220 protein-coding genes, 6 tRNA genes and 3 pseudogenes (1 of these 229 cut by a window edge) are annotated in these 230,686 nt (G+C 48.0%); 101 read left to right on the forward strand and 128 right to left on the reverse strand.

Translation table 11 applies throughout. The annotated features are described in order from the left end of the window. Positions 1-860: the final stretch of a right-handed parallel beta-helix repeat-containing protein gene (locus tag NWF04_05005; protein MCW4005939.1), read on the forward strand. The gene continues 946 nt to the left of window position 1, outside the view; the window shows 860 of its 1,806 coding nt (coding positions 947-1,806); the start codon falls outside the window, past its left edge; the stop codon is at positions 858-860. Here the strand turns inward: NWF04_05005 and NWF04_05010 are convergent. After that, a complete protein-coding gene (locus tag NWF04_05010; GenBank protein ID MCW4005940.1) occupies positions 835-1,341 on the reverse strand; it encodes a uracil-DNA glycosylase in 507 nt (168 codons plus the stop codon). The two genes, NWF04_05005 and NWF04_05010, sit on opposite strands and share 26 nt — an antisense overlap. A 127-nt stretch (positions 1,342-1,468) precedes the next feature. Here NWF04_05010 and NWF04_05015 point away from each other — a divergent pair, with 127 nt between their 5' ends. After that, on the forward strand, positions 1,469-2,044 hold the full coding sequence (locus NWF04_05015; protein MCW4005941.1) for a class I SAM-dependent methyltransferase: 576 nt from the start codon (positions 1,469-1,471) through the stop codon (positions 2,042-2,044). Here NWF04_05015 and NWF04_05020 read toward each other — a convergent pair. From NWF04_05020 to NWF04_05035, 4 genes are all read right to left on the reverse strand, one after another. Beyond that, on the reverse strand, positions 2,041-2,649 hold the full coding sequence (locus NWF04_05020; protein ID MCW4005942.1) for an alpha/beta hydrolase: 609 nt from the start codon (positions 2,647-2,649) through the stop codon (positions 2,041-2,043). The two genes, NWF04_05015 and NWF04_05020, sit on opposite strands and share 4 nt — an antisense overlap. Before the next feature lie 73 nt (positions 2,650-2,722). Then, on the reverse strand, positions 2,723-3,199 hold the full coding sequence (locus NWF04_05025; protein ID MCW4005943.1) for a hypothetical protein: 477 nt from the start codon (positions 3,197-3,199) through the stop codon (positions 2,723-2,725). A 180-nt stretch (positions 3,200-3,379) separates the two neighbouring features. Then, positions 3,380-3,622, reverse strand: coding sequence for a cytochrome B5 (locus NWF04_05030; GenBank protein ID MCW4005944.1), 243 nt, complete (start codon positions 3,620-3,622; stop codon positions 3,380-3,382). Between the two features lie 65 nt (positions 3,623-3,687). Then, entirely contained in the window at positions 3,688-5,067 is a 1,380-nt protein-coding gene (locus NWF04_05035; protein ID MCW4005945.1) for a zinc-ribbon domain-containing protein, read from the reverse strand. Between the two features lie 119 nt (positions 5,068-5,186). Between NWF04_05035 and NWF04_05040 the strand changes: the two genes are divergently transcribed. Next, positions 5,187-5,753: an RDD family protein gene (locus NWF04_05040; GenBank protein MCW4005946.1), complete on the forward strand. Its 567-nt coding sequence runs from the start codon at positions 5,187-5,189 to the stop codon at positions 5,751-5,753. 23 nt (positions 5,754-5,776) lie between these two features. Here the strand turns inward: NWF04_05040 and NWF04_05045 are convergent, their stop codons facing one another. Together NWF04_05045 and NWF04_05050 are read right to left on the reverse strand one after the other, a co-directional pair. Continuing rightward, the gene (locus tag NWF04_05045; GenBank protein ID MCW4005947.1) at positions 5,777-8,038 is read right to left on the reverse strand and encodes a PQQ-binding-like beta-propeller repeat protein; all 2,262 of its coding nucleotides are present in this window, start codon (positions 8,036-8,038) and stop codon (positions 5,777-5,779) included. 27 nt (positions 8,039-8,065) lie between these two features. Next, positions 8,066-8,887: a hypothetical protein gene (locus NWF04_05050; protein ID MCW4005948.1), complete on the reverse strand. Its 822-nt coding sequence runs from the start codon at positions 8,885-8,887 to the stop codon at positions 8,066-8,068. Positions 8,888-9,058: 171 nt separating this feature from the next. Between NWF04_05050 and NWF04_05055 the strand changes: the two genes are divergently transcribed. Next, positions 9,059-11,503 (forward strand): PQQ-like beta-propeller repeat protein, encoded by a 2,445-nt coding sequence (locus tag NWF04_05055; protein ID MCW4005949.1) that lies wholly within the window; start codon positions 9,059-9,061, stop codon positions 11,501-11,503. Positions 11,504-11,685: 182 nt separating this feature from the next. Here NWF04_05055 and NWF04_05060 read toward each other — a convergent pair whose 3' ends face one another. Further along, positions 11,686-13,173 (reverse strand): B12-binding domain-containing radical SAM protein, encoded by a 1,488-nt coding sequence (locus NWF04_05060; protein ID MCW4005950.1) that lies wholly within the window; start codon positions 13,171-13,173, stop codon positions 11,686-11,688. 206 nt (positions 13,174-13,379) lie between these two features. Here NWF04_05060 and metG point away from each other — a divergent pair, with 206 nt between their 5' ends. Beyond that, a complete protein-coding gene (gene metG, locus NWF04_05065; GenBank protein MCW4005951.1) occupies positions 13,380-15,095 on the forward strand; it encodes a methionine--tRNA ligase in 1,716 nt (571 codons plus the stop codon). Positions 15,096-15,180: 85 nt separating this feature from the next. Here the strand turns inward: metG and NWF04_05070 are convergent, their stop codons facing one another. Together NWF04_05070 and NWF04_05075 are read right to left on the reverse strand one after the other, a co-directional pair. Beyond that, complete coding sequence (locus NWF04_05070; GenBank protein MCW4005952.1) at positions 15,181-15,396, reverse strand: hypothetical protein; 216 nt, start codon at positions 15,394-15,396, stop codon at positions 15,181-15,183. A 24-nt stretch (positions 15,397-15,420) separates the two neighbouring features. Beyond that, positions 15,421-15,654 carry a hypothetical protein gene (locus tag NWF04_05075; protein MCW4005953.1) on the reverse strand — a complete coding sequence of 78 codons (234 nt, stop codon included), beginning with the start codon at positions 15,652-15,654 and terminating at the stop codon, positions 15,421-15,423. Positions 15,655-15,798: 144 nt separating this feature from the next. Here NWF04_05075 and NWF04_05080 point away from each other — a divergent pair, with 144 nt between their 5' ends. Beyond that, complete coding sequence (locus tag NWF04_05080) at positions 15,799-16,602, forward strand: sugar phosphate isomerase/epimerase (protein ID MCW4005954.1); 804 nt, start codon at positions 15,799-15,801, stop codon at positions 16,600-16,602. Positions 16,603-16,641: 39 nt separating this feature from the next. Here the strand turns inward: NWF04_05080 and leuS are convergent, their stop codons facing one another. Then, entirely contained in the window at positions 16,642-19,521 is a 2,880-nt protein-coding gene (gene leuS / locus NWF04_05085; protein MCW4005955.1) for a leucine--tRNA ligase, read from the reverse strand. Between the two features lie 94 nt (positions 19,522-19,615). On the opposite strand from leuS, the gene NWF04_05090 reads away from it, so the two are divergent. The 6 genes from NWF04_05090 (at position 19,616) to NWF04_05115 (ending at position 27,905) form a co-directional block, all read left to right on the forward strand. Beyond that, the gene (locus NWF04_05090; GenBank protein MCW4005956.1) at positions 19,616-20,617 is read left to right on the forward strand and encodes a polyprenyl synthetase family protein; all 1,002 of its coding nucleotides are present in this window, start codon (positions 19,616-19,618) and stop codon (positions 20,615-20,617) included. A gap of 153 nt (positions 20,618-20,770) precedes the next feature. After that, complete coding sequence (locus tag NWF04_05095) at positions 20,771-22,144, forward strand: MFS transporter (GenBank protein MCW4005957.1); 1,374 nt, start codon at positions 20,771-20,773, stop codon at positions 22,142-22,144. Between the two features lie 25 nt (positions 22,145-22,169). Continuing rightward, positions 22,170-23,297, forward strand: a complete 1,128-nt coding sequence (locus tag NWF04_05100) for a TIGR04084 family radical SAM/SPASM domain-containing protein (GenBank protein MCW4005958.1) — start codon at positions 22,170-22,172, stop codon at positions 23,295-23,297. 295 nt (positions 23,298-23,592) lie between these two features. Then, positions 23,593-25,956, forward strand: coding sequence for an NEW3 domain-containing protein (locus NWF04_05105; protein ID MCW4005959.1), 2,364 nt, complete (start codon positions 23,593-23,595; stop codon positions 25,954-25,956). Positions 25,957-25,959: 3 nt separating this feature from the next. Continuing rightward, positions 25,960-26,895 carry an ABC transporter ATP-binding protein gene (locus NWF04_05110; protein MCW4005960.1) on the forward strand — a complete coding sequence of 312 codons (936 nt, stop codon included), beginning with the start codon at positions 25,960-25,962 and terminating at the stop codon, positions 26,893-26,895. A gap of 2 nt (positions 26,896-26,897) precedes the next feature. Further along, a complete protein-coding gene (locus NWF04_05115) occupies positions 26,898-27,905 on the forward strand; it encodes an ABC transporter permease (GenBank protein MCW4005961.1) in 1,008 nt (335 codons plus the stop codon). 57 nt (positions 27,906-27,962) lie between these two features. On the opposite strand, the gene NWF04_05120 is transcribed toward NWF04_05115, so the two are convergent. The 9 genes from NWF04_05120 to NWF04_05160 form a co-directional block, all read right to left on the reverse strand. Further along, the gene (locus NWF04_05120) at positions 27,963-28,442 is read right to left on the reverse strand and encodes a hypothetical protein (protein ID MCW4005962.1); all 480 of its coding nucleotides are present in this window, start codon (positions 28,440-28,442) and stop codon (positions 27,963-27,965) included. 50 nt (positions 28,443-28,492) lie between these two features. Then, positions 28,493-29,311, reverse strand: a complete 819-nt coding sequence (locus NWF04_05125) for an ABC transporter permease (GenBank protein MCW4005963.1) — start codon at positions 29,309-29,311, stop codon at positions 28,493-28,495. A gap of 2 nt (positions 29,312-29,313) precedes the next feature. Further along, complete coding sequence (locus NWF04_05130) at positions 29,314-30,234, reverse strand: ABC transporter ATP-binding protein (protein MCW4005964.1); 921 nt, start codon at positions 30,232-30,234, stop codon at positions 29,314-29,316. Between the two features lie 18 nt (positions 30,235-30,252). Beyond that, complete coding sequence (locus NWF04_05135) at positions 30,253-31,092, reverse strand: hypothetical protein (GenBank protein MCW4005965.1); 840 nt, start codon at positions 31,090-31,092, stop codon at positions 30,253-30,255. A 13-nt stretch (positions 31,093-31,105) separates the two neighbouring features. After that, positions 31,106-31,519: a hypothetical protein gene (locus NWF04_05140; protein MCW4005966.1), complete on the reverse strand. Its 414-nt coding sequence runs from the start codon at positions 31,517-31,519 to the stop codon at positions 31,106-31,108. A gap of 110 nt (positions 31,520-31,629) precedes the next feature. Next, the gene (locus tag NWF04_05145; GenBank protein ID MCW4005967.1) at positions 31,630-31,977 is read right to left on the reverse strand and encodes a helix-turn-helix domain-containing protein; all 348 of its coding nucleotides are present in this window, start codon (positions 31,975-31,977) and stop codon (positions 31,630-31,632) included. 279 nt (positions 31,978-32,256) lie between these two features. Next, positions 32,257-32,811, reverse strand: coding sequence for a diaminobutyrate acetyltransferase (gene ectA / locus NWF04_05150; protein ID MCW4005968.1), 555 nt, complete (start codon positions 32,809-32,811; stop codon positions 32,257-32,259). Next, positions 32,798-34,162 (reverse strand): lysine 2,3-aminomutase, encoded by a 1,365-nt coding sequence (gene ablA / locus NWF04_05155; protein ID MCW4005969.1) that lies wholly within the window; start codon positions 34,160-34,162, stop codon positions 32,798-32,800. Before ablA ends, ectA begins: the two co-directional genes overlap by 14 nt. Positions 34,163-34,373: 211 nt before the next feature. Beyond that, positions 34,374-37,490 (reverse strand): PAS domain S-box protein, encoded by a 3,117-nt coding sequence (locus NWF04_05160; protein ID MCW4005970.1) that lies wholly within the window; start codon positions 37,488-37,490, stop codon positions 34,374-34,376. A 196-nt stretch (positions 37,491-37,686) separates the two neighbouring features. Here NWF04_05160 and NWF04_05165 point away from each other — a divergent pair, with 196 nt between their 5' ends. From NWF04_05165 to NWF04_05175, 3 genes are read left to right on the forward strand one after another with little or no spacing between them, the layout of a single operon-like run. Then, a complete protein-coding gene (locus tag NWF04_05165; protein MCW4005971.1) occupies positions 37,687-37,992 on the forward strand; it encodes a hypothetical protein in 306 nt (101 codons plus the stop codon). A gap of 57 nt (positions 37,993-38,049) precedes the next feature. Continuing rightward, entirely contained in the window at positions 38,050-38,817 is a 768-nt protein-coding gene (sufC, locus tag NWF04_05170; GenBank protein MCW4005972.1) for a Fe-S cluster assembly ATPase SufC, read from the forward strand. Continuing rightward, the gene (locus NWF04_05175) at positions 38,801-39,925 is read left to right on the forward strand and encodes a SufD family Fe-S cluster assembly protein (GenBank protein MCW4005973.1); all 1,125 of its coding nucleotides are present in this window, start codon (positions 38,801-38,803) and stop codon (positions 39,923-39,925) included. The genes sufC and NWF04_05175 overlap by 17 nt, the downstream gene beginning before the upstream one ends. 132 nt (positions 39,926-40,057) lie before the next feature. On the opposite strand, the gene NWF04_05180 is transcribed toward NWF04_05175, so the two are convergent. Genes NWF04_05180 through NWF04_05190 form a run of 3 tightly spaced genes read right to left on the reverse strand, consistent with a single transcriptional unit; the run spans position 40,058 to position 42,142 of the window. Beyond that, the gene (locus tag NWF04_05180) at positions 40,058-40,648 is read right to left on the reverse strand and encodes a cobalt ABC transporter permease (protein ID MCW4005974.1); all 591 of its coding nucleotides are present in this window, start codon (positions 40,646-40,648) and stop codon (positions 40,058-40,060) included. A 14-nt stretch (positions 40,649-40,662) separates the two neighbouring features. Further along, complete coding sequence (locus NWF04_05185) at positions 40,663-41,448, reverse strand: hypothetical protein (protein MCW4005975.1); 786 nt, start codon at positions 41,446-41,448, stop codon at positions 40,663-40,665. A 1-nt stretch (position 41,449) separates the two neighbouring features. Beyond that, positions 41,450-42,142 (reverse strand): ABC transporter substrate-binding protein, encoded by a 693-nt coding sequence (locus NWF04_05190; protein MCW4005976.1) that lies wholly within the window; start codon positions 42,140-42,142, stop codon positions 41,450-41,452. 231 nt (positions 42,143-42,373) lie between these two features. Between NWF04_05190 and NWF04_05195 the strand changes: the two genes are divergently transcribed. The 3 genes from NWF04_05195 to arsM all read left to right on the forward strand — a co-directional run bounded on the left by NWF04_05195 (position 42,374) and on the right by arsM (position 44,743). Then, complete coding sequence (locus NWF04_05195) at positions 42,374-43,072, forward strand: DUF996 domain-containing protein (protein ID MCW4005977.1); 699 nt, start codon at positions 42,374-42,376, stop codon at positions 43,070-43,072. A gap of 161 nt (positions 43,073-43,233) precedes the next feature. After that, positions 43,234-43,914 carry an MBL fold metallo-hydrolase gene (locus NWF04_05200; protein ID MCW4005978.1) on the forward strand — a complete coding sequence of 227 codons (681 nt, stop codon included), beginning with the start codon at positions 43,234-43,236 and terminating at the stop codon, positions 43,912-43,914. Between the two features lie 82 nt (positions 43,915-43,996). Next, positions 43,997-44,743 carry an arsenite methyltransferase gene (arsM, locus tag NWF04_05205; protein ID MCW4005979.1) on the forward strand — a complete coding sequence of 249 codons (747 nt, stop codon included), beginning with the start codon at positions 43,997-43,999 and terminating at the stop codon, positions 44,741-44,743. Positions 44,744-44,819: 76 nt separating this feature from the next. Here the strand turns inward: arsM and NWF04_05210 are convergent, their stop codons facing one another. The 4 genes from NWF04_05210 to NWF04_05225 all read right to left on the reverse strand — a co-directional run bounded on the left by NWF04_05210 (position 44,820) and on the right by NWF04_05225 (position 47,363). Continuing rightward, positions 44,820-45,077 (reverse strand): type II toxin-antitoxin system RelE/ParE family toxin, encoded by a 258-nt coding sequence (locus tag NWF04_05210; GenBank protein MCW4005980.1) that lies wholly within the window; start codon positions 45,075-45,077, stop codon positions 44,820-44,822. After that, complete coding sequence (locus tag NWF04_05215; protein ID MCW4005981.1) at positions 45,061-45,291, reverse strand: hypothetical protein; 231 nt, start codon at positions 45,289-45,291, stop codon at positions 45,061-45,063. The genes NWF04_05210 and NWF04_05215 overlap by 17 nt, the downstream gene beginning before the upstream one ends. 75 nt (positions 45,292-45,366) lie before the next feature. Next, positions 45,367-45,487, reverse strand: a tRNA-Leu gene (locus NWF04_05220). Between the two features lie 94 nt (positions 45,488-45,581). Further along, entirely contained in the window at positions 45,582-47,363 is a 1,782-nt protein-coding gene (locus tag NWF04_05225) for a M3 family oligoendopeptidase (protein MCW4005982.1), read from the reverse strand. A gap of 143 nt (positions 47,364-47,506) precedes the next feature. Here NWF04_05225 and NWF04_05230 point away from each other — a divergent pair, with 143 nt between their 5' ends. After that, positions 47,507-47,845: a hypothetical protein gene (locus NWF04_05230; protein ID MCW4005983.1), complete on the forward strand. Its 339-nt coding sequence runs from the start codon at positions 47,507-47,509 to the stop codon at positions 47,843-47,845. Positions 47,846-47,962: 117 nt separating this feature from the next. Here NWF04_05230 and NWF04_05235 read toward each other — a convergent pair whose 3' ends face one another. After that, complete coding sequence (locus NWF04_05235) at positions 47,963-48,352, reverse strand: class II SORL domain-containing protein (protein MCW4005984.1); 390 nt, start codon at positions 48,350-48,352, stop codon at positions 47,963-47,965. Between the two features lie 295 nt (positions 48,353-48,647). Here NWF04_05235 and NWF04_05240 point away from each other — a divergent pair, with 295 nt between their 5' ends. The 3 genes from NWF04_05240 (at position 48,648) to NWF04_05250 (ending at position 49,421) form a co-directional block, all read left to right on the forward strand. Further along, complete coding sequence (locus NWF04_05240; protein MCW4005985.1) at positions 48,648-48,776, forward strand: hypothetical protein; 129 nt, start codon at positions 48,648-48,650, stop codon at positions 48,774-48,776. Then, positions 48,777-48,953: a hypothetical protein gene (locus NWF04_05245; GenBank protein ID MCW4005986.1), complete on the forward strand. Its 177-nt coding sequence runs from the start codon at positions 48,777-48,779 to the stop codon at positions 48,951-48,953. A gap of 132 nt (positions 48,954-49,085) precedes the next feature. Beyond that, on the forward strand, positions 49,086-49,421 hold the full coding sequence (locus tag NWF04_05250; GenBank protein MCW4005987.1) for a hypothetical protein: 336 nt from the start codon (positions 49,086-49,088) through the stop codon (positions 49,419-49,421). Between the two features lie 96 nt (positions 49,422-49,517). On the opposite strand, the gene NWF04_05255 is transcribed toward NWF04_05250, so the two are convergent. Both NWF04_05255 and NWF04_05260 read right to left on the reverse strand, forming a co-directional pair. Then, complete coding sequence (locus tag NWF04_05255; protein MCW4005988.1) at positions 49,518-49,922, reverse strand: Zn-ribbon domain-containing OB-fold protein; 405 nt, start codon at positions 49,920-49,922, stop codon at positions 49,518-49,520. Next, positions 49,919-51,097, reverse strand: coding sequence for a thiolase domain-containing protein (locus NWF04_05260; GenBank protein MCW4005989.1), 1,179 nt, complete (start codon positions 51,095-51,097; stop codon positions 49,919-49,921). Before NWF04_05260 ends, NWF04_05255 begins: the two co-directional genes overlap by 4 nt. A 257-nt stretch (positions 51,098-51,354) precedes the next feature. On the opposite strand from NWF04_05260, the gene NWF04_05265 reads away from it, so the two are divergent. Genes NWF04_05265 through NWF04_05280 form a run of 4 tightly spaced genes read left to right on the forward strand, consistent with a single transcriptional unit; the run spans position 51,355 to position 54,884 of the window. Further along, positions 51,355-52,074 carry a DUF996 domain-containing protein gene (locus NWF04_05265; GenBank protein ID MCW4005990.1) on the forward strand — a complete coding sequence of 240 codons (720 nt, stop codon included), beginning with the start codon at positions 51,355-51,357 and terminating at the stop codon, positions 52,072-52,074. 52 nt (positions 52,075-52,126) lie between these two features. Then, entirely contained in the window at positions 52,127-52,975 is an 849-nt protein-coding gene (locus tag NWF04_05270) for a GNAT family N-acetyltransferase (GenBank protein MCW4005991.1), read from the forward strand. A gap of 8 nt (positions 52,976-52,983) precedes the next feature. Then, positions 52,984-54,345 (forward strand): hypothetical protein, encoded by a 1,362-nt coding sequence (locus NWF04_05275; protein MCW4005992.1) that lies wholly within the window; start codon positions 52,984-52,986, stop codon positions 54,343-54,345. Positions 54,346-54,356: 11 nt separating this feature from the next. Continuing rightward, complete coding sequence (locus tag NWF04_05280) at positions 54,357-54,884, forward strand: hypothetical protein (protein ID MCW4005993.1); 528 nt, start codon at positions 54,357-54,359, stop codon at positions 54,882-54,884. A 122-nt stretch (positions 54,885-55,006) separates the two neighbouring features. Here NWF04_05280 and NWF04_05285 read toward each other — a convergent pair whose 3' ends face one another. From NWF04_05285 to NWF04_05295, 3 genes are read right to left on the reverse strand one after another with little or no spacing between them, the layout of a single operon-like run. After that, a complete protein-coding gene (locus NWF04_05285) occupies positions 55,007-55,609 on the reverse strand; it encodes a hypothetical protein (GenBank protein MCW4005994.1) in 603 nt (200 codons plus the stop codon). Continuing rightward, positions 55,606-56,436 (reverse strand): hypothetical protein, encoded by an 831-nt coding sequence (locus NWF04_05290; GenBank protein ID MCW4005995.1) that lies wholly within the window; start codon positions 56,434-56,436, stop codon positions 55,606-55,608. Before NWF04_05290 ends, NWF04_05285 begins: the two co-directional genes overlap by 4 nt. Beyond that, on the reverse strand, positions 56,437-58,365 hold the full coding sequence (locus NWF04_05295) for an AAA family ATPase (GenBank protein MCW4005996.1): 1,929 nt from the start codon (positions 58,363-58,365) through the stop codon (positions 56,437-56,439). 275 nt (positions 58,366-58,640) lie between these two features. Between NWF04_05295 and NWF04_05300 the strand changes: the two genes are divergently transcribed. After that, positions 58,641-58,826: a hypothetical protein gene (locus tag NWF04_05300; protein ID MCW4005997.1), complete on the forward strand. Its 186-nt coding sequence runs from the start codon at positions 58,641-58,643 to the stop codon at positions 58,824-58,826. A 70-nt stretch (positions 58,827-58,896) separates the two neighbouring features. Here the strand turns inward: NWF04_05300 and NWF04_05305 are convergent, their stop codons facing one another. Further along, positions 58,897-59,322 (reverse strand): Lrp/AsnC family transcriptional regulator, encoded by a 426-nt coding sequence (locus NWF04_05305; GenBank protein MCW4005998.1) that lies wholly within the window; start codon positions 59,320-59,322, stop codon positions 58,897-58,899. Positions 59,323-59,507: 185 nt separating this feature from the next. On the opposite strand from NWF04_05305, the gene NWF04_05310 reads away from it, so the two are divergent. Beyond that, positions 59,508-59,825 carry a winged helix-turn-helix domain-containing protein gene (locus NWF04_05310; protein ID MCW4005999.1) on the forward strand — a complete coding sequence of 106 codons (318 nt, stop codon included), beginning with the start codon at positions 59,508-59,510 and terminating at the stop codon, positions 59,823-59,825. 409 nt (positions 59,826-60,234) lie between these two features. Here the strand turns inward: NWF04_05310 and glgP are convergent, their stop codons facing one another. Continuing rightward, entirely contained in the window at positions 60,235-61,905 is a 1,671-nt protein-coding gene (gene glgP, locus NWF04_05315) for an alpha-glucan family phosphorylase (protein MCW4006000.1), read from the reverse strand. A 322-nt stretch (positions 61,906-62,227) separates the two neighbouring features. Between glgP and NWF04_05320 the strand changes: the two genes are divergently transcribed. Together NWF04_05320 and NWF04_05325 are read left to right on the forward strand one after the other, a co-directional pair. Continuing rightward, positions 62,228-63,586: an MFS transporter gene (locus NWF04_05320; protein MCW4006001.1), complete on the forward strand. Its 1,359-nt coding sequence runs from the start codon at positions 62,228-62,230 to the stop codon at positions 63,584-63,586. 74 nt (positions 63,587-63,660) lie between these two features. Next, complete coding sequence (locus tag NWF04_05325) at positions 63,661-64,359, forward strand: FAD-dependent oxidoreductase (GenBank protein MCW4006002.1); 699 nt, start codon at positions 63,661-63,663, stop codon at positions 64,357-64,359. Here the strand turns inward: NWF04_05325 and NWF04_05330 are convergent. Continuing rightward, positions 64,342-64,485, reverse strand: a complete 144-nt coding sequence (locus tag NWF04_05330; GenBank protein ID MCW4006003.1) for a hypothetical protein — start codon at positions 64,483-64,485, stop codon at positions 64,342-64,344. The two genes, NWF04_05325 and NWF04_05330, sit on opposite strands and share 18 nt — an antisense overlap. Before the next feature lie 337 nt (positions 64,486-64,822). Here NWF04_05330 and NWF04_05335 point away from each other — a divergent pair, with 337 nt between their 5' ends. Beyond that, on the forward strand, positions 64,823-65,437 hold the full coding sequence (locus NWF04_05335; GenBank protein ID MCW4006004.1) for a class I SAM-dependent methyltransferase: 615 nt from the start codon (positions 64,823-64,825) through the stop codon (positions 65,435-65,437). An 81-nt stretch (positions 65,438-65,518) separates the two neighbouring features. On the opposite strand, the gene asnS is transcribed toward NWF04_05335, so the two are convergent. From asnS to NWF04_05360, 5 genes are all read right to left on the reverse strand, one after another. After that, positions 65,519-66,802, reverse strand: coding sequence for an asparagine--tRNA ligase (gene asnS, locus NWF04_05340; GenBank protein ID MCW4006005.1), 1,284 nt, complete (start codon positions 66,800-66,802; stop codon positions 65,519-65,521). A gap of 66 nt (positions 66,803-66,868) precedes the next feature. After that, positions 66,869-67,378 (reverse strand): GNAT family N-acetyltransferase, encoded by a 510-nt coding sequence (locus NWF04_05345; GenBank protein ID MCW4006006.1) that lies wholly within the window; start codon positions 67,376-67,378, stop codon positions 66,869-66,871. Between the two features lie 58 nt (positions 67,379-67,436). Then, positions 67,437-68,696, reverse strand: a complete 1,260-nt coding sequence (locus NWF04_05350) for an MFS transporter (protein MCW4006007.1) — start codon at positions 68,694-68,696, stop codon at positions 67,437-67,439. Between the two features lie 156 nt (positions 68,697-68,852). Further along, positions 68,853-70,811 carry a beta-propeller domain-containing protein gene (locus NWF04_05355; GenBank protein MCW4006008.1) on the reverse strand — a complete coding sequence of 653 codons (1,959 nt, stop codon included), beginning with the start codon at positions 70,809-70,811 and terminating at the stop codon, positions 68,853-68,855. Positions 70,812-70,882: 71 nt separating this feature from the next. Then, on the reverse strand, positions 70,883-71,260 hold the full coding sequence (locus NWF04_05360; GenBank protein MCW4006009.1) for a hypothetical protein: 378 nt from the start codon (positions 71,258-71,260) through the stop codon (positions 70,883-70,885). Positions 71,261-71,629: 369 nt separating this feature from the next. Here NWF04_05360 and NWF04_05365 point away from each other — a divergent pair, with 369 nt between their 5' ends. Then, positions 71,630-72,766: a citrate synthase gene (locus NWF04_05365; GenBank protein ID MCW4006010.1), complete on the forward strand. Its 1,137-nt coding sequence runs from the start codon at positions 71,630-71,632 to the stop codon at positions 72,764-72,766. 86 nt (positions 72,767-72,852) lie between these two features. Here the strand turns inward: NWF04_05365 and NWF04_05370 are convergent, their stop codons facing one another. The 4 genes from NWF04_05370 to NWF04_05385 all read right to left on the reverse strand — a co-directional run bounded on the left by NWF04_05370 (position 72,853) and on the right by NWF04_05385 (position 78,328). Next, positions 72,853-73,086, reverse strand: a complete 234-nt coding sequence (locus NWF04_05370) for a hypothetical protein (protein MCW4006011.1) — start codon at positions 73,084-73,086, stop codon at positions 72,853-72,855. Beyond that, positions 73,079-75,874 carry a collagen-like protein gene (locus NWF04_05375; protein ID MCW4006012.1) on the reverse strand — a complete coding sequence of 932 codons (2,796 nt, stop codon included), beginning with the start codon at positions 75,872-75,874 and terminating at the stop codon, positions 73,079-73,081. The genes NWF04_05370 and NWF04_05375 overlap by 8 nt, the downstream gene beginning before the upstream one ends. Before the next feature lie 458 nt (positions 75,875-76,332). Further along, complete coding sequence (locus NWF04_05380) at positions 76,333-76,971, reverse strand: Snf7 family protein (GenBank protein ID MCW4006013.1); 639 nt, start codon at positions 76,969-76,971, stop codon at positions 76,333-76,335. 508 nt (positions 76,972-77,479) lie between these two features. Then, complete coding sequence (locus NWF04_05385; GenBank protein MCW4006014.1) at positions 77,480-78,328, reverse strand: geranylgeranylglycerol-phosphate geranylgeranyltransferase; 849 nt, start codon at positions 78,326-78,328, stop codon at positions 77,480-77,482. Between the two features lie 187 nt (positions 78,329-78,515). Here NWF04_05385 and NWF04_05390 point away from each other — a divergent pair, with 187 nt between their 5' ends. Together NWF04_05390 and NWF04_05395 are read left to right on the forward strand one after the other, a co-directional pair. Then, the gene (locus NWF04_05390; protein ID MCW4006015.1) at positions 78,516-78,893 is read left to right on the forward strand and encodes a YbaN family protein; all 378 of its coding nucleotides are present in this window, start codon (positions 78,516-78,518) and stop codon (positions 78,891-78,893) included. Between the two features lie 92 nt (positions 78,894-78,985). Next, positions 78,986-80,281, forward strand: coding sequence for an NDP-sugar synthase (locus tag NWF04_05395; GenBank protein MCW4006016.1), 1,296 nt, complete (start codon positions 78,986-78,988; stop codon positions 80,279-80,281). 10 nt (positions 80,282-80,291) lie between these two features. On the opposite strand, the gene endA is transcribed toward NWF04_05395, so the two are convergent. From endA to glyS, 3 genes are all read right to left on the reverse strand, one after another. Continuing rightward, the gene (endA, locus tag NWF04_05400; protein ID MCW4006017.1) at positions 80,292-80,846 is read right to left on the reverse strand and encodes a tRNA-intron lyase; all 555 of its coding nucleotides are present in this window, start codon (positions 80,844-80,846) and stop codon (positions 80,292-80,294) included. Between the two features lie 16 nt (positions 80,847-80,862). Continuing rightward, a complete protein-coding gene (locus tag NWF04_05405; GenBank protein MCW4006018.1) occupies positions 80,863-81,522 on the reverse strand; it encodes a DUF47 family protein in 660 nt (219 codons plus the stop codon). Positions 81,523-81,600: 78 nt separating this feature from the next. Continuing rightward, positions 81,601-83,373, reverse strand: coding sequence for a glycine--tRNA ligase (gene glyS / locus NWF04_05410; GenBank protein ID MCW4006019.1), 1,773 nt, complete (start codon positions 83,371-83,373; stop codon positions 81,601-81,603). 262 nt (positions 83,374-83,635) lie between these two features. On the opposite strand from glyS, the gene NWF04_05415 reads away from it, so the two are divergent. The 4 genes and pseudogenes from NWF04_05415 (at position 83,636) to NWF04_05430 (ending at position 86,797) form a co-directional block, all read left to right on the forward strand. Then, a complete protein-coding gene (locus NWF04_05415; GenBank protein MCW4006020.1) occupies positions 83,636-83,911 on the forward strand; it encodes a 50S ribosomal protein L14e in 276 nt (91 codons plus the stop codon). 68 nt (positions 83,912-83,979) lie between these two features. Beyond that, positions 83,980-85,042 (forward strand): annotated as a pseudogene (locus tag NWF04_05420) (RNA-guided pseudouridylation complex pseudouridine synthase subunit Cbf5). Next, a complete protein-coding gene (locus NWF04_05425; GenBank protein ID MCW4006021.1) occupies positions 85,020-85,637 on the forward strand; it encodes a class I SAM-dependent methyltransferase in 618 nt (205 codons plus the stop codon). The pseudogene NWF04_05420 and the gene NWF04_05425 overlap by 23 nt, the downstream one beginning before the upstream one ends. A gap of 110 nt (positions 85,638-85,747) precedes the next feature. Continuing rightward, positions 85,748-86,797: a hypothetical protein gene (locus NWF04_05430; GenBank protein ID MCW4006022.1), complete on the forward strand. Its 1,050-nt coding sequence runs from the start codon at positions 85,748-85,750 to the stop codon at positions 86,795-86,797. 4 nt (positions 86,798-86,801) lie between these two features. Here NWF04_05430 and NWF04_05435 read toward each other — a convergent pair whose 3' ends face one another. Further along, entirely contained in the window at positions 86,802-87,569 is a 768-nt protein-coding gene (locus NWF04_05435; GenBank protein ID MCW4006023.1) for a creatininase family protein, read from the reverse strand. Between the two features lie 138 nt (positions 87,570-87,707). On the opposite strand from NWF04_05435, the gene NWF04_05440 reads away from it, so the two are divergent. The 3 genes from NWF04_05440 to NWF04_05450 all read left to right on the forward strand — a co-directional run bounded on the left by NWF04_05440 (position 87,708) and on the right by NWF04_05450 (position 88,771). After that, positions 87,708-87,825: transfer RNA gene (locus NWF04_05440), tRNA-Ser, on the forward strand. Between the two features lie 407 nt (positions 87,826-88,232). Beyond that, positions 88,233-88,379 carry a hypothetical protein gene (locus NWF04_05445; protein MCW4006024.1) on the forward strand — a complete coding sequence of 49 codons (147 nt, stop codon included), beginning with the start codon at positions 88,233-88,235 and terminating at the stop codon, positions 88,377-88,379. Further along, positions 88,367-88,771 (forward strand): hypothetical protein, encoded by a 405-nt coding sequence (locus NWF04_05450; protein ID MCW4006025.1) that lies wholly within the window; start codon positions 88,367-88,369, stop codon positions 88,769-88,771. Before NWF04_05445 ends, NWF04_05450 begins: the two co-directional genes overlap by 13 nt. Before the next feature lie 181 nt (positions 88,772-88,952). Here NWF04_05450 and modB read toward each other — a convergent pair whose 3' ends face one another. The 9 genes from modB to NWF04_05495 all read right to left on the reverse strand — a co-directional run bounded on the left by modB (position 88,953) and on the right by NWF04_05495 (position 98,366). Then, positions 88,953-89,774 carry a molybdate ABC transporter permease subunit gene (modB, locus tag NWF04_05455; GenBank protein ID MCW4006026.1) on the reverse strand — a complete coding sequence of 274 codons (822 nt, stop codon included), beginning with the start codon at positions 89,772-89,774 and terminating at the stop codon, positions 88,953-88,955. A 59-nt stretch (positions 89,775-89,833) separates the two neighbouring features. Then, positions 89,834-90,724, reverse strand: a complete 891-nt coding sequence (modA, locus tag NWF04_05460) for a molybdate ABC transporter substrate-binding protein (protein ID MCW4006027.1) — start codon at positions 90,722-90,724, stop codon at positions 89,834-89,836. Positions 90,725-90,733: 9 nt separating this feature from the next. Further along, positions 90,734-92,002: an isopropylmalate synthase gene (locus NWF04_05465; protein MCW4006028.1), complete on the reverse strand. Its 1,269-nt coding sequence runs from the start codon at positions 92,000-92,002 to the stop codon at positions 90,734-90,736. A gap of 11 nt (positions 92,003-92,013) precedes the next feature. Then, positions 92,014-93,351, reverse strand: a complete 1,338-nt coding sequence (locus NWF04_05470; protein ID MCW4006029.1) for a hypothetical protein — start codon at positions 93,349-93,351, stop codon at positions 92,014-92,016. Continuing rightward, a complete protein-coding gene (locus NWF04_05475; GenBank protein MCW4006030.1) occupies positions 93,352-94,776 on the reverse strand; it encodes a nitrogenase component I subunit alpha in 1,425 nt (474 codons plus the stop codon). Beyond that, positions 94,777-95,685 carry a radical SAM protein gene (locus tag NWF04_05480; protein ID MCW4006031.1) on the reverse strand — a complete coding sequence of 303 codons (909 nt, stop codon included), beginning with the start codon at positions 95,683-95,685 and terminating at the stop codon, positions 94,777-94,779. Between the two features lie 9 nt (positions 95,686-95,694). Next, the gene (gene nifH / locus NWF04_05485) at positions 95,695-96,513 is read right to left on the reverse strand and encodes a nitrogenase iron protein (protein MCW4006032.1); all 819 of its coding nucleotides are present in this window, start codon (positions 96,511-96,513) and stop codon (positions 95,695-95,697) included. Positions 96,514-96,779: 266 nt separating this feature from the next. Further along, entirely contained in the window at positions 96,780-97,364 is a 585-nt protein-coding gene (locus NWF04_05490; GenBank protein ID MCW4006033.1) for a DUF1638 domain-containing protein, read from the reverse strand. A 108-nt stretch (positions 97,365-97,472) separates the two neighbouring features. Continuing rightward, a complete protein-coding gene (locus tag NWF04_05495) occupies positions 97,473-98,366 on the reverse strand; it encodes a UbiA family prenyltransferase (GenBank protein ID MCW4006034.1) in 894 nt (297 codons plus the stop codon). Positions 98,367-98,452: 86 nt separating this feature from the next. Here NWF04_05495 and NWF04_05500 point away from each other — a divergent pair, with 86 nt between their 5' ends. Beyond that, the gene (locus NWF04_05500; GenBank protein MCW4006035.1) at positions 98,453-99,355 is read left to right on the forward strand and encodes a prenyltransferase; all 903 of its coding nucleotides are present in this window, start codon (positions 98,453-98,455) and stop codon (positions 99,353-99,355) included. Positions 99,356-99,612: 257 nt separating this feature from the next. On the opposite strand, the gene NWF04_05505 is transcribed toward NWF04_05500, so the two are convergent. Continuing rightward, positions 99,613-100,116, reverse strand: coding sequence for a transcriptional repressor (locus NWF04_05505; protein ID MCW4006036.1), 504 nt, complete (start codon positions 100,114-100,116; stop codon positions 99,613-99,615). Between the two features lie 36 nt (positions 100,117-100,152). On the opposite strand from NWF04_05505, the gene NWF04_05510 reads away from it, so the two are divergent. Beyond that, entirely contained in the window at positions 100,153-101,595 is a 1,443-nt protein-coding gene (locus NWF04_05510; protein ID MCW4006037.1) for a catalase, read from the forward strand. A gap of 224 nt (positions 101,596-101,819) precedes the next feature. Here the strand turns inward: NWF04_05510 and NWF04_05515 are convergent, their stop codons facing one another. Continuing rightward, a complete protein-coding gene (locus NWF04_05515) occupies positions 101,820-102,029 on the reverse strand; it encodes a hypothetical protein (protein MCW4006038.1) in 210 nt (69 codons plus the stop codon). Between the two features lie 106 nt (positions 102,030-102,135). After that, positions 102,136-103,032, reverse strand: coding sequence for a PH domain-containing protein (locus NWF04_05520; protein ID MCW4006039.1), 897 nt, complete (start codon positions 103,030-103,032; stop codon positions 102,136-102,138). 103 nt (positions 103,033-103,135) lie between these two features. On the opposite strand from NWF04_05520, the gene NWF04_05525 reads away from it, so the two are divergent. The 4 genes and pseudogenes from NWF04_05525 to NWF04_05540 all read left to right on the forward strand — a co-directional run bounded on the left by NWF04_05525 (position 103,136) and on the right by NWF04_05540 (position 104,996). Next, complete coding sequence (locus NWF04_05525) at positions 103,136-103,576, forward strand: OsmC family protein (GenBank protein ID MCW4006040.1); 441 nt, start codon at positions 103,136-103,138, stop codon at positions 103,574-103,576. Positions 103,577-103,657: 81 nt separating this feature from the next. Continuing rightward, on the forward strand, positions 103,658-103,879 hold the full coding sequence (locus NWF04_05530) for a hypothetical protein (GenBank protein MCW4006041.1): 222 nt from the start codon (positions 103,658-103,660) through the stop codon (positions 103,877-103,879). Between the two features lie 104 nt (positions 103,880-103,983). Continuing rightward, a complete protein-coding gene (locus NWF04_05535; GenBank protein MCW4006042.1) occupies positions 103,984-104,532 on the forward strand; it encodes a hypothetical protein in 549 nt (182 codons plus the stop codon). Positions 104,533-104,581: 49 nt separating this feature from the next. After that, positions 104,582-104,996 (forward strand): annotated as a pseudogene (locus NWF04_05540) (glyoxalase/bleomycin resistance/dioxygenase family protein). Between the two features lie 53 nt (positions 104,997-105,049). On the opposite strand, the gene NWF04_05545 reads toward NWF04_05540, so the two are convergent. Beyond that, positions 105,050-106,489 carry an InlB B-repeat-containing protein gene (locus tag NWF04_05545; GenBank protein MCW4006043.1) on the reverse strand — a complete coding sequence of 480 codons (1,440 nt, stop codon included), beginning with the start codon at positions 106,487-106,489 and terminating at the stop codon, positions 105,050-105,052. A 166-nt stretch (positions 106,490-106,655) separates the two neighbouring features. On the opposite strand from NWF04_05545, the gene NWF04_05550 reads away from it, so the two are divergent. After that, on the forward strand, positions 106,656-108,917 hold the full coding sequence (locus NWF04_05550) for a glycosyltransferase family 39 protein (GenBank protein ID MCW4006044.1): 2,262 nt from the start codon (positions 106,656-106,658) through the stop codon (positions 108,915-108,917). A 51-nt stretch (positions 108,918-108,968) separates the two neighbouring features. Here the strand turns inward: NWF04_05550 and NWF04_05555 are convergent, their stop codons facing one another. The 6 genes from NWF04_05555 to NWF04_05580 all read right to left on the reverse strand — a co-directional run bounded on the left by NWF04_05555 (position 108,969) and on the right by NWF04_05580 (position 114,091). Continuing rightward, complete coding sequence (locus NWF04_05555; GenBank protein ID MCW4006045.1) at positions 108,969-109,454, reverse strand: helix-turn-helix transcriptional regulator; 486 nt, start codon at positions 109,452-109,454, stop codon at positions 108,969-108,971. Between the two features lie 190 nt (positions 109,455-109,644). Further along, the gene (locus NWF04_05560) at positions 109,645-111,189 is read right to left on the reverse strand and encodes a hypothetical protein (protein ID MCW4006046.1); all 1,545 of its coding nucleotides are present in this window, start codon (positions 111,187-111,189) and stop codon (positions 109,645-109,647) included. Then, positions 111,165-112,064, reverse strand: coding sequence for a hypothetical protein (locus NWF04_05565; protein MCW4006047.1), 900 nt, complete (start codon positions 112,062-112,064; stop codon positions 111,165-111,167). The genes NWF04_05560 and NWF04_05565 overlap by 25 nt, the downstream gene beginning before the upstream one ends. A gap of 191 nt (positions 112,065-112,255) precedes the next feature. Continuing rightward, positions 112,256-112,333: transfer RNA gene (locus NWF04_05570), tRNA-Pro, on the reverse strand. Between the two features lie 272 nt (positions 112,334-112,605). Continuing rightward, complete coding sequence (locus NWF04_05575) at positions 112,606-113,436, reverse strand: UbiA family prenyltransferase (protein ID MCW4006048.1); 831 nt, start codon at positions 113,434-113,436, stop codon at positions 112,606-112,608. Positions 113,437-113,443: 7 nt separating this feature from the next. Then, complete coding sequence (locus NWF04_05580; protein MCW4006049.1) at positions 113,444-114,091, reverse strand: DUF1724 domain-containing protein; 648 nt, start codon at positions 114,089-114,091, stop codon at positions 113,444-113,446. A gap of 336 nt (positions 114,092-114,427) precedes the next feature. Here NWF04_05580 and NWF04_05585 point away from each other — a divergent pair, with 336 nt between their 5' ends. Then, positions 114,428-114,670 (forward strand): hypothetical protein, encoded by a 243-nt coding sequence (locus NWF04_05585; GenBank protein MCW4006050.1) that lies wholly within the window; start codon positions 114,428-114,430, stop codon positions 114,668-114,670. Between the two features lie 86 nt (positions 114,671-114,756). Here NWF04_05585 and NWF04_05590 read toward each other — a convergent pair. Further along, positions 114,757-114,833, reverse strand: a tRNA-Thr gene (locus NWF04_05590). Positions 114,834-114,973: 140 nt separating this feature from the next. Here NWF04_05590 and thiL point away from each other — a divergent pair. Next, positions 114,974-115,975 carry a thiamine-phosphate kinase gene (thiL, locus tag NWF04_05595; protein ID MCW4006051.1) on the forward strand — a complete coding sequence of 334 codons (1,002 nt, stop codon included), beginning with the start codon at positions 114,974-114,976 and terminating at the stop codon, positions 115,973-115,975. On the opposite strand, the gene NWF04_05600 is transcribed toward thiL, so the two are convergent. Together NWF04_05600 and NWF04_05605 are read right to left on the reverse strand one after the other, a co-directional pair. Next, complete coding sequence (locus NWF04_05600) at positions 115,972-116,544, reverse strand: tRNA (pseudouridine(54)-N(1))-methyltransferase TrmY (protein MCW4006052.1); 573 nt, start codon at positions 116,542-116,544, stop codon at positions 115,972-115,974. The two genes, thiL and NWF04_05600, sit on opposite strands and share 4 nt — an antisense overlap. Positions 116,545-116,625: 81 nt before the next feature. Continuing rightward, on the reverse strand, positions 116,626-117,987 hold the full coding sequence (locus NWF04_05605) for a M20/M25/M40 family metallo-hydrolase (protein MCW4006053.1): 1,362 nt from the start codon (positions 117,985-117,987) through the stop codon (positions 116,626-116,628). Between the two features lie 184 nt (positions 117,988-118,171). On the opposite strand from NWF04_05605, the gene NWF04_05610 reads away from it, so the two are divergent. Together NWF04_05610 and NWF04_05615 are read left to right on the forward strand one after the other, a co-directional pair. Continuing rightward, positions 118,172-118,678 carry an Lrp/AsnC family transcriptional regulator gene (locus NWF04_05610; protein MCW4006054.1) on the forward strand — a complete coding sequence of 169 codons (507 nt, stop codon included), beginning with the start codon at positions 118,172-118,174 and terminating at the stop codon, positions 118,676-118,678. A 390-nt stretch (positions 118,679-119,068) separates the two neighbouring features. Then, positions 119,069-119,893: a hypothetical protein gene (locus NWF04_05615; GenBank protein MCW4006055.1), complete on the forward strand. Its 825-nt coding sequence runs from the start codon at positions 119,069-119,071 to the stop codon at positions 119,891-119,893. Positions 119,894-119,967: 74 nt separating this feature from the next. Here NWF04_05615 and acs read toward each other — a convergent pair whose 3' ends face one another. The 3 genes from acs to NWF04_05630 form a co-directional block, all read right to left on the reverse strand. After that, positions 119,968-121,929, reverse strand: a complete 1,962-nt coding sequence (gene acs, locus NWF04_05620) for an acetate--CoA ligase (GenBank protein MCW4006056.1) — start codon at positions 121,927-121,929, stop codon at positions 119,968-119,970. Positions 121,930-122,216: 287 nt separating this feature from the next. Then, the gene (locus NWF04_05625) at positions 122,217-122,807 is read right to left on the reverse strand and encodes an acetate uptake transporter (GenBank protein ID MCW4006057.1); all 591 of its coding nucleotides are present in this window, start codon (positions 122,805-122,807) and stop codon (positions 122,217-122,219) included. 74 nt (positions 122,808-122,881) lie between these two features. Further along, positions 122,882-125,671 (reverse strand): cation-translocating P-type ATPase, encoded by a 2,790-nt coding sequence (locus tag NWF04_05630; protein MCW4006058.1) that lies wholly within the window; start codon positions 125,669-125,671, stop codon positions 122,882-122,884. Positions 125,672-126,004: 333 nt separating this feature from the next. Here NWF04_05630 and rpl12p point away from each other — a divergent pair, with 333 nt between their 5' ends. Continuing rightward, positions 126,005-126,322 (forward strand): 50S ribosomal protein P1, encoded by a 318-nt coding sequence (gene rpl12p / locus NWF04_05635; protein MCW4006059.1) that lies wholly within the window; start codon positions 126,005-126,007, stop codon positions 126,320-126,322. 110 nt (positions 126,323-126,432) lie between these two features. Here the strand turns inward: rpl12p and NWF04_05640 are convergent, their stop codons facing one another. From NWF04_05640 to NWF04_05650, 3 genes are all read right to left on the reverse strand, one after another. Beyond that, positions 126,433-127,539, reverse strand: coding sequence for a hypothetical protein (locus NWF04_05640; protein ID MCW4006060.1), 1,107 nt, complete (start codon positions 127,537-127,539; stop codon positions 126,433-126,435). A gap of 165 nt (positions 127,540-127,704) precedes the next feature. Beyond that, entirely contained in the window at positions 127,705-127,923 is a 219-nt protein-coding gene (locus NWF04_05645; GenBank protein MCW4006061.1) for a hypothetical protein, read from the reverse strand. 211 nt (positions 127,924-128,134) lie between these two features. Further along, complete coding sequence (locus tag NWF04_05650; GenBank protein MCW4006062.1) at positions 128,135-128,341, reverse strand: hypothetical protein; 207 nt, start codon at positions 128,339-128,341, stop codon at positions 128,135-128,137. A 208-nt stretch (positions 128,342-128,549) separates the two neighbouring features. On the opposite strand from NWF04_05650, the gene NWF04_05655 reads away from it, so the two are divergent. Next, positions 128,550-129,794 (forward strand): hypothetical protein, encoded by a 1,245-nt coding sequence (locus NWF04_05655; GenBank protein MCW4006063.1) that lies wholly within the window; start codon positions 128,550-128,552, stop codon positions 129,792-129,794. Here the strand turns inward: NWF04_05655 and NWF04_05660 are convergent. Then, a complete protein-coding gene (locus NWF04_05660; protein MCW4006064.1) occupies positions 129,791-130,657 on the reverse strand; it encodes an RNA methyltransferase in 867 nt (288 codons plus the stop codon). The genes NWF04_05655 and NWF04_05660 overlap by 4 nt on opposite strands. A 102-nt stretch (positions 130,658-130,759) precedes the next feature. Here NWF04_05660 and NWF04_05665 point away from each other — a divergent pair, with 102 nt between their 5' ends. Next, the gene (locus NWF04_05665; protein MCW4006065.1) at positions 130,760-131,863 is read left to right on the forward strand and encodes a bifunctional phosphoglucose/phosphomannose isomerase; all 1,104 of its coding nucleotides are present in this window, start codon (positions 130,760-130,762) and stop codon (positions 131,861-131,863) included. Positions 131,864-131,865: 2 nt separating this feature from the next. On the opposite strand, the gene NWF04_05670 is transcribed toward NWF04_05665, so the two are convergent. Further along, positions 131,866-132,918 carry an inositol-3-phosphate synthase gene (locus tag NWF04_05670; protein MCW4006066.1) on the reverse strand — a complete coding sequence of 351 codons (1,053 nt, stop codon included), beginning with the start codon at positions 132,916-132,918 and terminating at the stop codon, positions 131,866-131,868. Between the two features lie 148 nt (positions 132,919-133,066). Here NWF04_05670 and NWF04_05675 point away from each other — a divergent pair, with 148 nt between their 5' ends. Next, positions 133,067-133,747, forward strand: a complete 681-nt coding sequence (locus NWF04_05675) for a hypothetical protein (GenBank protein MCW4006067.1) — start codon at positions 133,067-133,069, stop codon at positions 133,745-133,747. A gap of 129 nt (positions 133,748-133,876) precedes the next feature. On the opposite strand, the gene NWF04_05680 is transcribed toward NWF04_05675, so the two are convergent. After that, on the reverse strand, positions 133,877-134,521 hold the full coding sequence (locus NWF04_05680) for a hypothetical protein (protein MCW4006068.1): 645 nt from the start codon (positions 134,519-134,521) through the stop codon (positions 133,877-133,879). A gap of 71 nt (positions 134,522-134,592) precedes the next feature. After that, positions 134,593-134,916, reverse strand: a complete 324-nt coding sequence (locus NWF04_05685; protein ID MCW4006069.1) for a hypothetical protein — start codon at positions 134,914-134,916, stop codon at positions 134,593-134,595. 190 nt (positions 134,917-135,106) lie between these two features. On the opposite strand from NWF04_05685, the gene NWF04_05690 reads away from it, so the two are divergent. Then, positions 135,107-137,608: a PQQ-binding-like beta-propeller repeat protein gene (locus NWF04_05690; GenBank protein MCW4006070.1), complete on the forward strand. Its 2,502-nt coding sequence runs from the start codon at positions 135,107-135,109 to the stop codon at positions 137,606-137,608. 173 nt (positions 137,609-137,781) lie between these two features. Next, positions 137,782-137,860: transfer RNA gene (locus NWF04_05695), tRNA-Pro, on the forward strand. A gap of 31 nt (positions 137,861-137,891) precedes the next feature. On the opposite strand, the gene NWF04_05700 is transcribed toward NWF04_05695, so the two are convergent. The 4 genes from NWF04_05700 to NWF04_05715 form a co-directional block, all read right to left on the reverse strand. Next, positions 137,892-138,209, reverse strand: a complete 318-nt coding sequence (locus NWF04_05700) for a hypothetical protein (GenBank protein MCW4006071.1) — start codon at positions 138,207-138,209, stop codon at positions 137,892-137,894. A gap of 106 nt (positions 138,210-138,315) precedes the next feature. Next, complete coding sequence (locus tag NWF04_05705) at positions 138,316-138,969, reverse strand: hypothetical protein (protein ID MCW4006072.1); 654 nt, start codon at positions 138,967-138,969, stop codon at positions 138,316-138,318. A gap of 275 nt (positions 138,970-139,244) precedes the next feature. After that, positions 139,245-140,675: a B12-binding domain-containing radical SAM protein gene (locus NWF04_05710; protein ID MCW4006073.1), complete on the reverse strand. Its 1,431-nt coding sequence runs from the start codon at positions 140,673-140,675 to the stop codon at positions 139,245-139,247. Positions 140,676-140,811: 136 nt separating this feature from the next. Continuing rightward, a complete protein-coding gene (locus NWF04_05715; protein ID MCW4006074.1) occupies positions 140,812-143,415 on the reverse strand; it encodes a PQQ-binding-like beta-propeller repeat protein in 2,604 nt (867 codons plus the stop codon). Positions 143,416-143,577: 162 nt separating this feature from the next. Here NWF04_05715 and NWF04_05720 point away from each other — a divergent pair, with 162 nt between their 5' ends. Further along, the gene (locus NWF04_05720) at positions 143,578-144,153 is read left to right on the forward strand and encodes a flavodoxin family protein (protein MCW4006075.1); all 576 of its coding nucleotides are present in this window, start codon (positions 143,578-143,580) and stop codon (positions 144,151-144,153) included. Between the two features lie 43 nt (positions 144,154-144,196). Here the strand turns inward: NWF04_05720 and hcp are convergent, their stop codons facing one another. Continuing rightward, entirely contained in the window at positions 144,197-145,825 is a 1,629-nt protein-coding gene (gene hcp, locus NWF04_05725) for a hydroxylamine reductase (GenBank protein MCW4006076.1), read from the reverse strand. Positions 145,826-146,162: 337 nt separating this feature from the next. On the opposite strand from hcp, the gene NWF04_05730 reads away from it, so the two are divergent. The 4 genes from NWF04_05730 (at position 146,163) to NWF04_05745 (ending at position 149,903) form a co-directional block, all read left to right on the forward strand. Beyond that, positions 146,163-146,441, forward strand: coding sequence for a hypothetical protein (locus tag NWF04_05730; protein ID MCW4006077.1), 279 nt, complete (start codon positions 146,163-146,165; stop codon positions 146,439-146,441). A gap of 82 nt (positions 146,442-146,523) precedes the next feature. Next, the gene (locus NWF04_05735) at positions 146,524-147,978 is read left to right on the forward strand and encodes a hypothetical protein (GenBank protein ID MCW4006078.1); all 1,455 of its coding nucleotides are present in this window, start codon (positions 146,524-146,526) and stop codon (positions 147,976-147,978) included. A gap of 161 nt (positions 147,979-148,139) precedes the next feature. Beyond that, positions 148,140-149,147: a hypothetical protein gene (locus NWF04_05740; protein MCW4006079.1), complete on the forward strand. Its 1,008-nt coding sequence runs from the start codon at positions 148,140-148,142 to the stop codon at positions 149,145-149,147. Between the two features lie 57 nt (positions 149,148-149,204). Further along, on the forward strand, positions 149,205-149,903 hold the full coding sequence (locus NWF04_05745) for an aspartate/glutamate racemase family protein (GenBank protein ID MCW4006080.1): 699 nt from the start codon (positions 149,205-149,207) through the stop codon (positions 149,901-149,903). On the opposite strand, the gene NWF04_05750 is transcribed toward NWF04_05745, so the two are convergent. Then, a complete protein-coding gene (locus tag NWF04_05750; protein ID MCW4006081.1) occupies positions 149,900-150,538 on the reverse strand; it encodes a helix-turn-helix domain-containing protein in 639 nt (212 codons plus the stop codon). The genes NWF04_05745 and NWF04_05750 overlap by 4 nt on opposite strands. Before the next feature lie 156 nt (positions 150,539-150,694). Here NWF04_05750 and NWF04_05755 point away from each other — a divergent pair, with 156 nt between their 5' ends. Then, positions 150,695-152,032, forward strand: a complete 1,338-nt coding sequence (locus NWF04_05755) for a serine hydroxymethyltransferase (GenBank protein ID MCW4006082.1) — start codon at positions 150,695-150,697, stop codon at positions 152,030-152,032. A gap of 30 nt (positions 152,033-152,062) precedes the next feature. Here NWF04_05755 and NWF04_05760 read toward each other — a convergent pair whose 3' ends face one another. Next, positions 152,063-152,893, reverse strand: a complete 831-nt coding sequence (locus tag NWF04_05760) for a hypothetical protein (GenBank protein ID MCW4006083.1) — start codon at positions 152,891-152,893, stop codon at positions 152,063-152,065. Positions 152,894-153,034: 141 nt separating this feature from the next. On the opposite strand from NWF04_05760, the gene NWF04_05765 reads away from it, so the two are divergent. From NWF04_05765 to NWF04_05785, 5 genes are all read left to right on the forward strand, one after another. Then, a complete protein-coding gene (locus NWF04_05765; GenBank protein MCW4006084.1) occupies positions 153,035-155,644 on the forward strand; it encodes a PQQ-binding-like beta-propeller repeat protein in 2,610 nt (869 codons plus the stop codon). A gap of 275 nt (positions 155,645-155,919) precedes the next feature. Further along, entirely contained in the window at positions 155,920-157,104 is a 1,185-nt protein-coding gene (locus tag NWF04_05770; protein MCW4006085.1) for an ACT domain-containing protein, read from the forward strand. A 169-nt stretch (positions 157,105-157,273) separates the two neighbouring features. After that, the gene (locus NWF04_05775) at positions 157,274-158,221 is read left to right on the forward strand and encodes a sodium:calcium antiporter (GenBank protein MCW4006086.1); all 948 of its coding nucleotides are present in this window, start codon (positions 157,274-157,276) and stop codon (positions 158,219-158,221) included. A gap of 49 nt (positions 158,222-158,270) precedes the next feature. Further along, complete coding sequence (locus tag NWF04_05780) at positions 158,271-158,951, forward strand: diphthine--ammonia ligase (protein MCW4006087.1); 681 nt, start codon at positions 158,271-158,273, stop codon at positions 158,949-158,951. Beyond that, a complete protein-coding gene (locus NWF04_05785) occupies positions 158,948-159,490 on the forward strand; it encodes a hypothetical protein (GenBank protein ID MCW4006088.1) in 543 nt (180 codons plus the stop codon). The genes NWF04_05780 and NWF04_05785 overlap by 4 nt, the downstream gene beginning before the upstream one ends. A gap of 18 nt (positions 159,491-159,508) precedes the next feature. Here the strand turns inward: NWF04_05785 and NWF04_05790 are convergent, their stop codons facing one another. Beyond that, positions 159,509-160,315, reverse strand: a complete 807-nt coding sequence (locus tag NWF04_05790; protein ID MCW4006089.1) for a methyltransferase domain-containing protein — start codon at positions 160,313-160,315, stop codon at positions 159,509-159,511. 193 nt (positions 160,316-160,508) lie between these two features. Between NWF04_05790 and NWF04_05795 the strand changes: the two genes are divergently transcribed. Then, positions 160,509-160,856 carry a DUF559 domain-containing protein gene (locus NWF04_05795; protein MCW4006090.1) on the forward strand — a complete coding sequence of 116 codons (348 nt, stop codon included), beginning with the start codon at positions 160,509-160,511 and terminating at the stop codon, positions 160,854-160,856. Positions 160,857-160,942: 86 nt separating this feature from the next. Further along, positions 160,943-161,311, forward strand: coding sequence for a hypothetical protein (locus tag NWF04_05800; GenBank protein ID MCW4006091.1), 369 nt, complete (start codon positions 160,943-160,945; stop codon positions 161,309-161,311). Here the strand turns inward: NWF04_05800 and arsB are convergent. Then, entirely contained in the window at positions 161,308-162,366 is a 1,059-nt protein-coding gene (gene arsB / locus NWF04_05805; protein ID MCW4006092.1) for an ACR3 family arsenite efflux transporter, read from the reverse strand. The genes NWF04_05800 and arsB overlap by 4 nt on opposite strands. Before the next feature lie 17 nt (positions 162,367-162,383). Next, positions 162,384-162,710 carry a metalloregulator ArsR/SmtB family transcription factor gene (locus tag NWF04_05810; GenBank protein ID MCW4006093.1) on the reverse strand — a complete coding sequence of 109 codons (327 nt, stop codon included), beginning with the start codon at positions 162,708-162,710 and terminating at the stop codon, positions 162,384-162,386. A gap of 245 nt (positions 162,711-162,955) precedes the next feature. Here NWF04_05810 and NWF04_05815 point away from each other — a divergent pair, with 245 nt between their 5' ends. Together NWF04_05815 and NWF04_05820 are read left to right on the forward strand one after the other, a co-directional pair. Further along, on the forward strand, positions 162,956-163,660 hold the full coding sequence (locus tag NWF04_05815) for a DUF5714 domain-containing protein (protein ID MCW4006094.1): 705 nt from the start codon (positions 162,956-162,958) through the stop codon (positions 163,658-163,660). Next, positions 163,636-164,052 carry an arsenate reductase ArsC gene (locus tag NWF04_05820; protein MCW4006095.1) on the forward strand — a complete coding sequence of 139 codons (417 nt, stop codon included), beginning with the start codon at positions 163,636-163,638 and terminating at the stop codon, positions 164,050-164,052. The genes NWF04_05815 and NWF04_05820 overlap by 25 nt, the downstream gene beginning before the upstream one ends. 29 nt (positions 164,053-164,081) lie before the next feature. On the opposite strand, the gene NWF04_05825 is transcribed toward NWF04_05820, so the two are convergent. The 15 genes from NWF04_05825 to NWF04_05895 form a co-directional block, all read right to left on the reverse strand. Further along, the gene (locus NWF04_05825; protein MCW4006096.1) at positions 164,082-164,690 is read right to left on the reverse strand and encodes a hypothetical protein; all 609 of its coding nucleotides are present in this window, start codon (positions 164,688-164,690) and stop codon (positions 164,082-164,084) included. 88 nt (positions 164,691-164,778) lie between these two features. Next, positions 164,779-165,921 (reverse strand): trypsin-like peptidase domain-containing protein, encoded by a 1,143-nt coding sequence (locus NWF04_05830; GenBank protein MCW4006097.1) that lies wholly within the window; start codon positions 165,919-165,921, stop codon positions 164,779-164,781. A 90-nt stretch (positions 165,922-166,011) separates the two neighbouring features. Further along, the gene (locus NWF04_05835) at positions 166,012-167,016 is read right to left on the reverse strand and encodes an adenylosuccinate synthetase (GenBank protein ID MCW4006098.1); all 1,005 of its coding nucleotides are present in this window, start codon (positions 167,014-167,016) and stop codon (positions 166,012-166,014) included. Positions 167,017-167,089: 73 nt separating this feature from the next. Next, positions 167,090-167,485, reverse strand: coding sequence for a YkgJ family cysteine cluster protein (locus tag NWF04_05840; protein ID MCW4006099.1), 396 nt, complete (start codon positions 167,483-167,485; stop codon positions 167,090-167,092). 42 nt (positions 167,486-167,527) lie between these two features. Continuing rightward, on the reverse strand, positions 167,528-167,770 hold the full coding sequence (locus NWF04_05845) for a hypothetical protein (GenBank protein MCW4006100.1): 243 nt from the start codon (positions 167,768-167,770) through the stop codon (positions 167,528-167,530). A gap of 5 nt (positions 167,771-167,775) precedes the next feature. Further along, positions 167,776-167,916, reverse strand: coding sequence for a hypothetical protein (locus NWF04_05850; GenBank protein MCW4006101.1), 141 nt, complete (start codon positions 167,914-167,916; stop codon positions 167,776-167,778). Positions 167,917-168,077: 161 nt separating this feature from the next. Next, the gene (locus NWF04_05855) at positions 168,078-168,623 is read right to left on the reverse strand and encodes a metallophosphatase family protein (protein ID MCW4006102.1); all 546 of its coding nucleotides are present in this window, start codon (positions 168,621-168,623) and stop codon (positions 168,078-168,080) included. 164 nt (positions 168,624-168,787) lie between these two features. Continuing rightward, positions 168,788-169,075 carry a 4Fe-4S dicluster domain-containing protein gene (locus NWF04_05860; protein MCW4006103.1) on the reverse strand — a complete coding sequence of 96 codons (288 nt, stop codon included), beginning with the start codon at positions 169,073-169,075 and terminating at the stop codon, positions 168,788-168,790. Positions 169,076-169,089: 14 nt separating this feature from the next. Then, positions 169,090-169,995: an acyl-CoA dehydratase activase gene (locus NWF04_05865; GenBank protein ID MCW4006104.1), complete on the reverse strand. Its 906-nt coding sequence runs from the start codon at positions 169,993-169,995 to the stop codon at positions 169,090-169,092. Then, positions 169,992-170,780: an acyl-CoA dehydratase activase gene (locus NWF04_05870; protein ID MCW4006105.1), complete on the reverse strand. Its 789-nt coding sequence runs from the start codon at positions 170,778-170,780 to the stop codon at positions 169,992-169,994. The genes NWF04_05865 and NWF04_05870 overlap by 4 nt, the downstream gene beginning before the upstream one ends. 13 nt (positions 170,781-170,793) lie before the next feature. Continuing rightward, positions 170,794-172,122: a 2-hydroxyacyl-CoA dehydratase family protein gene (locus tag NWF04_05875; protein MCW4006106.1), complete on the reverse strand. Its 1,329-nt coding sequence runs from the start codon at positions 172,120-172,122 to the stop codon at positions 170,794-170,796. Positions 172,123-172,134: 12 nt separating this feature from the next. Continuing rightward, the gene (locus tag NWF04_05880; protein MCW4006107.1) at positions 172,135-173,073 is read right to left on the reverse strand and encodes a 4Fe-4S binding protein; all 939 of its coding nucleotides are present in this window, start codon (positions 173,071-173,073) and stop codon (positions 172,135-172,137) included. A 55-nt stretch (positions 173,074-173,128) separates the two neighbouring features. Beyond that, positions 173,129-173,824: a sulfite exporter TauE/SafE family protein gene (locus tag NWF04_05885; protein ID MCW4006108.1), complete on the reverse strand. Its 696-nt coding sequence runs from the start codon at positions 173,822-173,824 to the stop codon at positions 173,129-173,131. Positions 173,825-174,001: 177 nt separating this feature from the next. Beyond that, the gene (locus tag NWF04_05890; protein ID MCW4006109.1) at positions 174,002-174,964 is read right to left on the reverse strand and encodes a 4Fe-4S binding protein; all 963 of its coding nucleotides are present in this window, start codon (positions 174,962-174,964) and stop codon (positions 174,002-174,004) included. Between the two features lie 145 nt (positions 174,965-175,109). Continuing rightward, on the reverse strand, positions 175,110-177,914 hold the full coding sequence (locus tag NWF04_05895) for a hypothetical protein (protein ID MCW4006110.1): 2,805 nt from the start codon (positions 177,912-177,914) through the stop codon (positions 175,110-175,112). 302 nt (positions 177,915-178,216) lie between these two features. Here NWF04_05895 and NWF04_05900 point away from each other — a divergent pair, with 302 nt between their 5' ends. The 3 genes from NWF04_05900 (at position 178,217) to ppcA (ending at position 181,755) form a co-directional block, all read left to right on the forward strand. Next, positions 178,217-179,497: an ammonium transporter gene (locus tag NWF04_05900; protein MCW4006111.1), complete on the forward strand. Its 1,281-nt coding sequence runs from the start codon at positions 178,217-178,219 to the stop codon at positions 179,495-179,497. A gap of 166 nt (positions 179,498-179,663) precedes the next feature. Further along, complete coding sequence (locus tag NWF04_05905) at positions 179,664-180,119, forward strand: AIR carboxylase family protein (GenBank protein ID MCW4006112.1); 456 nt, start codon at positions 179,664-179,666, stop codon at positions 180,117-180,119. Between the two features lie 52 nt (positions 180,120-180,171). Next, positions 180,172-181,755: a phosphoenolpyruvate carboxylase gene (ppcA, locus tag NWF04_05910; protein MCW4006113.1), complete on the forward strand. Its 1,584-nt coding sequence runs from the start codon at positions 180,172-180,174 to the stop codon at positions 181,753-181,755. Positions 181,756-181,781: 26 nt separating this feature from the next. On the opposite strand, the gene NWF04_05915 is transcribed toward ppcA, so the two are convergent. Further along, on the reverse strand, positions 181,782-182,735 hold the full coding sequence (locus NWF04_05915; GenBank protein MCW4006114.1) for an endonuclease NucS: 954 nt from the start codon (positions 182,733-182,735) through the stop codon (positions 181,782-181,784). A 414-nt stretch (positions 182,736-183,149) separates the two neighbouring features. On the opposite strand from NWF04_05915, the gene purC reads away from it, so the two are divergent. From purC to NWF04_05930, 3 genes are read left to right on the forward strand one after another with little or no spacing between them, the layout of a single operon-like run. Then, a complete protein-coding gene (purC, locus tag NWF04_05920) occupies positions 183,150-184,208 on the forward strand; it encodes a phosphoribosylaminoimidazolesuccinocarboxamide synthase (GenBank protein ID MCW4006115.1) in 1,059 nt (352 codons plus the stop codon). After that, positions 184,205-185,305, forward strand: a complete 1,101-nt coding sequence (locus NWF04_05925; GenBank protein ID MCW4006116.1) for a formate--phosphoribosylaminoimidazolecarboxamide ligase family protein — start codon at positions 184,205-184,207, stop codon at positions 185,303-185,305. Before purC ends, NWF04_05925 begins: the two co-directional genes overlap by 4 nt. Beyond that, on the forward strand, positions 185,263-186,387 hold the full coding sequence (locus NWF04_05930; GenBank protein MCW4006117.1) for a formate--phosphoribosylaminoimidazolecarboxamide ligase: 1,125 nt from the start codon (positions 185,263-185,265) through the stop codon (positions 186,385-186,387). Before NWF04_05925 ends, NWF04_05930 begins: the two co-directional genes overlap by 43 nt. Here NWF04_05930 and NWF04_05935 read toward each other — a convergent pair. Then, the gene (locus NWF04_05935; GenBank protein ID MCW4006118.1) at positions 186,384-187,154 is read right to left on the reverse strand and encodes a serine/threonine protein kinase; all 771 of its coding nucleotides are present in this window, start codon (positions 187,152-187,154) and stop codon (positions 186,384-186,386) included. The genes NWF04_05930 and NWF04_05935 overlap by 4 nt on opposite strands. Before the next feature lie 192 nt (positions 187,155-187,346). Between NWF04_05935 and NWF04_05940 the strand changes: the two genes are divergently transcribed. From NWF04_05940 to NWF04_05955, 4 genes are all read left to right on the forward strand, one after another. Continuing rightward, the gene (locus tag NWF04_05940; protein MCW4006119.1) at positions 187,347-189,500 is read left to right on the forward strand and encodes a GTP-binding protein; all 2,154 of its coding nucleotides are present in this window, start codon (positions 187,347-187,349) and stop codon (positions 189,498-189,500) included. Further along, on the forward strand, positions 189,497-190,354 hold the full coding sequence (locus tag NWF04_05945; GenBank protein ID MCW4006120.1) for a hypothetical protein: 858 nt from the start codon (positions 189,497-189,499) through the stop codon (positions 190,352-190,354). Before NWF04_05940 ends, NWF04_05945 begins: the two co-directional genes overlap by 4 nt. Before the next feature lie 117 nt (positions 190,355-190,471). Next, positions 190,472-190,549: transfer RNA gene (locus tag NWF04_05950), tRNA-Ile, on the forward strand. A gap of 75 nt (positions 190,550-190,624) precedes the next feature. Further along, entirely contained in the window at positions 190,625-191,104 is a 480-nt protein-coding gene (locus NWF04_05955) for a flavodoxin (protein ID MCW4006121.1), read from the forward strand. Here NWF04_05955 and NWF04_05960 read toward each other — a convergent pair. The 3 genes from NWF04_05960 to NWF04_05970 form a co-directional block, all read right to left on the reverse strand. Further along, a complete protein-coding gene (locus NWF04_05960; GenBank protein ID MCW4006122.1) occupies positions 191,097-192,176 on the reverse strand; it encodes a Xaa-Pro peptidase family protein in 1,080 nt (359 codons plus the stop codon). The genes NWF04_05955 and NWF04_05960 overlap by 8 nt on opposite strands. A 94-nt stretch (positions 192,177-192,270) precedes the next feature. Next, entirely contained in the window at positions 192,271-192,762 is a 492-nt protein-coding gene (locus NWF04_05965) for a 4Fe-4S dicluster domain-containing protein (protein MCW4006123.1), read from the reverse strand. A gap of 3 nt (positions 192,763-192,765) precedes the next feature. Beyond that, complete coding sequence (locus NWF04_05970) at positions 192,766-194,622, reverse strand: aldehyde ferredoxin oxidoreductase family protein (GenBank protein ID MCW4006124.1); 1,857 nt, start codon at positions 194,620-194,622, stop codon at positions 192,766-192,768. Positions 194,623-194,859: 237 nt separating this feature from the next. Here NWF04_05970 and NWF04_05975 point away from each other — a divergent pair, with 237 nt between their 5' ends. After that, on the forward strand, positions 194,860-195,147 hold the full coding sequence (locus NWF04_05975; protein MCW4006125.1) for a MoaD/ThiS family protein: 288 nt from the start codon (positions 194,860-194,862) through the stop codon (positions 195,145-195,147). Between the two features lie 203 nt (positions 195,148-195,350). Here the strand turns inward: NWF04_05975 and NWF04_05980 are convergent, their stop codons facing one another. Together NWF04_05980 and NWF04_05985 are read right to left on the reverse strand one after the other, a co-directional pair. Next, entirely contained in the window at positions 195,351-195,857 is a 507-nt protein-coding gene (locus NWF04_05980) for a 4Fe-4S dicluster domain-containing protein (GenBank protein ID MCW4006126.1), read from the reverse strand. A gap of 2 nt (positions 195,858-195,859) precedes the next feature. Beyond that, entirely contained in the window at positions 195,860-197,812 is a 1,953-nt protein-coding gene (locus NWF04_05985; protein MCW4006127.1) for an aldehyde ferredoxin oxidoreductase family protein, read from the reverse strand. A 61-nt stretch (positions 197,813-197,873) separates the two neighbouring features. On the opposite strand from NWF04_05985, the gene NWF04_05990 reads away from it, so the two are divergent. Then, positions 197,874-198,140 (forward strand): hypothetical protein, encoded by a 267-nt coding sequence (locus NWF04_05990; protein MCW4006128.1) that lies wholly within the window; start codon positions 197,874-197,876, stop codon positions 198,138-198,140. Here the strand turns inward: NWF04_05990 and NWF04_05995 are convergent. The 7 genes from NWF04_05995 to NWF04_06025 form a co-directional block, all read right to left on the reverse strand. After that, on the reverse strand, positions 198,137-198,625 hold the full coding sequence (locus tag NWF04_05995; protein ID MCW4006129.1) for a hydrogenase 3 maturation endopeptidase HyCI: 489 nt from the start codon (positions 198,623-198,625) through the stop codon (positions 198,137-198,139). The genes NWF04_05990 and NWF04_05995 overlap by 4 nt on opposite strands. 51 nt (positions 198,626-198,676) lie before the next feature. Next, positions 198,677-200,128 carry a Ni/Fe hydrogenase subunit alpha gene (locus NWF04_06000; GenBank protein ID MCW4006130.1) on the reverse strand — a complete coding sequence of 484 codons (1,452 nt, stop codon included), beginning with the start codon at positions 200,126-200,128 and terminating at the stop codon, positions 198,677-198,679. Then, positions 200,125-201,105 carry an oxidoreductase gene (locus tag NWF04_06005; GenBank protein ID MCW4006131.1) on the reverse strand — a complete coding sequence of 327 codons (981 nt, stop codon included), beginning with the start codon at positions 201,103-201,105 and terminating at the stop codon, positions 200,125-200,127. Before NWF04_06005 ends, NWF04_06000 begins: the two co-directional genes overlap by 4 nt. Then, complete coding sequence (locus NWF04_06010; GenBank protein ID MCW4006132.1) at positions 201,106-202,029, reverse strand: CoB--CoM heterodisulfide reductase iron-sulfur subunit B family protein; 924 nt, start codon at positions 202,027-202,029, stop codon at positions 201,106-201,108. Continuing rightward, the gene (locus NWF04_06015; protein ID MCW4006133.1) at positions 202,026-202,589 is read right to left on the reverse strand and encodes a 4Fe-4S dicluster domain-containing protein; all 564 of its coding nucleotides are present in this window, start codon (positions 202,587-202,589) and stop codon (positions 202,026-202,028) included. The genes NWF04_06010 and NWF04_06015 overlap by 4 nt, the downstream gene beginning before the upstream one ends. A gap of 372 nt (positions 202,590-202,961) precedes the next feature. Further along, positions 202,962-205,832, reverse strand: coding sequence for a bifunctional acetate--CoA ligase family protein/GNAT family N-acetyltransferase (locus tag NWF04_06020; protein MCW4006134.1), 2,871 nt, complete (start codon positions 205,830-205,832; stop codon positions 202,962-202,964). A gap of 162 nt (positions 205,833-205,994) precedes the next feature. Then, positions 205,995-206,684: a diphthine--ammonia ligase gene (locus tag NWF04_06025; protein MCW4006135.1), complete on the reverse strand. Its 690-nt coding sequence runs from the start codon at positions 206,682-206,684 to the stop codon at positions 205,995-205,997. Positions 206,685-206,925: 241 nt separating this feature from the next. Between NWF04_06025 and ilvC the strand changes: the two genes are divergently transcribed. Then, positions 206,926-207,969, forward strand: coding sequence for a ketol-acid reductoisomerase (gene ilvC / locus NWF04_06030; protein ID MCW4006136.1), 1,044 nt, complete (start codon positions 206,926-206,928; stop codon positions 207,967-207,969). Positions 207,970-207,990: 21 nt separating this feature from the next. Here ilvC and NWF04_06035 read toward each other — a convergent pair whose 3' ends face one another. Continuing rightward, entirely contained in the window at positions 207,991-209,187 is a 1,197-nt protein-coding gene (locus NWF04_06035; protein MCW4006137.1) for a hypothetical protein, read from the reverse strand. A gap of 206 nt (positions 209,188-209,393) precedes the next feature. Between NWF04_06035 and NWF04_06040 the strand changes: the two genes are divergently transcribed. Together NWF04_06040 and NWF04_06045 are read left to right on the forward strand one after the other, a co-directional pair. Beyond that, entirely contained in the window at positions 209,394-210,185 is a 792-nt protein-coding gene (locus NWF04_06040; GenBank protein ID MCW4006138.1) for a tryptophan-rich sensory protein, read from the forward strand. 295 nt (positions 210,186-210,480) lie between these two features. Then, positions 210,481-211,485 (forward strand): radical SAM protein, encoded by a 1,005-nt coding sequence (locus tag NWF04_06045; protein ID MCW4006139.1) that lies wholly within the window; start codon positions 210,481-210,483, stop codon positions 211,483-211,485. Between the two features lie 43 nt (positions 211,486-211,528). On the opposite strand, the gene NWF04_06050 is transcribed toward NWF04_06045, so the two are convergent. After that, positions 211,529-212,809: a hypothetical protein gene (locus tag NWF04_06050; GenBank protein MCW4006140.1), complete on the reverse strand. Its 1,281-nt coding sequence runs from the start codon at positions 212,807-212,809 to the stop codon at positions 211,529-211,531. A gap of 239 nt (positions 212,810-213,048) precedes the next feature. Here NWF04_06050 and NWF04_06055 point away from each other — a divergent pair, with 239 nt between their 5' ends. Then, positions 213,049-213,843, forward strand: a complete 795-nt coding sequence (locus NWF04_06055; GenBank protein ID MCW4006141.1) for a lipoate--protein ligase family protein — start codon at positions 213,049-213,051, stop codon at positions 213,841-213,843. Here the strand turns inward: NWF04_06055 and cysS are convergent. Beyond that, complete coding sequence (cysS, locus tag NWF04_06060; GenBank protein MCW4006142.1) at positions 213,840-215,270, reverse strand: cysteine--tRNA ligase; 1,431 nt, start codon at positions 215,268-215,270, stop codon at positions 213,840-213,842. The genes NWF04_06055 and cysS overlap by 4 nt on opposite strands. Before the next feature lie 631 nt (positions 215,271-215,901). On the opposite strand from cysS, the gene NWF04_06065 reads away from it, so the two are divergent. The 5 genes from NWF04_06065 to NWF04_06085 all read left to right on the forward strand — a co-directional run bounded on the left by NWF04_06065 (position 215,902) and on the right by NWF04_06085 (position 219,402). After that, the gene (locus NWF04_06065) at positions 215,902-216,132 is read left to right on the forward strand and encodes an AbrB/MazE/SpoVT family DNA-binding domain-containing protein (protein ID MCW4006143.1); all 231 of its coding nucleotides are present in this window, start codon (positions 215,902-215,904) and stop codon (positions 216,130-216,132) included. Further along, positions 216,125-216,517 (forward strand): PIN domain-containing protein, encoded by a 393-nt coding sequence (locus NWF04_06070; protein MCW4006144.1) that lies wholly within the window; start codon positions 216,125-216,127, stop codon positions 216,515-216,517. Before NWF04_06065 ends, NWF04_06070 begins: the two co-directional genes overlap by 8 nt. A gap of 89 nt (positions 216,518-216,606) precedes the next feature. Beyond that, positions 216,607-217,839 carry a tRNA (guanine(10)-N(2))-dimethyltransferase gene (locus tag NWF04_06075; GenBank protein ID MCW4006145.1) on the forward strand — a complete coding sequence of 411 codons (1,233 nt, stop codon included), beginning with the start codon at positions 216,607-216,609 and terminating at the stop codon, positions 217,837-217,839. A gap of 57 nt (positions 217,840-217,896) precedes the next feature. Further along, positions 217,897-218,718 (forward strand): pyrroline-5-carboxylate reductase, encoded by an 822-nt coding sequence (gene proC / locus NWF04_06080; protein MCW4006146.1) that lies wholly within the window; start codon positions 217,897-217,899, stop codon positions 218,716-218,718. 21 nt (positions 218,719-218,739) lie between these two features. Beyond that, positions 218,740-219,402 (forward strand): HAD family phosphatase, encoded by a 663-nt coding sequence (locus tag NWF04_06085; protein ID MCW4006147.1) that lies wholly within the window; start codon positions 218,740-218,742, stop codon positions 219,400-219,402. A gap of 396 nt (positions 219,403-219,798) precedes the next feature. Here NWF04_06085 and NWF04_06090 read toward each other — a convergent pair whose 3' ends face one another. Further along, on the reverse strand, positions 219,799-220,488 hold the full coding sequence (locus tag NWF04_06090) for an HAD family hydrolase (GenBank protein ID MCW4006148.1): 690 nt from the start codon (positions 220,486-220,488) through the stop codon (positions 219,799-219,801). Between the two features lie 292 nt (positions 220,489-220,780). Next, positions 220,781-223,453: a PQQ-binding-like beta-propeller repeat protein gene (locus tag NWF04_06095; protein ID MCW4006149.1), complete on the reverse strand. Its 2,673-nt coding sequence runs from the start codon at positions 223,451-223,453 to the stop codon at positions 220,781-220,783. 131 nt (positions 223,454-223,584) lie between these two features. Here NWF04_06095 and NWF04_06100 point away from each other — a divergent pair, with 131 nt between their 5' ends. Further along, positions 223,585-224,403, forward strand: coding sequence for a hypothetical protein (locus tag NWF04_06100; protein MCW4006150.1), 819 nt, complete (start codon positions 223,585-223,587; stop codon positions 224,401-224,403). 172 nt (positions 224,404-224,575) lie between these two features. Here NWF04_06100 and NWF04_06105 read toward each other — a convergent pair whose 3' ends face one another. Beyond that, complete coding sequence (locus tag NWF04_06105) at positions 224,576-225,544, reverse strand: zinc-binding dehydrogenase (GenBank protein MCW4006151.1); 969 nt, start codon at positions 225,542-225,544, stop codon at positions 224,576-224,578. Between the two features lie 153 nt (positions 225,545-225,697). Between NWF04_06105 and NWF04_06110 the strand changes: the two genes are divergently transcribed. The 6 genes from NWF04_06110 to NWF04_06135 all read left to right on the forward strand — a co-directional run bounded on the left by NWF04_06110 (position 225,698) and on the right by NWF04_06135 (position 230,083). Continuing rightward, positions 225,698-226,465, forward strand: a complete 768-nt coding sequence (locus tag NWF04_06110; GenBank protein ID MCW4006152.1) for a hypothetical protein — start codon at positions 225,698-225,700, stop codon at positions 226,463-226,465. 57 nt (positions 226,466-226,522) lie between these two features. Then, complete coding sequence (locus NWF04_06115) at positions 226,523-226,732, forward strand: winged helix-turn-helix domain-containing protein (GenBank protein ID MCW4006153.1); 210 nt, start codon at positions 226,523-226,525, stop codon at positions 226,730-226,732. Positions 226,733-226,853: 121 nt separating this feature from the next. Next, positions 226,854-227,939 (forward strand): substrate-binding domain-containing protein, encoded by a 1,086-nt coding sequence (locus NWF04_06120; protein ID MCW4006154.1) that lies wholly within the window; start codon positions 226,854-226,856, stop codon positions 227,937-227,939. 48 nt (positions 227,940-227,987) lie between these two features. Continuing rightward, a complete protein-coding gene (locus tag NWF04_06125; GenBank protein MCW4006155.1) occupies positions 227,988-228,734 on the forward strand; it encodes an ABC transporter permease in 747 nt (248 codons plus the stop codon). Positions 228,735-228,749: 15 nt separating this feature from the next. After that, complete coding sequence (locus NWF04_06130) at positions 228,750-229,466, forward strand: phosphate ABC transporter ATP-binding protein (protein ID MCW4006156.1); 717 nt, start codon at positions 228,750-228,752, stop codon at positions 229,464-229,466. 59 nt (positions 229,467-229,525) lie between these two features. Then, complete coding sequence (locus NWF04_06135; GenBank protein MCW4006157.1) at positions 229,526-230,083, forward strand: LysR family transcriptional regulator; 558 nt, start codon at positions 229,526-229,528, stop codon at positions 230,081-230,083. 29 nt (positions 230,084-230,112) lie between these two features. Here the strand turns inward: NWF04_06135 and NWF04_06140 are convergent, their stop codons facing one another. Both NWF04_06140 and NWF04_06145 read right to left on the reverse strand, forming a co-directional pair. Continuing rightward, positions 230,113-230,361 carry a DNA-directed RNA polymerase subunit H gene (locus NWF04_06140; GenBank protein MCW4006158.1) on the reverse strand — a complete coding sequence of 83 codons (249 nt, stop codon included), beginning with the start codon at positions 230,359-230,361 and terminating at the stop codon, positions 230,113-230,115. A gap of 9 nt (positions 230,362-230,370) precedes the next feature. After that, positions 230,371-230,643: pseudogene (locus NWF04_06145) on the reverse strand (hypothetical protein). Positions 230,644-230,686: the final 43 nt, after the last annotated feature.

Here is a 230,686-nt window from a genome sequence, read left to right on the forward strand (position 1 = left end):
ACAACCGTATAACTCAAAACGTCATAACAGGTAACGGGGAGGGCATAACCTTTCACGGTGCAAACTCTAACAGCATAGCCAAAAACAAGTTCAACAGCACCCAAGACGAAACCCTGCATTTCTTCCAAAGCACAAAAAACCTTGTTGAAGAAAACATTTTCACCCAAAACAACGGTTGGACAATAAAAGTCTGGTCATCAGACAGCAACATCATCACCCAGAATCACATAGTAAACAACAGCCAAGGCATACTCATTGATGCGGGCGAACAAAACCAGATAACCCAGAACATGATAGCCAATAACACAGGCTGGGGCATGAGACTTGAAAGCTCCAGCAACGACTTCATGACCGCAGCTAACAACACCATCACCCAAAACAACTTCATAAACAACCAGCAAGAACACAACTTTGACATATCAATTCCGGGAATCTGGACATACCCCGAAGGAATGGTCGCAGGAGTCCCAAACACGTGGAACAACGAAACACACGGCAACTACTGGAGCCGCTACACAGACAGGTACCCTAACGCCACCCAAACCGCTGAAGGCACATGGGATACGCCGTGGGTAATCAACGAAAACAACATCGACCACCACCCCCTAACCAGTCCCGCCCCAATTAGCCTGCCCGACATAGAACCCAACCCCACAGCGACACTTCAACCCACATCAAATACTTCAGCGACCCCACAAAACACGGCAAACCAAACGCCCATAGCAACACCACAGCCTCTTGAATCAACAGCTCTCATACTAGCCACAGCAGCAACCATAGCAGTAGTAGCGGGTCTTCTGATAAACCAGAAAAGAAAAACAACCCATGATAGCTCTAAGGAAAAGCTTGCAGACGCTTAGATAACGTTTTGATTTGCTCTTCAAATCTAGCGTGCATCTTAGTGAAACGCATAGCAGCAGAAGGGTGGATGATTTCGATGTATTCGATGCCCTTTTCTCGGGGGGTTTCACGGGCTGAGGCACCAACTAAGATGATTATTTTGGGTTGGATGAGGCGGATTTGTGCTTGGAGGTGGGGTAGGCAGGCTTGGGTTTCGGCGGCGGTGGGTTTTCGGTTCTGTGGCGTGACGTGCTTTACGATGTTGGTGATAAAGATTTGGCTGCGGTCTATACTGTGCTCAGCAAGGGCGTTGGTTAAGAATTTTCCTGACCTGCCAACAAACGGGCGCCCAGAGGCATCTTCGTCTTTGCCAGGGTTTTGCCCAACAAGCATGACCTTCGCATCTTTGTGACCTTCACCAACAACCACGTTTTTGGCATCCCGCCACAGCGGGCATTTTTTGCACTGTTTAATTTGCTCATGCAACTCTTCAAGAGACAACCAATCACCTTTGCCGTTTGCAACCCAAACCAAGCAGGCTAAAAAAAGTTTTTCACCCCCCAAAACAGGCGAAGCCACCAAAAACCCTTAATCACAAGGGCGGTATCCAGTTTGTAGGTGAACATGTATGGTTTGTCATGGTGGTTTTTCGTTAGATGAGAAGAAGCGCCGTAGCTGGTATGACCCTGAAGCCATTTTGAAGGATGTTGGTTTGGCTGAGGGTATGACGTTTGTGGATATGGGCTGTGCAGATGGGTTTTTCACGTTGCTTGCATCCAAAGTTGTGGGCGCAGAAGGCAAGGTTTACGCGGTGGATATTGACGCGAAAGCTATAGAGAAGCTAAAGCGAAAGCTAGTTGAGCAAGGAGTGGGCAATGTGGAGGCGAAAGTGGCAAAAGCAGAGGAAACCGTGTTTTGCAAGGGAAAAGCGGACGTTGTTTTTTTCAGTATGGTTTTGCATGATTTTCATGACCCAGTGCAGGTTTTGTGCAACGCCAAATCTATGCTCAAGCCTGAGGGGACGTTGGCGAATTTGGATTGGAAAAAAGAAGACACCAGCTTTGGTCCACCCGAACATATACGGTTTAGCACACAGCACGCTTCAGAACTCATGGCAAAGGCAAACCTAAAAGTGCAAACCAGCAAAGACGTTGGACCCCACCACTACCTGATAACTGCCAAACCCGCTAAACAGACCTGTTAAAGCTGCTCGGCGGCGGCGTAGAGCTCTAGCACTTCACGGTTAAAACGTTTGGGCTCAGCCAGATATGCAGAATGCCCCGCATCCTGATACGTAAAAAGCTTCGCGTGTGAAAGTTTGCCAGCTAAAGTACGCATATCTTCACCTTGCACCAAATTATCCTCCGAACCCCACACAATGCGCACAGGAAAACTAAACTGGGAATACGATTTGGCAAGTGTGGAGTCAAGGGCGCTGGCAGGCGCAACTAAAAACAAGCCTTTTACGGGGTACTTGGCGGCGTAGTTAAGAGCAATTTTGCCACCTAAGCTTGCACCCAAAATAACAGGAGCATGCGAGCCAAAAAACATCTCCACCGCCGCCTGAACCACCGCAACGTTCGCGTCTACGTCTTGAGTTTTAGGTTGACAACTGCTTTTGGCTCCGTAAGGCATATCCAGCGCCAAAAACGGAATCTTTTTCTCAGCAAACAACTGCGTGGTGCCTATGCGTTGCCAAACATCCACCGTGTACGAGTAGCCGTGAAGCAAAACGACGGGGACACCATCGGCTTTATGCAGTAGGCTTTGGCATTTGTAACCTGCAAGTTGCAGTGTTTTCTCAGACAAACAGGTACACCAACAAGTATTGACGCGGCAAAACAGATAAAAGCATTTAGTTTCCAGGCGGGCACAAGATCGGTTAGGTTTTTGCAGTCTGGGTTGCGTTTAGGGTTTTGTTGGTTCTGCGTATGTGCATGAAGCCTTCTATGGTGAAGAGCGCCATGGCGAAGACGGTGACAAGCATGAGTAGTAGGAAGAAGACTTTGAATTGGTAGTCTTCAACGGCGTAGTGCATAGCAAGAACTATGATTTCCACGATGAGGATTGCTGTGAAGATTATGGTGTAGAGGAGCATTTTGGGGAGCAGGCGGCGTCCGACCCAGATGTAGCCGCGCATGTTGACTTTTCGTTTGACGATGTAGTCGCCGTATTCGTTTTTTTCAAGCAAATCCGTGTCTTCAAGTTTTTGCAGGTGCCTATACGCGACGCTGGGACTGCTCAGGTGCGCACCTTTGGTGACTTCACGCGGACCCACAGGCTTACCTGCCTTAACCACGTACCAATACACACTCAAAGTGATATCTTCAAGACTCTTGAAGTCCCCACTACCCACCATCTAACCACCTCAACAGGCTCGTCTTACCTGTTAGCCACAACCACCTATTAGTCTTACCACACAACACAAAACACCAGGCGCCCAGCCAAAAAACCAGCGTAACAAAAGATTGCAAAACAAGAAAGGCAGGCAAAAAGCTACAAGCAAAGAAGAAAAATTGGAAAATTCAAAGAGGGATTGTTAGGGTGCGAGTTTGCCGACGACTTTCATGTTGTCGAGGTTTTCTGGTCCGTGGGGTGCGATTTCTAGTTCGGCGGTTAGGTCGTTGCCTGCTTGGTGTGAGCTTAAGTGGTCGCCGCCTGACCAGAAGGAGCTGTTGGATACGTCGTAGACTTTGCCTTTGTATCCTACGTATGCGGGGTTGCCGTTTTGTCCATTGTATTTTGCGAGTTCTTCAAGTGAAAAGGTTTTTTCTTCTCCCAAAAACGTCACCGTCTAACAGATAGGTAAAGAGCAGGATTCGTTTAAACATTTAGGAAAAAGAAGGGTTACTGGGCGAAAACGTAGCTTTCTTCGGTTATGGTGTTGTTTTGCCAGGTTCCTGTCCAGATTATGCGGTAGGGAATTGAAGCTTGCCCGTCTGCGGTGGTAGCGGAGTAATCGGCGGTCACGGTGTAGGGAGCGTTTGGCACCACGGGGTACTGTAGGGTTACGTTCCAGCCGCTGCTTAGGTAAGTGTAAGTTTCAGCACCTATAAGCCCCGTGTCCACTCTGCCGCCTGTCCAAGCAAAAACCTGCATAAACACGGCGGTTTCAGGATGATTCGCTTCGATGTACGCCATAACTTGGTTGCGCACCTGCTCTTGAGTCGACAGCTCCTTTGGAGTGTAAACCGCGTTTATGTTAACGCTACCAGTGGTAGTTTCCAAATCCACAAGAAAGTTACCCGCCGCGGGGTAATTGCTTGAGTAAATCGGCGATTCGTCACCGACAAAATTTGTTGAATCCACGTTTATGCTTCCCACGTCAGTGTCTGAGGTTATCTGGGCGCCCACTTGACCGCTTATGTTCAAGTTCAAGTTGACTCTGCCAGTGGTGGTTTTGGCGTTAAAGGAAACGTTTCCAGACAAATCCCTGCTGTGCAAAACGGACGCAGTTACCGAGCCCGTGGTGGAGCCAAGTTTGACTTCGCTGGTTGGGGAAACGTGGATGTTGTTCCAGACAAAATTGACTCTGCCTGTTGTGGTTTCGATGGAAATATCGCCGTTAACAAATACAGTATCTAGTAGGTCGGCTTCAACGGTGCCAGTTTGTGTCTGCAACGATAAATCCTCAAACGTCACAGGCGCATCAGCACTCAAAGTTATCGTTCCCACCGTGTTTTGCACGTCCAAATCAACAACGGCGGAGGCGTCAACGTAAACGTTGCAGGTTACATCTAAAGCAAACGATGAAAGCCAGGTTTCAGACCGCGAAACCTCAGAGGTCACAGTTAAGACTCCACTGCTGGTTTGGCTGCTTAAACTCAACTCTACAGGCTCTGAGGAACCTAAAAACCCAGTTGACCCCTGCGCAGTAACGTCCACTCGAACAAAATCGTCAGGCAAATCTGTACAGACCACGTTGACCTGTGCAATATCTGCCTCAAAATCCAGTTTAATCATGTCCACGGCGCCAGATTTAGGAATGGATTTAGAGTCTGCGAAATCTACGTCGTTAACGGGAACAAAAAACAAAAACGCCAAAAGAAAACCTACAATGGCAATTGCCGCCACGACCGATATCAGCAAGGGGAGAGCACTGGAGCGGCTCCTTTGTATGACAGGTGTATGTTTGGGTTGCGCAGCAGCTACGGTTGGAGTACCGCAGAGTCTGCAAAACCGTGCACCCTCATCTAGTCTAGCACCACATTTACGACAATAATACATATAATAAGCAGCCTCACTTAACTCACCGCCCCTCAAAATTTAAACTTTCCAGTTCTAAACTAAAGTTTTCAGATGTGTATTTCAGAAAAGCAAAATATAGCCCTGCACAGAATAGGTAGGTGAGGAAAATAGAAGTGGTTTACTGCGAAAAATGTGGAAATCCAGTGCCTGATGATTCGCTGTTTTGTCCTAGCTGTGGCGCACCTGTAGCTCAGGGTTCACGCGTGAATTATGGGGCTTCAGCAGTTTCTGATTTGAGGTTGGCAAACTGGTTTGAACGTTTTGTTGCTTGGATCATAGATGTTTTGGTAATCAACGTTTTCTTAGCAATCCTAAGCGCTATAATTTACTTTAACCCCTTCGTCCTAAGCAACTCCAACTGGCTGCCCTTCTGGGGATGGATTCCCTTTGTCAGCTTTGGAGGAACGTCCGTAGCAAGCTTCCTTTACTGGACACTAATTGAAAGCGCAAACAACGGCAGGTCAATTGGCAAAACAGCCATGCGCCTTCGCGTAGTACAAACCAACGGCAGACCCGCAAGAATAGACCAAATAGCCATATCAAGCATAGGCAAATCCTTCCTGCTAATCATAGACTTCATAATAGGCTTAATCCTGTACCCCAGAAAACACCAACGCGTCTTCAACCACATATCACAAACCATCGTCATACACGAACAAAACTAGCAACTCAAACCCGCAAACGGGTTTTACCTAAACTTTTTTCTTTTGTACCGCAAAGCCAGCAACGCCGCCAAAACAACAGCCACTGCCAAACCAACCACCACCAACCACAAAACATCACCTAACCACACATCATCTTGGGAACCCGAGTTGTCAAGTTCACCTATCGCATAAAACGCGTGATCATACGAACCCACATACAAAACCCCGTTAGATATGGCTGGAGAAGAAACCACCCAATCACCCGTCTGGTAGCTCCACACAAACGCGCCCGTAGACGCATCCAGAGCGTAAACTTTACCGTCATACGAACCCACAAAAACCATGCCTTCAGCAACCGCAGGAGAAGAAGCCACATCGCCCTCTGTGCCAAACCGCCAAAGCTCCACACCCAAAACAGCATCCAAAGCATACACGTACCCATCGCTTGAACCCACAAAAACCACACCGTCGGATACAGCAGGAGAAGAAGCCACAGCTCCGCCTGTAGTGTAGTTCCAAATGGGTGCGCCTGTTTTTGCGTCCAAAGCGTAGAGGTTATGGTCGTATGAGCCCACATACACGGTGCCGTCGGATACGGCGGGGGAGGAGATGACTACGTTTTGGGTGGTGTAGTTCCAGAGTAGAGAGCCGTTGGTGGCGTTGAGTGCGTAGAGGTTATGGTCGTTGGAACCCACATACACGGTGCCGTCGACTACAGCGGGGGAGGATAGGTGAATTTGTTCGTTTGTGGTGTAATTCCAAATCTTGATACCCTCTGAGGCGTCTAAGGCGTACACGTTATGGTCTTCAGAACCCACATACACAACACCGTCCACTACTGCGGGGGAGGAAACAACGGCGTATCCTGTGGTGTAATTCCAAATCTTGATACCCTCTGCAGCATCCAAAGCGTACACGTTGCCATCATACGATCCCACATACACAACACCGCCTAAAACCGCGGGAGCTGAAAGCATAACCATATCCCCTGTCTTGTATCGCCACAACACCTCACTGGAAAACTCATCCAACGCCACAACCCCCGTAGAAGCATTCAAAGCATACACGTAACCATCATAGCCACCCACATACACAATGCCATCCACCACCGCCGCAGAAGAATCCACCACCCCACCCGTGACATAGCGCCACTTCAAGGTGCCATCCTTTGCGTCCAAAGCGTAAAGCGCCCCATCCCAAGAACCAACAAAAACCACGCCACCTGAAACCACAGGCAAAGAAATTACCATCTCACGGGTTTCATAGCTCCACACAAACGCGCCCGAAAAAGCATCCAAAGCATAGATTTTTTTGTCGTTGGAGCCGATGTAGACTATGCCCTCTGAAACCGCGGGGGAAGAAGCTATGATATCTGCGGTTTGGTAGCTCCACACAAACGCGCCCGAAATAGCATCCAAGGCGTAAACTTTGCCGTCGGTGGAGCCAACAAAAACTGTGTCTTGGGCTACGGCGGGACCTGAAAACACGGGACCGTTGGTTGTGTAGCTCCACAAAAAGTTCCCCGTGGTGGCGTTGAGCGCGTAGAGGTTGCCGTCGTTAGAGCCGATGTAGAGTCTGCCCTTTGAGATGGTTGGGGTTGAGACTATGCCTTCGCCTGTTTGGTAGCTCCACACAAAAGCGCCCGTGGATGCATCCAGAGCGTAAACTTTGCCGTCTTGTGAGCCTATGTAAACTATGCCCTCGGAGAGGGCGGGGGAGGAGAGCATGATTTGCCCGTCGGTAGCGTAGCTCCAGAGCAGTGCGCCGTCTGTGGCGTTTAGGCAGTAGAGGTTGTTGTCTTCTGAGGGGGCGTAGACTTTGCCTTCGTGGTATAGGATGGCTGAGTCGACGAAGTAGCCTGTTTGGTAGCTCCACACAAAAGCGCCTGTGGTTGCGTTTAAAGCGTAAACTTTGAAGTCTTCGGAGCCCACGAAAACCAAGCCTTCCCCCACCGCCGCAGGAGACAAAACATTCGCGCCCGTCTGATACGCCCACAAAAGCTGACCCGAAGACGCATCCAAAGCGTATATGTTATCATCCAAAGAGCCAACGTACACAACATCCTCAAAGACTGTGGGGGAATCTACTGGTCCGCCTGTGTTGAACCGCCATAGGGTCTGGTTTGTTTTTGGAGCAGTTGATTGGGAGGAGCCTGTGTGTGCGGCGTTGTGGTGAAACATAACCCAGTTATCCTCAGCAGGTGTAGAGTCTGTGTTGGGTAAGGCGTTGATGCTTACAGGAAGAATCGCTGCTAAAACCATCAGAGCTAAGAAAGAGCAAACTAACGAGTCATTATGGATTCGCACGTTAACTACAGAGACGCTTTTGAGGTATTATTTTTTGGGGTTTGCAGCAACGGGTGCAGGTAAGTCGGTTGCGGTAATCCAAAGTAAATCAAAGTAGTCTTGGTAAGCCTCGACCATGCTTGTGTAGTCTGACCATAGAGAAGAGGATTTCCCAAAGTCCTTTTCCGAACAAAGAACAACCGAGAGTTCTTTCACGTCGTATATACAAAACCGTGTAACCAGTGAAGGATTTCTTCGAATTCGTATTTTACAGTTAGGACTATTAAGGAAAGTGTTAGGAAGGGCGATAGGAGAATAATCCTCTGCCGTGACATCAACTATGAAACGGATTTGTACGCCGTTCTTCAATGCCCACTCAAATTCTTCGGTCATAAAGAACAAAGCTTGCGTCAAGCATTTCGTTGTGGATATGACATCAATTGTCCGTTGAGCAGACGAAACAGCTTTTCTAAACCGGAAAATCAAAGCATCCCCTTGAGGAACCAGCAGCAGCTTTGGCTCTTCATAACCAACTACGGCCCCATTTTTTCTCCTAAATTTACGGGCTATCATTTTGGTTTTTGCCTGCAACCTAAACGTTTTCTCAATTCTGCGGTTCAACAAAACAGAGAAGGCGTCTTGGAGGGGAATGGCTCTAAACCTCATTGGCGCGTTAATTTGCTTTTCAATTAGCCCAAGCTGTTCTAATTCATCAAGCACTTTATAGACGTCTTGTCTAGCTATCTTCAAGAAGTTAGCTATAGACCGCGCATTTGAATCCTTATGCTCTACAAGAACCAAAAACACCCTTGCTTGCCTGCAAGTTAGTCCTAGTTCTTTTAGAGTTTCCACTTCTTCATCGTGACCCATGTGTCTCTCCTACTGTAAGGTCATTGCAACTGGCTAGTGTATTTTCAAACTTAAATTTTAATGGCTGTCAGTCGAGATGGTAGTCGACATGATGTTAAATACGGAATCAGAACACAAAACTGGCTCGTTAAAAATATGAGAAACTAATAGGAAATGAGGAAAACAAAAGTGATGTACAAAACCGCAAACACACAACTCAACTCGAAAAGACAATATGTTAAACTTGCGGCAGCTTTAGCATTGACAGCAATAATTCTACTGTCCTGTTTGCAAATCGCCCCAGTCCAAGCAAAAACCAAAACCTTTGGTTTCCTAAACGCAAACCCAACGGTTGTTGGTCTGGGACAAACAATATTGTTTAATTCGTGGGTTACCCCCCAGCCACCAATGTTTCCAGGAACAAGCGACGGAATAAAGCGCACCGGTTACTACTATGACTTCACCAAACCCGACGGAAGCACCTTCACGGAAGGACCGCGAACATCGGACGGTGCAGGAACAGACTGGTTTGTTATAACAGCAGATGAACTTGGAACTTGGAAAGTCAAATTCCGCTGGGCAGGAGATGACCTCTACGAAGGATGTGAAACTGTTGAGACAACATTTGTTGTACAACAAGACCCTCCCCCAGGATGGTCAGAAACCCCGCTTCCAGAAGGATACTGGACACGACCTATATCCGCAGCTGACCGTGGATGGTATGTAATCGGCGGAGCATGGATGCAATCAACAGGCAGAGACAGCCCATGCTTTAACCCCTACAGCACAGGACCAGACACTGCACACGTACTCTGGACAGTTGAAACAGGAATGGGCGGACTCATCGGAGGCGAATACGGAGCTACAGACTACAGCTGTTCAGCACCCTCTAAGGTCATCATGTACGGAAGAGCATACTACGTTGCAAATGGCGCCATTCACTGCGTTGATGTCCACACAGGAGAAGAAATATGGAACCCACCAGTACCTACAACTGCAAGGTCAGTGTTTGCTCTACCTGGACCTACTCCATACCTATGGGCACTTAGCTCAAACAGGTTTGAACGATTTGATGCCTCCACTGGAGAATCAACCAAAATCGTTACGGGTCAACCAGGCGGGGACGAACTCATAAATTTGCTGGGTTCATCCAGAAGCTGGCGTATGAACAGGCAATGGCTGGATTCAAACGGTATCTTCTACATTAACATTGACGACAGCTTGGAGCGTTTCATCGGAACATTGGCATATGACACCAAAGTGTCCAGCACCAACTTCTACGCAGGCGTACTTTGGCACATACAACGTGAAAGCATGAACTCAACCACAGTGCACCTCTACGATTACCCCTACGGCAACTCTACTGCTGAGATCATAGAAACCTACACCATGCCCATTCAGGACTTAGCCAGCTTGGCTGTTGACACTGCAAACGGCATAGTCTTCCACTTATCCAACGGAGGCAACTCCACTGCTGCACTTAACGCAACAACTGGAGAGCTAATGTGGAACATACAAAGAGAATACTACATTGAAGGACAAGGCGTAGCAATGAACGGCGTAGGCAGCTGCGGCGCAACTGATACCATGAAAGTCTACGGATTTGACCTCTACACTGGAGAGCAAATCTGGGAAAGCGAACCAAGCACTTACCCATGGGGTGGCTTTAGAGCCTACTCTGCAGGTGCTGACTACAACAACTTCTACTTCCTAGCCTACGACGGAACAATCCGAGCATACGACATAAACACTGGAAACATTGAATGGACAGTCTCTTCAGGCGTCGACGTAAGCGGCGAAACCCCCTACGGCACATGGCCCTTCTACAACAATCCCGCAATTGTCAACGGCAAAGTCTACGCAACCACAGCCGAACACACACCCACACACCCCCTCAAACGAGGCGATAAACTCTACGGCATCAACAGCGAAACAGGCGACGTAATGTGGAGCATACTAGGATGCAACCAGCAAATAGCCATCTCAGACGGCGTACTAGTAGCATCCGACAGCTACACACCAGTCCTATACGGCTTTGACAAAGGACAAACTGAAACAACCGTTGTAACTTCACAAAAGATTGCAGCAAGAGACGCAATGGTACTGTTTGAAGGAACAGTCATGGATCTGTCACCAGCGCAACCAAACACCCCCGCAATATCTGACGAGGACATGTCTGCATGGATGGAATATATACACATGTACCAGCCAAAACCAGACGCAACAGGCGTTCAAGTGCACCTAACAGCTATTGACCCCAACGGCAACCTCCAAGACATCGGCTACGCCACCAGCGACTCCTTAGGCAACTACGCAATCACATGGATACCCCCAGTACCAGGACTATACACAGTAACAGCCACCTTTGAAGGATCTGGCGCATACTACAGCAGCGAAGCAGGAACAAGCTTTGTAGCCTTAGAAACTGCCGCTACACCAGCAGCCTCACCATCAACACCATCAACTACTCAAACACCCGCTACTCCAACACCAATCCAGCCAGCCTCACCATCACCAAGTGAAGCACCACAGCCACCCACAAGCAGCACTCCAACTGAAACCTACATAGTCATAGGCGCAGCAGTCATCATAATCGTAGCCGCAGCAGCAGCACTACTCCTAAGACAACGCAAATAAACACAAAAAATCAACATTCCCCTCTTTTTTAGGGAAAACAAAACAGAGAGAAGGGGCTGAAAGGGCTTTGGTGATGATTCAATCTCGTCAAACAGCAGAATCGACGGGTTTCATTTTCTCTCTCCCATTTGGTTCCAGAGCCCCAGCAAACCTCTAACCTCTCCTCCGTTTTAAATAACGGCTTACCCAGACGAAAACAAGTTCTTAATATAGCGAAGAGCTATGCCGGGTTGGTTCCAGAGAGTTTCAAGCGTAGTTTTAGGGTACTTGATTGTATTTATGAGCGAGATTTTGCGGTACTGTTGCAGTGCGTTTTCGGCTATGGCTTTGACTTCTTCGGCGGTGAAGTCCTCGGTTTCTATGAGAGGGTTTCCACGGGTTTGCCTAACCTCTGCTAAAGCCCGCGGCGTAAGGCATTCTTTTAGGTAGCCCTTTTTGAGGCATTCCTCATACAGCTTCGTGCCATACGAAGGCGTCGCAACCAGCAAATGCATCCCCACATCATACTCGCGTTTAAGACGCAACGCAAACTCGACAGTACGCTCCATGTTCTCTTTCTTTTCCCCAGGAAAACCTATAACAAAAAAAGCGCCGCTTTTCAGCCCGATTTGCTTGCAAAGCTTCACGGTTTCCTCCACACGTTTAAGGTCAAGGTCTTTGTGGATAATATTATCCAGCACGTACTGGTCACCTGATTCCACACCGAAAAATGCGCTTTTACAGCCTGACTTTTTCATCTTTTTAAGAAGCTCAAGGTTTAGGCGGTCGGCGCGGATGCCGTTGGGGGTTTCCCAGTTCACATTAATTTTGCGCTCAAGCATTTTGTCGCAAATTGCCTCGAAACGTTTCTGGTCAAAGGTGAGGTTATCGTCCTCGAAAAACAGGGTTTTCACGCCAAATTTGTCGATGACGTACTGGATGTGGTCTGCAACATACTTTGGGCTGTGGGCTCTGAATGTTTTGCCCATGTGCAGGTGAACCGAGCAAAAACAGCAGTTATACGGGCAGCCGCGGCTGGTAATCATGCTAATCGAACGGGACTTAAAGCTGCGGTACTCAATTTTGACAGGATTTAGGTACTGCTCCATATCCACCAAATGATACGCAGGATACGGCAAAGCATCCAAATCCACAATAAACGGACGCGGCGGAGTCACCGTGACTTTTCCGTTTTTTCGGTACGCAATCCCCGTGACGCGATCGAAGGCTTTTTTCTCCGCGGCGGCTTTGGCAAGCTCAAGCATCGTGTATTCGCCTTCGCCAATCACTGCTACGTCAACTGCCTGTGCCTCATCCAAAAACTCTTTGGGCATAACCGTCACATGCGGACCACCCACCACCGTCAAAACCTGTGGGTCCAAAGACTTGGCTACTGAGGCGACTTTTTTGGCGTGCTCTATCTGCGTGGAAAACGGGTTGCCTATTCCTATTATGTGGGGTTTTCTTTTTTGGATTTCCTGCTGCAACTGCTCGTAGGTCATGCCAACTTCAATGGTGTCCCCAACGTTTCGCGGCGGCGCATCAAACATGAACGCATCCAAAATCTCAACTTCAAAACCCGCCTTATCCAAAACCGCCGCCATATACATCAGACCCAACGGCAAATTACCCGAAACCAAATCCGAACCAGGATAAAACGACTGCGGCGGATTAACAAGAAGAACTTTCACCTCATACGCCTCCTAATCTGCCAAAAAATTCTGTCTGCCTCGCTAAAACGTCCTTCGAGTAACGCATGGGCTGCCATCCATACAAACGTAACCAAAGTACCGCATAAATCTTGCCTAAAACAGCGAAAAAGGAAGCTGCATTTGAAGGGGCACGGTTTTAAGGGACAGGTTTTATATCTCCTAACCTATCCAGAAGTTGGGATGTGTTGAAGTTTACGGTTGGTAAGGTTTTGGTTACTTCGGCTTGGCCGTACATTAATGTGACTCCTCATTTAGGTAATCTTGTGGGTTCGGTTTTGTCGGCGGATGTTGCTGCGCGGTTTTTTAGGTTGCGGGGGTTGGATGTTTTGATGGTTAGTGGTTCGGATACGCATGGGACGCCTATTGAGGTGGAGGCGATTAAGGAGGGTGTGTCGCCTAAGGTTTTGACGGATAGGAACCACGCGCGGGTTTCGGAGTTGTTTAGGGCGTGGGAGGCGAGTTTTGATAACTACACCAGCACTGAAAGTTCTGTTCACAAAGAGTTTGTGCAGCAGCACCTGATGAAGGTTTACGAGAACGGCTACATTTTCTCTCAGGAAACCCAGATGCTCTACTGCGAACATGACCGCCGTTTCTTGCCTGACCGTTTCGTTGAAGGAACCTGCCCCCACTGCGGATACGAAAACGCCCGTGGTGACCAATGTGACAAATGCGGCAGACTCCTAGAAGGCACGCTTGTTGAACCCAGATGCAGCATCTGCAAGAACACACCCGCCATGAAAACCACGAAGCACTGGTACATTGACCTCTCCCGCTTCGCCAAGCCCCTCATCAAGTTCCTTGAAGAAAACCAGCAAATCCCAAGCAACGCCAAAAACTTTAGTCTCAACTGGATAAAAGAAGGCTTAAAACCCCGCGCCGTCACCCGCGACGTAGAATGGGGCATACCCGCGCCGTTTCCCGGAGCAGAAGGCAAAACTATCTATGTCTGGGTTGAAGCCGTCTTAGGCTACGTTTCCGCAACCATAGAAGCCTGCCAAAAAGCTGGGGAACCACAAAAGTGGCGTGAGTTCTGGTTTAACAAAGACACCAAAACCATGTATTTTGTGGGTAAAGACAACATACCTTTCCACACAATCATCTTGCCCGCACTGCTTTTGGCTTCTGGTGAGGATTATAATTTGCCGTGGAACGTATCCGCAACCGAGTTCTTACAGTTCAAGGGCGAGAAAGCCAGCAAAAGCCGCAAAATTGGCATCTGGATAGACGAAGCCCTACAAGTTTTCCCGCTGGATTACTGGCGCTTCTTCCTCATATCTACGCGCCCCGAAACCAAAGACACCAACTTTAGCTGGGACTTTTTCACTGACAAAATCAACGCCGACCTCAACGACACCTACGGCAACTTCATCCACCGCACCCTTACCTTTGTCAACTCCAAATTTGGCGGCGAAGTCCCCTCACAGGGCGAGCTTGACGCTGATGACCAAGCCGTACTCGCTATGGTGCAAGAGAAAGTTAATGCAGTAACTCGTGATTTGGAAGCTGCCAAGCTGCAGTCCGCCGCCAACACGCTCATTAGCTTAGCCCGCGCAGGCAACCAGTACCTCAACGAAAAAGAACCCTGGAAACTACTCAAAACCGATCCGCCCAAAGCGGCAACCATATTTTACGTGTGCATCCAAATTGTAAAAGCACTCGCTGTGGCGTCCTCACCAATTATGCCCCAGACCGCAGAGCAGATATGGCAGACCCTTGGGTTCTCAAGCGGCATAGAGGCGGGCATGTGGAACCAAGCAACGACAACTCTGGAGGAGGGGCACAAAATCAATAATCCTAAGCCGTTGTTCAAAAAAATTGATGCTACCCCCGAAGAGTTGGAGGCTTTGCTTTTGGAGGCACGCAACAAAGTGCAGGAGTTGAAAGCAAATTCCAGTTAAGGCTGACCTGCACGTTCACACCATCTACTCCAAAGACTCCCTTATCACACCCGAAGAACTCGTTTTCTACGCTAAAAAACGCGGCTTAAACGCTATAGCCGTAACCGACCACAACCAAGTCGAAGGCGCAAAAAAAATCGCCAAACAAACCAACTTTCTCATCATTCCCGGCACCGAAGTTTCCAGCCTCGACGGACACATTGTCGCCCTCAACGTTCCTGAAGTCATCCCCCGCGGACTTAGCGCCGCTGAGACCATCGACAAAATTCACGCTGCCGCAGGAATAGCCATCGCCTGCCACCCCTATGCCCTCTTCAAAGGCAGCCTAGGGAAAAACGTCTCCTCTCGCTTTGACGCCATAGAAGTCATAAACGCCCGCGCCGTCCCCTTCAACCGTTGCGTAAAAAAAGCCCAAGAAGCCGCCCACGCATACAACCTGCCAGGAGTAGCGGGAACCGACGCCCACTATGCACCCCAAATCGGCTACGCCTACACCGTCATAGACTCCGAACCCAAAGTAGACGACATCATCAAAGCCATCAAAAAGGGGCAGTGTCAACCATTTGGGCAACCAGTCCCCACATCGCTAAATCTGGAACAGACCTTCGCACGACTACGACGACTATCCATGAAAGCAAAACACCCCTCAGACATGCTCTAACCAGTTAGATACCCAATTATACCTTAACGGGCATTATGGGTTATGGATCTGCGTTTTGGCTTTGACGTTGTAGAAAAACCCGTAGGAGAATACTTCGCCTACGCAAGGGAGTATGGGTTAGCGCATTTGGAGGTTGATTTGAATGTGGAGCATGAATTCATCGAAACCTTTGACGCAAAACGCATAACCAACTTGAAGAAGCTCTCCAAAGAATATGCCGTCACAGTAAGCCTGCACACGCCATTTTCAATCAACCCCGCAGACCGAATTTCCATGTTGCGCCGCGCTAACGTGGCGTATTTGAAGCGGTGTGTCCAAGTTGCCAGCGATTTAGCCGCGACGCATCTAACAACACACATTGGTCACTGCAACGGCTTGCCTGAATGGAATTGGCTGCGACGCCAAGGGTTGGAGCAGTTGGTTTTGAGCCTCAAAGAAACCCTGAGCCTATGCAAGGAACACGACGTGGTTTTGGCTTTGGAAAACGTGAACCCCATGCCCAAAGACTCCGAATTCTTCTATCTAGGCGACAACATCAACGACTTCGAATTCCTGTTCTCCCAGCTGCCCTCACGTTACCTCAAAATGTGCCTAGACACAGGACACGCCCACACCGCCGAAGGCGTAACCACCTACATAGAAAAATTCAAAGACAAAATCGTCAACGTCCACTTCCACGACAACAACGGCAAAAACGATCAACACCTAAACGTAGGCGACGGAACCATCCCCTGGCAACAAGTAGCCCAAGCATTCAAAAACGCAGGTTTCACAGGACCCTACATCTCCGAATGCTTCAAAACAACGCCTCACCAAGCAAAAGCCGACCTGCAAAAATACTTCTGACCCCCAAAAGCAAGAAAGAAGAAGTGTGTGGATGCAGGGTTATTCGATGTATATGGCGGGTTGGTAGGGCATTGAGAATTTGGCGCGGTTTTTGGGGTCGTGGCGGTTTTGGTCGGTTTCGCTGTAGATGGAAACGTCTGCGTTGAAGCGTTCTTTTAGGAAGGCGGCGGCGTCTTGGATGGTTTGGGTTTCGTTTGTTTGGAGGATTTTTTGCATGTTGGCTTTGCGTTCGCAGCTGATTTTGGTCATGGCTTTGATGGTTTTGGGAACCAGTGCGGCGGCGTCTTTCATGTGTGGTTTCACGTCTGGGTCGGCGGAGAGTTCTTTCATGACCTCGTTGATTTTAGCTTGACCTGAGAGCGTTTTCTCCAAAACTTTTAGGAATATGTTCCATTTCCACGGCGCAGCGGTGTAGTAGCAGATGCGTTTGGGCTCCATCTTTGTGGCTTTAAGGATGTTGGCGGTGTCCGCGATGATGTCGGTTACCAAGTTTTCTTGTTCTTCGGCGGCGACGTCCATTTTTTCTGACTGTGCTTTGGGCCAGGGCGCGACGGATATGAAGCCTTCCTCGCATGATTGGCTCCACAGTTCTTCGCACAGGTGGGGTGCAAAGGGCGCAAGCATCCTAAGCCAGACCTTCACGGCTTGTGCAAGGGCGGCAGCGTCTGTTTTGCCTTTTCGTTGGATGTACCAGCGCATGTCGTTCCAGACTTCAAAGAGTGCGGTTTGCAGGGCGGTTCGGGTCTTCAAATCCTCCAAGGCTTCGGTGACTTCGATTATGCGTTTTTGCAGCTTGCTCAATAGCCAGCGTTCCAACTGCGTATCTTCGGGGCTGTTTGCTTTGGAGAGTATTTCGCCTGCGAAGCTCATGAGGCTGTCGAATTTGCCTTGCAGGTCGCGTATGTTTTCGGCTCGCCAGTCAGGGTCGTCCATGGCTTCCGCACCCAGCATCAAACCGCATCTAGTGGCATCTGCCCCGTACTTGTCAACAGCTCCTTTCATGGTGATGAAGTTGCCTGTGGATTTGTGCATCTGCTTGCTCTCAATCATTAGCATGCCGTTTACGCTCATGGCTTGGGGCCAATGCTGCGAAGGAAACAGGGCAGCGTGATGGAAGATGCAGAAAGTGAGATGGTTGGGGACGAGTTCTTTGGCGCTGTTACGCAAATCCAACGGATACCAGTACAAGAACTCTTCGCGCATCTGTGTTAGCAACTGGGCAGTTAATTCTGGGGTTTGGAGTTTTTCGGGGTTGCCTTTTCCTAGGAAGATGTAGTCGAAAACTTCTCTGGTTAGGGCTTGTGGGGGGATGTTGTGTTGGCGGATGTGTTTGTTTACGGTGTAAAATGCCATGTATACGGTGGAGTCGCTTAGGGTTTCGATTATCCAGCCTTTTCCCCAGGGTAGGGGGGTTCCAAAGCCTGTGGTTCGGGCGCATGCCCACTCTTTGAGCCAGTCAATTACGGTGAAGAACCAGGGTTTGGCGGTTTCGGGGTAAATGCGCATTTGCTCAACGACTTCTTTGGCTTTAGCTTTCCATGCAGCGTCGGAGTAGTTGAGGAACCATTGGTCGCTTAGAACCTTCACTACACAGGGCGTCATGCAACGGCAAACGACGGGGTCAGGCAAATCATACATGCTATCGGCAACACCTGCTTCTTTGAAGTCGCTGATGATTTGGTCTTTAACCGCCCGCACGGACTTACCCGCGTAGACGCCACAGGATTCCTTGAGTTTACCGCCGTGGAACTCTTTCTTGTACAAAACTTTGGTGGCTTCTTCACCGCGCGGGTCATGCTGGTCTTTGATGCCCATTTGGGCAACGACTTCGACTGCGGGGTAATCGCCGTAGCCCTCGACCTTGATGAGTGAGATAGGCTTGATTGCCTGCACCACCTTGGCGTCCATGCCAAACTGCTCCAGAACAGCGAGGTTTTCCTGCAGGTCTTTGAGCGCTAGCCAGTCAAAGGGTGCGTGAGCGGGGACGCTGTAGACTACGCCTGTGGCGACTTTGGAGTTCACAAACCACCCAGGCAAAATCAAAAAGCGTTTATGGGTTATGGGGTTCTCAAAGCTTTTGCCAATGAGTTCTTTGCCTTTGAAGGTTCGCGTGACGGTGACTTTGCGTTCTTGTTCGTTGAGTTTCTCGGCTGCTTCTTGGCTAATCACCCAACGCTCCCCATCCACCGTGGCTTCTACATAGTCGGCGTCGGGATTTATCCACATGTTCGTAACGCCAAAAAGCGTCTCTGGACGGAAAGTCGCGGCAGGCAAAAACGTCTCGTTGTCGAGTTTGTATTTGATGAGCGTGTACTCTTCGGGGGTTACGCCTTCACCTGATTGCCTGTCGTGGTCGCCTGTGGGGCTTTTGTCTTTGGGGCACCAGACTACGGGGTGGGTTCCTTTGGTGACGTAGCCCATTTCTTGCAGGTTAGCGTATTGCCATTCGATGAATTTCTGGTAAGTTGGCCAAACTGTGGTAAATGAGCGGCGCCAGTCCACGCTAAAGCCGATACGTTGCGCACTTAGTTGTCCCTCGTTGGTGTAGTACTGCGCCATGTAGAGGGGGTCAACAAACTTTTGAAGTTCAGATTCGGGCACGCCATCCACTTCACGCAAAACTCGGATGTATTTTTCGTCGCCTTTGGCTACGCGCTGACTAGCCCCCAAAAGCGGCTGTCCTGTCCAGTGCCAACCCCAAGGCCACAAAACATTGAACCCTTGCATGCGGCGAAAACGTGCATACGCATCCACGCGGCTAGCAGTAAAAGCATGACCCACATGCAACGGACCATTCATGTACGGATAAGGAAAAGTCACCAGTAACTTTTGACGTTTAGGGTCGGGGTCAGCTTCGAAAAGGCGTGCAGCAGCCCATTTTTCTTGCCACTTCGCCTCAATCTGCTTCAGGCTACTCATAAAACAGGTTCAAGCCACCAGTAACCTATTAAGAGTTACGCTTCCATGCCTTTGACCTAAAAGGAGAAATATCTAGAGCAGTTATAGATGAGTTATGGTATCTGACTCCGAGCTTATCAAAAACGTTCAGGGCATCATAGCACAGTACGGCAAAGCGGCGTTAGAAGAAACAAAAAAGGAACTTGTAGATTCCTCGTATGGAAGCGGCGTAGTTTCTGCGGCGACCAAGTATTTTGCGAAGACGACACTTAGGGGGGTGTTGCCCGTTTTTCCTGCACTGATTTCTCTTTCATGCGAAGCCGTAGGCGGTGAACCTGAAAAAACAGTTGGGGTAGGAACGGCTATGATGCTTATTGCAGGTTCTGCGGATGTTCATGATGACATAATTGATAAATCAGTTCTAAAGTATTCCAAGAAAACCGTTTATGGCAAATATGGAGGGGATGCTGCTTTGCTTGCGGGAGATGCGCTTCTTTTCCACGGCGCAAAATTGCTACATGAAAAATGCAGCGAGTTACCCAAAGAGAAAAGCAAAAAAATTTTTGACACAGTTCTTGGGGCATTGTTTGAAATCAGCAACGCCGAAATTACAGAATTAGAGTTACGTCAAAGCAAAGACTTGACGCCAAAAAAGCATTTAGACATAATAAAATCAAAAGCAGTCGTTCCAAAAGTCTACTGCGAAGTAGGAGCCATTTTGGGTGATGCAGACAACAAAACCGTAGAACACTTAGGCGAATACGGGAAAGCGTTTGGCATAACCTCCGCCCTAAGAGACGAATTCATAGACACATTTGAAGCCGCAGAACTAGAGAATAAAATCAGAAACGAACTCCCACCCCTACCCGTCCTATACACCATGCAAGATGCGAAGAAAAAAACGCAGCTGCAAAAGAAAATAGGAAAAAAGGAGTTCACGGAAGAAGACACAGAACAAATTGCTGAACTGATTTTAGATACAAAAGAAGCCCAAAACCTAATCAAGTACATGAAGAAGCAAACGGAAAAAGGCACTGAAAACCTAAAAGAACTGCCAGATTCAAAATCAAAAGAGGGGTTAAGAATGTTGCTTATAAGCAGCATTCAAGGGTTATAAAATTCTAGTCCTTAGACCCAGGGGGCTACGCGAACTAGTTTGTTTGCTTTTTTCATTTCCGACCTTCTCCTACTGTATATATGAAGTACAAGTATACTTAAATTTTACTTATTCTGAAATACAGTTTCAAAATTCTTAATGCTTATGTACAGTTTGAACAGAAAGGATACTTCACGAATCGTAATGATGACTAAGGGCAGTAAAGGAATAAATCTACGAACCACAGCAGGAGCCATATTTGTAGTTGCTAATGCATTCATTTGGTATTTTTATGCTTTTAATTGGCTTGTAGGAACCATGGATAGCGCTGCATTAACCAGCAGTGAATCCATTTTAGTTTGGGGCGTTAACCTTTTGGGCATAAGCATCTCCGCTTTTGCGGCAACGCTGATAAAACTTCGGAGCAGAACAAAGTTTTTGCTTTACTGGATATTACTGGGCGCAGTTATCTCTACAATGCCTTTGATGATTAACACAACAGCATTTATGGACATAATTTTGGTTGCGGTAGTATTTGGTGTTTACTTTGGGTTTGGCATGCCAATTTGCATGGGCTACTACGCTGCCGTCACAAAAACCAATAATCGTTCGAGAATCGGCGGAATCACATTCCTTATGATTGGATTAGGATTCTTTGCACTAGGAAATTTGGGCGTAACCCAACTGGAACTGGATGTTCTGATTCTAATCATCTGGAGAGTAGCGGGTTTTCTAATTTTTCTTCCCCTAAAAACACAGTTCACAAAAAATGAACAAAAAGAAAAACATCCATCCTACCTTACAATCATCTCCAACAGACCATTTCTCTTGTACTTCGTTCCATGGCTAATGCTCTCTCTTGTAAACTACATAGCCACTCCAGTCATCACAAACCTGTTTGGCTCCACAGGAACTGATTTTGTGCGGTCGTTCTCGATAATTGAGAGCATCTTGATGGGAGTATTTGCTGTAGTTGGAGGGTTCTTAGCTGACAGATTTGGGCGTAAACGGTTAGCGATTATAGCTTTTGCGACGTTGGGCATAGGCTATGCAGTACTGGGCATGTTTCCCTATGCAACTTTGAGCTGGTACACTTACACAGTTTTAGATGGCGTCTCATGGGGTTTTCTATACACCCTTTTCCTCATAACTATCTGGGGCGACTTGGCGCAAAACCAGAAAAGCGAAAAATTCTACGCCATTGGCAGTTTGCCGTTTTTGTTTGCTAATTTTATGCGGTTTTTTGTAGGTTCGTACATTTCAGGTCCCACGACGGGGTCAGAGATTTTTCCGCTGGCTAGTTTCTTCTTGTTTATAGCGGTGTTGCCGTTGGTGTATGCACCTGAAACGTTGCCTGAAAAGGTTATGAAAAGCCGTGACCTGCAAAGTTACGTGGAGAAGGCGAAGTCAAAGGCGCATAAAGAGCGTGAAAAGATGCAAAAAGAGAAAACCAAAGAAGCCCCTGAAGAAGAACCCGCTACGGATGAAGAAGGGGAAAATGGCGAGGAATACGATGAAGCGCAGCGGTTGGCGGAAAAATACTATTAAGCAGGTGCTTTGTCAAAAGTAATTTATGTTCTTTCACGTAGTGGTCACCAACGAATGTAATTTGCAGTGCCGTTACTGTTTTGGGGAGATGATGGAAGATTTTGAGGAGGACTTTGGCGAGTTTGAACTCGATTATGAGTTGCCGCGGCACTTAGATTATCCTGTGGAGTTGCTGTCGAAGTTTTGCGCAAAAGACCCCCAGTGCGTTTTGACGTTTTACGGAGGCGAACCGCTATGCAACATGGAGGCGGTTAGGCAGATTATGGATGGCGTTGAACCCAAGCATTTTATGATGCAGACAAACGGGTTGCTGCTTGACCAGTTAGAGCCAAAATACGTGAACCGCCTGCACACATTGCTGGTTTCTATAGACGGCGACGAAGCCCTAACTGATTACTACCGCGGAAAAGGAACATTTCGAAAAGTCATCGACAACCTCAAACTGCTCAAAGCGAACGGGTTTGGGGGCGAATTGATTGCGCGGGTAACAGTTATGGAGCAAACCGACATTTACGGGCAGGTTAGGTGGCTTTTGGACAACTCGGAGTTTAGTTTTTCGAGTGTGCATTGGCAGCTCAACGCGGGTTTTTGGGGCAACGACTACTCGCGGCGCAACTTCAAAGAGTGGAGCCAGCAAAGCTACATGCCAGGCATAGAAAAACTCGCGCAGCTATGGGTTGAGTACATGCAACAAAAAGGAGTGGTGCTAAAGTTGTATCCGTTTTTGGGCATAGCCAACTCGCTTCTAAACGGTGAGAAAGAGGCGCTGATGCGGTGTGGTGCGGGCTGGGTAAACTATGCCATACAAACCGACGGCTACATCACGCCGTGTCCAACCATGTGGGGCATGAAACAGTATTATCTGGGGCACATCTGCGACGCCGACCCGTTGCAGCTGCGCAAAGTCTTTGTCGAAGAGTCGCCCTGCAAAAACTGCGACAGCCTAAACATGTGCGGAGGACGCTGCCTGTACGCCAACATCACCAAACGCTGGAGCGACCCGCAATACACAGAAATCTGCACCACCATCAAAAACCTAATCAACACCATACAAACCCAAATCCCCCAAATCAAACAACTCATACACGAAAACAAAATAACCCTAAACGACTTCGACTTCCTCAAATACAACGGCTGTGAAATAATCCCTTAACCTGCTTTGACAAACTCTTGAGGGCGTTTTTCTACCTACCCCCTCCCCCTTTCTGCATAGAATTAATATTTGGATGCTAATAGGTTGGTGTTTTCTTTGGAAAAAGTGTGGTGTTGCGGCTTGTTTGCCATGTGGTTTGGCGATGGCGCAGGTTAGGTGGGAACACGAGTAGGGGCGTACTGGAAAAATGTGGTATACTTTTGGGGCAACTTTTTAATAGACTTCATAAGATACCGCTTGGTAAGGCAACTATGCGTTGTAATGTGCCTTAAACAAAACAAGAGTTAAGATTAACATGATTCACAAAAAACCATCCAGCAAAACTATGGCACTCGTAACACTTTTTCTTTTCTGTACCACGCTCTTCCTGTCTCCTTTGACAATTGTGGGGTCAGCGTATGGTCAAACTCAGACAACACATGTTTTTGGTTCAGTTGTAACTGAAGACGGCGTTGGAATAGGGGATGTTACTGTCGAGATTCTCACTAATGGTCGCTTTGTTGCAGGCATCAAAACGAATTCAGAAGGAGTTTTTGTGACTCCAGAAATTGAATTTGGAAGTTATACGTTCCAGTTTAGTAAAGTGGGATACAAAGAAGCTTCAACAACGGTTGTTATAGACACTTTTGACCAAATCATTCAGTCGGTTGCTTTGCATCCTGGGTTGAGTATTTCTGCGTCTGTTTTACAAATTATTGCTGAACAAGGCGAAACAGTTACTATTCCGTTTACTGTGAGATATGAAGGCGCTGAAGGCGTTGAAAGCGTAGAATTTGCGGTGTCAACTTCACACGAAATGCTTACAAGAATTCTACAGGGCACCTACGAAGTTAATCAAATAGAAATGGCTTCAGGACAAAGTGTAACACTGCAACTAGAAACTACAATTCCCTCAGCAGTAACCGAAAACACAAGGTACAACATTTCTTTAACCGCTATAGGCAAAACTAATGCCTCTAAAACGTTTACAGTAGCCGTTTACACGGAAGGAGCCGAAACAGAGGTTTCAGGTACTGTAGTGGACTCGCAGGGTGTTGGAATGGCGGATGTTAGTGTTGAGGCGTATTCTGGGGATGTTCTTGTTGCTGATGCTACAACTTATGGTGATGGCTCGTTTAATCTTGGGTTGACCAGTTCAAACAGTTATTCCTTAAAGTTTTCAAAACCAGGCTATGTTGAATACACCAAAATGGTTTCCGTATCCGCTGCGGATTCACAAATTGTGCTAAGTGAGGTTGTTTTGTCGAAGGTTTTGTGGTTGACTTCTTCGATTTTGGGTACGGCGGCTAATCCTGGTGATACGTTGGTTTTGCCGTTTATGGCAAGTAACGTGGGTTCTGAGATTGAGCCTGTGGGTTTTTCAGCGGTGGTTCCTGCGGGTTGGGCTGCAAAGGTTATGGATAACGGTGGACATCGAATTCTGGAAACGTCGCTTTCGCCAAGTTCGAATGCTAACCTGCAGTTAGAAGTGGAGATTCCGTTGGATGCAAACGGCAGCTACGAGGTGACACTTACCGCATCAGGCGAAGTGGGCACCACATTAACGTTCACGGTCCAAGTTGAACCCGCAGACGATTCTATGCTAAACTGCGCCTACCCCGGAAAATCGTCTAATGCAGGCGATTTTGTTCGGTTTGAGATGGCTTTAACAAACCCCTTTAGCGTTGATATGCGTTTCAAGCTTTCTGTTGACCAGGTTCCTGAGAACTGGACGGCTTTCATGAAATCCACCGACGGCGACTACCTAACAGAGGTGCTTCTTGAAGCTGACCAAACTGTAAACTTGGTATTGGAGGTTAAATCTCCGTCTTCAGCGCTTACTAACCAAACATACGAGCTTTCAGCAAACGCAGAGGCAGTTAACCAAGGCATCACCGACACCATATCGGTAACTGTTACGGTAACAGAGTTAGCAAACGAAATCACTTTGACCGCAAAGCTTCCTGAAGTTGCTGTTGAAGCTGGAAACTCGGTGAGTTACCCGCTTACCGTGTCGAACATGGGAACTACCGACCGCTACTTGCTGCTGTCTGTTGAGCCGCCTGCTAACTGGAAAGCAGTTTTCAGGTTAGGCGATGTTGAAGTAACTAGGCTTTACTTGTATGGCGGAAACTCTTCAGACCTAACAGTTATCGTTACACCGCCTAGTTCCGTTGCACTTGATACGTACACGTTCCCAGTAAAAATCAAGTCTGAAAGCGGAGTAGTCTTAACCGAAGCAAACCTGACAACGACCGTTGTAGGCTCCTACCGCCTTGACATGTCCTTGTCAACGTACATGGCTACGGCAAACAGCGGCGAATCCGCCACGTTCACGGCAACCATCACTAACTCAGGCTACACCACACTCACAGACCTCTCCATGAACATCACGCTTCCCGCAGACGGCTGGTCAGTTAACATTTCCCCCGTTAATGTAGAGATGCTCAAATCCAGAGAATCAGCAACCTTCAACGTGGAAGTAACAACGCCTGAGAACACTGTTGCAGGAGACTACATGGTCAGCGTCAAAGGAGAAAGCAACCAGATGGGTTCAGGCGTCACGCAGGTCAGGTTAACCGTAGCAGCTTCAACATCTTGGGGGCTATACGGGATAGCCATAGCAGCCGTGTTCATCATTTTGCTAATCGCGGTCTTCTGGAAATTCAAGAGGAGATAAACAATGGCGGAACCAATGATACAAACGCAGCAGCTAACAAAGCATTACGGCAAATTCGTGGCAGTTGACAACTTGGATTTGACGGTGAACCAAGGAGATATCGTGGGGTTCTTGGGTCAAAACGGTGCAGGAAAAACTACGACGCTGCTAATGCTCATGGGATTGTCCGTGCCCACTTCGGGAACCGCTACCGTAGGAGGCTATGACGTCGTCAAGGAATCCAAAAAAGTGCGCACCGTAGCGGGGCTCTTGCCTGAAGGCGCAGGATACTACGAAGAGTTAACGGCAAAACAGAACCTTGACTACATCTGCCAGCTAAACGATGTCCCACAGTCAGAGATACAAGCCCGCGCAGATGAACTGCTTGAAGCCGTAAGCCTATCAGAATGGGCAGATACAAAAGTCGAAAAGTTCTCTCGCGGCATGAAACAGCGCCTAGGCATCGCGGAGGTTCTGGTTAAACAGCCAAAAGTCGCCTTCTTTGACGAACCCACCATTGGCTTAGACCCCAAAGGCACAAAAGAAGTCCGCGACATGCTCCTAAAACTCAACAAAGAATACGGCTTAACCATACTCTTATCCTCTCACCTGCTACATGACGTCCAGCAAACCTGCCAAAAAGTCCTCATCATACGCAAAGGAAAACTCATCGCCGCAGACACCATAGAAAACCTGTCAAACAAACTAAGAAGCGGAGAAAACATGACAATTGAGTTTGAATTAACCCAGATAAGCCCCAAACTGGTTTCTGAACTGGAAGCAATCAAAAACGTGGAAGCCGTCACGCAGGAAAACCACAGGTTATACGTTAAGATGATGGAAAATATGGCTAGGGAAGTTTCTGAAACTATCGTTAAGAATGAGTCCACGATTTTGTTGATGAAACCAAAAGAGCACAGTTTAGAAGAGGTATTCCTCAAATATTACGAGGGAGACTAAGCATGGCGAACTTTTTAACGGTATGCAAAAAAGAGCTTGCGGACCATCTGGGAAGCAAACGTTACCTGGTACTGTTTGTGTTGGTTTTGGGGTTAGCAGCCGTAACCGCGTATCAAGGCGCTACTTCTATGCAAAACAGCGTAACATCAAGCTCCAACCTAAGCTTCATGGACATGTTTTCAGGCTCCCTAACCGGCGGCATATCCTTCACATACGTAATGATCTATTTTGGACCCATCATCGGGTTAGCTTTGGGGTTCGACGCCATAAACAAGGAACGCAGCAGCGGCAGCCTCTCCGTACTGCTTTCGCAGCCCATCTTTAGAGACGCAGTTATCAACGGAAAATTCCTCGCAGGCATAGCAGCACTTTCCCTCATGGTCACAGGCACCGTAGGCATCATGGTCGGATTAGCAATCCCCATCATCGGCTTTGGACCCACCCTCGCAGAAACAGGACGCATCTTCGTCTTCGCAATACTCACCATACTTTACCTGGGCTTTTGGCTTGCCCTTAGCCTGCTCTTCTCAACAGCCATCAAAAAAACCGCAACCGCCATAATCGGAACCGTCGTCACATGGATATTCTTCACGTTCATACTAGCCATAGTAGCCACCCTCATAGCCAGCGCCGTCGTACCCGTCCAAACCCCACAGTTCTTCGCCCCATCAATCTCCTCAACCTCTAGCGACCAAGGCGGCTTCATAAGCCGACCCATCGACCAAACCCAAACCGACCTGTACATACAAAGCATCCAAAACCGGCAAAACCTACAAAACATCATCCAAAGCATCTCGCCCTCCTACCTCTACACACAAGCAGCCAACATCTTACTCACAGGCTCAAACTACGGCTCCGTCATAGTATTCTCATCCAGCGGCATGATACGCCCCAACACCGACGTAACCTCCTGTTGGCCCCAAGTCACAGCCCTAGCAGCCGCCATGATAGCCTGTTTCGTCGCCGCATACCTACTGTTCCTACGCAGAGAAATCCGCGCAGGAGGGTAAACCCAAAACAAACACTCAACTCTTTTTTTATCAACAACTAATTAACCAAATTTTTTGCTACGGGCGGCGGCGCTTAAAAATAAACGTGCGGACAAGATTTATCGCGGTTAAAACAGCACCTGATGCTGTCAGGAAAACTGCAAGAGCATATTTGTCGGCTTCTATATTCTGGGGGTTTCCAGCTTCGAATGCTACGCCTATGGGGAGAGAACTTGTTTGGTTTCCACAGTTAGTTACATAGATGCAGTATTGTCCGCGGCTGTCAAAGTTAATAGGGAAAATATCGGGGGTTGTGGTGCAGGTTTCAATTAGGGTTTGATTGTTGGGGGCAGTGATTTCTAAGTGTATGGGTAACGTGACGTTTTCAAATCCGGGAACAGAAGGCGCAGTGCTTCCAGGTAAAGTGAAGTAACCCACGGCTATTTTTCCCACCCCAACTGGACCAACAAGGATTGTGGTACAGGAGGTCTGGTTAGGTGCAAACTCACCAAAGCTCGATATTGTGTTTTGAGGAACGTGCGGTGAAGAAGACATCATTAAAAGAACGGCACCAAAAATCAGCAAGATTAAACCTGTACGTTGCAGGTTTATTCTCGTACTTCAAACCTCCGGGTGAAGTAAAAATACATTGGAACCACAAAACCCAAAGCGTAAACTATGCTTACGACCAGAAAAATCTCCGTTGGTAAGCTACGTTCAAAGGGGTTGCTGTTTTGTACTACACCAAAGACTTTGCCAAGGGTTGTTATAGGTGCTTTGTAGGGGGATAATGACAGATAATTGAACAAAGAACTGGCGCCTACGGTTAGGGTACTTAGGTAGTACAGGACAAAACTTGTAATTGTTGTAATCAACGCAGATGGAATTGTACGTCTAACAGACAGCGAGATGAATACTGCTAATCCACCATAAAACATCATGGCTAAAACCGTAACGGGAAGCGCCCAAGCAGCAAACTGAATGCTCCGCAACAGCAAATTAGGGTCTGAATAGAAATTCAAAGCCAACGTGCAAAGCATAACAATCCAAGATAGAAGGGTCAAAGGAACAACCACTGCAGCAAATTTCGCTATAAAAACCGATGAGCGTGACAGCGGTGATGAGAGGAGAGTCTGCATTAACCCTTGTTCGTAGTCCCTAGCAAAAGACAGCGACAATAAGAGGACGCAAAACAGCCCCAAAGGCAGCATTTGCAGGTCTATTATGTTGTAAATGGCGGTGGTTATAGTTGAGTCTAAAGTGGTTTGTAGCTGGATTTGAGGAATGATTTTGAACATGTTTGGGGTTGCAGTAATGGAAATTAGCACTATGAAGCCGATTGCCAATTCAAGTATAGGAAAACGCCAAGCTCTTTGAATCTCGGCTTTGAGCAATGACAGCGTAGTTTTGAGTGTATGCAAATCCATTTTTAGTCTCCTGAAACGGTTGTTTTGAACAGGGCTTCTAAATCGTTCCCTGCAGCTTTCACTTCTTCAAGTGAAGCATTCGCTTGCGCTACAACAGCGGGCAAACGTTGCTTGAACACAACAGGGTTTTTGGCAACCACAACCAAACTGCCCTCAACCGCAGTAACATCTTTAACGCATTCCTCACTTCGCAGCAATTCAGCAACAGCAGTTGCAGGCTCGACCTTGACCAAGAATACACTGGAATCAACTTCACTTAGCATCCGAGTCAAGGAACCTTGCCGTACAGCTTGTCCGTTATGCATGAGGATGACGTGTTCACAGATTTTTTCTAGTTCGGGCAGAATGTGGCTGGAGATGATGAAGGAGCAGTCTTTTTTTAAGGAGTTTATGAGGTTAAGCACTTGGGTACGTCCTATGGGGTCAAGGTTTGAGGTAGGCTCATCAAGTATTACCAGTTCAGGCGTACCCAGCAATGCCTGTGCAAGTCCAATTCTTTGACGCATACCCGCAGAATAGCCGCCGATACGTCTGTGCTGAGCCTCAGTATCAAGTGCAACAAGCTTCAAAACCCGTTTACTATCGCCCAACACATCAGAAACATCCTTAAACTTAGCCATCAGTTTAAGGTATTCAAGCCCAGACAAATGATCATAAAACGCTACTTTCTCATACAAAACGCCGACTTTACGCCTAATCTTTAACGATTCCCGCCAGCAATCAAACCCTAAAAGCTGCGCACTACCAGAAGTTGCCTTAATCAAACCTAAACTCAATTTCAGAGTGGTTGTTTTGCCAGCGCCGTTTGGCCCAATCAAACCATTTACGCCCCTGTGCAGATCAAAACTTAACCCGCACAGCGCCTCAGCATTATTGAAACGTTTAACTACGTTCTCAAAACGACCCAAAACATCAGAATTCATACGTACCCCGCCGAACAATTATTTCTGTTCAAAGACTAAACGCTCCATGAACTTTGTTTTTAAGGAGTTTTTGCGTATTCGCTTCTTTTTAGCTTTAGACCGGTACATAAAAGCAACTAAAACCCCGAAAATAGCCGCGGCTATCAAAATCAGGTATATGGGGAACCAGTTTACATACGGAAACAGGTGTATGTTTAGGTTTTCTGAATAAGAAGACAACCTGAAAACGCCGCCTTGGATGTAGTCTACGCCCAGTTCGTTGAGTAGAATATCGCTCAAAGAGAAAGCAGATACAACAAGTATGCCTGAATCGGATGCAAAACTTAGAACCGAGGGCATACTTACAGTTGAGTCGGCAACATGGAAAGCTTCCACAGTTATAGCATTTAAGAACAGGTCGTTTATAACTGTCTGCGGCTTTGAAGTTCTACTGGTTACATTTCCAATTAGGCTCCATTTTTCGGTTTCTGTCAACACGATTTCTTGGTCTTCAACAAGGGCATCAGGTGATACAAGAAAAATCGAGGACACACCGTCGATGATTAATTGCCCATTGATTATGACACCTTGGACGGTGGAGTTGCTGCTAAATGATTCGCCTTTGAGGGCGATATAAGCTTCGCAGGTATCTCCTGCTTTTGGGGTGATGGAAAAAGTCACGTTCAAGTTCTTGGAGGATATGACAGTGCCATTGGTGAGCACCAAAAGTGAGGATGAATCGCTACTGCTGGAGGTTCGTGTTAACTCTACCGAATATGTTGTATTGACTTCAAGACCACTACATACAGACGCGGCGTAACAGCAAATAAAAAGGGAGAAGATCAGGCAAAGCCAAAACGGTTTTTTTTCGGTCATCATTTAGTATACCCTACTAATCCCAAGTCCAATAAGCTTCTGCATCTGCCTGATTCGCAAGGTAGCTTGGATAAGCCCAAGCTTGAGCATAACCAGACCAGTCATCAGCGAACCAAGGGTCAAAACTGCCAGAGATGTAGGCTTCACAGTTATAGGGGTTCTGCAGGTTTCTCAGTGTATCTTGTGAGAAGTCACCAAGGCCAGGTGCATAACTGGGGCTGCATGAAGATTTGCTCCAGTCGATAGCGTATGTTTGGTCGTCGTAGTAGACGTATATGCTTGCGAAAAGTGAACCATGCGTAGCTCCAGGGGTTGATGTTGCTGATTTGGATAATGGTCCTGCCTCTGCTGCGTTAGCTATACCTACAGAAAGCATGGATACAAGAAGGACTGCAATAATGATGGTTTTTGAAAGAAGTTTTATTTGCATACTCTTTTCCCTCCTTTTTAATTGATGGGCTTCATTGTGCACACGAATTTTAAGAGACTTTGGACGATTCAGACCCAAATCAAACCCAACCAATACCTTGCTCATGGACATTACGCACTAGCCTCTGATGATTCATACTCAAAATTATCGCTTGCAACGCTAACGTTATCTGTATCCTCGGACAAAACAACCGCGCTAGCATCTACGCCTTTCTGTGTAAGTTGATAAAACTTTGAATTACCAAAACTCAAGCTTTTAACTATGTTCTCTTTCAAGAGATAACGCAAGTGTTTTTGAACTGTCCACCAGTCTAGACCCACATCTTTAGCTATTTGACTGCAGTTTTTTGGCGTGCAAACCAAAGATTTCAGAATTCTTTTCCGTGACTTAGCCCCTCTGGAAAGTCTAAACAGAACTAAAACTTCAGGAGCAACAATTCCGCGGTTAGGCTTATTCACAAAGAATCCTCACAAAACGCTGACAGAAACAGAAGTTGAGTTCTAAAAAAGAAGCACCACAAATAAAATGAACCCACGGGATCGTTTCCAAAGTTACACCCAAAGGGTGTACGCAAACCAAAGATATAAGAGTTACTTTCTACGCAAAAGTAATTCTAATTCAACAAAAAACAGCAACAAAAGAATCTCCAGAAAAATGCGGCAAACAAAACGCCAAATCAAAGACCCACACGAAAGCCGTGAACAGACAAAGCAGCTAAAGAAAAAAGCAACATCAAACTATTTTGTACCAACATTAAAACCACAATTGAACCGCAACAGCTGTTTTTTGATTTCTTCTGGGGCTATGGGTCCGATTCGCAGTAGGTACTCGGCTTCGTGTCCGTCGTTGCCAAAGTCTTCTTCGCTAAACAGCAAAGTTTCTTCGCAGCGGGCATGTAACTGCTTGGCTAGGCCTTGGAAGCTTTTTCTGGAGGCGTCGTTGGAGGGGTTTACGGTGCCCTCGAAATATTGGACGTTTGCGGCGTTGATTTGATGTAGCAGCATGCGTTTTTGCAGGGCGTGCCCGCGGTAGTGTTGGTGCACGACGGCTTCCCAGCTAAAAAAAGTGTCAGGCCGTTGTGGGGGGACGTATCCTGAGCTGAAAGCGACGATTTTGCCTTGGTGTTCGGCTACGACGCAGGTGCTTGAGAAGTCTTTGGCTAACAGGAAATAGGTGTAACGCGAGTTCAAGCCCACGTAGGGCTGGTTGGCGGTTAAAAGGGGATAGACGTGTTTTATGTCTGCGATTTTGACGTTGCGGATATTAAAAGGGGGGGAGTTACTGTTTGGCATCGTCTGCACTTTTGGGTTTGCGTTTTTTGCTTCGGCGGCTGATACGCATGTTTTCTTGGGGAACCAGCGCGATTTGGTCGTCAGCGTCGGTTAGCAACCGTTCTACACCGATAGCTTTTGTCTCGTCGGCTTCGTCAAGCTTTAACTGCAAAGCACAGTCGTCACAGTTACGGTCACAGAAAATCGGCTCATAACTATCAGGCTCCTTATACGTAGTTATGACACCTTCGTAGTTGCGCAGTACGACCTTGTTGGTTGACCATGAGATAAGGTAGTTGGGCATGACGGGGATTTTTCCTCCGCCTCCAGGGGCGTCTACTACATATGTTGGGACTGCAAAGCCGCTGGTGTGACCTACGAGGCTTTCGATGATTTCTATGCCTTTGCCGATGGGGGTGCGGAAATGAGATAACCCTTCGGATAGGTCGCATTGGAACAGGTAGTAGGGGCGCACACGGTTTTGTACAAGCTTGTGGTTGAGTTTTTTCATGATACGGGGGCAGTCGTTGACGCCTGCAAGCAGCACGGACTGGTTTCCCAAGGGAATACCAGCGTCGGCTAGTTTGCGAACGGCGGCTTTTGCAGAGCGCGTAAGTTCTCGGGGGTGGTTGAAGTGGGTGTTTAGCCAGATGGGGTGATGTTTTTTGAGCATGTTCACCAGGTCGTCGGTTATGCGGTAGGGCAAAACCACGGGCATGCGTGAGCCGATGCGTATTATTTCTACGTGGGGGATTTTGCGTAGTTCGGTTAAGACCCAGTCTAGGTAGTCGTCGGGGAGCATGAAGGGGTCGCCGCCTGAGAGCAGTACGTCGCGGACTTGACGGTTGTTTTTAATGTAGTTGATTCCTTCTAGGATTTGCTCTTTGGAGGGGATGTAGTCGGAGTCGCCGACTTTGCGTTTGCGGGTGCAGTGGCGGCAGTACATGGAGCAGCGGTTGCTGACCAAAAACAGTACTCTGTCGGGGTAACGGTGGGTTATGCCTTTTACGGGGCTGTCTTTGTCTTCATGCAACGGATCAGACATGTCATACCGCGAAATTATCAACTCAGAAGGGCTGGGGAAAGACTGCTTAAAAATAGGGTCATTCTGATAGTTTTCTTTTTCAATCAACGACGCATAATAAGGTGTTATGCTCATCGGAAACTTTTCAATGGTTTTTTCAAGTTCCTTGCGTTCTTTTTTGGTAAAAGTAATCCCGGTGAGTTTTTCAAAAGCAGTGATAGTTCGTATGGAATTAGCCAGCTGCCACTTGTAATCGTGCCAGTTACTGGGGGTAACGTTTTTGTGGGCGTTTTGTGCAAATGATTCTTGAGTTACAGGAAGTGTTTCAGTTTTTTTAGTAGTAGTCACGAATTAACGACTCCAAAACAAGAAACAAGCAGAAATATAAAGCGGCTAATAAGCCAAAGGCGCTTGCTTCTTATTTTTGTTCTCGTTAGTTGGGGCTACTTATAAGTTTTTGCGCGTTGAAAAGCAAAGATTAGATCTTAAACAAAGTGAAGACAAAAACAATGGTAAAAGTGGGGGGTTTATGCGCTGCAAATCCTGAGAGTTGAGGGGGTTAGGTGTGTTGCACCATTGTGTTGTCCATGTTTGCAATGGATAGGCTGACGGTTTCGGGTTTGGATTCAGCAACAAGCTTTGGCTTTATGGGTAATGTCATGGTGAAGGTTGTTCCTTTGCCCACTTTGCTTGTGACAGTGATTTTTCCGCCGTGCGACTCTACGATGCGTTTGCATATGGCTAATCCAAAGCCCATGCCTTTTGCTTTGGTGGTGAATAGGGGTGTCCATAGTTTGCTTAGGGTTGCGGGGGTCATGCCTTCGCCTGTGTCTTTGAAGCTAATTGTTACTTTGCTTTTTGATTCGCGGCTTGTGACGGTGAGGGCTCCACCGGAGGGCATGGCGTCGAAGGCGTTTTTGATGAGGTTTATGAAGACGCGTACGAGTTTGTTTACGTCTGCTTTGAATGCGGGGGTTTCATGTGTTTTATCGATTACGTTGATGTCAGGGGGAATTTTGAGCAGGTTTACGGCGGTTTGCAGGAGCTGTTTTGAAGTTGTTTGCGTAAGTTCCACGTTAAGTTCTTTGGAGTAATCTAAGAGGTCGTTAACGATTTTGTTGCTGTACTCAATGCTTTTCTCAATGGTACGCATCATTTCTTGGCTAGCAGCATCCAAATGTTTCCCATGCTTCGTGTTCAGGTAATACGTTGCGCCTTTTATGCTGGTTAACGGGTTACGCAAATCATGCCCTATCATGCCCGCGAGTTCACCAATAGCGGCTAACCGTTCAGACTTCACAAGCTGCTCTTGAGCTTTCTTTAGCTGCAAAGTCCGTTGAGCAACAATCTGCTCTAGCTTTTGCGAATACTCCGCCAACTTGTTCTCCAACAATTTACGTTCAGTCGCATTCACTGCAAGCTCCAACGCAGAAACCACATTACCATCAGCATCCTTTATAGGAGTAACAATAAGCTCCGTCCAAAAACGCTTCCCATTAGGCGCAACCGAAGAAACCTCGTGAGTATCAAAAGGCGCCCCTTCAAAAACCTTCTTAACCCCACAGTTAGGACAAACAGAAGTCCGATTGTTAAAGATTGAAAAACAGAATTTTTTCTTCAAATTGGGGTGCATATGCTTGAAAAACCTGTTAGTCCAAGTTACACGGTAGTTCTTGTCTATGATAGCAAGCCCTGCGCCTATGTTTTCAGTTACAGTTTCTAGTAGGTCGCGTTCCTGTTTGAGACCCATTTCTAGTTTCTTTCTTTCGGATATGTCGCGGACGATTGTTAGGAAGCAGGGTTGGTTATTTGCTGTTAGAGTGTTCATGGATAATTCTATGGGGAATTCGGCGCCGTCTTTGCGTAGAGCGTCAATTTGTAAATGTTTTTCAGTTGAAGCATTGGAAACCAGTTGGTTCAAAATGTCGCGGGGGTCTTTGCAGGTGTTGGAAGGGTTAATTATTTTTGACCAGCACCGCCCCATGGCTTCTTTTTCGTTGTAGCCAAAGATTTTTTCGGCTGCGGGGTTCCAGTAGATAACTTGGCCTTCAGCATCCAGCAACAGTATAGCGTCTAGCGCGCTGGTGCTTATGGCTCGGAACATTTCCTCGCTTGTCCTCAAATCTTCCTCAAGCTTCTTTTTCTCAGTGATGCCACGCAAAATACTCAGAACAGACTTGACCTTGCCGTTTTCCAATATGGGTGACCAAGAATGAGAAATCCAGCGTATTTTCCCAGTTGAGTCTAATATGCGGTATTCTAGGTCGGCGCCTTTTTTGCCAGATAAGGCGCTGGAAATGTTTTTGTTAATTAATTCTACGTCTTCAGGGTAGAATATGGAAGGTGAAGTACCAACGAGTTCTTCGGGTTTGTAACCTAACACGTTATAGCTGGAGGGACTCAGGTATTCAATGACGTTTTCTGAATTAGACACCATGACAACGTCAGCAGAGTTTTCAACGATGCCTCGGAATTTCTCTTCACTTTCAGCTAAAGCGTGTTGATGCTTAACCTCATCAGTAATATCCTTGATAGTTACAACAAAATCTTCAGAAACCGAAGAAGGATACTTGATGGAGCTAACAGAAATTTCACAATGCATATTTTTGCCGTCTTTATCCATCAAAGTGTAACGAACGTTGCTGGCTTTGCCCCGAGCAAGAATTATCTCCCACAACGAAACCGCAGATTTATGTTCATCAAAATGCACAAAATCCAAACTGGCTTTGCCGATGAGTTCGGCTTTGGAGGAGTAACCAAACAGGTTGACGGTTGCCATGTTGCAGTCTTTGATGACAGCTTTGGAGTCAGTTACCACGATGGCGTCAGGGGAAGAATCAAGGATGCTTTGCAGTTTCTCTTCGTTCTCTTTAATTTGGCTGGCTTTTTTCGCAACCAAATCCTCAAGTTTTTCAGTGTACTCTTTTAGCTGCTCCTCGGCTTTTCTTCGGTGAGTTACCTCGCGGCAAATAACTAGAATAGCGTTCCTCTCAGCATAACTGATTTTTTTCGCGTTAATCTCGAACTGGCGAATCACGCCTAAATGGTCAGCGATGTCAACTTCGTAAGGTTCCACCTTTTGACCGGTATTTCTTTTCTTGAAGTTCTGACCAAGCAGTTTTTTGCTGTCCTCGGGTAAATTGGGTAAATCAAAAAAGGACCTGCCTATCCAGCCGTCTGCAGAACCGATAACACGTTCGTACGCAGTGTTCATACAAATAAATTTGCCCTGTTCATCAATTATCACTGTGGGGTCAGCAATCAGGTTAAGAAGCAAATTGAAGTTGTTTTCTGTTAAACAATCCTCGGTTTGTGTAAGTTTTGCAAGAAGCGCTTCTTTGTTGACGCAAACGGTTTTCTTGATTTGACCCACGTAGTTTAGGAAAGTGAAGTCTTCGGGTTTTATGGGTCCAAAGTCGCTTTGAATTTTCGAGTAGAGCTTTTGCATGAACATTACTTCAAGGGGTTTGGAGCCGATCCCGAAAACTTCTTCTAGTCCATGCGCAAAATCGTCCAAGCGGTCTGGAATCTCGTGCTGTTTTATGTTAAAATTTTTCTCCATGCATTGGTAGATAGCGTGTTTTGATTTTTCACCTAACGTGGATAAGACGTCGTCAATGACTGAGAGTAAGAGTTCGTTAAATTCTGGTTCAGTGATTTTTGGAGTTTTTGGCATAAGGCTTCCCGTTCACGTAAAGGTTGGGAACTTGCAATTTACGCTACAGACAGTAGGATTATCCATGAAACGGCAAATAAAACCTTATGAATCCATAATCAACAAACCAAAACCCTCCGCAGCGAATCCACTTCAAAAACTAAGGTTAAGAAAAACTTTGTATCCATCTTCAACGCCTTATAGGGTGGTGAAGTAGTTGTCGCTAACAGTTAACGACGCCCAGTACCTTAGTTGGAAAACATTCAAGAAATTCCAAACCAAGCAAGGCAGCTCCCAAAAGGCATCTGAAACCGCAGCGGAGCTGCTAAGCAAGGTGCAGAAAATCGCCCAAAAAATAGCAGCTGCAGAGCAGGCGGGAACAAAGGCAGATAAGGAAGAGTTGGGGCAGTTGCTTGCGGGAGCGTTGCATTTGATGTTTATACTCTCAGAGCATCACGGCGTGAACGTGGAAGACAAATTCATGCAGGCAATTGACGAATACGTCATGGGATTCGTGCAGTAACGGTTTTTTGTTCAACAAGGTTTATGTTTTTCGTGAAGGTATGCTACTTGACCAACGATGGATATCCTTGATGTTAAAGACTTGTCGGTGAAAGTCGAAGACAAGCTTATCCTGAAAAATGTTTCTTTCAGCCTCAAAAAAGGCGTTAGTCACATACTTTTTGGGCCAAACGGTTCAGGAAAAACTACGCTCATAAGTACGCTTATGGGTCTTCCTGGGTACGAAGTTGTTTCAGGAAAAATCTCTTTCATGGGACAAGACATAACCAACGCGACCGTGGATGAACGTGCTAAACTGGGCATGGTGGTTAGCTTCCAAAATCCCCCCGAAATAGCAGGTATAAAACTGGGTGATTTGCTTAAACTGTGCGTGGGCAAGACAGCCGCTGACGAGTTTAGCGAAGAAGAGAAAAAACAAATCGAAAACTTTAGGCTAACAAGGTTTTTGGACCGCGATATTAACGTAGGTTTTTCAGGTGGCGAAAGAAAACGCAGCGAAATTCTCCAGCTTATCTTCCTCAAGCCAAAGCTTTTGCTTCTTGATGAACCTGACAGCGGAGTAGACGTAGAAAGCTTAAGCCTCATAGCAGACCAAATCCAAAACTACGTGGCAAGCACCGGCGGCAGCGCCCTAGTCATCACGCATAAAGGCGACATTTTAGAGCACGTAAAAGCAGAATACGGCTGCATACTTCTAAGCGGACAATTCCACTGCTTCACAGCCCCAAGAGAAATCTATAAAGACATTAAAAAAATGGGTTACGAAGAATGCGTAGCTTGCAGAAGAAGAAAATCCGAGGGATGGGAAAGTGAGCAAAAAGAGTGAACTTGTAGATATTCCACATCAGATTCTTGAAGAAGCCCAAAAAGCAGGAATGGAATCTGACGAAGAGAAACGTTCAGGCACCTTCTACCATGTAGACCAAGAAACCATAGCATCCAAAGTGAACCAGCTCTACGAGGGCAAACTGGAAATGATGGACATAAAAGATGCCCTAAAAAAGTACGACTGGCTCGAAGATTACATGTGGAAAATCGTCTCCAAAGACAAAGACGAGTACACCCGCAAAGTAGCAGAGGAATACAGCGGCGGCTACTTCATGCGCATCATGCCCGGCGCAGAATTAACTTTCCCACTACAGTCATGCCTTATGATTACACAAAAAAACTTGGAGCAACGCGTGCACAACATCATCATAGCCGAAGAAAACTCCAAATCCCACCTAATCACCAGCTGCCTGCAACACTCAGGAGTAACAAACGCCTCCCACATAGGCGTTAGCGAAATCTACGTCAAAAAAGGTGCCATGCTAAACTTCACCATGATCCACCAGTGGAGCGAAGAAACCAAAGTGCGTCCCCGAAGCGCCACAGAAATCGAAGACAACGCCACATTCGTCTCAAACTACGTATGCATGCGCCCCGTACGTGACATGCAAATGTACCCCGTAGCTTACTGCAAAGGAGTCGAATCCCGCGCAAGCTTCAACAGCATCCTGTACGGACAGAAAAACAGCAATTTAGACGTGGGTTCAAAAGCGGTTTTAGCGGGCAGGGGCAGCAAAGCAGAGATGGTAAGCCGCGCCATAGCACGTGAAGGCTCCAACATGGCAATACGCGGACTCATCGAAGGCGACAACACCGAATGCAAAGGACACCTAGAATGCCAAGGACTACTCATGGACGACATATCAGTACTACAATCCATCCCCGAGTTAATCGCCAAGAAAAAAGGCGTAGAAATCACCCATGAAGCCGCCGTAGGCAAAATCAGCGAAAAAGAAATCACCTACCTAATGACCCGAAAACTAACACACGACGAAGCAGTCTCCCTAATCATTCGAGGATTCATGGACGCAGGCATACTAGGCTTACCTGAACAGCTAAACGCAGAAATCAAAAACATCATCGACGCCTCCACCCAAGGAAGCTAAACCCACAAACAAACGAGTCACACTTCAAACCACACTCCTTCCTTTCTTACCACACACACTTTTTTAGGCTAAAACACTCCCAGCGTACAGCCTGTCCAAACAAGCAAAGAAGCGACGGCTGCAAAACTGGGGTTATGGGAGTTTGCAAAGCTGAGGCGGCGGTTTGTCTTTGGCGTTGTTTTTGGGTTTTTCTGCTCTGCCAGGGAAGTGTATGACTTTTACGCGGCTTAGGATAATTGCAGCGATTATGCCGCCTGCGCCTCCGAAAACTAAGTGGGATACTCCTGCAACGCCTATGCCTGCTAAGATTAGGTTAGCGCTAGAGCCGATTAGGACGGAGGTGTAGTAGTTTACAAGCATTTTTGCGAAGCTGCCAAAGGCGCCCAGCAAGAAGCCAACGAACATGTTGCTTAGGTGTCCTTTGAAGAAAATTGCCATGATGTCCATGGTGGCTCCCATCACTACGTATTCAACGACTTTGATTAGTCCCTCATCGCTCATGCCAATGGAACCTATGAGCAGACCTGAAAGAACGCCGATGTAGGTGCCTGAACCGAACTTGCGAAGGAGCCCAATGCTGATGATGAAGGGAATGACCCATAAAAGGGCGTTATGTCCGGGCACGCGCATGGGAGTTTTGAAGAACGTCTTGAGAACGTAGACCATTGCAGCCATGAGAGATAAGAAGCAAACTTCGGATACCGAGAAGTATTTTTGCTTCACCCGTTTGCCCTCGGTTAGTCAGGGATGCTGGATTGCAGGTGAAGCGCGAAATCTTCAGTTATGGCGCCGTCTACAGCTACAAGGAGAACAAAGTTGTCCTGCACGCGCGACCCTGTAAAGTTCACGTAGAAGGTGCCTTCTAAATCTTCGGTGGTTGTTACGTCGCCTGTGGGGTTGCTGGGGTCAGTGGTTATGTGCATGGAGTTTAATCCGCCACCGTCTTTTTCGAATTTCATGTAGTAGGTTTCGTCTCCGAAGTCGTCGTAGGTTGCGCCTGCTTGGTTGGAGACTTTAACGTTAACGTTTGTGCTATCGGGTAGAACTTGGGCGTTTTGCACTGCACTTGCCTTACCAGACGACGCAGAAGCCGTGACGTAGTAGCCGTTTGCTCCTGAACCGTCTACGCGGTTTGTCCAAGAAATCCCGTCGTTTTCATGTATGTAACCGTAAATGTGGAAAGCCGCAGTTCCCTGCAGGCCAGAAAACTCGTAATCCACCCGCACACACGGGAAAGTCGCGTCCAGATTCGAGGTCGCATTCAAATCTACAAACAGGAGATGATACGTGGTTTCGCCGTTGACGTCGCCGTCTGGAACTATGGGCATTTTAGAATAGTAAGGCGCCCAAGCTTGTGGACCATACAGAAAACTCTGCGCGGTAAAGGTTTCATCCAACGCGTAACTCGTAGGCGCAGACAAATTAGGGTCTTGACTTAGAAAAGTCCACTGAATAACAATCACTGAAACAATCATTAAAGCAAAAATGGCGAAAGCCACTACCAATTTCTGTTTTACTTCCATGTTAAGCCCTCTTCACTGCAACTAGGCAGTTATCGCATTCTTCTACAAAGAGCACCACGCGACCTTGCAGAAACGACGGTGTAGCGTTTTTTAGAACCGTGATTTGTCCCGACGTTACGGTTTCGCCGTTTGCTTTGACAACTTGGTCGATGCCCGCGCTCAGTACTTCTTGCACGGAACGAACACCTGTCAACTCGCGGTTCTTGCCTTTTAGCAAAAACCTGCCGTCGTTACCCAAAGAAGCAAGGCCTAAACCTGCAACCGCACCAATTATGCCTCCGCAGGTTCCACCCAAGCCTTCCAACCGTATTTTGCTGTGTCGTGCCACGCTTTTTGCGCGTTCCTGATTGGTGATGGATGTTTTGGCGTCTTGACCAAACGCAACCACTGCAGGCGCAATCTGGCTGCCGTCCGCTATGGCTAATCCTGGGTCGCTGCCCTCTATGAAATCGCTAAGCAGCAGCTTCTTGGCGGTTTCGAATATGGGGTCGGCGGCGGTTTTTGGTGCGTCTATGTGGATGACGGCGCAGCTGTTGTGTGAGGTGAAGGGTATGTCAGGGTGCACGAGCAGTTGATGTCGGGTAACGCCAAATACGGGGTAGTCTTGAGCTATGGCTGTGGCGACGTCTCTGGCTAACCTGCCAGTTCCACGAGAATTCAAGCTGTCGGTGTCATCCAAGCCCAAGTAAATCATCGTGTGTGCTCCAAATACGAAATGCTCACCCAACTACAACGTACCCAAAGAATAAAAGCTATTCCCACGCCGCATCTAAAACGCTACGGCAGCAGGCTTTTTGCTGCAAAAGGCTTATTCAGCAGGGGCGAGTTACCTTGCCAGAGGCGCACTAATTGACTATTTGTTGCAGGAATCCTCACAGCCACCACAATCACCATACGGCGAGTTACCTTGCCAGAGGCGCACTAATTGACTATCGAGGCAAACAGGACACTGGGCGTTGTAAGCGCAATACTAATCATTTGCAGTTCAATTGCAGTATACATAAGCACAATACAAGTTTTTTATCCAACTTCAACGTTCATTGGAATCGGAGCCAGTTTTGGCGTAGTGGGCTTTGTAGGCATCATCTTGCTTTTTGTTACTATGTACGGTTTGAGCAAAGACTACCGCGAACCCGCAATCTTCAACCACATGCTTTATGGCTTCTTGACCAGCATAGTAGCCAGCGTAATCAGTGTAGGCGTAACATTTGCCGCGGTTTTAGCGAATTTGGAGGGAATTATCCAAGGCATAAACTATGCACACACGCAACCTATTGCTGTGCCTGAATTGTTTGAAGCAGTTATGGGTTACATACCGTACGCGTTCATAGTCGCAGCTATAGCCACTTTGATTCAAATGCTGTTTTACAACAAAGCGTTCAGTGCTCTTGCAGACAAATCTCGTGTGCCAAAATTTGGCACCGTTGGGAAGATACTAATAGTAAGTGGTGTGGTGAACATCGTCTTTGGGGTATTTGCGGCGTTGTTGGTTTTCACTGGCTTGGCGCCAGCGATGACTGTTTTGTTTTTGCCAAGTGTGGGAGGTGCGGTGCAAATTATTGCTTGGATAGCAGCAACGCAAGCATACTTAGCTATGAAACCATCAATTCAATTGGAGCAATAATTAGTAGTCAAAACAGCAAGCAAAAAGAATAGATTACAATTTCACCCAAAGACCCCGCATTATGATAGGCAAATTTCACGTTTAAGTTTTGTTTGATTTAGCACAAAGTGGAATATGGAAGGTTTTATAACCACAAAGAAGAACAAATTAAGGCGGCTGTCATGACTCACACGATAAAAGCAATAACCTTTGGCGGTGTAAACTGCTACCTAATCAAAAACAACGAAGACTTCGTACTAATTGACACGGGATTCTCTAAACGCCGCAGCGACATAGAACAACAACTCGAAACCGCAGGCTGCACACCAGGAAAACTACAGCTAATCGTCTTGACACATGGAGATTTTGACCATAGCGGAAACGCCGCCTACTTTCGCGAGAAATACCAAACAAAAATTGCCATGCACCGCAACGACATAGGCATGGTCGAAAAAGGCGACTTATTCTATAACCGCGACATCTCAGCGTTGATGCGTTTCTTTGGCAAAATTCTCGTCGTTTTCCTACGCACCCGCCTAAACAAACCTGACCGATTCACCCCCGACCTATGCTTCGAAGACAACTACAACATATCCAATTTTGGACTCAACGCCCAAATCCTGCATCTGCCAGGGCACTCCAAAGGCTCCATAGGCATCCTAACCCCCCAAGGTGACCTATTCTGCGGCGACCTAATAGAAAACAAAAGCCAACCCGAGAAAAACACGATAATGGACGACGACCAAGCATTCGAACAAAGCATCGAAAAACTCAAGCAACTCAAAGTAAACACCGTTTACCCCGGACACGGAGAACCGTTCCAGATACAAGAATTCCTAAAAAACCACAAAACAACAATCTAACCACGCTCATGCAGCACCAAGGCATCTTAAAAAGGGCGGTGCGAATATAGGTGATGGAAAGAATTGTTTTGTGGTGTTGTGAATGCAGGATAAAGAGGTAAAGAAGACCGTTCGAAGGGCTTATTCTAAGATAGCGAAAACAGGTTCTTGTTGTTCGTGTAGCTGCCAAGGGGGGGAGTCTCAGGCAAAAAAGATTTCCAAAAGCATCGGGTACTCGGATGAAGAGATGGATTTGGTTCCAGAGGCAAATTTGGGTTTGGGATGCGGCAACCCAACTGCTTTAGCAAACCTCAAAGAGGGTGATGTGGTTTTGGATTTGGGAAGCGGCGCGGGCTTTGACAGTTTCTTGGCATCCAAGAAAGTAGGCAAAACAGGCAAAGTCATCGGAGTGGACATGACTGAGGAGATGATTGACAAAGCACGGATTTTGGCGCGTGCTAACGATTACACGAACGTTACGTTTAGGCTTGGCGACATCGAAAAGCTGCCCGTGGAGGACGAATCCGTCGACGTAGTCATAAGCAACTGCGTAATCAACCTTGCACCCGACAAACTCAAAGTCTTCCAAGAAGCCTACCGCGTCCTCAAAAGAGGCGGAAACATGTACGTCTCAGACATCGTCCTACTAGACGAACTCACACAAGAACAAAAAAACGACGAAAACCTCCTATGCGGATGCGTCGCAGGCGCCCTACAAAAACAAGACTACCTAAACAAAATCAAACAAGCAGGCTTCACCACAAAAATCCTACACGAAGACACCCAAATCAGCAAAACCCAATACAACAACATACCACTCGAAAGCATCAAAATCCAAGCCACAAAATAACCCCGCCACACCCTTTTTAGAAAACCAAAGACGCCACAGACAAACTCGAAGCATCTAACCGCGAGGTGGAAATGGGTTATTTGTGGTAGACTTTTTTGCGGTGTCCTACGGTTAAGATGGTTATTTCTTTTTTGGATAGTTGGTAGATGATTCGGTAGTCGCCTGTTCGGAAGGATTTTAGGTCTGATAGTTGTCCGACAAGCTGTTTTCCTGCGGCGGGGTTTTCTTTTAGTATTTTTAGTTCTTTTAGAATTCGAAGTTGTGTTTGTTTGTCAATTCGTTTGAGCCGTTTTAGGAATTCTTTGGTAAATATTAGCTCAAAGGTCTTTTTCATCTATGCTCAGCTCTTGGAGCAGTTCTTTGTAGCTGAGGGTACGGTTTTCTTTCACGTCTTTTTGGCTGGCTTTAATGCTTCTCACCAAACTGTCGTCGCTTAAAACATCTAAAGTCTCCCTAAGCTCCTCCACTGCAACACGCAACCTAGGAAGCTCATCCGCAATAACCCGAAGATTCTTCTTATCCTCATCCGTAAAAACTGCTTCAACCAACACAGTCACCAGTTATGCAATGTACTATCTGAATAGCATCGAGTATTAAAATTTCCCCATCAACAAAGAGTTTTGTGGTGCTACGGGCAGGATTCGAACCTGCGAACCCCTGCGGGAAAGGATTTCCCATCGGGCGCCTAAAGTCAAAGCGTCGATCTTGAGTCCTTCACCTTTGACCTGGCTTGGTTACCGTAGCCCATTGTGTTGTTGGGTACAGACTTTTGTTTTTGTGGCTTATTAACTATTTGCCGCGGCTTTATCGGGTTGGTCGGCTGTTTTTGGTGGTGGATTTAGGGGAGGGTTTGTTTTAGTTGGTCTGTGAAGGTTTTGAAGCGGTTTATGCCTTGTTGCCAGAAGGTTGGGGCGGTGATGTCAAGGTCGAGGTGGTTTGCGATTTGTTTGGGGGATTTGCTGCTGCCTGCGCTTAGGGCTTTTTTGAGTTTGGGAACCAAAGCCGCGCCGTGTTGGAGGTATTTTTCGTATAGGGCGTAGACGAAGAGCTGCGCATAGATGTAGGGGTAGTTGTAGTAGCGGTAGTTTGCCATGTAGTAGTGGGGTTTCATGGTCCATTCGGCGGGCATTTCGGGGAGCCATTTTACGGCGTCTTTGAAGATGTTGTCGCGCGCAGTTGTCCAGTGGCGGCAAATGGTGGAGTAGTCTAGGTACTCTGCGTTTTTGATGCTTTGGTAGAGTGCCTGTTCGAATCGTACGCGGGCGCAGACTTGGAAAATTACTTGTCCTGCCTCATCCAAAACCAGGCACAAAACGGCTCTGCGCTGCGCATCTGATGTTGCTTGGGATAAGAGCAAATCCGTTAGCAACAGCTCGCCAAAAATTGAAGCCGTCTCCGCCACCACTGAAGGCATGCCCATGTTTAATGGGGTCTGGCTGCGCTGCGCGTAATAGTCATGCGTTGCGTGCCCCAACTCATGCGCCAACGTATACACATCACCTAACGAACCCGTAAAATTATCCAGTATAAACGCGGATTTGCCTCGATACCATGATGCACAGAAGGCGCCGTTGCGTTTTCCAAAGCGCGGCGAGACGTCGATGTGGCGTTTCTCGAACATGTCTATTGCTGCTGTGGCGTATTTTTCGTCAAAGCGTTGGTAGGCTTGGGTGACAAGTTGCTGGGCATCTTCAAATGAGAATTCCTGTTTGAGCGCGTCGGGTAGGGGCGCGTTGATGTCGTGGTTTCCCAAGACGGGCAGGTTTAGGAGTTTGGCTTTGAGTTGGAGGTATTCTTGGAATATGGGGGCGTTGGTTTCGACGGTTTGGAGCAGGTTGTCAATTATGTTTTGTTCGGTGTCGTTGCTTATTAAGCTGGACTGCATGGGGGAGGCGTATTTGCGGCGTTTGGACGTGTTGACCCAGTCGTTGCAGATGTTACGAAGCGCCGCCGCAAAGAGTTCCCCGTCTTTGCCCAGCAAGCCGTAGATGGCGCGGTTTGCGGATTCGCGTGTTTGCCTATCAGGATGCGACAAAAGCCCGTTGGCTTCGCCGTAGCTGAGCTGTTTTTGTTCGCCCAGAACTGTTACGGTGAAGGTGCGGGTGTTGAGCCATTTGCCCTGAAGTTCCTCCCAGGCGTCGACTCCGAACTGGTCTTTTTCGATTATGAGTTGCTCTTCAACTTCGCTTAGCTGATGCGGCACCCTGCGCAAAACACGCTCCAGCATGTGCTGATACGCAGAAAGTTCGGGCTGGTTTGGGAGGTTAGGGTTGTCGCTGAGGGCTTTGCCAAGTTCTAACGAGAAAAACGCTAGTTGCTGGCTTAGTTGTGCGGTTAATTTGCCAACCCAGTCGTGTAGGGTTTGTGTTTGGGGGGAAGTCATGTCTGCCGCAAACGATAGTCCCGCATATAAGGAGAGGTCTTGGAGTTTTTCTTTGAACACTTCGAATTCGCGCAGGCACCATAGCAGTTGAGCGGGCGTGTAGGTGCTTATTTTTCCGCGGTGTTTTTCCTCGAACGCGTCAGCTAAAGCGCTAACGTTTTGGCGGGCTTGCTCTATGGAAGGGTCAGATATGCAAGGGAAGATTTCAGTTAGGTTCCAGGTGGTTGGGTTGGACAATGGTTTTCGCCGTTTAGAAATGGGGTTGCGGGTTATTGTGTTTTACTTTTTGTTTGCGTGGCGGGTTTATGGCAAAGCATAAGTATTCACGCATGCAAAGGTTTGAAGCAGAGATCAGCAGGTAAGTGAGGTGAATTTTCTAAATGATGATTATACCCTTGGACTTGATGAGCGACTTGTTCGGGTACATTACAGGCAGCTTAGGCGGAATACCCACCATAGCAGTCATGGCAATCCCGTTGGTTGTCGGCTTAATCATTGGTTACCTAATTAAGAAAGTCCTGAAATGGGCCATCATCGCAGCAGTCATCGTTGCGGTCATCGCATACTTTGGATTCTTCGGAATAACCTTTGCCACACTACAGAGCCTAATAGACGAGTATGGACCAATGGCAGCACAAGGAGCCATACTACTCTTTGGCATGCTACCGCTTGGAATAGGATTTGTAATAGGGTTGATACTGGGCTTCATATTCGGGTAAACCCTCAACTTTCCTTCTTTCTTAAAACAAAAATTTTTCCGTGCAGACACGCCCCAGTAAATCAAAGCAGTTTTGTTGAAAAAAGGGTTAAAAATAGAAAGGGAAGCTTTTGCTGGGTTAGAGTTTAATGGCTTTTGATGATTCCCAGAGTCCGTGGATGTTGCACATGGAAACAGCGATGAGGGTGCCGGGTTTGCTTGTTTTGAACCAGGTGGCGACTTTGTGGTTGGTGTAGATGGTGCTGGTGTTTGGTCCTTGGGCGGAGGCTCCGTGGGCGTTGAATTCGTAGCGGCCGATTTGCTGGGGGAATTTTTCTCCTTCAGCTTGGAAGTATACGCTAATCCAGTTTATGTGGTGCTCGGTGGTGTTGGGGTGGGCGATTTCTTTGCCTATGCTGACGGTGACTTCTACGAACTCGTCCGCTTTGACGGTGTCGGGGCAGTCGATTACGGGTACGTGCTTCTCAGTTTTCCAGTCAGATTCTTGTACTAATTCTCCAATTTTCATGAACGTTTTCACCTCCTACGGTGAACCTTGTTTAGGTGCCTACAAACAATGATACAGGCTACGACGCCTTCCATTGAAGAAAGGCTTCACACCGTATATATCGGGTTTCTTTGCATAAAAAGGATTGCACAGACAACTCTAGGTGTCACCTGATGGATGGAGGTTTAGGGTTTTGCTGTGGAAATGGTGTTCAGATGCATTGTTCACCCAAGTTGGGGTTTTATGGTCAATAGTGCAGGTTTTCATAATTTTTATGAACGCATATCAAATATGTTTATATTAAAGTAGACAGTAGGTGAAGTATGAAAAAGAGTTGGTTGATATGACAACAGAAATGATGTGTAGATTCAAGGAATATGTAGAAAAGAGCGGAATGGACTGGATGGAACCAGGTCTGTGTGAAGCCGAAGCGGAGGCGTTCTAAGTGTTTGTGGGCGTAGCCGCATCAGTGTTGGCTTCAAGTTTTGGTTCTGCAGCGACGGGTAAAGAGCTCTTCAGGTTCACCAATACAATCAACTCAAATAATCATCTTTACATTTCATCGCTTCAAAAAATCAAGCCCCTCAAAAGACTAAACATCACAGCAAAGGAGGTCGCCTAAAATACAAGCATTAGTACTGCCCAGAAAGAAATGCAACTACTGCAACTCATGGACAAGCCACAGCGTCGATGGCAAAGTATGCCTAACATGCGGAACAGGGCAAACAGAAAAAATCGCGGAGATCCAAAGCCAATGATCAAAGAAGAACTGCCGTTTTGTGATGAATGCGGCAAACAGTTAACCGCGTGGACCACCCAAGAAGCCTTAAGCTCTGATTGGGGCGGATGGCCTGACTGGAAAACCGCGCAAAAACATTACTGCAAAAGCTGCCACGACCAAATCGTAGAAGAATGGGAAAAAGACGCAGATTTCCCCGCATGTGGTCTTTGCGAAACATACCCCTGCAAACAAGGACTCGCCTGCTGGGACGACCGATGCTCCCCCATCGAAAAAATCTCACACAAAAACTTCTTTGGCGAACTAGCAGCAAAACCCACAATCAGGCAAGTTGCAACAGTTCGCATCTAACCCCCAATTTTTAAACAGCCAAACCTTAGGCGGCGTTTAGCCGTCAGCAACCCTAATTTTTGGAGTCTGTTTTGCAGTTTTTCTTTTTGCATTTGTTTATGTTGAGAGTTTGAAGCAGTATCGGGGCCATTGGGGCCAGTTTTGGGTGGTGTTGCAGCTTTGGAAGTCGATTTGTAGTTGCATGCCGATTTTTAGTTGCTCGGGTGCTACGTTGGATATCATGCCTGGGATTTTTAGACCGTTTTCGAGTTGTATGATGCCGACGGTGTAAGGGGTTATATCTTGGAATTGCGCTGGGGCTACGTGTATGGTGGTGTAGGTTAATAGTTTGCCTTTTCCGCTGATTTGTATCCATTGGAAGGTTTGGTTGTAGCAGTTGTCACATAGGGGTCTTGGGGGCAGGTGGAGTTTGCCGCATTTTTGGCATTTGCCTGCCATGAGTTTTTGCTGCGCGAGGAACTTGTAGAACTGCTCGATTGTGAAGGCTTCTTGGGTGCTCATTGTAGGTTGCTCCTGTAAACGTGCACGGTTGCCGTGGCTCCTGAACCGCCAACATTATGGGTTAAGCCGACCTTTGCGTTTTTGATTTGGCGTTGCTTGGCTTGCCCGGTTAGTTGCAGGTAGATTTCGTAGGCTTGTGCGGTTCCTGTGGCGCCAACAGGGTGACCTTTGGCTTTTAAGCCGCCGCTGGTGTTAACTGGTAGTTTGCCTCCAAGGCGGGTTTCGCCGCTGTCGATTAGTTCGCCGCTCTTGCCTGTGGGGCAAAAACCCAAATCCTCGTAAGCCATCAACTCGGCAAAGGTAAAGCAGTCATGCACTTCAGCGACCTGTACCTGTTGGGGCTGCACCTGTGCCAGGTCATACGCGGTTTTTGCTGCTGTTTTGGTTGCTTGCAGACTGGTTAGGCTTTTGCGTTCGTACAAGCCAATGGTGTCGCTTGCTTGACCTGACCCCACAATGTGCACGGGGTTGTCGGTGTACTTGCTTGCCAGCTCGGGCTTGGTAAGTATGACGCAGCTTGCGCCGTCGGTAATCAACGAGCAATCATAGAGTTTGAGGGGCCAAGCAACCATTTTTGAAGCCATGACCTTTTCAAGCGGGACTTCTTTTTGCATGTGGGCTTTGGGGTTAAGGCTTCCGTGGTAATGGTTTTTGACGGCGACTTTTGCCATGTGCTCTTGGGTGGTGCCGTAAGCGTTCATGTGTGCATTCGCCATAAGCGCAAAGAGACCAGGGAAGGTTATGCCGTGCCATTGCTCAAAGGGGTAGTCGGAAGCCATTGCCAGGTATTCGGTGACTTCGGAGGTGGTTCGGTGGGTCATTTTTTCGACTCCGCCTACCATGACGGTGTCAGCTAAGCCTGAGAGTACGGCGTAGATGCCTGAGCGTAGGGCGGCGCCGCTGGATGCGCATGCGGCTTCGGTTCGGGTGGCGGGGATGCCGGTGAGTCCTGCCCAGTCTGCCATGGCTGAACCTGTGTGTCCTTGGTGTTCGTAGGCTTCGCCCATGTGACCGATGAAGAGGGCTTTGAGGTCTTGTTTGGGGTCAAGTTTGGGGCAACGGTCAAAAGCTTCTTTGGCGGCGCCTGCAAAAATTTCTCTGGCGTATGAGCCTTCGTGTTTGCCAAACTGTGACAAACCTGCACTGATTATCGAAACAAGGGGCTTTCCATTCAAACTAACAGTTCCCTTCCATTACTTTTTAGGTCTGGTGAGGTTTAAAGACTATGCAAAGTAGCTTTCCAAGTCTAAAGCTTTTACGCTTCAACAGGAAAACGGGGCAGTCCAGCAAAGAAAAGGAGCCCACCAAGGCAGTTTAAGAGGCAAACCTGCAGCAGTTCAGCACAAAAACGCATCAACGGACAAAGATGGGAAACCTGCGAAAAGCTTAACTGCATAACCTGTACATTGTAGGAGAATTGGGGAGACGCAAAATGTATCCTGATTCAAATGGTTCAGCCTTTGAAACAAACAAGATTATCGGTGGAATCGGAGCGCTCCTAACAGCCATCGGGTCTTTTTTGCCGCTCCAAGAAGCCATGGGAATCATCGCCGTAATAGGCTTAATACTTGTCCTCATTTCAATGCGGGGTTTATCGATAACCTTCAACAACGAGTGCATCTACCGAAACGCGCTCTACGGAACCATCTTTGGCGTCATCGCAACAGGCATCGGCGTAGCCTTAGTATCCGTCCTGCTCGCCGTGTTTACCGGCGGACACATTGCGCCATTTGGCATTTTAATTAGCATCGCAGCAGCCATATTAGGGCTCATCGTGATTTTCATATTCTTTCTAGTTGAAGCCATATTCTACAAGCAAGCATTCGCTTTACTTGCAGGCAAATCAGGGGAAGGCATATTTCGCACGGGCGGATTACTGCTGCTCATAGGCGCAGTCCTAACAATAGTGTTTGTAGGCTTCGTGCTCTTGTTCGTTGCATGGCTAATAATTGCTGTAGGCTTCCTCTCCATGAAAACCCCCATACACATCCAAAACACCACCCACGTCGCCAAAGCCCCGCCGCCACCTCCACAGCCATCTGCCACAATCCCGCCTGCTGGAGAGAAAAAATTCTGCACTGACTGCGGCACAGAAAACCAATCAGACGCAATCTTTTGCGTACACTGCGGAAAAAAACTAAAAGACAAATAGCTACTCAGTTAACGCATAGCTACAGCAACATCTTGTTAGAGGGGTCTTTGCGATGTTTAGCGTCAGGAAATTGGGGTTTGAGGATTTAGGGTTTGCAGTTGACCTTGCTAACAGCATGAACTGGAGCATGACTAAAGAAGACTTCAAGTTCAGTTTGCAGCTAGAACCCAACGGATGCTTTCTTTTGCTGCACAACCAAAAACCCACAGGAGTAATTACCTGCATCAACCACAACCGCGAAATAGGCTGGTTTGGCAACCTCGTAATCACAAAAGAAAACAGAGAAAAAGGCGCAGGAACCACCTTAGTAAACCACGCCATAAACTACCTAAAAAACGCGGGAGCCTCAACCATAGGACTCTACGCTACCGAACAGGTAACGGGTTTTTACGAAAAATTAGGGTTCAAGCAAAACGGCAAATTCGCGGTTCTACACGCCAAAACAATCGCCAGTACGCAAACAACAAACTCCACAAAAACAAGGGAGCTAACAGAAAAAGATCTGCCCACCGTAGCTGCGTTTGACCAACGGTGTTTTGGGGCATCACGCAGAAAACTCTTGGAGGCTATGCTTCAAAGACCCGACGCGGCGTGTTTGGGCTACTTTGAAGACGCAATGCTGCTGGGGTATGCAACGGCAAAGGTTAGCGGAGTGGTGGAGGTTGGTCCGCTGGTTTGCCAGAAAGGACGCAGGGATGTGACGGTTGCTCTTCTGGGGGAGGTTTTACGCAGATTTGTGGGGTGTGAAGCGTTTTTGTATGTTCCGCTGGTGGAGTCTGCGGTTTTGGATGCGGCTATTGGAGCGGGGTTTGTGGAAGAGTTTGGGGTGGTGCGAATGTTTTTAGGTGCTGCTGTGACTGGTGATTGTGTGTACGTTGCGGAATCTTTGGAGCGGGGCTGAGTTGTTGTATGGATAATGTTTTGTGTCGTTTGATTGTGGCGGATTTTCTGGATTGTTCTTGGGAGAGCATAAAGACGCTTGTTGATGCGGTTTCAAAGTCCCGCGAAAGGGAGCGCCGCGCGGTTTCTATGTTCAAGCTGGAAGGGGATAAGCGGGTTGATTTAGTTTTTGAAGGGCACAGGTTTTTTCTGCGCGGCTCAGTAGAGTACTCCAACCCGCAGGTTACGTTGGAGGAGATGCAGGGCATTATAGGGATTAAACTGCTTGAAGCCTGCGGTAACCACTTCTACAACAACGGCTTACATGAACCCAACGCCGACGACAACGCCGCAATCTGTGAACTGCTTGAAAAACCCGCAAAAGGTCCCGTGGTAGGTTTTCTGTTAAACACTGATGATGTGGAACCTGACCGTTACAGCATGAACCCGCTTAAAACATCCATAGTGGAAAGTGGGCAAAGCTCATATCCCGCGGGCAAAGTCACCACCCAAGGCTTAAGCGTTGACGAAGAGTTCGTGAAAAAATACTCGGGAACCCTAATCTCCAGAGGCGAAACAGAACTAATCAAAACACAACTGCAAAACGCGGGAGAGTCTTACTTGGATTTTGTGGACGCCATAAAGTACGCGCAGCTTGCAGCCTTCTCAAGGGTTTTCTGTGTGGATTTATGTTTGCCGTCTATGCGCATGCCAATCTCAACGCTGCAGTCCGAAAACAAAGAAGGGTTGCTGCATCAAATCATCAGCATAACGCATCAGGATTTTAGTTCCGTAGAGCAGGCGTACCAGTGCATGGGCAGAAGCATGAAAAAAAGAAAAACCTTGCTGACGGTTCCACATTCATCGTTGGGGTTTGGAAGCAAACGCGCGGCTCGGGGAAAACTGTATTTTGAAGAGCAAAAACTCAAAAGCGTAAGCGTACGCTACAAAGACACGCTGCTGTACCCTAACGATGTAGACCCCACAGATGTCAGCGTCGCCAAAGGAGAAGACAGCTTCGAAGTAGACGCCAAACTGCTCTCCGACTACAGTTTCGTAGAGACACCATCGTCGCCGCAATTTTTCTTGTACTCTTTGGGTTCACCTGAAGATGGGACGTTGTGGCATGGAGTGGGAAAGTATGCTGCTCCAAAGCTGCTGCAGAGTTATTCGAATGCACGGGGAGCTTGCCGTCGTGACCAGCTGTTTGCGGGTTTGCCTGAACAGTTTGGTGTTGGCGTGGAAGTGCCGTTGCAGTTTAATTTGGTTCCTGAAAGCATGTGGGTGCACCCAAAGCATGGCAATATTGATGCAAGCGTGGGCACCATTGAAGACCCCGTGGGGTTGCTACGGCTGGGCATGAAAATTGAGCATCTTGCACGTTTTAGTTAGGAGGCAGATTTGTGGCGTCATGGTCGGAATATTTTTCGATGAAGGCGTTTCGGGCGCTGCGACGTTTGGGTATTCAAAAGTTGCTGCAACTGCGAAAGCCCATGCACAAGTTCACTGACTGCTTTTTGGGTTTTGAGGACGTTGAGGCAGTAAAGGAGCTCTTTGGAGACCAAACCAAACAGGTCTTGGAGAAGCTGCAGGTGGAGTTCATCTGGTTTGGGTACATGGGCGTAGACAACAAAGACGGACACCTCATGGTAAACACGCGGTACCTCAAAGAAGGCGATAAAACCGAAATCTACCTTGACATCATCCATGAACTCTGCCACGTCAAACAGCACATGCAAGGCAAAGACCTCTTCGACCCCCGCTACAGCTACGTAGACCGCCCCACCGAAATCCAAGCCTACACCCACGCAGTCAAAGAAGCCCGCCGCATAGGATGGAGCGACCAAAAAATCTGCCAGTATCTCAAAACCGAATGGATAACCCCCAGCGACCTCAAACGCCTCGCAAACCACGTAGGCGTCAAATGCTAAAAACGCTAAAACCACGCAAAAACTAGACCCCCGCCCCCCTTTTCTGCATACAATTAAACTTTGGACCCAATAGGTTGGTGTCCGCTGCAGTTGGGATTCGTGGCAGCTTGTTCAGGGGGGTTTTAGGTTGTGGGGTCTTGTTGGGGTTCTTGTGTTGAGTTGTTTTCGTCTGTTCGCAGTAGGGTGTTGATGAGGACTTTTTGGTCGACTTCGGCGTGGGTTCTCCAGTCCAGGTAGAGTTGTCCTTTGTCGTCTTGTTGCAGGTAGCCATAGCGGATGTAACGGTCAAGATTCAAGCCGACTTTCCAGCCTGCCAGTTTCTCACCCAAAAGCTCCTCCACGTCTTTGCGCGAAGCCTGCCCTTTCTTACCGATAATGTACGAGATGGTTATGGCTAAACCTGCAAGGTCGTCAATTCTCCACCCAATCATCTTGGCTTCCTTGGGCTGCAAGTCTCCGCGCAGGGTCACGTAGAAACGGGCTTTATCTAGCTCTTCTGTGGTGGGTTTTTGTGGAGGCTGCTCGTCTTCGAACACGGTTTTAACGGTCAAATCCAAGGGTTTTAAGTGGTCATCTAAAAGGTCTAAGACTTTGGGGTAGTCTGAGCCTAGGGTTTTGTGGAGTTCCCATCCTTTTACGCCTGGTTTTTGGCGTCTTTGGAAGAACAGCATGTGGGTTGCGCGTTTTATTTTTGCGGCGTAGGTTGCTTTTCGTTTGGTGCTCAAGTTTTTTCGCCTCGTCTCCATTTTTGCCAGTCAGTATAGGTGAGTGTGATTGGGACGGATACGGCTTGTTTGTCAAGCTTGGCAGAAGGCTCCGACAACGCGTGTATGAAAATTTCTTCCTCTAACGGGTTTAGCTCTAAGGTGGCGTAGCCGTAAGTGATGAGGAAACTGGTGAGGTATGCGCGGTGGACGGTTTCTTCGTAGGTCGGTGCGCCTATCCAGTCCATGTAGAAGAGTTTGCCCTCGCTGGTTTGCCCTGTTTTTTCTTTTAGTTCTTGCCAGTAACGCTCCAACTCGGCGCTAAACGCTTCATCACGCAGTATGCTTTGGTCTACGGGTTCGCCGCGGCTTGCCGTCCCCGTCTGCGCTTCAGGCACAACAAACTGCCCCCATCTGCCCTTAAGAGGTGCCAGGGCGTTCCAGTAAACAAGCGCATCGTTAAGTCGGCGCACTGTGAGTTGCTCAAATTCAACGATAGGATGCCACGCCGCAAGAAAATCCTGCGTTATTTCGTCTTTGTTTTTCTGTAAGATTTTTTCTTCGAGCAAAAAAGGGTCAGTGTAAAGTGAGGTGCTGCGTTGGCGTACCCATTCGCTTTGCAGCTTGATAACCGAGGCTAAATGGTGTAGGGCTTGCGCGTCCAAGTTCAACTCGTCAGGTTGGTCCCAACGCGGAAAATACTCCTGAATCACACGTATAATCTCATCCACGTTAAGCAAGAACGGATCTACTGTGTGGTCTTCAATGCCCTTCATCATATCGATAATGCGTTGCAGGTTATCTTTGCCCTGCTTTTTTTCCTGTTTCGCCGTCTTTGCCCTCTGCAACTACTGGACCTCCTTGACAGCCGATTTGCCCTCCACGTTTTGCACGGCGACGATGTTGGCGTTTTCCTGAGCAAACGTAACCTGACTAGGCGTAATGACGATGTATTGGGCGTTGGCGTCTTTTATGGTGGATATTAGGATTTTTGCTATCATTTCGCGGTTGCGTGGGTCCATGTGGACGTCGTATTCGTCTACGGCGCGTAGCGGAGAGCGTACGTGTTGTTGCAGGGCGAGTAGGAAGCTCATGGTTGCAGTGGTTCGTTCGCCGCCTGACTGCGTGTAAGCATCCAACGGCACAGGTCGCCCACCCTTGAAACCCACGAGAATTTCAAGCCCCGCAGTTTCAATATCCTGGAAGTTGCTAAGGCGCACTTCGCCTGTGGCGCGGGTTTGCCCCATAATCGTTTGGTACTCGATGTTGACGCGGTCAAGCAGGTCTTTCATAACGTTTCTCCAAGCCTGCATACGGGTCGCAACCTCATCCAAAGCTTTTTGGCGGTTCTCCGCGACTAACTGCGCTTTTTCTTTAAGCTCCAAAAACAGCTTACTATACGACTCGTACTGACGCTCAATATCCTCAGAAACACCCGACAACGCAGCCAAATGCCCATCTGTAAGGCGAATTTCATCCTGAATCTCAAACGCGGTTTTAACGACGGCTATGCGTGCACCCGACGTGGAGGCTTGCGCGGTGGCTTCTTGCAGGGCAGCTTGGGCGGCTTCTATCGTGGAGTCGGTTTTTTTGAGGTCTTTGGCGGCTTTTTCTTTGCGGTAGGAAAACAGGGCTAGTTGGATGCGGTGGTCTACGATTTGGTTGGTGATTTTGTCGGCTTGTTCGTCTAGGTTTTGGGTTTTTTCTTGGAGCGTTGTGGATTGCGCGGTTGCGTCTGCAAGCTGTTTTTGGGTGGTTTGCAGCAGTTCTTGGAGGCGTTTTGGGTTGAGCAGGTTAAGTTTGCTTTGGGTTTTGTTGTCGTTGAGGGCATCTTGGATTAGACGGGTTTCTTCAAGCAGCCTTTCTGCCAAGGTTAGGGTGGACTGTGCGGAGGCGATTTCGTGTTCAAGGTTTAGGCGCTGGGTGAGGTTGGTTTTGGCGTCAAGGCGCATTTGCATGTGCTGTTCTTGCTGTTTTTCAAGTTGCGCATTTATGGACTGGGCTTCTTGTTCGATGAGGCTAAGGGTTTCTTGCATTTTGTTTTGGTTGGATTTGAGGTCTTTTACGGCGGCTTCTTTGCGTTCAACTTCCGCCCACGACAACTCGCGTTCTAAAAATCGGCGTTTGGTTTGGAGTTGCTTTTTTTCTTGGAACCGCTCGTACTGTTCGCGCCAGTAATTAAGCGTCTGCTCAGCCGATTCCAGCAGCTTATTCACCGATTCGGATTGACTAAGGATGCGGGTGAGTTTTTGCTGGGCTTGCAGTACGTTTTCACGGAAAGGCTCCAAGCCAACGGCGGCTTCCATCATCCGCAGCTTTTCCACGTTGCTCAAAACCGAGAACTGCTCGACCATGTTCTGGTGCATGATAATTAGCATGTTGTCGGGGTCTACGCCAAATTTGCCCAAAAGCCTCTGGACGTCTTGTTTGTTGGCGGCGCGGTTTTCGAGTTCAAACCAGTATTGCCCGTCACGACGCAGGTTACGCGTGAGGAAAAGCTGGTCTTTGGAGTACTTGGAGACGGGACGTTTGCCGCCTCGCTTGCTGTTATCCAAGATAAGGGTAACGCGGGCTTGGTCTTGTCCCCAACGAATCAGGTTGCTAAGTTTTTTGCTGCGTTCCGTGTAGGACTGCCCCAGCCCCACCGAAATTGCCAAAAGAAGGCTACTTTTGCCTGCGCCGTTAGGACCCACAATCAAATTCACACCCTGCCTAAAAGCTACCCTAGCATACTCGTAACTCATGAAATTCTCCAAAATAACCTCAGTAATCAACATCAACATGTGCCTCCAATGTGCAGGGCTGCGGAAAATATAGTAAAACACCCTTATTAAAAGGGATTGCACACAAACAAAACTACACGTCACCAGAAACACCAATTTGGTGCCGATTAAAAATTCCCCCTAACATTTTAAAGAGCCTGAAAAGCACAGGCACCAAAAACAGTTAACAACCCAAAAACAAACAACCCTCCGATGCAGGAAACAAGACAAGAGCATCAAACAAACAGCTTTTAAACCTTGCCACACACTCCATAAAGAAGGTGAAAAGCATGCGGCTTGACGAGGAGATTATGTTAGCAATTGGGGTGATGGCTTTGAGTTTGGCTTTGGTGTTTGAAAAGTTTGTACAGTTTGACTATGAAGGGTTTGCTGTTGCAAACTTTTTCGAAGGCATATTCATTGGGTTAGCTTTGGTCATGAGTTTTGTCTACCTAATTAGAAAAACCAAACACTAACCCCCACACAGAGCAAATAAATACAAAAAACGGCGGGTCAACCGCCAACCCGACCAGTTAAGCCTTTGGGTTATTCTTTGAATTTTTCAAGTATGATGGCGGGGCAGATTTTTTTCACGCCGGGGATGGTTCCGATTTTTTCTGAGAGGATCGTGGTTAGTTCAAGTCCGTCTTTTGCCCAGATTTCGGTCATTATCATGTGGTCGCCTGTGGAGGTTGCTACGTAGTGGATTTCTTTGAATTCGCAGAGTTTCTTTGCGGCTTCAAGCAGCAGGGGTGGTTCTACGTCTACGCCAACTATGGAGATGCTGTTGTAGCCCATTTTTGTGGGGTCAATGTTTATGGTGAATTTTTTGATGGCTCCAGTTTCTTGCAGGGCGCTGACTCTTTTTCTTATTCCAGATTCGCTTAGCCGCAGTTTTTTTGCGATTTCGCTAAAAGATGTTCTGCCGTCTTGTTCTAGAATTTGGAGGATTTTTTTGTCTGTTTCATCCATGTACGTCACCATTTTGTGCTAATTTCGCACTAAAACACAAGTTTTAATGCGGTTTTTGTACGATAGCCAAATATTTTTCTTTGATAATTATAAAATATGGGGCTGTTTTAAAAGCATTTTGCATAGAAAACGCGACCAAAAAATGCAGAAAACACACCTCAAAGAAAAAGTTAGGAGCCTACCAGATGAATGCGCTCGTAACCGAGATTATTTCAAAGCGGCGAGACAAGCTTGCTATAATATCCCAAATCATAGAGTCCTCAAAAAAAGGCATCTCTAAAACACAGGTTATGTACCAAGCGAACCTGAGCTTTAACCAGCTTGGTCAGTATCTTGAATTGATGCTGAAAAGCGAACTCGTAGAAATTGTTACCGACAACGACGGAAAAGGCATCTACAACCCAACAACAAAAGGCATAGATTTCCTGCGAAGATACCAAGACATACTAAAACTGCTAGCAGACAACAGGCAACTGCGACACGTAAAACCCGACAACGACTAAAAGATAATTGTTAGGACGTTTCTATGAAAGGGGTTAATGATTAGGGGCTTCTGCCCTGACGGTATTTCTAGCGGTTAGTTTGTAGTGCACCATCGAGAACAGCAGTGATGCGGTTCCTAATACGGCTATGAAGATTGTGCCCATGTCCATTTTAGAGAGCCTCCTCGTTTAGGCCACAGGCCATCCATTCGGTTCCTGACTCTTTCATATATTCTCTGAATTTAGATATCATTTCTTGGGTCATGTTCTTTTTACTCCATTTTTTTACAACCTTACATAGTGTCTAAAATAATATAAACGTAGTTGAGATTTGTTCATACTTTTTATGAAAAACTGCACAGATGAAGAGCCAGCAAAGGCTTCATCTCGACAAATGAGGGGAGAATGAGCGTAAGCTGCGGTGGCGGGGTTAGCTAAGGTATGCGTCGGTTATGTATCGGCGCATCATGCGGTTAGTGTTGAAGTAATAAGCGATTTTGCCGATGCTGTTTCTCATCAGCTCAATCCAAGCATCTCGGTCATCGTAGAATTTAGGTGCAATAATATAGCGCAGCTTGTTGAACAGGTCATCTATTTCGGCTTTGCGTTTTGCTTCATCAGTAAGGTCTTCTCCAGGCGCGGCGCCAATTGCCCATCCCGTAACGCCTTCAATGCAGCCCTCTATCCACCAGCCATCCAAAACACTAAAGTTAATCACGCCATTATGCGCTGCTTTCATGCCGCTGGTTCCTGAAGCCTCCATAGGCGGATACGGATTATTCAACCAAACATCCACACCCGCAGTAAGCTTAGAAGCAATATCCATATCATAATTCTCCAAATAAACAATGCTCATTTCATCCTTTAGCTCCCGTGAATACCTGAAAATATCCTTGATGACTTGTTTGCCGCTGATGTCACGGGGATGAGCTTTTCCTGCAAAAATCATCTGTAAGGGGCGGCGTTTGCTGATTTCGCGCAGGCGGTCTAAATCGGAGAATATGAGGGTGGCGCGTTTGTATCCTGTGGCTCTTCGGGCAAAGCCGATGGTGAGAACGTTTGGATCCATTTTTGTGCCGTTGCGTTGCTCAACCATTTCGAGGAGGGCGTTTTTGTTTTCCATGTGGGCGTCCCAGATTTCGGCGCAGGGGGCTTTGTCGATGCGGACAAGCAGTTCAGGTTCGCCTACCCATCCAGGTATGTATTTGTCGAAGAGTTTGTGGTAGCTCTGGGAGACCCATGTGGGGCTGTGGACGCCGTTTGTGACTGCTCGTAGGCGGAAATGGGGGAAGAGGCGTTTGGAGTATTCGGTGTGGGCTTTGGTTACGCCGTTTTGGTAGTTGCTCAGGTTTAGCGCGAGAAGAGTCATGTTTAGTTTGTCTTGTCCGTCAAGTTTTTGCAAGATGTCAACTGGGATTTCGTTTCCCAGAACGCTGTCAACTAAAGAGTAGGGGAACTTGTCAAAGCCTGCTTCGACGGGTGTGTGGGTGGTGAATATGCAGTGGTTTCTTACGTCTTCTACGTTGTATTCATGGCTGCGTAGGAGCTCTAAAGTCAAAAGCGCAGAGTGCCCCTCGTTCATGTGATACTTGCTTATGGTAAAGCCTAAAGCGTCAAGCATGCGGGTGCCGCCTATGCCCAAAACAATTTCCTGTTTGAGCCTGGTGCGTTCATCACCGCCGTAGAGGCTATCAGTTATGCTACGGTCTTCAGGCGCGTTATCCTCAACGTTAGTGTCAAGGAAAAATATGGGAACCACGCCACCCAGAGTGCTTTTGTGCTCGTATATCCAAGCTTGAACGGTTACGGGATGGTTCTCGATATGGACTTCGATGGTTTTTGGGGCAAGCTCCATTATGCCTGTTGGGTCCCATTCTTCGGGGGATTCTTGCTGTTCGCCGTAGCTGTCAAGGGTTTGTTTGAGGTAACCTTTTCGGCTAACCAACGTCACTGCAACCATGGGCACAGACAAATCCGCACTAGAACGAATCACATCACCTGCCAAAACACCTAAACCGCCACTATAAGTGTGAATATCATTTCTAATTCCAACTTCCATAGAAAAATACGCGATTTTATTCCCGTTCAAAGGAGTTTCCATAAACACTCACCCTCACAGATAACCCCACAACTAAAACCATCTACGCCTAATAACTCTTGTTTCAAATAGCGACTTAAAGCCCAAGTGTCCAGCAGCAAGGTTAAGCGTGTGAGCAGCAACACATACTTTGCCAAAACAGAGCCAACAAGCAAAAAGGAATAATTGGTTAGCTATCGTAGTACAAGGGTGGGCTGCGTTGTTATGTGATTTCTAGCAAGTAAGTCTTTTATGTTACGTGTAGACACTCTCGGTTTAGGGCTTTAGAAGTCAAGTTTAGGTTAATGAGTTCGCTGCTTCAATCAAAAGAGGGCATAAAGGCTGTATGACGAACTGTTTCGATAGCAAAGCAACAAGCACGCAACCAAAAGAGCCTAAAAATCACGGCAACCCCGCAAACAGGCACATAGGATTTTTGGGAAGGCTCCAAGGAGTAGGTTGGATAAACGCGGTTTTACCATTTAACATTGCGTTGGGTCCTGTATCCACCTTGATTCCACTGCTGATTTTGAACGCTAACGGGTCAGTTGTCGAGGTTGGTTTGGCGGTAACATTGTTTAATGCTGTAAGTATTCCAGCAGCCCTGTTTTGGGGGTTTGTAACAGACCGTTTTCAGCGGCGGCGACTGCTAATTATTCTGAGCTTTTCTGTCACGGGAGCAATCTTGGTGCTGCTCTTGTTTGCACAAAACAGCTACTGGATTTCTTTTTTGTATGCGCTATTTTCGTTTACTATAATGGCTTCAACTACGCCGCTTAACTTGTTGGTTATGGAAACAGAACATAAGCATAGATGGGGGTTGGCGTTTGCTAGGTTCTCGATGTTTTCTAGTATAGGGCAGACTGTGGGTTTGCTTTTAGGCATGATTTGGTCGGTTTACATATCGCTTGAGTATCTGGTTGTGCCTTTAGGGGTTTTGTCTTTGGTTTCAGCGGTTTTGGCTGCTTCATCAATTAAAGAACCCGAAGTTGTCTTTGAACGCCAAGTTATGGTCATGAATAAACAAAGCTTCTTCACTAGGCTTAGACATTCGCCATATTTGTTCTTAAAAATCCCCGCTAAAAACGATTTCAAAAGAATATTCAAAAACATGCGCAATGAAATCACAAGGCAAACACCGCTGCTTTATCTTGCAGTTTTCATGTTCTTCTTATCTGCAGGCGTCTTCAACACTTCGCTGGTTCCAGCCTTAGAAACAAAAAACATCTCCAGCATAGGGATTTTTCTGGTCATACTAATTGGCATGATAGTCCAAATAGTTTCATTCAAGTTTGCCGGGTCATACACAAAACCCAATTCACTATCTAAAGCCGCCATGGGCGGACTGCTGCTTAGAGCAACAGGATACGCCGCTCTAGGCGTTTTTGCATACTTGTTTTCAGGAATATGGTTTTTGATTCCAACCCTGCTTTTTTATCCTTTAGCTTCAGGAGTTGCGTACTCAATTTACTACACAGCGTCAAACACTATGGTCTTTAACACTTTAAGTCCCAGACGCAACGGTTCATCTCTAGGTGTGTACAGTGCACTGGCGGGTTTAGCAATGATGGCAGGGTCATTTACGTCAGGGTTTCTCTCTTTCTACGGGGGATTTCACGTAACATTTGCGGTTTCAAGTGCCTGCTTAATCGTTGCAGCAGGTTTCCTGTTTTTAATGAATAAACCACAAGTCACGCCCGTTTGAGGATAAACAAAGGTTTAAGCTACTGCATGAAATAAGATATACAACAGTGAACTGTTACGCAAAGAGTTGTGTTTATGAAGTTTGAAACTTTTGTGAAGGAAATTGTGCCGCGTGTGGAAGGGGTGGCTAGTTTTCGGTTTCCCCGACCTGCCGAGTTGGTTTTCAAGGCAGGGCAGTACATGCTGGTTACGTTAAACGGTAAGGAGAAGGAGCTTGTGCACGCGTTTAGTATTTCAAGCAGCCCCACCGAAACAGGCTACATCGAATTCACCAAAAAATTCACTGACAGCGAATACTCCACCATCCTAAAAAACCTAAAACCCCAAGACAAAGCACACATCGACGCGCCCCACGGCAGCTTCACTTTTGAAGGCGAACACCCCAAAATCGCGTTGCTCACAGGCGGCATAGGCATAACCCCGTTTAGAAGCATCTGCAAGTACTGCACCGACAAACAAGTAAACAGCCAAATCACCCTGTTCTACGGCTGCCGCAACCCCAGCGAAATCACCTTCAAAGACGACTTAGAGCAGATGCAAAAGCAAAATAAGAACCTCAAACTGGTCTTCACCGTCAACGAACCCGACAGCAACTGGCAAGGACCCACAGGCAACATCAACGCGGAACTAGTAAAAAAGCAGTTGCCCGACTACAAAGACCACATCTTCTACGCATGCGGTCCCCCAGGCATGGTCAAAGCCATGACAAATATGATAAAAGAGTTAGAACTGCCCGAAAAGCAGCTAAAGCTCGAATCATTCGCAGGCTACTAAACCTGTTTTCATTTTTATTGCTTTGTTTTCTTCAGGTATGATCTGCAAGTTACGAAGGAGGCTACCTTTTAGGGGTGTGTCGCTAATTTGCTCAGCCATTCGTTCAGAGTCGAAAATGGACTCCATGTTCGATTCATAACCACACAATACATGAATTTTTATAAAAATTACTTGGCACATATTTGATTTTGTATTTAATTTCTCAAATAAATATTTATATTCAACACGATGATATGCGGCTTGGGGATTGGGGATGCGTTCACCGAAAATTGTAATTAAGGGTCATTCTTGGAAAATACGTTCTGTTTTATTTGAAGGAAAACATGAAGACACTCTACAACAAGAATCAATAAAGGGTCAACAAACAGTACCTGCCAAAAAAGGTAACAGCAGTAAGCTAAAAGCGTCTTTGGGAGGGCTAAGTCGCATTCAAGACGTTTTGCATGACCAAAGACGCCAACATATGGTCCAAACAGTGCTTCGTTATCCGGAAGCAGACAGCATAGTTGACGGGGGTTGTGGACAGGGCACAATAACTTGTAACTACGCGAAATGCATGAAAAAACCACAAGCGGTAGTAGCTGGAACAGACATAAAAGTACCAACATTAAGGGAACTCAAGTCAAACAAAGAAGCCGATAAACTATCGCTTTTTGCTTCTGACATCTATAAATTACCGTTGAAAAATGAAATGTGTGATGTACTAGTATGTGCAAGCATATTGGAACACCTAATCGACTTAAATCCAGTAATGATAGAACTGCGAAGACTACTCAAAACCAATGGCGTCATGATCCTTAGCTACCCAATAGAAACTAAACTGTTCAAAACAGCACTGCAAATAGTTGCACCTTCATCCTACCTATACATCAATCAGCAACAAACCATGTTCCTCAACCCGTCCGACAACAAATGGGCAGACTACTGGACCCACCCATTCACCCACAAACAAACCTACACACAAATAAGGACTTTCTTGGAAAAGAACTTTACAATAATCCGACGGACAAAACTGCCCTTTAACTGGCTACCAGATTGGCTATGCTTCTACGAAATTGTCGAGGCAAAAAACAACTAAAGCCAAAAAGGAGGCAAGCCTTCGGGAATTAACCTTTAGCCCAGTTGTTGCGTTGCCATGCACATGCTCAGCAGGTTGCCTTTAGGGGTAGAAACGGCGGGTGGTTCTTGGGAAGGGTATAGCGTCGATGATGTTGTCTAAGTCGAGCATCCAGGTTATGAGCCGTTCAACTCCCATGCCAAAGCCCACATGCGGGACGGTTCCGTAGCGTCGCAGGTCCAAGTACCATTCGTAGTCTTCGGGGTTGAGGTTTTGCTCTTTCATGCGCCTTATCAGCGTTTCTTTGCTGTCTTCGCGTTGTCCACCTGTGGAGATTTCGCCGATTTTTGGAACCAGCATATCCACGGAAAGCGCGATATCGGGGTTGTCGCTGTGGGTTTTGCAGTAAAACGCTTTGATTTCGGCGGGGTAATCGTACACGAAAAATGGTTTGCCAAAGTCTTCTGCTAAAACTTTTTCATCTTCGTAGCCTAAGTCGTCGCCCCATTTGAGGTTGGGGTTTTTGGTTTGGAGTTGTTCTATGGCTTGGGCGTAGGTTATACGCGGGAACGGAGCTTTGACGGCTTTGAGTTTTTCGATGTCGGCGCCCAGTTCGGTGAATTCTGTTTGGCAGGTCTGGGCTACACGTTGGCAAATATGCTCCATCAAGCCCTCTTCAAAACGCATCAAATCCGCCATGTCCGCAAATGGCCATTCACCTTCCATGTGCCAGTACTCGGTCAGGTGCCGAATCGTGCGGCTTTTTTCTGCGCGAAATGACGGTGCCACACAAAAAACTTTCTCAAGAGAGTATATGAGAATTTCAAGGTAAAGCTGGCTGCTCTGTGTCAGGTACAGGTTCTGGTCGAAATATTTCAAGCCAAACAATGTACTTCCGCCCTCCACTGCAGCGCTTATGAACATGGGCGGGGAAACCTCGGTAAACTTTTCCTGCTCAAAATATTCGCGAGCGTACTCTAAAGCTTTGGCGCGTACCCTCATCACCAAGTTCATTTTGCGGCTGCGCAGCCACAGGTGACGGACATCGCGTATGAATTCTTCGCTTTTGTCTTTGGCTATGGGGAAAACCTCGGCTAACCCTATGACTTCAATGGTTTCTGCACTGATTTCGTAGCCGCCTGGCGCGCGTGAATCAGGTTTAGCAGTGCCCTCCAACGCTAACGAGGACTCAATTGTAAGTTGCTGGGCGTTTGTCCATGCAGGGCTATCCTTCTTAACCGTGCACTGAATAACACCTGTTGCATCTCGTATCACTAAGAAAATCAACGCTTTACCTTCACGTTTACGGTAAACCCAACCACGAACCAGCACCTTCTGGTCTACGCAGTTGCCATCCAAGATTTCACGGATTTTCACCAAAGACATTGCAGCATCAACTGTTTCGCAGTAACCTACAACGTCCAAACCTAAAACCCTATCGATACCAAACCGTTAAACCCAACCCCGAGCAAGCCTATCCAACGCTGCCCCGTCCAAACGGTAGAGCAGCCACTCATCCACCGCCTTAGCGCCCAAATTTTTGTAGAACGCTATGGAGGGCGTGTTCCAGTTCAAGACCGCCCAGTCTAGCCGTTTGCAACATCGCTCGGAGGCGAGTTTTGCTAAGAAGGCGAATATGGTTTTGCCAAAGCCTTTGTTGCGTGCTTTGGGTTTGACGTAGAGGTCTTCGATGTAGAGTCCAAGGTGTCCTGCGAAGCTGGAAAAGTTGTGGAAGAACAGGGCGTAGCCGACGGGTTCGCCGTGGTATTCTGCGATTACTGCTTCTACGGCTTGGCGTTTGAATAGGGCGTCGTGTATGAGTTGGGGCGTGGCGGTTAGCTGGTCTGAGAGGTTTTCGTACTGTGCCAGCTCCTGTATCATGGCAAATACGGTGTCAAGGTCGCGTTCTTGGGCGAACCTAAGGGTTAAGCCTTCGATGTTGGTCTGAGTAATCGCGTTCATGGTTTTGCCTCTGTTTCTAGTTGGGGGTTGTCGGCTATAAACAGTGGCTGTGGCGGGTTTAGATTTCCTTGTGTTCTTGTTCGTGGATTTTGAAGGCGGCTATTAGGCCTATGGGTATGGCGGCTATGGCGAGTAGGAGGAAGGGGAGGGAGGGTTCGATGTAGGAGTACAGGTAGCCTATTAGGAGGTAGATGAAGGCTTGTGTGAGTGAGAGGAAGAACTGCTGGAAGCCTAAGGCTTTTCCTCGTAGCGCTCGGGGGATAACGTCGCCTAGCATAATTTGAGAAGTGTTAAACCGTAGCATGTTGCCAAGCCCAAACAGGAAAAAGGCAACCAAAAGCAAGTAGAAATCAGAAACCACAAACAGCAGCATCGCGGGAACATGCAGTGCGTACCCTAAAACGAGGAAGCGTTTTCTGCCTATGCCGTCAATTTTTAGACCTGCCAAAAGCGCAGGTAACACGAGGCTTAGATTCATTATGGTCATGGCTAAGGAGTAGTCAAACGCGGAAAGCCCCAGATGCTCAGTTACGTACAGGACAAAATAGATTTGGCAGCTTGCAACCAGCCCGTTGATGCCCAAGTTGGTTAGGAAGATGTAGAGGGCGGATTTTGGGACTTTGCCCCATACTGCCCAGCTTTCCCGTATAATTTGCGGGTACTTCTTGAATGCCTGCAGAACTTGGGGGCGTCCGATGCTGTCGCAGTCTGGCAGGGTCTCTTTTAGTTTTAGCCGCAAAGTTGCAGCAACCAAATACGCTACCAAAACAATGGCGTAAGCGATGCGCATGCCGTGGTTAGATTGTGGGACAACGTATTCGCCGTTTACCAGGACTAAGGCTGCGGCTATGAGTGGGGCGGGAAGGGTGATTACGGCTAGGATTATGGCTTGGAAGTTAAAGCCTAAACCGCGTTGATTAGGTTTTAGGGAATCCAGCATCATAGCGGTTAACGCGGGCATGTACATCATGCAAAAGCTCTGGATGGCTATGCCTATGACTATGAAATGCCATGAAGGCGCAAAAACGAAAAACAGGTAACCGATAGCCCAGCCAAAAGACATGGTGGCTATTAGCCATTTTCTACCGTTCTTGTCGGTGAGGTATCCTCCGGGGATTTGCACAAACGCGATAATTAAGGAGGAGATGAAGAACATGACAGAGAGCAAAAATGGGGTTCCGTTCAGGTTTACGAAGTACAAGCTGGAGTAGGTTAAGGGTATGGACTGCGTGGAGAACATCAAAATCCAAGTTACAATTAAGAGTAAATAGTTGCCAGACAGGAAGGAATCCTTGAATAGCCGTTTGGAAAGCCCCATTTCAACAACACCAGCGACGAACCAGTATTTAAATTAAAGCTGTGCAGGATGCAGAGTCAGAACCAAATAAAACCAGCAGGTACCACGGGCAGTGAAAGCTTTTCTAAAAAAAGTTGTTTTGAATGAACAAAAAAGGAAGGGGAAGGTTTTTCCCGTTTAGTCGAGGTTGACGGCTGAGAGTAGGCTAAAGTCGGTTAGGCTGTTTAGCTGTACTCTGCTGTTGGAGAACGTGTAGAGAGTGTTGTCGATGTACATTGCTCTGGTTATCCACAGGTTACTGCTTCTCCAGTAGTAATCATCGTTTTGGGTGGGGGCAGTGTCGTCTACTTGGGTTACGGTTCCGCTCACGGTAAAGCCAGTGGTTGCATCTACGTGGAAGACGTATGCGCCTTGCCAGCTTTCAGGAGCAGTTGAGGAATCTATAGCGCGAAGCAGGTACTGGTTGGTGGAGACTGGGATTACAAGCATTTGTTTTTCGGCGTCATACAAGAATGCGTGGGGGTCGTAGAGGGCGCTAGAGTCAGAGTAGTCTGCGTCAACCATGTATTTTGCAACTTCAACGGGGGCGTTAACGTTTGAGACGTCAAATAGGGAAAGCTTGAGGGTGCTGTTTTCTTTGCCTAAACCGATGAGGTGGTTTTCATCCATTGGGTGCAGGTAGCTGGAGTAGCCTGGAATCTTTAGTTCACCAGCAATAACGGGTGCGGTGGGGTTGCTTAGGTCTATGACGAAGAATGGGTCAATTTGTTTGAAGGTTACGATGTAGCATTTGTCGCCCATGAATCTGGCTGAGTAGAGGCTTTCGTCCATCTTGAAGCCTTCAAGTTTGCCGACTATGTTCAGGTTCATGTCCAGCACGTATATGCTGTTCATTTGGCGGCTGACTTTGAAGACTGCTCCGTCGCTTGTTGTTGCGTTGTCTTGGAACCATGTGGTGGTGGCAATTCTAAAGTAGCCGTTGTATTCGTCCATGGCGTACTGGTTGATGGGGTAACCCACAACTGAACCCTGAGCTTCAAAATTCAAGGCGCCCTCGTTTATGCTGATTCTGTAGATGCTGGTGTCTTGGGTTTCTCCGTTCCAGTTAGGATATGTAATGTAGATGTTTTCGGTAGAGACATACATGGTGCTGGCGCCGCCCATCATAACGGTTGTTTCACGGGGGTTTTGGGCATCGTCCATGATGTTTAGGCTAACGATAGTGGTGTAAGTGTATGAACTGTCAGTGTCAGGGACATAGAAGATTTGTGCGGGCTCAATGTTGGATGCAGAGCTTTCACGGAAAACAGTGGGCAAGTTTGCGGTGCCATCTTTGAGGGTGGCGTATTCGGTCACTATGAAGTAGACGTAGTCGCCAATCATTCTTGAGCTAAAGTAGTTGCCGCTAAGAGTAAAGTTTCGTGACAACGTTGGAGCGGTTTTGACTGAAACGTCGTAGACTTCAACAAAGCTTACACCGCTGTTCCAGTAGGGCGGAGCAATCAAGGAGTACTCTTCTTTTAGGGGTATGGGGTTCTCGTAATTAAAAGTGGCATAGTGACTGCCTATCACTGCGAGTTTGTTACCGTCTTGGCTTAAGTAGATGCCTTGAAGATTTGTGGTGTTATCCGAGGGGATTTTGGCTATTATTTGGGCGTTTTGGGGGTCAACTGCGCCTGCATCAAGAATGTACACGGTGTTCTCAGCTAAAACGTAGAGGTATTGACCGTCAGTTTTTATGCTGTCAGCTTCGTCGACGCCGGCAACTTGAATGTTTGTTCCAGAATACTCAAGTTGAATCGATGCGCCATCACCTGAAAATGTACCTAACGTACTAGTAGCATCAGTAAAAGCGGGCTCGGGCACGGGGGCACCTGTACCTCGTACATCCTTTGGAGCGTTAGTGTTGGATAAAAAGCTGTTAAGTTCGTCATATGAAGAAAACACCTGAATTGGAGAAGCTTCATTAGCGGATAATGAAGCGGCGGGCGGGATAGTGTTGTCGTCGCCTGTTGAGGAAACTGGAGCGAGCGATGTTGGACCGTAGGCGTATATGGCGGTAAGCAGTATTATGGCTGAAAGTATTCCGACTAAGCCATAAATCGGCGTTTTTTTCCTTATTTCTTTTTGAACCATTTTTTCACCTGTTCCTATACATGATTTTGATTTTATTTTATACTAAGCCTGAGAACGGCTTGTTCCATTTTTTAGTACGGGCGCATGGACCACACGCGTAGTGCCTCGTACCAGAAGACTGCGCATACGACTGCGCCAAAAGAGATCATGAAAAGACTCTCTTGAGTGAAGCCTTGCATGAAAAACAGCAAAAAAGCCACGTAAAACGTCGTTGAAAAAGCGGCGTAGAAGAAGTACCTTGGAAACAAAAGTGTGCCAAGTTTCACGTAATGCTTTAGCACGCCGATTTTAACTTCGCCGACAAGAACGTAGTGCCCGCCGATTTCCTGTTTTTGAACCAACCCCAAATCGCGAAGTTGTTCAAGATGGTGATGGGCTACGCTGGGGCTGCTAAAATGCAGGGCACGTTGGACTTCACGCACGCTTTGAGGACAATTGCTTCGAAGCATATGCCAGTAAACCTTCCACGCTTTACCCCGAAGGGAATACTCAAGCTCTGTATCTGATTGCGGATTCATAGCGAAGACTCACTTAACCTATACTCTCAGAACATGCACAATATAAGACCAATTATTAGAACAGCACCTAAAACACGAAACAAGCACCAAGCAGCACCACAAAGCCGACCTTGCCCACCACGTAGCAGCTCATATCATAACAAATACAGCCATCATCAAACCTGCGTATCGAAGGTTTTATCTGTCGAAACAGGTTTTTATTTCTGTTAGGTTTATTAGCTATACAGAAGAATATGTTTTGCGAATTATCGCATTAACTGTGTTAACTGGACTATAAAGAGAAAGGGACAGTAACTGAAAATGGGAACTAATGGAAATAAGGTTTACATCAGAGGTCTTCGAGATGTTGCTGCTGCGGAAACTCGTATCAGCTTTGTGCATCCTATGGGTTCACTATATTATGCAGGATACAACATTGACGACTTAGTAGGTCACGTATGTTATGAAGAAGTTGTACATCTACTGCTTAATGACAAACTACCTAACGCAAAAGAACTTGAACAAATCAAAGCGGATTTACGTGCAGAAATGAACCTGCCAACCGCAGTACAAGACAGCATACAATGCACACCCCCACAAGCACACCCCATGGACGTACTACGCACTGAAGTATCCCACCTTGCATCTTACGACCCCGAAAGAGACAACGAAACCGAAGAAGCAAACAAAAAAAGGGCACTTAGACTAATAGCCAAAGTACCCACCATCGTAGCAGCATTCAACAGAACCCGAAACCAAAAAGAAATCATGGACCCAAAACCTGACTATGGTTTCTCTGAGAACTTTTTGTATTTATTCCGTGGAAAATGCTGCACCCCCGAAGAAAAAGACGCCATGGAGCGTTACTTGATTTTGCATGCTGACCACGGCTTGAATGCATCCACGTTTGCGGCGCGCGTAACCGCTAGCACCTTCTCAGACATGTACTCCGCTGTAACCTCAGCAGTTGGCACGCTTAAAGGAAGACTACACGGCGGCGCAAGCGAAAAAGTCATGCACATGCTCTCCGAAGCCCCCTGCCTCGAAGAAGTCGAAGAATACATCCGAGGCATGATATTTGACCGAAAACGCATAATGGGCTTTGGACACCGCATCTACACAGCAGAAGACCCCCGCTCACGTCACCTCAAAAAAATCGGCAAAGCCCTATGCGAACGCGAAGACAGAATGGAACTATACCAAAAATGCAAAAAAATCCAAGCCACCGTACACCGCGAGAAAAAAATCTACCCCAACGTCGACTTCTACGCAGCCCTAGTCCTCCACGCACTAGGCGTCCAAAAAGAATTCTTCACACCCTTCTTCGCCGCAAGCAGAACCGCAGGCTGGAGCGCCCACATACTCGAACAATACTCAGAAGCAGTCCTCATACGACCCACCTCCAACTACACAGGCATCTACGGAAAACCATTCACACCCATAGAAAAAAGAAAATAAAACCAAATACTAAACACACTCCTTAACCCTTTTTCAAAAGAAGAAAAAGAAAGAAGGAAAGAGAGGGTGCTTTAGGGCAAAGTGACTTAGGGTTTGTCGCAGTTTTTTGCTTTCTGTTTTAGTTTGGCATTCTCTTCTTGCAGGTTAACGATAATTGCAGCCATTGTCCTAAAGGCAGTGCTTATTTCTTTTATCAGGTCAGCGTTTGCAAGGTTAGCATTAGTTATGCGGGCGTTTAACAAACTGCTCTGCTGCAGAACTTCCTGCGGCAAAGCCATACCCTGCTGCGGCACATTCTGTTTCTCTGTGTTTTCAGTCATAATTATTGCCACCATGTTTTTCTGCTAGACGATTAACTACCACTTGTAAGGCGTTGACCCTCTGTTCCAGCTTATCATTTTGCTCTAGTACTGCCTTGAACTTAGCTTCTGTATCATCAAACTTCAATGCGGTTTGCTTTGCACACCCCAGCAAAAATCCTTGCACCTTACCGCCATCCCAATAGCCATCTCTAACCGAAGATGTAAGATGTTGCATGCTTTCGACATCTATAACATTTTTACCGTTCATATTTATGATTTTGTAGCTCTTAGCAACTTGCAGGTCATCAAATGTATCATATGGAATCAACTCATGATAATTAACCTGAGTGCCCCATAGATACCCAAAATTCCCGGTTGTAGCCCAAAGTGTATATCCAGCAAGGTTAAGGTTTCCGCTGTAGGTCCCAGTTATTACACCATCTTCACCATCTTGCCCAGCTGGACCCTGAGGTCCTGTTGCACCAGTAGGACCCATTGGCCCTTGAGGACCTTGCGCACCTATGATATTTCCGTTGAGTTTTAGGTTTATTCCGTCATAAGATAATGTACCATTATTTGGGAGGGTTAACGTGCCGCCGATGTTTACTGTTGAGGCTCCGTATTTGGGGTTTATTGTATCAATGAAGAGGTATTGTGTGTTAACTGCGTATAGCGGATAGGGCGTCATTTGTACGCTTGGGTTGGCGAAGGCTTCACTTGCACCCAGGATTGTGTATGCCGATAACGGGAAGATTATGTTGCAATTTGCACCAACTTGTGGGATGTAGGTTTCTGTGCTGGTTTTTAGGTGATCAAACACTAAACTGGATGCGGTAATATTGGCGAGCAGCCCATCCGCGTCTTTCACAGTTAACGTTGAAATGCCGCTTGGGGTGGATCCAATTAGCCGTACAGCTCCGTTGTCTATGAAGAGGTTTGTGCCTACAAGGGTAACATTGCTGAAGGTCATATCCGATGTGTATTGATGTGGAAGCCGTGATTCATCTATAGTGCCTGCTGTTATTTGGTTTGCATTCAGCGCCTCCCACATTGGCGTGTTTCCTGCACCTTTTGCGGTTAAAACATAACCGTTTGTTGGTGTGGAGCCGGCAAAGTTTACTGGTCCGTTTAAAATAGTGTTAGCTGTAACATCCAAGTCTCCAAGTTTCAAATTGCCGTAAGTTGAACCGTCACCCGCAAATATGCTCAACTCGTTCGCGCCAGTTCTAGCAAGCTGCGTATCTCCGTCATTATAAGCAATTAAATCGCAATTTACAGTTCCAAGCTTCATGTGCGCAGGTGAAGAGCCATCGGCTTTAACTAAGTGAAGGGTATCAAAGGTTCCAGCAAAGTCTTCGATTGTACCAATACTTGCCCAAGTCCATGTTCCAGAGCCAGAGGTTGATTTCCAGAGTTGACCTAAGTCGGTGCGGCGGTAAAGCTGGTTGCTGCTGTCGGATGTGCAGTCTATCCAATTGCTAGACACGTATTGGAGTAACAGGTTGTATTGGTTATTCGCATCTTGTCTAAGGAAGTATTCGTCAGCTACAGGGCTGCTTTGGACCCATGAACTGCCATTGTAACCGTATTTGTCTTTTGTAGACAGATCCAAGAAATACATACCACTTGATTGAGCAACTTCGTCCCATGAAACGTCATTGTAGTGGTAAAGTTGGTTGTCATTTGTATGCAGGAAGTATTTTTGATCTGGACCAGGGGTGCTTGGATATGTTATTCCAGCTACACCAGCGTGTCCGCCCACTCCACCGGGGACAGGTGATATATTGAAATGACTGTTGCCGTCTAATCGAGATATTTCGGAATGGAATAGTTTGATGGTTGGGTAATCTACTTGTGAGGTTAGTCCGCTGCCCAAAGATAGCTGTCCTTGGCTGCTTCCCAGAAAACCGCCTGCTTGGATGTCTTTTTTCACTATGTATCCGCGGTCGGTTACCAGCAATGGTTCGTTGCAGTTATCGGTGCTTCTGACAAGGAACAAGTATGAAGCGTATTCAGAAACGTTGTCTTTGATTTTTAGATAGCCGTCGTCTAAGTTGATAAAACCAGTTGGGGCGTATTTGCCTTGGTTGTAACCATAGACGGCTCCAAGCAGGTCTTCATTGTTAAGTGCTTTTGCATCAGCCTGTAGCAACGTTTGGGGGTCTTGCTCAGGACCAATATAGCTGTCAGCCACCGCAACGCAGTCAATATTCACATCAATACCCCGATAAGCTTCAGGCAGTCCAACGTATACGCTATTTACATCTCCAAAAGCAGTCATGTCTCCTGTGTTTATCTCAGCAACTTTCACGCCGTTAACATAGAGTTGAGCATGCCCAGGATTTCCCTTTTTCCAGTACAACTCAACACAATACCACAACCCAACTACTGGCGAAGCCTCAGAATAATCACTTGGATGGTTAGTTACGTCTCTTGCCATTAACTGCCATTTCAAAGTTCCAGCAACATTTTTCCAACCTGCCCAAGCAACAAAATCCGTTACGCCCACGAATCCTATGAAATAGCCACGGTCGTTGTTGTTTTTCAAGTCATGGGAATTCACTTTGACGTAGATACGCGCATAAAGTTCACTAGAATCGGGGATGTCTTTTTTGATTCGCGCCTGAGTGAAAGCAGACAGATCTGGAACAGAAGCATGCAAAGAATAAGAACCGTGGTGATTGGAAGTGGCAACAACGTTAATAACCGCTTCGACTGGACTGCAAGCAGGAACTCCGTCCCATGCACTGAAGTCATTGGTTTCGAAGCCTTCTGGCGGATTGCTTGTAGGAAAAATTAAGGTCATTTATGCACAGCCTCCAAAAGCATTTGTTTTGGCGGGATTTGATTTAATTGAAGTTATAGCGGTCTCAAATTCAGATTTTACAGTTGGGAAGTTGTTAAAATTCTTTAAACTATATGCAGCTAAATTGTTTTCAAGCATATTGATCAACAAACAAGCCAAGACATTGGCAAAATTTAAATAATTTCAGCCAATAAAATACATTTTTAAAAAATATATACAGAATAACTCGAATTAAACGATAAAGCCTCAAGCAAGAATTCACATCAGAAACCAAAACTGTCAGGCAGTTGATTAAACGTTTACATTTGGACTCTATTTAGTGACTCAATGCAAAAACCTATATTGGGTATGTCAAGGCAGGGCTTGAGATTGTGTTTTCAAAATGTGGATGCAGTTAACGGGGGTGGTTTGGAAGAAAAGTAGAGGGAGAATTGAAAAGGAAAGAGAGGGGGTTGGTTTTAGGTTTTTGTTTTGTCGGGGTTGCTGGTTAGTCCTGAGGGGAGGTCGGGGAAGTTTGCGTTGACTCTTTGTTCGGCTATGGTGGCTGCTTCGGATAGGATTTGTGTGGCTTCTTCGTTGTTGGCGCTGAAGTTGAGGCCCATTTCTGTGTTTGTGCCTGCGTCGAACATGATGCCGCTGAGCATGTTTCCTATGTCGCAGAGTTCGTTTTCAGCTTCGGGCAAGACGCCGCCGATGCCGCCGTTGACGGAGCGTAGGATGCCTATTACGGGTCCAAGGGTGGTTACTATGTCACCTAATTCGGTTACGGTTTTCATTCGAAGTACAACTTGGTCTAGAGCGAGTCTGGCGTTTATGACGGTTTGATTCATTTTGCGGATTTCGGCTAGTTCGGTGGCGTAGATGTTGGCGCGGGCGGTGTCGTGTTTGGTGTAGGAGTCTACGATTTTTGAGAAGAGCGCTTTGTCTTTTTGGCTGAAGCGTCCACTGGTTTGTTCAAGTTTACTGATTTGCAGTTCCATGCGTTTTACTGCTTGTTCTAAGCGGGGCTTTAGGTGCAAAGGCTGTGGTCCTTTAGGACCCTCATATTTTACTTTGCTTTTTTTGCTTTCCCACCTTTTGGTAAAGCGTTCTGACATGTTAATATCCTCGACATATCCTTCACCACAAAGAATACTTATGCCTTCGTAACATACCCAAAACATGCACAGATATACATAGCCTCAAAAACAGCCATAAACAATACAAATAAACCCAAACCTACGCATCAAAAGCATGGCATAATAGACAAAAACATACATAAACCATCCGATGCGTTCTTTTCCGTTTGTCACACTAGGCTGCAGGAAACAAACTACGCATCCGTTGTATTTAGCTTTACGGCTAAAGCTTGGCAGTCTGCAGCTGATATGTATAGCATGGCTTCTCGTCTAAATGGCTTCCTTTGTTGAAAACGCCCTAACACGACAAACGCCACAACATGCTCTATATTGACACACACCACATTTTCCCGTCAACAACTCGATTACGCAGTACTTTAAAGAGCTGTGATTCTTGACAGATTTCCCTAAGTTGCTGCCTGCTTTAAGAGGCAAGAAACCGCAGCCGAAAACTTCAGACGGAAACAAAACCTAAAATATTTTCCCGCTACAGAGCACCAACAATGTATGCCAGCAAACCCGTTACGAATAGCATGAGGACGGTTTTTTTGATGGCACGGGCTTTTTCGCGTGTGGGGTCTTTGATGAGTAGGGCGGCGCAGGCTACAAGTCCAATGTCGGTTACAAGCACGAAGGGCACAAACCAGACCGAAACCAAGCCTAACAGCCACGTAACAGGTGTCAAAGCCACTGCAGAAACGTAGAACAGGGCGGCGGTGAGGGCAGCGGTTTTTTCTCCGTAGCGAACGGCTAAGGTTTTTACGTTTTCGGCGGCGTCGCCTTTTACGTCTACGATGCCTTTGGTTATTTCCCTGCCCGTGTTAGACAAAAACGCCAAGGATGCAAAGAACAAGACGTTGAGGCCTACGGTGCCTACGACGGTTACGCTGCCGTAGATGAAGGGTATGGCTACGCATGCGCTGACCAAAAAGTTGCCTGGCAAGCCGCTTCGTTTTCCCACGGTAAGGTATGTGGCGGTGATTAGCAGGGAGGCGGCGGCGACGGCAAAGCATAGCAGGCTTACAAGCAAAGAGAAAGCAAACCCTGTGGCTGATAAGATTCCGACGAACAGGAGGGCTTGGTTTGGGGTGATGGTGCCGCTGGGGATGGGACGTTGGGGTTCGTTGATGGCGTCGATTTTGCGGTCGTAGTAGTCGTTTATGGTCATGGCGGCGGCGCAAAGCAGAAAACCTGTACAAAAACCGAAAGTGATGTTTAGGTAGTTGCCTTGTAGTTGTTGGGGGCTCGCTAAGAGTGCGCCGACGAAGACTGCAAAGCCCATCATTGCACAGTTGACTGGACGCATCAAATGTACAAAGCCGCTTGTTTTGTTCATGCCCTAAACCTGCGCTGTTATCTTCTATGTTAAAGCTTCAGGCTATAAAGATTCACCACGCCAAGCCCTCTGTAGAGGGGGGTTTGGATAAGCGGTATGTAAGATAGCGTAACGTTTTAAGGCGGCTGTAGGCTTTTTTTAAAGTGGTATGGTAAACAGCAGTAATGCATCTAAGAAGAGTCAGGCGATAAGGGTTTTGTTAATTATTGCCGGGACTATCTGCTTGGTAATAGGAACCGTTGGCATATTCTTGCCTATTTTGCCCACTACACCTTTGTTGCTTCTTGCTGCGGCTTGTTATGTTCGCAGTTCCCCACGGCTCTACAAATGGCTACTCAACAACAGGTGGTTTGGAGAGTACATCAAAAACTACCGCGAAGGCAAAGGCATCCCCATGAAAACCAAGATTGGAGCAGTAACGCTTCTGTGGGTTACCATAGTTTACTCGGCGTTTTTTGTTACGCAGGTCTTGGCAATACAGTTGGTCTTGCTGGTTATAGCAGTAGGCGTCAGCACCCACATCATACGGTTACCCACGTTCAAAAAAGGCATCTCACACGTTTGAAACACCTTTTTGCACAGAAAATTTTGCAGAAGGCAGTATTGGAAGGTTTAATACATGCCGCACATGAGTAGTAACATTCACGGTGAATTCTTTTGGAGAAAGGTCATGCCACGTTAGCTGGGGACAACTATAGCCCTGATAAAATCCGCGTGATAATTCCTATAGGCGGAAAAGCCACCCGACTCTTACCTATGACTGCAGAAACCAGCAAAGCCTGCCTTCGACTCCTCAACAGGCCTTTGGTAGAGTTTTCGCTTTTGCAGCTTGCCAATCAGGGCGTACGCAACTTCATTTTCGGCGTAAAAGGTTACACTAACTACCGTGACGTGTATGATTATTTTGAGTCAGGCATAGGGTTTAGTGCCCGATATAACATCGAACCCCGCATTCACATCAAGTATCAACCAAACGTTGACGACGTGGGCAGCGCGGATTCTGCAAGGATAAACATGGATTACTACAGCATTGACAGCCCCGTTTTTGCAGTTCAGGGCGATAATATTTTTGACATAAACGTGCAAGAGCTCATCCAGTTCCACCGTGACAAGGGCGCCGCGATGACCATTGTGCTTCGTGAAGTCGATAACGTGGAAGGTTTGGGGATAGCGGATATAGACAAGAACAGCCGCATCTGCCGTTTCGTAGAAAAACCCATGCCCAAAGATGCACCCAGCAACTTAGCTAACACAGGCTTATACGTGGTTTCCCCCGAAGTCAAAAAAATCTTTAGAGAAAAAGGCGTCCAAGACATAGTGGAAACCAAAAACCGATTAGACTTTGGCTACGACTTTATCCCGTACATGACAAAAACCAACCGCCCCGTGTACGGTTACACCTTGAAGGGAAGCTGGTTTGACGTGGGCACTCCTAAGAATTATTTGGAAGCCATGAAGAAACTGTTGCACGGAGGCTTTAGCATGCTTAAGGATTTTGGAGGCAGAATCAGCCCTGACAAAAACATCTGGGTCCAAGGAGAAAGCGGCGAAGCCGAAAAACGCAGGCAACTAATCGTACAAAAAATCAGAGAAGGAAAAATCGAAATCGAAGGCGCCGTTCTCATAGGCAGACACTGCCAAATAGAAGATGGCGTACGAATATCCAACTCATGCATTGACAATTACACTAAAATCGGCAAATGCACAACAATAGAGAACTCAGCCATCATGGACCGCGCCACTATAGGAGAAAAAGCTGAAGTCCGAGACAGCATAATCGGCAGACATACCACCATACAGTCAACCACCCAAAACCCCACGAAAGTAAGCCAAATATCAGTAATCTCTGATGACATCATCATAGCAGAAGGCAGCACCGTAACAGCCTCAAAAATATATCCTCACCAAAAAGTACGCGGCGAATTCACTGAGCAAATAATAATGAGTGTCTAAACCGCAAACGCTACGCTTTAAACCACTTAAAAATCAGATACTTCACTTTTTCTTCACCCAACCCGGGCACCGCAATAATGAACCGTTTACGGACGGTAGTTGCTAATCTGCCTGCTTTGACAATTTCAGTGGCGGATATGTCTGAGCCGGGGGTTTTGACAGAAACCATGTAGGGCGCGTGTTCTATGCCTGGGCCGTATTTGTAGACGGCGAAGTCGCAGCCGAATTTGATGCCGGGGGTTACGATTAAGCCGCTGTCTCTTAGGTCTTGGTAGACGACGTATTTTTGGTCGAATTCGTCGTAGAGTTGTTTGGCTTTTTGTTTGAGTTTTTTTAGGGTGACCTTTTTTTCGGAGTCCTCATAGACGGTTATGAGGTTTTTTTCGGTGAGGTAGACGCCTTCCATCAAATCTAAAATTAGGGGGACGGAGAATTCGGGGATTTTGGGTTTGGCTATGCCGATGGGTTTGCCGTAGTAGCCGTTTTTGTAGAGTTGGGAGCCTTGTGTGGAGTCCCAGACGACCAGAAAGTTTTCAAGCAACTCTACAGGGATTTTCTGGGACATGAAGGCTTTTCACTTCTCACATGATAAAGGAGAGCACCCGCACGGCGTCAGCGGCGTCTTCGGCTTTATCTGCCGAGTTCTCCATTAACTGAAGCACATCTTTCATCAAAAACATAGCAGGCAAATCCATCTTGCTGCTAAGAACCTTGATAGCTAAATCACGGTACTTATCATCCACCACGCGCTCTGCAATCTCCACGTCCTTAGCTTTCTCCAAAGTCTTCAAGGAACCATACGTTAGAACCATCATGGTTTCCCTAAGCTTAAGCACCGCATCCAAAACCGCGTCTGCAAGACCCTGCAAATCCGCTTTGATTTCCACGGGAACATTCCATTTATGCTCAAGTATCTGCAACAGGTAAAACGCTATACCCTCGGAGAAGTCTGCGATTTCGCTGGTTAAATTGGTGAAACGCAAAAAGTCTTCGCGGCTTATGAGTATGGCGCCGATTTCAGCAAGCTCGGTTGACACCATTTGCCTTGCGGTGATGACTTCTTCTTCGCCTTTTTTGATTTCGCTAAACAGTTGCCTAGCGCTTTCTTTGTCGCCGCTGGCGAAGTGATCAACCATCTGGGGGATTTTTCTGGTGACCTCCAACACCTTGCGTAAATTATCCTGACAAGCACTTAACGCCTTGCGCTTAACACGTTGTTCTGTTTCCGCTGGAAGTACCAAATCCTATTTCCCATCCAATATTTTCGTTGATTTCTGCAACTTGTAGTGCATAGGTAGATTAAAAAAGCTAACTACTCGTCACTCCAATAAAGTCCCTAAATCTTCGAAAACTATCTTGTTTTGGAAGTACTTGTGTAAGAGTTCAGGCAAATCTTCGATTCTGCTTCGGACTTGCTGCCAAGAGTCACGGCAACGAATGGTTACGGTGCCTTCCTTGAGGGTTTGGTAGTCCACGGTTATGCCCAAGGGTATGCCTGCTTCGTCAGCGCGCGCATAGCGTCTGCCAATCGAACCAGTTTCATCCAGTTCAGCTGAGAAACCCTCCTGAGTTAGCTGTCTTTGAAGCTCCACTGCTTTCTTGTCTAAGCCGTCCTTGCTCATCAAAGGGTAAATACCCAACTGCACAGGCGCAATACCCCGCGGAAAACTCATCACAACACGATCATCCTTCATGCCATACGCGTACTCCAAGGCAACATAAAACAGGCGGTCAGAACCAAAACTGGGCTCCACCACATGAGGAACAAAACGTTTCCCACGCACCAACACTTTTTGCTTGACAATTTCCACGTGCTCAGGCAACACCTTATAGTCGCCCGCCATGTAGAAACCATCGTTTTTGAGCGCCGCCTCAACCGTTGCGGGGTCTGCTTTGAACAGCAGTTCACCGACTTTTCCTGCTTCTTTTTTGAAGGCGGGTCCAAGCTTTGCCATTACGGGTTTTGCTACGAACTGCTCGGTTTCGATGGGTGTTGGGTATTCTTTGAAGACACGCATGTCGGCGCCGCTGGCTTTTGTGTGGCAGTTTAAATCGAAGTCGGTGCGGTAGGCGTGTCCTGAAACTTCGGTCCAGCCCCAACGTTCCAGCAAGACTTCTTGGTCAAAGCTTTGGCTGGAATAGTGCGCTTTTTCCCAAGGCAGTTTTTCGATGAAACGCTGCTTTTCTTGGGGTACGCCAATTTGGGTTAGGAGCCGTTTTGCCATAGCCATAAAGAACGCCTGCCACTCGGAGAGCACGATTTTTTGCTCCAAAGCCTGACGAACCGTAACCAGAACGGTTTCTTCACTTTCTTTTAGCCGCGCTTCTCCTAGCAGGATAGGCAAAACCTCATCTTGCACATCGCAAAGCAGCGGGCAGCAGGGTTCTTCAGGGTCAAAAAAGAACTCCAAATCGCAAATCGTGAATTCACGCAACCTAATCAAGCCTTGGCGCGGCGAGATTTCGTTTCGCAGGGCGTGCCCGATTTGTATGACTCCAAAGGGCAGTTTTTCGCGGGCGGCTGCGTAGAGCCTGTTGAACTCAACAAAGATGCTTTGGGCGGCTTCGGGTCGTCCGTAGCCTGTGGCACCTGAGTAAGGTCCAATCGTAGTTATGAACATGGTTAAGAACTGCTGGGGAGAGCCGAAGGTTCCGCCGCAGTCGGGGCAGGTTATCGCGTTTGTTTCGATGGCTTGCTGAACTTCTTGAAGCGTCATTTTTTCAGCTTCAGTGCAGGATATGTTAGCGAACTCCAGTAGCAGATGGTCGGCGCGGAAGCGTTTATTGCATTTGACACATTCCACCATGGGCTCTTTGAAGTGGTCAACGTGACCTGACGCCTCAAACACTTTCCCAGGCGTAATAACAGAAGACTCCATCTCCATAATGCCCGTCTGCTTAACAAAAAGCTCCCGCAACTTATTCTCAATATTCTGTTTTAGGCGCGTCCCCAAAGGACCATACGCTACAAAACCGCCAACGCCACCGTAAATCTCGTAAGAATTCCAAAAAAAGCCCCTGCGCCGGGCTAACTCGTTAATTGCCGTAAACTTATCACACACAGACTTGTCACACTTGACTTCATCGCTCATCTAATACGACCCTTTTTAAGCTTAACAACCCCTAAGAAATTAAAGCTTACTAACCCCCAACACAAAACCCACCAAAACAAACCCACCACACAGCCAAAAGACCCCCCCCCTCCCCCTATGGTTTCTGCATGCAATTAAAATTAGCATCCTATAGGTTGGTGTGGGTTGGGTTGTGGTTTTGTTGTTTGGTGGTTGGTGTATGTTATGCTTAAATATGCGCTTGGTTTTTTTATTATTTGTTTGATTTAGGAGACTTAGTAGGATGCCCGCAGTTGAAGTTGGTAGGATTTGTGCGAAGTCGCTTGGCCGTGAGGCTGGTAAGAAGTGCGTGATTGTTGATGTTATGGACAAAAGCTTTGTTGTTGTGACTGGTCCTAAGAAGGTTACTGGCGTTAAGCGTAGACGTGTTAACGTGAATCACATAACCATCTTTGAGGACAAAGTTGACATCAAGAAGGGCGCTTCTGACGAGGACGTTGCACAAGTCTTGGAAGCCGCTGGTAAAACCCAAGAAATGCAGCAGCCAGCAAAACCTTAACCGCCCAAATTAACTTTTATATTTCCCTGCAATTCTTTTTTCACACTCAAAGGAGAACCAAACAGCTTATGCCCCGAACTCTTCCCCCCTGGGAAAAGAAACATGAACTGCTGGTGAAAAACGAGGACACCACCGACCACAAATATGGACACGCCCCCCACATGCGCCCCCCGCAAGAGTACATCAACCACGGCGTAATAAACCTCAACAAACCCGCTGGACCCACCAGCCACGAGGTCGCCGCGTGGACAAAAAAACTCTTGCAGTTAACCGTCATCGGTCACGGCGGGACCCTAGAGACATAGCCACACAAGCGGGCTACGTCAGGGACATCCCAAAGTGACAGGGGTTTTGCCCGTAACCATAGGGGACTCTACGAAGATTGTACAGGCACTACTGTACAGCGGCAAAGAATACATCTGCGTTATGAAACTCCATGGCGATGTTGCTGAAAGCAAAGTCCGCATTGTGCTCAAAGAGTTTGAAGACGAGATTTATCAGCGTCCACCCCTGCGCAGTTCCGTTAAACGCCAAGTCCGCACCCGCCGAATTTACTACAACGACTTCATAGAAATGAATGGCAGAAACGTGCTCTTCCGCGTCGCATGCGAAGGCGGCACCTACATCCGAAAACTCTGCTACGACGTAGGCGAAATCCTTGGTGTGGGCGGGCACATGCAGGAACTGCGTCGTTCTCGTGCGGGACCCTTTAGCGAGGATAGCAAAACCCATGTAAGCCTGCACGATGTGGCTTACTACTTTAATGAGTGGCAACAAACCCAAGACCCCAAACACCTGCGCAGCTTCATAGAACCCATGGAGAACGCCTTGGAACTTTTGCCTAAACTATTTGTTAGGGACTCCGCGGTTGACGCATTGTGCCACGGAGCCAACTTGGGCGCGCCTGGAGTGCTAAAGGTTCAAGACGGCATAGCCAAAGACGACGTCGTCGCGATTTTCACGTTAAAAGGCGAAGCCGTAGCTTTAGCCAAAGCCAAACTGGTCAGCGAAGAAATCATGAACGCCAACCACGGCACAGTTGCCACGTTAGAACGTGTTTTGATGCCTCGCGGCACGTACCCCAAAGTCTGGAAGGGGGTCACAGCGGATGAGCAAAAAAAGCCGCGTTGAACACTACTACACCGAGCAACCCACCGCCCCCGCGCGGTACGGCATAATCCAAACCACCCTGCGAGGTATACCTTTCGAGTTTTTGACGGCTTCAGGCGTTTTTAGCACAAGGCAAATCGACGCAGGCACCCGCATCTTCATAGAAAATATGCAGCTCCCCCAAACAGGAACCGTCCTTGATGTCGGATGCGGATACGGAGCCATAGGCATAACCGCTGCAAAACTCAACTCTGACCTGCAAGTAGTTCTAACCGACATCAACCAACGCGCCGTCCAACTAGCAAGGCAAAACGCGCAGAAAAACCACGTCCGCAACGTAAAAGCCAAACACGGCAACCTCTACGCGCCCGTCCAAGACCAACACTTTGACTGCGTGCTTTCAAACCCGCCCGTAAGCGCAGGCATGGAAACCGTACAAACCATCATACTGCAAGCCCCCGCCGTTATGAACCCCAATGCTACCTTGCAAATGGTTGTGCGTTCCAAAATCGGCAAAAAAACCCTTCCCGAAACCTTCATGCAGGCATTTGGCAACGTCGAGGTGCTGGCTATCAAAAGCGGCTACCGCGTGTTGATGGCAAAGAATTGCCTGTAAATGTTGGTTTTGCAGGTTTGCGCTGCTGGTTGTATGTTTAATATGGGGTTAAGTGAAGCTTGAAATAGGTTTAGTGCATAATTTAGCTGTGTGTAGGGGGCGGTGAATCCGTGAGCAAAGTTAAGTGCCTGCTGGTTTGTTGTTTTTTGTTTGTAGCGGTTTTTTTGCTTTCGTCCTCGTCGGTTTTGGGTGCGTCGTTGGATTATGAGGATGAGTTTCAGGTTGCCACGTTTTTGACGCAGGTTGCAGGTATTGATTTGAACGAGTACCGTATTAGCGGTTTTGATGTTTCTACTTGTGAGGTTTTGGATTCGTCTATTGAGCAAACAAGCATAAACGCCCAGTTGGTGCGGGGCGAGGAACTATTTAGCCTTGAGTTAAAGCTTGTGGACGGGCGGATTTCAGTTTACTCTTTTTATTCTTCGTTGCCCTCAAGCACAAGCCAAACTATCCAAGTCAGCGTCGAAGAATCCCTAAACATAGCTAGACAAGCAATAGAACGCTACCAAACCTGTTTTAACGCCGCCTACTGTGAAGGCTTTAGCCAGATGATACCCCAAAACGTACCCGCCGCAAACGCGACCATCAACACCAAAAGCACCCAACTAAACATTCAACCACAAACCCAAGACAGCCAAGCTCTGCAGTTGCAGTGGCTAAAAACCGATGCTGCTTCTCGCATACAACAATTAGAACTCACTTTGTCGGTTTCAAAAACAGGCATACTCAGTAGCTTTACTGACGAGCTGGCAATCTACAGCCTAGCCACCGCTAACGCCACCATAACCGAAGAGCAAGCCATCACCATCGCAAAACCCTACTACACCGATTACGCCCAAACAAACAACAGGCAAATCCAAAGCATTAAAGCAACCTTCGACTACGCCACCGACACAGGGGCTCTGCGAAGCAACGACACCATGATGTATCCGCGATGGCTAGTCACTGCTGAGTTCACCGAAACAAGTCAAGAAGGAATCTACGCATACAACGTCATGCTCTGGGCAGACACAGGCGAAGTCTACAGCCACGAACCCCAAGCCATATTCGTGCACGCCTCAACAGGCGACCCCCCAAATGAAATATACCTCGCCGTAGTGGTCGTGGCAGCCGCAGCCGTGGTCATAGGCGTTTATTTGTACAGAAAAAGCCGCATCTAAACCGCTACGCACTGTCGCCTGCGAGGTCTTCAACTAGTTTTGCGACCTGCTCTATGGTGTACTTGTTTATGGTTTCGCCTTTTTCTTTGGAGGCTTCTGTGGGGTCGCCCATGACGCCGCTGGGGAAGTATTTTTCGGGGTCAGAGACGACTTCGAATCGGGGCATGTCAGGAAAGCACGCTAAGCCTTTGGCTTTGACCAAGTCTGCTTTGATGTCCATGACTCGGGAGGTTTCCACATCGCCAGCGTGCCCATCGTTGGGGGGTATTTTGCATTGCTCGTTTAGTTCAAATGCGAAATCAAAATCCGAGAGCACCATAATGCGGGTTTTGCGTTTGTTGTTGTGAGGTTGGGTTAGGACTTTTTGCGCTGCCATTCTAAGCGCGGTCATGTGGGTGGAGCCTGCGTGTCCGCTCATGACGATTATGCGGTTAAAGCCGTTGCGTATTAGTTCGGAGAGTATGTCGCGTGCAAGACAGTAAAGCGTGTCAAATTCGATGGAAAGCGTTCCTGTAAAGTTGCGTCCTGCATTGCAGATGCCGTAGCGTATAGGCGGCAAAACTAGGCACCCAGTTTGTTTGGCAACTTCCACGGCTACGTGTTCGGCTTGTATGCTGTCTGTGCAAAGCGGCAAATGCGCCCCATGCTCCTCCACGCTGCCCAACGGAAAAATAACCACTACACCAGCAGCCGCGGCTTCTTTCGCCTCAAAAGTACTCAACTCGTCAAACCAAACACGCTTCCCAACAGCAGACTTGCCAGATTCAACCATAACATTCACCTAAATCCATACCCCATACCGCATCCACGCTAATAAAACGCTTCACCCGCCAATAGAAGCCGCAAAGCTTTAAGTTGCGTGAAAAAACTATAATAAACGCTCAGCTATCATGTACAGAAAAGCAGTTGTGCCGGGGTCTCCTAGCCAGGTAGGGAGCAAGCCTGGAGATGCATTCATCTTCAGGTGAAGCACCAATCAGCTTGTGGCCCCTTGGGCCGCGGGGGTTCGAATCCCTCTCCCGGCGCCACTTTCCGTTTCATGTTTTGCTGTTTTGAGTGGTGGGTTTTTGGGGATATGTTGAGCGCGGTGATTTTGAATTTTGCGTAGACGCTTTCGCCTTCGAGTAGTCCCAGGTCGCCCAGTGAGCTTAGGGTGAGTTTGGAGCGTATGGGAAAGCCTACGTCTACGGTGACAAGGGCTATGGAGCGCATGAGGGTGATTTCTGTGACGGTTCCGGTGAGGACTGTGCATGTGCAGCCGTGATGGTGGGGTTTGCTATGGCAGGGCTCTGATGCAAGGATAACATCTTCAGGCTTGAGAGTAACAAGCAAGGTTTTCTCGTCTAAGCCGCCAAGTCCAGGGGCGGGGATTTGGATGCCATTGATGTCAAGCAGGGTACGGTGGGGTTGGTGGATGAATTGAGCGGTGTAGACGTTGAGTCCCATGAATTCGGCGACGTATCGCGAGGCGGGTTTGCTCAGTAAATCGTCGCGGTTGCCTACCTGCTCGATGCAGCCGTTGCCCATGACTGCGACCCGATGCGACATGATAAGCGCCTCAGTTAGGTCGTGGGTGACGTAGACGGCGGTGATTTTGAGTTTACGCAGCAGGTTCTTGAATTCAAGCCGCAGCGACTCACGCAGCTTCGCATCCACCGCGCACAATGGCTCATCCAACAACAGCACCTCAGGGTCAGTAGCCAACGACCGCGCCAAAGCAACCCGCTGCTTTTGCCCCCCACTAATCTGATGCGGAAAATGCCCCGCATACTCGGTCATGCCCACAAACTCCAAAAGCGAACGCGTCTTAGCCACAACGTCGGATTGGGAAAGCCGCTGCGCCTTCAAACCATACGCCACATTATCCTTTACTTTCATGTGGGGAAACAGCGCCGCCGTCTGGAAGACATAGCCGATTTTACGTTCACACGGAGAAAGACACACCGTTTTTCCGTTGGCTTGCCCGTAGACTAAGGTGTCGTCAATGTAGATGTTGCCTGTGTCAGGTCGGTGCAGCCCAGAAATAACGTTGAGCGTCGTTGTTTTTCCACAACCATTTGGTCCAAGTAACGAAAAAACCTCCTGTGCCCCCACATCCAAAGTCAAATCTTGCAAAACCGCATGTCCACCAAACGACTTCGTCACAGATTCGAGTCTAATCATTTTTTTCACCATACTTTTTTTGCTCTAACACTTTGACGCCTACGAGTATGCTAAACGAGAGCCCAATCATTATCGCTGAGAGCACGATGGCTGCGAAGGGTTCCTGTGCCAAGAACAAGTAAATCGCCAACGGCATCGTCTGGGTTATGCCGGGCAGGTTGCCCGCGAACATTAGGGTGGCTCCGAATTCGCCCATGGAACGCGCCCAAGTCATCATAAGACCCGAGGTGATTTGGCGAATCGACAAAGGCAACGTAACCGTGAAGAAGACCCGCAGGCGTGAGTCGGTTAAGATTTTGGCGCTGTTGACTATGTTGGGGTCTACGTTTTCGAACGCGTTTTTGGCTGCACGCAAAACCAGCGGCGACGCAACAAACGTCTGCGCCATGATAACTGCTACGGTGCTGCCTGGCAATGTTATGCCCAAACTGGTGAATGCGGGTCCTAGCAGTCCTTTGGGCGCAAACGCTAACAGCAACGCTACACCCGCCACGGCAGGAGGCAAGATAATGGGAAGGTCCATGAGGGTGTCTACTGCGGCTTTTCCAGGGAATTTGCGGTTTGCGAGCAGGTACGCGGTGGGTATGGCAAAGACAAAGGAGGCGGCGGTTGCGGCGGTGGAGGTTAAAAGCCCCAAGGCGAGGGCGTTGAGTATGGCGGGGTTTTGCAGGTACACGACGGTTTGGGCAGGTTCCATACGCAGGAAAACCGCGACGATGGGCGTGGCGATGAACAGCACAAACGCTGTGATGAGGCTGCCTGAAACCACCAGCACCAGCTTGTTTGAAACGCGGCTACCCACAGGAAACTTCAACTTTGCCACCCCAAGTCATAACCGAAACGGCAAACAGGCAAACTGTTGAGTTTGTGTCATCAGGTTCCAAATCCAAACTTTTTCAGTTGCTCTTGTCCTTGGCTGGAGAGCCAGAAATCCACGTACGCAGAGGCTAAATCAGGCTTGCCAGTGCCGCCTATGACTGCTAAGCCGTAGGTTCCCTGCGTGTTCACTTCGGCGGGTACTTGTATAACTTGAAGTTGCGAACCTGAAAGCCCCGCGTAAGCTGCATCAGACATAAAAGCCATACCTGCGTCGACGGTGCCCAAGTTGAGGGCGACTTTGCCCACTACGGCTTCTACGGTGGTTTCGTAGGAGACAACGTTGGATAGGAAGCGTTCTTTGTAGTTTTCCCATTCTGCGCCGCGGTACTGGGGGCTGCTTTGGTTGCCCCAGGTGGAGTCGATTTTTGTTAGGGTGGTGTTGGTGTAGGTGCCTACTGGGATGGCGGTGTCGGCTATGACGATGTTTACGTCTGGAGCGGCAAGGTCAAGCAGGCTGGTTATGTTTTTGGGGTTATCCTGAGGCGTTAGCACCGCTAGGGTGTTGGTAGTAAAGTTGTAGTATTGGTCGTTGTATAGGTAGCCTGATTCGCAGAGTTGCTTTGTCCATTTGAAATGCGCAGACAAGTAGACGTCTCCAGGGGAGCCTGCGAGGATTTGCTGGTAGAGGCTGTTGGAACTGCAGGAGTTGAAGATTATTTTGCAGTTATGCTTCGCTTCGAAGTCTTCGCGGGCGTCTTCAACCATGTTAAACAAGCTGGCAGCAACAAAAACCCGCAGCTCCACCGCAGACTCAGGCTCAGACGACCCCGTCGGCGAATCCTCAGGGCTAGGTGCGGCAAGCAAATCCGCGTAACCCGCATACAAGCTCAACCCAAACACCGCCGCAGCCAAACAGCAATACATCAGTACATGCTTCTTGTTCATTCTACTCACCTACGCGGGTATGTCCATGCGCAAATCTGCGGCTGCTGCGCTCTCGCGGTTCTCGCTGCGGGGCAGTAAGCTAAGGTTTTGGAGGATTTTTTTGAATTCTTCTTCTTTGAGGGATTCGCGTTTGCCGTTTGCGTAGATTGCTTTGACTTCGCGAACAACGGCGGCTAGGGTTTCGTTGTTGGGGTAGTTGCCTGTGACTTCAATGATTTTGTGTTTGATTATGCCTTTGCCTGATTGTTTGCCTATGGTTAGGTGCCGTGTGTTACCGACTAGTTCGGGTGGGTAGGGTTCGTAGGTCCAGGGGTTGCTTAGGACGCCGTAGGTGTGTATGCCTGATTCGTGGGTGAAGCCGTATTCGCCTACGATGGCTTTGTTTGAGGGAACCACAAAGCCTGTGGCTTGGCTGATGAAGTCGGCGATTTGCTTGAATTTCTGGGTTTTGCCCTCGTATTTTTTGACGCCATAATGCAAGTACAAGTTAAGCAGGATTTTCTCGGTTTCCGCGTTTCCCGCGCGCTCGCCAATGCCCAGATACGTCGTGTTAATGTAAATCTTATCCCACAGACCCGAAGCCGCCCGAACCGCCGCCAACGTATTTGCTACGGCGTTGCCAAAGTCATCGTGCATGTGAATCTCCAAAGCCTCGATGCGTGTTTCTTTTTTGAGGGCTTTGATTTTCGCGGGAATTCCAATTGGCAAGGGCGCGTCGGCTTCGGGGAGTCCAATTCCGACGGTGTCGCAGACTCTGTAGCATTTTGCTCCTGCATCTGCCATGGCGTTAACGAATTTTTTCTCAAAGTTCCAGTCTGCGCGGGTGCCGTCTTCGCCGTGTATGAACGTTCGCAAACCATGCGTTTTAGCTGCGTACTCCACCACGTCCACCGCGTTTGCCATGAGTTCTTCGTCGGTTTTGTTTCTCCATTTCGACCGCAAATGAAGATAGGAAACTGGATGCGAAATGCCAACCTCTTCAAACCCCATGTCTATGGCGCTGTCTATGTCGTCTTTGAGGCATCGGCACCAACCCGCGATTTGGCAAGGCAACTTTAGGTCCAAGATGAGTTTGGCGGCTTGCTTGTCAGGCTCTTGATAATGAAACAGCTCCAAGCGTTCCGCGCCTATGTCGCAAAGCAACTGCGCAATCTTTGCGGCGTCAAGGGGCTTTATGGCTATGCCTGGCATTTGAGCGCCGTCGCGAAGGGTAGTGTCGTCGATGATGGGGTCGGTTTGGAGGCGGGGCATTTTGAAGAAAAAATCATCCAGTTTCATCAGAGTGCCGCCTACCGTTTCTCTTGAGCATCCAAAGTGATGTTTACCATCTCATCTAGCAGTTGTGTGGCGCCTTTGTATCCGACTATGCTTTTGCGTTGGTAGCCGTAGCGGTCGCTTTGGGGGAAGCCTACGCGGACAAGTGGGATTTTTTCGTCGCGGGCTATGTATTTGCCTTTGGAGTCGCCGATGATTAGGTCAACTGGGGTTTGTTTGATTTGCTGGTGCAGGTCGTAGAGGTCGCCGCCGATGGTTATGTTGAGTTCGTCAAGGTTTGCTTCGTACTGCTGGGCGATGGCTTGTATATCCTCTGGGAACGTAGTCTTCTCAAGCGTTGTGAGCACATGCATGGGTTTCATGCCCAACTCGTAAACAAACCGCGTCAACGCCGTAACGATGTCAGGGTCTCCAAAGATTGCAACCTTGCTGCCAAAGATTATTTGGTTCGAATCTACTATAGCGTCTATGAGTACGTCGCGCTCGTCCTGCAAGGTGTCGGGGACGGTTTTGCCTGTCAGCTTGGAAACCGTGTTTAGGAACGCTTCAGTGTTCTCAATACCCACAGGCAAAGCGCCTAGGAAAGCGGGTACGCCATATTTTTCCTCCAAATACTTGGCGCCTGCTTGACCTTCATGCTTGCACATGGTTATGGTTCCCAAAGAGTTTGAGCAATCCGCAATTTCTTCTACGGTGGTTCCGCCTGGTGGGAAGTGGGGCTTGGGCAACCGTAGCGGCGCGTTAAGCGTCTGAGAAATATCTGTCAAGTAAATGGCTTCAACGCTCATTTCTTTGAGCATGCGTTTGATGTCTACGATGTCGCCTGGGTTTATCATGCCGGGTATGATGTTGATTTTGCCGTTTGGTTGTGTTTTGTCTTGGGCAAGCTGTGCGACTAAGGATTTTATGGCGTTGTCGTAACCTACGACGTGGGTGCCTACATAGCTGGGGGTGTTGACGGTTACGATTTTGGTGCTGTCATCGAGCTTGTTTTCTGCTTTGTAAGTTTTGACTATGCCTTGGATGTCATCGCCTGTGGTTTCGCTAAGGCACGTAGTCATTAGGGTTATGAGTTTGGGGTGTTGGCGCTCGATGATGTTGCCTAGTGCTTGTTTGATGTTTGCAGCGCCGCCAAATATCGTGGCTTTTTCGTGTAGCGAGGTAATGGCGACCTCTATAGGTTCTCGGAAATGCCGCGCCATCAGGTTACGCGGATACGTCGAGCAGCCCTGCGAGCCGTTCACCAACGGAACACTGCTATGCACGCCCAAAGCCGCCCAAATAGCCCCAATTGGCTGACACATCTTTGGCGGGTTAATAGCAACGCTTTTCTGGCTCTTAATAACCGTCATCTACTGCGCAACCTCCACTGCTGGGGCTGTTTCTGCGGGTGCTTCTTGGGGTTCTTGGGGTTCTTTGCGCACGAACTTCCATGCGGGTGCGTAGAGGGCTTTGTAGATGTCTTCTGCGAATTTGACTAAGCCTTTGAAGACCATGTAGCCGCCGCTGCTCTCATAGTTGTGTCCGTTAAGGAAGGGTACGCCAAATTTGTGGGCGAGGTACTTTTCTTTCATGCCTGAGATGAACAGGTCGGGTTTGTATTTGCGCATGGCTTCTTCAAGTTCAGGCGCGTTGGGGTTGTCGATAACGAGGGTTCCGTGGCGGCAGCGTTTCACAATTTTTTCGTAGTCATCCTCATGCCCAAAAGTGGTTGCGGCAACGACGATTTGCATGCCCAACTCCTCCATCGGCTGTGCCCAGTGCCAACTACGCGGACCACCCTGATACACCATCACCTTTTTGCCCTTAAATTTCTCCTTGTAGAAGTCTATGGCGGGTTTTATTTCGGCGATTTCCTCAGCTATGACTTGCTCGGCTTTTTCTTCTAGTCCAAAGAACTTGGCGATTTTGCGCAGGTCGTTGGCGGTTTGTTCTATGCCGTAGAGGTCAACTTCCATAAAGGGGGTTCCGTATTTTTCTTGCATCATTTCGGCTATGTATTTTGCTGAGCGGGCGCAGCGTATGACGTTTAGTTTGGCTTCGTGCATTTTGGCTATGTCATGTATGGATGCGTCGCCTGTGAAGGTGCACACTACGCGCAGCCCAACTTTTTCGAGTAGCGAGAGGATTAGCCAGTCGTCGCCTTTGATGTTGTATTCGCCGACAAGGTTTATGTCGTAGGGGGTTTTTTCGGTGAGTTCTTCGGTGCCAACGACAGTGTCGAAGAGCACTTGGTTTCCTATGTGGTGCCCTAGGCTTTGGCTTACGCCTCTAAAGCCGGGGCAGTTGAATGCGACTACGGGTTTGCCTATGGCTTTGCTTGCACGCTTCGCCACCGCTTCAATATCGTCTCCGATTAGCCCTGCAACGCAGGTCGCGTACACGAAAACGCCCTGTGCTTGGGGGAAGGCTTTGCTAGATTCCAAGATGGCGTCGTAGAGTTTTTTTTCGCCTCCAAAGACAATGTTTGACTCGCGCAGGTCTGTGGAGAAAATGTTTGCTAAGTGGAAGTCGGTTCCTTTCGCTATGTGCTGTCGCGTGCCCCATGTATAGTAGGCGCATCCGATGGGTCCATGCTGGAGGTGAATCACGTCTTTTACTGGTCCTCCAACTACGCCCCTGCATCCTGCGTAGGTGCAGCCCCTCTCAGTTATGTCTCCGGGGATGGTGCTTATGTTGCACGCTGGAATCGCAAATTCGTCGCTTTCATGTTTTAGGTATATGTGTTTTTTTCTTTCCGGTACAGTTTTATCACATTCAGGTAAAACAAACGGCATCTAGTTCACCTCAACTTTTTTGTAACTATCCAGTTTACTGCAAGGTGACCCGCAGGAATCGCCTGGTACGCCCACAGCGTCTGCTCGGCATTGCATGCAGTTGCGGAACTGAAACAGCGTCCCCTCACACGCATCACGAGCACTCTTTAGCTCCTGCATAGACGGCGCGGGCACATCTGCAAATTTTGCCTGTGGAATCAAAGGCATAATATTCATCACGTACGCGCCTCGCTTCTTGACTTCCTCTGCCACCGCAGTCAAATGCTTAGAGTTCACGCCGGGAATGTAGACCGAGTTGACTTTGACGATAAAGCCTGCCTCAACGGCGCCGCTAAGCCCTTCCAGCTGGTTCTTGCTCAAAACCTCAAAGGCTTCTTTTCCGCGCAGCACCTTGCCGCCAAAGTTTACAAACGAGTAGATTTGAGCGCCTATGTCTGGGTCTATGGCGTTGATGGTTATGGTGAGCGTGGTTAAGTCGACGTCTTTTAGGCGCTGGAGTTTTTGAGGTAGTAGTAAGCCGTTGGTTGAAAGGCAACGTTTTAGGTGGGGGAACTCTTTTTGTACAAGCGCCAAAGTCTCAAAAGTTGCCTCGCTGCTCAAAGGTTCTCCTGGTCCTGCAATTCCCACCACGCGAATCCGCGGCTCCGCCTTGATGGCGCATCGAACCCGCTCTATTGCTTGCTGGGGCGTGATGATTTTGCTGGTTATGCCTGGTTTACTTTCGTTGACACAGTCGAATTTGCGTACACAATAGTTGCAGCCTATGTTGCAGCCTGCTACGACAGGGAGATGAACCCTGCCGAACTTGAAATGCGCCCCCTCCCCATAACACGGGTGCTCCTTCACTTTTTGTGCACGGCTTTTTTGACGTCTCTCGTATTCTAACTGCGCAATTACACTGTTTTGCATCTTTCACACTTAATCCACGATGCCGAACTCCCGCATCAAACCTTCCAGTTCATCTAGCGTAATCGGCGTTGGTATGGTGAATTTGTCGTTGTCTACGATGCGTTTTGCTAAGCTTCGGTAGACATCGGCTTGGCCTGATTTGGGGTCAAAGTCTATGACGGTTTTTCGATTAATCTCGGCTTTTTGCACGAGGTTGTCGCGTGGGATGAATTGTATGAGGCGGCTGTTTATGCGGCGGGCGAACTCGGCGACTAGGGCTTCTTCGTTTTCGACTTTGCGTGAGTTGCAGATGATGCCGCCTAATCGTGTGTGTCCTTGTTCGGCGAATTTTTTGATGCCTTTGCAGATGTTGTTGGCTGCATACAGTGCCATGTACTCGCCTGAGACGACTATGTAGATTTCTTGTGCATAGCCCTCACGAATTGGCATGGCAAAGCCTCCACAGACCACATCGCCTAGCACGTCATAGAACACGAAGTCCAAGTCGTCTTTGTACAAACCCAAGTCATGCAATGTCTGAATGGACGTGATAATGCCCCTGCCTCCACAGCCTACACCAGGTTCAGGACCACCAGATTCAACACACACCACATCGCCAAAACCACTCGCGCAAATTAACTCTGGGGAGACTTCGCCGCCGCCGTCACGCAAAACATCAAGCACCGTAGGTTGCCGCTTACCGTTAAGAAGTAATCTTGTACAGTCGGCTTTTGGATCACAGCCTAGAAGCATGATTTTTTTACCCATTTCAGCTAACGCGGAGACGGTGTTTTGGGTTGTTGTGCTTTTTCCTATTCCACCTTTTCCGTAAATTGCGATTTGTCGCATGTTTGATTCCTCGTATTAACTTAGGACAACCTTTTGGCATTTAAAAAACTATTTGTGAATTATTCACAACTGTGCATAATTTATGCAAAATCTCTAATGAATGTTTGTCCAAATTCTATAAATATGAACAAACATATAGTTTTAGCGCCGTTATGGTTTGCATTTGTTTAATCAACATGCGGAAACGGTTTTATTTCCGATTGCATTACTTGTTACTCCCAAAAACGCAATTACGCCCCAAATCCCGCAACAAAAAACAGCTTCCACTATTTTTTCTGGGTCAAAGTCTCCAAGAGCAACGCCTTTAGCGGTTCTAGCCCGATGCTTCGGTTTTCCAAAACCTCAAGTCCCGTCTCAAGCTTCTCTGCATCCGCCAGATTCTTCTTTGCCTGCCCCAAAGTGTCCAAAAGCACAATCCCCTTAAGACCCGAAAACATTTGCCCAAACGTCTCCTTGCCCATTTCCTGTTGAAGCTTGTCTTTGAACTGCAAAAAGAAGTCAGTCATGCCTGGATACAAAAACAAGACTTCTTGGTTGGGGTCAACTTCTAAGACTTTGCCTTTGCCGCCTAACAGAGCATCTGCACAGTTGCGGGCATCCACCTTAACCACGCCAAACTCATCCGCAAGCCTTTTCATCTCGCTGTCGCCTCCAAGACACAAATCCCCATAAACCAGAACCATCCGCCCCCCGCAGCGTTCCCGAATCTTCGTCAAAGCTTGCCGTAGATTCTTTTCCAGCAAACCAAAATCCACATGGAAATACTTCTCAACAAAAACCAAATCCACATCCAAATCACCCTGCAAAACCAACTGCTCCAACTCCGCCTGCAACACACTACAAGAAACCACACACGGCTTCACCGCCCCAACCATAACAAGCACCGTCTTTCTGTAACTTTGTTTACAGCCTATTTGTCTTTTCCCAAACCCTTGTGCGCAAACTGCTTTGCCTGTGGGTTATAGGAAGTATTGGAGTATGATGGATATGGAGTAGCTAAGTAGGGCGAGGTGGAATAGGGGGAGGGCTTTGAGGGCGATGGCGGCGTTTTTTGTTTTGAGTATGAGGTAGTTACCTGCAGCGATGAGCGTTAAGCCTATTGTGAAGCCTGCGAGTGCGACCCACCCCAAGACGCTTAAGAACGCTATAGCAGCTGCGGCGTGGGCGATGCTAAAGCCCAGTATCCAGTACACCGCGTTTTTGGTGCCGTACATGACAGGTATTGTTTGCATGTCTTTGGCTTGGTCGTTGGCGGTGTCGATTAGGTCGTTTACGCCCAGATGAGCCTGAGCCAGCGGGTAGAAGAACACGGCGAAAAGCAAAACTGGCAAATCAAAGCTTCCAAGACACAGGTATCCTGCAACGGGGAAAAGCGTGAAGTCTATGCGCCCCAGCAGTTGGGCTAAGGGGAAGCGTTGGCTGCGTTTTCTGATTTGATAAAAGACTTCCAAGCTGTAACAGAAGACCATGATACCCACGACGTAAAACGCGTTAGGCAGAGGCAGGGTGAAGATTAGGGCGGTGGTTAGGGCAACTAGCACAAAGAAGAGCACAACTGCGTTTTGTTTTGAAATCATGCCTTCGGAGATGGGGCGCCGCCCAAAGACCCTCCAGTACTTAGTTAGTTTGTCAGCTTCAACTTCTTTGCGGTCGATGCTGCTGTCCACAATATCATTCAAGATTAAGCCTGCTTCAAAACCGATAAACCCGATAAGCACGGCCTTGAGAACCAAAAACCACGAAAACCCCGCGTAATGCTGGAAAGCAAGAAACAGCCCCGCACTAAAAAGAGTCGGCCAAACAAAAAAGAAATGCAGCCGCATAAGATCAACATACGCTTTTATTGTCTGCATCTTGCTCCCCAAGGCTTTGCTGTGCTAAGCAGGTTTAAATAAATAAGCTCTTCGCATACTTAATCAAGAAAAGGTGAAACACCCCCATGAAGACCCCCGACATTTTGCGTGTAGTTCGTCTTCATATTGTGGCGGGTGGTGTTTTGGCGTTTAGTTTGGGGGCGCTGTTGGCGTTGGCTGGGGGCGGGCGTTTTGAGTTGTGGCATTTTGTGTTGGGGTATGTGGTGGTGTTTTTGGGGGATTTGTCGTCGCATTACAGCAATGACTACTTTGACGTAGACGTAGACCGATATGTTGAGCAAAAGAAGTTTTTTTCAGGAAGCAACATACTCGTAACTCACCATAGTCTGCGACCTGCGGCGCGGCTTATTTCGCTTGGGCTGCTGCTATCTTCAAATGTGTTGGCGGCGGGGCTGGTTTTGTTTTTGGGTTTTCCCGTCTTGTTTTTGCTTGTCATCTTAACTGCGAGCCTTGTGGGCTGGTTTTACTCTGCGCCTCCTCTGCGGCTCATCTCGAAAGGCTTGGGCGAAGCTGCAGTCGCGTGGGTAACAGGCTTTGCAATCCCAGGCTTGGGCTACCTGTCATTGCGCGGGCAACTCGACCCCTTATTCATCTACTTCGCAGTGCCGTTTATGCTGTACGGCTTCATGCTCAGCCTAAGCCTCCAAGCCCCAGACGCCGCTGTCGACCAAAAAACCAACAAAAAAACCCTCATCGTCCGCAAAGGCACCCAAACCAGCTTCACCCTCATTTTAGCCGCCACCACAACCGCAACCTGCGCTTTTATTCTCTACAGCTACCAGTTACCCAGTTTAGGAGTTAATTTTGCTGCATCTGCCCTGTTCTCTTTGGCACCCTTAACAGCGGCGCTCATCGGATTTGCAGGCATTTTACAAAACAGGAACGCGCATCTTTTCAGCAGCCTAAACGTTGCCTCCCTCTTCATATTCAACGCACTCCTGATAGCTTACCTGATAACAACAATCTAACTTTTGTTTATCTAAGAGATGGGTTGGTGCGATTTGTTGATCAGGTGCCTTATGCAAGATTCGTCTTCAGGCGTTGACGGCTTTGGAAACTGAACGCAGAAAAGACAAAGAAACCAAATTGTTACATGCCTGCTCAAGCATGCAAAGAAAAACAGTTTCTCCCAAGTCCCACATTAAGTGCAGAAATAAACCCTAAACCAAGCAACTTACCAAAAACCGGTTGGGTTTTGAGCAATTTTGCGAGCTTGTTCTATACGTTATGAGCTCTGTTTGGGTTGTTTGGTTTTGTGTTGGCATTTTTTGCAGGTGCCGTAGATGTCTATGCGTTGTTGGGTGGGGGTGAAGTTGGCTTTTTTGGCTGTTTTTGTTACGAGTTCTTTTATGGTAGGGTCGTCGATGTCTTGTATGTTTCCACATTGTAGGCAGACTAGGTTTATGTGGGGTTTGAGGTGGGGGTCGAATCTTGCTTGTTCTTGGGGGAAGTTGAGTTCTTGGATTAAGCCGATTTCGGTTAGGATTTGTAGGGTTTTGTAGACGGTTGCTAGGCTGAGGGTGGGGTGGAGTTTTTTGACTTCGTGGTAGACTTTTTGTGCGTTGGGGTGTTGGGTGCTGTTGAGGGCGGTTTGGCAGATGGCTATGCGTTGGGGCGTGGCTTTGTAGCCTTTGTTGCGAAGCGCCTGAATAATCGCGTCATGCTTTCCAAAGCGGTTTTGCATAGAGATTATTAGGTAATAATAATTCTTAAATAAACTTGCCCTCATAAATACTACGATTACGTTAACATAAGAGATGATTTTATGAAAAAAGTTTTAACCACAAACAACGGCGTCGCAGTTCCTGATGACCAAAACTCCGTAACCGCAGGCAACAACGGACCTGTCCTTATGCAGGATGTCCATTTACTTGAAAAGCTTGCTCATTTTAACCGTGAACGCATACCCGAACGCGTAGTCCACGCCAAAGGCGCAGGAGCAGGCGGCTACTTCGAAGTAACCAAAGACGTAACCAAATACACCAAAGCCAAATTCCTCAACGAGGTCGGCAAAAAAACCGAAGTCCTCGCAAGGTTCTCCACCGTAGGAGGCGAAAAAGGCAGCGCAGACGCCGAACGCGACCCCCGAGGCTTCGCAGTCAAATTCTACACCGAAGAAGGCAACTTTGACTTCGTAGGAAACAACACCCCCGTCTTCTTCATCCGCGACCCCCTCAAATTCCCCGACTTCATCCACACTCAAAAACGCAATCCCAACACCAACCTCAAAGACGCAGACATGTTCTGGGATTTCCTCTCCCTCACACCCGAGTCTCTACACCAAGTAACCATCCTGTTCTCAGACAGAGGCACTCCACGCAGTTTTCGCAACATGAACGGCTACAGCAGCCACACCTACAAATGGTACAACGACCAAGGCGAAGTCTTCTGGGTCAAATACCACTTCAAAACCGACCAAGGCATCCAAAACCTTACCCGCCAAGAAGCCGAAAAAATCAAAGGCTCCGACCCCGACCACGCCACCCGCGACCTGCACAACGCCATCAAAAACGGCGAGTTCCCCTCATGGACCCTGCAAATGCAAATCATGCCCGCCAAAGACGCAGAAACCTACCGTTTTGACCCCTTTGACGTAACCAAAGTCTGGCCCCACGCAGATTACCCCCCAATGGACATCGGCAGGCTGGTGCTTAACCGCAACCCCACCAACTATTACGCCGAAGTTGAACAAGCCGCGTTCTCCCCAGCCAACTTTGTCCCAGGCATAGCCGTTTCCCCAGATAAAATGCTCCAAGGACGCATGTTCGCCTACCACGACGCCCACCGCTACCGCCTAGGACCCAACTACCTCTTACTGCCCGTGAACAGACCCAAAGGCGTCAAAGCAACCAATTACCAACGCGACGGCTACATGCGCGTAGACGAAAACGGCGAAGACAAACCCAACTATTACCCCAACAGCTTCAATGGTCCAGCCCCAGACCCAGACGCCGCAGAACCACCCTTTGAGGTTTCAGGAAAAGCCCAACGCCAACCCTACACCCACCCCAACAGCGACTTCGTCCAACCCGGCAACCTATACCGCAAAGTCATGACCGACACCGACCGCGACCACCTCATCGGAAACATCGTCACCCACCTGTGCAACGCAAACAAAGACATACAAATCCGACAAGCAAGAATCTTCGCAAAAGCCGACCCTGAATACGGACAACGCGTCGCCGACGGCTTAGGCATAAAAATCTAAACCCAACAAGAGCCAACGCTCCTTTTTTTTAAACTTTAAATTTGCCCGCAAACATTAGGTGTTTGTGAGACGTATGGCAGACCTAAAAGATTGCCCCTTTGGTTTTGACATAAAAGATGACTGCAAGAACTGCGACTACTCTGACACGAACCATTACGACCCCAAAACTGGCAAATGCGTCAAACGCTAACTCCTTCTTTTCAGTAGCCCGTGGTGTTGTGGGTTCATGCTGGCATCAGGGGGGCGAGGCAGGTTTCTTGGTTGGTGAGGGCTTTTTGGAATAGGTCTTTGATGGCGTTGGTTAGGTTACCTTTGTAGTGGGGTCTTACGATTTTTTCGGAGAACTCGATTAGAAGTGCGGGGGGCACGTTGTGGTATGCCAAGTCGGTTAGGAGGTTGTCTTCACTTACTATTTGCGCGGTTTTTCTTTTCATCAGGATTCACCTACAATGTGCTTCTTGCGGGTATCTGCTTAAAAAGGCGGTTGCTCGAGCGACCAGAACAGGCAGGGGAGAGAGCACAGTTAAAATGAACACTTAGCTAGGCTGCGGCAGCTATACTGTTAAGAACAAAAATGAACAGGAGGTTAACAGCTGTGAATATGGCGCCTAAAAGCAGCATCAGGCCTTTCTCGTGCTTCCCAAACTTTAACGTCAGCACCGCGTTGAATGTGGGAAATATGGCGGAGACGCCTAATAGTATGAACAGTTCGGATTTGTGTGCCCAACGATTCGCAACGCCGTCGAATCCAAAATGCATAGGCACAATCTCTGGAAGCCCCACATAAACTGCCGCGAAGTAAACTACGAAGGCGACGTAGGTTAGGGAGACCGCCGCGATTTGTGCGTACATGAACCGTTTGGCTAAACGTTCCTGCTGAGCTGTTTGCTTGCTGGTTTGGGGCATTTGTGGGGCAACTTTGCGGTTTATGGCTTCAACAAATGCGGCGTCCTGTGCGGGGGATATGACGAGTTTTTCGCCGTCACACAGCGTAAGCACCACGAAGGCGCCATTGATTTTGGTTGCGTACACATGAGCTTTGCCGATGCTGGTCGTAAACAAGCCCCAATGAAAACCCGGCAAACTCGCCCCAAACAAACGCAAACTCAAACTCAAATCCACAACCTCCACTCCAGCTACTTGACTGTATGGCACGCGCTTCTTGAACAGCCCCAAACTAACCGCGAACTCACGCTCCGAAAGCTCATAGCGCATGCTTCCAGACGAAAACGTAAAGTACCCCAACAGGGCAAGCACGCCAAGCAAAACCGCCGACAGAACCACCGTAAAAACCTGTGGAGCATCCAAAAACAAAAACAACAGTACGCCAATAGGAACCGCAAGAACCGCCATGAACACTAACCCATAATACCGCGACTTCGAAGAATGGCTTGGCAAATAAACCTCGTCTTGGGCTGCCATGGTAAGCTCAAACACACTACGCCACCTAATATGCCTACCCCATTTTGTCTTCCAAGTTTGCGGTTTGCGTGGGGGTTGCTGGGAAAGGCTTTAACGCTTTTTTGTCTTCTATTAAGGCATGTCTTCTGCTAAGAAAATGGTTGTTAACTGGAAGGGTCAGTACCGCCTTGAGGGTGTGAACGAGAAGGGTTTGTCGGTGCGTTTTGATGCTCCTAAAGAGCACGGCGGCGAAGAATCCGCTTTGTCTCCCATGGAAAACGTCTTGGCTAGTTTAGCTGCATGCAGCAGTTTCCATGTCCTGACAATCCTTAAAAAGAAACGGCAAACCGTCACAGACTACACCGTAGAAGCCACCGCACAGCGCCGCGAAGACCCCCCACCACGCGTCTTCACCCAAATCCACCTCAAATACATCATCACAGGAGAAAACATCGACCCCCACGCCGTAGAAACCGCCATCAAACTCTCCGAAGAAAAATACTGCTCCGTAGGCGGCATGCTCCAAAAAGCCCTCCCCATAACCTCCAGCTACGAAATCAAACCCCAACAACCACAATAACCCCTCCCCCAAAACCCCCTTTATTTTGTCAGATAAAAATTTAATAGTTCATAGCACGTATTGGATTTGTAGGTAACTAACATGAAAAAGACTTTTGCTGTAGTATTTGTTGCAGTTTTGTCTTTGGCAATGCTTTGCGGAGCAGCAGTAGCAAGCAATAGCTCAGGACCCGCACCTAACTCAGGCGACGGAGTCCCAGACGGTAGCGGACAAGACTCCCCCAACATGCCCAGCGGCGGCAACTCAGGACCAGGACCCGCACCTAACTCAGGCGACGGCATATCCGATGGCAGTGGCTTCTAAACCACCAAAACAAACCCCTTTACCTTTTTCTTTGAATTTTTAGGCGCATGCGGTAGGCTAAAGGCTTATTTGTTTTTTTGGTGAGGTTCTTGTGAGGGACTGGTTTGGCTAAGACAAAAAACGGTTATGACCATTACGAGTTACTCAGTGCTTTGCAGAAGTGTGTTCGTCGTGGTTTGGAGTATGAGGCGGTGCATTTTGCGGTTGAGCTTGAAGAGTTTAACCCGACCATGCTGTGGAACCGCCTGAAAATCATCGCCGCGGAAGATGTTGGACCCGCGAATCCTTCGTTGGCTTTGGTTATGGATTTGATGCGGACGCAGTATTTGGCGGAAAAATCCAAGCTCGCCGAAAGCTCTTACCGCCTGTTCTTGGTTAACGCGGTGGTTTGTTTGTGCCGCAGCCCCAAAAGCCGCATAACTGATGACCTGCAAAACGTCGTCTACACTGAACGCGCCCAAGGCAAACTCTTAAGCGTCCCCGACTTCGCATTGGACATGCATACGGCAAGGGGCAAAGCCATGGGCAAAAACGCAGACGATTTCTTTACCGACGGCAACAAACTCGAAAACGAAGCCTTCCCCAACCCCTACACTATGCGCGCCAAAGCCCTCAAAACCAAAAACAGCCCCACCCAAAACGACCAGCTTTAAGTTAACAACAACTAATAACACCCAGAGCCTTCCTAAGTGTGGTGTTTGCATCGTACGGTTTGTTTGTCCCCTGCTTACCGTAACTGACCTTGAAGAGTCCAAAAAATTCTACACCCAAGTCCTCAACCAAGAAGTCAGATTAGATTTGGGCTGGAACGTATCCTTCAAAGCAGGCTTTGCTATACAGCTAAACTTCGCCAACATCATCGGAGTCGACAAAACAACCATCAAAACCCAGCCCCACAACATGGAACTATACTTTGAAGAAGACAACTTCGATGGCTTCATAGAAAAACTCAAAACCCTCCCAGACATCGACTACGTTCATCCGCCCAAAAAGCACGAATGGCAACATGCACGTCATAGTGAAACGTTTCCTAAACCAAGGCAAAACCCTCGAAGAAACCGCCAAAATCATCCAACACCCCGTTGAATTCGTGAAGAGTGTGTATGATTCAATTTAGGGCAAACCTGTTCCTTTGAGTAAGGGGTCGGTAAAAAGAAGTGGGGGGTTGTTTTATTTTCCCCTTTTAAGAATTACTACTGCTATGATGCCTGCGACAGCGATTATGACTGCTCCGATTATTGCGTAGATCATAATTGAAGTGGTTTGGTCGTCGTTACTGGACATGCTTGGGGAGGGTGTTGGTGTAGGTGTGGATTCTGGGGTTGGTGTTTCTGTCAAGATTGGTGTTGGAGTTGTTGAAGGGATTGGTGTGTCTGAGTTTAGGTCTATTGAGACTTGGTGGGTGCTGTGGGAGTACGTGAATGAGACTATCCATGAGTCATCTTGTGAGTCTTGGGTGTATGCTATTGGGTTTCCGTCAATGAATACTTGTAATGCGGAGATGTTAACGTCCATTGTTTTTGGGATGACAACGTCGACAGTTCCTGTGGTGCCTGATGGACCAGTGACGCTAAAGCTTAGCTGGTTTTCTGCTGAGTTGAACATTAAACCAGATAGTGTTGAGTTTGAAGTAACTGAGAAAACGCTTTCGTCTTGGTATGCTGTTAATGCAAAGTTGACAAGAGTGTTTGTAGCTGCATATTCAGAGTTGCCTGCCCATGTTGCGTTTAGGAGATAATTGCCTGTTACTGATGGTTTCCATACCACAGAGAAATCTCCGTTAGCATCAGTATTCACAAAAGACAACACATCCCAAGATGCACCGCCAGAGACGCTGACATATAACAAGATACCCGTATTGGGTAGTCCTGCTCCTGAAGTTGTTGTCAGTTTGCCTCCGATTTGGGTGTCAAATCCCGTGTATGTTGCGCTGGAATCAACTGTTACATCCAACATGGCTTGAGGGAGACTTGCCGGTGCTGCTGTAGGTTCTGGTGTGGTTGTTGAGGGTGTAGGAGAAACACCTGGTGTTGGGGTTGGCGTGGCAGTTTCGTTAGTGAAATATGCTATCAAGTTTCTGTCTTGCGCCATTGTTACAAGTATCCTGTTGTCCATGCCCATGAATGCATCATCTAAGTACCAACCACTGAAAACGAAACCTGTTGCGGGTTGGGCGGTGACTTCAACAGAGTTTCCGTATTCAAAGAACAGTGTCCCTGTTGGCGGGTTTGTTGTACCGCCGTTATGTGGACTTGCAGATATTCTAAGAGATAGTGCTTGTTTACTAAATGAAGCAGTAAGCACGTTATTCTGGAGCATGGTAATTGTTATGGTTTCCAGTTTGTTTTGGAAAACTCCGTTCAGGTACCATCCATTGAAGACATAACCTGGATAAGTTTCAGCAGTAACTTGCACCGCAAAGCCTGGCTCATAATATGTGACGCCTGGACTTGGTGCGGTTCTGCCGCCCAGTTGATTATTGTTTTGGATGTACAGGCTGTATTGGGTTTGATACTGCGCGTTTGCACAAAGTAACGGCTGCATTAATAACCCAAACAGCACTGTCAAAGTGGCAATGCTTGTTATTGTGTTGCGATGACTCTTTTTCATCAAAATTCCCCAAAGTCCAACTATTTATGTAGTGAATGAGAATATAACTTTTTTCTACGCCATAAGAATGGCATTCCACAATACTTCAGGTTCTTTCAACATAATTTTAATCTGTAACGAGTGTTACTCTAAAAAACAGGGGAAGATGTTTAGGGGTAAACTTTGAGTGGAAAAAAGAAAAAACATTCTGCTTCTCTTGATTTTTGTTTTCTCCTTTGCATACCGGCTTTTGTTAATAACTGCACAAGACTTCCCCCCCGGTGCCGACATCGGCAATCATGAAAGCCTAATTCAATCGATTACCTCGGAGAGCCCTGATTTTTTAGTTAACAATTTCCACATGGGCGGCGGACTTGCAGGGACCAACCCGGGATATCACATCTTTGTTTTATTCTTTAGAGCTTTCACTGGACTCCCCGATTACCTATGTCATAGCTTTGTGGCTTCTTTTTTTTCGGCACTTACTTTTTTGTGTATTTTTCTGCTCTTGAGAAAGTTCTGGAGCGAATCTTCAGGCTTCATTGCTTCCTTCCTGATTGTTTTCTCCGCAGGCGACATAGAAATGCTAAGCTGGGGCGGGTACCCCAATATAACCGCGTTATTTATCATACCCCTAATTGCATATTTTTACTTGCAGTCTGCAAGATTTTCAAAAACCTGCTATTTTGTGATCACGTCTCTTCTGGCGGGGACTTTGCTTCTAACACATGTTTTTAGCGCATTGGTCTACATTGCAATACTGTTGGCTGCCCTAATACTTGTCAGCTTAAAAAGAGAAAAGCCATTCCTTCAGACGCCTCTTCTTTGGGTGCTCCCCTTCATATTTGGCGCAACTCTTGTTTCCCCGTACCTTTTTAGAATTCTCCCAGTATATTTTGGTCCAGAAGCAGTGATTACTGGCGGAGTAGATCAAACAATAGCCGCTATGCTTGAAACCCGTTTAGTTCCATTGGAAAACGCGTTTTTAATGGTTCTTCCCGTTGTTTTGCTGCTTTTTTTGTCAAAGCTCTATAAAGGCAAATACTTCACAATTACTTCTGCCTTGTTTGCCGTTTGGGTGTTAGTTCCAATCGTTATGACACAAAGTTACCTTTTTGGGTTCTATGTTGATTATCAACGGTTTGTGTATTTTCTTTATCTTCCATTGATTGCAGTGGTTGCTTTGCTCCTTGATTGCGGATTGGACTTCTTGGATTTGACTTCACACACATTTGATTTGAAGCCCAAAAGGGATTTTGTACGCCGCCTCAAAAAAGTGTTCGCAAAACCCGGTTTTCCTTGGAGGATTCTTAATGTGGTTGTGTTTTGTGTTTTGCTTGTGGTTCCGCTGTTTTTTCTGCCGCTTTTTGCTCTTCCGGGTGATGCGTTAGTTGAATCATCGTATTATCAAGTGATGACGCCTCAAAGGTTTGATGCAATAGAATGGATTAAAACAAATACGCCAAAGGACTCCGTTCTTGTTTCTGATGCTCAGTATGGCTGGTGGATTTCGGGATTTGCTCAACGAAAAACCTTGAGTTCAGTACCGCCACAATACTTGATACTGACCCACGAATTAGAGCCTGCTTCAATTGCAAAAAATCTGCTTCACTCAAACTATTTTATTTCTAACGGCTTGGTAGCTGTGAACTATGATTTGTCAAATAACTCTGATATCTTGCGTATTTCAGCAACAATGCATAAACTGAATTTTCCGTACCACTTTTTCGAATTGCAAGAAAACAGCATAAATGCTTTGTTTAGGAACAATGGTTCCGTTACTTATTTGCAGTTCTCTGACTTGCCCCTGACGAATAGACAAATCAAAGAATCCACAAACAGCTCGTCCTATGAGGTCACACGAGAAAACAGCTATCATTTAGTTACGGAATCAATAACGGTGTATACTGGTGTTAGATTCGCCAAAATCACAATTCACCTTCAAAGTAAAACACCAACGATAAATTATGATTGGCTTCACGTTCCCGTTCTTGCTCGGGGCATGGTCTTCGAGAGTAACGATAGTATTGCATTTTTCGATGCGAGCGCAAGTGTACTTACTCAAACAGTTTTCCCAACAGAAACAATCGGCAACAGCATACAGCTAAAAGAGAATCCCAAAAACTTTGAAATCATACAGAAACTCGACGGAACACCTTCTTTGGTTCTCGAATTCTTCGTAGGAGCTACTTCGTATGAACCCTCCAACTCTGAATCAACAGACCAAATAACGGTAGCCATGACAAATAATTCAGAAACCTACCTCAATCAAACCTTTGAAGAGACACTTTTTTCCTTTGACTACAAAGCAGCAATCAAAGAGTGGGACATCAACTATGTTGTAGCAACATATCCCGAAACAATCGCGCGATTAAACGGCAATTCTGTTTTCAATTGTGTATTCAAAAATGGCGAAGTGAGTATTTTCAAAATAGACTTACAAGAATAAGAGTTATGCAAAAACAGAAACTGTGTGCTGTTGTTTTCTTTTTGATGTAGTTTAGGGCTCGGGGTCTGTTTTTTGGGTTTTGTGTGCGGATGTTGTGTGGCAGGTGTTGTGGCATTTTTTAGTTTTGTTGTCTCTTTGGGCTGCCCATTTGATTAGGGGTAGGATGGCTTTTGCTAGTCCTGTGCCGTCTTTGGTTAGGGTGTATTCGACGCGTGGGGGGATTTCGGGGTAGGCTTGTCGGGTGATTAGTTTTTCTGTTTGGAGTTGTTTGAGGGGGTCGGATAGGGTTTTGGGGCTGATGGTGCATAGTTGTTTTGTGAGGTAGTTGAAGCGTAGTTTTTCTTTGTGGGCTAGGGTGTTGATGATTAGTAATGCGTGTTTTTGCTGATGACGTCGATTATGCCTTCGATAGGTATAGTAGCTGTGGTTGCGTTTTTTGTATTTTTTCTCTTTGGGGATAGCACCAAAACCAAGAGATGAAACTTGACAATATACCCTGAGAATCTTGTTGTCACGGTCATTAATTGCATGCGACATTTCCTAACCAAAGACGAAAAAATCAGCAACTCAAAACTGCAAAGATTCAAAAAGAAATCACGGTGTAGGAAACAAACGCGTAAAAGAGCTAACACGTTAAACCAAATCATGTACTGCAGTGGTGGACAACCGCCATTTTTTTGTTAAAACTGCCCGTACTGAAAAAAGAAAAGAAGAAGAGGATGGTGGTTTATTCTTTGGTTTGGGGTTGTTTGTTTTTTTGCCAGGCTGTGATGGCTATGGCGGCGGCTATAAAGATGATGAGTGCGGTTGGGGCTATTTCAAAGGGGTTGTTTGCTTCTTGTGGCAGTTGTGCTATGGTGTTTGTTTGGGTGGTGAATTGTATGGTTATTTGGTGTGTGCTAAAGCTTGTTGTGTACCAGATGTAGTAGTTGTTTGCGTCTTCTGTGTAGCCTTGTTCTTGTACTGGTTCGCCGTCGATGTAAATTACAGGTGTTGTTCCGTAGGGTACGTCTGCTTTTGATAGGGTCATGTTGCTAAAGCCTTGGGTTCCAGTTTCGCCTGTCACAGTAAATGACAACACGGTTGTTGTGCCTTCTTGGTCGGGCGTAATTGTCACGTCCGTCATTTGGAGGGAAGTGATGTTTCCGCATAATCCTACCGTGCAGTTTTCACCACTCGTAGTTACCAGTGCAATAACTGTGCCCAAATCTGCTGGTTCACTTCCTTGGGGGGTTGGGGTTGTTTGGGGTTGTGGTGTTTCGGTTGGTGTTGGGGTTGGTTGGGGTTGTTGTGTCCAGTTTGCAGTTAAGGTTTTGGGCAAATCCATTGTCATTATGACCATTGCTGTGGAGCTTGTTATGTCGCCGTACCATCCGTTGAAGACGTAGGTTGTTCCTTCTCTGGTTACTGTTGTTGGGTTAATTGTTGTTTGAGCTGTTGTTCTTGCTTTGTACCATCCGTTGCCTGTTGCGGTTCCGTAATCCGTGTTAACTGTTAGCTTGTACTGTGTTTCAAATGTGCCCACTACATTGCCTGCGCCAGTAACGGTCAATGCTGCGTTTACCTGGTTTGAAAGCCCACTAGTTGAAGTCCACACGTACTGTTTGCCGCTGTTCACGCTTAGAGCAGGGTTGAATTCAAAAGTGTGCTGTGAACCCGCGTCCCACGTAAACGACAAAGGCAAATCGTTTACGTCATAAGCTGTTTCGTCAACAGTCAGGACGGTTCCCGTGTAGTCCGAACTTGTACCCGATACTGAAAAGTCCACGTTGTAGGTATTCTTAGCGAAAGTTGCGGTTATGGTCATGTCTTTGTTCATCACAAGCGCTGTATCCTCTGTGCCTGTTGCATCTCCGCTCCATCCAGTGAACCTCCAGTTGGCATCACTTATTGCTCCAAGGTTCACAGTTGTTCCTGTCGGGTAGGTGCTGTTGCCTAAGGTGACTGTGCCTTGACCGTTAACTACCACTGTTAATGTGTGGGTGTCTTGGGTGAAGGTTGCGGTTATGGTTTTGTCGCTGTCCATGGTGAGGGTAGTGTTTTCTGTTGAGCCTATGTTCCAGCCCGTGAAAGTCCATCCTTCTGCGTTAATTGCCTTCAAATCGACAATTGTTCCTGAAAAGTAAGTTGTGTTGCCTGGAAGAACTGTGCCTTGACCGTTGCTGATTATGATGAGCTCGTAGCTGTTTTGTGCGAAAACTGCATTAAACGACATGTTGCCCTTTACTGTTACAGTTTTTTCCCGGTCTATTCCTGAGACATCGCCGCCCAAGTAGCAAATCGCCAGCCTTCGTTTGGACTAGCAGTTAATGTCACTTGGTCACCATAGTGGTACGTAGCCTTATGCGGATTCGCTGATACCGAACCGCTTCCCGATATACCCATTATAAGGTGATACTCGTCTAAGACGTAAGTCGCCGTTATGTTATGGTCATAGGTAACTTCGCTGAAATAGTAGTACGGCACTGCACCTTGGGATTTATTGTCAACTAAAACATTCCCTATATGGTAACCTATTTCGGGCGTGATTGTGAAGTTTTGGCTCTCGCCGTAGTATAGCTCGGTTGTTTCAGGCGCGATGGTACCGTGGCTGCCTTGGATTACCGTTATGGTGGGCATGGGTACGAAGTTTGCAGTAACGGTTTTTTCACCGTCTACAAGAAGTGTTGTGTTTTCTGTGCCTGTTGCGTCTCCGCTCCATCCGCTAAAAGACCACCCCGACTCGGGCGTAGCTGTCAAAGAAACGTTAGTGACTTCAGAATATGTTTGGTTCCCTGGAGAAACTGCTCCCTGCCCAACTGTGAACATAGTTAACTTATTCCCTGAGGGCGTAAAGGTTACGTAAAGGTCCATGTCGCCAGCAACGTATGCTGTGACTGATGGTGGAGAAGCAGTGTAGCCTGATGCCCAAAACGTGATTGTGTAGGTTCCGGTTCCGGGTATGGATAAATCGTATGTTGGGTGGTATGCCATCCATGATGGTCCTCCAGTGTAGGTGACTATCCACATATCGCCGTCGGGTACGCCTGTTTGGTGAATAGTTACGATATTTCCTACGGCTGAGGCTGATTCGATTTTTAAGCATCCGTAGCAGGAAATCAGAATTAAGCCTGCTATTAGAAGAGATAGTGTCTTTGTGTTCTTCAAGCAGTACACCTGATAGTGAACATGGCAGTTTTAATATTTAGGCAATATGCAGTCATAAGTTATAATACACAATCCATATAATAACGCCACAAACCAACACAAAAACAAATCAAACACAAAACAAAAAACAACAAACCAAACCCCATACAACACAAACCCCACCACACCACAAACAAAAAACAAAACCCAAATGGTGGGGCTGCCCGGATTTGAACCGGGGTCTATAGAGCCCAAGTCTACAAGCCTGGACCAAGCTAGCCGACAGCCCCTTGCCGTGGAGGTTGTAGGGAACATAATTTGGTGTGAGCCATAAAAACCTTAGTGTGTGTTGTGGGTGTGTTTGATGCGGGTTGGTTTTTGTGGCAGAGCATTTTGGGTTCTTGTTTAGTCACGTTTAAGGTATCCTAAAGTTCTTGCATGTTTTCTTGCAACCTCGCCAACCCAAAACACCAACCTATTAGCAGCCTATTGGGCTGCTTTTTTTAATTGTATGCAGAAAGGGGGGAGGGGGTAGGTAGTGGTGGCGTTGGTTGGGTGCTGTTTATCGTATGAAGAGTTTCATGAGGGCGACGATGGGTATCCATTGTCCGTCGATGAGGAGTTCTGCGCGGAGGCGTTGGTTGGGGTTTTTGAGGAAGTGCCAGATGATGAAGTATCCGTAGATGATGCCAAAGAGTAGGGCGGGTACGAATTGGATGAATAGTCCTTCTATTACGCAGAACGCGAGCCATAGGGCGAGGGTGCTGTTTGAGATTATGAGGAAGAATCGGGTTTTTGCTTTGCCTAGTGCTAGGGGTATGGTTTTGACTCCCGATATTGCGTCGCCTTTGGTGTCTAGGACGTCGAAGAGGATGGTGTTTACGAGGACTTGCATGAAGATGTATGAGAAGACTAAGGTGATTTTTGAGGGGTCTGCGGCTTGTAAGACAACGGGGAGGAATGTCCCATATATGCTCCAGCTAAACGCTACTACAAAGCTTTTGGCGCCTGTGAGTTCTTTGAGGCGGGGTACGCCTGGGATGATTTTGATGCTGTATAGCAACCCGACAAGGATGGGGACTATCAGTATGGCGAAGGCTATGGGGTTTATGAAAGCACCTATGGCCAAGCTTGCACTTAGAGAAACTGCTGCAGAGGTAACGTAATGTTTGGTGCTTCGTGATGCTGCTTCAGGTCGGTTGATGGCGTCTTCAACTTTATCCGTGGCTTTGTTTAGGTTGTAAATGGCAAAAACCGCCAAAGATGCCGCCACAAGTATTGCATAGTTAATTTGGGTGCCATACAACAAATACCCAAAAAGAACAATCAAAGGAGCATCTAAAGCTAAAAGAAGAGACGAAGAGGTTATAAATTTCGCTATTTCTTTAAACATTTTTATGTCATCCTTTTTTACGTAGGTTGCCAGAGTCAGGGTCTATTTGCGTGCTGTCGAGTAGGGTTTGCTGGAACAGTTTTTCGCCCCATTGTACAGCTTTTGGGCTAAGGCTGATGAGGTCCATGCTGTCATCGTATGCTCCGTCATGTCCAAAGAGGCCTAAACTAAAGTTTTTCTCCGTGATTGTCAATGCAACTTTTAGGTTCTCGTTTAGATAAAGTTTTAACGACCCGTCTTTCATGTTGCTGCTTAGGTTTTGGATTCTAGTTGCAGTAAGGGTCTTGTTGAGGATATCCGTGGTGAGTATGAGTTCAACCTTGTTTCCTTGGTTAAGAAGATGCTCTATAACGGGGACGTAGTCTTGATGGAATATTGGGGATATTCCCCTCACCCTTTTGGATGCAAGCAGAATCTGCAGAAACGTGTCGTAAACTTTGCTTAGGTTAGTTTTGTCGGTTTGGATTAACGTGGATTCTTGAAGGTCTCCTAATGTGAGCAAGAGATGCGATGGAATAGGGGTTATGTCATGGGTTAGCCAGAACTCCTTGAATTCTTCTGTGACCCGAAGCGCATTTTGGTAATTCTTACATATATGTGCTCCGATAAGCCCTACAGACGTTAATTGGTATGCGCCATCAGTTTTGGTGGTCATATGTTGCTTTTCAAATTCTTTTAACGCATGCAGAATAGTTGTTTCTCTGGTTTGGATGTTGCTCTTCAATTCAGATAGCTTTTTGCTTTTCCCTATGAGACTAAGTAAGATTCTGGTTTTAATTTCTGATCTAAGAGGTGCAAGGTAGTCCAAGCAAAACCCCATGCTGTGTATTTGCATGGGTTTATATTTAAGCATTGGTTTACTTTGTCTGACTTTCTTTTGGAGCGCCTGCGCAGATTTGGTATTGCTTAAACCAAGCAATATTGTCGATGTTTGGCAAGGTTTATATTTGGAATGGGTTATACCGTCTCTGGAATCGAGGAGTGAAGGACGATGAGTGCCCCGATGGAAAGGCAAGACATAGTAGAGGAGAGGTTGCTGGTTCTCAAATGTGAATGCGGCACAAAAATTTTGCTTATTCCTGATGTTGAGGTTATGAGCCGTGCTATAGCAACTCACGTTGAAGAACATCGTAGCCGAGAACGTGACCCTATCAAAGCCGAAGCAAACGCACAACGCATAGAAAACACCCTTATACGACAGCTTATAACAAAAGTTGTTCAAGCCCACCCCTAATCCCTCTACTTTACTCATCACACCTTTTTTATTACCAAAAACCTATCCACGAACTTGGCTTACGACAAAAATTGGCTACTTGTTTGTGGAGCCCCGAGCGGGCTTTGCTCCCGCGGCCTGCTGCTTACGAGGCAGCCGCTCTGCTGGGCTGAGCTATCGAGGCTTGAACTGCTTGCAGCCTTAATTTGAGAATGTATTGTTATTTTTAAATGGTTTGTTCTACGGCGTGGGCGCGAGTTTTAAATTAGAAGATTTGCAAGAAATACTTGGGAGTTACCGTTGGTCCTGTGAGAGGGTTAATTCGTGGTTGGAGATAGAGTAGGCTTAGGCTTAAGTGAGCAGGGAATTATCAAGATTCTAAAACGAAACTTTGAATCCATGCCCCAGATGACTGTGCCCTTTGGCGACGACGTTTCTGCCGTGCCCATAGACGAGGGCGAAGTTGCAGTTTTAAAAACCGACATGCTCGTAGGCAAAACCGATGTCCCCCGCGGCATGAGCCTGTGGCAAGCTGCACGCAAAGCCGTAGTCATGACCGTTAGCGATTTCGCCTCAAAAGGAGTCCTGCCAAAAGCCGCCCTGGTCTCTTTGGGGCTCCCTCGCGGATTAATGCGCAAAGACGTAGAAGAAATCGCCAAAGGACTCAACGCAGGCGCACGCGAATACGGCACTTACATTATCGGCGGCGACACCAACGAAACCTCAGATTTAGTGGTGGCCATTCAGCTTTTTGGCTCAACCAGAAGTGAGGGTCTGATGCTGCGTAGCGGCGCAAAACCAGGCGATATTTTGGCTGTTACAGGCTTTTTTGGGAAGACTGCGGCGGGGTTGCGTTTGTTGCTGGAGGGTTTTGCGGCGGCGTCTGGTTTGCGTGATGTTTTAGTGGGTTCGGTTTGTATGCCTGTGGCGCGTTTGAAGGAGGGAGTGGCTTTGCGTGGTTCGGGGGGTGTGACGGCGTGCATGGATTCTAGTGATGGTTTGGCGTGGTGCTTGCATGAGCTTGGAGTACAGAGCAACGTGGGTTTTGTGGTTTCAGCATTGCCTACCGCGCAGGACGTAAACCGTTTTGCAGACTTTAACGGCTTAGACGCCTGCGAGTTGACGCTATACGGAGGCGAAGAATACGAACTCGTAGCAACAATCAACCCCAAACTATGGAGTCAAACCGAAAAAGCTGTGGAAGCCGCAGGCGGACAACTACTCCCCATAGGCAAAGCCACCCGCAACAAACAACTAATCCTTGACACCGACGGTGAGAAACGCCCCATCAAAGCCCGCGGATTCGAACATTTCCAGCGTTCCTAAACTTGGCTGGGCGGTTTTTCCTGCTGATCCAAAGCATGGTTGATTATGGTTATGCATGAGGCGGCGAGGTAAGGGGTTTTTCCTAGGCTGATTTTTTGTCCGTAGCGCAGGGCGAAGCGTTCTGCGGTTTTGGGAAGCCCCACGTGGTCGCCTAGTATGAATAGGGGGTTTGGTTCGATGTCTGTGTGGGCTATGTTTGCGCCGCCTTCTTCGAGGACGTAGATGCTGTTTGTCTGCGCCTTTTGCTTGATGAGGTTCTCAAAACTGTTCTTGCCCAAGGCTACGCCAGGATGAGCTTTGCCGCTGAATGTTTTTTTAAGTATAGCCTGCCAGGTTTCAATGTTAGTACGCACATCATAGAGTTGTTCGCCGTTAATGCGCAGGTGCAAGGGTGGGTTTGGGGCGCCGTTTAGGATGGCGTGGAAGTTGACGTCGCGGCGCAGTCCGTGTGATAAAAACAGGCTTGTAACTATGCACTCATAAACAATATCCAAGCGCCCTGCATCATGCAAGCTACTCCAATTAGAATCTGTACGTCCCTGCCTAGAAAACAACACAAACTCGCGCATACCCAACATCTGCTAACCACAACGCGCTGTAGCTTTTAGTTATTTCGAAGCCTCCTTGGCTTAACAAAAAAAGAAGGGTTGTTAGGTCATGAAGCGTTTGATGGTTTCGTAGAGTACACTGGTTCCAAAAACTAGGTTTTCTATGGATATGCGTTCGTCGATACCATGTTCGCGCCTTGTGGCTTTTATGCCGTAGCGGTTTTCGCTGTGCATAGGGTGGAAGCCGTAGCAGGTGCTGTTTTTTCGTCGGAAGAAGCGTGAGTCGGTGCCACCTGTCATGAGCATGGGGACAACGCCGCTGTTGGGTTCAAAATCAGCTATGACGTCTGTGATAGTTTGGTAAAGTGGTGTTTGGATTGGGGATTCGGAGGGTTCTTGGGCTTGGATGGGTTCAAAGGAGAGTTTGTCTAAGCCTACTTCGGTGAGTAGCGATTTTATCAAGCCCAGTGCCTCTTGGATGGAATGACCTGGAAGTATTCTGCAGTCAAAAACTGCCGTGCACTCGGAGGGTATTACGTTTTCTTTGACGCCGCCGCAAATCATGGTTGGCGTTATGGTCATGCGCAATCTGGGGCGAAGCTCGTCGACTACGGTTGCTTCGGTTTTCTCCAAGCCGTCCAGTAAAGTGTCGCTGCCTTCAGGGTTGGACAGCACCTGCATAAGCGGCTCTTGCAAGCTGACTTCTTTAGCTGCTAAGTCGCCCAGAAAATACTTCACCGTAGAGCACAACTCGACAGGTGAGAGGTAGCTGCCCAGTTTTGTGACCACCTGATTCATACGTGTAATGGCGTTATCTGCGGCATCAGGCATTGAACCGTGACCTGGAATTCCACGTGCCCTAATCCTGAGCCATAGTAGCCCTTTCTCTGCAACCTGTACGGTGAAAACGTTGCCGCCCCGCAATGGTATGGTTGAGCCGCCGCCCTCATTCAGTACGTAGGGGGCAAAGATTTTGTCGGGATGCGTTTTGAGCATGTATTCTGCGCCCATGACTCCGCCTGCTTCTTCGTCGGCGGTTGCTGCCAAAATCACGTCTCCCTTGAGTTTGACGCCGTTTCTTTTTAGGAGTTTGAATGCCATGGTTTCTATGGCGGTCATGCCTTTCATGTCTAGGGTGCCGCGTCCCCAGACGAATCCGTCTTTTACTACGCCGCCAAAAGGGTCTACGCTCCATTCTGCAGGGTTTGCTGCTACGACATCTAGGTGAGATAGTAGTAGGAGGCTGGGTTTTTCGTCTGTGCCGCGTATTCGTGTGACGACGCTGCCTCGGTTGGGAGCGGACTCAAAGATTTCGCAGCTAAAGCCGTCTTGTTTTAGGTTTTGGCTTAGGTACTGGGCGGCTTTTGTTTCGTTTCCAGGGGGGTTGGTGGTGTTTATGCGTATGAGGTCGCTTAGCAGGTTTGTGACTTCTTCTTCAATCTCTTTTAGGATGGGCGGGCGCATTTTTGGTTTCACATCGAAGTAGAATAGCCTGTGTTCTCTTAAGCGTTTCTTGTGTCTTATGGCGGAGTATAAGCATAATCCAAGCAAATTGAGGGAGTAAAATCTGTTAAGCCAACATGAAGTTTATATATGAATGTTAAAATGACTAAGAGACAGAATCAACTTCAGAATAAGGCAGATAAAAATGAAAGAACTGAAACCTTTGGACTATCAACTCCTGTTCGAACTTATGAAGGATTCCCACCGAAGTGACCGCCAACTAGCTAAGGCACTTGGAATTTCTCAGCCCACCGTCACAAGAAGGCGGGCAATGCTTGAGGACAGCACCATTGAAGGCTACACTGTTATTCCCAAGTTTGGGCAAATCGGCTTTGAGCTGGCAGCCTTCACTTTTCTGAAGACCAAGCTCAACAACTTGAAAGGTGACGAGAAAGACAAAACCCTAAGCAGCTTCAAAGAATGGTACCTAAAACAGCCAAATGTAGTTGTTGTTTTGGATGGTCAAGGCATGGGTTGGGATGCAGTCTGCGTTTCTTTGCACGAAAACTATACAAGCTTTGCAGAATTCCTCAGAGCTCAAAAAGCAGAATTCGGAGAATTAATCACTGAAACCCAAAGTTTCCAAGCCGACCTAAAACCCGAAGCAATAATCAAATCCTTCCACCTCAAATACTTGGCAAAAACCAAGTAACCCCCATTTCCCACTAAAACAACCCGCCAAACACTTTTTTATTTACTACCCCGCGATTCCCAGTCCTCTTTAAGCTTCTCCGCCAAATTCCCATCCTCCAAAATAAACGCGCCTCTATACCCACAATTCCTACACTGCCAAAGCGACCAAAACTGAGGCAAACCCTGCGCCCAAAAAATATCCGTAGAACCACAACGCGGACAAAATTTCTCCCCACGCCGCTTTGAATTCTCCTCTTTACCAGTTGCCACCACAATTCACCGTTGCACAATAAACTATCCCCTGCCTTCTTAAAAAGACAACATCACGCAACCTAAATCTGCCCTGCACTGGCGTGCCTGCAACCTTTCCAAAAGTCTCTTTTGGTTTGTGCAAGGTTTATAGATTAATTTGAGTATTGTTTGTTGCTGCGGAGATTTTGTTTTGCTGTTTGGCGTTGAGTTACCTGTGTTTTACTCTTTGGCGGCGGCGTTGGTTTTAGCTTTTGTTAATTTGTATTCTCACAGGATGCGGCTTTACGCGGGGATTCACAAGAACCGTGCTTTGTCTTTTTTTGGGGGGATAACGGCTGCGTATGTGTTTTTGGGTTTGCTTCCTAAGCTTTTGCAGGCGGGGGAGCATTTGAGTGAGGTGTTTGGGAGTTCTTCGCTGGTGGGTTTTTATGAGGACGACCTTTTCTTGGTGGTTTTTTTGGGTTTTTTGCTCTTCTTTTCTTTGGAGCATTTGGCTACGCGTTCAAGGCGTGAGCAGCAAACTGTAACGGGGCAAAAACTTAGGCATACCCAAGCGTCCACGGGTGTTTTCGTGGCGCACTTTTCCAGTTTTGCCTTCATGACGTTTGTGATAAGTTTTCTGCTGCTCTTTGAATTCCAGTTAAGTCCTATCACTGCAGTTCTCTACACTTTAGCCGTGGCGCTGCACCTAGTGATTATGGACAACTCCATGGTACAACACTACAAATGCCTACAAGTCAGCATAGGACGATACATAGCCGCCCTCATCCCCCTCATCGCGTGGCTGGTCTCAGTAATCTTCCCCGAAGGCATAACCCAAGCATACTTCATGCTAGCCCTAGTCTCAGGAGTGATTCTATACCACGCAATACGCAGCGAAGTCCCAAACATAAACAGAAAGAAAAGCCTAGCTCTATTCATCACAGGAGCCCTAATCTACTCCATCCTACTCATAGCTCACGACTTAGCAATCGCCATCTAAAAACGACAAGTTGCTTTTGTAAACCAAAACAGGTGCAGTTTAAGATAAAAAGAAAATAAAGGAAAGAAGAGGGTTTATTTTTTGTTTAATTGTTTGCGCATTTCTTCGTAGGTGGTTTTGATGTCTTCTACGGATGCGTCGTCTTCTAGGGTGGATACGTCACCGATGGGTGCGCCGATGAGGACTGCTTTGAGGATTCTGCGCATGATTTTGCCGCTACGTGTTTTGGGTAGTTTGTTGACCATGACGATGGCGTCGGGGGTGGCGATGGGCCCAATGGTGCTTCGGATGTGTTTGACTAGCTCTACGCGTAGTTCTTCGCTGGGTTGGTGTCCGCTGCGCAGGGTGATGAATGCGACGGGGACTTCGCCTTTGACTACGTCTTCTTTGCCCATAACTGCTGCTTCGGATACTGCGGGGTGAGAAACCAAAGCGCTTTCGAGTTCAACGGTGCCGATGCGGTGACCTGCGACTTTCATGACTTCGTCTGCTCTGCCAAGGAGCCAGAAGTAACCGTCTGTGTCGCGCACGGCGTAGTCGCCTGTGTAGTACGTGTTTGCCCATTTGCCAAAGTATGTCTGTTTGAAGCGTTCAGGGTCTTTCCAAAGGGTCTGGAGCATGCCTGGCCAGGGGGTCTTGATTACAAGGAAACCTTTGGTTCCCGCGGGGACAGGTTGACCTTTCTCGTCGTAGATTTGCGCGTCAATTGCGGGCAATGGCAAAGTTGCAGAACCTGGTTTGAGTGGGGTTAGTTCGATGCCTGAGAGCGGGGAAATCATGAATCCGCCTGTTTCTGTTTGCCACCAAGTGTCGATGATGGCTAGTTTTTCTTTGCCGACTACGCGGTAGTACCATTTCCAGGCTTCGGGGTTGATTGGTTCACCGACGGTGCCTAGGATGCGTAGGCTGCTAAGGTCATGTTTGTTGACGTAGTCTTCGCCGAATTTCATGAACATGCGCACTGCGGTGGGTGTACCGTAGAGGATGTTGATGCCGTGGCGTTCAATCATGTCCCACCAGCGGTCTTTGTCGGGGAAGTCGGGGGTGCCTTCGAAGAGGAATGCGGTGATGCCTAAGCTTAGGGGTGCGTAGACGTTGTAGGTGTGTCCTGTAATCCAGCCGATGTCGGCGACGCACCAGTAGATGTCTTCTTCGGTGGGGTTGAAAGCCCATTTGAGTGTCCAGTAAGACCAGACGAGGTAGCCTGCTGTGCCGTGTTGGACGCCTTTGGGTTTGCCTGTGGTTCCTGAAGTGTAGAGGATGAACAGTGGGTCTGAAGCAGCCATTTTTTCAGGTTCCACATACGCGCTTGCGCCTGCTTGTGCAAGAGCATCATCATACCAGACGTCACGTCCTTCCTGCATCTCAACTTCTTGACCCGTGCGTTTAACCACAATAACTTTCTCTACGCTGGTTGCGATTTTCAGGGCGCGGTCGGCGTTGGCTTTGATGGCAACAGATTTGCCGCGTCTAAAGGAGCCGTCTGCGGTGATTAGGATTTTTGCGCCGCTGTCGTTGATGCGGTCAGCAAGGGCTTCAGCGCTAAAACCTGAAAAGACTACTGCGTGAATGCCGCCTAAGCGGACAGCTGCAAGCAAGGTGATTGGTAGTTCGGGAATAACGGGCAAGTAAACGGCTACGCGGTCGCCTTTTTTAAGTCCAAGGTCTTGGAGGGCTTTGGCGAGTCTGTTTACTTCGCGGTAAAGCTGGTAGTAAGTGTAGGTTTTAACTTCGCCCATTTCGCCTTCCCAGATGTAGGCAAGCTTGTTCTTCCTGCTGGTTTTTACATGCCTGTCAAGGGCGTTGTAGGAAACGTTAAGCTCTGCGCCTTCAAACCATTTGTAAAATGGCGCATCAGAGTCATCTAGGACTTTGTCGGCTGGCTTGAACCAGTCGATGGCTTTTGCTTTCTCTGCCCAAAAAGCCTGCGGGTCTTTAAGGGCTGCTTCCCAAATTTGTTTTCTTTTCTCTCCAGAAGAAACCGGATTACCTGGTGGAGAATATTTTTCGTTGAACGGTAAGCTAGCTTCAGACATTTTCATCAATCCACGAATACGTTAGGAAAACCGTTCAGTTCGGAGAGTATAAAGTTTTTCGGTTTCTCTGCTTAAAAGTAAAAAAGACCCTGCTTGATTATGAAGTAAAGAAAACCCTGTGAAACTTTTTTGGCGGGCGAGAAAAAACTGTTGTAGCTTATGCCTTGAAAGCCTCTTGCGGTCGAAACTATAATTTGCATTTTTCAAACCGCCTAAACCTGATGCATAAAAACCTGAATAAATTGGGGGTGCAAATAGAAAAAGGGTAGTGTGTGGTGGTTGGTTGTTTATTGGGTGGGGCAGATGGGGAGTACTGTTTTTTTGTTGGCTTCGTTTAGGACTTCTGCGAATGCTAGGTAGACTGCGCTTAAGCCGCATATGACGCCTTCGATGCCGACGAACGTGTTGAAGGTGATTGTTCCTGATATTACGGGGTTGCCTGTTATGTCTCTGATTGTGAGCAGGAAGAACAGCACGGTTAAGCTGGCGAACACGAATTGCAGTGCACGGTTAGTTTTTAGTGTGCCAAAGAACATGGCAAACGTGAACAGTCCCCACATGAAAAAGTACGCCGCCATGGCAGTTTCTGTTGGGGCTACTAACCCGTTGAAGAAGGTCAGTTTAGGCAGGACCAACAAAAGTACCAAGGACCACCAGAATAAGCCGTAGGATGTGAACGCCACGGTGCCGAAAGTGTTGCCTTTGCGGAACTCCATGATGCCCACGATTACTTGTGCTAAGCCTCCGTAAGCTATGCCCATCGCCAGTATCATTGTGTCTAAGGGGAACAAGCCCGCGTTGTGCAGGTTCAGCAGGACGGTTGTTAAGCCAAAGCCCAGCAGCCCAAGAGGTGCTGGATTAGCAAATTTTTCACTCATTGTTTCACATCGCGAAGGTTTACCGTTTTAGACGTTTGTTCACCGTTTTAGCATATAAACCCTTGGTGTCTGCCTCATGCTTTTCTTCGTTTGCTTGTAATGTATTTGCCTACTTCCAATGAGCTAAAGACGATGGCTGCAAACAGTAGTGCAACACCCCAGTCCATGAGTGCGGGCGCGTACATGTACATCACGCTTTCAACTTCTACGCCTAGGAAGATTTCTTGGATGCCGGGTACGTAGAGCACGAGCAGTTGTAGGGCAAAGGAGGACAGCAAAGCGTACCATAGGTACTTGTTCTTGAACAAGCCGACTTTGAGCACGGGGTACTTGAGTGAACGCGCAGATAAGGCAATGGCTAACTCTACCACGACCATGTTGACAAACAACTGCGTTCTTGCCATCGCAAGCTGCTCAGGACCCAGCCACGGTTGGCTGTTAAAGAATGCAAACAGCATCAAAGCCGTTGTTATGATGGGCGTAATTATCAGGTACATCCTTACGTCGCGCGTGAATATGCTGCCCTTGGGGTTGCGGGGTTTGCGCTCCATCAAGTCAGGGTCACCGGGGTCAACGCCTAAAGCTATGGCAGGCAAACCGTCTGTGACTAGGTTGATCCAGAGAATCTGCACTGCGGTTAGGGCGATTGCGGCGTTGTAGATGTTTTCTTGTCCGATGATAGTTGAGCTCAGACCTGGCGAAAACACCTCGGCGAGGTAGGGGACTGCGACGACGGCTATGAACATAACGAGGATTTCCATGATGTTGCATTGCAGCAGGAAGGTTAGGTACTTCTTGATGTTGTCAAAGATTTCTCTGCCTTCTTTTACGGCTTTGACTATGGATGCAAAGTTGTCGTCTGCAAGGATCATGTCGGCGGCTTCTTTGGTTACTTCGGTTCCTGTGACGCCCATGGCAACTCCGATGTCGCTCATTTTGAGGGCGGGTGCATCGTTTACGCCATCTCCGGTCATGGCTACGACTTGGTCTTTGGTCTTCCATGCTTTGACTATGCGTGTTTTGTGTTCTGGTGAAACTCTGGCGTAAATGACGGTGTTCTCAACTGCGTTGACCAACTGCTCATCAGTCATTGCTTCTAGTTCAGGACCTGTAAGCACTTTGCCTTCGTCTTTCTCGCCCAGCAGGTTAAGTTCTTTAGCTACAGCGGTTGCGGTGAGCTTGTGGTCTCCTGTAATCATGACAACGCGAATACCTGCGCTACGGCACAAGCTGATGGCGTCTTTTACTTCGCCGCGTGGCGGATCAATCATGCCCATGATGCCTACAAAGATAAGGTCTTTTTCAATGGTCTCATCAAAGCTGTCCATGTCTGCAGGGAGTTCTTTGTATGCAAAACCCAAGTTTCGCAGCGCCTGCAACGCCATCGCTTCAGTAACCTTTAGCAGCTCTGTTTTGTGTTCTGCAGTTAGTTTTTCGACTTTACCATTGTGTAGTATACGCGTGCATTTTTGAAGCACCACTTCAGGCGCGCCTTTCATGTAGGCAGTTTTCTTTTTGCCTGCTACATGCACGGTGGTCATGCGTTTGCGTTCAGAGGAAAACGGCACTTCAGCGATGCGGGGTTCTTGCTTGTATAACTCTTCCTTCCAAAGCCCAGCTTTTGCCGCGGTAACAATTAATGCGCCCTCTGTGGGGTCGCCTTTGATTTTCCATTTGTTGCTTTGGACGTCTTTCTCTAAGCTGGAGTCATTGCACAACGAAGCAACTTTTAGAAGCGTTTTTAGTTGCTCGTCGGGCGTGACGGTTTTGTCTTCTATTTGGAATTCGCCTTCAGGCGCGTATCCTGTGCCTGTGACTTTCATGGCGGTGTCGTTGAAGTAGATGCGTTGGACGGTCATTTCGCCTTTTGTCATGGTTCCTGTTTTGTCTGAGCAAATGACGCTGGTGCTGCCCAAGGTTTCTACGGCGGGAAGCCGCTTTACGATGGTGTTGACGCTTGCCATGCGGTACATTCCAATGGCTAATGCGCCTGTTACGATTGCGGGCAACGCTTCGGGAACTGCGGCTACGGCAAGGCTAACAGCCCACAGGATCATCTCAAGGACCGGACGCTGCTCAACAACGATGCCCACCGTGCCAACGCCGATGCATATGACCACGGCAAGGACACCGATTAGTTTGCCCACGCTTGCCATGCGCCGCTCTAACGGCGTTTTTTCTTGGCTGGTTGTTTGTACCATCTTGGCGATTTTGCCAAACTCTGTTTCCATGGCGGTTGTTGTGATAACGGCTTTGGCTCTGCCGTAAACAACTACGGTTCCAGTGAAAACCAAGTTACGCATATCGTTAAGCTGTGTGTCAGCTGCCAACGCTTTGGTGGTTTTGTCAACTGGCGCGGATTCGCCTGTTAGGGCGGCTTCGTCTAGTTTGAGGTTGTGTGCTTCAAGAAGCCGTGCGTCAGCTGGAACCTTATCGCCAGTGTATAGCAAAATCACATCGCCAGGCACTAGCTCTGCGGCGGGAACGGTAGTTTCTTTCCCGTCGCGCAGCACCGTGGCGGTTGGCGCCGTCATCTTTTTGAGGGCTTCTACAGCTTTTTCGCTGCGGTATTCCTGAGTGAAACCTAGCACTGCACTTGCGATGACTATGGCTACGATTATGAGTGCGTCGATGGTTTCGCCTATCCATAAAGAGAGTCCTGTGGCGATTAGCAGGATTATCATGAGGATGTCGGTGAATTGGGACAGGAATAGTTTGATGGGGGAGGTGCCTTTTTCTTTTTTGAGTTCGTTGGGTCCGTATTTGGCTATGCGGGTTTTTGCTTCTTCAGCGGTTAAGCCTTCTTGTTTAGTTTGAAGTTCCTCAAGTGCCTCTTCAGGTTTTAGGGCGTGCCAAGGTTTCACTGTGACATAACAACTCCGATTTCAGCTAACCCTTTCTCATTTACACCTATAGATGTTTCTGCACCATCCACACCAAACCTCCTTGCAGTGCCTCATTTTTGCTCCATAACCCTCAAAACAAGCCTCAAATCATGCATGCAAACCCGCGAAAAGACCACGTTTCTGCTAATAGATAGCCTCGACACAAAAACCCGCTTTACAGAGGCGCGCCTAAAGTTTTGGGGCGGTATGGGACGAAAAGTTCTTAAGGAATTGGGTATTTCTCCTAAGCGCAATAGAACGCAAGTTCACAACCTACAAAGGTTAAAATACCCGAATAGAGAGGTGAAAAGTATGGAAAATATTTACGCCGCAATGCTTCTTCACAAGGCAGGTAAAGAAATAACTGAAGATTCAGTTACAAGCGTCCTTACTGCAGCAGGAGTTACTGTTGATGCAGTACAAGTCAAAGCATTAGTTGCTTCACTAAGCGAAGTTAACATTGATGAAGCAATCAAGGCAGCACCCACGATGATGGCAGCATCCGCCGCCCCAGCAGCCGCCCCAGCAGAAGACAAACCCGCAGCACCCAAAGAAGAACCCAAGAAAGCAGAAGACGACAAAGCCAAAGAAGAGGAAGCACTCGAAGGACTCGGAGCACTATTCGGGTAAACTCGCCCACTCCCTTCATTTTAATTCCTACCCTAATTTACATCCTAAACCGTTTTCTTTTTCAACAAACCTTCTCTGAACCCAAAAACTAACTAAGTGAAAAATAGGGCTTAGATGGCTGGGTCAGGCGCTGTTGACGAAGTTGTTGGCGGCGTTGGCTGTGCTGGTTGGGGTTGTTTTCCGCGTTCAGCAAGCATTTTTGCTCCGACAACAGGTAGCCAGCCCAGAATAATTGGCAGCGTTGCGGGTAATCCTCTTGAGGGCAGCATCGCGGACAACTCTGGATTTATCAATGTGAGTTCGAATATACCAAAGGATATGCATATTGCCGCCAAAGCTATCAGCGCGATTTTCTTTCCGTATCGTTTGTAGGTTTGTGTTATGAGTATGCCTGAGAAGAAGAAGTCGCCTAGTCCTAGCATTAGGATTTGTATGGCGCCCTCGGCGTTGTAGATGAAAGGTATTGTTGGGAATGCTACTAGGACGGGTAAGCCTAAGCCTGAGATGTGTTCGGCGGCTTCAAGCATGGTTCCTGTAACCCAGACCAAGATGATGTCCATGATGGTGAGGGCGGCTCCGAATATGAACACGGTTTTCCAGCTAAACAAGCTACTCAAGTACACCACGATTAGTATCGCAAAAAGTATGCCATAAACATCCACCAAGTACGGGAACCATATCGCTGACGGCGTGCCTGCTTCTGAGAACATACCGCTAAAGAAAAAGAACGAAAACAAGAACAACGCAGGCGCCAACGCTCCTAGGTACCACCGCTGTTTTGCACCCTGTTTTTGTGCAATAACTAAGACGGCGAAGGCGTATGTTGCTAGTCCTGCAAATGCCAAGGTGCCGTAAAGCTGCAATTCAGCGGGCATTGCCCCCAGAAAACCTGCGGCGCCTGCTACTATGCTTACGATTATGAATACTCCGCAGTAGAGCATAAGGCGGTTGTTTTTCATGTCGGAAAACGTGTAGGAAACAGTGAAGAGCAGCGAGGAATACGAGAACAAGAACAGGGCTAAAATGGCCATGCTGGGTATGAAAACCACTATGGAAACGGCAACGGCAATCATGCCCGCCATGAGTAGGGTGTCGCGGGTTTGCAGTTCACGTTCTTCTACCGTAGCTTTTAGTTTGGTTTCGGCTTTTGTGCTTAGAAAAGTAGCTACTAGCGTTACAATGAACAGTATCGAGGGCATGAGGATGTCGAATCGCATAGAAACCCAACTATCACACGGGCATTTAATTCTTTACCCGAATCCAAAGCGGCAACAAACCTGAAGAAACCCGCAAAAACACCAGGATGCAAAAAACAAAAACTTGGCAGTAAATGAAAAAAGGATGCTTGAAAACGAAGGAAGACCTTAGCTTAAAAATGGAGCTTAGTATCTTCGGGGTGGTCTTCGTTTAGCATAACATTCGCGGCAGTAAACTGGCCTAGTACCGTCTGGCTTGAATGGAACTTCACATTCCTTTCCGCAGTCAGCACAGGTAGCCTTGTGGAATTCTCTATTATACACTATTTCAACTCCTATTGCAGTCGGTGCAAAACAAGCTTGCACAAAACCACAATCTACAACCAATGGTTTAAACTTATCCATCCCAAACCCTCAGATAAACATGTCTGGGAGCATAAAACGTCTGTAAAAAGAGTTTGAATTGCTTAGTTTAGTGGCTTGTAGAAAAGGAAAAGAACCGTGAAGCAGCCTTCAGGTTAAAAGATGCGTTGTTGCTCCCCTTCGTTTTGTGTGGCTTGATTTTTAGGGCGTACGCGATAGTTCTGGGGAGCTAAAGTGGCTACTTGTTTTGGGTTTATCTGTTTCTTCGCCTTGCCCATACATGTTTGGATTCAAAACTTACGTTCCTGCGGGTCTGTTCTTGTACTCTGGCATTGTGTTTTGCGTAACATTCTTTGCAGTAAACAGGTTTGCCTTCAGTTGGTTCAAAGGGAACCCTTGCAGTTCCACCGCAGGCGGTACATTTGGCTTCAAACAGCGTTTTTTGTGTTATAACATTCACCTCTTTTTCTTTCAATCCTTGGAAATACTCAAAAAAATAATTCCCGATTATATCTAATAGAGGGTCGCATTAAACATAAAGGTTGCCGTCAAATACTCCAAAAAACTCCAAGCCACTGCGGAAGTAGCTGTGAACTGAAAGGTTTTATTAGTTGATCGCAAGAACGGTATTTGCAGCTGAGTCCCACATGAACTTCAAGTTAAACCATATGTTTGTACATGTTTGTGTTCTCTTCTTCGTTGCAGGGCTACTTTTTACTTGTGTTCCCAACGCAAATGCGACTCCAGCTGCCTCCTGGGTCACCATAAGCTCCACCTACCCCAACGACAGCCCCATATACCTACCCGCAGGCAAAAACAACACGTTTTCTTTTGAAGCCCTGTGGAGTTACGGTGCCAACGCAGGTCAAGCCATAGAAAACGCTTCCTTAAGCATACAGGTAACCAACAGCCAAGACACTGTAGTCAACACTTTGAGCCTCAATGTTTCTCGTGGACTTTGCTTTTTTAATTACTCCTGCTTGGACGCTCAGGTTTTAACGTTCACGCCAACGAAGCTGGTTACCTCTGATGGGGCTGAGTGGACGGGTGAGCTTTTGGATGCAGGCGAGAACCTGTTTGGGTTGCAGGCGCAGCCAATGGTTGTTTGGTGGGACACTTTTGAGGTATCCCTTGTAGACTGCTCCACCGCCGCTTTGGGGGAAACAGAGGTCTACGTTAACGTTACCCATATGCTGCTTCCACCCGAAGGCTTAACATTGCCTGCATGGGCAACCTACAACAACCAAACATTTCTGCCCAAAGCCGCCCAAAACGCAACGGTAACCATAAACGGCGTCAAAGCCCAAACAACCTCAAATGCAGGAGTTTACACGGCAAACGTTTCAAACATGCTCTTTACTGCTTACGTCCACGTCGAGGTTTCACAGGAAGACTGGGTTACAAACCACACTGGCTTTAGCTTCACCCACAACGCAAACGCTCCCCTCTGGCTTTTTGCCGGTGCCGCGGGGCTTGTCGGTTTTGTTGCTTTGTTGTTTTTGCATTTTCTTTCTCAACGCAGGGTTACGGGCGGTTTTTCGTTTGGGCGGAAGGATTTCTCTTTTCTTGGGGGTTTGTTGTTGGCGGCTGCGTCTGTTGTTAGCCTTTACTGGGGATTGGTTGGGATAGAAGGTGTGCTGCATGGGTTTGATTGGCTGCTGCTTTGCTCAGGCATAGCATCGTTTGGCTTAGGCTTAATGGGCTCTTTTTATGCTGTAAAAAAGAAAAACCAAGCATTTGCAATTTTAGTAACCGTTGCGCCCTTGCTCACAAACATAGTTTTTGTCCAGATTTCCCTGTCCAGTTACAATTTGGCGTTGTCTTGGGGCATAATGATTCTTGGGTTCGCCGTAGCTTTTTTCAGCGGCTTGTTGCTATCCAACGCAGACACGCAATTCTCCCAAGCTCGTTAACGAGTGCCGCCGTTGAAGTGCACGTTTAGCAGGGCAAGGGTTGCAAGTAGGGCTTCTTCGGTTCGCACGGTTTCAGTTCCCTGGTTGGGCACGGTGTTTAGCATAAAATCGACTAAGTCGTTTATGTTTTCGTCTTCGTCTTTGGCGATTTCAAAGAGCCCGCGGGTGGGTGCTCCAAACAGTACAAGGACGGTTTTGGCTTTTTGCCATTGTTTGCCTATGTTTTCTTTGGCTTCTTGGAAGCTGTAGGCAAACTTGGAGGTGCCAATGACCAAGTCAAAACAGCGGTTCTCTAAGAGCCGGCTCAACGACCTAGTTTCAACTGTGACCTTATAACCCCAGTACTGGCTAATTTCGTCGCGGCTGGCAAGCTCAACCTCCACGTTACCGTCCTTGACCCGCGCAATCTTCACTGTCAAACGCAAATTAACCACGCAATCCGCTTTAGGCAAAAACGCCGCTCGTTCAACTCCAACATCGACCATCACGCCGTCTTTGGCTTTGGAAACAACCACTCCTTCTCGGTATTCCCCCACCTGCAAATCGCGGATTTTTCCTTTGAGGGGGTGATGGGGCGTTCGTAGGGGCGGTAGGATTCCTGCAAACTGTAGTTCAGGTTTGATTCCGTAGAGTCGTTTGCGCAGGTACTGGGGAGTTTCCATGTAGCTGAGTAGGGTTTCTATGAGTTCTAAGTCACGGTGTTGCTTGGTTTTAGGGTCGTCGGCGTAGACTATTATTTCGTCGACGCAAAAGATTGCCCCAGCGCGTCCAATGGATCCGATTTTGGCGGTTTTTTCTCTTAGATGCGGGGTGTCGGCGATTACTGAGGCGGGTACTGCTATAATCAGTTGTTTTTTAGTCACGCGTATTCATCCTCGATGGAAAATAGGGATTGTATGTCTAGCATAGGAATCCAGAAATCAAATATAAACCTGCAGATGCATTGGTAACTGGGAGATTAGCTCATGGCATTTGTCGATAATATAGATGCAACACGGTCAATTGACAAAGATAACATGCTTTCCTATTGTGTTGACGCCGCAAAACATTACAGGGAATCAGCAGAAAACGCACAAAAAATCCGCTTAAACTACTCTAAACCCGCAAACATAATTATTGCAGGCATGGGCGGCTCAGGCATCGGCGGCGAACTGATCAAAGACTACACCCACAACAGCGTCCCCATTCCTATAGAAGTCAACAAAGACTACTATTTGCCCGCGTATGCCAACGAGAAAACCCTTGCGCTCATGGTGAGTTACTCAGGAAAAACCGAGGAAACCCTTAGCAGCTTTTTAGATGCTATAAAACGCAACTGCATGATTTTCTGCATAACCTCAGGCGGACCCATGCTAGAATACGCCCAAAAGCTGGGGTTGCCGTACCTGCAAGTGCGTGGGGGTATGCAGCCGCGTGCTGCCTTGCCGCATCTGTTTGTGCCCTTGCTTGTCTGTATGGAAAAACTCGGGTTTGCCCCGCGTACCTTAGAAGACCTCTCCCAAGCCATCACCCTCATGAAGCAAATCAGCGTGGAGAACGCACCCCAAAAACCCGCAGACACAAACCCTTCAAAGACTTTGGCTTTGAATTTGCATGGCGCAGCACCTGTCGTGTATGGTTCTGACATTTACCGCGGCGTGGTTATGCGTTGGAAGCAGCAGTTTAACGAAAACAGCAAGGTGCCCGCGAAATGGGAAGTTTTTAGCGAACTGAATCATAACGAGATTGTCGGCTGGGAAAACGATACTCAGTTAGGCAAAGATTACGCTGCCGTTTTGGTTCGCGACCAAGCTGAATCCGTAGCTATTCGCAGCCGAATTAAAATCACCAAAGGTCTAATGCAGTCTGTGTTGCCTAAACAGTTCGAGTTTTGGGCGCGCGGCGACAATGACCTTGCCAAAATGCTCTCCACCGTGCTTGTCGGAGACTTTGTAAGCGTATACTTGGCGCTGTTACGCAACGTAGACCCCACGCCCGTCAACAGCATAAACACCCTCAAAAAACAGCTTGAAGAAAACAAAGTAAAAGAAAAAGTAATCCGCGAACTAGAAAAACTCGCGGCAAAATAGACCTAAGCTTTTTCAACGAATGCTTTGAAAGCTTCTTCGACAGCTTCCAGAGGCAACATCTTGGGCGGATGCTTAAACCCGTAAGCACAAACCGCATCCAAAACACCCTTCTCCTTCTTATCCAAAGCCAACTTCATAGCGCGCAACACATCAAAGAGTACGCTGCCTGCGTTGGGGGCATCTACAGTGGAGAATTTGAGGTCAATTCGCATGGGAGTGTTGCAAAAGTATGTGCCGCTGACCCAGAAGTAGCTGTCACGTTTGTTTTGCAGAAAATCCACGTAATCAGTTGAGCCCGCGACGACTTCGGTTTTGTAGGGCAGCGAGGAGGCTACGGCTTGGGTTTTTATCTCGCGTTTAGCGTTGCGGGTACGCTCCATGGTATCTAAGGATTCGGTTCCGCCGCCTACATCTAGCTGATAGGTTTCGTCGATTTTCACGCCGTTCTTGCTTAGCAGCTGTAGTAGCGTTTTGTGTAGCGCCGTGGAGCCTACTTGGTTAACTAAGTCGTCTCCGATTAGGGGTAAGCCTGCGTCGGTGAAGCGTTTTGCCCACTGTGCGTTGCTGGCTATGAACGTTGGAGTAGCGTTTACAAAGCCGCAGTTTGCTTCTATAGCTCTGTGCGCGTAGAATTCGCAAGCTACGGATGCGCCGCTTGGAACCAAACACAAAACCACCTCAGCGCCCGAACTCTTAAGCACGGCTACAACGTCAACGGTGGGGTCTTGGCTAACTTCTACAACTTTGCCCGTGGACTCGCCAACACCATCCAGCAGCGAACCCTTCTGCACCACCACACCCAACTTGGGCACATCCGCAACTTTGGGCGCGTTATTTGGAGCAGCAAAAATCGCTTCTGAAAGGTCCTTGCCCACCTTGCGCGCGTCAACATCAAACGCCGCTACCACTTCGATGTCCTTGGGAGTTAAGCCGCCTAAACTGGGATTTCGCAAACCCACAAAATCCTGTTTGGGCGCACCGTAATATTGCAGCCCCTGAATCAAGGCTGAAGCGCAGTTACCCACGCCAACTAATGCAACTTTAACTTTCGGCATCCATGCCACCTACTACTTGGCTTTTCTTATTCACAATTCCCTATAAAAGGATACAGTGTCCCCACACAGCAGCTGGTTTGTAAACTCGCGGGGAAGCTTACGCTTTTATTTTCCAGATAGGTACTTTTACGGTGGAGATTAATCTTGTATGATAGTTTTTGAGCGCCCTGGACCTGCAAACACTCTTCAAGTTGTGGAAGCCGCCGCAAAAGATGCAGCGCGTGTGGAATGCGTGGTTGTGGCTTCTGTTACGGGTGAGAGCGCCGTTAAAGTTGCCCAGAGAATCAGCGGCAAGAAGGTTGTTTGTGTGACTTGTCCGCAGGGTATGAGTTTGCAGGTGAATAACATGAACGAGGACGTGTTCGCCGACATCCCCGAGCTTAAGGCACGGCGCGACTCTTGGGTCAAACAAGGGCTCGAAGAAGTGCCTATGTACCTCACAGCGAAAAACCAAGCAAAACTTGCCGAGCTCAACGTGCAGGTCGTACGCGGAACCATCCCCCTGTTTGGACCCACCTTCTCCATGCGCAGCCACCTCAAAAAAACCACAGCCCTTGACATCATGGCAAAAACCTTAGAACTCATCTCCACAGGCACTCTGGTGTGCCTAGAAACCGTACTCATGGCAACCGACGCCGCAGCAATCCCACAACAAACCCGCGTCCTTGCCTGCGCAGGAACCGAACTGGGTCTTGACACCGCATGGATAATCCGAAACAGCCCCTCAGCCCAACTCTTCCACCCAACCAACGGCCTACGCTTCCTAGAATGCATAGCCAAACCCGAACTCCCACGCATCCCAAAAATCAACGCCAAATACCTCAGCTAAAACCCCACACCTTTCTTTCACCAAACCTATTAGCAGCCTATTAGGATGCTGATATTAATTGTATGCAGAAACCATAGGGGGAGGGGGGTCAAAGAGCTTGGTTTGGGTGGGAAGGGACTTGTGTGAGGGTTAGTTCCATTTTTTTAGGAACAGGTTGGCTTTTTGTTGGAGTTTTTGTCTGCTGCTGTTTTTGTGTTTTTCTGCAAAAGTTAGCACTTTGGTTTTGTCTTGCGGGTCTAACGTTTCAAAAAAGCTGTCGAAGGTGTCTAGGGCGGTTTGGGCGATTATGCGTTTGCATTCTGCGGTTAGGTGTGGGGTTAATTGGAGGTTTTCTACCTGCAAAAGTGCGTTGGTGATTTTGGGGATGAGATACGGTTTGGCTTGGGCGATTTTTGCGGCGTTGTTTACGGTGTTGGCGACGGTTATTAGGTAGTCGCTGTTTAGCAGAGCGAAGTAGCGTTCAAAGTTGGGGTCGAACTTTTTTTGTGTATCTACGCTGCATAGGTTGGCTATGGCGGCGCTGGCGTTCCAAGTGAGGATGCGGTATTTGCTGTCTAAGAGGGACATGAAAAAGTCCATGTGCGGGTAGATTTGTGTGGGGTGTTTTTCGGTTAGGTCCATGAGGACTTTGCTGCAGCCGTATCGGATGGCTGCTTTGGGGGAAGAAACGCCTTCAAGAACGTGCTGTAGTAAACTAAAATCGTCTTCAACTTTCTGGTAGAGCTCCTCTTTGCTCAATGTCTTGTCTGCAAGCATCTGCAAAATTAAAGCCACAACATCACCTACAAGTAACTGTTGCGCCCAAACGGCATAAAAACTTTACCGCACAACCAAAAACGGCGCTGCTACGTGAACAGTTTAAAACCTACTTCGCCCGCTTTCTTCAAAACCTCATCAATTAGCAACCTTCGTATACGTTCCGCAGTTACTGTGCCTTCTTCGCGTTCATGCTCTGCCACATGAGCTTCCACCGCACGATTCATACCCATCAAATCAGGAACCAACAAAATCTCAAAACCGCACTCACACGTAATCAAAGGCAACCGCTGCTTTAGATGTGCTTCAACATCCACCATTGTTTCTGTCCTCGCAATAAACCAGCATACCCAAGAGCCTAAAAGAGAATGCTTCGAAAGCCACAATATGCCCAAAACAAAAACTTCATCCAAACCAATGCACCCGCCAAGTGTAATGCGCCTGTTTTTCTGTTTATGTGCTCTTGGTTGTAGCTATTTTATGTCAGGGTTTTTGCTGCTTGATTTGGGTTTGCAGTATTATATAGTGGGTTTCTATAAATTGAAAAATTTTATATAGTTCTGATTTGAAACATGCTTTTGCTAATTTAAGGAGAACAAAAAAATGAACCTGAAAATTAGTAACAGACAACTGTTTTCTGCAGCCACTTTGATTCTTCTTCTGTCTATATCTGCTTTTGCAGCAAGCATAAACACTACTTCAGCGCATGACCCTTCTTGGAGCATCCCAACATATGCCTTCATTAGCGTAGCTCCTACATCAGTCGGTGTAGGTCAACCCTTGGTGATAACAGTTTGGCTAGACAAGGTGCCTCCGACCGCAAACGGTGCATACGGAGACCGCTGGGACGACCTTACAATTGAAGTCACAAAACCCGACGGCAGCACCACCACTATAGGACCCTTCACATCTGACCCCGTGGGTTCTGGCTACGCCTCATACACCCCCGACCAAGCTGGCACTTACACTTTTCAATTCCACTTCCCTGGCGACACAATAACTGGTGAACCCGTTAACCCAAGCGGCTACACACGCTACACCGAATACATAGGTGACTACTACGAACCCAGCACAAGCGAAGAAGTAACCATCACAGTTACACAGGAAGAACGCGAATTCTGGCCTGAAAACCCACTGCCAAATAGCTACTGGGAACGCCCAATATACGCCGAAAACCGTCTCTGGGGACAAATCTCTGGTAACTGGGTAACAACGCCCCCGAGCAGCTTCAACCCCTACACCACAGCACCCGAAACGTCACACATAGTCTGGACCCGCGAATTAACCTTTGGCGGCATAGCAGGCGGACAATTCGAGGATATCCCCTACTACGACGGACTTTCATACCAACGATACATCCCCTCCCCCATCATAATACAAGGTAGACTCTACTACAACGAGTACCCAGACCTGCGATACGTCATCGATGGTTATCCCCCAGGTTTTTACTGTGTTGACTTGCGCACTGGAGAAACCTTGTGGTGGAAAAACGATACCGTGAATTTTGGTCAAGTGTACGATTTTGAATCGCCCAACCAGCACGGAACCTTTGCTTATCTATGGAAAACCGATGGCTCCACTTGGTACATGTATGACGCGTTTAACGGCAATGACTTGTGCACCATAATAAATGTGCCTTCAACGGGAGCTGCATTTAGTGCTTCACTAAAGAGCGATAGCCCCGATGGAAGCATCCTGATCTACAACGTCGGAAGAGAAAACTCATGGATAGCCTGCTGGAACACAAGCGAAGCAATCATGTACCCAAGCTATGAAGCGGGAAGCAACTATTACTGGAACTGGCGACCCAAACCAAACCAAATAATTGACGCCCAATACGGATACACCATGAACTCGACACTGTCAAGTCAAATACCCCCAGATGCATCTGTTAGCGGAATTGACTCGGAAAACCAGATACTGCTTTTCTCCACAGGCATGTCACGGTTGTACCAGACAATTCTTCCTTCCCCTACAGCCTACACTGACTGCGCAATTAGCCTAAACCCCGACAGCTTTGGCGAACTGCTGTGGATAAAAGAACGACCCTGGCCAGTTGGTAATGTAACCTTGAACATGGGCAACGTTGGCTCCAACGCATACGCTGTTTGGATAAAAGAAACCCGCGAATGGTACTGCTATAACCTCACCACAGGACAAGAAATGTGGACTTCTACTGTTCCACAGACATCATGGGACATGTACGGAATGGGCGGTGCTATGGCTTACGACAAACTGTTCTCGTATGGCTACGGCGGAATCCTCTACTGTTACGACCTGCCCACAGGTAATCTGGACTGGACATACATTGCAGAGGGCATAGGCTTTGAATCATACTACGGCAATTACCCGCTGTCATTAGGAGCTATAGCCGACGGTAAAATCTACATGTACTCTACTGAGCACTCACCTACAAAGCCTCAATGGCGTGGCTCCCAAATACGCTGCATCAACATCGAAGACGGAGCTGAACTTTGGACTATAGACCACTGGGGCAACCGACCCGCCATAGCCGACGGCTACTTAGTTGACCTCAACCTTTACGACAACCGCCTCTACTGCTACGGCAAAGGACAAACAGCCACCACAGTCTTAGCCCCCGACACAACTGTCCCACTAAACACACCCGTCCTAATACAGGGCACAGTTACTGATCAGTCACCAGGCGCCAAAGACACTCCCGCAATTGCCGACCAATACATGACTCAGTGGATGGAGCACCTTTACATGCAAAAGCTAATTCCCGCAGATGCCCAAGGAGTCACCGTGCACCTAACTGCACTTGACCCAAACAATAACGTGCAAGACATCGGCTATGTCACCAGCGACATGAATGGCTTATACAGCACTACCTGGACACCCCCAGTTGAAGGCGTCTATACTGTAATGGCAACCTTCGAAGGCACCAACTCCTACTTTGCATCCTACGCAGAAACCGCCATGTCAATCGGGGAAACCTCAGCAAACCCCATAGTATCCGCTTCACCAACAAGCGCCCCCCCACCAACAAGCGAAACACCAACCACCACCTACATAGCAATTGCAGCCGCAGCCATAATCATCATAGTCGCAGCCGCCGCAATCCTCCTACACAAACGCAAATAACCCAACCCCCTCTTTTTTACCACCCCAAAACCCAAAAGCAAACTTACGCTTAACCAAAAAGGGACTCAATTTTACCAGTAAAAACAAAAATTTTCAATGTGTCAGGAAAAGGGAAATAAAGCACAACAACGTTTCAACTACATCACACCCCAAAAGACCGCGACCAACCTTGTGGGGCCGTCGTCTAGCTTGGATTAGGATACATGCTTGGGGTGCATGCGATCCTGAGTTCAAATCTCAGCGGCCCCACCACCACCTAATCCGCAGTTGTTTTGATTTGGTTTTAGTAGTTGTTTAGGGCGTCGGTGTATTCGTTGGGCTCTAGGGTTTTGGGGTCTGCTGCGGCTATGTTTTGGCAGTCGGCGGGTTTTTCTGGTTGGGCGGGTGTTGGGCAGGTGCCTTTGCATTGTGGAATTGGCGCGGATTTGGTTGAGCGCAGGATGTATCTGCCTTGTACGAGTTCGCCTAGGTACTCATTGTTTGTTGTCCAGACTTGGGTGCCGTCTACCCAGCCGATATAGTTGGATTGTTTGTCAAAAAAACGGTTTTGCCAAATAAACCCGAAATATTCTCCATTTAAACGGTAAATCGATTGTGTCAAAACTTTTTCACCAAAAATATTTGCCTTATGCTAGATAAGCTGTTTCGTTAGATATAAGGGCTGTGAACTGCTGGGTTGCAGATAAGAAAAGAGAAGAAAGAGGGTTTTATTCAAACCAGTTGTTGTCTGGGCGTACTTTGTTTTTTAGGTCCCAGGTGTTGATGATGCTGTCTGGGAATTTTAGGTGTTCGTCGTCAAAGCCGAATTTTCTGTAGAGGTATTGCCAAAAGCCGCAGTCTTGGGCTTCTCTTTCGGCAGAGTGTAATGTGCCGTTATCGTCCATGTAGTTGCCGTTGAATCGGGTAAACGTGTTGCCTCCTGCGCTGTCGCGGGTGTAGTAGTATCCATCGTCGGTGTTGTAGTATACTTCGTTGCCTTCTTTGTCCCAGCCAACTAGTAGCATTTTGCTCATGGGCAAGGGGGCAAAAGGTATGATTGAGCGCCCGTCTGGTCCGATGATGACTGTGGAGAGCTCTTTTATTTGGACGTTTCGCCGCTGGTTAAGCTCGCTTATCTGCTGGAAATAGCTCACTTCAGAATCCAACAACTTCATCACAGCATTCTTCGCAGACGAAGCAGGTAAAGACGACTTTACAAGCTCTGCAACCTGTTTTATCCCTTCAACTTGCTGTCTATTAAGGGTGTAAGCCGATTTGCCCTGATCAAACCTGTACTCAGGATTTGAACGGATGGCTTTTAGTTGATTTGCGATTTTTTCGGTTTGTTCTCTGCTTAAACCTTGACCGATATCTTTTGACATAGCAAAATCACAATACAGCCTAAACCGAACACGCTGATATCACTTTCGTTTATTTCCTAAACACGCAACTGTCTGGATTCGTTTATGCAAATTTTCGGCAGCAAATGATGCGTAAAAAACAGGCATGCCGTTGTTCCTGAAAAGCCAAAGCGTAAATCCGTCTGGCAGATGCAAGTGGCAGTTATGCTTTTTCCGTTTTAAGGAGTACAGAGCAAAATCCAACAGCGCCTTGAAGAATCAACCTCATCAAGGTCAAAGAACAGATGGGCATAACGCTACGTTACGTTTTGGGTGCCTTCGCGTATGTCTGCTATGTGGGGGAGGTTGCTTAGGATTATATGGCGTCTCCAGGGGCTGCGTATGGTGCGGGCAAGCTGATCCAACAAAAAGAGGGGTCGCCTGACGTGTTGATAGAAGGCGGCGTGAATCATTTCTCGTATTTCTTTTTGGGGCACTGTGTTTGGGGAAATCGTGCATACGCCCACGCCTGTTTCCCAATGCACCTCCTCACGTAGCAGACCCTTAGCCATGAATTCGTTCCAGATGTCATTTCCAGGATGTGCGCCCAAGATGTTGAATTGGGGCAGGTCTATGGGGACGCGTTTGGCAAAGTCTATGGTGTTTTGGATTTCCTTGCGGGTTTCAGTTGGGGCACCGACTATAAAGGAGCCGACGATGACGTCTACGCCTGCTTTTTTGGCGGTTCGCACCGCGTTTTCGGCTTGCTGGGGGGTTATGGTTTTGTTGTAGTAGTTTAGGATTCGCGGGTTGGCGTTTTCGATGCCAAAGTAGAGGATTTTGAGTCCTGCTTTTACCATTTCGTAAACTAGTTCGTAGCTGCAGTTATCGACTCTGCCCTCGCATATCCACTCAAAATCCAGCTTCTCTTTGCGCATGCCTCTGCAGATTTCTATGGCGCGTTTGGGGTTTAACGTGAAGCTATCATCCACAAAAATCAGTTGCCGGTAGCCTTCGTCGTAGAGCAGTTTTAGCTCTTCTAACGTGTTTTTTGCAGAGCGTGGACGCCAAAGGTTCTTGGCGATTTGGGTGCAGCTGCAAAAACGGCAACTGTAAACGCAGCCCCTGCTGGTGACTATGCTGGTAAACTTTTTAGGTGCCACATTTGCCCCCGCCATCAAACAATGATAATCAACATCTAGTAAGCCGCGGTTTGGGAAGGGCAACTCGTCAATGTTTTTTATCAGGGGCTGGTCAGGATTCTCTACTACCTCACCGTTGCGTCTAAAGGTTATGCCTTTTACCGCGTTGAAGTTCTCGCCGTTTTCTACTGATAACGCCAACTCCGTGACGGTTTTTTCGCCTTCTCCGCGAACCACCACGTCCACCTGCGGGTACTTTGCGAGGATGCGTTTTGCGTTAAACGTTGCGTAGTGATTGCCAAAGACCACTATTGTGTCGGGGCGTTTTTGTTTGATTTTGCTGCTTAGTAACGCTGCGGTTTGTCCTGAAGAAGCTAACGCTGAGAAACCTACCACGTCAGGTTCCTGCCTTAGAATCCATGCCACCGTCTCATCTACTGTCAAACCCAACCCGGGCTGGTCCAAAACTGCAACCTCCGCGCCCGCTTGCTCTAAAACCGCAGCCAAATACAAGATGCTTAACGGCGGAAACGCAGCTATAGATTTTCTAGCCTCACGGGGGTCAATTCCCTCATTAGGGCTAACACTAACAAGACAGAACCTCATAACGCTCGTTTAGTCTCTATCACCATAGTATGCAAATAAATCTTTAGGTAAACCACAAAACAGCAAAAACCAAAGAAAATAGCAAACAGGCAGTTAAACAAAAAAAGAGAAAGGGGGAATTGTTGGTTTTAGGTGTTTATTTTTTGCGTCGTAGGACCATTGCAACTGCTGCTAGGGCTACGATGATGATGGCTACTGCGGCTATGACGATGTAGGTTTCTGTTGGTAGGTTACCTGTTGTTGGTGGTGGGGCTACGCTTGGTGTTGGGACGACTTCGCCTGCTTGTGCTGCTTCTACGCCAACTGCTGTTTCTGCGCATGAGGGCCAGTAGGATTTTGTTCCGTCAAACGCTGCGACTATGGAGTATTCACAGTCTGCGTCTGGGGGTGTCCACATGGCTTTGAACATGCCGCTTGCGTCGCTTGTGACAGTTCCGATGGTTACTGTGTCGCCGTTAGAGGAGACAGCAGTTAAGGTTACGGGAACGCCGTTGACATCTTGTGAGAGTGGGTATTGCTTGTAGACGTATTTCATCCATTCAGTCATGTCTGCGTCAGCGATGGCTGGTAGGTCTTTGGCTCCTGGGGATTGGTCAGTAACGGTGCCTTCAATTAGGACGCTTCTGCCATACGATACAACTTTGGGTGAGGCGGAAACGATTGTTTCTGTTTCACCTTTGCCAAAGGCGTAAAGTTGCATGTCATAGGAGTCAAGGTCTACTAGGTAGCCGTCTGCGATTACTACGTAGGTTCCGTGTTGTACTGCGCTCCAGTGGGGTATGGTCCAGATTTCGTTGCCTTCATATGCATCGACACAGCGTAGTCTGGCGCCGCGTGGCAGAGGGTCAATGGGGGAGTGTTCGCTGGTTACAACGTAGACTTTTCCGTCAGCAATTGTGCCCATCTTGAGCGGGAAGTTCTGACCGTAGAGTCCTTCACCTGTGGGGTCTGAGGCTTCATATGTCCATTTTAGATTGCCGTTTGAGATGTCATAGCAGTAGATTACTCCGCCGTATCCGACTGTGTAGAAGTTGCCGTATGCAACTGCTGATTGAGGTTCAAAGATGTCCCAAGCAACTTGAGACTCGGTTGGTCCCCAGATCTGTTCACCAGTATCTAAGTCGTAGCCGACCCAGCGTATGGTTTCTTTTTCACGCAGTACGAATACGCCGTCTTCAGCGCTTACAACACCAGTTTGCATTGTAATGTTGCCAGCGGGTGCGTGGTAATCCTTGCGCCACATCAATTGTCCTTCTTCACCAGGCTTTAGGCTTATAGCCCAAACCGTCCAGGGGTCATAACTATAGTAGGTTGTTCCCAAGTTATAGCCGATGATACGGTCGTCTAGAACAGCCCAGATGCGTCCAGGCAAGTCAGTGGGTATGGATACGTTCCAAGTGTAGGGGTCTACAAGGAATTCGGGTCCACCTGCACCTGTAACTTCCCACATGTAGGGTTCGCTTACGTCAATGGTTGCTCCTGGCCAGAGCCTGTATTGCCAAGCGTCAGTTCCAAGGGGTCCACCGATGGGTATAGCGTCGCTTGAGTTCCACAGTGCCATCCAGCCGTTTCGGGTGTCAATTTGGTATATCAGGATTTCTCCGTTTGGACCAAAGGTTCGTGTTCCCGAAGGTACGCCTGTGAGGCTCATAATCCAGTCACCAGTGAAGGCATCGTACATATCCCAGCGGGCTGTGTCTCCACGTCCACCAGTTGCCCACAGATAACCAAAGGCTCCGTGCTGGTTGGGCGAGCTATAGTAGTAGATTTGTCCAAAGCTCAGCGTGGGGTAACCTTCCCAGTTACCGTATTGGCCACCACCGCCTGTTAATCGTACATCTACGGGGTCGCCGCGGCCTGTGCTGTTGTTGCGCCAAAGTTCTTCACCTGTTCGTAGGTCAACTGCTACGATGTCAGTCCAGTACTGTGAGTGTCCGTGACCGTATTCTTTGTAGTAGAGTACACCGTTAATGACAACGGGGTTTAGCCATCTGCCTTCATAGGCTAATCCTTGATGGTATGCGTGGGAGTCATATTCTGCGCCTCCGACAAGACCACCAAGAGATACGGGTTTGGCCCAGTTGATGTGTGCTGTTTCGGGTGCTCGGGTGTAGGCTGCGTATGCGTTAGTTGGGTTGCTTAGCCAGTTTCCTGCTATGGTGTTCCAGTTCCTGTGTACTGCGCTTATGGGGCGAGTCCAGTAGGTGTTGGAGTCAGGAACAGGAGTGTCTTGCCATGTTGGAATGGGGTCTGACTGCACTACCAACTCAACTTCCCAACTGTCGCTGGGTTCAAAGTAGTGGTCGCCAACGACGTTTAGCCATTGCCCAGCGGCAATTCCAACATCGGGGACATTAATTGTTTGCCCGGGGAAGTGCGCTGTGAAGGTGTAGGTTCCAATTTGGTCAGGGGTATATAGAGCCCAAAAGCCAGAGATGGTGTCTGCGGTGAATGGACCTAAAGTCTCGGTTGCACCGTCAGGTTCTCTAACTTCTATGGTTATACCCTGCCAAGGTGTACCACCCCAGCTTAAGGGGTATGGCGGGGTCAAGTCTAACCATCCAGTTACATATGCGGGCTGGTTGACTTGTACAGGATTTGGTATTGCAGTGAGGTAGATGTAGGGGGTCATTGTCCAGCTTTCAGCGTTAGTTGTGGGCAGGGTCATAAATGCCGACGTTGCCAGTATAGCTGCTAAGGTCAAAGTAACAACTGCAGTTTTCGATAAAGATTTGTTCAAGAATCTTTTTTCTCCTATTTGATAAGTAGGAACTATTTCCAATAGTACGGTTAATAAAACTTTGTAAACTATGTCTCGGTCTAAAGCCTCGGGTTTTTCTCAGTATGAGGCAGCGACTGATTTTTATTGAACAATTTGCAGTATTTTTTGTGTGATTAGACAATGAAGGTTATTGCGTTTAACGCAAGTGCACGCAAAGACGCGAATACTGCGGTTCTTCTTAACCGTGTCTTAAAAGTTCTCGAATCTGAAGGCATAGAAACCGAGCTGGTTCAGTTAGCGGGGCAGCAAATCCGCGGCTGCACAGCATGCCAAATCTGCAAAGAAAAAAAGAACAAACAATGCATCATCGAAGACGACAAAGTCAACGAATACATCGAAAAAATGCACGCCGCCGACGGCATATTACTGGGCTCGCCCACGTACTTTAGCATGATGACCCCCGAAATGAAAGCCTTAATTGACCGAGCAGGATTCGTCGCCCGCGCCAACGGGGACATGTTCAAACGCAAAGTCGGAGCAGCAGTTGTAGCAGTAAGACGCGCAGGAGGCATAGCCACGTTTGATGCCATAAACCACCTGTTCTTAATTAGCCAAATGGTAGTGCCTGGCAGCAGCTACTGGAACATCGGGGTAGGCGGCAAAAAAGGCGACGTAGAAAACGATCCTGAAGCTATGAAAACCATGAATGACTTGGGCAAAAACATGGCGTGGCTCATCAAAAAAATAAATGCCTAACCGCCTCTTCTTCTTTTTGAAATAAAAGGTGGGGGCTGTTTTTTTAGCCCAGTATGGTTTTTAGGTCTTCGTCTGCGGTTTTTGTGGGCATGATGTTAAAGTTGTCCACGAGCACCTGTAGCACGTTGGGGGTTATGAACGCAGGCAAGCTGGGTCCAAGGCGGATGTTTTTTACGCCCAAATACAGCAGTGAAAGCAGTATAGCGCAGGCTTTCTGTTCATACCACGACAAAATCATAGACAACGGCAACTCGTTGAGTCCCACGTTAAAGGCTTTAGATAGCGCCTGAGCAATAACAACTGCGCTGTACGCGTCATTGCATTGCCCAATGTCTAAGAGCCGCGGGATACCGCCGATGTCGCCTAAGTCTTTGTCGAAGAAACGGAACTTGCCACACGCCAACGTCAAGACCACTGTGTCCTTGGGTGCTTTCTCCACGAACTCAGTGTAGTAACTGCGTCCGGGTTTGGCGCCGTCGCATCCTCCGACAAGGAAGAAATGCCTGATTTTGCCTTGCTTTACGGCGTCTATGACTTTGTCTGCGACGTTTAGGACGGCGTTTCGGGCAAAGCCCACCATAACCGATTTGCCCTCGAAGTCTTCGGCAAAGCCAGGAAGCTCCAGCGCCCTCTCAACTACCGCTGAGAAGTCTTCACCGTCGATGTGCTTTACGCCTGGCCACGCTACGGGTCCTGTGGTGAATATGTTTTCTTTGTAGGTTTCGGCGGGTTTTTGGATGCAGTTGGTGGTCATCAGTATGGCGCCTGGGAAAGCGGGGAATTCGCGGATTTGGTTTTGCCATGCTGTGCCGTAGTGTCCGTAGAAGTGCGGGTACTTTTTGAGTTCTGGGTAGCCGTGGGTGGGGAGCATTTCGCCGTGCGTGTACACTGTGATGCCTTTGCCTTGGGTCTGCTTTAGAATCTGCTCCAAATCAATCAGGTCATGCCCCGAAACAAGAATAGCTTTGCCTTTCTTGTGTCCCAGAGGAACCTTTGTGGGAACAGGGTGACCATACGTTTTGGTGTTGCCCGCATCCAAAAGCTCCATGGCGCGGATGTTGATTTCTCCGCATTTAAGCGCCAACCCCACAAAATCGTTAACACCCAATTTGGGGTCTAACGTGGCGGCTAAACCTTCCTCTATGAACTCGAAAACTTTGGGGTCTTTCTCGTCGTACCGGTAAGCGTGATACGCATACGCCGCAACGCCTTTGATGCCGTAAATCAAAAGCCAATGCAGCCCCCGCAAATCAGGGTTCTCGGGCACGTCAGATTGGATGCCGACTTTTTTGCCCTGCAAAACCATGCCCTCTGCGGTGTCTGCTAACGTGAAATCCACGGCGGCTCCAAGGTCGGTTTTGCCGCCTGCGGCTTTGACTTTGGCTTTGAGAGCCTCACGCAGCTCCACGGCTTGTTTGATGTATCGTTGTATGAGGTCATCGGGGTCAAAATTAACGTTTGTTAACGTGGCAAAGGTTGCTTCTGCAATGAACACGTCGGTTTGCTCATCTACTACGCCGACTTTGCGTCCCTCCACTGCCAACTGCGAAACACCACGCAACACATAAATTAGCAAATCCTGCAAGTTCGCAACATCAGGGCTTTTTCCGCAAACACCAAACGCGGTGCAACCCTGACCCCGCGCAGTCTGCTCACACTGCCAACAAAACATCTCACTCTTAACTTGACTCACACATTTCACCTACCCAACCATTAGGCTTGGGCGCACATAGCAATTGTCCCGCACATATTTGGGATTCCAAAGAAACAGGTCACGAAACACAACAGCACCCACAGCCCCAATATACCACAAAGCGGATTTAACGGTTTACCCGCGCAGCCACACACACTTTGCGCTAAACGTACCCTACCCCTATAGGTTTTGTTGTTTGTGTTTTGGGTTGCTTTTGTTGCCCTGTTTGTCTAAAGCGTTGTGATTGCGTCTTTTTGCGTCACAAAAAGTCCTAAAAAGTCCCTATGCGTCACCATCTGCAAGGAGCCCTTCGCTTATGCCGCTGACTCAAGAAGTTGTTTTCAAAACGTGCCTGCAAAAAGGCAACCGCATCCAAATCCCCAAACAAATCCGCTGGCACTTCAAACTTGAACCCAACCAAACCCTACACGTCACCCTGCACCCCACAGGCACCCTAAAATGGGAACAATTCTACAGCCACACCGACAAAACAGGAAGAATCAACATACCCAAACTAACCCTCAACCAACTGCAAATAGCGGCTCAGCAAAACCCCGACGACGCCATCCTAGAAGTAACCCTTGAACCTGCATAAATAACAAATGACTTGTGGGCAAATATTTGTTTAGAAAACCTAAAGAGATACCGCAGATGATAAAGAAGTTAGGGTATAACTCGTGGACGTAACCGACGTTTGGAAAATACTAACTGAACCTCAATTTTGGCCTTTCTTCTTAGCCTTCTTAGGCGGTTACGTCATGATGAATATTTTTCTGGGAAGAAAAAAGGTAAAATCCTTTACTGAATTAGAAAGAATACTTCTCGCCTTTGGGCTTGGAACATTCGTTTGGTTCTGTTTCTTTTTACAACCCTTTTTTATCGCAAACTTTTGGTTTGGTATCTTAGGTGATGGCGTCTATAGTGTTTCAGCAGGTTTTTTCTGTTTGGTTACGGTAGTCTTTTCTCCAGTAATTAAATTATGGGGACCTTCAGATGAAATGAAAAAAACTGTGAAGACCCTTATGATTTTGGACATATTCTGCTTACTTGTTTTGTTCTTGGTTTGTTGTATGGTTCTATTTGGTTTGCCAAGTTATCCCACAGGCATTCTTACCTTAATAGAAAACTCTTGGGGAAGATTCTGGAAATATGTTCTTTTTGCGAACTTTTTTGCAATTCTTGGTTTCTACCTATTCTGGGCATACTTCATTGAGGGCGTTTTTACAACAAACTTCTCTCATCGAAGATTCATTAAAGGCAAACTGCCCAAATTTCTTCGTTATCTAAAAAACAGAAGTTCCAAATCAGCATTGATTTCTCTATTGGTTTGTGCACTTATGATTATGGGGTTATTGGCGGCTCCTTGGGATTTAGCTTCAGGGTTTTTTACGCCTGCTGTTCATGAAGAAACACAAATGTGTTTAGAAGAAAACTCGTTTGTTGTAGCTGACAGAATTGTCTATTTAAATGCAACGTGGATAATGGACAACCGAATTGATGTTGTAACGGACACATATTGTGCGTATTTAACTTCTTATTTGATTAAGCCGCCAAGTTTTCCGTGGGGATTAAAGGAATACTATATTGAGAATCCAAGCAATGCGAGTTTTCTTTTGGAGGACAAACCTTCTCCTCACGGCCATTATACTCCTGCATTAAGTGTGAACTGGCCTAAACTTGGAATAATTGTTCCCCCTGCCGTGTCAACTACTGTGTCATATCAAACAGGTTCCGAGAGTGAAATTTTCAGAGAAGTTAGCAGTATAGTTCTTTCTTTTGCTGATTTTACCGAGGGTTCTTTTTCGGCAAATTTAACATATTATCAACAAGTAGAAAGCGAAGGTTTAGCCCTTGTCTATCATGACCGTGTTCTTCAGGAACTTGAAGACGGCAATTGGCTAGAAACCCAGTATATAGATGTAGAAAACACTTCAAATGAGAGTTTTTACATACCTGGACTGTGGTATAATAAACTCAGTTCTGCTAACAGTAGCCAAGTATATAATGATGGCAAATTATGGGTTCAACATGGTTTGTATCGTTATGACGGAATAGCGATGGATATGGGTGTTGAGCCTCAAAGCACAAAAAACATTACCATACATATTATGCACACAGTCAAACCCGAATAAGTCAAAGAATTGATTATTACCCCCGTTTTTATGTCGTGAAACTGTGGCTTTTTGGTTCTTGAAAAAGTTTTAATATGTCTTGTGATAGAACATGGCGGGTGCAGTTGTGTTTGTGCATAAAAGTTATTTGGAGTACGATGTGGTTTTGGGTTGGTGGTTAGATGAGTGTTGTTAAGCGTGTTGTGCCTATTCTTCCTGAGCGGGTTGTTGATTTTGCTTGGGGTTTGATGCGAGGTCAATCCAAGTTTTCATCGTCTGATGTTGAGGGTGATGTTCATGGTCATCTGCGTCAGATAAGGCAGGATGTTCAAAGTCAGGTTAGGCAAGACCAAAGGGATTTAGCGGAGGCTAAGGCGGCGTTGGATGAAGCCAAACAGGCAGGTTCTGCAGATGTGGCGGCGTTAGAGAAGCAAACTCAAACGGCGCAGGCTCAGCTGGGGGAGTCACGCAAGGATTTAGCTTATGTAGATAATGTTCGAGCATCTCTTGACGCCACGGAAAAAAACTTAATCACCATCTTTAACGGAAGAAACCTCAATTTTGACCAAACTAAAGAAATAATGAAGACGCAAATTGAAAACATCAACTCCTCCGCGCGTGCCATGGCAAACTTTCACAGCGCATTGCCTAGGCTTTTTGCTACGGGCAGTGGAGCTGCGGGAACTGTGCTGGTAAGCTACATCTTGGAAACCTTCTTTGGCTATCAAGTGCCTGAGTTGGTTATAGCGTCCACGGCTGCCTTAGTCGCAAGCGCTTCCTACGGCATCTACCAATGGAAGATAGCGCCCAAAAACGTGAAACGCGCCCAACGCGAACTAATCCGAAACGACTACCAAAGCAACCTCTACTACCACGACTACATCCACCGAGTCTTCTACACCCTAAGTTCCCTATTCGACCAAACCCTCAACACATACGAAAACATCTACGACACCCCATATCAACCCGACAAATACGCAGACCTTGAAAACAGAAAAACGCTGGTCTGGTCAGTTCTGGGCACACTAGAAGGCATATGCGGAAAAGAATGCCCCCAAATACACGCAGACTACCACAACAACAAAATAACCCCCGAAATATGGCCAACCTGCGAAACCGCCCAAGGCTACAAAAACTGCGCACTATTCACCCGCAAAGAAACAAGCCCCACCGACCAAAACCAAACCTAACAACCAAAGCACCTGCTAAAAGAAACCGAAAAATACCCGTGCGCCTCTGTTTTGGGTATGCCACGCCTTGGCGTTATCATTCCTTCTTCGAACACCACTGTGGAAACCGAGTTCTCCAACGTTCTTTTTGGTTCACAAATTAGCCTGCACACGGATAGAGTTTCCCTAAGAGAAGTTACCGTAGAGGGGTTGTTGGATATGGAGCACGAGGTTGAGGCGGCTGCGGGGAGGCTTGGGGATGCGGCGGTGGATGCCGTTGCGTTTGCCTGCACGTCGGGAAGCCTAATCAAAGGCGTAGGTCACGACGCGGCAATAGCCCAGAAAATCGCTGCGGTTGCTCGGTGTCCTGTGGTTGTTACTTCAGGCGCCGTGGTACAAGCCCTCAAAACCTTGAACGCCCACAAGATTTCGCTGGCAACCCCCTACATCTCTGAGGTCACACACAAAGAAGTTGAGTTCTTAGAGCAGAGCGGTTTTGAAGTAGTCAAGCAGTACTCGTTGGGGTTGCGTGAGAACCTGCAAATCGGCAAACTCACCGCGCAAAACGCCAAAGAAGCCGCCCAAAAAGCCGATGTGACCGCGTCAGAAGCCGTGTTTGTTAGCTGTACCAACTTTAGAACATTTGAGGCAATTCCCGCGTTGGAAGCTAAACTGCAAAAGCCCGTGGTCACCAGCAACTCTGCCACTTTGTGGGGTGCCATTAACGTTTTGGGTGTGCCGTTTAAGCTGGGGTTGGGTTGTTTGTTTGAGGTTTAGGTTTCGTTTTTGAAGTAGTGTTCTAGCAAGCGGCGGGTGCCTCGGCGGGTGATTTCGGAAAGCGTTGAGGGGCTAATGCCGAGTTTGGCTGCAAGTTCGGTGGTGTCTATGCGTCGGGGGTAGTCGAAGAAGCCTCCTTTTAGGGCGAGCCAGAAGATGCGTTCTTGTTTTTCGGTGAGGACGCCTTTTTTGGGTTGGAATTTGCCCATTTTAAGGACAGTGATTTTGTGTCCTTTGTTTTCGATGGTTTTTATGATTTTTTGGTAGGCTTCAAAGCTGGGCACCATGAAGCTGTAGACTATGTTGCAGCCTTCGATGCTTTTGCCTGAAACCAAAAACGCGTCAAACGAAAGTATCGTGTTGCAAACGCCACAGCCCGTGCTCTCAAGCCAAATCGACGCTTTCCCGGCGCCCTTCCCCAAGACAGCTTTGAGTTCTGCAGGCGGATTCTTTACCTTTTTGACTTCGTCGGGGTCAAGCTCAACAAGGTGCTTCACCGAATTCTTGCTAGAACTTCGCACATCCACAACTTTTAGATGCGTTAGCCCCAAAGCCGAGCACCGCTTAGCCACGGAGCAGTCACGGTTTTCCACTTCCAAAACCACATGATACGGCGCACGCCACAAATCCTTCATAATAATCGACCCCTAAACGTTGCTGTGCAGGGATAATAACTGTTTTCACAATCGCTACCATGGCAGATTTGCGTTTTGGAAAAGTGTAAGGAGTTTAGTAAGGGCTAAATAGTTCCGCTCGTATGTTCGGTTGGTACTTTCAGAGGACGGTTAGATATGGAAAAGTTTTCAGAGCTTGTTCTTCGGCTTGTAGAAGCTACTTGTAACCATGAACGTTACCGTGACGTTGAATGCATAAACATGATAGCCAGCGAAGGTGTAAAGTCGCCTGCTGTTAAGCAAATGCAAGACCTTGCCTCTGATTTAGAGGGCAGATACGCAGAAGGAGAAAACAACTTAGAGGGTCACGTTAAGAAACGTTACTATCAAGGTCAAAAGTACATGAGCCAAATTGAAGACCTTGCCACCGACATCATGAAAGACCTCTTCAAATGCAACTGGGCAGACACCCGCATCGTCTCAGGCACCCACGCCAACCTTGCCACCTTCAAAGGACTCGCCCTTGCCACGAAAAACCGCAAAATGGTCGTCACGCCTCTAAGCTGCGGCGCCCACATCAGCCACGACTACACAGGCCTTGCAGGCAACGTCCTAGGCCTAGAAAACATCAACCACGTTTACGACCTAAACGAATTCAACATAGACCCCGACCGCTCCGAAGATGTCATACGCGCAGCCAAACCAGGCATCGTAACTTTTGGCGGCAGCCTCTTCTTGTTCCCCCACCCAATCAAGGAACTCAAAGCGGTCTGTGATGAAGTCGGCGCTTACGTAGCTTATGACGCCGCGCATGTTTTGGGGTTAGTTGCAGGCGGCGTTTTCCAAGACCCCTTCAAAGACGGCGCAGACATCATATCCGCATCCACCCACAAAACTTTCCCTGGACCCCAAGGAGGAGTCATACTGGGCAACTTGGATAGCCCACGCATGGAAAAAGCCATCAAGAAAATCCAGTTCGCCGTGTTCCCCCTAAGCGCTTCAAGCACCCATTTGGGTAGACTCCCCGCACTAAGCATCGCAGCTTTGGAGATGAAGCTTTTCGGAGAAGAGTTGGCAACGCAAATCGTCAAAAACGCCCAAGCGGCGGGTCAGTACCTGTACGAGAACGGCGTTAAAGTCATCTGCGAACACAAGGGCTTTACGCAGTCACATCAGCTCGCCGTGGATATTCGCAGCTATGGCGGCGGAAACAAAGTCGCCCAAAACTTGGAGGACGCAAATATCGTGTTGAACAAGAATCTGCTGCCCTATGATGACCAAGGCAGTAAAGGCGACCCCTCAGGACTGCGCGTCGGCTTCCAAGACGTCACCCGCCACGGCATGCGCGAAGGCGACGTCAAACACCTCTGCGACCTCATGCTTGATGTCATCAAAGAAAAACGTACCCCCGCACAGGTCAAAGAAGATGTGATGGCTCTGAAGAAAGAGTTTAGCACCGTGAAATATGGTTTCCAAAGCTTAGACGAAGCCTTAGCCTACGTCAAGAAAATGTAGAAACACTGCACTTCCAATTTTTTGCTCTTTTTATTTTTCTTTTGTTTTTGTCCTTGAAGCTGTTTGGAGTTTGGCGGGGGGCTTTTGTGCTTTGCACCATCGTTGTTCAAAGTATTCCTGAAGTATGTCTATTAACACGGGGTTATTTGCCCATAGGCTGGGGGTTTTTGCAGGGCAAAAGGGGGCAGTATTGAACAGGGTTTCTTTTTTGTCAAACAAGGCTAACGTGACAGGCAAAGATGTGAATGTGTATCTTACGCTAAATAACTTGTTTTTTTCTAGGTTCAGGATGTTTTGGGTAAGCGTTTCTCCCTTGTTTAGGTAGATAAGCGCTCGGACGGTTATGCCCCGTTTCATAAGCCGCTTAAAGTTGGCGACTATGTGGTCGATTATTTGCACACCAGATTTCCAGTAAAAAAGAAAATCGTAGCAGCATTGGCTTCGATTTCTCATTTCAGCCATTTTTCTGCCAGTCGCTCGACCCTCAGGAACTAACACGAATTGGCAGTCCTCAGCGCCAGAGTCTTCAACGTTTTCTTTGTACTTCTCAATTATTGTTTTTGTCTTATCCTCAATTTCTTGGTATTCTCTTGCTTTATGCTCAAGCAACATCGAAATACCTTCACGCATAGGAACTGCCTTGAAAAAATTTGGCACCGTTATGGTTTTTTCAACAAGTTTAAGTTTTTGAAGTTTAGGCATCACACGATAGACGTTTGCGCGGTCTAGGCTTGCTGAATTTGAAATTTTTTTTATGGTAGCTTTTCCAAGTTTGGCTAAGGTAAGGTAGACTTTAGCCTGCATGGCAGTAAGCCCCAACTGCGTTAACACTTGCGTGTCCTCTTCTTGGACGGGCAGCACATTCTTCTCTCCATACTAGAACAGTAATTTGTCTCTAATACATGTACAGACTTAGCTTTTGCGCTAGTGCACGTTACATACGCCTACGCTTAAAAGCCGTCCACCACCACAGTAGGCTAAACCTTTCAAGGAGAAAAAAGAATGAAAAACAAAAAACCAAATGCAACCATAATTCTTGGTTTGTTCCTAATATTGACCATCGCTCTACCGCTGTCTACTTTGCCTACAGCTAACGCGCACACTCCATCGTGGGAAATCCCAACTTATGCATACATAACCGTTACACCTAACCCGGTAGGTGTTGACCAGAGCATGTTCGTTATCATGTGGCTTGACAAAGTTTTGCCTAACGCCGCCGTAGATAATGACATCAGATTCCATGATTACAAGCTTACCATTACAAAGCCGGATGGTTCCACAGAAAACAAAGAATGGCCAATTGCTTATGATACTACTTCATCACAGTTTACGCTTTATACTCCTACTCAAGTTGGAACTTACACGTTCAAGTTTGAGTATGCAGGACAAGTGTACACATGGGATGGAGCATATCAAGATGACACCTACCTGCCAAGCAGCGCAGAAACCACTCTCACTGTACAGGCAGAACCAGCAACTGGCGCACCAACATACCCGCTACCTGACACTTTCTGGACAAGACCAATTGAAGGACAAAACACCGCATGGATTAGCATCACCTCAAACTATCTAGCTCCAAACACCGCTGGATTCATGGCTTTATCAAACCGTCTACAACCCGATGGTTTAGCCCCCGGTAGTGCTCACGTAATGTGGGCGAAGCCTCTTCAAGACGGAGGGCTTGTCGGAGGAACCAACACAGGCATCTACGGAGCATCATACTACACTGGACTCTCATACGAAGGCAGAATTTCCTCACCCCTAATCATGAACGGAAAACTATACTATTCATTGCCGTTAAGTGACAGCATCGTAGGCGGAATGGGCACCTCCCTAGGAGGCGGCTACGTCTGCGTAGATTTGCTAACTGGAGAAGAGATATGGAAACAAGACTACACGGTCTATCCATCATTTGGCCAAGTCTACGACTATGAGTCATCCAATCAACACGGAGTTATCCCCTACCTTTGGGCTACTAGCGGCTCAACATGGATTGCCTATGAACCCTCAACTGGAAGTTGGCTGTTCAATTTGACAGGCGTCCCGTCGGGCAGCAACGTTTACGGCCCTAGCGGTGAGATACTACGCTACGTGCTAAACAATGGCAATAACTGGTTAGCTTGCTGGAATAACACTGCAGCACAGGGATTGCCTGACTCAACTTCTGGAGCAGGTATGTACTACTGGAGACCAGTTGGAAAAGTTGTTGACGCAAGCGAAGCTTACTCATGGAACGTGACAATACCCGATTTGCCTGCAGGCTCAACAATTGCCTCAGTCATCGTAGGCGACATGCTACTTGGTTACACACCAACTTCACCCCCAGGACAAAGATGGGGCACAACAGACCCGTACACGTTCTGGGCGATAAGCCTAAAGCCTGAAACAAGAGGCGAGCTACTCTGGCAAGAAGACTACGCAGCACCCGAGGGAAACATAACCCGACTACTCTATGCAGTGGACAAAGACACCCGAATATTTTACATGGCAGACAAAGAAACCATGCAATGGCTAGCATACAGCATGGATAACGGCGCCAAACTATGGGGACCAGTCGGAGATACACGTGACTTCAACTATTACGGAACTGTCGGCATGGGAGGCACAGGTCAAGCAGGCTTTGCAGCATACGGTAACCTGTACACGTCTGGATACGGCGGAGAACTCTTCTGCTATGACAGCCAAACAGGAAACCTCGTATGGAAATACAACAACACCAACAGCGGCACCGAAACCCCATGGGGACTGTACCCGTTGTTTATAGGAGCTATTGCAGACGGCAAAGTCTACTGTTACAGCACGGAACACTCACCTAACACGCCACTATACAAAGGCGAAAAAGTACGATGCATCAACGCAACCAGCGGAGACGAAATATGGACACTAATGAGCTGGGCTGGCGTAGGCTCCTTTGGCAGCGAAGGCTTCCCAGTTGCAGACGGCTACATGATGTACCTGAACCACTACGACGCTCAAATATACACACTCGGCAAAGGTCCAAGCGCAACAACAATCGAGGTTTCACCTAAAGCCGCAGATTCAGGCGCAACCATACTAATCGAAGGCACCGTAACCGACACCTGCGCAGGCGCTAAGAAACTAGTAGAAACAGGCGAATTCAACATTGTCCCAGCCATGTCCGACGAAAGCATGGGCGAATGGATGGAATACCTCTACATGCAAAAGCCATGCCCAACTGAACCAACCGGAGTTCAAGTAAAAGTAACAGCTATCGACCCTAACGGCAACACCCAAGACATCGGAATCGTAACTAGCAACGCAAACGGCAACTTTGCAGTCGCATGGGTACCCCCAGTTCCAGGACTATACACTGTCACAGCCACCTTTGAAGGCTCCAACTCTTACTATCCATCAATAGCAGAAACAGCATTCGTAGTCTCAGAAGCACCCTCAGCATCAGCATCACCCACAGCCACACCACCAACATCAGCAACTGCACCACCCACAACTGCCCCAAGCACTTCACCTTCCCCAAGCGTTGCGCCTCCACCAACTAGTGAAATGCCAACCACCACCTACATCGCCATCGGAATAGCCATAGCAGTCATCGTCATAGCAGCCGCAGCCCTAGTACTTAGAAAACGCCAATAAACAAATGCAAAAAAAACTTTCCCCCTTCCCTTTTTTAGTCACACAAAAAGCAAATCCAAAATGGGCTGAATGGGCTCTGGTTAAGCGGATGATAATGCGTTAACAGCAAAAATCACTGCAAAGGGTTTCTTTCTCTCATAGTTTGGTTCCAGAGCCCCAGCAAACCCCACGTAACTTCTTGGCATAATATCGAGATAAGCTTTGTAGCAAAGTTCGAGATTGGTTTATTATTGAGTACGTAAATCTCTTACACTGCAATTCAGAGGCTCCAAAAGATGAAAGTTCTGCTAAATGATGGTTTAGAAAAAGAAGGCGTAAAGCTGTTTGAAGACTTCAACATTGAAGCTGACACGCAAAAACGCAGCGCCGAAGAACTTGTAGATCAAATCGGCAATTTTGACGCGTTAATTGTTCGCAGCGCCACGAAAGTTACCCGCGAAGTAATTGAAGCAGGCGTTAGGGGCAACTTGAAAATCATTGGCAGGGCAGGTGTAGGTTTTGACAACATTGACGTTGAAGCAGCTTCCGAAAATGGAGTTGTAGTGAAAACTGCGCCGTACGGCAACACCAATGCCGTTGCAGAGTTAACGTTGGGTTTGATGCTAAGCGTCTCACGTAACATACCCCAAGCCCACCAAGCCCTCAAAAGCTGCGTGTGGGAAAAAAAGAAACTCAAAGGCACTGAACTTTCCTACAAAACCTTAGGCATTATAGGCTGCGGCAAAATCGGGCAAAGAGTCGCCGACTTAGCCAGACGCGGCTTTGACATGGACATCATCGGCTTCGACATCTGTCCCTGCCCCGAATCCAAAATAAAATACGTCACCAAAGACCAGCTCCTCTCCAAAGCCGACTACATCACCATCCACACAGGCGGCCAAACCGCCATAATCGGAGAAAAAGAACTCGCCAAAATGAAACCCACCGCATACATAATCAACACCAGCCGAGGACCCAACATCAACGAAAGCGACCTTTACGCTGCGCTCAAAGAGAAAAAAATTGCAGGCGCCGCTTTGGATGTTTACTGTCAAGAACCCAAAGGCGAAGGCTCAGAATTCAAAAATAAACTCGCCGAGTTGCCTAACGTCGTCTTGAGTTCGCATTTGGGGGCTTCCACAGTTGAAGCACAACGCGAAACCTCACTGGAGATTGCTCGCGTCGTTTCAGGTTACCTGATGGGTGGCGACTTTACCAACGCTATAAACGCAGGCGAAAGCTTAGAGCATGAAGAAAAAACCGTTTATCCCTTGTTCATCCATCACCGTGACGTGCCAGGCGTGTTTGCAAATATTGACAGGGTTTTGGCGGAAAATGACATTAACATTCGGGCGAACTATTCACGGCAGGTTGGCAAGAGCGGTTTTGCGATTTCGGTGTATGTGGTGCATACGAAGGTTTCGGCGAAGACGCTTGAGGTTCTCAAGAAAATCGAGAACGTGTGCGACGTCAAGATTTAGGTGCTTCGTCCACTTTTCCCCCATTTTCCTCGACAGTTTTTCTAACAAACGCCCATAAAGTGAAGAAACGTCCAACAGGTTCAGCGTTTTTGCTTATAAACATTTAAATAATTTGCACCCTTGGTTTTTCGCGAAAGCCCCCTAAGGCTTAAATCTGAAGGTGAAAACAGTGGCGGATTTGATTTTCCAACTTCTGTTACTACTTGGGTCGCTTGCTATGCTAGTGGTAGCTGGGCAGTTCACCATACGCGAGATTGAGCGACTCATCGAGTACACGGGGTTGGGAAAGATGTCGGTGGGGTTTGTTTTGCTTGCCATTTTAACATCGCTGCCTGAGGTTACGGTGGCGGTTTTTTCGGTTTTTGAAGGCACTCCGGGTTTGAGCATTGGAGACGTGTTAGGTTCAAACGTTTTCAACATGGGGCTTGTGCTAGGAGTCATAGCACTCGCGGGCTACACCAAAAAATGCTGCAGCAACCTAGTCGTCGAGTTAACCGACATGCTCTTTCTCATCACGCTCATACCACTCCTCCTGCTAATCTCCAGCTACCAAATCCTAACCATACCCGCCTTCGTCGTCGGAATCATACTGCTCGCCGCTTTCGCCATAAACACGTATCTTATCATAAACAACAAAACCCCCCAAGTTAAAGAAGGCAGCCGCACCCGCGTAGGCAAAGGAAAACTTGGCAAAGTCGTCCTCATCCTCGCAATCAGCCTCGCAGGATTACTCATAGCCGCACGCCTCATCGTCTACTCAGGACTAAACATAGCCACCGCCATGGGCATCCCCCAACTCGTCATAGGCGCCAAAATCGTCGCCATCGGCACCTCCCTGCCCGAACTGGTCGTTGGGTTCATAGCAGCCAGACGCGGCAACGTCCAACTCGCCCTAGGAAACGTCGTAGGCTCCAACCTAACCAACCTAACCCTAGTGCTTGGCATAATCCTAGTCAGCTCACCGTTCATGGTCGACACAGGCGTACTCACAGGCATCCTACCCTTCCTGATAATCACCACCATCATATTCTGGCGCACCGTCCTACGCGGAGGCGTCTCAAAACTCTCAGGCGTAGCCCTAATCCTAACGTATCTGGTCTTTGTCCTATTCCTCTAACGCGGCGGCAGATTGTTATATAAGCGTGGTTTTGCTGTTTAGGATTTGTATGCGGCTTGGCGTTCTGTTTTCGGGAGGCAAGGATTCGACTCTTGCGTTGCATTTGGCAGCAAAAAAGGAGACGGTTGCGTGTTTGGTTACGTTGCGGTCTTTGAATCCTGAGAGTTACATGTTTCATACGCCAAACATTGATGTTACGGCGTTGCAGGCAAAGGCGTTGGAGTTGCCGTTGATTACCCAGCAGACTCAGGGGAGAAAAGAAGAAGAACTCGCCGATTTACAACAGGCAATCTTGCAAGCCAAACAGCAATTCGCCATAGAAGGCGTGGTCACGGGCGCAGTGGAGTCGGTTTATCAGGCACAGCGAGTCCAGCAAATCTGCAGGCAACTGGATTTATGGTGTTTTAATCCCCTATGGAAATTCAACCAAAAAACGCTCTTAGAAACCACTGTGGCGCAAGGGTTTTGCACGGTTATTTCGGGGGTTTTTGCGTATCCGTTGGATGAGTCGTGGCTGGGAAAAGAAATCAACTCGCAGATTATTGGGCGGTTGGTGGAGTTAGAGCGCCAGTACGGAATTAGCCCGTCGGGGGAGGGCGGCGAGATAGAAACGACCGTGTTGGATGCACCGTTGTTTAAACGTAAAATCGAGGTTCTCAAGCATTCAGTTTCGGCAAGGGGCAACTCAGGCGTGTTCTACATTGAAGAAGCGAGGTTAGAACCAAAATGATTCTGGTCATAGACTTAAACTATAAACCAGATTCTTTGGGTTACTACGAATTCGTCCTGCCTATACTTGCTGCGGTAGGGGAAAAACACGAATGCACCCCGAAGCATTACAGCCAAGTGAGCAGCCGCGACCTGAGCCTTTGCGACAACGTAATTTTATCGGGCACACCACTAAAGGACAATGTGGCTTGGCAGCAACCTCAAAGTTTTCAGTGGCTAAAAACCTGTGACAAGCCAGTCTTGGGCATCTGCGCGGGCATGCAGGTTTTGGCTTCTGTGTTTGGCTTAAAAATTGCGCCTTGCACGGAGATTGGCATGACCCAAATCAGTACGGTAAAAGAAAATCCGCTGTTTTCAAGCGTCTTTAACGCGTATACGCTGCATAACTGGGCAGTAGAATCGTCAGGGTTGTTTGAGGCGTTGGCGCAATCGGAGAGTTGTGTCCAAGCCATAAGGCACAGGCGCAGACCGTTTTTTGGGGTGCTGTTTCATCCTGAAGTGCGAAATATAGGGGTGCTTGAGCGGTTTTTGAGGCTTTAGATGCCCACCGCTTGCAGGTTATTTTTTGACGGCTTGGACTTCGAGGCGTACCATGTTTACGTGGACTTTGCCTTTGTTGTCTGGGGGGTACGCGGCTATGTAGCGGTCGGCGACTTCGTTTATGAATTGTTCTTGGAGGCTGGCGGGGACGCGTTCGGTGAAGGGTAGCCAGGTGGTGCGTATCCAGCCGACTAGGCCTTCTTTGCCGTTTAAGACCATGTCCTTGGGGATTAGTTCGGCTCGTTTTGGTGTGAAGCCTGCTTCTTGGAGCCACTGTTTGTACTGGTTGGGGTTGTAGAAGCCATAGGGGAAAGTAAAGTTTTTGAAGTAGGGTTCGCAGGTGTCTTCGCTTATCATTTCTTGCAAAACCGCTAGTACGTCTTGGGCGTTTCCTTCGCCTGCCATCTGGAACAGCAGTTGCCCGTGGCTGTCAAGGCTATCATGTACGCCTGAAAGAACCGCTGGGTGGTCAATTATCCAGTGCAGGGTAGCGTTTGAGAATACAACGTCAAATTGTTCCCTAAACGTTAGTTCTCTTGCGTCCATACGCATAAACGATAGGTTGGGGTATTGGCTCTGCGGGAAAGTGCGCCTTGCTAGCGCTATCATGTCTTCGGAGCTGTCTATACCTACGACTTTACCGTGGGGCAGGTAGGATGCGAGAACAGCTGTGATTTTTCCGTCTCCGCAGCCGATGTCCAGAAGAGCTTCGGTGCCAGTTAGGTTCAGTTTAGGTATGAGCTCCATTGCCCACTCATACTGGTTTGAAGATTGCTTGGCATACTCTTCGGCGTTCCAAGAATAGTTTCCAATGCAGTCGGTCATGTTTAACGCCATTTTCTGAGCATAACGTTTTGCCGATATAAGCTTTTAGCGCAGCCTCGGCGCAAACGATAGATTATAACATGGTTATACCGTTTATTTGTTTGCCCGCTCCAAACCAGCACAGGGTTCAAGGCGGTTGAAGATTCTTTAAGGAGCACGCAACTACACTAAGGCACAATGGAGCCTGAATTGTTTGAGCTATAAAGAACGCATACACCCCCGAGTAAGCAACGCCGAAATAGCCGTATTCAAAGCCCTAAGCGCCCAAGGCCTAACAGAAGGCATGGTAACCCAACAAACCATCATCCTAAAATCCACCATCCCCGACTTTTGCTGGCTCCAAAAACGCAAACTTGTCTACCTAGACGGCATACAAGCCCACAAAAGCGCCAAAGCCCAGCAACGCGACGAAGAAATAACTGACATGCTCGAAAACCAAGGCTGGCAAGTCCTAAGAATCCCCTACAAACCTCCCCTAACCCAAAAAACCCTCCAAGAAATCATGACAACCATCCAAGAATTCCTAAACACCAACCCCTAAACCCGCAACGGCAAACATCCACCACAATCCCATAGTTTATTAAGTAAACTCACCCTTACTTCTTTGCCTAACTTTGGGGTTACACGATGGCAAATACACGCGACACAGCTTCTTCTAAGCCCACATCCAACGATGCACAAGTGCGGCTACACAAATGGGCAGACTTCAAACAAGCCGTCGCCGAAAAAAAACCTGGCAGCATAGTTTTCATATTAGAGCAAAGCGGGTTTGCCACAAACAAAGAAGTCACCATTCTACGAGTCATCATGCTTCACGACAAAAAATACTACATATTCATCGACACCCCAAGAGGTGATGCACTACGGCAAACCGGTATTCCCCTGTACAAAGACAAAAACGGTGCACGGTACCTAGACGAAGACGAAGTCAAGAGCTACCTAAAAAAAGAGTTTGAAAAAGAAAAGTTGGAAATTTTTTCTTTCTGGACAACTTAGCATTTCTTTTTTCGGGGGAAGTATCTGCGGGTTCTTAGTCCGATTTTTACCAGCAACAGCATCAAGGGCACTTCCATAAGTGGACCAATGACTGTAGCTAAGGCGGCGTCGGAGCTTATTCCGTATAGGGTGGCGGCTACTGCTATGGCGACTTCGAAGTGGCTGCTGCTTCCTATGATGGTTGTGTCTATGGCGGATTCGTATTTCCATCCTAAGAAGTATCCTAGCGGCAGTGTCCATGCAATCATTATGGTGTAGTGTAGCAGGTTTGGAATTGCCAAGTATCCTACAAGCAGGGGGTTGTCAAGGATTGTTTGTCCTGCGAAGGAGAAGAGCACGATTAACGTGACTAAGAGGGCGACTATGGAGATTTTGCCCATAGCGGGGGTGTAGGAGTCTTTGAACCAGGCTTCGCCTTTGCGTTGAATCAGTACGCGACGCGAGATGGCTCCCGAAGCTACGGGCAACGCTATGAATGCAAGAACGCTAATGGCAATCAGGTCCCAAGGGACAGGTATGCTGCTTACGCCCAGGTATATGGCGGCTAAGGGTGCGTAGAGCAAAAGCATGAGCAGGGCATTGACGGCAGTGTTGATTAAGCCTTGAGCCATATCGCCTTTTGCAAGAAACATCCACCACATAACCATAGCCGTACACGGCGACAACCCCAAAAGTATGACTCCCGCGATGTACTGGGGGTTCCCAGCCAAGAAAGTGTTTGCCAGCAAAGTCATAAGCGGAGGCGCAATCACCCAATTGGCAATAATTGTAACCATCAGAGGCTTGGGGTTTTTGGCGGCGTTCTTGATATCACTAAAACGTATGCCAACCACGGTGGGGTACATCATAAAAAACAGCAAAAACCCAATTGGTATGGATAAGTTGACGATTTTTAGAGAATCCATGAATTGCCCAAACTGTGGAAGGAAACGACCTAAGAGCAGCCCCGCCACAATGCACAAAGCAATCCACAAGGTGAGGTATTTTTCCCACAGCCCCAGCGAAAGCTCCTTTTTGATGTGCTCAGGTGTTTGCTTTTCATGTTCAGAAGCCATGTTGGTTCACCCTGTTTTTAGCAGATCATTTGGTCCATAATTTTCTGTGTTATAGCATTGGCAAGTTCAGGGGTTAGGGAGTCGATAATCTGGTATATTTTTTGGTCGGTGGTTGAGTAGAGGCGTTTGTTTCCGTCTTTTTTGTCAATTACTAGCCCGGAGTCTTTGAGGGTTTTTAGGTGGCGGGAGACTACGGGTTGGAGGAGGTTTACGTGGGGGATTATTTCGCAGACGCATTTTTCTCCGTCGCGCAGGTAGTCTAGGATTTCGAGGCGGATGGGGTCGGAGAGGGCGCGAAAGATTGTTGCTTTGAGGCGGTTTTGGTTTTGGGGGGTTTGGGTCATGAATAAACCATATCTATATGTAAATATTTAAATATTGTTATGTGCTTTGGTTGTAGAGAAGGTGAAAAAAGTATGAACCCAAATATCGAATGCCCCTACGACATACCCGAAGACCAATGCTGCAGAAGCCCAACTTGCAGAACATACCAAACCCGCGAATTCCTAAAAAACGAAAACCAAAAAACCAAATAAACAGCCAACCCTTTCCTTTTTAGAAACCAACACACTAACAAGCAGGCAAAAACATGTCCACCCATAAAAAAGGCTGCCTAATCTGCGGCCAAGACCTCCAATACGGCGAAACCGAAAAACTCGAATGCCTCTACTGCCACAAAACCTACGACGCCAACGTCAAATGCAAAAACGGACACTTCGTGTGCGACAATTGCCACAGCTTGCCTGCAAATGATCTAATCGAGAATTATTGCTTATCAAGCACTTCAACAGACCCCTTAGAGCTTGCCCTCAACTTGATGCACAGCCCCCAAGTCAAGATGCACGGACCCGAACACCACTTCCTAGTCCCCGCCGTCCTACTTGCCGCATACTACAACGCCAAAAACGACCCCCAAACCAAAAAACGCAAACTCCAAGAAGCAAAACTGCGCAGCTCCAACGTTCTAGGCGGCTTTTGCGGTTTCTACGGCGACTGCGGCGCAGCAGTAGGCACAGGAATCTTTGTTAGCTTAGTAACAAACGCCACCCCCCTCTCCACCAAAGAATGGCAACTAAGCAACCTCATGACCGCCCAGACCCTTCTCACCGTAGCCAACCACGGAGGTCCCCGATGCTGCAAACGCAACAGCTTTCTTGCCATAACCCAAGCAACAGAATTCGCCAAGAAGCACCTCCAATCCAACATGCAAATCAAAGAAAACATAACATGCGAGTTCACAGGCTACAACACGGAGTGCCTCAAACAAGAATGCCCGTTTCACCCAAAAAAGTAAACCTGCTTTTTATTTGCGTGGAGAACGCGGGGCGAAGCCAAATGGCAGAAGCCTTCGCTAACTACCATGGCGTAGGTGTGGTGGTTGCGCAAAGTGGTGGGTTCAAGCTGCCTCCAAAAGTCAATTCCGTTGCAGTTGCTGCTATGAAAGAAAAAGGCATTGATATGTCCCAAGCCAAACCCAAACTGGTTACCGCAGAGATGGCAAAAAACGCTGATGTAGTTGTTACCATGGGTTGCGGGGTGGCAGAGCTTTGTCCAGGACCAATTTTTAGTGCTTCGGTTGATTGGGGGCTTGAAGACCCAAAGAATCAACCCCTTGAGAAAGTTCGGGAAATCCGCGACGAAATCGAAAAACGCGTCAAACAACTAATCTCAAACTACACGCGCTAAAACGAGTAGAAGCCCCACAAAAGAGGGGTTTACATCGTTTTTCTGCTAAAAGCCACCCCATACCAGATGAAAACTTTGGCTATTACGGCAATTATTACGCCGGTAGCGATGCGGGTTAACACTGTTAGTAAAAAGCCGTCAAGACCTGTAACCACATTTAGGGGTGACATGTGGAAGATGCCAAAGAGAAACAAGCCGCCAATGCTGGTTGCTACAATAGATGAGATTAAGAGTCGTTTAAAGTCTTGGGATTTCTGGTTTAACGCGCCTGCCATGTAACCTATAAGCATTGCACTAAGAACGTATCCAAGCATTGTAGGAGCAAATCCTGATAGCATTCTTCCACCTGAAAAAGCGCCAAATTTTACTGCCCACCAGATAGTGTATATGCTGCCTAACAGGAAGCCTGAGGAGCCGCCTGCCCATTGATTCCAGATTAGCCCCAGCAGCAACGGCACGCCAACAAGTATCACCATCTCTTCAATTTCGCTTACTATGCCAGTGAGAACCCCATAAGAACCATGCTCAAAAATAGTACCCACTTGAGAAAGAGCAACTATAACCAAGACAACTACAAGGGGCAACACGACGGCGGACAAAATATCTCCGCGTTTCCAATCTTTATGACTTAAAGCCATATTCATGCACTCTAATCTACAGGCTAATGCCATGTGCTCTAAATGTGCTTATTAGACTTGTGGATATCCAAACACACACGCCAAACGGCTAGGTAGGTGGAGGTCTTGTGCCCAACGTAACTTGCAAATCCACGTTTACGTTGTCTCGAACCACAGTTACGATTACGACATCACCGGGCAGGGTTTTTGATTCAAGGTAGCTTGCGAGGTCATCGTTGTTTTTGATGGTGGTTGCGTTTAGGGCAGTTATTACATCGCCGCCTTGCAGTATTCCGTCTGAGGGACCACCGTCTGTTGTAGAGTTGACGAGCCAGCCGTAGGTTACGTTTATGCCTTGTTCTTTGGCAAGCTGGTAGTTCATGCCGTTGCCAAATACGCCCAAGTAAGAGTGTAAATCGTATCTGCCAGTAGCTATCAGGGAGGGCAATTCGCGCAGTATTGTGTCAGAGGGAACTGCGAAGCCTAAGCCTTGGGATTCATAGAGGATAGCAGTGGTTACGCCTACAACTTCGCCGACGGCGTTTAGCAGTGGTCCACCAGAGTTGCCAGGGTTAATTGGGGTGCTTGTTTGGATTATGTTTGCTATGGAGTATCGTGCGGTGGTGTCTTCTTGCATGGAGCGTCCTAAAGCGCTGACTATGCCTGTGGTGAGGGAACCGACTAGTCCGTAGGGGTTTCCGATGGCTATGACTTGGTCGCCTACGCGCAGGCTTGAGGAGCTTACGATTGGGATGGGGTGGAATTCCTCGTCTGGGGCATCTACGGTTAGAACGGCGAGGTCGGCGTAGGGGTCGCTGCCTGTGTGGGTTGCTGCGTAGCCGCGTCCGTTGGAGAACGTTACGCTTAACTCGCTTGCGTCATCGATTACGTGGTAGTTGGTTATGACGTACATGTTACCTGAGTAGTTGTAAACAAACCCAGAGCCTTGCACACCACTCGTCTCGTTTAATCCCCGAACAATCACTATCGACTCATACACTTTTGCATGCAACTCAGACAAATCCGTAGCATTCTGGTAAATCGTTATAGTCTGGTTGGTAACTGTTTGGCTCTGAGCACCCTGAAGCGCCACAACCTGCTCCTGCAAATCCTCAACCTCCGCGTTCAACGCGTTAAACTGCACATGATTAACAAAAAACGTGCCCAAACCGCCAACAAGCAAACCAAGCGCAACTAGCAAAACAAGAAACCCAGCCGATACACTGCGTGAATCATCATCCAAATAAGACATGCTCGAAGATTCCCCGTAGTTCTCTTAAGAAAGGAGCAAATAAAAGTTATTCCCACAAACGCCGCAATGCGCCCAAAACAGGAAGAGGGGTTATTGGCGGCGGTCAATGATGTCTAGGGCGTCGGGTCCTGTGCCGATTAGTTTTACGGGTACGCCTGTTTTGGTTTCAACTTCTTTGACAAAGTCCTTGGCGTCTTGTGGTAGTTCATCGAAGCGGCGTTTGCTTTTGCAGTTGGGAAATATGCAGTCGAGTTTGGTTAAGGCTGCTTGGGTGGCTCCGTTTATGCGGGCAACCTTTTTAGCTAAATCAAAGTCGAAAGGTGCGCTTCGGCGGTCGCGTCCTGTTCCAGCAGCAACTTCAAACCAGCCGCGTTTTTGAGCTTCTTCCTTGCTAATTTCTCCGGGCATTGGGCCTGCGCCTACGCGGGTCATGAAGCTCTTGTAAACGATAAGCACATCATCTACGCGGGTAGGACCAACGCCTGCTTCAGAAGCTATAGCCGCCGCCCCTGTGTCTCTGCCTGTCACGTAAGGGTAACCGCCGCCCAAAAACAATGATAGCATGAAGCCTTGGGTGCCTTCTAGGAGGACTTTTTTGCCTGCATCCAAGCCGTCGTTGACTTCGGCGATGCCGTCAGCAAGATACGGCTTAAGCTCAGGCATATCTTTAGCTAGCTTCGCCGTGCGCCTCACACGCTCTTCAATAGCGGGACCAACACCCCAACCAGTGGTGCCTATGCCCTTATTCACGGCGCTTGCCTTGTCTTGGGCACTGTGCTTTTCCTCAATAATAGACGCGTTCTGGTCTACACCCATCTGATGCACAGAAACCTTTGTGAGTTCAATTTCCTTAAACAACTGCGGAATGTGAACGTTCGACCCCGCAGCTGCAAGCAAACGCGTTTTTGGGTTTATGAACGCCGCAGGAACCATGTGTAAAGCGTATTTTTTGCCTTCATGCCATATAGTGTGGGCAGCATTCACTGAACCTGTGCGTACACAAAAATCCAAGTCATCCTTCAAAGCTAAATAACTGATAATTTTTCCTTTGCCTTCATCGCCCCAAAAGGCACCAACAATGACTGTGCATGGCATGCTCGTTCACCCCTGAAAGGTCTGCTATGGCGTATTTAAAACTGTTGGAACCAAACACTGCGCGTCTTGACCGCTAACCCTGCCGCTGCGGGCTTCTTCGCTGCTGTGCTTCTTTGTCTATCTGCGCTAAAAGTTTGATTACGCGGTTGCCTTTAACCGATTTTTCCTGCGGGGTCACGGTTTGGCGGGCATGACAAATGTGGTCAACTATTATGCTGTTGTCTTCGTCGCAAATTACAGGGTAGACGCGGCAGCCTGCGGGCCTGTTTGGGTAGATGTTGCATTGCATTTTTTGGGGGTCGTAGAAGACGCAGTAGCCTTTGCGGTTTTTTAGTATAGCGTAGCTGTCTTTGTCGAAACGTACAAAGGATGATTTTGGGTAGCCCAAGCTTTCTAATCGGGATATGTCCTCGTTTGAGAGAAGCATCTGGGTTTTGGTGCAGCAAACTCCGCAGCGTGTGCAATGCATAAGGGTACTTAGTAGCGGGCGCGTATTTTTGCGTTCTCAAAGTTAGCAGGCGGGGTTCATGAGGTTTAGGTTCAAAATTTCTGCCCACGCGATGGTTCGCAGGGGAACGCAAGATAGCTGGCGGTTTCTGTAGGGCAAGTATTCGAGTTGTTTGCCTTTTCCAAGGTTACTGCCTTTGCGTATGCCTTTTAGCTGGACGTTTATGATTACGGAGCCGTCTTTGAGGTGCAGGTTTACGTTTCGTCCCAAGAAGGATTTGGCGCTGTTTAAGCTAAAGTGTTCCATGCATTTCACCAAGCGGCTTCTTCGTTGTCAGCAATATCAGTCCAGCATTGCTGGCAGATAGGACGTTTTTCACCGTCAACCATAATGTAAAGTTTGATGTTTTCACTACTACAAGCATCGTTCCAAGGATTCTCACAGTGTTCCATTCTTGTTTTCTCCAAGCGTTTCTGGTTGTGCTTTGGCGTTTTTCGCTTTTAAAACACGTCAAGAAACTGCTACGCGGCGCAGTGGGGAGAGGTAACTAAAAATGAAGCAACGCCCCAGCAATCAAACAATGCAGACTGTGACCCCACCCCGTGTCGGGCAGTTATAATTGGATTATTTCTGGGGTTACGGTGGTCGGCGTTAGTCTTAGCATGCCGACGGTGGGTTTTGTTAGGAATGGGGGTTGAGGGTTGGTGGGGCTGCCGGGGTTGATGTAGAGGGTTGGTCCTTCTTTTTGGATGCGGGCGGTGTGGGTGTGTCCGTATACGAAGATGTTGAAGCTGTTTTGTTTGGCGAGTTCGCGTAGTTTTCGCATGCCTGAGAATGCTCCGGGGTCGTGGATGACGCCGATTTTCCAGTCCATGATTTCTAGGCTGTTTAGTTTGGGCAATGCGCCGCTGACTTGGGGGCCATCCATGTTTCCGTGAACTGCAATAACAGGCGCTAGTTGCTCTAGCTCGTCTATGACAGAGAGCTCCACGATGTCACCGGCATGGATGATGTAGTCCACGTTTTCAAAGACTTCAAAAACTGTTTGGGGAATGCACCTTGCACGTGAGGGCACATGTGTGTCAGAAATCAACCCAAATGTCGTAGCTTTCTCTGCATGCGGTAAATTGGAACGAACCCGCGCCTGACCATTTAACATACAACGCCCTCCAAGCAAGTTTGTGCTTTTCCATAACCTGCCAAACATAATAAAGCTTGACAAGCCCTCAACCTAAAACAAAAACAAGCATCCACACAACGCCTTTCTTTTGCTCTTTTGAACAATTCTAAACAAAAGGAAAGCAGAGCCCAAAAGTAGGCTGCTTAGTTGGGTTTCCAGATGATTTGGATGGCGTTTTGGTTGCAGGCTTTGGTGCAGGGGGTTTGGTTGGTTTCGGGTTTGCAAGGGGTGCAGGTGTAGTTGATTTTTTTGCGGTGCTGATCTGTTATGGCTGCAACGGTTTTGTCTTCGAGGTCTATGAATTCGGTGACGAGTTCAAACGCGTTTTTGGGACATTGCTTGACACAGTTTGCGCAGCCTGTGCATTTGTCGGAGTCTACGATGATAAAGTATTCGCCTGAAGCATCTATGTAGCCGTAATGCGTCAACATGTGTTTTTCGTCCTTTAGGTTCCTTGTGATTTTTTGTAGAGGGCTTGTCCGATAAGCGCTGCGCCTGTTGCTCCTGCGACCATGGGGTCTAGTTCGCCTTCGCGCCAATTCGGCGAGGGCAAGGTCTTGACGCCTAAGATGTTTTCGACTCGGGAGACGATGCCTAGGTTTTTGGATTGTCCACCTGTGACGACAAGGTCAGGTTCTAAGCCGACACGGTTGATGAGATTTGCCATTCTCATGGCCATGGCGCGGGTGTATGCGGCGAGGACTTTTTCTGTTGACCAGCCCTTTCGTAGCAGGCCGATGGCTTCGGTTTTGGCGTAGGCAACACAGGTGCAGCTTACCGCTTCGGGTTCTTCTTTAACGCTTAGGGAGGCTTTTCCGATTTCTTCGATGGGAATTTTGAGCAAATCAGCAAAGACTTCCATGCCCCTGCCTGTACCGGCGGCGCATTTGTCGTTCATCAAAAACGAGGTGACTCTGCCGGTTTCGTCGCAGTGAATCGCTTTAATGTCTTGCCCACCCACGTCAAGAATCGTGCGTACCGTGGGTCCCCAGATGTAGTTGGCGCCTTTGGCGTGGCAGGCGATTTCGGTTATGGCTTTGTTTGCCATGGGGACGTTTACGCGTCCGTAGCCTGTGCCGACGGTGTATTTGATGTCTTCGGGTTTTAGGTCTGTGCCTTTTAGGACCATGTCTAGGGCTTTGCGGGCGCTGTCAGGACTGTTGGAGCCTGTGCGGGTTACTGCCCACGCGTAGATTTCGCCGTCAACTGCGATGGCTGCTTTGGAGCCTACAGAGCCTACGTCGATGCCCACGGTGATTACGTCTTTGCGGTCCCAACTCTTGTCACTGCGGACGTGGTTGTATTCTTTCCAGCGCCAGTACTCTTTCTGGTCAGGTTGTGCTTGTGTCATTGTCTTTGCGCCCTCTTTGCACGGCTTTGCGCAAGTAATGCAGCACCCAAAGCACCCACAAACTCGGGGTCCTGTGGCACCAAAATGTTAACGCCAAGTTTTCGCTTAAACGACTCAACAAACCCCACATCCTTACCAACACCACCAATTAGCACTACGTCGTTGTTTATGCCTAGGCGGTGTACCATGGAGGATACGCGGTCTGCCATGGCGTCAAATACTGCGCGGGCGATTTCGGGTTTGGATTCTTGGCGGTGAATTAAGGTTACAACGTCGGATTCGCCGAAGATGACGCAGCTGGCGTTTATGGTGCTTGCGCGTTCGGCTTTGAGCGAGAGGGGACCCATTTCTTCGAGTTTGACTTCTATGGCGCGTGCCATAGCTTCTATGAAGGTTCCTGCCCCTGCGGCGCATCGTTCGTTAACTACGAAGTCAACCATCATGCCGCGGTCGTCGCATTTTACGGCGCGGGCTTCCTCGGCGCCTACGTCCACGATGGTTCGAGCCGAGGGGATTAGGTAGACTCCTGCACGGGCGTCTGCGCTCATCATGCTTGTGGTTGCATTTAAGTGAGGTGCCATCTCCATGCCTGAACCTGTTGCCAAGACGTAACTTAGGTCGTTTTGGGTTGCACCCGCCGCCTGTAGGGCTTGGTCGAGGGCTTGTTGTGCGGCTTTGGTGGGTTCAAAACCTGAGAAGGCTTTTGCTTTAGCGGCAACCTCCCCGTCCTTGACCAGTACGACCTTGACGGTTTGGATGCCCATATCTATTCCAGCAGTCAACATACTCTTATTCACCTTAGAAGTCCACTCGGGCAGAGAGCATTTCTAGGAAAGCTTCTACGCGGGTTTTCATTTGCCCCACGTCCTCACGAGTGTACTCAGTGTCTAAGTAATAGACTGGAACATTAATTTTATCCAAAGCGCGCTTCACCCTTGAGTACTCCATCGCATACAACATACAACCACGCACCACATAATAGATGACGCCGTCGATATGGTAGTCCTTGATTTTTGTTAGGAGCCAGTTTATGCGGTCTTCGTTACCGTCCTTAGAGGTAAAGCAGGGACAGGTTGATGCCATCAAGTACCGCTCGGATACGGCGTTTATCATATCATCCATTGTCCACTCGTCAATGCCCACGGGGTCGTTAAGCAATCGGTCGCTACTGCATAGCTCGTCGGCTACTAGCACGCCTGGCGGGTTTGCTTCTTCAACCAAAGTGGGTAGTTTCCAGTTGTCAGGCCAAAACATCGGCGTTCCGGTAACCATCACGCGCGGAGTGTCAGGCGGGCAAGCCCAATCTTTTTGTTCACGGCGCTTCTCCAATTCGTCGCACAGTTCCTCGGTTTTTTTTGTCCACCGCTCAATATCATCCCAAGTGCTTGCTTGATTAACCAGCATTGCGTCTCTGCCCATTAGTACGCTGTTGCCTTTGCGTAGGTCTTGGAGGCGACGGAAGGCTTTGCTGGCTTTTTGCATGGTTTCGATGGCGGCGCGCAGTTTCTTGCTAGTTATCTTGTTGCCTGTTAGCTGTTCAAGTTGGGTTTTGATGGCTTTGATTTCTTCACGCCACATAACAAGCGACTGCGAAGAGTCCTTGACGCGCGGGGGCGACATGGTCCAGATGGGTTTGGTGTCGCTTAGGATTTCGCTAAGTTTAGTCATGCCGTCGCAGGTAAGGTTGCTTATGATGGCATCGCTTAGTTCCATGTACGGCGAGAAGCTTATCATTTTGGCTCCGATGGTGGAGCGTATGACGGGGCAGACTTCAACGGGAACAACGCGGTCACCCAACTTGGAAGTGTCATACCAACCCGAATTTAGCCGCACGGGAATGGCGTCAGCAGCCAAAATCAACTCTATGGGAGCGAAAATGCAAAAGTACCCGATTACTTTTTTGCCCTTGGCTTTTTCGGCTTGGATTTCTGCTTTGCGTTTCTCAAAATCGGCAAGTTCATCAAAATAAGCCATAGCTTTGGGTCGGTTGGGGTCAGTTTTTTTCATGCGTGCGATGTTGTCGGCTATGACGTTTTGGGAGGTGGTTTTAACCGAAGTGTTTAGCTCTCCGATTTCTTTTTGGGGCATATCGGGCAAGTATTTTTTTTCTGGATTTTGGCTTTTCATTTGGTTTTTCTCCTACTCGATTTTTGAGGGTTCTAACCAGTTGCGGGATTTGAGCAGGGTTTTTCCTGCGAATTTTAGTGTGAGGCAGTCTTGGTAGGGGCACATTTCTAGGCACCGCATGCAGTTTAGGCACATGGACGTTTTTATGTCGCCGCCTTTTTGCTCGTAAACTTCGGTTACCTGTACAGGGCACACGCGTTTGCAGATGCCGCATTTGGTGCATTTCTCTTCAGCCTTGTTTAGGTGTAGCAGGGGCAATGCTTTGAACGCGCTAAAACGGTTAAGCGCCGCAATCGAAACGCCTGTGGGGCAGAAGCGGCACCAGAACCTTCGGGTCATGAACGCGCCGCCTGCGGTGATTGCTATGAAAGCTACTACCGCTATGGTGACTAGGATGGATTCGGGGAAGTATTGGGTGAAGCCGCGTATGTAGGGGTAGCTTAGGCTGTAGTCGCCAAAGCCTATATCGCCAGGCCACGGGATAAGCAGGGTCTCTAAGGGGCCTAGGAAGTAGATTATTAGGGGTTTGAAGGGGTCTTGGAACTGGAAAAAGGCGCTCCACGTTTTGGGGTCTAAGGCACCAAAGAATAGGGGCAACGTAAGCACCCAAGCAGCCAAGACGTAACGGATTTTGTGTAGGGCTTTGTTTAGTTTTTCGGGGAAGAGCCAGTATCGGATTTTGAGGGCTTTACGTAGCGAGGTAATCAAATCCATGTACAAACCAAACGGGCAAAGCCACCCGCAGAAGAACCGTCCGAAAAACAGCGGCAACACCAATATGATAATGCCCAAGACAAGGGCGTTCCACTGCGCGATAAGAATCATTGCAGAGAAAATAACGACAAACGAGAGGATTTGGGTGTAGATGCGCAGGTAACTGATTTTGTGAGTGCGGTTTTTTATCCAGATGAACAGGACAAGAAGCCCAGCTAAGCCAAGCCCCGAATACATCACCAAGCTAAGGATGTCGCTTAACGTTTTTAGGAGGGATATTTTTTGTTACACCTCAAACGGTAAATCCGCTAATTATTGTGATGACGCCCAAAACCACCATAACGGCTGCCCCCGCCAGTGAGACCCATTTTCGAAATAAGGGGGCTTTGTTGAGTAGCCAGCCTGTTACGCCTCCGAGCAGCAGAATCGGAGAGAGGGTAGTTCCCAACCCAAACAAAACTGCCACCGCCACGCTGCCTGCAGGGGAAACAAACGACGCGGTGTATATTAGAAGCAGCATCAATGGCGGACACAAAACCAAGCCGCGGCTTAGACCTAAAACAAATGCGCCTGAATCAAACCCGCCCCAACGCCTCCAACGCGAAGACTCCACCACCGTAGAGCCGCAGTTTTGGCAGGGCTGACTACGACGGCTTTTTAGGTAGATGCTTACACCGATGAGCATTGTTATTACTCCAAAAGCATACGACGAGTACTGCTGGATGGGCGCTAAAGCAGTTTCGGTTAGCAAGAACCCGAAGGCGCCGCTAAGAACCGCGATGGCTGCTCCGATTATGGCGTAGGCGGTTAGGCGTCCTGAATTGAAAACCAAAGTGACCGTGGTTGCTTTGCGAAAACCCGCGCCGATACCTGCGATGTAACTGGCAAGGTAGGGCAGGCAAGAAGACGTGCAGAAAACAAGCCCGTACAGTATTCCAACTGCAAACGCTTCCAAATACGGGTTTGAAATCTGAGTTATCACCGACATTTTCTAAGGTCTCGGCGTTTTTAGATAAAGCAGATACGAACAGATAGCATTTAAATCTTACATAACTAACCTGCAACCTGTGCGTTTTACACCTCAAGCTGCCGCCAAAGTTGCATACAACCCCTAAAGCCAATTTTCGAGCCATTTGAACAGCAAACAGGATACAACACAGGCAAGTTATGCGGGTTCTTTTGGGGGCTCTAACCAGTTGCGCGATTTGAGCAGGTTTTTATTTGCAAAGTTAAGCTTAAGGCAGCCGTCGTAGGGGCACATCTCCACGCAACGCAGGCAAAGCATGCAAATTGAAGAGTCGATTTTGCCGCCTTTTTGGTCGTAAACTTCTTGGGCTTGAACCGTGCAAACCCGCCTGCAAATTCCGCATTTCGTGCATTTTTCCTCAGACTTTTCCAGATGCAACAGAGGCGCCCACCCAAAACCCCGAAGCTTACTCGCGACGGCAAAAGAGGCACCCGTGGGACAAAAACGGCACCAAAACCGCCTAACAAAAAACGAAGCCAAAACCGTCAAGCCAACAAAAACCAGCACCGCAACCAAGGCGTACTGAGAACCAGCGTAATACACGATTTGGTCAAAATACGGATAGTTCAGGTTTGAACCAAGAATTTGCCAAGGCGCAACCAAGGGCACCAAAGGACCCAACAGAATCCGTGCGGGGTTGAAGACGCCTGAGAGGAAAATTACGTCCGAGGATGTGACGTGGCTGTTAAAATGCATCAGCACCAAGGGGGCTCCAAGGAAGAAGGCGAGCAGAAGGTAGCGGAGGTTGTTGAGGTACGTGTTTAGTTTTGGGGGGAGGTTGAGGTAGCGGGTTTTGAGGGTTTGGCGTAGCAGGCTGATTAGGTCCATGTAGAATCCGAAGGGGCAGATCCAGCCGCAGAAGAACCGCCCAAAAAATAGGGTCATCAACAGAAGCGTCGCCAAGAATACGCTAAGCCAGAGTGGAAAGGAGATTAGGTAGAAGATGGCGGCTTGGCTTATGAGTTGTATGAATAATCTGAGGTAGCTGATTTTTTTGGATTTGTTTTTTTGCCAGATGTGGATGGCTAAGGCTCCAGCTATTAACAGCCCCGCAAATACGGCTACTTTAAGCAACTCAACCATCAAACCAGCAAACGCCACCGTTTCAGCCTCACAACCAGCAACAGCAAGAAGCAAGAACAATCGGGTTTGTAATCCAAAAAGGAACTGTCAGATTAAAGCGTAACTACAAACTGTACAGACGCAAACGAAAAGAAGAGAGAAGAAAAGAGCGGAGAGAGCGGGGTTACTCTGGGGGCAGTACGATTCGGGTGTTGTATTCTCGTAGGTAGGTTAGGTGGTCTTCGTCGAATGGGTAGGTTTCGGTGTTTAGTGGGTAGGGGAAGCCGCTCATGTAATGGAAGGGTAGGGGTTCTACGGTGAAGCCGTCGTTTCCTGGTCCAAAGCCGTAGTTGGCGTATTGGACTTTGAACCAGCAGGCTACGAAGAAGAAGTAGTCTCTTTCCATGCCTGGGGCGAGTTCGTCGAGGTTGTCGGTTGGGAACTGGATTGCGATGGCGTCGCCTTGTTTGCCTATGACGAATTTGTCATCCTCAGTTAGTAGCAGGTCTGTGACGTTGCCGTAGCGTGTAAAGTTTCCTGAAGAGAGTGAGTTGACGGGTTCGAATTCTTGGTAGAGGTAGCCTGTGGGGGATAAGGTTTGGATGGTAGTGTTTTGCTGGATGGTGGTGTCTACTCCTATGCAGTCAAAGGTTACGTTCCAGAAGTTGCTTATCCTAAGCGAGTAGTCCTCTGTGGGGAACAGGTCAGTTAGGTCAACTACGAAGGTTCGGGTTACGCCGTCGGGTGGAAGCGGGAACTGCCTGTCTTCTGAGACGCCTATCCAGTTGCCGTTTGCGTCTTTGACTTCCATGAAGGGCGTGGGGGTGGGTTGTGTGTGGTCAGGAACTTGAGTGGAGTAGAATTTGTCCATCCACAGCGTGTAGCTTTCTTCTGGTCCCCAGTCAACCATGGACGTGACGACGAGTTTGATTTGCTCGGCGCCTGTTAGGTTTCCAAGGTCAAGGGTTAGGCGGTTCCAAGTTTGGTTGTTCCAGTCTTCGCTGTATTTGCCGTTAAACCCAGAAGTATGCACGCCATCAATTTCCCAAATGGCATCCAAAGCATCCTCCTGCGCAGTAGAACTTACAACTTCACCGTTATACACCGTGACCTGCTCGTTGAATGCTGAAACGGGTTTTTGCGGGTTCTTGCTCACCGTGTAAATCTGTCCCATGTAGTCGGGGTCGATGTACTGTTCTACCATGGTAGAGTAGACGGCTTGGTCAGCGGGGTGGTCAACAACTACGATGTTAGCTGCGTCTACGAAAAAGATTTCATCCCATCTTTGAGTCAAGTTTGCAAGGTAGTATCCGTCAACTTCTTGCACTTGTGTTCTGTCTACGGGTATGTAATCCCACGGGTTGTTTCTCCAGTACTCTAATGAGCCATCAGAGTTCACGTAACGCGTGTAGCCTAGCCAGCCATGGTTTGAAACTTCTGCCAAGTAGATGTAGGTAGTTCCGTTCCAGATGTACAGGGAGGGGCAGGAGGTGCCGCCTGTGTATGTGGCAGTAACGGTCAGTCTCTTATCTAATGTGAAAGTTCGCGTAAGGTCAGTGCTTCCATCGTCCCACTGCAGAAAAGTAACCCTGCCCGTGGGGTCTTGATAAGGCATGGTAACAGAGTAGGTGCCTTCAGGCATCAGGGCAGAGTAGAAGGTTTTGTGTTCCTCCACGGTTCCGTCAGGCAAAACCAACGTGAAATCCGCATCACCGTTTGGCGTGATTGCAATGCCCATGGTGTGGTAGCCATCTTTGACAACTAAAAAGCCGCCGCTGTGGCTGTTAACTTTAACTAAGTGCTGTTTAGAATCTCCAGCTTCCAAAGACGGAGCAGCTACAGTAAACTCTACAGTTTCTTCTCCGCCACCGCTGACATGAACGGTCTTGGTGTCTATTAGTTCACCATCAACTTCAAAACGCAAGGAGAGGCTACTATCTTGGGAGTCAGGATTTCTAGCGGTAATTGTGGCGGTTACAGTTTCTCCGCCGTAGACTTCGTAGGGGCGAACGAACATGGTTGTGACAATTTGGGAGGGCTCTTGAACGGTTAAGGTGCTGGTTTGGTCATCAATTTTGATGTTGTAGGTGCCTTTGGTGTTTTTGGATAGCGTGAATGTTACGGTTGTTGTTTCGCCGCCTGCTAAAGTAACTGTTTGGGTACTTGCCGCCGCGTTGTCGACGAGCAGTTCAACGTCGTAGGTGCCGCTGGTTTCGCCAACGTTAGTTACGTCAACAGAGATGTCCACTGGAACTCCAGACTCTGTTACTCCAGGGTTAACTTCCAAGTTGGAAACTTCAAACTCGGCGGGTTTAGCTGGAGCAGCTTGCGTAGTAATCATGAAAGTTCCGTCTAAGTTGCCTACGCTAAAGGTGTAGGTGCCTTCGGTTTGTTCTACGACTTCAAACAAAACCGTGACTTGAGCGTTTGGAGCGACTTGTCCAGTTTTTGTTTCAACCTCGGCGCCGTTGATTTGGAGGGTTACAGAGTAATCCACGGTTTCTTGGGATTGGCTGACAACTTTGACGGTGATACCAATGGGTTCGCCAGCGTTGGCTTGGGTTCGGTTAACTGCCAAATCCGCCAAGGTGTAAGTACTTAAGGTTGTAAAGGAAGTTTCCAAGTTTCCGATTTTAACCACATGCAAGCCAGCTGAGGCACTTGCAAGTTCGAACTCTACGGTTTTGGTTTCACCCGCGTTCAACGATATTTCCTTGGTTGCATAATCAGCCACGCCGTCTAAAGCAAGACTCATCAGGTAGGTCCCATCTTCAGAGAGCAGGTTAGTTACGTTAGCAGAAACCCGCACAGGTTGACCCGTCAAAACGGTGGAGGGCACTTGCAGGTCGGTGAGTTGAACCTCGTTTGAGGTGAGGGCAGGACCTGGTAGGGAGTCTATGTAAAAGTATGCGCCAGCTGCAGCCGCGACGATTATGAGGTCAATTAGGAGTATGGCTTGTAGTTTGGTTATAGCGGACTTGGTATGCATAAACTGCCTAACGACTATAGGCTTTATATAATTATTGCAGAACCGTGCTTGGGGGAGTGCTCGGTGGGGGGAGCGGGGTGTGCATTGGGCAGCAGCGTTTTTGGACATTCTTCCAGCAAAGCGGCGTTTTTGCCGACGCATATTGAACGTAAGTCCAAAGAGTGCCAGAGTTAGAGGATAGACGTTTAGTTATGAATAAATAGCATGTGCAAACGGATAGTTTTATATACTTGTTCACGATAATTGCACAGAAAACACAAGAAGCATTAAACAAACGTCAAAGGAATGAGAGGAAATAAAAAATGAGTGCAGTTATGACAACAAACCCAGCAGATATAGCCTGGTTGATAGTTGCAACCGCCCTAGTCATGATAATGACCCCCGCATTAGGCTTCTTCTACGGGGGACTAGTGCGCAAAAAGAACCTAGTATCCACAATAACCCAATGCTTTGTTATCTTTGCAGTCATAAGCATCGTCTGGGCACTATGGGGCTACAGCTTAGTCTTTAGCCCAAGCCACTACGGACTCATCGGAGGTCTATCGCTGGTCGGCTTAAACGGCATAGGCATACATACAGCCACGGCAGCGCCGCAAATACCTGACCTGCTGTTCTTTGCGTTCCAACTAAAGTTCGCCGCCATCACACCCGCGTTGATTATCGGTGCATGCGCTGAAAGAATCCGTTTCCGTTCACTTCTGATCTTCGTTGTATTGTGGTCAACATTCATCTACGCCCCAATCGCCCACTGGGTATGGAACCCTGACGGCTGGTTGCTAGGTTTAGGTGCAGTTGACTTCGCAGGAGGTCTAGTCGTGCACATCTCTGCAGGTATGTCCGCGTTGGCAGCCGCATTGGTTGTAGGCAGACGCAAAGGCTGTAGCGTACCATGGAAAGATCATATGAAGGCCGTAGAAGAACAAGAAAAAGCACCAGAAACCAAGCCCACCAACATCCCATACGTAATCCTTGGTGCTGCTTTACTGTGGTTTGGCTGGTTTGGCTTCAACGCAGGCAGTGCTTTAGCAGCAAACGACTTGGCAGTCTTGGCTCTTGTAACCACAAACTTGGCAGCCGCCGCAGCAGGTGTTAGCTGGATGCTCATGGACTGGGCACTAAAAGGCAAACCATCCGCAGTAGGCTTTGCAATCGGCGCCGTCGTCGGTCTAGTCGCCATCACCCCCGCAGCAGGCTTCGTCTCCATAACCTCAGCGCTAATCATCGGTCTCGTCGGAGGCATCATATCAAACTTGGTAGCAAGCTGGAGAGCAGGCAGATCCCGAATTGACGACTCTTTGGACGTCTTCGCATGCCACGGTGTCGGCGGTCTTTGGGGTTCAATTGCCACAGGTCTATTCGCTGCAGCAGCATTCAACGGCGTTGACGGACTGTTCTTTGGAAACCCAGACCAGCTTGTCGCTCAGCTAATAGCCGTTGCAGTAGTCGTGCCATTTGCGTTCTTTGGCTCCTACGCGTTGCTAAAGATAGTCAACGTGTTCTCACCACTAAGAGTCAGCCCAGAAGACGAAGACTCAGGCTTAGACCTTAGCGAACACGGCGAAGAAGCATATCAACTCGACTAAACAACAAAAGAAAAGAGCCCAAAGGCTCACCCCTTTTCCTTTTTTTACGCAACAAATTTTAAACAAAACAAACCATGCGAGCAGCTTGGGCAGATTAAAGCTAATTAGATAGTTGCTTGTTACATTGTAGCGTGTGTTTGTAATGAATGGAACAGCAGTTATATTGATGGGTTCTGAGAGGGATTTGGAGTTTTGCCAGAAAATCGCGAAGACCCTCAAAGTTTTAGGTGTTGAATTCGTTTATCGTGTGGCTTCGGCTCATAAGACGCCGTTGAAGGTTTTGGAGATTATTGAAGAGTTCAAGGCGCAAAAGGTTGTTTACATAACAGTTGCGGGCAGGTCTAATGCGTTGAGTGCGTTTGTGGACGCGAACAGTTCAAAGTTGGTGGTTGCTTGTCCGCCGTACTCGGAAAAGTTCTCGGGCGCGGATATTTACTCGTCGCTTCGGGTTCCCAGCGGCATAGGCTGCGTTGTTACCATTGAACCTGAAGGCGCAGCTATTGCAGCAGCGAAGGTTTTCGCGTTACAAGACGCCGAGTTAGAAAAGCGCATCCAAGAGTATCAGCGCGAAAAACAGCAAGCCATCGAGAAAGCTGACCAGACAATCAAAAACATGAAATAAGGCGGATTCGTGTTTAACCTGAGTTCTGTGCTTGTTAACTGGAGAGAATACTATGTCTGATGAGTATGAAAGAAAGATTCCCCGCACCATGTCTACCCAGCACCCAGATAACGTTAACGTTCCGGAATGGAGCAAAGAGGATGTTATTGATGGTTTGGCAGAGGTTTTTGAGGCTTACTACGCGTACGACACCCTTGGTTGCCAAGAGGTCATGTGGGATTCCGAAGGCAAAGACGTTGACACCCGTGTGCTGCGCAAACTCTTTGACAAACACTGGAACTACTTCAAAGACAACGCCATAGGCAAAAACCTGTTCCTAACATACCGCATCCCCAACCCACGCATCGAAGCCGTCGAAAAAAAAGTCGTCGTCGAAACCCTCCAAAACATACCCATAGCCTACGACGCCGCCACATCCTTCTACAAAAACGAAGCCGTCCCCATCTTTGAAGTTATTTTACCCTTCACCACCGACGGAAAAGAACCCGTCTGGCTCTACAATTACTACAAAGGCGCCATAGTTTCCGACGAGGATTTGATGCTAGATGAGAACACTAAAGCCAGCGACTGGATTGGCGCAACCAAACCCAAGAGCATAAACGTCATCCCCCTAGTCGAAGACTACAACAGCATGCTAACCGTCGACAAAATCATCACACCCTACATAAAAGCCGTCAAACCCAAAAACCTACGGTTCTTCATAGCACGCTCCGACCCCGCATTAAACTACGGCAGCATATGCGCAGTGCTACTCTCTAAAATCGCTCTTTCCAAACTTAGAGAAACCCAAGAAGCCACAGGCGTAGCCATCCACCCCATCATCGGAGCAGGCTCCAAACCCTTCCGCGGACACCTCGCACCTGACAACGTCGAGAATTTCCTATGCGAATACAAAGGCTTAGCCACAGCCACCATACAGTCAGCAGCACGTTATGATTACCCCCTAAAAGATGTGCAACGGTTCATTGAACGTCTCAACAAAGAGTTGCCCTACGGAGAAGCAAGCCTAATTGATGACGCTGAAGAAGCTGTGCTGCTTGAGGTGCTAGTTAAGTGCCGTAAGCAATACGAAAGAGTCGCCGAAGTTTTGGCGCCGTTTGTTAACAGCATCGCACCCTACGTGCCCCAGCGCAGAGCCCGAAAACTGCACATCGGCTTGTTTGGGTACAGCCGCAACGTAGCAGGAACCACCCTCCCAAGAGCAATCACCTTCGCAGCAATACTCTACAGCATCGGCGTGCCCCCCGAATTCATAGGCACCCAAGTCCTCGAAGACCTCAAAGACAAAGAATTACAAACCATCAAAAAACACTACGTCAACCTAAAACACGACTACAACACCATAGGCGGCTACGTCTCATGGGAAAACATCAACATGCTCATGGAAATGCACCGCAAAATCGCCAAACGCGCAAACATGGACGTCGACAAACTCCGCCTCGCCCTAACCCGCATCCTAGCCGACCTCAAAAGCGCAGAAGACACCCTCAACATCAAAGTAGGCCCACAAACCCTAGCCCAACGCAAACACGAAAACTTCACAAACAACTTCCTCATCAGCTACATGGAACACGAAGACAACGAAGCAAAAAAAGCCCTCACTGAAGCCGCCAAACTACGCCGCTGCCTAGGATAAAAACGAAGAAACTGTTTAAAGAAGACTTATTCCGTCTTTAGCGGTTCATTGAGGCATTTGTCAGTAATTTCAAAATTTACCCTATAATATTTCACCTTGACCTTATCTTTGAGGGGGATTAAAGAGTATTCCAATCGATTACTATGTTCGTTTACGATAATTATTCCTCTTGCTCTTGGAGTCCTGTTTTTCATCACCCAACCGAGATACCTAGAAATCTGACCTACAACTTCATCATTCTTTTTCCCACGTTTTAATTCTACAACTACCTCACAGTTTAATCTGTCTCTCAGGAGAAGGTCAATTCTTCCTACTTCTTGCGTGTCAAATTCTTTTTCCACCAGTTTTAAACCAGGCTCAATAAGCGTAGGATGTTGTGCAAGGTAATCCCTCAAATCATTCTCCAAACTAACCGAGGTATACGAGTTTGGTTGAGCTTCTTCTGACCCAGATTCGTTTTGCACAGCATTCCAAAGTATATCGTTAACTGAGGTGTATTTCTTCAGTTGTAAAATCTCTTTGACTTGCTGAAAGATAATGAAATCACGAATATAGTCTTTCGTTCTATCTAGATAGCTGTCCATATTTGGAAGCCCAAACTTCGTCTTCGCCAATTCGATGGCTGACTGCTCTTGTTCAGCATCAAGTTCAATCCACTCTCGTGTTCGTGAACTGATCAAAGGATATACTGTTGAATCATAAGCTAATAGAAACTGCGACAAAGTTTGAAGGCCAATACCCTTCAACTTGAAAAAGCCATTGACTCTATCGGGTAGAGAAGCTTTGCCATAATACAGAGTCTTTAAAGCCTGGTTAAAGGTCTCAAGTCCATTCTTAGTGTATAACAGATTACACAAGTTTCTATTAGGTGAAAAAAATTTCATTAAACGAAAAAGGTCATCAAAATCATCAGCAGACAAAAAGCCATCGCCCTCAAAATTTCTAGTTTTCAGCAACGTGTGGATTTTTTCTTCGGCCATATTTTCCTCATCTTTCCAACGAAGCGTTTTTTCCCATTGAAGCGAATTCTCCCAGTTTTTTAAGCGATTAATCTGTTCAGTTGAAAGAAATTGTTAAACAATTCTCCATTCACCCATGAGTTGGGAACAGGCTAAAACTTATAAAAGTTGTCAGGGTCAGAATATTTATCACCTATATCGGCTATTGACAAAGGAGGTTACAAGAGCCTAACGGTAAAAGGCACAACATTCAGCCACACCAGTTTTACCTAAAGGAAACAGATTTTGCTACCAATCATTCAAGTGTACCAGCTTTACAAAATAGGAAAAAGAAAGTTGTGGAGTATTAATTAGCTTAAAAAAGAAATAAGCTGATATAGGTTTATGGGGTAGTAGGTTTTTGCTATAGCGAAAGTTTAGGAAGTGTTAGTTAGTTTGGGTAGTGTTAAAGATTTGAAGGTAATTAGCAACCCGACCGTTGATGTTATGGGGGTTGGAAGGTTTGAGTTTAGTGACCGTTATTCGGTTTTTGATTGGGGTAAGATGCCTGATCTTATTGAGGGCAAAGGTGAAGCGTTGTGTGTTATGGGCGCTTATTGTTTTGAGCAGCTAGAAGAGAAGAGTATCTGTACGCATTACAAAGGCTTAGTTACCAAGGACGGCAAAACGGTAAAGTTTGATGAACTAAAGGAGCCCAGCGGTGTTATGGAAGTGAACATAGTTAACGTGCACAAGCCCCAACCGCGCCTGCAGGAAGGAAAACTCTGCTACGACTACAGCATCTACAAGCAGGACATGAAAAACTGCCTCATACCACTCGAAATAATCTACCGCAACGGCTTACCCGAAGGCTCCTCAGTTTTCAGACGCCTCAAACAAGGAAAAACAACCTACCAAGACCTGGGGCTAGACCATTACCCTGAGCCTGGCGAACGGTTCTCTACGCCGATTTTTGACGTAAGCACCAAACTCGAAGAAACCGACCGTTACATAAGCTGGAACGAAGCCGCCCAAATCGCAGGACTCACAAACATTGACGTGGAAGCCATCAAGGTGGTGCTGACAAAGGTGAATCAGACCATAACAGAGCTTGCCTCCAAAGCAGGGCTGATAAACGAGGACGGCAAAATCGAGCTGGCTTTTGACGTGGATAGGCGTTTGATGGTGGTTGATGTAGTAGGCACGTTAGATGAGTGCCGCTTCACAGCAGATGGCTTGCATGTGAGCAAGGAAATTGCCCGCAAATTCTACAAGTCTACGCAGTGGTATGAAGACGCTGAGCAAGCCAAAAAAGACGCCCAAGAACAAGGCAGGCAGGACTGGAAGAGCCTGTGCAAGACGCAGCCGCCTAAATTGCCCGTGGAGCTTAAAACTGTAATTAGCCAAATGTATATGGCGGCTGCTAACGAGATGACGGGGCGCAGGTTCTTTGAAGCCCCCAAGCTTGTGGAAGTTGTCAAGAAGTACAAAGATTACATGGGTGAACAACAATGATGATGAAAAACCGAATTGAAGAAACCCTAAAAGAATACAACCCCGAAAACGTGTGCATTGGCGTTTTGGGTTCACACTCAGGATTAGAAATCGCGGCTGGTGCACGCCAAGAAGGCTTTGAAACCGTCGTGGTCTGCCAAAGGGGCAGGGACAAAACCTACACCAAATACTACAAAAAACTCTTCAACCACACCATACTTCTTGACCGCTTCGCAGACATAACCACGCCCGAAACCGTCAAGCAACTCACCGACCTAAACACCATTTTTGTGCCCAACCGTTCCTTTAGCGTGTACGCAGGCTACGACAGCATCGAAGAAAAATTCGCAGTGCCCATGATAGGCAACAGGTACATGCTCAAAACCGAGGAACGCACCGCCCCCAGAAATCAGCTCTGGCTTTTAGAGCAAGCAGGCATAAAAACGCCCCGAACCTTCAAGGAGCCCAGCGAAATCGACCGCTTAGCCATCGTCAAGGTTCCCGAAAAAGAACGCGCAATCGAGCGAGCCTTCTTCTACGTCTCCTCGCCGCAGGAATACGAGAAAAAATCGCAAGAACGCCTGCAAAAAGGCATAATCACACAAGAAGCCCTAAACGAAGCCATAATCGAAGAATACGTCATAGGCGCCAAATTCAACGCCAACTACTTCTGGTCACCGATAACCGACGAAATCGACCTCTTAGGCTTTGACAAACGCGTGCAAACTGACCTTGACGGCGTCCTTGACCTACCCGCCACCGAGCAACTCGAAATGGGCATACCCACCCAAAACATCGAAATCGGACACATGGGCGTTACCATGCGCGAAAGCCAAATCGAAAAAATCTTCGACGCCGCCGAATGCTTCGTGCAGACCTGCAAAAAAGAGTACCCCCCAGGCATGATAGGGCTCTTTGCACTGCAGGGCGCGATAACTAAGAATTTGGAGTTTTACGTATTTGACGTAAGTCCGCGTGTTCCAGGGTGCCCGTGTGTTGAGCCGACTTCGCCTTATATGAAGTACAAGTACGGCAAAGAAGTTGGTCCAGGCAGACGCGTTGCTATGGAAATCAAATGCGCCTTGGCGGAGAAACGTTTAGCGGACGTGACGACATGATAACGGGCAGTGACACCGCGAAGATTTTGGAGAAATACGACACTGGCAAGTTGGCAATTGGCACTTTGGGCTCGCACAGTTCGTTGAATATTTTTAAGGGCGCCAAAGAAGAAGGCTTTCGCACGGTTTGTATCTGCAAGGAAAAAGACACCATCATGTACCAGAAATTTCCGCTGGTGGATGAGCTCATCGTAGTCAAAGACTTCACCGAGTTGCTAAAGCCGCAGATGCAAGAGAAACTGCGCAGCCTAAACGTGGTCTTGATTCCACATGGCTCGTTTACGGCGTATTTGAGCACGCAGGAGCTTACCGACGAGTTGTTTGTTCCGATGTTTGGGAACCGCAAGCTGCTGGATTGGGAGGCTGACCGCAAAAAGCAAGAAGACTGGCTGCGCCAAGCAGGACTGCTGCTGCCCGCCACGTTCAAAACTCCTGAGGATATCGACCGCCTCATCATCGCCAAGCTGCCAGGCGCGAAAGGTGGGCGCGGCTACTTTTTAGCTAACTCGCCCCAAGCGTTTTACAAGAAATTCAACGAAATGGTCAAACGCGGCTTGCTCAAAGAAGACGACGTAAACAAAGTGCACCTGCAAGAGTACGCGCTGGGCGTGAACGTTTACCCAAGCTACTTTAGCAGCACCATCAAAGACGACGTCGAATTCCTAGCCGTAGACAGACGCTACGAATCCGCCGTAGACTCCATAGGCAAAATCCCCGCGGATGAGCAACTTGAAATCGGCGTCAACCCCACCTACACCGTCATAGGAAACTTCCCCATTGTGCTGCGCGAATCATTGCTGCCCGAACTTATGCGCATGGGCGATAACGTGCACAAGAAAGCCCAGCAACTCGCGCCCCCCGGCATCATAGGACCCTACTGCCTTGAGACTGTGATAACTGAAGACCTCAAAATCTACACCTTCGAAATCTCAGCGCGCATCGTCGCAGGAACCAACATCGGCATCGGAACCAGCCCCTACGCGTACCTAAGATACGGCGAAAACATGTACATGGGACGACGCATTGCCCTTGAAATCAAAGACGCCGTAAAGCAGAAGCGTCTTCACGAAATCGCGGTTTAACCGCTTAGGGCAACGCTTAGTATCGCATCAAAGTTGCTGCGGCTGGGGTCTTTGCGGTAGGCTTGCAGGGCGGCTACGATTTCTTCTTTGTTTCTTTCTCCCAAGATTTCTGCAATTGCGCATGAGACTTTGCCGTTGCTGGTGAACAGGAAATGGGAAAGCGCGGTGACGTTGACGGTTTTGCGGTTGTCGCTGGCGGTTTCGAAGTCTACTAGGTAGGGGTTTTGGTTGCGGTCGACAAGGACGTGTTTGGGGGCTTTGCTGAGCTCGCCGTGGTCTAACCCGATTAGGTCAAGACGGTAACACTGCTCCAAAACCTCAGCTAAAACGCGCCTGACAAACGCGGGGTCGGTTTGGGTTTCCAGCCAACGGGGCAGGGCGTTGCCGTCTATGAGTTGCATGAGCAAAAAGTTTGGGCTCACATCAAGCAGTTTAGGTCCCGCATCGGCGGTGTTGGCTTTGGCGAGCATTTGGGCTTCATGGAACATGTCAGGGCGGTCGGCGTCTACCCTGCGGATTTTCAAAGCCACCCGCTGCCCCTTAAAAAAAGCAACCACCACCACACCAACAAAACCCTTGCCCAACAACGGAAAAGGAACCGCATGCGCACGTGCACACCCAGAAAACTCCACAGCATCCACACCCAAACACTGCAACTCTTGCACGCGACGCCGCAACTCCACCAAATCAGGCTTAGGATAACACAAAACAACCGCGTAAGGCAACTCCACCAGATGCTCCACAGGCACAACCAAAGAACCACTCAAACCAGATTCCCCGCACTTCACACAGATGCAACACGCGCGAATTATTTAACACGTTACCTCAAAGAAAAATGAAAAACGTTTCCCAAAATAGCAATTCTGCAGAAGGGGGTGAGGAGCGCGTTTTTTGGGGTTTGTTTCGTAAATTTATTAGGTTGGCGTTGTTACTGGTTTCGTGTTTGAGCGGGTAGTGGTATGCCACGGTTTAAGCAGTTGGCGCGGATTCAGGAGCTTATGGGGCGTAAGGGGCAGATTCGTAATATAGGGATTATTGCGCATATTGATCATGGGAAGACGACGTTGGCGGATTCGTTGTTGGCGGGTACGGGGTTGTTGTCTTCTGAGATGGCGGGTACGGCGAGGGTTTTGGATTATTTGCAGGAGGAGCAGCGGCGCAAGATTACGATAAAGACCGCGAATATTAGTTTGCTCTACAAAGCTGCGGGTGATGCGTTTGTGGTGAATTTGGTGGATACGCCGGGGCATGTGGATTTTACGGGCAAAGTTACTAGGGCGTTGCGGGCTATTGATGGCGTGGTTGTGGTGGTGGATGCGGTTGAGGAGATTATGGCGCAGACCGAGGTTTTGACTAAGCAGGCTTTGGAGGAAAGGGTGCGCCCTGTGCTTTTCATAAACAAGGTCGACCGTTTGATTACGGAGTTGCAGCTGAACGCATCTCAGATTGAAAAGAAGCTCACGCATATTGTGGGTGCTTTTAACGATTTAATTGAGTTGCATGCGGAAGCGCAGTTCAAGGATAAATGGAAAGTGAGTTTTGGTGCAGGCAGTGTGGCAGTGGGTTCGGCTTTGCATGGGTGGGGCTTCACCGCAGGTTTAGCTCAGCAACATGGAGTCAGGTTCACCGATGTCATGGCGGCATACAAAAACGGTGCACATGAAACTCTGCAAAAAAACCTGCCCGCCTACGCAGCAATATTTGACATGACCGTCAAAGCCGTTCCTGACCCTAAAACCGCCCAAGCTTATCGCGTGGAGAAAATCTGGAAGGGCGATGTTGATTCTCAGGTTGGGCGAGGCATGGTTAGTTGCAGTGACGCTTCTGCGGCGGTTTTTTGTGTAACGCATGTTCAGCCAGATCAAAACGGTTCGGTGGTCGCAACTGGAAGGCTGTTTTCGGGCACCATAAAAGCAGAGGACACGTTGAGGTTGGTTAATGCAAACGAAGAGGCATTGGCGGGTCAGGTTTTGGTGTATATGGGTGCGTTTAAAGAGCAGGTGGAGCGGGTTTTTGCGGGTAATGTGGTTGCGCTGTCTCTTCCTGGTGGCGTGAAGGCGGGGGAGACCTTGGTGGAGGCGACGCAAACTGAAGGGGTGGTTCCGTTTGAGAGTATACGGTATGTTTCTGAGCCGGTGGTGACAGTTGCAGTGGAACCCAAGAACCCTAAGGATTTGCCTGTTTTGCTTGAAGCTATGGATGAGCTTGCGGTGGAAGACCCGAATCTGAAGGTTATGGTTAACCGTGAAACAGGCGAGTACCTGCTTAGTGGCATGGGCGAGTTACATGTGGAAGTGGCACTAAATCACCTAAAAAGCCAGCACCGCGCGTTGGAGGTTGAGGTTTCATCTCCACGAGTAGTGTATAGGGAAGCCGCAACCAGAAAAGGCGCATCTGCCACAGCGAAAAGCCCCAACAAACAAAACAGGTTCACGGTGATGGTGGAGCCTTTGGGTGATTCGGAATCGGGGTTAGTTGACCAGAACAACGATGCACCGCAGGCGGGGGATGTGGGTTGGTTGGATGCTTACAAGAACGTGCTGGTTGACTGCACAGAAAAACTGGAAGCCTCAAAGGCGCGTGAATTCATAGTTGGAGGTTTCGAGTTTGCTTGTGGAGCGGGTCCTTTGTGTGGGGAACCTTTAAGGCATGCAAAAGTCAGCTTGAAAAATATCATGTTAAGCAGCAGCGAAGAGTTGAGCAATGCAGTTGAAGTCATGCATGGCGTAGGCAAAGCCGTCTTCGCCTCGTTTCTAACCACGCAACCCGCTCTTTTAGAGCCCGTCTACAAAACCGTGATTTCAACCCCCGCCGAGTTAGCAGGAGAATGCACCCGCATCTTAAACAGTCGACGCGGAAAAATCGTTTTGTTTGAACCCAAAGGAGCCGTGACGACTCTTACTGGTTATGTGCCGGTGGCGGAGGCGTTTGGTTTGTCAAAGGAGCTGCGGTCGGTGACGTCGGGGCGCGCGTTTTGGCAGTCAACTCTTGACCGTTGGGAGCAGGTTCCTAAAAAACTTGCAGACAAGCTCACCTTGGAGTTGCGCAGACGTAAAGGGTTGCCTTTGGAGGTTCCCGCGGCGAGCAGGTTCATGGAGGAAGATGAGCGGTGAAGGCGTCTGTGCCGTTTTGTTTGGATACTACGTTGTGTTGTGGGCAGGTTTTTCGCTGGGACAGGCATGGCGGCTGGTGGTATGGTGTTGCGCAGGATTGCGTGTTTAAGGTACAACAGAACGGTTCAGAGCTCAAATACGATAATGCTGATTACGAGTTTGTGGAGCACTATTTTAGTTTAGACCACGATTTAGACGCAATTAGCAAGAGCATAAACAAAGACCACCATATAGAAAGGGCACTAAAAGCGTATTGGGGTTTGCGGCTAATTAGGCAAGACCCGTGGGAGTGCTTGATGTCGTATATTTGTGCAACTTACAAGAGCATAGCTGCAATAAAGGGCATGCTCAACGCGTTGGGACAAAAATTCGGCGAAAAACTCAGCCTAGACGGCTACAAATACTACGCGTTTCCCAAACCAGAAAAACTTGCAAACGCCGCCGTAACAGAACTGCAAGAATGCGGTCTAGGCTACCGCGCCAAGTACCTGCAGGCAACCGCCAAACAAATCCACGAAGGCAACATCAACTTAGAAGAGCTAAAACGCATGCCTTATTCGCAGGCAAAAAAAGCGTTATGCACATTGCCAGGGGTGGGCGTTAAGGTTGCAGACTGCGTGCTTCTGTTTTCGCTAGGCAAGCTAGAGGCGTTTCCCGTGGATGTTTGGGTCAAACGTGTAATGCTCAAACGGTACCAAAACAAGTTCCCAACCCAGCTAATCCAAAAACTATCCAAAGCAGAATCCTTATGCAACAGCGACTACGAAAAACTAAACAATTTTGGCAGAACATACTTTGGACAGTACGCAGGCTACGCCCAGGAATACCTCTACCACTACGAAAGAATCGCCTAAACCCAAACAAACCCGCGCCACAGCAAACCAAACAAAACAGCCAAAGAGCTTGCAAGCAAAACGCGGAAAACGTTTAAATCCCGTTAGAAACAGCATATAAAAGCAACTACCGCCCGTGGGCCCGTAGCTCAGCTAGGTTAGAGCGCCAGACTCATAATCTGTTGGTCGCCAGTTCAAATCCGGCCGGGCCCACCACACACGCTTTTGATTTTTGGCAGACAAAGGTTAAATTGTATATAGGGGGTAGAGAGAGTAATTTGTGGTGGTTTGATGAAGGCTGTTGTGGTTTATTTTTCTGTGAGTGGTAATACAAGGTTTGTTGCAGAGAAAATCGCAGATGAGTTAAAAGCGGATTTGTGCAAGGTTACCGATAATAATTACAAGCAAAGCAGGCTGTTGTATCTGCGGGGTGGATTGGCGGCTTTGAGAAAGAAAACCTCAGAAATCGAGTTGTCTACACCTGTTGAAGGCTACGATTTGGTGATTGCTGGCACACCCGTATGGGCGGGAAAAGTTGCTCCTGCCATAAGGACGTTTCTGGAAAACAAGAAACCCAAAGAGAGCCAAGTTGCCTTTTTTGTAACGCTGGGTGGAGATAAACCCCAAAAAACGTTGGAGGATATGAGAGAAATCGTCCAGCCCAAAGTGCCAGTGGGGGAATTGGGGGTTACAAAACCGTTGGACAACAAAGAAGAGACTGAAAGGCAAGTAAAAGAGTGGTCCAGCCAAATCCAAAAAACGCTCAAATAACGGGTTGCTGTGGGTTGAGGCGGTAGGAGCCTGCGGTTAGTTTTTCGGCTCCGTTTTGAGTTATCAAGGCGGTATCTTCGATGCGTACGCCTCCAAAACCGTGGAGGTAGATGCCTGGTTCGATGGTTACGACATTGCCTGTTTGAAGTATGTGACTACTTGCGGAGCTTAACGTGGGGGGTTCATGAACTTCTAAGCCTACGCCGTGACCCAGACGATGTACAAAGTTTTCTCCATACCCTGCCGCCTCAATGACATCTCTAGCTACCTTGTCTACGTCTGAGACGCATACGTTGGGTTTTAGGGTCTCAAATGCTTTGTCCTGTGCGTCGTGAACTATCTGGTAGAGGCGGCGCTGTCTTTCAGAGGGCACCCCAGCAACCAAAGTACGGGTCATATCCGAACAGTAATACTCAAACGTAGCCCCAATATCAACCACAACAAAGTCGCCCTCGCGGATTTCACGTGCAGAGCAGCCGCCGTGGGGAAACGCTGAGGAAGCACCTGAAGCAACTATTGTTTCAAAAGCTGTTGCGCCGCCGCCGTTTCTGCGCATGGTAGATTCGATTTCTGCGGCTACTTCGCATTCTTTCACTCCTGGTCGTAGGGTTTCGTAGGCGGCGTTCATGGCTTGGCTGGTTATGTCGGCGGCTTTGCGCATGAGCGTGATTTCGTTTGGGTCTTTGACTTGGCGAAGCATCTGGACGGGTTTTGGGTCGGCTGCTATTTTGGCTTGGGGGAGCTTTTGGGTTAGGGCTTGCCAGCTTTGCACGCTTAGGGCGTCGGCAGCTATGTTTTTGAGTTTGTGGTCTTGAACTTGTTTTGCCAGCGTCACCAACAAGTTCTCATCAAACCCAAGCCGTTCCACACAAAAACCCTTGCAGCCAGATTTAACCTGCTCATAATTAACGCCATACACGTAAAGCGTACTCTCACCATTAGGAGGAACAAACAAAGCACACGCGCCAGGAACCCCCGTAAAATACAGCAGATTAGCCGAGTTAAAAACCAGAAAGCCGTCAAAACCAGCTTGGGTAAAAGCAAGGTCTTTTAGGTTGCGTATGCGGTTCAAGGCGCTTCACCATACAAGCAGCATGAAAAGGGATAAGCTTTCTTATAATAAGGGGCAAAACAAAATTGTGGGAGGGAAAAAAGTTCCCTGGGGGTTATTTTCTTTCTTGGAAGAGTTTTTTGATGGCGCTGATCCTTGCTTTCTGGGCAAGTACGTCGCTTGTGACTAGGGTTAATGCTTCTTCGGGGCACCATTTGACGCATTGGGGACCATCTTCGTTGTCTTTGCATAGGTCACAGACGTAGACTGTTTTGTTTTCGGGGTGTAGCATAATGGCGCCGTAGTCGCAGGCTTCGATGCACCAGCCGCATCCGTTGCATTTGTCGGGGTCGATGGTGACTGCGCCTGTTTCTTCGGATTGTGTTAGGGCGTCGCGGGGACAAGCTTCGATGCAGGCGGGTTCTTCACAAAGACGGCATGAGACAGCCATGTTGACGACTTGGTTTTGGCGGACTACGCGAATTCTGGATTTTATGGGGTTGAAAGCTTTTTCTTTGTTAAATGAGCAGGCGTACTCACAGATTTGGCAGCCAACACATTTTTCGGGGTCACATGAAACGAATTGTCTTTCGTGTATCTTGACCATTTCTTATGCCTCCTCCGCAGCTTTGGCTATGCTGCTTAAATCTTCCATACCCAACGCTTTGAGTTTTTCTTGGGTGGGTATGCCTTCGGGGTTCCAGCCGCGAGCTGCATAGTAGTCGTCCAAGAGCAAGTCAAGTTCTGCTTGGCTGACTTTGGCGCCTTTGACTGGGCTTTCGTCGGGGATTGGTTCATTCATGACTTTCCATGGGAGGGTGTCGTCTTTTCGGCTTAAGCCTTCGCGCAGGTTGATGAGTTTTGCAAGGGCAACGATTCGTTCAGCGGCAACTGCAAGGTCGTCTGCGGTTACTTCAACGCCAGTTACGGAACTGTAGAGTTTTGCCATGTCAGCGAGTTCCTTGTAGAAGGAGCCTCTTGCGTTTTTGCATACGATAAGCGAGTCGATGATGGCGTAGATGTCCTCGTAGGCTTTGACGATTTTGCCGCGGCCTTTCTCGGCTTTTAGGCGGTCAACTTCGCCTTTGAGGTCAACTGCGTAAACGCCGCTGCTGTGGTCTGCGCCTCTAAAGGAGACTGCGTATCCCAACGCGGTAGTTTTGAGGCTGCGCAGGTCATAACCCGTAACTTCTAAACCTTTGATGTGCTGTGCAAGATTTGCTACACCGTTGCCGAATTTCTCTGCTGCAGCTTTAACGCCGTCAGCAAGAATGTCGCCTACACCTTCGCGTTTGCCCATCTTTTCGATAAGCTGCAAAACTGCTTCAGCATTGCCGAATTTAGCGTCAATATCGTCAAGGTCACTGCTTTTTAGAAGACCCTTTTCAACGCAGTCCATAACAAAAGCAATGGTTACACCGACGCTTTGGGCGTCCATGCCGTAATAGTTGCACAGTTCCGCGGCTTTGATTATTGCGTCAAGCTTGTTTACGCCTACGTTTGGTCCTAGAGCCCAGAGGTTTTCGTATTCCATTCGGGCCATGGTTCCTTTGTATGGACCTTCGCGGATTACTGCTTCGTGTTCGCAGCGCATGGGGCAGGAACTGCAGGCAATGATTTTTGTGACAAAGCGTGTGTTGAGGGATTCGCCGCTGATTTGCGCTGCGTCCTCAAAGCGGGCACTGCTGTAGTTGCGAGTAGGCAAACAGTTCAAGTTGTTGTTAATCAAAAGGTTCTCGACGGTGCCCACGGTGCGGTACTTCTTGGTTGCGGGACCCTTCATGCGTTCATGGAATTCTTTGACTAGGTCCATGAATTCTTCGGGTTTGGCAACTTCGATGTCGTGTGTTCCGCGTACGGCGATGGCTTTCACGTTTTTGCTGCCCATGACTGCGCCTAGACCTGTGCGGTCGGCTGAGCGGGTTTTTTCGTTTGTGATGCAGGCAAGTTTGGATAGTTTTTCGCCTGCTTCGCCGATTGCGGCTACACGTATGTAGTAGTCGCCAAGTTCATCTTGGATTGCTACTTCAGTTCCGCTGGGTGATTTACCCATTAAAGCTGAGGCGTCAAGTAATTGTACTGAATCATCGTCAATCCAAAGATAGACAGGTTTTTCAGATTTGCCAGTTATGATAACTGCATCGTATCCGGCTCGTTTTAATTCTGCACCAAAGGTGCCATGAGATATTGCTTCGCCAACTCCGCCTGTGGCAGGTGACTTGGATATGAATGCATGACCGTTTCCGCCTGTGGGAAACATGGTTCCAGAGACGGGACCCAAAGCCAAAACAAGGGGGTTTTCAGGGCTCAAGGCATCAACGCCTGCTTTTGAATTAGCAAGCCAAAGCCTCATTCCTAAGCCTATTCCGCCCACGTATGTCTTTGCATAATTATCGTCAAGTTTCTCAGTCCAAGTTTTACCAACATTCAAGTCAACGAAGAGAACTCTTCCAGCGTAACCCAGCAAACTCTTTCCTCCATTGATTAAGAAACTATTAGTCAGGTGAAAACTATATTAACTTAATGGCGTTCCCCACATGAAATAATGACTAAAACACATGTTATTCCCTCACGTCGTGAACCACAAAGCATAACGTGAAAGGGGGGAAACTGATGTTGCAAAAGCTGTTTTTTGGGAGAAAACAAATATGAGCAGCCAGCAACTCAAGTATTATAGTATGCCAAGTTTAGGGAGGCAGATGCCTTGAAGGTAAAAGTTCAGTATGTTAGCTTGGTGAAGACCTTCACTAAGGAAAGTCAAGACGAGTTTGAAGTAGAAGAAGGTACACTGCTGGGAAGTGTACTTGACAGAGTCGCAGACAAATACGGCAAACCCTTCACCCAAGAAGTCTACGAGCAAGGACAAAAAGAAATGAAATCAACCTTCGTCGCCATGGTAAACGGCTTACTAATGAACCAACTCAACGGCGTAGACACCCAACTAAAAAACGGCGACACCATAACCCTAATGTCCCTCATGACAGGCGGGTAAACCCAAACCAAAAAACACAGACACTACTTTGAACACCCAAGCCAATTTTTCCTCACACACCAACTATTAGTAGCATATTAGGCTCCAAATTTTAATTCTATGCAGAAACCATAGGGGGAGGGGGTCTACTTTTTAGTGGTAAGTAATAAACAAAAGAAGAGAGGGACGCTTGTTGCGTCTTGTTTTGCGTGTTAAATTTGGGGTTATTTGCTTGTGGCGTTGGCGGTTTGGAATAGGCTTTTGACTGCTTTTTGCCGTGATTTTTGTGCTAGTTGCTCTGCGGTGACAAATGAGAGGGCTTCTTCGGGGCACCATTTGACGCATTGGGGTTCTCCGTCGGGGTTGTCGGTGCAGTTGTTGCAGGTGAAGACTACGCGTTTTTCGGGGTGCATGTTCATGGCTCCAAATGGGCACGCAGCAATGCACCAGCCACATCCGTTGCAGGCTTCTTCGTCCACGCGCATGATGCCTGTGTCTTCTTCTTGGGTCAGGGCGTCGCGGGGACAGGCGGCAAGGCAGGGAGGGTCTTCGCAGTGGCGACAGGCAATAGCTAAGTTAGAGAGCGGACCAATGCGCATAGCACGGATTCGAGATTTGCTGGGGTTAAATGTGTTATCGTTTACCATGGAGCAGGCGTATTCGCAAACCACGCAGCCGATGCATTTTTCAGGGTCGGCGGTTACGAATTTGCGGTCTTGATGGCGTACCATGTTTAGGCGCCTCCTGCGGCTGCTTTTGCGGTTTGAGGCGCTTTGGCTTTATCATTATCTTTGGCTTTGGCTTTTGCTTTGGAGGCTTTGACGCGTTCCTTGGCTTCCTCGGCGATGTAGGCGTACTCGTCCAAACCGACTTCCTTGATTTTCTCCAAAGTTGGGATACCATCCTGAGTCCAGTTACGGGCTTCATAGTAGTCGCTTAAGCCAACTTGGAGTTCTTCCTCACTAACGCAAACGCCCTTCGCGGGACCTTCATCGGGAACGGGGACGTTTTGGATTTTCCATGGAAGGTGGTCGTATTCGCGGGTGCCTTTGCCTTCGCGCAGGTTAAAGAGCCTCGCGAGAACTTCGATGCGTTCTCCGTCCATCATCATTTCTTCTTCAGTGATGGGGATGCCTGTGGCTAAGGTGTAATAGTTCACTAGGTCAGTCCAGCCGTCGTAGTAGGTGCCTCTGCTGAATTTGCAGACGATAAGCGAGTCAATGATGTTGTACATTTTGCTTTCAGTGGCGATTATTTTGCCGCGTCCAGGTTCAATTTTGAAGCGGTTTACTTTGCCTTTGACGTCGGGGGAGTAGGCTCCGTTTCTTAGGTGGCAGGCGCCTCGGAAGGAAACGCTAAAACCAAGCGCTGCAGTCTTCAAAGTCCGCAGGTCGTAGCCTGGAAGCTCCAAGCCTTTGATGTGGCAGGCGTACTTGTAGGCGTCGCCGCCGATGATTTCAGCTGCCATTTTGGTTCCTTCTGCAAGGGCACTTCCAAGCCAGCCTTCGCGTTTGCCGATTTTATGGATAATCTGGATCATAGCTTCAGCGTTACCAAAACGCAGGTCAATGCCGTCAGTTTGTTCTTTGGTGATGACACCGTGTTCGTAGCAGTCCATGGCGAAAGCGACGACGACTCCAATTGATATGCCGTCCATGCCGTACTCGTTGACGATGCGCATAGCTTCAACTACTGCGTCCAAGCGGTCAATGCCACACAAAGGACCCATGCTCCAAAGGCACTCAAACTCCAAACGTGAAGTCGAGCCCTTGTAGGGACCTTCGGGAACAACGGCGATGTGGTCGCAACGCATTCCACAAGTTGCGCAGCCCACAATCTTCTTGACATAGTGCTCGTTGAGGTATTCGCCGCTGACTTTTTGGGCGCCTTCAAAAGTTGCGTTAGTCCAGTTTCTTGTAGCAAGAGCAGCCAAAGAGTTCAAAACCAAAACGTTTTCGGGAGTTCCAAGAGTCTTGTATTTCTTGGTTGCGGGACCTTGCATGCGTTCGTGAATAAGCTTGACGAATTCGCGGAAGCCTTTCATGTCGGCTACGTTGACGTCTTTGGTTCCGCGGACAGCCACTGCCTTGAGGTTTTTGCTGCCCATGACACCGCCCATACCAGAGCGGCCGATAGCGCGGAATTCATCGTTCATGATGGCTGCGAACCTGCAAAGTTTCTCGCCTGCTTCGCCGATGGCAGAGACGCGGATGTAAAAGTCGTTTTGTTCTTCGCGAATGGCGTGGTCGGTTTCGCCGACGGTAAAGTTTCTCATGTGTTCTGCGGGGACGATTTCAACTTTGTCGTCGTCAATCCACAAGTAGCAGAGTTTGGGGGATTTTCCCGTGATTATGATGGCGTCATAACCCGCTCGTTTGAAGTCAGGTCCAAAAAATCCGTGGGCTTCAGCGTTTCCGATGCCGCCAGTAGCAGGGGATTTGGAAACAACCGCGTAGCTGTTGCCACCTGTTGGACCCATAGTGCCAGATAGGGGTCCTGTCATGTAAATCAGAGGGTTGTCAGGGTCGTAAGCGTCTGTCATGGGTTTGGAGTTGTCCATGAGGAGTTTGATACCAAGACCTATACCGCCTATGTAGTCTTTTGCAAGCTTTTCAGATAGGGGCTCAGTTGAGATTTCCCCTGTGGTTAAGTTAACACGCAGTATTTTACCAGCGTAAGCATACATGTTTTTCTTATCCTCCACACGCACTGGTTGATTATAGGAAGAAAAACGGGATATAAACCTAATGGATGGACAACGAAAAAAATCATGTAAAAATTGCAATTCAAACAATAAAGAATCGACAGGTTTTAGCATGCATATCGAAGGTGTTTTTGCTTTTAATTCCAAAACACAATGCAGAAAAGCTTTTTGGACTGATGCATTTAAGTCTTGTTTAATGGAAAAAGCCCACTTTTCAAGCATCGTTCATGGCTTTATCCACACAAAAACAACCAAAACAAAGGGGGCTTGCGCGCGCAAAACCGCCCAAACAGCAAAAACCAAGGGTTAAGGCAGCACGTTTAGCAGGATTTTGGCAAGCTGCGAAGCACAAGCCTCAACCTCAGGAGTCAAACCCTCTCCGAAATCTGTGTCTTTAGGCTGCATCAAAAGCAAGGACAGCTTTCCGCCTGTGAGCTGGGTTATGTATTCGCAAAACATCCGCAAAGGCAACATGTGCGTTGATATGGCAGGAAATGAAGTGACTTTTTCAGAATCAAAAAGCTGCGCCTCTCCAGGTTCTAATTGCAACAACGCAGCATCCACCAAAAGCACATGCGAAGGCTTTAGAGCAATTATTTCATCCATGAAACTTTCTGGAACGGTTTCGCATTCAATCAAATGAACCTTAGACGAAACCTTGCCTTCAAGGTCTTTGACTATTTTTACGCCCAAAAAATCATCACGGCGGATTTCGTTGCCTATACCTGCAACTACAACAAAAGAGGCATCTTTAAACCAATCTTTTAGTTGCGTTTCAATTTCCGCGTGTTTCAAAGCAAAATACACCACAAAAAGAAAAGAAACAAAGAAGAAAAGAGGTTGGGTTTAGCGTTGCAGCGTTTGGATGCGTTGCTTGTTGCTGTCGAAGACCTCAACGGTCATTGGCATTTTGCCGACTGCAAAGTGTGTTGCACAGCCAAAGCAGGGGTCGTATGCTCTGAAAGCCATTTCGACTTGGTTGAGTATGCCTTGGTCGACTTTGCCGTTGTGGATTAAGCCTTTGGCGGCGTCGCGGATGCTCATGCATATGGCGGGGTAATTGTTGGTTGTGGCAACTATCATGTTAACGTCTTTGACTAGGGCGTCTTTGTCAAGGGTGTAGTGGTGGATGAGGGTTCCACGTGCTGCTTCGACGATTCCGATGCCTTCGCCTGGTTCGCCTGGTTTGTTGCGTATGTTAGTGTCTGTGATTTCGGGGTCTTTGGCTAGCTCAACTGCACGTTCTGAGGCGTTTAGCAATTCAATGAGGCGTGCCCAGTGGAATGCTAAGGTGCCGTGGACGGGTCTGCCAAGGGTCTTGTACATGACTTCGTATTCTGCCTGTGCAAGAGGCGTAGACATGCCGTCAGCAGCGTTCAATCTGCCTAGGGGACCAACACGGTAAATGCCGTTGTCAGAACCAGCGTTAAGGCCGTTCCAGCCCAGTTTTTTGAGGTAGGGGAATTTGCTGTAAGTCCACTCTTCAACGTGTTCGCCCACGTGGGTGAGGTAGTCTTGGGGTGCAAACTTTAGGAATTCGTTGCCTGAGGGGTCAACTACGCGGATTTTGCCGTCGTAAAAGTTGACTTTGTTGTTTTCGTCAACGGTGCCCATGTAGTAAGTTGGCATGGTGTAGGCGTCGCTTTTAATCAGGTCTAGGTATTTGCTGTTGCCCAGTACGAGGTCGTGGAAGATTTTTAGGGAGAACTTGGCGAATTCTACGCTGGAAGCTGCCATCTTTCCGACGTCTTGGCGTTTCTCTTCGCTTAGGGCTTTGGAGATGCCGCCTGGAAGGGCGCATACGGGGTGGGTTGCTTTTCCACCGAAAACCTCGGTGATTTTTTGTCCGTAAGCACGGTGTTTAATGACTTCTTTAGCTACGTCTAAGCCGGCTTTTTCGATGACTCCTAAGATGTTGCGTTTCTCTACGGGGGCATCAGGACCAACGATGAAGTCTGGACCGCCCAAGTAGTAAAAGTGTAGGGTGTGGTCGTAAATGAAGTAGCCGCAGTTCATGAGTTCGCGTAGTTTCTTTGCGGTGGGTGTTGGTTCAACGTTAAAGGCTGCGTCTAGGGCTTTGACGGATGCGAAGTGGTGAGCAACAGGACATACACCACAGATTCTGGTGGTAAGCTGGGGCATGAGTTCGGCGCGCCGTCCGATGCAGAATTTCTCGAAACCGCGCAGTTCGGGGATTTTTAGGTAAGCGTTTTCTACTTCGCCTTGGTCGTTGAGGAATATGGAAACGTTTCCGTGGCCTTCAAGCCGCGTGATTGGGTCGATTAGGATTTCTTTCATTTTTTCATCACCTTTCGTCTAAGGATAGAGGCAGGCAAGTTGTACATGTAGAACGTGCCCACGGGGTCTTTGACTTGGTCTATTAGTTTTTGAACGTCTTCTTCGGTGTACTCTGCGTCTTCGTCTAAGCCAAGAATTGAAGCCAACGCGGTCATCATGCCTGCGCCTACTTCGGGCTGGTTTGGAGCTGCACCGCCGCATCCAGTGCAGGGCATGTCAACTTTGAGACATTGAGCGCCACATCCGCTACGGGTAGCCATACCCAAACAGATGATTCCCTGCTCCATCAAGCAGCGGTCAGGTTCAGGAACTTTCTCATGAACACGGTAGATTTTCTCGATTTTCTTGTTTTCACGTTTACGTGGGCATTCGTCACAGACGGCTTTTGCAGGTGCAAGAACAGAGCCTTTTGGTGGAAGGTTGCCTGTGGCGATGGCGTCAATTGCGTTGCTGATAAGAACGACTGGTGGAGGGCATCCGGGTAGGTAGTAGTCTACGTCGACGGTTTGGGCAAGGGTTTTGACGGTATCATAGAATTCGGGGATTTTCAGGATGCCTTCTTTTACTTTGGTTTCAGTTTTGGGCATGGTTGCGTTTGGGTTGACGTTTGATTTGTCTTTGATGTAGACATGCTCGAAGATTTCGTCGCGGTCGTTAAGGTTTGCTAAGCCGGGTATGGAGCCTTCGTGAGCGCATGAGCCAAAGGCGACTAGGGTCTTTGACTTAGCTCTCAAAACCTTCGCCATGTGTTCTTGCTCTGAGTTTCGAATAGAGCCGTTGAAGAATGTGATGTCGATGTATTTGTCAGGCATGTTTTCTACATCGCTGTATTTCACATCCATGGCTACAGGCCAGAACACGATGTCGGCGAGTTTAACCACATCTAAGATTTTTTCGTTGATGTCTAGCACGGCTATTTCACAGCCGCCGCAACTTGCAGCCCAGTAAAAGGCTATTTTTAGCTTGTTTTGGCTCATTTATTTTGCACCATCATCTATTTGTTTTAATAATTCTAACGGTTTTACTCTGAGTTCTTTGAAGGCGAGTTCTTCAGGCGAGATACCTAAGGCTAACCCAAGCAGTTGTGGATAATGTAGAATAGGAATGCCGTAGGTTTCGTTGAAGGTTTTCTCGATACGCAACTCATTAGTATCGTACATTATGTGGCAAAATGGGCAGATTGTTATTAAAGCTTGTGCGTCTACCATTTTGACGTGGTTTAGTTTGTCGCGTGCGAGTTGCAAGGCGATTTTGTCGCTTACACCTACACTGGGTGCGCCGCAGCATTCAGTTTTATCCATGTAATCAAGGCAGGTGGCGCCTGTTGCTTCGACAAGTTCTTTGAGGGTCTGGGGATCTTCGGGGTCGTCGAATTCAATGTATTCTTTGGGTCGCAAAATGTGGCAGCCGTTGTGTTCGGCAACTTTGAGTGCGGTGAGGGGTTTGGTGACGGCTTTCTTGATGTTGTCTATGCCGATATCTTCTTTGAGTACCTGCATCAGATGCTTCACTGTCACGGTGCCCTTGAACTCCAAGCCTGACTCTTTTAAGTTAGCGTTTATCTGCTCTCTTAGAGCCTTGTCTGCCTTTAAAATCTTGTTAACTTTCTTTAACGTCCCTGCACAGCCGGGGCAGAGCGTTATAACGTTTAAGCCCTGCTGCTCAGCCAAAGCCAAGTTTCTTGCCGCGAGAATAATCATCATTTCGTGGCTCACGGGGTCAAGGGGCAAGCCACAGCAGTTGAATTCAGGCATCTCAACCAGTTCAACGCCCAGTTTTTCAAGCACTTTACGTGCAGAAATCTCGTAAGAGGAAACACGGTAAGGTATGGCGCAACCTAGGAAAATCAGGTACTTGTGAGGGGGTGCAGTTGTGGTGGTGTTTTGGGTGTCTGTGCTCATGGGGTTTCACCTTTCTTTTCGTCTTCTTCTTTGATGTGTTTTATGAAGCCCACGTCTTTGAGGCTTTTGCAGATGCTCTCAGAGTTGCCTTGGGGCAGGGGTGGTAGACCTAAAGAGTCGCGTTTTTTTATGCGTAGGTCGGGGATTTTGTAGGCGTAGCCTGATTCTAAGACGCTGTTGGCTTGGTCTTTGAAGACTGGGGGGACAATGCCTTCTTCAGCAGCAAGATTCCTAAAGACACGGATAACGCTGGCGACTTCCACGCCTTGAGTACAACGGTCAGTGCAGGTAAAACATGCAGCACACAACCACAAAGTATCGCTCTTCAAAACTCGGTCTTTCAAACCCAAAAGTGCCATACGAATCAAAGTTCGCGGCCTGTAAGTGTCACTGTATCGCGCCACAGGACAATCAGAAGTGCATGTTCCACACTGGTAGCACTTCAACAGGTTCTCGGCGCCATGCATCTTGAGAAGTTGATACTTAAATTTCGGATCAAACTCAGATGCCTTTATCGGCTCATTCGCAGTATCCTTAACCGGAGTAGCATTTTCCGTCATTAAACAATAATCCCCTTACTATGATAACTAACCCCTAAAGGGTCTTCAACCCCAAACTTGATAGTTAGGTTTAATAAATTTCGAATCCGCAAAGACGAGTTACAGTTTGGGATTGCACGCGCCACGAGTTTTTCAACCTTGGGCAACATAGGAATGCACCATACGCGCATAAAGACTCAAAAAGTCCATATCACCTACATAAAGGTTGGGTCATGTTTGCCTTTTTCTTTCCATGTTGCCGCAAAAATCACAGAACTAAAGCCCAAGGCAACAAAACCGTTTTTGACAACTCAAGAAGATGTAATTAAAGAAGAAAAAGGGTTCTGTGCGAACCTTGATGCACAAATAGCTGCCAAGCAGAAGATGTTTAAGCTAAGCGGAAGCTAACTCAGTTTCTTTTTTAGGTGTACTGGGCGTTTTTGAGTTGCTGGCATCTTTTGTCGGCGGCGCTGGAGTTGTGGGTGTTTTTGTTTGCTCAGGTGTCTGCGGCGTTTTTGCGTCTGGGGTTTGCTGTTGGGTTTTGGGTTTGAGGCATTGCATATCAGAAGCATCTTCTTTTTTGAGGTCTAAAACGCCTTTTACGGTGCCATCGCCCAAGTATTCTATGTCAAAACCCATTTTTTGGGTTAGGCTCAGGGCACGGTAGTTGTCGGGTAGCATGATGGCGTAGACGTTCTCGACTCCTTTTTCTTTGGCTATGTCCAAGACGTAATCGACCATTTTTGTTCCTAAGCCGTAGTTTTGCCATTTGTCTCCGACAACAAACGCCATTTCTCCGCTTTTGCCGTCGGGTTCAATGCTAAGCCTGCTAACGCCAAGGAGGTTGCGGCGTCCGCCTTCAAGCATTTCAGCGACTATGGCGATTTCGCGGTCGTAGTCAATGTTGCAGTAGCGTACACGGACTTCATGGGGGGTGTCTCTGAGCAGTTGGAAGAAACGGTAACGTATGGATTCCTCGCTAAAACTCTGGAACATATCCAGCCACATAGGTTCATCTTCAGGCTTTATCGGACGCAAAAGCACGTCCTGACCGTTTTTTAGGGTCCAGAGGATTTCATGTTTTTTTGGGTAAGGGCTTATGACGATGTGTTCGTGGGGTTCAAATTTTTTACAGACACTTTTTTTGTCGATAACTATGCGCGCATCAAGGATGGAGGCGTCTTTCTCGTTTACCAGTAGCGGGTTGATGTCGATTTCTTTTATCTGCGGGAAATCCACCAGAAGCTGCGAGAATAACAGGATGGTTTCTTCGAGTTTTTTGGTGTTTGCTGGAGGCGAGTTACGGTAACCTTTGAGGAGCTTGTAGACCTTGGTTTCCTCCATCATCCGCCGAATAAGCGTAGTGTTCAAAGGTGGAAGCCCAATCGAGTAATCCTTGAACAGTTCCACGCCAACACCACCCATGCCAAACAGGATAACGGGTCCAAAAATGGGGTCAGTTTTCCCGCCGATGATAACTTCGTAGCCTTTCTTTTGCACCATAGGCTGCACAGTAACCCCGATTATCTGCGCCTCAGGATTATACGCAGTCGCACGTTGTATCAACGTATCAAACGCTTCGCGCACCTCAGCGTCACTGTGCACGTTAAGGATTACTCCGCCTGCATCGCTTTTGTGGACAATTTGAGGCGAAAGAATCTTTAGAACCACAGGGTAGCCCATTTGCCGCGAATACATTATGGCTTCGTCGACGTTGTTTGCTACGGCGGTTTTGACGACGGGGAAGTTGTAGTATTTGAGGATGCGTTTGGCTTCGTCTTCGGTTAGGACTTCGCGGTCTTCGGAGGCGGCGTTTCTTAGGATAACCATGATGGGGCGTTTGGGTGGGGAGGCATCTAGGGAGAGTTCTTCGGGGGTTTCGTAGATGAGCTCGACGTTGCGTTGGTATTGATGCATGTACATGTAAGCTTTCACAGCTTGCTCAGGCGTAGAGTACGTGGGAATGTTGTTTGCGTTGAAAAGACTGTTAGCATCCTGAACTGCCCCATACCCCATAAAACTAGTCAATATGGTCTTGTTGTGGTATGTTTGGTCACGAACCAAATCCGTAATTTCCTTAGCTATCTGCACGGAGCTTGAAACGGCTTGCTGCGTAAAAATAATCAGTATGCCGTCGATATTCTCGTCTTTAAGGCAAGCATCCAACGCGGCTTTGTAACGGTCAGACCCCGCATCCCCCAAAACATCAATGGGGTTACCGTGGCTCCAAAACGGCGGCAACACAGCATCCAATGTATCCAAAGTTTTCTGGCTAAGCTTTGCAAGTTTTCCGCCTTTTGCAATCAAAGCATCAGTAGTCATAACTCCTGGTCCGCCCGCGTTAGTGATAATAGCCAATCGGGGACCTTTAGGCAAGGGCTGCGTACCTAAAACTTCGGCGGCGTTAAACAAGTCAGCAATCTCCTCCACACGCACAACACCTGCACGTTTGAAAGCAGCGTCATAAATGCTGTCCTCACCCGAGAGCGAGCCAGTATGGGATGCGGCAGCTTTGGCACTCTCACTAAACCGTCCAGATTTAACCACAATGATGGGTTTGGTTCGGGCAAAGTGACGCGCGGCGCTCATAAACTTGCGAGCTTCCGTTATGCCTTCCACATACATGAGAATACTCTTAGTTTTCGGGTCGGTGCCAAAATAGTCAATAAGGTCACCAAAATCCACGTCAATCATGGAACCCACAGAAACAAAATTACTAAATCCGATGTTTTCGTGAATAGCCCAATCCAAAATCGCAGAGCCCAACGCGCCGCTTTGGCTAATAAACGCGACATTACCCGACTTTGGGACTTTGTCCACAAACGTTGCGTTGAGGTTTACGCGGGGACGAATGACTCCGATGCAGTTGGGTCCGACAATACGTATGCCGTATTGGCTGGCGATTTCAAGAATCCGCTGCTCTAGGGCTTTGCCTTCAGGACCAGTTTCCTTAAACCCTGCAGAGACAATTATGGCACCTTTTACGCCTGCTTTTCCGCATTCTTCAATCACGTCGGGGACGGTTTTGGCGGGCGTGGCGATCATGGCAAGGTCTACGGCTTCAGGAAGAGCCTGCACTGACGGGTACGTTTTCACTCCGAGGATTTCGGGTTTGCGTATGTTAACAAAGTAAACTTTGCCGCCGTAGCCTAGGCGGGTGAAGTTTTTGACTATGGCGTAGCCGACTGAGCCTTCGGTGTCGCTTGCACCGATAATGGCTACGCTTTGGGGATTGAAAATCTTGTCAAGGTTTAGTGTTGCCATCTTAAGGCACCTGCTAGATTAGCGACGCGAAGAAGGAGAATTAAAGCTTATGCATCCGCACTCAAACTCTCATCAAGCAAATACGAGAATTCGCAAACCAAACGTGCGAATCAAACAACAAAAAAGGGCACAAAAAGAAATGCGTTGAGCAGAGCAGTTTTGTTAGGTTTTTTCGTTCCATTTGGACCATTTGGGCGCTAACGAGAGGTCTTCGGGCTCTAAGATGTAGCCGTTGTCAGTTTTTGAAGATTTGAAGCTGGGCATGTGGATAACTTTGGTGAAAAACGGTGCATCTAGCATCATGGTGTGGTATTCGCCGTTTTCGCCGCAAAGGTCTAACCCGTTTTTGTCGTGGAGTTCTTGCATTTGTTTTACGCGTTCTTCGTCGATGGTTTTGCCTAGCCAGTCGGGGGTTAGCCAAGGTTCTTTGACGCAGGTAAACACTGCTTTGAAGCCGCTGCCTACCAAGTCGTCGATTATGCTTTTGCGGTCTTGCTCCCACAAAGGCTTGATAACTTCAACACCCGTGCCCTTGCAGACATCATCTATCCAGTTACCATGAAACTCATCCACATACGAGATATCACCTGTCACCACGCCTTCTATGCCGTACTCGTTTTTTAGTTCAAGTATGGATTCGCGGTAGGATTCTGGGTATGGGGGTTTTAGTCTGTCCCAGAGGAAGGGTGTTTTGACGGCGTCAGATTGAAGTTTGAGTAAAGATAAGGGATGTGAGAGGGAGGGTTTTTGCCAGATGAATGTGGCCATGAGAGCTATGTCGTGGTCTTTTTGGGCTTTGTGGCAGGCTAGGGCGGAGTCTTTGCCGCCTGTCCATAGGACTGCAACTTTCATGCTTGTTCACCATGTTTCTCCATTTTTACATTTTTTGCCTGAATTACCAGTCAAATGTAACAGCAAACTAAATCTTTGTAGCCATATATATACCTTGCCAAACCTAAAACAAACATTTGTTCAACAAGCACTTTACTGTTTAAACGCAGACAAATGCATCAAACACCAAGCAACCACACAAAACCACAGGGATATTCTTAATTACATCCTGATAGTATCATGTTTGCTTTGAGGAATCATCATGGTACAAATGGACTTTGGTGGCGTAAAAGAAAACGTCATTACAAGAGAAGAGTTCACTGTAGAGCAAGCCCAGAAAGTGTTAGAGAAAGAAGTTGTTGCAACTCTGGGCTACGGTATTCAGGGACGCGCTCAAGCCCTTAACATGCGAGATAACGGAATCAAAGTTATAGTCGGACAAAGAGAAAACTCTCAAACATACAAGCAAGCCCTAAAAGACGGCTGGGTTCCAGGCGAAAACCTGTTCCCCATGGAAGAAGCCGCCAAACGCGCAACCATCAAAATGTACCTGCTCACCGACGCAGGACAAAAAGACATGTGGCCAAAAATCAAAGACACCTTCAAAGAAGGAGACGCTCTATACTGCTCCCACGGCTTTAGCATAGTCTACGGAGACGTAACAGGCGTCGTACCCCCAAAGAACATTGACGTCATTTTGGTTGCACCCAAAGGCTCAGGCACCTCTGTAAGACGCAACTTCGTAGCAGGCAGCGGCATAAACAGCAGCTTCGCAGTCTACCAAAACGCCACAGGCAAAGCAGAGGAACGCGTAAAAGCCATGGGCATAGCAATCGGCTCAGGCTACCTGTTCCCAACCACGTTTGAGAAAGAAACGTACAGCGACCTCACAGGCGAACGCGGAGTACTCATGGGCGCTTTGGCAGGCATCATGGAAGCGCAGTACAACACTTTGCGCGAACACGGTCACAGCCCAAGCGAAGCCTTCAACGAAACCGTCGAAGAACTCACCCAGAGCCTCATCCGCTTAGTCGACGAAAACGGCATGGACTGGATGTACAACAACTGCAGCGAAACCGCAAGAATCGGCGCCCTTCGATGGAGAAACCGCTTCCGCGACGGAACCAAACCCCTCTTCGAATCACTCTACGAACTCGTCTGCTCAGGAGAAGAACCCCGCATAGTCATCGAAAAAAGCGCACAACCAGACTACAAAAACAAACTCGCCCAAGAACTCCAAGAAATGGGCAACTCCGAACTCTGGCGCACAGGCAAAACCGTCCGCTCCCTACGACCCAAACAATAACCCCACCCTTCTTCTTTATTTTTAATTCTTTTTTGCTTGTTTTCTAAAAACCGCAACTATCCCAAACGCGGCTACAACAGCCACAATCAAAACCAAGCCATACACAAATTCAGGAACCAAACCAGACTGCGGAATAGGCGAAGTCTGCACCGTATCTGAGGGCAAAGGCGTTGGGCTGGGCGTTGCCAAGGACACAGGCGTTGGTGTGGGTTGTGGTTTGGCGGGAATATATTGCTGGTTTATGGTGGGATACAAACCGGGTATTGCGGCGTATGCGAAGGGTCTGCCGCCTGTGGCGTAGAGGGTTTGGTTGATGTTTACTAGGGAGATTTTGACGTAGTTTGGTGTGGGGATGGATGAGCCGTTGGTCCAGGTGTCTGTTTGGGGGTTGTAGATTTGGGTTGTGGCGTTGCTGTCTGCACTAAAGTATGTGTTGGGGATACCTAGCACGTAAAGCTGCGAATTATTTGTGTTGTCGTTGATTACAGCTGCGGTGGCGTCTCCTGCGGGAACTGGAAGCGGCTTGCCTTCTATCCATGTGTCATCGGCAGGGTTGTAAACCTGCACTATGCTGCTTGCGCTTCCGCCTGCTCCGCCATGTCCGCCGCCTATGACATAAATTTTGTTGTTGAGTACTGCGCAGGCATAGTTAGATGCGGCTGTGGGCATGAAGGCTATGGGTTGCCAGGTGTCATCGGCAGGGTTGTAGACGTATGCAGCTGCGGAGGTTTTGCCGTTGTAGGTTTGCCCGCCGAAAACGTAGATTTTGCCATCCACCACTGCGGCTTGCATGTCGGAGCGTGGGTAGGGCAGGGAGGCTGTGGTTTCCCAGCTGTCAGCGGCGATGTCGTACACTTGGGTTGTGCCCGTTAACGCCGAGGTCACGATGCGTTCAGTTTCCAGATGCACCCAGCCACCTATGACATAGATTTTGTTTTGGTAGGCTGCTAAGGCGAATTGACTTTGGTTGTGAGGCATAGGCGTTTTGGGAGCCCACGTGTCATTGTTGGGGTCATAGGCGTAGTTGAAGCTGCTGTAGTTGTAACCTAAAGCATAGATTTGGTCGTTCACCGCGACTGCGGAAACATCTTTGACGTACAGGGGCAAGGGAGTTTTGGAAACCCATGAACCGTCCAGAGCCGCCGAGACGGGCAACCCAGCAGCAACAAGGCAAGAAGCCGCCAAAACAAAAGCCGCCAAAACAACAACTCTACCCATGAGGTCCACCAAACAAAACATCCACCGCAGAGCTATAGCTCTACCTGAGGAACATTTTGTTCCCACACAAGAACACCCCGCAACAACACTGCAGCTTTTGGCAGCAACTATCAAAGCCGCGTACACGCCAAGATTTAGGGTTTTTACATATTCAGGCTCTATAAAATTTATTAACGCAAAACTCGTAGAACATTTTGGTTTGCATGTTGCCAACTAAGCATACGGTTTTGTTGCAGGCAGCTAACGTCTGCGCTTTTGCTGCCACCTTAATTGTCAATGGTTTAGCCAGCGCCGCAGTCATCGGAGGAATAAGCACCGCAACAGTTTCAGACCAAAACCCCACATTAATAACGCCTGCAGGTTACGTATTTTCCATCTGGGGCATTATTTACACGTTGCTGGCGGTTTTCGCGGCGTATCAGGTGCTCCCTCGGCAGCGTGAAAAACCGTTTTTGCACAAAATCTCATGGCTCTTTGTCCTAAGCAGCATATGCAACATCATATGGATTTTCCTGTGGCAATACAACTACATCGCCTTATCTACAGTGCCCATGTTCGCTTTGCTCGCCACTTTAGCGGCAATTTACCTGCGGCTAAACACTGTCAAACCCGCGCCAAGCATGAAAGAGAGGTTGTTTGTGCGGTTGCCGTTTAGCGTTTATGTGGGGTGGATAACGGTTGCGTCAGCTGCAAACGTTGCTGTAACACTTTATGACCAAGGTATAGTAGGCTGGACATCTGCGGATGCGCCCTTGGCAATTATAGCCGTCGCCGTAGTGCTGGCGGTAACCATGGTGGTCTTGGCAGTCAAAAAAGACGTGGCGTATGCGTTGGTTATAGTCTGGGCTTTGCTGGGCATTGCAGCTAAACAAACCGATGTGCCCGACGTGGTTCTTACCGCGCAGGTTGGTGCAGCAGTTGCAGGCGTTGCCATCGCAGTTACCGTTCTACGGGTCATATGGGAAAAAAGAAGCCGCAAAACCAGTTTTGGGCTTTAGGTTAATGTAAAGGCTTTTAAGCAGATTGTAATCACAAGATTATTGTGGTGATTTTGCATGCCTTCACTGGATAAGAAGAACAAAGCAAAGAAAGCCAAGCACGAAGCAAAAACTGGAAAAACAAAATAGAAAACTCACTTTCCCTGCTTCTCCAAAAACCAAGCCAAACACAGGCAAGGAGAAGCACCTTATTTTTCTTCACCACAACAGGCAACGGTAAATGGCGGGTTTTGGAAACAAAGAGATATTTGTTTTCGTACCAATGCAGTAGGCAGCAAAGAATGAGGCGTGTGGTTTGCAAGGTTTAGAGTTGCCTGAGCTTATGCGGGTTTCTGTTGGTTCAGCTATGGTTTTGGGGCTTTTAGAAGGCAAACTGGATGCGAAGCCTACGACAGCGTATCTTATGACGTACAGGGACGGAAAATGTGTAGCTAACTGCGGGTTTTGTCCACAAGCAAAAAGCAGCCAATGCAACACGGAGTTGCTCTCCAGAGTCACATGGCCAGCTTTCCCAGCAAAAACGGTTCTACAAAAAATCTGCACGCGCGTTCAAACCAAAAAAACCATCAAACGCGTATGCATCCAAGCCCTAAACTACCCCGCCGTCTTTGAGGACATAACCGCTTTTGTTAAAGCATTAAAGCAGCAAACGGCGGTGGAGGTTTCGGTTTCTTGCCAACCCAAAACCAAAGAGAATATGCAAAAACTCGCTGATGCGGGCGTGGACAGGATAGGCATAGGAATAGACGCCGCCACAAAAGAAATTTTTGACCAAGTTAAAGGGGCGCATGTGGGGGGGCCTTACAGTTGGGCAGACCAGTTTAGGCAGCTTGGGTTGGCGTTGGAGGTTTTTGGAAAAGGTAACGTTAGCACCCACATTATTGTTGGACTTGGAGAAACTGAGAAGGAAGCTGTGGAGTTTGTTGGGGAACTTGTGGGGTTGGGGGTTTTGCCTGCGCTTTTCGCGTTCACGCCCGTTCGGGGAACCGCCTTGGGAAATCAGCCGCAGCCCAAACTGGAATCATATCGGCGGGTGCAGCTTGCCAGGTACCTCATCGTCAACGGGTTAGCCCAAACTGGGCAGATGCGGTTTAACGTCCAGGGCGAAATAGAAGATTTTGGAGTAGACAAAACCACACTTTTGGAGATAATCGAAACGGGCAAGCCCTTCCATACTTCAGGGTGCCCCAACTGTAACCGACCTTTCTACAACGAAAAACCAAGCGGACCATTCTACAACTACCCCCGACGCCTAAGCAGCCAAGAAACCGCAGCCATAAAAGCGCAGCTAAGCCTCTAAAGAGATCACTAAACAAAGAAAGAGTTGCCCAAAGAAAAAGGAGCTATTTTTTTGCGCCTGGGAGGGGGAGTTTGGGTTTTTGCCGTGTTACCTGCTCAACGAGCCTCCAGAACTCGGGCATAACTAAGCCTTTTTGGAGGTCTTTGAGGAGTTTTTTGACTTGGTAGAAGGTCATTTGGGCTTCGCCTTTGTCTAGGCTTTCTTGGGGACCTTTGACGTGGCGTAGGATTTCGTCGATTTGCCGGGGCGAGGCGCGTATGCCTGCTTTTTCTAGGAGTCCTTGGAGTAGGGTTTGTCCTGTGTTTCTGCCAACAAACAGCGACGTGGTGCGTCCGACGATTTCGGGGGGGAAGGGTTCGAACATGAGTGGGTGTGCGAGCATGCCTTCTACGTGTTCGTCTACTTCGTGTGAGAAGGTGTTGTCTCCGACTATGGGTTTGTGGAACTGTATGGGCAGCGCAAAAGATTTTTCTGAGAGTTGGGCGATGCGGTAGACGCGTTCCATGTCTACGCCTGTGTCGATGTTGTAGAGGAGTTCAAGGGCGGTGACGACTTCTTCAAAGGGCGCTAAGCCTGCGCGTTCGCCAAAACCCAGCATGCTAGTGTGCAGGTAAGTTGCGCCTTCTTCTACGGCGGCTAACGTGTTGGCGGTGGCTAATCCAAAGTCGTTATGGCAGTGAACGCCCAAATACGCTTTTTCTTTAACTTCAGCAGAGAGACCGTCGCGTATGTGCGAGAATAGGTATCGCATGGAGAGGGGACGCATGAAGCCTGTGGTGTCGGCTATGGTTATGGTGGAGGCGCCTGCGGCTACGGCGGCTTCAAAGACAGCTATGATGTCGTCTAGTGGGGTGCGGCTGCCGTCGGAGAGGACAAAGTGTACGGTTAGGTTGCGGTCGCGGGCGTACGTAATGCTGTCGACGATGCGTTTTAGGGCTTGTTCTTTGGTTATTTTTAGTCTGAACTGTAGGTTTAAGCCGTTTATTGGGGATTCTAGGTTGATTTCTCGCATGCCAGCTTCTAAACAGGCGTCTACGCTTTCTTTGCTGGCAGTTGATGAAGCGGTTAACTTGGCGGTGGTGAAGCTTTCGTTTACGATACGGTGAACGTTATCTTTTTCATTTTCAGATAGCCCAGGGAAGCCTGCGTTGATTATGGATAATCCTGTTTCATCCATCATCTTGGCAAGTTTGAGCTTCTCCACGTATGTTAAAAAGACCGTTGGCGCCTTTATGCCCTCGCGGAAACTCTCATCTACCATGTAGACACGGTCAGGAAGTTTCGGAGGCAGATTCTTGCGAAGGCGATTGTAATTAGCAATCAAGCCTTGGGCCTCTAACTTTTTGAATATGCTCTTCCTCATCTAATGGCACAGTCCAATAAAGCTGCAGATTACTCTTTGTTTAATTTGAGAGCGCTTATATAAAAATTGCACAGGAAAACAATACCAGCATTCTGAAGGCAGCATACAGCGATTCATAAGCGACCAACGGATGCTTTAATGTATATAAAGGATGAGCCTAGTTTTCACAGAACAACAGGCGGTTGCAGGTAGGGAAAAACGTGAAAACTTGGCGTTTACTGGACCTTGAAACTCATGATGCATTCATGAACATGGCAATTGACGAAGCCATTTTGATTTCGCGAACAAAGGGGGAGGTTCCTAATACGTTGCGGTTTTACCGTTGGAAGCCTTCAACAGTTTCTATTGGCAGATTCCAGAAAGTAGAAAATGAAGTCAACGTAGAGAACCTAAAAGAGTTGGGGGTGGACGTGGTTAGGCGAATCAGCGGTGGAGGCACTGTTTACCACGACGAAACCGACGAAGTAACCTACAGCGTAACCGCGAACCCCGAAGACATGGGCGCATCTGACATAACCGAAGTTTACTCAAGAATCTACGCAGCCATAACCGAATCCCTACGAATGCTAGGCATCACAGCAGATTACAACCCCGGAGACAAAAAGAACTGCCCCAACCTTATGGTTCAAGGCAAAAAAATCTCAGGCAGCGCCCAAGCAAACAAAGGCACCGTAGTTTTGCAGCACGGCACCTTACTTTTGGGCATTGATTTGCCGCGTATGTTCACGTTGCTTAGGGTTCCATGGGCGAACTCTTGCATGCAGGTCGTGGATGTGGCAAAAAGAAAAATCACCAGCGTCGAACTCGAACTGGGACACAGAATCACGTACGACACCGCAGTTAGCGCCCTTATGCACGGCTTCAAAGTCGTCTTCAACATCTCACTCAAACAAGGCGAACTAACCACACAAGAGAAACAGCTCGCACAAAAACTCTACAAAGAAAAATATCAAACAAAAGAATGGAACTATGACGCAAAAGCGCCCTCGATTTAGGTTTTTTCGCGTTTCCACCGTATACCCTGCGCAGTATCTTCGATGGTTATGCCTAGGTCTTTGAGTTTGTCTCGTAGGGCGTCGGCGGTTTTCCAGTCTTTGGCTTTGCGGGCTTCTTCACGCCGGCGGATTAGCTCTTCAACTTCCGCGGGCAGGGCTTCTTCTTTGGCGGGCTTGGGGATTACGCCCAGTACGCTGTCAAAGTCGGAAAGTGTGTCTTGGATTTTTTGGGCGTCCTCTTTGTTTAGGGCGTTGGCGTCGAGCAGGTTGTTTACGTCGCGCACGAAATCAAACAGGGCAGCTAATGCGATGCTGATGTTGAGGTCATCGTTTAGGGCGTTGCTAAATTCTGTTTGCACCTTCGCGATGAGTTCTGCAGTTTGAGGGTTTGCGGTGCCGTTTGCATCTTGGAGGCGGCGTTGCAAGTTGGCGAGGCGTTCGATGGCGCCTTTGGCTGCGTCTAAGCCTTCAAAGGTGAAGTTGAATTGCTGTCGGTAATGCGTGCTCAAGAGCAAGTAGCGAAGAGCTATGGGGTCGATGTTTTTTTGGAGGAGGTCGCGTAGGGTGTAGTAGTTGCCGTAGCTTTTGGACATTTTTTTGCCCTCCACAAGCAGGTGGTCGTTGTGCATCCAGTAATGAACGAAGGGTTTGCCTGTGGCGGCTTCGCTTTGGGCGATTTCGTTTTCGTGATGCGGGAACATGTTGTCGATGCCTCCGCAGTGAATATCAAAGGTTTCGCCTAGGTACTTCATGCTCATGGCGCTGCATTCAAGATGCCATCCTGGTCTGCCTTTGCCGATTTCGGTTTCCCAGCAGACATCGCCGTCTTGGGGGGTGTAGGCTTTCCACAACGCGAAGTCTTGGGCTTCTTCTTTGGCGTATTCATCTTGTTTGACGCGCGCGCCAGTTTTGAGTTCAGCTTTTTTTATGTGGCTAAGTTTGCCGTAGCGGGGGAACTTGTTTATGGCAAAATAGATACTGCCGTCTTCGCCGTGGTAGGCAACGCCGTTTTCGAGCAGGATTTTGATGATGTTGACCATTTCGGGTATGTGGTCGGTTGCACGGGGGTAAACGGTGGCGGGTTTGATGTTTAAGGTCTTGATGTCCTCGAAAAACGCGTCTACGTAGAAGTCTGTGTACTGTCTCAGGGGCTTTTGCTGGGCTTGGCTGCCTTTGATGGTTTTGTCGTCTATGTCAGTTATGTTCATGACATGGGTAACTTGGAAGCCCTGATGCTCCAGCCAACGCTTCAGTAAATCTTCAAAGAGAAAAGCACGGAAATTACCGATGTGCGCGTAATCGTAAACGGTAGGTCCACACGTGTAAAGACCAACTTTGCCTGATTCTACAGGAGTGAAAACTTCTTTTTTACGGGTAAGAGTGTTAAATATATGCAAAGAAGAGGACGCAGCTACTGTGGCGTTCATAAATTGTCCCAGTGAACAATACTACCAAAAAACAGATTTAAGCATTCCAGTAAAAAAACACAAAACACCCCACCAAACCCAAAAACAGCAGCAAACCAACACAAACAACAGCAGCAAACCAACACAAACAACAACGCAGAAGTAGACCCCCTCCCCCTATCCTTTCTGCATACAATTAAAATTTGGAACCTAATAGGTTGGTTTGAACTGGTGGGCTTGGCGGTAAAAGAGCAGGAATAAGGCATGGGATAGGGTGTTGTTGGTTGTGTGTTTCAAAAGGTAGGTGTTTGGCGTTTCATAGCGGTTAAGTTGGGCGTGGCTTTGAAAAATGTTTTTGGGGAATGGGGACATGTGTTGCCGCGTCTTTCTTAACGCCTGAACCGCCAAACTGTGCACTTTTGATGGCTTCAGGACACAAGTATTATAGTGGATGGAAGAGCTTATAATAATTTGTGATTACTCAATGCAACAACAAATCATATAAAAGGAACTGTGGTCGAATTTGCGCTGTTTTGCAAGTTTTTTGGTCTTGTTAGCATCATAGTTTGGTAGTACATGGTTTGTGCAGTACTGGCTTGCAGTAAGAAAGCTTATATTTCCTACCTGTTGTACGGTAGTACTGTGAGCGCGTATGGAAAACGAAGTCACAGTCACCCGCAAAGGACAAACAACCATCCCCATCAAACTCCGCGAAAAATACAACATCGAAGAAGGCACCCGCCTCCAAGTCGTCGACACCCAAGAAGGCATACTCCTAAAACCCAAAGCCTCAACGTTGGACCTAGCAGGTTCAGGCGCCAAATACGCATCGCCCGAAGAAATGAAAAAACTGCTTGAGAGACTCAGGGACCTAGATGCCTAAACCCAAAACAGTCTACGACACCCGATTCTTCTTAGAACACTACTACAGCCAAGAAGACACCACGCTGCAAAAAACCCGCCAAGCAATACGACAAGTCAAAGAACGCTTCACCTCCACAATCGTCCTACACGAAATCTACTACCTCACCCTAACCCAAGAAGGCCAAGAAACCGCCGCCTTAAGAGCAAACCTGCTAGAAAAAGACTTCAAAATCATAAAAGTCACCACCGAAATCGCCAAAAACAGCGCCCACCTACGCCACAAATACAAAATGAACCTCCCAGAAAGCATAATCGCAGCAACCGCCCAAACACTCAACGCCACATGCCTCTCCGACGACCCCCACCTCAAAACCATAAACGAAATCCAAACCACATGGATCTAACCAACACGCCCACAACATCGAAGCACCGCAAGGCAAGATGTGTCCACAAGTTTTTTCAACTGCAACTGCCATCTTTCTGGCGTATCTAAATGGCAAAGGATGAGTTTGTTGCGGATTTTCCTTCTGAAATTGTAGCGGAAGGTAAAGTACGGATTTTGGCACCCAAGTTGGAGGCGTATGGGGTTTGCCCGTCGGATTACGCTCCTAGCCGTGCGCCTGTGTTTTACAATCCTGTTATGGAGTTTAACCGCGACGTGACGTTGCTGGCGTTTCAGGTGTATCAGCGCATGGTTGACCGTGAAATTAGCGTTTGTGACCCTTTGACTGGAACAGGAATACGGGGCATACGTTACGCCGCCGAGATGCAGGGCATCAAAAACGTGGTCGTAGGCGATATTAATCCGCGCAGCGCCAAACTCGCAGAGTACAACGTTGCCCTCAATGGTCTTGAAGAGGTGGTGAGCGTGGAGAATAAGGATGCTAATCGTCTTTTGTGTGAGCACAGCGCACCTAAGCAGCGTTTTGACGTAGTAGATGTTGACCCGTTTGGAACGCCCGTGCCTCATTTGGACGCCGCGGTTCAGGCACTGCGCAACAAGGGCTTACTTGCCGCCACAGCTACGGATATGGCGCCACTTTGTGGAGTTCACGCTAAAGCCTGCCTGCGCAAGTACGGAGGAAAACCCCTACGCACCGAGTACTGCCACGAACTCGCCCTACGCTTACTTGCAGGGAGCATAGCAACCGCCGCAGCCAAGCACGACATAGGCATACAGGTCCTGTTTAGCCACTGCAGCAACCACTACATACGAGCATACGCCCAAATCGGCTACGGCGCCCAAAAAGCAGACGCCAGCATCAAAAACCTTGGATACATCCTGCACTGCTTTAATTGCCTGCACCGAGAAACCGCCAAACACCTGTTTTCCACCACCAAGAAGTGCCCCGAATGCGGTGCCGACATGGAATACGCGGGACCGTTGTGGCTAGGAAAACTTGGCAGCAAAGAATTTGTGGAGTCCATGCAAACAGAGAACCAGCGGGCAGACTTTAAGAACAGCCGCAGAATCACCAAATTCTTAACGCTAATTCAGGGGGAAGCTGACGCTCCACCAACGTATTATTTGATAGATAAGGTGGGTAAGAAGGGTAAGTTGCCTGCGCCTTCGGTTGCCGCGTTTTTTGAGGCTCTTAAGGAGGCGGGGGTTGAGGCGGTGTCTACGCATTTTGATACCAGAAGTGTGAAAACTTATGCTTCCGCCGCGACTATGCAGCAAATCCTACGGCAACTCACGCAGAAAACAAACCCGCAGAACCCGTAGATGCGATAAAAGTTTAAGAGCTAAAACGGTACGTACATACAAGCATAAGGAGTTCTTGTGAAGTTGACAGAGAAAATCGCTGTTTTAGGCGCGGGGATGATTGGCGGCGCCATAACTAAGGCTTTTCTGAAAGGCGGATGCAAAAGCAAAATTGCGGTTTCAGATTTTATGCCAGCAAAAGTTGCCGAGATGAAAGAGTTAGGTGTTGCTGCAACGTCGGATAATTGTGAAGCAGCCAAGGGAGCAGACGTTATATTCATTTGTGTAAAACCTGCTGATGTGCAAAAACTCCTCAAAGAAATAGCTAATGAGGTTAAGGGTAAAATTGTGGTTTCTTCAGCTGCGACGGTTCCGCTTTCTTATTTGAAGCAGACGTTGCCAACTGCCAAGTTTGTTCGGATGATGCCAAACCTTGCCATACTGGTGCAGGCTTCATACACCGCGTACTGCTGCGAAGCTGAAGTTACCGCGCAGGACAAAGAAACCGTCAAGGCGCTGCTGGATTTGATGGGTGTTAGCCAAGAAGTTGACGAGAAATACATGGACGCCATAACAGGGCTTAGCGGCAGCGGACCAGGCTACCTCTCGATAATCTTGGAGGCAGTTATGTACGGCGGGTTGAAGATGGGGTTGCCCAGAGACATAGCAATGTCGGCGGCGGCTCAAACCATGCTTGGAACAGGAAAACTCGTCTTGGGCTTACAAGAGCATCCAGCAAAAATCAGGGACATGATAACTACGCCTGGCGGAACAACCATAAACGCCATTTACGAGTTGGAAGGCAGCCAAGCACGCCAAGCACTCATGAAAGCCGTAGAAGAAGCAACCAAAAAAAGCCAAGCCATACGCGAAAAAATCTTAAAAACCAAACAACCGTAGCGCGGCAAGGAGAAACAAGACGTGTTTGAAGCCGTTATTTTTGATTGGGACGGAACCCTAGTCGATACTACAGAGGTTATTTTGAAGTCGTTTCATCAAGCGCTTAGCCAAGTCGCCAAGGTAGATGTAACCGACGAGTTTATCGAACGCCGCATCGGAGTTGGCGCTTCGGAAACCTTCAAAGATATCCTCAAAGACAAAAACGTGCCCTTCGACGCCGACGTGATAAAGCGGATGATGGACGTCAAAATCAAAGTTGAAGTAGATTTGACGGGGGAGGTCGCGTTGCTTGCGGGTGTAAAAGAGCTTTTGGAGGCGTTGCAGGGTAAAGTGAAGGTGGCGTTGGCGTCCATGAATAACCGCCCCGTTATAGAGCACATGATAACGCAGCTAAAAGTCAAGGAGTTCTTCAGTGAAGTGTTAACTGGAGATGACGTAACCAAGTCAAAGCCTGACCCTGAAATTTTCTTAAAAGCCGCCGAAAAACTGGGAAGCAAACCAGAAAACTGTGTGGTGTTCGAGGATTCGATATTTGGCGTCAAAGCTGCAAAAGCCGCAAACATGGGCTGCATCGCAGTTACCACAGGAGCCTACCAAGCACAGGAACTAAAAAAGGCAAACCCAGACATAATAACAGAATCACTAAAACAAAAAACCTCTCTTCTAGAGTTTATCCTCAAATAGCTGGTTCCAGCAAAACAGCAGGACAAAACAAAGAAAACCGTAGGCAGTTTCAGGCGTAATTTAAGAAAACACCCACGAAATAAAAACCAAAGACACAAAGCATAAAGCATGTAGAGAAAAAGGCAAAAATGAATTTTTCACAAACAAATTTACGCAAAAGATAAAAGCATTCAAAACACAAAAAGAAAGACTTAAGAAGCAACATAAACAATCAAGCACACACAAACGTACACATAAAACAGCCATCAAGAGTGGCGTGCACAGCACTTTAAGTTCTCTGCCTTCCATCTCCCTTCTCCTTAAAGGTCCAGCTGGTGCACGCCGCACCCAATAACAAAAAGTTTTGCAGGTTACAGCGGCAAAGCAGCCCAGGTGTTGTGTTTGGAAGAAGAGAGGTTAGGTTGGGGAGGGCTTGTTTAGGTTATCGATGAGGAGGGGCAGGTCGGTTATGGAGGTGATTATGTAGTTTGCGCCGTTGCGGGTTAGCTGTTTTTGGGTTGCGACTCCAGTGGGGAATCCAACGGCTATGGCGTTTAGTTCTTTTGCGGCTTGCATGTCTTCGATACTGTCTCCTACGACGACAGCTTCGTTTGCCAAAACATCCATGGCGGTTAAGGCGGCTTTTAGGTGTTCAGCGTCGGGTTTGACTTGTACGGTTTTTTCTCGGGGTACAACAACGTCAAAGTAAGCGGCGAGTTTGAAGCGGGTTATCATGTAGTTGACGGCTTTTTGGCTGCTAAGAGTGCATATGGCGGTTTTTAGGTCTTTGTTTTTTAGGGTTTTTAAAGTGTCTAAGGCGCCGGGGAGTAAACTTGTTTGTTTGGCAGCATCTAACTCGTAGCTTTCGGCAATGCTTAACGCGCCCGCCACGGTTTTCTGTAAAGCCTCGGGGGTTTTGCCGCTGTTCTTTAAGAAAAGCTCGGTTTTCTTTAGCATCTCAAAAAGAGTATCGTTAACCGAAAGCAAAGAGTCGGGGACGGCTTTGCTGCGCAGGTACGCTCGAACGTCAGCACGCAACGCTTTGTAGTCCAAACTAAAAGCGACAATTGTTCCGTCAAGATCAAATATTACTGCTTTTACTGCCAAGGCAAATTCACGCTCAAATGTTTAACACTTAAAGCGTGGCTAAAGCAGGGCAGAGAGGAAATATACCTTTTGGTAAAACAGAAAACAAGCCAAAACAACAAGCCATACCTAAACAAAGACATTTAGGAAAAAAGTGAGGTTTGGGAAAGCAGGGTTTGCTGAGGCTTTGGGAGAAAGAATAATAGGAGAAGAAACGAAACCCAACTTCGCCACTACAGACCAAAGCCTTTTCAGCCCCACATATGCCGTACAGTTCCCTAAAAAAGAAAAAGGGAAGAAAGTTATGTCGTGTTTATTGTCGTCTTCTAAGAACTAAGGCGGCTGCAACAGCGACAATTATGATAACGGCTATGCCTACGGCTATGTACGTGGTGGTTGGTGTTTCGCTAGTTGGTGGGGGAGCAGTGGAGGGCGAAGGTGAGGCAGATGCGGGCGGGGTTGGTGTTGTTGGGGGTGTTGAATCAGGGGACGATGTGGGGGCTATGGATGCTGCGGGGGCTTGGCTTACGCCAACTGCCGTGGTTGCTGAGGATGCCCAGTAAGAATCAGAGCCATCAAAGCACGCAGTGATTGTGTATTCTCCAGGTACAGGGGGCTGCCACATCTTTTTGAATAAGCCGCTTGTGTCGGTGGTGACTACGCCTATGTCTTGCATGTTGTTGTTGGGGTCAACAGCGGTCAAACGAACTTGAACTCCTGTGGCGTCGGTGGGAAGCTGCTTTTGCATGTACAGGTACTCCATCCATGAACCAGCGTCGGCGTCAGAAATTGCGGGTACAACATTGAATAAGCCGTTTTCTACGAGGTCTTTGGCTCCTGCTGATTGGTCTGTAACGGTGCCACGTACCATTATGCTGTCGCCTTCAGATACGACCGTTAAGGGGGCGTCTACAGTGACTTTGCTTGGGCCTTTGCCGATGCAGTAGATTTGCATGTCGTAGAGGTTAAGGTACACCAGGTATCCGTCTGCTATTGCGTAGCCGTAGTCGCCGTAGGAAGAGCATCCGTGTCCGTACATGGTCCAGATTTCGTTGCCTGTGGTAGCGTTTATGCACCGCATTTCGGCTCCTCTCCAGTAGGGTGCACCTGAAGAGTGCTCGTTAGTAGCTAAGTAGACTTTGTCGTCGGCAACGCCAGCTATGCCAAGGGGATAGCCACCGTAGGGGGTGTCTAAGCCTGCAATTGCGGTGTAGTTCCACAAGCGATTGCCAGTTGATATATCATAACAGTAGACTACGCCCGAATAACCAGTTGAATACAGTTTACCGTAAGCAACAGAAGTTGTCGTCAAAGCACCACCACCGCCAGAGTAGAAGTTCCAAGGATTCTCAGAAGGCGTGGATCCCCACAGTTTTTTGCCAGTGTCCATGCTGTAGCCTGACCAGGATATGGTTTCTTTGTCAAAGAAGGTAAAGACGCGAGCATCTGCATCGAAGGGTCCTACAGAGCGGGTTACGTTGCCGTCGGGAGCGGATATGTCTTCCATCCACAGCAGCTCACCTAGGTTTTCTTGTTTTAGGCTTATTGCCCACACTGTTACGGGGTCGGGGGTTCCAAAGCTAAGGAACGACGCTAAGGGGGTGCTGCCGATTAGTATATCATCGTAGACTGCGGCGATTATGGAGCCTCCGGGCAGTTGGGGTATTGTGACGTTCCAGGTGTATGCGTTGCTTGCGTTGACGTTTTTGCCGACGGGGCGCCACTGGTTTGCTTCGCTGCTGGTGGTGTCTTCGGGGTTAGTTGCGGCGGTTAAGCCAGTTGCTGCGGTGTTGTTCCATAGAGCCAGCCAGTTGTTTTGCAGGTTTAGTACGTAGCGTAGGATTTCGCCGTTGGGTCCGCGGATTTCGGTGCCTGCGGGGATGTTTGTTAGGTTAAAGAGCCAGGTTCCGTCAAGGGGGTCAAATGCTTGCCATGTTGTTGGACCTGCTGGGAGACCAAACATGGCAGCCCATGGGTTCTCGTCGGTAGTCCACAGGTAACCGTTGGGTATGACTCCGTGTTGGTTCATTGATTCGTAGTCGTAGAGTTGGGCAAACGAGGGGGACGTTGTCATTTCGGTGCTGCGCCAGAGTTCTTCGCCTGTTTGCAGGTCTACACAGATGTAACCGTCTCCAGTTGAAGCATCGCTTTCAGGCAAGCTGTAGTATAGTCTGCCGTAGATGATGATGGGGTCGTTGAATTTGCCTTCATAGTTTGTTCCGTCATAATAGGTTACGCCAGAGGTTCCTGTGCTGTCGCCTCCGACAACGCCTCCAAAGGATATGGGTCTTGTCCACATGACGTGGGGGCTGTTGGGGGCTACGCCGTCGGGTTGGTACTTGTTAGTTATGGCGCTTCCCGAGAGGAAGTTGGAGGATATGGCGTACCAGTTGGTGTTTTGTCCTTCTATGGGTCGTGTCCAGTAGGTGTTGGGTAGGGGGGTGTCGGGTATGGTGGTGATTGTTTCTGACTGCACGTTCAAAGTTGTGCTTGCACTGCTGGCTAGGTAGGTGTCATTGACGTAGTCGCTTGGACTGCCAGCTAACCCAGAGGTAGGATGCTCCAAATCTGCTACTTGCTCAGGGAAGTTGAAAACAAAAGTGTAAACTCCGACCTGACGCGGGGTATAGAAGGCGTAGCCTCCGCCGACGGGGTCAGAAATCAAGGAATCAATTGTTTCAGTGGTTCCATCGGGCAAAGTAACGTCAATGGTTAGGTCTACCCAGCGGTCACCAGCAACACCTGCAGCTGTTGGAGGGATTTTATCAATCCAGTAGACTAAAGTCACAGTTTGGTCTACACCGATGGGGTTGGGTGCAGCAGTTATGTACGCGTATGTTGGGATTTCCCAAGGAGGGTCATGCGCGTTGGCTGTAGGCGCGGCTGCGATGAACATAGAAAAAGCCAAGAGCAACGTCAACGTAGCCGTTGTAAACGTTTTGTTTCCCACAGCTTTGAGCATATTATCAACTAATTTTTGAGTCATTTTTTGTTTCTCTCTGTGTTTGGATGAGCTTTCGGTATGGCGTGAAAATGTTTTTAAGCATTGGCAAGAAGTGTTCCTTCTGACAACCCCGCTAGGGCAAGGGAAAACAGCCTCATAGGAGAGAGAGAGGATTGTTTCAAGATGAAGAAATTGAAGCCTTGATAGGGCTGGGTCTTACTGAATTGCAGGCTAGGGTCTACTTGGCGATAGTTTGCCTGCAAAGTGCTCCTGTAAAAGCAATAGCCAAAACATCTGGGATTGCGCGGCAAGATATTTACCGTGTAGCGGCGGAGCTTCAAAAAAAGGGTTTAATCGAAAAAGTCATTGCGTCCCCAGTCGAATACAAGGCTATGCCGCTTAAGGACGCCGTGAAGCTTTTGGTTCTATGCAGACAACGCGAAACCATGGATGCACGCAAAAAAGCCATGAAACTGGCGCACAAGATAAAGCAAAACAGCCAAGACGAAAACAACGAAAAAGACGCAGGCGACGGATTCTTTTTTGTCACTGGAGAAGAAGCATCCAGACGCAGATTCAAAAACGCCCTCGACACTAACCTGAAAACCGTTGAAGGCATCTTTTACTGGAAAGGCTTAAGAAACATACTCGTTGAAGGACAAAACATCTGGGAAACCATCCTAACAGGAGGCGCAAAAGTCCGACTCATAGTATACGGAACCCAAAAAGACCCGCAAGTACAACAAATCATCCAAACCCTAAAAACCAAAGGCACCTTCAACATCAAATACACAACCAAACCACCCCCCGCTACAATAACCATATTCGACAAAAACAAAGTCCTCGCCACAACCACACCAGAACCCAACCCCGAAAACGCCCCAAGCCTATGGCTAAACAACCAAAGCTTCACAACCATACTCCAAGAATACTTCGAACACACATGGCAAACAGCCCAACAACAAAACCGCAGCCAAGCACCTACCCCCTAGTACAGAGCAAACTGCGTTTTGGGTTGTTTTTGTGTTTTTAACCCCAATTTTGGGTTTAATTGCGTCCCTAAAAGTCCCAAAAAGTCCTGTTTCGTCGTAAAACGTCGCTAACCATGATGAACCGCGGCTTGGTTTTAAGATTGCAGTGCAACAAATGCGGTTAGCAGCCTGTTTAGGGGGTGATTAGGATTTTGCAAGGTTTCTGTTGGGGGTTGTTGGCGGTTTCTAGGGCTTTTTGGAAGTTTGTGAGTTTAAATCGGTGGGTGATTAGGCTTTGCAGGTCGACTTTTTTGGTTGCAACTAGGTCAAGGGCAGTGGGGTATTCGGTTGGGGCGATGTAGGTTGAGAAGAAGAAGGCTTCGTCGGCATCACCAATGTTGAGGTAGCCTTCGAATTCTCCAACGAGTGCTACGCGTCCTGCTTTGCGCACCAAATACGGGGTTTGCTCAACGGTTGCTTGGGTTCCCGCTGCTTCCACCACAACGTCCGAGCCGCGCACGGTGATTTCTTTGACGCGCTTTTTGGGGTCTTCTTGTGTGGGGTTTATGGTGTGGTCGGCGCCGAATTTTTGGGCGAGTTGAAGGCGATGTTCTTGTTTGTCTATGGCTATAACTTTGCAGCCTTTGAGTTTGGCAATTTGCGTCATAAGCAAACCTATTGGTCCTTGCCCGATTATGGTGGCGTACTCGTTGATTTTTGGTTGCAGCAGCTCAAGGGTGTGCAGTGCAAGCGCGACGGGTTCCATCATGGCGGCGTCGTCGTCGGTTACGGTGTCGGGCAGGGGGAGCAGGTGTTTTTCTCGAATGGAGATGCGTTCTGCGAAGAATCCGCTTTTGGTTAACCCAAAATACAAGACGCGTTCACAAAGCGATGGCTGCCCGCGTAGGCAGTAGAAGCATTTGCCGCAGTAAGATACAGGCAACATCAACACGCGCTCGCCCGTGTCCTCGCGGGTTCCCCAAGCGTCGTGCCCGATTATGCGTCCACGCTTAATTTTCCAGTCGCCCCGATACAGGTGCAGGTCAGTGCCGCAGATGCTGCCCGCGCCAAACTTCACCAAAACCTTCCTGTTCCCCACCTTGGGCTCTAAAACATCGTCTACTGTGATTTTGTGTGGACCATGATAAACTACAGCCTTCAAAAATAGTCACCTACAGTTAAATAGCTACGTGTGAGTTCTATTAAGGTTACTCAGCAGGCTAAAGCAGCTTTGGTGGAGACCAGCCATTGTTATAGAGCCCCTGCGTGAGAAGATTAGGCGCTACCCCTGCAGGCTAAAGAGGGAAGAAAGAAAATGAGTTTTAATGGTTCTGAATTCCTAATCATCGAGAGCATATTTTCAGGCGTTGCGGTTGCCGCTGCCTTTCCAGTAGGCGCCTTGATTGCGATTTACCTGGATTATTCACGGTCGACGCGGGCTCTGTTTGCAGCGTTTGGGGCAGGGATATTTCTTTCTACTGTGATGCTTTTGGTCCAGCATGCCCTCGAATTAGGCACCATTTTAGATTTAACAGCGGGTTTTATCGTAGGCGCAGTTGCATACGGCGTAGCAGAACACCACATCAGGCACAAATCAGGAATAAAGGATGAAACCGATGAAGAGCAAAAACAAAAGCGGTTACAAAAAGGCACGGGCAGACTCTCTATAGTGGGAACAATCTTGGATAGTGTACCTGAAACCCTTTTTGTAGGCATAATTATTGCGTTAAAAGAACCCGGGCTTTTCGCGGCTGAAGCAGTGCTTTTTTTGGGTAACTTAGCAACGGTTTTGGAGGCGGCAAAGATTATGAAAAAAGCGGGTATGCAGAAAAGGAAGATACTTAGGGATTGGATGATTGATTTTGGCATAGTTGCGGTTGCGGCTCCGCTGGGCTATTTTCTGGCTACGGCAGTTATAAAGGATGTTTTGGCGTCGGTTCTGGGTTTTGCGGCGGGAACTTTGATAGTTTTCATTTCAGGGCAACTGATAGCTAGAGCTTACAGGGAATCAAAAGGACACGCTGAAGACACCGCAATATCAATAGGCTTCATAATAGGCATTATACTGCTCTTCGCTGTGTAAACAGACGGCGGAAGTGAGCTTTTAATAGGCTGAAAGTGCATTGTGGCTTTGATAAGCATGGATTTAGATGCGTATTCAAAAGAGAAGCTTTGGGAACTAATTGTTGAGACAGTGCACGCCAACCCCATGTACCCAACAAACAAAGCCTACACACGCGACACGTTGCTTCCAGAAAACCCAGACATAACAGCCACTGAACTTGCAGAACGCCTAAACATGCCCACCGCGCAGGCTCTTGTCATTTTAGAGGAACTAAAAGAAAAATAAACAAAATAACGCACAGAACCAGCCTAACACGCATACAGGTTTGTTTTATAAACAAAAGGCATCATATAGACGGCGATATTCTTAAATATGCATAACGTCTTCAAGAGGTTTAGTGATTCTTATGAATACAACAAGAATAGCAGCAATAGCAGTTATAGTAATCATAATAGCAGCCATAGGAGCCTACGCGTACACTCAGACAGGTCAAGAACCCGCAGCCTCACCAAGCCCCACCCCAACACCCGAAGCCACTCCAACGCCCACGCCCAGTCCAGTTACGTTGACTATTTCTTCAACAACTAGCCTTTACGAGACAGGAGTAGAAAACGACGCCATCAAACCAGCTTTTGAAGCAGCGTACCCGTGGATAACAGTTAACTTCCTTGGTCAAGGAACGGGCGCAGCTATACAGACAGCCATGAGAGGCGACGCGGACATGATAATGGTGCACTCTCCTTCTCAGGAAAGAGCGTTCTTGGAGGATGGCTATGGCGTGAACCGCAAAATCATAGCGTACAACTTCTTTGTCATTGTAGGACCTGAAGGTGACCCAGCTGGCATATCTGGAATGTCTCCCACAGATGCCTTGACAACCATAATGGACTTAGGTGAACAAGGTGAAGCCACTTGGGTTTCAAGAGGCGACGGCTCAGGCACACACTCTAAAGAAAAGAGCCTATGGGCAGCCGCGGGTATAGACTGGGAAACAATTCACACTGAAACCTCCTGGTACCTAGAGACAGGCTCAGGCATGACCGCCACGCTAAGAGTTGCCTACGAAGAAGACGGCTACACCCTAACGGATTTGGCAACGTTCCTAACCAACCTTAACAGCGGCAACATAGAAATGGAAATTGCAGTTGAAGCCTCCAAAGACCTGCTAAACGTTTACAGCGTAATCGCAGACAACCCGCTCAACGAGAACCTAACCGACACCAACTACGAAGCGTCCATGCTGTTCATCGAATGGATTGTATCTGACGAAGCCCAGCAAATCTTTGAAGACTACGGAACTGAAACCTTTGGCAAGCCACTGTTTAGCCCCTACATGCCATTGCTAAACGGAAGCAACGATACCCTCCTGAGCTGGATAGAAGACTTTGCATTCTTTGACGGAACCGAATGCCCAGCACAGTACCGCCACAACCCAGGCAACCTCTACAATAACCCAGCAGCAATAGCCACAATCCCAGCAAACGAAAAATAAACCAGAAAACTTCAAAAAAATCAACCACTTTTTTCTTTGTGATAATCTATGGCGGATTTCATCACCCAAGCGTTTGAGGAAGCAATCAGGCTTATCTTAAGCGGCGACCCCGAAGTCTTAGCCGTCGTTGGCAGGTCAATTTATGTTTCGGGAGGTGGAACCCTGCTCGCATGCATATGGAGCATCCCCATAGCCGTAATTTTAGGATTGTACACATTCAAAGGAAAATGGCTTGTCAAAGGCATGTTCAACGCCCTCATCGGAGTACCCACCGTGGCGTTAGGTCTGCTACTGGTTCTTTTATTGTCAAGACAAGGACCGTTTGGCGTGTTCCACCTGTATTTAACAACAAACGGCATAATGATTGGACAAGCAATTTTGGTAACGCCTATAATTGTCAGCTTCACAGGCAGCGCTTTAGCCAATGCAGATTTTCAATTAAGAGACCTCGCAAGAACCCTTGGCGCAAACGGGCTGCAAACAAACATCGCCTTGCTGCGCGAAACCTTATGGCCCACGATTTTGGCGGTTACAGCAGCTTTTAACAGAGGCTTTGGAGAGCTGGGAATAGCCTTTATGGTAGGTGGAAATCTATTAGGCATAACCAGAGTACTAACAACATCTATCGCGTTAGAATCCAACTTGGGCAATTATCCGCGGTCGTTGGCTTTTGCCATGTTGCTCATGATTATCGTGGTTTCAGTTTCTTTGGGGATAAACCTCATTGAAAGATTAAGAAAAGAAAGACCGTCTTGGACAGGTTGGATAATCAAACGGGGCACCGTTGGAGGATAAGAGGGGAGCAAGAAGTTGAGTGTAAGTCTTGAAGTGGAAAACGTGGAGAAAACTTACGGCAAAACCAAAGCGGTAGATGAGGTTAGTTTACAGGTACAAGGCGGCAAGATACTAGTGCTTATAGGCGTTAACGGCGCAGGCAAAAGCACCCTGCTTAACATTTTAGCGGGCTTAGAAAAACCCGACAAAGGCAACATACACATCGATTACCAACCCATAACATCTGCAAAGCTTAGGCAAGTTGCCACCTTGGTTTTTCAGCGAACCGCCATGTTCAACAGGTCAGTTTATGACAACTTAGCTTATGGCTTAAAGATTCGCGGGCAAAACGACGCGGAAATCAGGCAGAAAATAGGCGAGGCACTGCGTGGTGTGGGACTTAGGGGTTTTGAGCAACGCAGAGCCAAGCAGACCTCTGGAGGCGAGCAGCAACGCCTAGCTTTAGCCAGAGCATTCCTGTTAGAACCCAAAGTTTTGCTTTTAGATGAACCCACAGCAAATCTTGACCCCAACAGCGCAATCATCATCGAAAAAGCAATACTCAAACGCAAAAACAAAGACCACGTAATCATAATTGCAACCCACAATCTAAGTCAAGCAAAACGGTTGGCAGATGAAGTGGTGCATATCCATGAGGGAAAAATCGTGGAAAGGGCAGGCCCAACAGAATTCTTTGAAAACCCGCGAAACGAAATAACGCGCAAGTTCATAAATGGGGAACTGGAATTTTAAATAGCGCTAACGTTGGCTTGGATTAACTTATTAAGATTCTTTGTGTATAAGCATAGTAAATGCTCATTCATAACAGTCATAAGCCCTCAGCTAAGATTTGGATTGAATACAAAGGCGAACCGTTACTGGGCAAAGGCGGAGCCAAAATTCTTGAAGCAATAGAACATGAGCAGTCGCTAACAAAAGCCGCCAAAAAACTGGGCATGTCGTATCGTTACGTTTGGAATTACATACAAAAAGTCAATGAGGGATTGGGGCAAAACGTTGTGGAAACCTATAAGGGCGGCAAAGCTGGAGGCGGCGGCGCTAAACTTACCCAGACGGGCAAGGATTTGCTTGGGGAGTACAAACGGTTAGAGGGCTGTTTGAGCAAGTTTTTAGCAGACACCGAACACGTGGAGGTGAAAGGCTTGAAGATAAGTGCAAGAAACACCTTAAAAGGAAAAGTAGTAACCGTGGAAAAAGGCATCATAACCGGCAAAGTCAAAGTTGAAATAGCCGTACCCGCAACCATCACATCAGTTATCACAAAAGAATCCGTGGAAGACCTCGACATCAAAGAAGGCGACGAAGTCACCGTCATCGTGAAATCCACGGAAATCATGATAGGAAAATAAGAAAAAGAAAAACTATTTTCTTTGTTTTTTTACTCTACAACGTAGCGGTAGGTTATGTGTTCGCCTGCTGTTGAGCTTTCACGCGTGATTTTTAGGATGTCTCCAGGTTTGGCGCCTATGACTTTGACGGCGGGGTCAGTTGAGGTTATCTGGGGCATCTGGTAGGGTTTCACTTTGAATTGGCTAAGGATTTTCTCTCTTTCTTTGGTAGGCAAGATTTCGTGGCGTGGAACCAAGCCGTGCTCGAAAATGTCAAAGACAGGGAAAGATTTGGGCAGCAACTCTACTTTTTTAGTTTTAGCGCCCTGCTTGACGGCGTGGGTGTATCGTCCCTCGGTGATTACTATGGCGCGTTCTAGCTCTTTTTCTTTTAAGAGTTTGTAGAGCTGGTTCATGGCAACTATACCTACGGTTGCTTGGTCTAGTATGCACCAGATTAACGCGGTTTCTTTGTCTTGTGGAATTTCGACAGTGTAGCCGTAGGCGCCTTCAAATTTTTCTTTGTTTAGCTGTTTGTATTTGCGAAGTTTGATTAGAACTTCTGCCTTACGTTCTTCCACCGTTTCACCTATAACACTCACACTACAAACCTCAATCTTAGAA

The organism is Candidatus Bathyarchaeota archaeon, from assembly GCA_026014465.1.
Lineage (GTDB): Archaea > Thermoproteota > Bathyarchaeia > Bathyarchaeales > Bathycorpusculaceae > JADGNF01.

Coding starts and splice junctions, on each gene's coding strand:
- NWF04_05015 (MCW4005941.1), top strand. CDS start 1,469: ATGGTTTGTCATGGTGGTTTTTCGTTAGATGAGAAGAAGCGCCGTAGC.
- NWF04_05025 (MCW4005943.1), bottom strand. CDS start 3,199: ATGGTGGGTAGTGGGGACTTCAAGAGTCTTGAAGATATCACTTTGAGT.
- NWF04_05035 (MCW4005945.1), bottom strand. CDS start 5,067: ATGTATTATTGTCGTAAATGTGGTGCTAGACTAGATGAGGGTGCACGG.
- NWF04_05050 (MCW4005948.1), bottom strand. CDS start 8,887: ATGGGTCACGATGAAGAAGTGGAAACTCTAAAAGAACTAGGACTAACT.
- NWF04_05055 (MCW4005949.1), top strand. CDS start 9,059: ATGTACAAAACCGCAAACACACAACTCAACTCGAAAAGACAATATGTT.
- NWF04_05080 (MCW4005954.1), top strand. CDS start 15,799: ATGGATCTGCGTTTTGGCTTTGACGTTGTAGAAAAACCCGTAGGAGAA.
- leuS (MCW4005955.1), bottom strand. CDS start 19,521: ATGAGTAGCCTGAAGCAGATTGAGGCGAAGTGGCAAGAAAAATGGGCT.
- NWF04_05090 (MCW4005956.1), top strand. CDS start 19,616: ATGGTATCTGACTCCGAGCTTATCAAAAACGTTCAGGGCATCATAGCA.
- NWF04_05100 (MCW4005958.1), top strand. CDS start 22,170: ATGTTCTTTCACGTAGTGGTCACCAACGAATGTAATTTGCAGTGCCGT.
- NWF04_05105 (MCW4005959.1), top strand. CDS start 23,593: ATGATTCACAAAAAACCATCCAGCAAAACTATGGCACTCGTAACACTT.
- NWF04_05110 (MCW4005960.1), top strand. CDS start 25,960: ATGGCGGAACCAATGATACAAACGCAGCAGCTAACAAAGCATTACGGC.
- NWF04_05115 (MCW4005961.1), top strand. CDS start 26,898: ATGGCGAACTTTTTAACGGTATGCAAAAAAGAGCTTGCGGACCATCTG.
- NWF04_05120 (MCW4005962.1), bottom strand. CDS start 28,442: ATGATGTCTTCTTCACCGCACGTTCCTCAAAACACAATATCGAGCTTT.
- NWF04_05125 (MCW4005963.1), bottom strand. CDS start 29,311: ATGGATTTGCATACACTCAAAACTACGCTGTCATTGCTCAAAGCCGAG.
- NWF04_05130 (MCW4005964.1), bottom strand. CDS start 30,234: ATGAATTCTGATGTTTTGGGTCGTTTTGAGAACGTAGTTAAACGTTTC.
- NWF04_05135 (MCW4005965.1), bottom strand. CDS start 31,092: ATGATGACCGAAAAAAAACCGTTTTGGCTTTGCCTGATCTTCTCCCTT.
- NWF04_05140 (MCW4005966.1), bottom strand. CDS start 31,519: ATGCAAATAAAACTTCTTTCAAAAACCATCATTATTGCAGTCCTTCTT.
- ectA (MCW4005968.1), bottom strand. CDS start 32,811: ATGCCAAACAGTAACTCCCCCCCTTTTAATATCCGCAACGTCAAAATC.
- NWF04_05160 (MCW4005970.1), bottom strand. CDS start 37,490: ATGCCAAAAACTCCAAAAATCACTGAACCAGAATTTAACGAACTCTTA.
- sufC (MCW4005972.1), top strand. CDS start 38,050: ATGGATATCCTTGATGTTAAAGACTTGTCGGTGAAAGTCGAAGACAAG.
- NWF04_05185 (MCW4005975.1), bottom strand. CDS start 41,448: ATGGAAGTAAAACAGAAATTGGTAGTGGCTTTCGCCATTTTTGCTTTA.
- NWF04_05190 (MCW4005976.1), bottom strand. CDS start 42,142: ATGATTTACTTGGGCTTGGATGACACCGACAGCTTGAATTCTCGTGGA.
- NWF04_05200 (MCW4005978.1), top strand. CDS start 43,234: ATGACTCACACGATAAAAGCAATAACCTTTGGCGGTGTAAACTGCTAC.
- arsM (MCW4005979.1), top strand. CDS start 43,997: ATGCAGGATAAAGAGGTAAAGAAGACCGTTCGAAGGGCTTATTCTAAG.
- NWF04_05210 (MCW4005980.1), bottom strand. CDS start 45,077: ATGAAAAAGACCTTTGAGCTAATATTTACCAAAGAATTCCTAAAACGG.
- NWF04_05230 (MCW4005983.1), top strand. CDS start 47,507: ATGATGATTATACCCTTGGACTTGATGAGCGACTTGTTCGGGTACATT.
- NWF04_05235 (MCW4005984.1), bottom strand. CDS start 48,352: ATGAAAATTGGAGAATTAGTACAAGAATCTGACTGGAAAACTGAGAAG.
- NWF04_05250 (MCW4005987.1), top strand. CDS start 49,086: ATGATCAAAGAAGAACTGCCGTTTTGTGATGAATGCGGCAAACAGTTA.
- NWF04_05255 (MCW4005988.1), bottom strand. CDS start 49,922: ATGAGCACCCAAGAAGCCTTCACAATCGAGCAGTTCTACAAGTTCCTC.
- NWF04_05265 (MCW4005990.1), top strand. CDS start 51,355: ATGTATCCTGATTCAAATGGTTCAGCCTTTGAAACAAACAAGATTATC.
- NWF04_05270 (MCW4005991.1), top strand. CDS start 52,127: ATGTTTAGCGTCAGGAAATTGGGGTTTGAGGATTTAGGGTTTGCAGTT.
- NWF04_05275 (MCW4005992.1), top strand. CDS start 52,984: ATGGATAATGTTTTGTGTCGTTTGATTGTGGCGGATTTTCTGGATTGT.
- NWF04_05295 (MCW4005996.1), bottom strand. CDS start 58,365: ATGTTGATTACTGAGGTTATTTTGGAGAATTTCATGAGTTACGAGTAT.
- NWF04_05300 (MCW4005997.1), top strand. CDS start 58,641: ATGCGGCTTGACGAGGAGATTATGTTAGCAATTGGGGTGATGGCTTTG.
- NWF04_05305 (MCW4005998.1), bottom strand. CDS start 59,322: ATGGATGAAACAGACAAAAAAATCCTCCAAATTCTAGAACAAGACGGC.
- NWF04_05310 (MCW4005999.1), top strand. CDS start 59,508: ATGAATGCGCTCGTAACCGAGATTATTTCAAAGCGGCGAGACAAGCTT.
- glgP (MCW4006000.1), bottom strand. CDS start 61,905: ATGGAAACTCCTTTGAACGGGAATAAAATCGCGTATTTTTCTATGGAA.
- NWF04_05320 (MCW4006001.1), top strand. CDS start 62,228: ATGACGAACTGTTTCGATAGCAAAGCAACAAGCACGCAACCAAAAGAG.
- NWF04_05325 (MCW4006002.1), top strand. CDS start 63,661: ATGAAGTTTGAAACTTTTGTGAAGGAAATTGTGCCGCGTGTGGAAGGG.
- NWF04_05330 (MCW4006003.1), bottom strand. CDS start 64,485: ATGGAGTCCATTTTCGACTCTGAACGAATGGCTGAGCAAATTAGCGAC.
- NWF04_05335 (MCW4006004.1), top strand. CDS start 64,823: ATGGTCCAAACAGTGCTTCGTTATCCGGAAGCAGACAGCATAGTTGAC.
- asnS (MCW4006005.1), bottom strand. CDS start 66,802: ATGTCTTTGGTGAAAATCCGTGAAATCTTGGATGGCAACTGCGTAGAC.
- NWF04_05345 (MCW4006006.1), bottom strand. CDS start 67,378: ATGAACGCGATTACTCAGACCAACATCGAAGGCTTAACCCTTAGGTTC.
- NWF04_05350 (MCW4006007.1), bottom strand. CDS start 68,696: ATGGGGCTTTCCAAACGGCTATTCAAGGATTCCTTCCTGTCTGGCAAC.
- NWF04_05355 (MCW4006008.1), bottom strand. CDS start 70,811: ATGGTTCAAAAAGAAATAAGGAAAAAAACGCCGATTTATGGCTTAGTC.
- NWF04_05360 (MCW4006009.1), bottom strand. CDS start 71,260: ATGCTTCGAAGCAATTGTCCTCAAAGCGTGCGTGAAGTCCAACGTGCC.
- NWF04_05365 (MCW4006010.1), top strand. CDS start 71,630: ATGGGAACTAATGGAAATAAGGTTTACATCAGAGGTCTTCGAGATGTT.
- NWF04_05370 (MCW4006011.1), bottom strand. CDS start 73,086: ATGACTGAAAACACAGAGAAACAGAATGTGCCGCAGCAGGGTATGGCT.
- NWF04_05375 (MCW4006012.1), bottom strand. CDS start 75,874: ATGACCTTAATTTTTCCTACAAGCAATCCGCCAGAAGGCTTCGAAACC.
- NWF04_05380 (MCW4006013.1), bottom strand. CDS start 76,971: ATGTCAGAACGCTTTACCAAAAGGTGGGAAAGCAAAAAAAGCAAAGTA.
- NWF04_05385 (MCW4006014.1), bottom strand. CDS start 78,328: ATGAACAAAACAAGCGGCTTTGTACATTTGATGCGTCCAGTCAACTGT.
- endA (MCW4006017.1), bottom strand. CDS start 80,846: ATGTCCCAGAAAATCCCTGTAGAGTTGCTTGAAAACTTTCTGGTCGTC.
- glyS (MCW4006019.1), bottom strand. CDS start 83,373: ATGAGCGATGAAGTCAAGTGTGACAAGTCTGTGTGTGATAAGTTTACG.
- NWF04_05415 (MCW4006020.1), top strand. CDS start 83,636: ATGCCCGCAGTTGAAGTTGGTAGGATTTGTGCGAAGTCGCTTGGCCGT.
- NWF04_05425 (MCW4006021.1), top strand. CDS start 85,020: ATGAGCAAAAAAAGCCGCGTTGAACACTACTACACCGAGCAACCCACC.
- NWF04_05435 (MCW4006023.1), bottom strand. CDS start 87,569: ATGGTTGAATCTGGCAAGTCTGCTGTTGGGAAGCGTGTTTGGTTTGAC.
- modA (MCW4006027.1), bottom strand. CDS start 90,724: ATGAACAAGAAGCATGTACTGATGTATTGCTGTTTGGCTGCGGCGGTG.
- NWF04_05465 (MCW4006028.1), bottom strand. CDS start 92,002: ATGAAACTGGATGATTTTTTCTTCAAAATGCCCCGCCTCCAAACCGAC.
- NWF04_05470 (MCW4006029.1), bottom strand. CDS start 93,351: ATGACGGTTATTAAGAGCCAGAAAAGCGTTGCTATTAACCCGCCAAAG.
- NWF04_05475 (MCW4006030.1), bottom strand. CDS start 94,776: ATGCCGTTTGTTTTACCTGAATGTGATAAAACTGTACCGGAAAGAAAA.
- NWF04_05480 (MCW4006031.1), bottom strand. CDS start 95,685: ATGCAAAACAGTGTAATTGCGCAGTTAGAATACGAGAGACGTCAAAAA.
- nifH (MCW4006032.1), bottom strand. CDS start 96,513: ATGCGACAAATCGCAATTTACGGAAAAGGTGGAATAGGAAAAAGCACA.
- NWF04_05495 (MCW4006034.1), bottom strand. CDS start 98,366: ATGCAGACAATAAAAGCGTATGTTGATCTTATGCGGCTGCATTTCTTT.
- NWF04_05500 (MCW4006035.1), top strand. CDS start 98,453: ATGAAGACCCCCGACATTTTGCGTGTAGTTCGTCTTCATATTGTGGCG.
- NWF04_05505 (MCW4006036.1), bottom strand. CDS start 100,116: ATGAGGGCAAGTTTATTTAAGAATTATTATTACCTAATAATCTCTATG.
- NWF04_05510 (MCW4006037.1), top strand. CDS start 100,153: ATGAAAAAAGTTTTAACCACAAACAACGGCGTCGCAGTTCCTGATGAC.
- NWF04_05515 (MCW4006038.1), bottom strand. CDS start 102,029: ATGAAAAGAAAAACCGCGCAAATAGTAAGTGAAGACAACCTCCTAACC.
- NWF04_05525 (MCW4006040.1), top strand. CDS start 103,136: ATGTCTTCTGCTAAGAAAATGGTTGTTAACTGGAAGGGTCAGTACCGC.
- NWF04_05530 (MCW4006041.1), top strand. CDS start 103,658: ATGAAAAAGACTTTTGCTGTAGTATTTGTTGCAGTTTTGTCTTTGGCA.
- NWF04_05545 (MCW4006043.1), bottom strand. CDS start 106,489: ATGAAAAAGAGTCATCGCAACACAATAACAAGCATTGCCACTTTGACA.
- NWF04_05555 (MCW4006045.1), bottom strand. CDS start 109,454: ATGTCGCATGCAATTAATGACCGTGACAACAAGATTCTCAGGGTATAT.
- NWF04_05575 (MCW4006048.1), bottom strand. CDS start 113,436: ATGTTTAAAGAAATAGCGAAATTTATAACCTCTTCGTCTCTTCTTTTA.
- NWF04_05580 (MCW4006049.1), bottom strand. CDS start 114,091: ATGACCACCAAAACTGATGGCGCATACCAATTAACGTCTGTAGGGCTT.
- NWF04_05585 (MCW4006050.1), top strand. CDS start 114,428: ATGAGTGCCCCGATGGAAAGGCAAGACATAGTAGAGGAGAGGTTGCTG.
- NWF04_05600 (MCW4006052.1), bottom strand. CDS start 116,544: ATGCGCGAGTTTGTGTTGTTTTCTAGGCAGGGACGTACAGATTCTAAT.
- NWF04_05605 (MCW4006053.1), bottom strand. CDS start 117,987: ATGCGCCCGCCCATCCTAAAAGAGATTGAAGAAGAAGTCACAAACCTG.
- NWF04_05610 (MCW4006054.1), top strand. CDS start 118,172: ATGAAAGAACTGAAACCTTTGGACTATCAACTCCTGTTCGAACTTATG.
- acs (MCW4006056.1), bottom strand. CDS start 121,929: ATGTCTGAAGCTAGCTTACCGTTCAACGAAAAATATTCTCCACCAGGT.
- NWF04_05625 (MCW4006057.1), bottom strand. CDS start 122,807: ATGAGTGAAAAATTTGCTAATCCAGCACCTCTTGGGCTGCTGGGCTTT.
- rpl12p (MCW4006059.1), top strand. CDS start 126,005: ATGGAAAATATTTACGCCGCAATGCTTCTTCACAAGGCAGGTAAAGAA.
- NWF04_05640 (MCW4006060.1), bottom strand. CDS start 127,539: ATGCGATTCGACATCCTCATGCCCTCGATACTGTTCATTGTAACGCTA.
- NWF04_05645 (MCW4006061.1), bottom strand. CDS start 127,923: ATGGATAAGTTTAAACCATTGGTTGTAGATTGTGGTTTTGTGCAAGCT.
- NWF04_05655 (MCW4006063.1), top strand. CDS start 128,550: ATGTTTGTACATGTTTGTGTTCTCTTCTTCGTTGCAGGGCTACTTTTT.
- NWF04_05665 (MCW4006065.1), top strand. CDS start 130,760: ATGGCATTTGTCGATAATATAGATGCAACACGGTCAATTGACAAAGAT.
- NWF04_05670 (MCW4006066.1), bottom strand. CDS start 132,918: ATGCCGAAAGTTAAAGTTGCATTAGTTGGCGTGGGTAACTGCGCTTCA.
- NWF04_05675 (MCW4006067.1), top strand. CDS start 133,067: ATGATAGTTTTTGAGCGCCCTGGACCTGCAAACACTCTTCAAGTTGTG.
- NWF04_05690 (MCW4006070.1), top strand. CDS start 135,107: ATGAACCTGAAAATTAGTAACAGACAACTGTTTTCTGCAGCCACTTTG.
- NWF04_05705 (MCW4006072.1), bottom strand. CDS start 138,969: ATGTCAAAAGATATCGGTCAAGGTTTAAGCAGAGAACAAACCGAAAAA.
- NWF04_05710 (MCW4006073.1), bottom strand. CDS start 140,675: ATGAGGTTCTGTCTTGTTAGTGTTAGCCCTAATGAGGGAATTGACCCC.
- NWF04_05720 (MCW4006075.1), top strand. CDS start 143,578: ATGAAGGTTATTGCGTTTAACGCAAGTGCACGCAAAGACGCGAATACT.
- hcp (MCW4006076.1), bottom strand. CDS start 145,825: ATGTTTTGTTGGCAGTGTGAGCAGACTGCGCGGGGTCAGGGTTGCACC.
- NWF04_05730 (MCW4006077.1), top strand. CDS start 146,163: ATGCCGCTGACTCAAGAAGTTGTTTTCAAAACGTGCCTGCAAAAAGGC.
- NWF04_05740 (MCW4006079.1), top strand. CDS start 148,140: ATGAGTGTTGTTAAGCGTGTTGTGCCTATTCTTCCTGAGCGGGTTGTT.
- NWF04_05745 (MCW4006080.1), top strand. CDS start 149,205: ATGCCACGCCTTGGCGTTATCATTCCTTCTTCGAACACCACTGTGGAA.
- NWF04_05750 (MCW4006081.1), bottom strand. CDS start 150,538: ATGAAGGATTTGTGGCGTGCGCCGTATCATGTGGTTTTGGAAGTGGAA.
- NWF04_05755 (MCW4006082.1), top strand. CDS start 150,695: ATGGAAAAGTTTTCAGAGCTTGTTCTTCGGCTTGTAGAAGCTACTTGT.
- NWF04_05765 (MCW4006084.1), top strand. CDS start 153,035: ATGAAAAACAAAAAACCAAATGCAACCATAATTCTTGGTTTGTTCCTA.
- NWF04_05770 (MCW4006085.1), top strand. CDS start 155,920: ATGAAAGTTCTGCTAAATGATGGTTTAGAAAAAGAAGGCGTAAAGCTG.
- NWF04_05780 (MCW4006087.1), top strand. CDS start 158,271: ATGCGGCTTGGCGTTCTGTTTTCGGGAGGCAAGGATTCGACTCTTGCG.
- NWF04_05785 (MCW4006088.1), top strand. CDS start 158,948: ATGATTCTGGTCATAGACTTAAACTATAAACCAGATTCTTTGGGTTAC.
- NWF04_05790 (MCW4006089.1), bottom strand. CDS start 160,315: ATGACCGACTGCATTGGAAACTATTCTTGGAACGCCGAAGAGTATGCC.
- NWF04_05800 (MCW4006091.1), top strand. CDS start 160,943: ATGGCAAATACACGCGACACAGCTTCTTCTAAGCCCACATCCAACGAT.
- arsB (MCW4006092.1), bottom strand. CDS start 162,366: ATGGCTTCTGAACATGAAAAGCAAACACCTGAGCACATCAAAAAGGAG.
- NWF04_05810 (MCW4006093.1), bottom strand. CDS start 162,710: ATGACCCAAACCCCCCAAAACCAAAACCGCCTCAAAGCAACAATCTTT.
- NWF04_05815 (MCW4006094.1), top strand. CDS start 162,956: ATGTCCACCCATAAAAAAGGCTGCCTAATCTGCGGCCAAGACCTCCAA.
- NWF04_05820 (MCW4006095.1), top strand. CDS start 163,636: ATGCCCGTTTCACCCAAAAAAGTAAACCTGCTTTTTATTTGCGTGGAG.
- NWF04_05825 (MCW4006096.1), bottom strand. CDS start 164,690: ATGGCTTTAAGTCATAAAGATTGGAAACGCGGAGATATTTTGTCCGCC.
- NWF04_05830 (MCW4006097.1), bottom strand. CDS start 165,921: ATGTCTTATTTGGATGATGATTCACGCAGTGTATCGGCTGGGTTTCTT.
- NWF04_05835 (MCW4006098.1), bottom strand. CDS start 167,016: ATGCCATGCACAGTCATTGTTGGTGCCTTTTGGGGCGATGAAGGCAAA.
- NWF04_05840 (MCW4006099.1), bottom strand. CDS start 167,485: ATGCATTGCACACGCTGCGGAGTTTGCTGCACCAAAACCCAGATGCTT.
- NWF04_05845 (MCW4006100.1), bottom strand. CDS start 167,770: ATGGAACACTTTAGCTTAAACAGCGCCAAATCCTTCTTGGGACGAAAC.
- NWF04_05850 (MCW4006101.1), bottom strand. CDS start 167,916: ATGGAACACTGTGAGAATCCTTGGAACGATGCTTGTAGTAGTGAAAAC.
- NWF04_05855 (MCW4006102.1), bottom strand. CDS start 168,623: ATGTTAAATGGTCAGGCGCGGGTTCGTTCCAATTTACCGCATGCAGAG.
- NWF04_05860 (MCW4006103.1), bottom strand. CDS start 169,075: ATGTTGACGCATTACGGCTACATAGATGCTTCAGGCGAATACTTTATC.
- NWF04_05865 (MCW4006104.1), bottom strand. CDS start 169,995: ATGACACAAGCACAACCTGACCAGAAAGAGTACTGGCGCTGGAAAGAA.
- NWF04_05870 (MCW4006105.1), bottom strand. CDS start 170,780: ATGTTGACTGCTGGAATAGATATGGGCATCCAAACCGTCAAGGTCGTA.
- NWF04_05875 (MCW4006106.1), bottom strand. CDS start 172,122: ATGAAAAGCCAAAATCCAGAAAAAAAATACTTGCCCGATATGCCCCAA.
- NWF04_05880 (MCW4006107.1), bottom strand. CDS start 173,073: ATGTATTCGGGGCTTGGCTTAGCTGGGCTTCTTGTCCTGTTCATCTGG.
- NWF04_05885 (MCW4006108.1), bottom strand. CDS start 173,824: ATGTCGGTGATAACTCAGATTTCAAACCCGTATTTGGAAGCGTTTGCA.
- NWF04_05895 (MCW4006110.1), bottom strand. CDS start 177,914: ATGCATACCAAGTCCGCTATAACCAAACTACAAGCCATACTCCTAATT.
- NWF04_05900 (MCW4006111.1), top strand. CDS start 178,217: ATGAGTGCAGTTATGACAACAAACCCAGCAGATATAGCCTGGTTGATA.
- NWF04_05905 (MCW4006112.1), top strand. CDS start 179,664: ATGGGTTCTGAGAGGGATTTGGAGTTTTGCCAGAAAATCGCGAAGACC.
- ppcA (MCW4006113.1), top strand. CDS start 180,172: ATGTCTGATGAGTATGAAAGAAAGATTCCCCGCACCATGTCTACCCAG.
- NWF04_05915 (MCW4006114.1), bottom strand. CDS start 182,735: ATGGCCGAAGAAAAAATCCACACGTTGCTGAAAACTAGAAATTTTGAG.
- NWF04_05925 (MCW4006116.1), top strand. CDS start 184,205: ATGATGATGAAAAACCGAATTGAAGAAACCCTAAAAGAATACAACCCC.
- NWF04_05930 (MCW4006117.1), top strand. CDS start 185,263: ATGCGCCTTGGCGGAGAAACGTTTAGCGGACGTGACGACATGATAACG.
- NWF04_05940 (MCW4006119.1), top strand. CDS start 187,347: ATGCCACGGTTTAAGCAGTTGGCGCGGATTCAGGAGCTTATGGGGCGT.
- NWF04_05955 (MCW4006121.1), top strand. CDS start 190,625: ATGAAGGCTGTTGTGGTTTATTTTTCTGTGAGTGGTAATACAAGGTTT.
- NWF04_05965 (MCW4006123.1), bottom strand. CDS start 192,762: ATGGTCAAGATACACGAAAGACAATTCGTTTCATGTGACCCCGAAAAA.
- NWF04_05980 (MCW4006126.1), bottom strand. CDS start 195,857: ATGGTACGCCATCAAGACCGCAAATTCGTAACCGCCGACCCTGAAAAA.
- NWF04_05985 (MCW4006127.1), bottom strand. CDS start 197,812: ATGTATGCTTACGCTGGTAAAATACTGCGTGTTAACTTAACCACAGGG.
- NWF04_05990 (MCW4006128.1), top strand. CDS start 197,874: ATGGATGGACAACGAAAAAAATCATGTAAAAATTGCAATTCAAACAAT.
- NWF04_06000 (MCW4006130.1), bottom strand. CDS start 200,128: ATGAAAGAAATCCTAATCGACCCAATCACGCGGCTTGAAGGCCACGGA.
- NWF04_06005 (MCW4006131.1), bottom strand. CDS start 201,105: ATGAGCCAAAACAAGCTAAAAATAGCCTTTTACTGGGCTGCAAGTTGC.
- NWF04_06010 (MCW4006132.1), bottom strand. CDS start 202,029: ATGAGCACAGACACCCAAAACACCACCACAACTGCACCCCCTCACAAG.
- NWF04_06015 (MCW4006133.1), bottom strand. CDS start 202,589: ATGACGGAAAATGCTACTCCGGTTAAGGATACTGCGAATGAGCCGATA.
- NWF04_06020 (MCW4006134.1), bottom strand. CDS start 205,832: ATGGCAACACTAAACCTTGACAAGATTTTCAATCCCCAAAGCGTAGCC.
- NWF04_06025 (MCW4006135.1), bottom strand. CDS start 206,684: ATGAAAGTTGCAGTCCTATGGACAGGCGGCAAAGACTCCGCCCTAGCC.
- ilvC (MCW4006136.1), top strand. CDS start 206,926: ATGGTACAAATGGACTTTGGTGGCGTAAAAGAAAACGTCATTACAAGA.
- NWF04_06035 (MCW4006137.1), bottom strand. CDS start 209,187: ATGGGTAGAGTTGTTGTTTTGGCGGCTTTTGTTTTGGCGGCTTCTTGC.
- cysS (MCW4006142.1), bottom strand. CDS start 215,270: ATGAACGCCACAGTAGCTGCGTCCTCTTCTTTGCATATATTTAACACT.
- NWF04_06065 (MCW4006143.1), top strand. CDS start 215,902: ATGGAAAACGAAGTCACAGTCACCCGCAAAGGACAAACAACCATCCCC.
- NWF04_06070 (MCW4006144.1), top strand. CDS start 216,125: ATGCCTAAACCCAAAACAGTCTACGACACCCGATTCTTCTTAGAACAC.
- NWF04_06075 (MCW4006145.1), top strand. CDS start 216,607: ATGGCAAAGGATGAGTTTGTTGCGGATTTTCCTTCTGAAATTGTAGCG.
- NWF04_06095 (MCW4006149.1), bottom strand. CDS start 223,453: ATGACTCAAAAATTAGTTGATAATATGCTCAAAGCTGTGGGAAACAAA.
- NWF04_06110 (MCW4006152.1), top strand. CDS start 225,698: ATGAGTTTTAATGGTTCTGAATTCCTAATCATCGAGAGCATATTTTCA.
- NWF04_06115 (MCW4006153.1), top strand. CDS start 226,523: ATGGATTTAGATGCGTATTCAAAAGAGAAGCTTTGGGAACTAATTGTT.
- NWF04_06120 (MCW4006154.1), top strand. CDS start 226,854: ATGAATACAACAAGAATAGCAGCAATAGCAGTTATAGTAATCATAATA.
- NWF04_06125 (MCW4006155.1), top strand. CDS start 227,988: ATGGCGGATTTCATCACCCAAGCGTTTGAGGAAGCAATCAGGCTTATC.
- NWF04_06135 (MCW4006157.1), top strand. CDS start 229,526: ATGCTCATTCATAACAGTCATAAGCCCTCAGCTAAGATTTGGATTGAA.